We start from the raw sequence: 230,686 nt of genomic DNA on the forward strand, positions 1-230,686 counted from the left end.
CGAGAAGCGGTCTACCAGCTGCTGATGCAGCTGTACTACGGCCCGTCCGGTCAATGCACGCCACGGACCGTGGGAGCGACCGCTGCGGGCAACAGCAAGGCCGGACCGCTGCGCAGGACAATCTCCTTCCACCCGCTGGGCCGTACTGTCTTCCAATCCTTGGTCGCCGGCATTCCTCCGGCGTATGAGTACCGCACTGGCGGCCCCGATCTGGCGCCCTGGGAGGCCGACGAACTCCCCAACCCGCGTGGGGTCCCGCCGCGTCCGGGCGGCATCGCCGGTCTCCTGACCGGCCGCTTTCAGCATGCCGTCCTGTTGGAGCGTTCCCCAGACAGTGAGTTCGTGGTCGACGCGTGGATCACCTGGGCGTGGCGGGACGCGGAGTTTCCCGCCAAGGACCCCTACCTCGTCTACCAGCAGAGCAAGGAAGGCACCGCATACGCCCGGCAAGCGGATGCGAGCCGAGCCCTGTGGCGCGACTTCGACTCGCTGCTGCTGGAGGACGCAGGCGATGAACACCGCTGCCGGCCCGTCGTCCTGGGCGTCATCGAAGACCTGCGCGAGACGTTGCTCCCCCTGCTTCGCGTGCGAGCTTTCGGCTTCGAGCAGGACGGCCAGACCCGAGACAAGGAGTGGACGTCCGGTCTCACACCTGCGCTGCTGGCGCTCGCGAGGGAACCCGCGGTGGCGCGGGCGGTCAGCGATCTACGGCAGATCGCCGAGCGGACGCAGGCCCACCTGCGATGGGCGCTGCGAGACGCCTGGATCGCGATCAACGATCCCTCCAACGGGAACGGCAAACCGCAGCGCAAAGACGTCTCCGAGGGACCATGGCCCGCGCAAGGAGCGGCACGCTATTGGCGACGTGCCGAGCGGATCTTCTGGCAAGCGGTCAACGACCGCGACTTCGACGCCGGAGCACGTCGATTCCTCCGGCTCGGGCTCGACGTCTACGACGAAGTCACCGACAGCGCGGGCGCCATGCCCCGGGCTAAACGCGCCATCGAGCTCAAACGAGGTCTGATCTTCAAAGCTCACCCCACGGCCGGTAAGTCGAAGGAGCTCGCGTGAAGTCCATCCCCTCCATCGACACGGCTGACAAATACGTCGGCTACCTCAACCGCATCGCACAGATCGACCCGGCACGCCGCTCGGCTCTGCGACGAGGACTGGGACGGCCCGTTGAGGACCCCATGGTCCGCCGTGCGCATGCGGTCGTCGTCCCGTGGCTACCGGTTGGATCCGGCCGGGCGGTTGAGAGCGCCTACTACTCGGTCGCCGCGCTCGTCGCCTCCCGGCCTGCCGAGCGGCAGGAACCAACCAAGCCAGCTTCACCCCCAGGGGAAGAGAAGACGCCTGAGCGGCCCACGACCAGCATCGGCGGCACGTTGGGCGCAGCCGTACGGGAAGGCAAGCTCAACCCGGACACCGTCGAAGCACGCCTGCACCTGCTGTGCCGTCAGGACGTGACCGGCCTGCACCGGCAGCTTCCTGGTCTGGTCCGGCACCTGACCAGCAAAGAGATCACCCCGGACTGGGGCCGCCTGCTGGTCGACCTCAGCCGCTGGGGGAGCAGGCGAGACCTGGTGACCAAACGCTGGCTCCAGGACTACTACCGAGCCGCCAAACCCATGACCGACAACTCCGAGAGTGAGGTCCAGTGACCACCCCCCGATACCTCGACATCCACGTACTGCAGACCGTCCCCTTCGCCAACCTCAACCGCGACGACCTGGGATCGCCCAAGAGCCTCGTGTACGGCGGAGCCACCCGTACCCGTGTGTCCAGCCAGTGCTGGAAGCGGGCCGTGCGGCTCGATGTCGAGCGCGCGATCGGCAATCGCGCCGTGCGGACCAGGCGCGTCCCGGCAGAGGTAGCCGCCCGGCTGCAGGCACGCGGGTGGAGCGAGGAGGCCGCCCTGGCCGCAGGTGCACAGGTGGCGCTGTCGGCGAACAAGAAGGAGGGGCTCAAGCTGGAAGACAAGGGCGGCACGTCCGTCCTGCTGTACCTGCCCGAGGCGGCGCTCGACGCGCTGGCCGACCTGGCCGCCGAGCACCGCGAGGCGATCGAAGCCACTGCAGGTGTCAAGAAGCCCAAAGCGGTTCTACCTTCCGAGCAGGTAGCGAAGCTGCTGTCGGAGCGCAACGGCGTCATCAACCTGTTCGGCCGGATGCTGGCTGAGCTGCCCGGAGCGGGCGTCGACGGAGTCGTCCAGGTGGCGCACGCCTTCACCACCCACGAGGTCGCACCCGAGATCGACTTCTTCACCGCGGTCGACGACTGCCTGCCCGAGGACGCGGTCGGCAGCGGCCACATGAACAGCGCCGAGTTCAGCGCCGGGGTCTTCTACCGCTACGCCAGCCTCGATCTGCGTGGCCTGATGGAGAACCTCGGCGACGACGCCGCGATGGCCAGGGAACTCACCGGCGAGTTTCTGCGCGCCTTCGTCTCTTCGCTGCCCACCGGCAAGCAGACCTCCTCGGCCGCCAACACGCTGCCAGACCTGGTGCATGTAGCTGTGCGCGGTGATCGGCCGATCTCGTTCGCCGCCGCCTTCGAAGCGCCGATCCGTCCCGAGCACGGAATCGCCGCGCCATCACGGCGCCAGCTGGCTCATCACGCCGGGCGGCTCGAGAAGTTGTGGGGCACCTCCGGCGTCATTCACCGTGGCTATGCCTGCGTGGACGACAAGCCACTGGACGGCTTGGGCGCACAGGTCGAATCCTTCACCGAATTGATCGACGGCGCGGTCTCCGCTGCCCACGGGGAGCGCCCGGCATGAGTGGCCTGGTGCTTCGGCTGGCCGGACCGCTGCAGTCCTGGGGTGAACACAGCGCCTTCACCCAGCGCGACACCCTGCGCTTTCCCACCCGTTCCGGTCTCATCGGGCTGCTCGCCTCGGCCGAAGGAGTGGGCAGAGATCGGCTCCTGGACGCCTACGAAGCGTTGCGCTTCACCGTCCGCATCGACAGGCCAGGAGTGCAGCTGATCGATTTCCACACCATCGGCGGCGGCCTGCCGCGCGGCGTGCCCCGACCGGACGGCACGTATCGCTCGAAGGACACCGCGACGATGGTCACCCGGCGGCAGTACCTGTCCGACGCGGCCTTCACCGTCGCCGTGGAAGGCGAGACAAGCCGACTGGACGAGCTCGCCGAGGCGCTACGGCGACCTCACTGGCAGCCCTACCTCGGGCGGCGCTCCTGCCCGCCCGACCAGCCCATGCTGCTACGCAGAACCGATGACCCGGTAGGGGATCTGGAGACGAAAGTGCCGCTCGCGCGCCGTCTGCGCGCGGATGAGGAGCTCCAAGCGGAGTTCGTCACCGAAGGCGCTGTGGACGCGGCCGACGCCGTCACCGAGCTGGCCGACGTACCGGAGAGCTTCAACCGGTACGCGCGCCGCTATCGCACCCGCACAGTCAGCATCACCACCAAGACGCTGCGCAGACAGCTGTGCCACTCCGGCGACGCGTTCTGGGACGAACTGGTCGCCTACATCAAGGAGGAACGGTGAACGCCTGGCTGACCAGAATCCTCCCCGACGTGCGGCGCCGCGACGTGAACAACGACCTCGGCGACGCCGACCGGCTCCACAAGCGAGTCATGATGCTCGTCCCCGACGAGTTCGCCACGCCGGCACGCGCCGAGGCGGGAGTGTTGTTCCGGTTGGAAGACACCAGGATGGGAGCACAGCTACTCGTTCAGAGCACCTACAAACCGCAGATCGAGCGGCTGCCCGACGGGTACGGCGAGATCGCTGTCAAAGATCTGTCCGCCCTTCTCCTGCGGCTCCGGACGGGCGTGCCGGTGCACTACCGCATCTCTGCCAACCCCTCCAAGCGGCTGGGCAGATCGGCTGGACCTCGTGCGGGCCAGATATCAGCCCTGCGCGGCGCCGCGGCCGAGGAATGGTGGGTACGGCGGGCCGCCACGCATGGCCTCGCGATCACGACGGTCACCTCCCAGTCGCAGCTGGACGTCCAGGCCAAGCGGTCCTCGATACGACATGCGGTCGTCAGGTTCGACGGAAGCGCGGTGGTTCAGGACGTCGACCTGGTTCGGGCCGCCGTACTGAGCGGAATAGGGCGCGGCAAGGCCTACGGATGCGGGCTCCTCAGCCTCGCCATGGCTGCGGGGTGAGCGGGAACGCGCGACGCAAGCTCGCCGCGCCCACGCTCGCCATGCTGCCCCGGGTCGCGGACTCTCTGTCGTTCCTGTACACCGAGGCCGTCAGAATCGTGCAGGACGACACCGGGGTTTGTGCCCAGGTAGAGACGCCCCGCGGTACCGATCGCGTATACATCCCGACGGCCGCACTCGCCTGCATCCTGCTGGGTCTGGGCACCTCGATCACCCAACCCGCGATGGCGACCATCGCCCGCCACGGAACCTCACTGGTATGCGTCGGAGCTGGCGGCGTTCGCAGTTACGCCGGGATCATGCCTGCCTCTCTGACCACCTCCTGGCTGGAAAAACAGGTAAGGGCATGGGCCGACGACAAGCGCCGCTTGGAGGTAGCCGTTCGCATGTACGAGGCACGCTTCGGCTCCACTTCCGCCCCGGCCGGCGTGACCCTCGCACAACTTCGCGGGCTGGAAGGCCAGCGAATCAAGGCGTTGTACCGGATCATGGCCACCAAGTACGGCGTCAAGCGCTTCAAACGCAACTACGACCCGGACGCGTGGGACGACCAGGACCCGGTGAACAAAGCGCTGTCGGGCGCCAATTCCTGCATGTACGGCATCGTGCACGCCGCCGTACTGGCCCTCGGCTGCTCACCCGCGCTGGGATTCGTCCACAGCGGCACCCAGATGGCGTTCGTCTACGACATCGCCGATCTCTACAAAGCACGCATCACCATCCCGATGGCCTTCTCGCTACACGCCTCTGAGGATCCTGAACGCGAAGCCAGAAGAAGACTGCGCGAAGACCTGCGAGCCTTCAAACTCATGCCGCAGATCGTCGCCGACATCCAGGCGGTCCTCGACCCGTCCGGCGGTCATGCCACCGCCGATCGGAACAGCGACTTGGTGCACCTGTGGGATCCCCATGCGGGACCGCTGCCAGCAGGGGTGAACTATGGCTTCGAGTACGGCGAGACTTCCCTGGAGTAGCCAATGCCCTCGATGATCGTCATCTCAACCACGGCGATTCCCGATCACGTGGGAGGAGCCCTGTCTCGATGGCTGATCGAGCCCAGTCCTGGTTTGTACGTCGGCACGGTATCAGCGCGGGTCCGTGATGAGCTCTGGTCGGTGGTCAGCGCGAGCGTCGGTGACGGGCTGGCTGTGCTGGTACATGCGGCTGATACAGAACAGGGGTTCGCGATACGGACGGCAGGTAAACGTCGTCGACATGTGGTGGATTTCGATGGCTTGCAACTGATCAAGTTCGCCGCAGACGAACGAGGCGGAGAGGCAGGGTCTCAGGAACTTCAAGTGAAATTGTGAACGTGCAGGTCGCAAAGTGTCCTCCCCACGCACGTGGGGGTGAGCCCAAAGGCCCGCGCGCTACGCGGCGTGCTCCGGCCGTACGTCCTCCCCACGCACGTGGGGGTGAGCCGCTGCCTTGCCCTCGCGGCCCTCGGTCGGCACCGTCCTCCCCACGCACGTGGGGGTGAGCCGTGCGTGTGGACCGTCTCGGTGGCGAACATCCTGTCCTCCCCACGCACGTGGGGGTGAGCCGCGGACGAGTAGCCGCAAGCCTGCCACCACGCCGTCCTCCCCACGCACGTGGGGGTGAGCCGTCGCATCTTGAACGCTCCGTGCCGCTGGTGCTGTCCTCCCCACGCACGTGGGGGTGAGCCGGAGCCCACCCCCGTGGCCCACACGGCGATGGAGTCCTCCCCACGCACGTGGGGGTGAGCCGGATGAACTAGGCGGGTGAATGAACTGATCGGGGTCCTCCCCACGCACGTGGGGGTGAGCCGCCGTCCGTCCCGGCCCTACGCAAACAGCGCGCGTCCTCCCCACGCACGTGGGGGTGAGCCGATGCGCCAGATACCGCCGCCCGCCGCGTCCCCGTCCTCCCCACGCACGTGGGGGTGAGCCGCAGGGCTTAGGCGTCACGGCCTCGGCCTGTGCGTCCTCCCCACGCACGTGGGGGTGAGCCGGTTGCAGCCTGGTCGATCTTGAAGTTCGTGAAGTCCTCCCCACGCACGTGGGGGTGAGCCGGCGACGCGCGCCAGCTCGCCGCCGCCGCAGCCGTCCTCCCCACGCACGTGGGGGTGAGCCGTCGCCGTCCTCAACCGGGGACGTGCCGCCACCGTCCTCCCCACGCACGTGGGGGTGAGCCGGTCGGCTACTGAGAGCCGGGAAGGACCACATCGTCCTCCCCACGCACGTGGGGGTGAGCCGTGGTCGGCGTTCGAGGTGGGCGTGATCGTATCGTCCTCCCCACGCACGTGGGGGTGAGCCGGTGTGGGTCGAGCGGGTCGTCCCGAACGAGCCGTCCTCCCCACGCACGTGGGGGTGAGCCGGGCCCTGGAGGCCGACGCCTACAAGCGCGCCCGTCCTCCCCACGCACGTGGGGGTGAGCCGTCGGTCGGCGTGCTGCTGGATGAACCGCTCGGGTCCTCCCCACGCACGTGGGGGTGAGCCGCTGACCCACCCCGTGGCTCAGACCTTCCTCGCGTCCTCCCCACGCACGTGGGGGTGAGCCTCCGGCCGTGAGGTGTCGCGCGCTGAGCTGGCCGTCCTCCCCACGCACGTGGGGGTGAGCCACTGTTCCTCGAGGGCGACGGCGTCGCGCAGCTGTCCTCCCCACGCACGTGGGGGTGAGCCTCCGGCCGTGAGGTGTCGCGCGCTGAGCTGGCCGTCCTCCCCACGCACGTGGGGGTGAGCCGAACAAGCGCCCCGGGTCGTGCTACCTGCTGTTGTCCTCCCCACGCACGTGGGGGTGAGCCGGCGGCGGGCGACGTACATGTTGCGTTCAGCCGTCCTCCCCACGCACGTGGGGGTGAGCCGCGTCCGTTGGGGGTAAGGGTGATCTCCGTGCCGGCCTCCCCACGCACGTGGGGGTGAGCCGAAGACGACCATCACGCGGCACGGCCTGTAGGTGTCCTCCCCACGCACGTGGGGGTGAGCCGAACCCGTCAGGTCCGCAGCTGTTCTTCACTCCGCCCTCCCCACGCACGTGGGGCTGAGCCGTTGAGCTCCGCCCGCTCCCTCTCGAGCTCAGAGTCCTCCCCACGCACGTGGGGGTGAGCCGGTCTGGGCCACCTGGGCCTTACCCTGGACGGAGTCCTCTCCACGCACGTGGGGGTGAGCCGTTGTGAGGGTCACGCCAACCAGCAGCGCCCGTGTCCTCCCCACGCACGTGGGGGTGAGCCGGGCTGGACGCTGTACTCCGGCCGGTCGATGGCGTCCTCCCCACGCACGTGGGGGTGAGCCGATGGGGACTGAGATCGCGACGTCGTGGGTGAAGTCCTCCCCACGCACGTGGGGGTGAGCCGGAGCCCGCGTGGGAGGCGGAGGTGACCGAGCCGTCCTCCCCACGCACGTGGGGGTGAGCCGGCCGCGAACCTCGGCGTGCTCATGGTGGTCTAGTCCTCCCCACGCACGTGGGGGTGAGCCGTCCGCAGTCCTGTTGTCCGCCAGGTTGATTCGGTCCTCCCCACGCACGTGGGGGTGAGCCGTCCGCAGTCCTGTTGTCCGCCAGGTTGATTCGGTCCTCCCCACGCACGTGGGGGTGAGCCGGTGCGGGTCTCGATCGGGTTGTCGAACCCGCTGTCTTCCCCACGCACGTGGGGGTGAGCCGACCACATCGGCTGTCTGGCTTGCCCATGCCTTGTCCTCCCCACGCACGTGGGGGTGAGCCGGGTTGGCCGGGTAGTAGGACCAGGACAGCTCAAGTCCTCCCCACGCACGTGGGGGTGAGCCGTGGCCCAGCTCATGCAGGAAGTAGATCTCTTGGTCCTCCCCACGCACGTGGGGGTGAGCCGTTGGTCCGGCCCATGTGCGGGCCGCCCTGCGCGTCCTCCCCACGCACGTGGGGGTGAGCCAGCATCGGGTCCTCGGGGGAGTCGGCGTCCTCCCCACGCATGTGAGGGTGAGCCATGGGTGTGGGGGATCATGAGCAGCCTCCTCCGGTCCTCCCCACGCACGTGGGGGTGAGCCGGTGTCTTCGTGACTCACGTACGCCCTCGTTAGGTCCTCCCCACGCAAGTGGGGGTGAGCCGGGGCCAGCAGCACCGCCTCGCCACGGTCCGGGGTCCTCCCCACGTGCGTGGGGGTGAGCCGGACCTCGCCCGTCTGGACCTTGAACAACTGGCGTCCTCCCTGCGCAGGCGGGGGTGAGAGCCTGCGTCGAAGGCGTTTCGAGCCCGACGCGTGATCGAAGATGGGGCTCCGGAGCCGAGTACGCAGGTTCGAACTGCAGCAGCCCATGTCTGGTCTGCCCAAACAGGGGGGTTGCGGCCCGCCAATCCTTAGGCAGCCCCGAGGTCAGGATGGCTTCGGCCCACTGATTTCTTCGGATTCCGACTGGATTTGGCTCCGATGCTCCGCTAATGCGTCGGACATGGCGTCTCCAAGTGCATCCTCACACGGAGGAGAGAATTGGCCAGTTACGTCCGATTTACCGATATTGCGCGCTATCTCTGATTTGTACTTTGAGTTACTTGATATCAGCCGTATCCCAGAAATCGAACACTTTGCCGCATCGGCGAGGATGGAGAGCTGGTAGGGGCGAGGACGAACAAAACTGCGAGCATACGTCACCAGGTGCCGGATCTGATCGTCGATGCGGGATCGCTCCGCGGATAGCTGACGAAGCTTATACAGAAGAGGATCAAAGTGCGTATCAGCGGACTTTTCGGCCTCCAGTAGATCACGCTCCTCCTCGTCCCTTCGGTCGAGGGCTTGGTCTGTGAGCTGGTAGAAGGCGAACCCTTCCCCGGTAACGGATACATCAGGCAGCCGGTGAAGGATGCGCACAACGTCTCTCCTGATCTCCTCCACATGCCCTCCATCGCAGAAGTTGCAGTTCCTGCAAAAGATTGCAGCATACTGGCCGGGTAAACCGGAGGCTTAGAGGCATTTAGAGGAAGATTCCCACCCTTGGTGGTGGAATTGACAACCTGGAATCTGCGATCAGGGTGACACGCGCTCAATCTTGTGGCAGCGTACGTAACGCGAGAGTGGCCTTTAGGTCACTATCGGTCAAAAAGCAACGGCCTCTCGATGCAGCCGAGAGGCCGTTCTTCGCGGTTCCGTTATCCCGTTAGCCCGGAAAGGATCCCGCCCGAATGACAGTACAGTCACGACCTAACGATGGGGAAGACAATGACTCTTCCGATGTACCGGAACGTCTGCCTCTTCGATGGGCCGTCATCCTGCTGAGCGGAGCGGTTGCGGGGATTCCGATTGGGATCGCCGCGGGCTTCATCGCAGGGCTTGGATCGGCAACGAGCTCGGCCAGCTCGCTGAAAAAGAGCTACGCCTGAATCTCGCAGGTACCTTCAAGGGCGACATTGCTAGTGCGGTGACCACGAACGTTCACCGGCTTGAGTGATCAGGCTGCTCGGACGAGTGGTCGGCCCCAACGTCGTTGTTTCTCGCTGCGGACACGGGCGCGTTCGCGGCGTTGGGCGGCCAGCACGTCGGGATGACGGGCGTTGGCGTTGCGCCAGCGCAGGTAGGCCTGCAGTTTGCGGGTCTGCACGGTGTGGTTGGGATGGTGCGAGTTGCTGATCACGAACGTGCGCAGCGGCCCGAACTGCGCTTCGATCGGGTTGGCCCATGAGGCATAGGTCGGCGTTAGACACAGCTCGACCTTGTTGCTGGCGGCCCAGGCGCGGATGGCCGGGGTGGTGTTGGCCGACAGGTTGTCGCAGATGACGTAGATCGGCGCGCCGTCGGGGCGGGCCTTGCGGATGCTCTTGAGCGCGGCCAGCGTGTTGGCGCCGCTCTTGCGGGTCCGGACCACGCCCCACAGCTGGTCATCGCTCAGGCTGTAGCAGCCGTGAAAGTAGCGCACGCCCTGGTCACGCCGGTAGGTGGCCGGCCAGCGTTCGGGTCTGCCTTCGCGCGCCCAGCCCGAGCCGGGCTGCGGCCGGATCGACAACGGCCCGAACTGGTCGAAGGCAAAACACCGGTTGGGAAAGCGGGTGGTGACCTCCTCGATCCGATCCAGCTTGGCCTCCCGATGGGGGTCGGTGGACTCCTTCCAGGTCCGGGTGCGCTGGAAGGAGATCTTGTGCTCGCGTAAGTACTGCCGCAGCCGCTCCCGGCCGATCGCCACAATGTGGGTCGGGTTGTCGGCCAGGTATGCGAGGAGTTTGCGGATGCTCCACCGGGTGAAAGGGCGACCCAGCTTCTCGGGCCGAGTCGTGGCCGTCCGGGCGATGAAGTCCTCGTCATCGCTGGTGATGCGGCGGGGACGGCCTCCCGCCCAGTTAGGGTCCAGCGCGGACAGGCCCCGCTCGTTGAAGGCGTGGATGACATCACGCACGGTGTCTTCATCGGCCGCGACCAGCTGGGCGATCGCCGTCACCGGTGTCCCGCTGGCCGATGCCATGACGATCAACGCGCGGCGGACCCGGACCGAGTCGTGCTTTCCTCGCCGGACCAGTCGCTGCAGCGTTTGCCCTTCATGGTCGGACAACCGCCGCGCCCGCACAGGCTCGGCCATTGTGCTCCTCCTCCATCGATCGCTTTGGTGTCGATACGACAGTGGAGGGCAACCAGGACGACCAGCGCAAGCAGTACAGCGCTGTTCCTCGAGCCGGTGAACCTATGTGGTCACCGCACTAGACAGCACTGGGTAGATGCGAGGGCGAAGTTCTTGGCCAAGCTCCACCCTCGCACCCGCGCGTTCTGTCGCATCGTGGATGAGGAGCTGGATAAGGCCATACGCCTCCCAGCGAGGCCACTGATCCGACGGAAACCCGCATCGGACACCAAACGTCTGTTCATGGCTTTCGGCGTCGGTGCCGCTCTGACGGCGAGCGTGGTTCCCAGCTTCGGCGAAGGTGACTGCTGGCGCTACTTCGGACATCCGGCCATTGTGAAGCAGGCCGTCGCGGCCGACTGGAGAAGCGCTGCGCGCATCGCCGGGATACGTCGCGCGCCGTCGCCCACTGCGGCGGGGGACGAAACCCCGACCGGCGCCGACGCCACGACATGGGTCCTGTCCTGTTCTCCGCGGCGCTCGAGCCCGAGCTGGAGCTCTATGCGGGCCATGAGCACTTCATCCACACGATGTGGGAATCCAGCCGGCTTCCGTCAGGCTGGCCCGCGCGGCTGAACAGGGCCCGCGCCGTCGTCGTGCCCACCCGGTTCGTCGCGAAGACCTGTCGTTCCAGCGGGGTGACGGCACCGATCGAAGTAATTCCAGAAGGTGTAGACCCTGCGGTCTATCCGTATGTCGTACGTCCGGAACGCGAGACGCTGACCACCCTGATCGTCGGCACGGTGCTCCCACGCAAACATGTCGCCGAAGGGATCGCGGCCTGGAAGATCGCCTTTGCCGGCGACCCTGGCGCCCGTCTGATCATCAAGTCCCGGTTCGACACCGCGAAAGCCATGGGGCTTACCGTGAGCGACCCCCGCATCACGGTGGTCGACGACTCAGAGATGGGGAGAGGAATCCGCCACTGGTACGAGCAGGCGGACGTTCTGCTCGCCCTCGGCAGCGAGGGCTTCGGCCTTCCACTGGTGGAGGGGATGGCAACTGGACTGCCGGTCATCGCGTTGTCGTCCGAGGGGCAGGGCGACGTGTGCCACGACGCACGCGATCTCGTCCTGGCCATCGCCCCGGCCCGCTGGGAGGTCGCCAACGAACCGGGCTACGGGCTTTGCGGCATACGCGGGGTACCCGGTGTGGACGAGGTCGCCAGGAAGCTTCGATGGGTCGCCGAGCACCGCGACGAGGCGAAGCAGCTCGGCGCCGAGGCGTCCGCGTGGGTGCACCGGCACCGCGATCTGTGGCGCAAGGGACCCGCGCTGCTGGAGGTTATGGAGATGAGGGGCACGTGATCGACAGAGTGAGCTTGGTCGGCGAATATTACGTCCACGATGGATACGCCGGGATGTCGGAGTACATCGCCGTAGGCATGGCCAGACTCGGGGTCCAGGTCAACCCGGTCCCGCTCAAGCTGACGAGGGAAGGGCTATCCGCCGACTTCCTGGATATTCTCTCGCGGTCGAGGGCGCCGGGTGGCGAGCCGCTGATCTTCAACTCGTGGATCCGTCCAGCGCTGGAACCGTACGCGCAGCGAGAGCACTTCATCCACACGATGTGGGAGTCCAGCCGTGTCCCCGCCTCGTGGCTGCCGTGGCTCAATCGCGCGAAGGCGTTGATGGTTCCGACCAGGTTCGTGGCGGACATGTTCCGCGCAAGCGGCGTCACCCCACCCGTCGAAGTCACCCCGGACGGTGTCGATCCAGACGTCTACCACTACGTCGAACGCCCCGAGAGAGAAGGCATCACGACCCTCGTCGTCGGGACGGTCGTGCCGAGAAAGCACGTGGGACACGCGATTCGTGCCTGGCAGTCGGCCTTCGACGGGGATCCCGCCGCCAGGTTGATCATCAAGGCAAGGTTTGGCGCCATGGGGCGCGGTGGCCTGACCGTCGACGACGACCGCATCACCGTCGTAGACGGGGACGAGACCACACGTGGCATCCTCCACTGGTACGAGCGTGCCGACGTTCTGCTCGCGCTGGGCAGCGAAGGGTTCGGCCTGCCGCTGGTCGAGGGCATGGCCACCGGCCTGCCGGCCATCGCCCTGTCTTCGGAAGGGCAGGGGGACGTCTGCGCGGACGCTGGCGATCTCGTCCTCGCCGTGCCGCCGGCGGGATGGGAGGACGTCGTCGAACCGGAGCTCGGCCGTTGCGGTGTCCGCGGCGTTCCGGATATAGATCAGGTGGTGCGGCACCTCGAATGGGTGAAGAAGCACCGTTCAGAAGCGCGTGATCTCGGGCGGGCGGCGTCAGAATGGCAGCGTGTGGGACAAACCCGCTCGCATGCTCGACGTCCTCCACCGTCATTCTTCTGGATGAAATCGTATGCCTGCATCGTGATGCCGCCCGTCCTGATCGGCCAGTCGCACGGTACTTGTTGTACAGCGTCACACTGGACACAGCAGCAATAGCTACCCCCAGACCTCTCAACTTCCACTTCGAAGATAGGACCGAGGACTACTCAGCATCACCCTCGACATCGGGTTGCGCTGATTGCGCACACGTTTGTGCCGTCGGCCAGAGAGTGGCACCTGTTCGGCGGCGGTCGCGGGTTATGTGGGCGGGATCTCTGCGTATCTGCGGTATGCAGGATGGAACCGGCCCCGGTCGTCCTCGGGCGGGTTGGCTCCAGGCTGACAATCGGTGCCGCGTCCCTCCTTTGTCGGTGCGCTACGACATGATGGCGCCCCATGTGGCGAGAGCTGGTGGCCGAGCTGACGGATGATCACGACTTTGCCGACCCGGTCGGCATCCGCGAGGTGGAGGAAGCGGAGCGGGCGCTGGGCCATCCGCTACCCGAAGTGCTGGTTTCCCTGCTGCGTGAGACGAACGGCATCAAAGGCGCGTACGGCCTCGGGCTGGTGTGGTCACTGAAGGAAATCGTCGAGGAGAACCTGCACTTCAGGAGCGGCTTTTTCGACTGGATGTACATGCCGTTCCATCCGCTGCTGTTCTTCGCCGACGCCGGCAACGGCGACCGGTTCGCCCTGAGACTTCCTCCGGTGACCCGCGAGAACGTGTTCTGCTGGGATCACGAGGACGACAGCCGCACGTGGGCCGCTCCGGACGTGGCCACGTATCTGCGCTGGTGGCTCACCGGTCGCCTGAAGGTATGAGCTGAGCACGTCCGCGACGCCGCCCTTCACCGAAAGTCGTCCATCTTGCGCTGGAGGTCGGGCGGGGCCTGGCGGCCGAAGCTGGGCATGTCGTCCTTGAAGGAGTGCGAGCCGGAACGGCCGTGCGAACAGCAGGAACAGCTCGGGGTTGTCGAGGCGCTCGCCGAGCATTTCGACGATCTGCGCGACGGGCGGACCACCGCCGTGGCGGTCGAGGCCATCGAGGCTCATCTGGCGGCGCCGCCATAGACCACATCCGGTGATTTGGATTTCTTCGAGGGGCAGACCGAGAGGCTCGAGTTCGTCCAGCCAGTTCTGTCGGACTCTGCTGCCACTATGCGTGTTGTACTGGCTACGCCGAGAGGACCCGACTCGATGGGCAAGGGAACGCGTCTTCGACGGCAACGGGATGGCGTGCTCTCACTACTCTTCTGCGATCTCGACTTCGATCGGGCCAGCCGGCCGTTCGGCCGGGGTGTCGCTCCCGCGCCGCCGGGCGGGTGGGCTGTCGGCCGGGCAGGCCTTGTTTATGCGACATGGGACGGCAACCGTTGCCAGATCACCGGTGACGAGCTGATCGAGGGACGCCACCCGGCCAGCCGCCTGATCGCAGCGCTTCGCGCAAACCAGCATCTGATCATCGGACACGGGCTGTTGATCTGCGACCTACGTGCCGTGGCGATGGTTGCCGACGTGCCCGACTCGGTTGTGCGGCGGTCGGTCGACACTCTGGCGCTTGCCCACCGACTGCGCGGGGGCAGCTACTCCACCGGTTGTGGTCTATCTGACCTGGCGCGGGAAAACCTCGGCGTGCACCGTCGCAAGCCGCACGTCCCCGACATGCTCTCTGGCTCGAGGAGCTCCGATTTCAGGGTTGGCCGTGGGGATCACGACCCTAGGGAAGACGCCACCCTGCTCATGCTCCTGTGGCAGAAGATCGCCACCACCCGCGCACTGGCCTGGGGCGACGGCTTCACGGCTGGTGGACGCAAGGGAAGCGTCGCTCTGACCGTCGAGCACGTTGAGGAGCTGACCGGTAAGCAGCCCCAAACGGAGGCCGACAGGTGGCGATCCGGCCTCCGTGCGGAAGGGATCTACCGTGATACCGCGAACGGGCAGGTCCGGGCGCAGCGGCTCATCGCCGCCGATCTTCCGTCTCTAGCTGTGATCAGGGACGTGGCTGAACGTCTGCAGGCCGCTGGCCTCCTCCCCGCCGTGCAGCTCTCAGACGAGGAGCTCTACACCGCCTGCCAATGGATGAGCTACGGCCAGAACCTCGACGTCCGCAGCCGGATCGCGGAAGGCCGATCTCTCACCAAGGCCCTGCGCGAGCGTATCGCTCAGGCGCTATGGGAGAGCACCCACCCCGAATGGATCAACGCCATGTTCGCCGTCCGCAGGCAGGCGAGGACATCGGCCCTGGCCCTTATGAAGTCCCAGGAGCTGGTCCAGGAGCAGAGCAGAATCCGGGCTCGCCTCTTCGCCGCCATCGACACGCCCTGATCTCCGGTCTCACTGCACAGGCACCGAATGTGCCCGATATTGCTTGACCCTCAGAGCTCTCCTGGCGGGCATGGCCGCGGCTGCTCGGCCTCACCTACGACCAGGTCAAGCAGCGCGTCCGCACGTGGCAGGACCGGGGCGACGCGCTGCCGCCGCACGTGGCCGACGAGAAGAAGACACGCTGGTTCGAGCCGGTCGAGTTCGCCGCCAAGGCGCGCGGCCTGGAGGACATGCTCGGCCAGCCGGTGTCGGCGGTCGCGCCGGCGCGCGCTGTGCCGCTCCAGCAGGAGGGGCAGAGTCGGTGAAGGACCTGCTGTATCTCGGTGAGGAGCGGTTGGCGGAGGTACCGGGTCTCGGGGCGAAGAGCGTGGAGGAGATCCGGCGGCGTGTCCGCGAGGCGGGGCTGATCTTCAAATAGCCGCCGCTGGACGCAGTGGAAGCCCCGGTTGGACGTTGGTGATCCGCCGGGGCTTCAGTCTTGTACTGAGCCCTCAGTGGGTTCATCGGGGTGGAGGATGCGCGAGCGCATCTCCCAGTGCCCGTGCCCGCTCAACTGGTTGGATTCGACAAAATAGGCGTCGAGAGGGTCGGTGGGGCACTTCCACCAACTGGAAACGGATACCTGCGAAGCGAGCTCATCCCACTCCGGTGGCATGTCGTCGTCCCCCACCAGGTAGAGAACGTCGGGACTCCAATATTTGATCTTGATGGTAGCAAGGCGGGGCTGTCGGGCGGGCAGGGGCCACTTCCTGTAGATGCAGATATCGTTTGGCTCATGATCGAAAAGGAACCGCTGCTTCTGCCAGGTGTAGTCGTCGTCGGACGCGGGGTTGGCGCTGGTCGATAAGCCGATGCGCACGAGGTACACGCGCGGCACGTGCAAGGAGGCGTAGAGCCCGTTGCGCGTCTCTTTCGTTGCCACTCTGCCCAGGGGCAGTGGCGCGAGCTCTTCATGGCGGCGATCGCGCTCCTCTTCCCTCCTGTCTTCTTCAACTTTCGCGACAACCTCGGCATGTGCAGCGGCCCTTTTGGCGGCCCTGGCGGACACCGCCGCGAAGTAGAGCGCGATCGTCGCGACCACGGCGGCCGCGATGGCCGCCCATGCATTGGCATCCATACCGGGTGACCGTAGCTTCGGCCTGAGCGCGTTGGACGTTACTTTCCCGGTGGATCACCATAACCGGCCGTGATCACCGATCCTCGGGCGTGCACCCGCTCCCGCCACCAGATGCCCAAAACGGGCATAGGTGTGGCCGAGCTGCCCGCGCCCGGGGCGGCCACGCTCGGGCGGCCGCCGTGGCGCTGACCCTGCCCACCGCGATCAACCGGGCAGGCGACGCCAGATCGGTTTGGGCCAACAACATGTTCATCGAGCTGATGACGCTCCAGCCGGAGGAACAGCGCCTGATCCTGGAGGACCTGCCCGACGTCGAGGCCCGACAGGTGTACGCGGCCGCGTACCGCGTCACGGGCACGAGCTTCGCGATCTGGCAGGACGACCCGGTCGGGTTCGTCGAGCAGGTGGCGGGTATGGGCGGCCCTCACTTCCGGCCACAGTTGACGGGCGACCTACCGCCACAGCGGTGCGAGCGTCACCACGGTGTTGGTGCCGACCGGATGCACGAGCGACGCCCACAGCACCAGCTGCCCGCACGAGAACATCTTGCTCGAGCCGAAACAACTCGGGACGGCGACCTGCTTGTGCTCGGTCAGTGCGCTCATGAACCGGCGCGGCACCGACCAGACCGCCGCGCCCAGGCGCGCCTGCCCGGCACGATCGACATGTCCCAGTACAAGTTGCCGGACCAGAACGGCCTCGACACGCGTCCATGACGCCAATGCCCGGTCCGCGTCGTCCAACCTGTCATGGCGTCCCGATACAGCGGCCCTCGCATCGTATTCCCGCATGGCGTGGGTGCCGTTGGGGCAGTCGGTAATGCTGAGCAACGAGCCTCGCAAGATCTTCAGTATTTTGCTGTCTGCGTCGGGCGATGTGCAGTCGACGACCTCATTTACCCAGAGCGATCAATCCGTTACGAGGTGGGGCGTTCCACCCGTGGACTGGACACCTGAGACCCTGAACCTTGCTGGTTCGGGGAGATCGGGAGAGTGTCCCGTTGGGGATGAAGAACTATCCACCGGAGTTCAAGAGGGACGCGGTGGCGTTGTATGAGTCCAGGCCGGGCGCGACGATCGCAGGGGTCGGCGCTGACCTGGGGATCAGTTCCGAGACGTTGCGGAACTGGATCCGGGCGGCGCGCCAGGAGCGGGGCGAGTCTGGTCGGCCGGGTCGCAGGCCGCAGGCTGGCGACAGCGGCGGTGAGGCGTCGTTGGAGGCGGTAGAGGCTGAGAACGCCGCGTTGCGGCGGCGGGTGCGTGAGCTGGAGGAAGGCCCGGTATTTCGCCGGGGAGACGCGCTGGTGAACCGCTTCCAGTTCGTCGCCAAGCATGCAGCCACCTTCGGGGTGAAGCGGTTGTGCGGGATCGTCGGGATCGCTCGCTCCAGCTTCTATCACTGGCTGTCGGCGGCGCCGGCGCGGGCCGAGCGGCAGCGCCGCGATGAGGCGCTCGCCGAACAGATCCGGGCCATCCACGCCGAGCATGACGGCACCTACGGATCACCGCGCATCACCGCCGAGCTGCGCGAGCGGGGCCGCCTGGTGAACCGCAAGCGGGTCGAGCGCATCATGCGCGCCTTCGCCATCGTGGGCGTCCATCTGCGTAAGAAGATCCGCACTACGCTGTCCGAGGCGTCCGGCCGGAGAGTGCCGGACCTGCTCCAGCGCGACTTCACCGCGGACGTGCCGAACCGGCGCTACGTGGGCGACATTACCTACCTGCCCATCGCCGACGGCACGCACCTGTATCTGGCGACGGTGATCGATCTGTGCTCGCGCAAGCTGGCGGGCTGGTCGATCACCGATCACATGCGCACCGACCTGGTGGCCGAGGCGCTGCGGGCCGCCGCTCGTGACCGCGGCAGACTGGACGGGGCGATCTTTCATTCCGATCATGGGGCGCAATACAGCAGCAAGCAGTTCGCAGAGCTGTGCTCCGAGCTGGGTGTCGTCCAGTCCATGGGAGCGGTCGGATCCAGCGCCGACAACGCGGCGGCCGAAAGCTTTAATGCCACGCTGAAACGCGAGACGCTCCAAGGTCGCACCAGCTGGCCAACCGCCCGCCACGCCCGTCTGGAGGTGTTCCGGTGGGCCAGCCGTTACAACACCCGACGCCGCCACTCCAAGCTCGGCCAGCGGGCTCCCCAGAGCTACGAGACAGCGTTCCGCTCAACATCATCTACGCTGGCACCAGCCGCATAAGCCGTGTCCAGTCCTCGGGTGGAAGCCCCGTGAACGGTCTAATCTTCCCCGTACGTCGTGATCGTTCTCATCGATAACGGCTGTCCGGCGGTTCCTCAGCCCCGTCCCCGTGGCCTTGTACGCGCGGCTTGCCCACCATGCGCACACTCGCCAAGGCGGGCTTCTGCTGGAGCAGGAACGCATCCCATAGCGGCATGCCTACGAAACCCTCAAAGAGGCTCTTCAAAGAGTTGCGGACTGAGGACAGGCCCCCGCGGCTCATCCGCCATCGGCGGCGTTCAACGCCAGGCCCGACGCGGAAGGAACATGCAGCCGCTGCCGACCCGTCGACGAGATCCTCCTCGCGACGTTGTGGAGCGCCTGTTTCAGCCAGTTCAATCGATGGCGGCCTCTGGCCGCCACTGCGCTGCCCCCTCATGGCTCACGGTGTTGGCGCGCTTGCCCGCCAAGCGCCCCTCGTTGCTACCTATTCGGGAGATCCTTCCTGCTTATGCCTGGCCTCATTGGACTGAGAGGCCGATCGGGCAGCGCGTGCCTGCGCGATCTGTTCGCTCTGCGCCCGGATCCGCTCCTCGGTCCTGCGCACGCGTGCTTCGGCTCGGGCGGCGCCTTGTGGGTCGTCACGGTATCGCTCCTCCCTGAGCCGGTGGAGCATCCGGTGTGCCTCATCCGCTTGACGGCGGCGCTCGGCCAGCACAGCATCCGCAGTTCCTGGGCCACACAGTCGGTCGACAACCTCACGCAGCTCCTGGCGGGTCATCGCCCTCGACGCTTCGGTGAGGTGGTCCCAGAGGGCATTTCGTTCCGTCTCCGGGGAGAGCTCTCGGGCCTGGTCGCGAGGCCGGTCAATCGTCATCGCTTCAGCCTATGCAGGCCAAGGGACATTTCCCGAGGCCGGGATGAACCCATCCGTGGAGAGCCGCGAGTTTCCGATACTCCCCCACGATCGTGCAGGCCCCCAAGCACCCTCCAGGAACAGGTCGTCGTCGCACTCCACGTACCGGACATCACCCAGTAACCGTGGCGTGGAGAACTTGATCGGTCAGGTGTGGAGTCCGGATGTACCGCTGCTGGCCGAGGAGGTCTGGCGCTGGTACAACGTCAGCGCGCCCCGAGCCTGCATCACCGAGCGCGGTCACCGCAGACATCATCTCCAAGCTCGTGCGGCTGGGCCCATGGGGTTCACGCTGGCGTTTCCGAGCTAGTGACGGGGTGCTTGGTGAGGCGGTCACGGACCTGGGTCGGGAGGATGCCGTGCTGGGCGAAGACCGTGGCGACGAGGCGCTGGAACTGCGCGGCGTCCTGGCCGGTCTTCTTGCCCAGCAGGTCGGTCCACGCATGGTCGACCTCGTGCGCGAGGGTGAGGACGGTGTCGGGGTGGACGAGGTGGGAGTGCTCCTCGGCGCCCATCACGCCGGTGGGGTCGACGGCGACCCGCGGCGAGATGATCGCGGTGATGCTGCCAGCCGGGATGCCGTCGTGATTGCGGTCGGCGGCCAGGATACGGAGCTGGTCGTTGACCTGCCGGATGTCGTTGTGCGGGACGAGGCCTTCGGGCTGGTGCTCGCTCTTGGCCTCGAGCGCGAACCACATGTGATTGCCCCAGCACCAGTTGGAGTCGGCGCGGCCGTGCCCCTGGGGCTTTTGGGCGTCGGCGCCGAGGAAGAAGCCAAGCTCGGTCAGCGCGGGTTCGTAGCGCTTGTGGGAGATCTCCGCCAGGCCCGCGACCATGGTGTTCAGCCGCTTGCCGAGCCGGCCGGGCTGCTGGTTGAGGAGCAGGCGGGTCACCTCGGCGACGGCGAGGTCATCTTGGGGTGGCATCGCTGTGGGAGGGGCCTCCGGCAGGGAGGGGAGCGACCGCACCCACGCACCGGGCGCCGTCCGGTCAGCGTTGAAGACCAACTGGTGCGCGGCGGCCAGGAGCCCGGTCTCGCCCTCGGCAGTGGCGCGGTAGGCCCACATGCCAGCCAGCAGCATCCAGAAGGCGCGGTATCCAACCGTCGCCTCGCCTCCTGCGGACAGCAGGTGCGCGACCTGGTTGGCGTGCGAGCTGGCCTCGGCCCACTTGCCGTGCCCGGCCAGCGCACACGCCTCGATCTCAGCGGCCGCCGATGCGGCCAAGGCATCGCTTCCCTCCGGGGCCTTGCGGTCGAACCCGACGCGCAGCGTGTTGAGGTTCGGCACCGCCTGCTCACGCCAGACCGGTGAGGTCTCCTGATCCAGGAACGCCTGCACGTTCTCCAGAACCTCGGCCGGGGTGGTCTGGCGGCTGTTTTCCAGCCCAAACCGGATCTCGGCCTGCAGGTCGGGCGACAGCGCCGACTGGATCTCCGGCCGCAGCAGGTAGCGGGTCAGTTCCTGGCCGCGGACCACGACGAGCGCCCAGTCGTTGGCGGCGCGGGTGCACCGGCCTAGCCCCTGCACCACCCGGGTGCGGACCCGCTCGCTGAGAGCGGCTCCGGCGCGGACCTGGCGAGACAAGAAGCGCTCCTGGAGGTGGTCGCGGTCCGGGACGCTTTCGATGACGACGAGCCGGCATGCCTCGTGCGGCAGGTCGAGGCCGTCATAGCGGCTGGCCAGCGCGCACACCCCATGAGGAAGGACGGCGAACGGTTCCATCCCGTCCCTCACATGATCCTTGGTGAGCACCGGCCAACCCGGCTGGGCGATCGCGACGGCGGTGGCCAGAGCGGTCGCCGAATCCGGGGCCAGCACCAGCGCCTTACCCGCCCGCCGCGTGATCTCCTCGGTGAGGGCGTCGGCGTTGGCCTCGGAGACGAGGTCAGGAAACACTATGAACCGCTGACCGGAGCGTGGCTCCGGCAGCGCGATCCGCTTGATCCCGGTACGGCCGAACGACCGCTCCAGGTCACCGGCATCGCCGAGCGTCGCCGACAGGTACACACGCTGCCGAGCGTCAGTAAAGACCCGGGTGTCCTCAGTGTGCGGGATGAGCGGCCGGATCTGGATGCTGGAGTGCGTGATGTAGACCAGGCAGGAGGCCAGCACCTTTCTGATCATCGCGTAGCGGAAGCACCACGGTCGCGGCAGGTCGCCAAGGACGGCGGCGAGCTGTTCGGCCATCTTGTCGTGCTGCGCCGGGATCACCAGATCGACATTGTCGTGCGTGCCAACCTCGGGCGCGGCCTCACGCAGCCGCTGCAGGCCCAGGTCGCTGAGGCCAGGCGCCAGGACTTCCAGCAGCGTGGCGAACACCGCGGTGTCGGAATACTCGTCGCCCGTCCGGTTGACCTTCACGCAGTACTGCTCGGCCACGTACTGCTCGCCGTTGTGCGCGTCGTCGAAGATCAGCAGATCTGGGTGCGGCTCGAGTTTGGGCGAGCTGTTGAAGATCGTGCTGTAGGTGGTGATGACGATCGCTTCGCGCGCGTCGTAGCGTGCCAGATCCGTCATCGCCCACCGCCGGTGGTCACCGGTGAGCACGACCGCCGGGACACCCTCTCGGCCAGCGACCGCGGCGACTTGCCGGGCCAGCTGATCGGTCGGGCAGGCATAGGCCACCCGAGCGGATCGGGTCCGCCGCCACCACTCGCTGATCGCCAGCGCCGGGATAGTCTTGCCCGTCCCGGTCGGCAGCTCCAGCGCGATGTCACGGGTGTGCATGTGCTGCTCGGCGTAACGGCGCAGCAGGTCACCCTGATGGGTCAGGAGCCCGGGCACTGCCTCCGGCGTTCGCGGCAAATCACGGTGGAGCGCCTCGGGTGTCTCATACGACGCCTTCGCCATGCCGACGCTCTTGAACGCCACCGCGACCGTCCTTCATCCAGAGTGCCAGCAGGACCACAGCACCCTAGCGCCGGACAGCTCCTCGGGCATCACAAACCGTGAAGGATCTCACCGCGAGTTTCGGGAGTTTTGCGAGCCGCTACACGCGTGCGCGCGGACCGAGGCGGCCAGACGTTCGGCCCCTCGGTCCTGGACGTTGCGGACCGGTCCACGCGGGCGCGAGCTCCCGCTGTCAGCTCGGGAAGCTGATCCGTTCGCCACCGGCCGTGCCCCTCGGTGAACATGCCGACCCGGGCGGAACCTCGCGCCCCCATCTCACCGCGAGTTTCCGGACTTTCCGGACACCTCTACGCGCGCGCGTTTGATCTGCCATCTCGGTCACCGGGCTGTGGCGCACACTGGCGTCCATGACCGCTGAATCCCCCAACAGCGCCGACCCGATCACCGCACTGCTGATCGCCTGCGACCGCTTCCACTCCCATGTCACCCTCCTGGCCGACCAGCTGCGCGACGTCGAACTGGGCGACGAAGATGCCGAGCGCGTCCACGAGGCGGTGCACCGCACCTTCACCACGGTAGGGCTGGTCGGTTCGTTGACCGTTGGCCTGCAGCGCGATGCCGACGAAGCCGAGTGCCCGCACTACAACGTGCTCAGCGATGCCGAGTGGGCACGCCTATCGGTTGACCTGGGAGCGCACGAGCGCAAGCTCGCCTACGAGTGCGAGCTGCAGCCAGGCCACCCGGGGCCCGCACCTGTCGCTGGCTCAGTCCTTCGCTGATCGCGACACCTGGCTTCGCTGGGTCGACCGCGGCGTCCGGAAACTGGTCGACCTGCCGCCCTGCTTAGCCGAGGACGGCCCCGTCGACGACCCCGAGCGATGCCTGCTGTTCGACGGCCATCCCGGCAAGCACTCCTTCGACCCGGACGTCGTCGAGTTCGGCCGCGAGGCCTCCCCGGAGATGCAACACCGGATGGACGACCTGTTCGGCGGTTGAGGGCTGGTCCCAGTCTCGGGCTTGCCCTCCAACCGCCAATTCCTGCACCGATCCTTGGCCCCTACGAAGATTGTTACCGATGGGCCTGACCGACCCGCCAGGTACCGTGATTTAAGTCACACCGGATCGTGGTACCAGAAGGTGCTTCTGTTGATCGGGGTTCCGAACGGCGCCGAACGGTGCCGAAGAGTCCTAAAAAGTTCTCAACGGTCCCGAACTGCCGCTCAGGCGAGATCAACTGGCAGCGTGCCCCACTCGCGCTGTTTCCGCGGCGAACGCGGGAGTGACCTACGCTAGTTGGTAGCTCAGTCGCGCCATCGCTTCTAGCCAGTGGATAGCCCCCGGGGAAATCCACCGGCCGCGGCCCCCGGTTCCCCCAGAGCGGGCCGTTGAACAAGGAGACCGATGAGCGACGAGCCGCCGCGGCGTTGGGATGTCCTGGTACTGCTCCTGCAGATCTACCTGGTCTACGTCCCCTGGCTCCTGAAGTACGTCGGCGGGGCCTGGTGAGGATGACGCCTCTCCAGATCCCCGCCCATACGTACAACTGCCAGCGCCGCTGACGAAGAGGCCCCGGGATCAGTTTCGCGAGCTGGACCGGGGTTCTCTGCTGTCTGCCCCAGGTTCGCATCCGGGGCTTCGCATGTACTTAGCTGGTTTCAACTGTACCTTGCCACCCAGTCAAGATGGCATCCATTTAGCGCCTGCTCCGCGGTCCCCATCGCCAAGGCGAGCACCGCTCCAACCAGCATCAACCGCAGGACCGGCAGTTCCTGACCGGGGTTACGGCGCTGTGCCGACGCCCTCGGAAGATCCACGGCTACCGCAGTGCCGCGGAGGTCTACGCTGAGATCTTGAACAGCGGTGATGCGTTGATCCCTTGAGACCGCCGTCGTATACGGGACGGTGTAGCGATGGGCGATCGGGGAGCGCGTTTCCCAGGAACGGCGTCCCGAAAGTCGCTTCGAAGCCACCCTCTCTTCTCGAGGGTGGGGACGCTTCGGGACAAGGACGGTGAACGTCCCCACCGTCACCAACGCGCATAGTCCGGCAACGCGATCCGGAGCGGTGGGCACGTTACATTGACGAAGCCTTTCACCCAGCGGGTGTGCACGTAGCGAGCATCTCCTCCAGTGCTTCCTTCTCCTCCTCCTGGAGTGTCAACTGCCAGTCGTGCTTGACGTCGATCCACGAACGGGCGTAGTCGCAGTGGAAGCCGGCCAATGGTGGTTTCCAGTCGGACGGATCCTTGTCGCCCTTGGCTTGGTTCACATGGTCGGTGACGGCCCACAGCTGCGTGTCGCCGAGGCTGTTGGCGAAAGCTCGGCGTTGAGCGGGACTCCAGGCGTGGGCGCCGGACCTCCACGCCTCTTTCAGCGCCACCATGTGGTCGATGTCGATGTCCGAGGCGGCCGTCCACACGCCGCCGTCGTAGGGGCTGACCCATGTCCCCGAGACGGCTGTGCAGGAGTCGTTGACGACGACGTTCTGCCCGTCGCGCTTCAGCACTTCTTCGCGGGTGTTGCAGGTGCCGGACACGGTCGACCAGTGCGGGAACAGGTTCCGGCCGTAGGTGTCGTCATGTTCTTCGTCGGCGACGGTGAGCAGGGCGAGTTCGTTGATGGCTTCGACGACGGTGGGCATGCCGGGAGGTGCGGCCGCGGCTGGCCTGGTGGGGGTGAGCGGGATGAGGATGAGGGCGCCGCAGACGGCGATGCTGACTCGTCGCACGGGCGAGCCTTCCTGTCTCCGCCGTCGGCCAGGTGCAGCGCCTGGTCAGGGGGCGAGGCGGGGGACAGGACGAAGATCTCAGGCCGGGTCTCGCGGAGCGATGGCTGTGATCGACAACGTTCTAGATCGACTTTGGGGCGGGTCGGGCGTAACGCCGGCAGAGACGCCGCCAGAGTGCGGACGAAGACGGCCAAGCGCCCGCTCCCCTACGGGTGGGCGGGCGCCTGCGCTGTCTGATCAGCAGTTCTTGTAGTCATACCTGGTGCTGTCGTAGCCGCATGAGTCGATCAGTTTGCCGCGGGCGTTGCGTACGTAGGCGACGTCTTCGTCGTTGTTCCACACATACGCCCGCCGCCCCCAGTAGACGGTGGAGGTGCCGTCGCTGCCCTGGCCGGAGCGGATGGTGAGCTTCTTCTTGGCGCCGAGGATCACGCCCTCGATCGTGTAGGTGTAGCCGGTCTTGTCCTTGACGGTCCAGCCCTCCAGGTCGATGGCCCGGGTGGTGGCGTTGTAGATGGTGACGTACTCGCCGTTCAGGCTCGTGTTGGAGCGCAGGTCCTTACCGGGCGAGTCGTAGTACACCTTCGTGATCTGGACCGCTGGCGCCGCATAAGCGGGCAGCGAGGGGACGAACACCGCGGCCGCGGTGAGCGCAGCAGTGGCCAGGGGGAGAGATCGCACCGTCGAGATCCTCTGCGGTGGGGGATATAGGAACGCTCCATGTGACGGGTGGCGCGTGTGGATGGTTGTCGGTGAACGATGTTCTGTTGGGGCTCCTGATCCGAGATAGCCAAGCGCCGCTCACTCTTCAATGAGAGGGCGATCGCGAGTCGTTTCACGATTCGGTGAGGTAGGCCAGGATGCGCTGGGCGGGGTGGCGGTCCAGCTGGTAGCGGGAGCGGTCGTAGCGGCGGGTGGTACGCGGGTCGGCGTGGCCCATCGCGTCCTGGACGTCGCGCAGCGGGGTGCCGGCGTCCAGGGCCAGGGTGGCGAAGCTGTGGCGCAGGCTGTGCGGGCACAGTTGGGTGGCTGCGGGGATGCGGGCCTGGCGGGCGATGCGGCGGATCAGCTTGGTGATGCCCCAGCGGTCCAGCCGCTTGCCGCCCGGGTGCGGGCCGGACGGCTCGGTGACGAACAGCGGCCCGGCCAGCCTCTCGCGCGGTGTGCCGTCGCGGGCCGCGCGGTCGTCCAGGTAGTCGTCGACGGCTTGGGCGATCGGCGGGGCCAGCGGGTAGGCGCGGGTTTTGCCGCCCTTGCGGCGCACGGTCAGCGTGCGGTAGCCGCGGTGGTGGCCCAGATCGGCGATGTCGGCGCCGCACACCTCTCACGACCGCTACAGCGAGAGATCAAAGCACAGCAGAGATCATACTGTTAGGCGCTTTTAGAGCAGCTCGCAGCGGGGCCCGAGAGCATCATCGCTATCGCTCAGCGGTGGTATAACTGGCAGCGCTTCACTTGGGATCAACTTTGGTCCGTAAGAGCTGCGCCGTCCGAGAACGGGCCAGCGCCTCTCCGGAATGGAGACGATAAGTGTGGGCGGCCTAATATCCTCCTGCTTGCCGGGGGCATATTCCTTGGGAGTGAATCGGTCAATAGCCAAGCTGTTGCTGATGGCGACAGCTGCGCCAGCATGCTCCGCAAGGAGAACAGCGGCCTTGGACGCCCAGTTGGTTCCATGCATGGCCGTGGAGAGCACAGGCACAAGAATATGGCTTACGCCTGCAGCCATGGCGGTAGCGCCTAGCGTGAGGAGCCTGCCAAGATCCTCGCAAATTAGCACGGCATACCGCCCGCTAGCACTCTCAAGAAGGTTCAAAGTCTCACCTTGAGCGATGAATTCGCCCAATCCATGCTCGTACGGCTTCTCACTCCCAATCAGCGCCCCGTAGATTTGCTGCTGCTTGACGTCTAGAGTGAAGCCATACTGTTTGTCCTGGGTTAGCAGCACCTTCCCTGTCTCTCGATGCAGGAGCACAGCCCTGTTGGGTGGGCGACTCCTGTGATAACAGGCAGGCCCTTCTGCGCGCACAGGGCCTGTGCCAACCATCAGCCACGTGAGGTTGCTCGTAGGCGGCCGCCGCTTCTTCTGCAGCTGCAGCTTCCATTCCTCCAGCAGATCATCATTTAGACAGCTTTCTGAAAGAATGCCCAGGTATGCTCCACTATCGTCAAGATTATCCAATGCTTCGGCTATGGATGATCGCAGCCTTCCAGTTTCTGGAGCAACCAGATAGTAGCTACCCAAGTCGTCGAATCGGCGCTCCCAATTCAAATCCTCTCGACAAGAGAGGAATGGCAGCTGGGCAATTAGCATGGGTCGGGTTGGTGAGGTTTCCGACGGGGGCGGAAACGGCAGACGTATATCTGGTTGGTCTCCAGTGATTCGCCTGATGGTTATTTGCCGCCAAAGATGTTCGGGGATTCGTCGCAACTTGGGTAGTAGGCCCTCAAGCGTATCAACATAGATCCCTGGGGTGCCCGAGATAGTGCGGGAGTAGACGAGAGCTCCACTGGTGGCATTGGTATTCAATCGACCTGTTAGAGCATTGGTTGTCCACGGACTTGAAGCAAATGGACGCCAGTAGGCGCCTCGGCTTGTATCGCCAGCGGACAAGATGTCGTGGAGGCTCCGAAGTACGCCAAAGAGTTCAGCACTACGATCGGGGATATTAACAACCCATGACTGTAGCGACTGCAGCGTTCCCCATCGGAGATGGCGGTGCACTTCCGCATCGATCAGCGCCAGGCCGCTCAGCCAGTCGGTGCACCTTGCCCCTGCGCATGGGATCATGCGGTCGTATGCCTGCACGTAGATATCGGCAATGTTCATGATCTTGCCGGTTGCGTGAGATAATACCAAATGGGCTGTTTGTGTCATTTTAGCACCGGCGGGGCGCTCGGGCTGGGAGGTGAGCCGATGCGCACACAGCGGGAACTGGATGCCTCCACCGCAGAGGCGAACAGGCAAGGGCTTCTGGAGCAGGTGCCGGTTTGGTCCAGGTATCTGACTGTGGAAGCACGGGAAGACAATGAGGCCGCCACGCGATGGGCCTACGCCGCTGGGCAGTGGTTCGCCGATGCGTGCATGTTCGACGATCCCAAGGTCATGCACGACGGCTACGAAGCACTCCGTGACGGTTCACCAGAGGCTTATGGGACTCAGGGTGCATGTCCACAGCTGTCAGGCATGGTGTCCGCACTGGGGGAGGTTGCACATGCTGCACTGACTCGTGGGGAACGGCAAGCTGATGCCGGGCCCACGGGCATTCCGACCGATTTCATGGCGATGCTACGCCAATCGGCCCAGTACGACTTGTCCACCGAGGAGCAGTCCAGGGTTGGTCTCGGCCGGTGGCTTGCTGATATTTGCCGTCAGGACGAGCCCTCATCGTTGCGCAAAGGTTTGGACGCGCTTCGTGAGGTCTCTGTAGACCTGTCGCTGGGCGGCGGCGAAGACCTGCGGTTGCTGGGGGCGGCTACCGCGCTGGTCGAAGTAGCGCAGGCAGCATTGGCGCGGGCGGAGCAGGACTCGCTGAAGACTCAGTTCCCCTTCGCCGAAGCTGAACCAGTGCTGCTGAAGATCGCCGACACTCCCGACATAGCGGATGGGGCGCTCGCTGAGGCACTTGGCTGGGAGCCAGAGCAGATCATTCCGCTTGCAAACTGGCTTAGCGCCCTTGGGCTGGTAGTAGATGCTCGCTCGGGGACATGCAGTATGTGGTCTGCCACCGCCCTGGGGCAGGAGGTCGCAAAGCACTGGGCCCTCCACTCGGACGATGAACCTCTGTAGCCCTGCGTGAGTGCCGTTACTGTTCGTGTACCCAGAAATGGTGAGTTCTACGCGGGCGGTGAGTGTCCGCCGCGTGTCCGATTCGTCTCGCACCCTCGTTCTCATTACCTCTCGCGCAACACCTCTCGCAGAATGATCCTGCGCTAGGTGTCGTCCCCCGCACTCTCGACTGGCCGCCGGGCTAGCTCCTGTCTGATGGCCGCGAGTGCGGCGCGGGCGGCCTCCGCCTCGCGCCGGGCGGCGTCGCGTTCGGCTTCGGCGCGAGCGAGCGCGACCGCCGCGGCGGTGGTCTGCTCGGCGGCCTGCCGGCGGGTCTGGTCGAGCTGGTCGCGGAGCCGCTCGAGGTCGGCCTCGGAGCGGTGGCGCTCGGCGGTCAGCTCCTGGCGCGCTGCCCGAGCCTCGGCGTGGGCCTCGGCCGCGGCGGCCTTGAGCTCGGTGAGCTGCTCGGCGGCTTCGGCCAGGCGCTGGCGGGAGTCGGTCAGCTGGTCGGTCAGGTGGCGGGCCTCGGCGTGTTCGGCGGCCAGCTTCGTCTCGGCCTCGCGGTGCCGGGCCTGCGTCTCGGCCAGCGTCGCGGCCTGGGCCGCGGCGCGTTCGGCCTGGTCGGTGAGCTGGCGGCGCAGGGTGCGCAGTTCGTCGGCCTGGCGGTCGCGGACGTCTTCGGCGGCCTGGCGGGCTGTTTCGGCGGCGGCCTGGCGGCGTTCGGCGGCCACCACGCGGGTCTCGGTCTCGCGCTGGATGCGCTCGGCGTCGGCGCGGGCGCGGTCCTCGCGCTCTTCGGCCTGCCGCTGGGCCTGCTGTGCCTCGCGCGTGGTGCGTTCGGCGGCCCGCCGGGCCTGCTCGGCCTCGTGGGCGGCCTGGCGGGCGTCCAGGGCGTCGGCGCGCTCGTCGGCGGCCTCGGCGGTCAGCGTGGCGATGCGCTGCAGGGCGCCGGTCTCGACGATCTGCACGCCGTCGGCGAAGCGGGCGACGAGGGCCTGCAGGCCGTCCAGCACCGGGCGGGCCTCGGCGAGCACCGCGCCGGTGGCGGTCACCGCGGTGGTCACCGCCTCGCGTTCGGTGCGCTCCTTATTCCGGTAGTAGGCGTTCTTGCACAGGTTGTTGTTGTCGCAGAACTTGCGCGGCTTCCTGCCGGCCGGCGGCGGCAGCGGTTTGCCGTCCCACAGGCAGCGGCCGTGCGGGGCGGGCTCGATGGCGGGCCGGGGCAGCGCGTGCGGACCGGCGCCGCCCGGGGTGCCCGCCGACTCGACGCCGCCGGCGGCCGGCGGCTCGCTCTCCTCCGCCGCGGCGGGCCCGTCGGGAGTCCGGGCCGCGCGCGCCGGCCGGAGTTCCGCCGTCTCGGGGTCGTGCCCCATCCCCTCAAGGTCGCGTTCACTCACAGGAGTACGCTACCAAAAAGTTTGATGCACGTCTTTCTTAGAAAAACTCGTGACGATTTTTTCTCAGTGGGATCTCATCGAGAGGGCGGTAATCACGGTTATCGTCAGGTGAGCATGTAAGATCACGCCATGCATCGGCAGCCAGGGCCGCCCTTCGTGGGAGCCTGTCCCCCCGTTTTCACGATCGATGAGTCGGTGCTCAGCTCCGGCTCGCGCACCGCCCGTAACGAGCCGGTCGTGACCGGGCCCGCGCACCGGCCGAGCCCAGGCGGAGATCGCTACGGAGGGCAGGCCCGCCACAGATGCCCCCGGCGGCCTGCCGTCGACCACCTCGGCCAGGCAGCGTGATGAGCACCGACCCGGTCGAGACGCACCCGGCCAGCGCCGCCCTGCCCGAGCCCGGCGCAGCACCCGAGCTGCACGCCCTCACCGCATCCGAAATCATCCTGCTCGACCGGCCGTGGGTGGCGCCGGAGGACGGCGACGACCCGGAGGACTTCGCTGAGCTGATCCCGCTCGCCGCCCTGCCGGTGCGGTTGCCCGCCAAGGGCACACCGCCGCCCGCCCGCGATGCGAGCGGCCTGGCCGCCCAGCTGCGCACCGCGGGCGCCACCGAGGTAGCGCTGGCCGCGACCGGCGGCTGGCTGCTGTCCGAACGCCGCTCCTCCCCCGCCACCCAGGACGGCTACATCCGCGACGTCGCCTGGTGGCTGTGGTGGATCCAGGCCCGCGGCCTGGATCTGCGCGACATCTCCTTTATCGAGGCCGACACCTACGCCGCCGCCATGCGGCACGCCGGCCTGTCCCCCGGCACCCGACGCCGCCGCCTGTCGGCCTGCTCCAGCTGGTATCGCTACCTGCAGCGGGCCGACGCCGTGCTCCGCAACCCGTTCGACGGCATGGACCTGCCCAAACGCGCCAGCAAGCCCAGCCGCCACCTCACCGAGGCCCAGCTGGACGACATGGTCATCCACGCGGTCGCGCACGAGTCCGCCCGCACCGCCGCCATCGTGGCGGTGCTCAAGGCCACCGCCTGCCGCATCGGCGAGCTGACCGGCGTCCAGCTGGACGCCCTGGGGTATGCCGGCGACCACCGGATCCTCACCCTGACCGCCAAGGGCGGCCGCCCCCACCGAGTCGTCATCGACGACGACGTGACCGGCCCCCTGCTGGATGCCTACCTGGCCGAGCGCGGGCCGGCGCCCGGCCCGCTGTTCGCCACCCGCACCGGCAGCCGGCTGCACCGCTCCTACGTCCAGGAACTCCTCCAGCGGCTCGCGAGTGCCGCCGGCATCCCCGACCCGCACACCCTCACCCCGCACGCCATCCGGCACAGCGTGGCCACCGCACTGCTGCGGGCCGGGGAACCACTCGACGTGGTGCAGGCCCTGCTCGGCCACGCCGACCCGCGCACCACCCAGGCCTACCTGCACGTCGACCAGCTGGACCGCAGCCCCGCCCACCGCGCCGGCCGGCGGCTGGCCGCCGTCGTGGCACGCCGCCTTCACCCTCCTACCGAACGCGGGAACCCCGTCCCGCAGACATCGCCCGGCCACGTGACCGAGGAGAAGCCAGCGTGAGGTCATGGCGCCGGAAGCGGTATCCGCCCGGGATACGCGTCGGGTCCGGCGTCTCGCCGGTGAGCACGATCCGCTCGGGCGACTCGGGTAGCACCGACAGCAGGGCCTGCGTGTACGGGTGTCGGGGTGTGGTCAGCACCTGCTCGACGGGGCCCGACTCGACGATCCGGCCCAGGTAGATGACCGCCACCCGATTCGTGATGTTCCGGCGAGACCGAGGTCGTGGGTGACGACCAGGGGTGCCGGTAAGAAATGCGCTACCGGCCTCAAACGACGAGGGGCGCAGGTCGCGTTGCCTGCTAGTGCGGTGACCACATAGGTTCACCGGCTCGAGGAACAGCGCTGTACTGCTTGCGCTGGTCGTCCTGGTTGCCCTCCACTGTCGTATCGACACCAAAGCGATCGATGGAGGAGGAGCACAATGGCCGAGCCTGTGCGGGCGCGGCGGTTGTCCGACCATGAAGGGCAAACGCTGCAGCGACTGGTCCGGCGAGGAAAGCACGACTCGGTCCGGGTCCGCCGCGCGTTGATCGTCATGGCATCGGCCAGCGGGACACCGGTGACGGCGATCGCCCAGCTGGTCGCGGCCGATGAAGACACCGTGCGTGATGTCATCCACGCCTTCAACGAGCGGGGCCTGTCCGCGCTGGACCCTAACTGGGCGGGAGGCCGTCCCCGCCGCATCACCAGCGATGACGAGGACTTCATCGCCCGGACGGCCACGACTCGGCCCGAGAAGCTGGGTCGCCCTTTCACCCGGTGGAGCATCCGCAAACTCCTCGCATACCTGGCCGACAACCCGACCCACATTGTGGCGATCGGCCGGGAGCGGCTGCGGCAGTACTTACGCGAGCACAAGATCTCCTTCCAGCGCACCCGGACCTGGAAGGAGTCCACCGACCCCCATCGGGAGGCCAAGCTGGATCGGATCGAGGAGGTCACCACCCGCTTTCCCAACCGGTGTTTTGCCTTCGACCAGTTCGGGCCGTTGTCGATCCGGCCGCAGCCCGGCTCGGGCTGGGCGCGCGAAGGCAGACCCGAACGCTGGCCGGCCACCTACCGGCGTGACCAGGGCGTGCGCTACTTTCACGGCTGCTACAGCCTGAGCGATGACCAGCTGTGGGGCGTGGTCCGGACCCGCAAGAGCGGCGCCAACACGCTGGCCGCGCTCAAGAGCATCCGCAAGGCCCGCCCCGACGGCGCGCCGATCTACGTCATCTGCGACAACCTGTCGGCCAACACCACCCCGGCCATCCGCGCCTGGGCCGCCAGCAACAAGGTCGAGCTGTGTCTAACGCCGACCTATGCCTCATGGGCCAACCCGATCGAAGCGCAGTTCGGGCCGCTGCGCACGTTCGTGATCAGCAACTCGCACCATCCCAACCACACCGTGCAGACCCGCAAACTGCAGGCCTACCTGCGCTGGCGCAACGCCAACGCCCGTCATCCCGACGTGCTGGCCGCCCAACGCCGCGAACGCGCCCGTGTCCGCAGCGAGAAACAACGACGTTGGGGCCGACCACTCGTCCGAGCAGCCTGATCACTCAAGCCGGTGAACGTTCGTGGTCACCGCACTAGCAGAACACAGTCGGATCTTCACAGGGAAGACGGGAAGGGCTGAAATCAGACTGGGTAGGCGAGCAGTTCGAGCGCCTGGCGTTCGCGGCGCGGGAACGCTGAAGGAACGCGGCGACGTTGCCCTTACCGTGTAAGCACAGGTGGCCCGGTGTTGCGATGCCGTTCCCTTCCGCTGTACCGGGGTAGGCCCTGACCACAGGTCATAAGCGACAGAAGGCATCACCTCCCCCCGGGTGAACAGGGGACGAGGTGCAGCTCCAAGGCGCGATTGAGCCGATGCGGGCCAAAGCAGTCGACCAACTGCCCGAGGGCCCGGCAGGGAGCTACCTGTACGAGCCGAAGTGGGACGGGTTCCGCTGCATCGCCATGGTCTCCGAGGACCGCGGGGTGCACCTTCAATCCCGGCGCGGGGCCCACATCAACGACCTGTTCCCCGAGGTGGCGTGGGCGCTGCATGAGTACCTGCCCGCAGCGACGGTCGTGGACGGGGAGATCGTGCGCTGGGCGCCGGACGGGCGACTCGATTTCACGGCGCTCCAGCGCCGTAACATGGCCGGTCGCCGGGCTGAAGACCTTTCCCGAACCGAGCCGTGCCACTACATCCTGTTCGACATCCTGCGTACCCGAGGCCGCGACGTGGCGGGGCTGCCCCTGACCGAACGCCGGCGGATCCTGGAGAAGCTGTTCGTGGCTGTGCCGCCGGCTTCGGTGCTGGCACTATCGATGCAGACCGCCGATCCGATCGAGGCGTGGACGTGGTTCTGGTCACTGCATGTCGCAGGCGTTGAAGGGCTGGTCATCAAACCCGCCTGGTCGCGCTACAAGCCCGCGGCACGGGGCTGGTACAAGCTCAAGCACCGCACCACGACGCTTGCCCTCGTCGGCGGTGTCACCGGAACCCTCACCCGCCCGAGAGAACTGCTCCTAGGCCGCTACGACGACATAGGCCGGCTACGCGTTACGGCCCGCACCACCCGGCTGAGCACACCGGCCGCGAGTCAGCTCGCCCCCCTGCTAACCCCAGCAGGTCCCGCACATCCTTGGCCCGAGCAGCTACCACTGGGATGGGCGGGCGGCCTGTACGGCCAGCGGGAGCCCCTCATCTACGTGCGGGTGCAGCCGTGTGTAGTGGTGGAAGTCTCGGTAGACGTGGCAGCCGAGCACCGCCGATGGCGGCACGCGGCGAGATTCCTTCGTCCACAACCAGATCTGATGGCGGCCGACGTGCCGCTGAATCTTGATCTGGAGCGCTGACCAGCCGCCCGCCTCGTTCAGGAACTCGTTCAACCGTACTTGGCATGATGCCGAATTTGGCATGATGGGCGTATGGTGAGGTGTATGACGATCGACCAGACGAGCATGGAGACGCTCGGCATCGCAGCGGCCCGCGACAAGCTCGGCCCGCTGGTGTCCCGCGCGGTCATGTCCCACCGCCCCACCCGGATCAAGCGCTCCGATGAGGAACACGCCGTCCTCATCTCCGAGGAGGCGTTCGAGGAGTATCTGCGTCTCAAGCGCGAACGTGAGGCGGCGGACTTGCGTGAGCTGATGGCGGCCGCGGGTCGCGGTGAGATCGAGATGACTGTCTACGACTCGCGTGAGGCGGCGTATGCCGATCTAGGGTTGGACGGCACCGACCAGTGAAGCGTCCCGTCCACTTCACCCCCAAGGTCAAGGACGTCCTGCGCTCGGCGGCGCCGACGCTGCGGGCGTCGATCGTCGACGCGCTACTGGACCTGGCCGACGACCCGACGCCGCCCGGAGCGATGCCGTACGCCGACATCCCCGAGGCGTACGAGCTGGTCACGCCTACCTTCCGAGCGCTCTACTCCTACGGCCCCGACCTCGATCACGTGTCGGTCTGGGTGCTCCACATCAACACGTGACGACCACAGCTAAGACGGGGTGTCCAAGGTGAACGGCCCGACTAGAACGTGTGACTGTGAAGCCTTGGCGCAGACGTTGCGCACCTGCATCTCGACGCTTGGGCAGGAGGTCGAGGAGCGTGCCCAAGAGCTCGCCGAGGATCGTGTACGGAAGGCAGCGACATACGCCCAAGAGTGCTTGGACGTCGCGGAGCGCGCTGTGGCCGCAGCAGCGTCCACCACTCAGACCTTCCAGGAACTGCTGGCGGTTGTGGATCGCTTCCAGACGAAGCTCGATCAGCTACGTACGTCTCTGGTACTGGGCCAGCAAGTTACGGCAGGTCGCCGGACCCCTCCTGTCCGTACTGACCCTTCAACGGGCTGAGCAGGACGGAGCGCGCAGGGCTTGCTCAAGTAGGCGCGCCGCCTGCCCGCACCGGATAAGCCGTTCCCGCTCCCGTTTGTAGGTGACCAGCACGCTTTCGACAGCCTCGGGCGGGAGATGGGCTTTCAGTTCGAAGGAGGCGCGCCTGTAGCTGACGATCAGGGCGCGGTAGTCGTGCTGCAGGTGCAGGATCGCCGCCCACGCCAGAGCGATGGGGTAGTCGGCGAGCACCTGGTGCTGCCGGTAGTCAGCGGGCATCTGGTCGTACAACCAGGCCAGGGCGTGTTTCTCCCAGCCGGGGACGCCCGGGGCAGGCACCTGCGCGGGCCAGCCGGGCGGCCCCGCGACGGCCGGCTCCAGCTCTGGCTCCGGCTTGGGCTGGGTGGCCGGGGTGCGGGGGACGGACATGTAGCTCTGGCCGGGTACGGGTGCCACCTGGTCGATCGGCAGCCACTCCTCGCGAGGCTTCAGGCCCCCGCGATAGCCGGGGATGTTCTCAATCCACGAGACCTTCGCCTTGATCGCCTCGTCGTTCTCATCGACCAGCAGCTCCATGAGAGACCCCGCCTGATCAGGCAGGATAAGGATCGACGGCGGGTCGCTCATGCATCCCATGCTAGCCGCTATTCGTGCACATGTTCGACTGGTCCGGTGGCTTCCCTGCCGGGCAGGCCGTCCACGTGATCGGGCATGGCCGACCCTGCCTCAAGGCAGGGGTGAGCCAAGCACCGCCCCGGCGAGCGACTCCTCCGGCAGCGCGGGACGTTGCGCGGGCATCACCAGCTGAGAGGTGGCCCTCTCAAGTTCGGTGGCGCGCCGCTTGACGATCGTCAGCGTGGTGACCTCCCTGTCATCAGCCGACAGCATGGTCGACTCGCACGTCACCACGTCGTCGGGGCGGCACTTGGCGAAGACGATGTCGATGACCTGAACCGCGTGCCGATGCTGCTCATCGCGGCGTTCCAGGACGGCCTGCAGCGCCTGCTGGACGCGATCACCGTAGCGCAGGACCGTCGGGTCGACGTCCAGGAAAGCGGCGATCCGGTGCAGGGTGGCGTCGGCCGGGGTGCGGCTGTCGGACTCCAAGAAGCTGATGTAGGAATCGGACAAGCCCACCGCCTTGGCCAGTCGCATTTGCGACAGCCCCCGCGATTTGCGCTGGCGTCTGAGGCGGACGCCCATCGTTTCCGGTTGCGGCATGGAACCTCCCTGCTGACTCGTTGTCGCCGGTTGTTGAAACTGCGTCCCCGACCGGCCCATCACCGAGGGCTCAGGTGAGCAGTACGGCTCACCTGGTGTTGAGCCGAGGCTGCGGTCATGACAACACCGCGGCCGGACGGCCCTTGACCGCGGCCTGCCGTGGCGCCTGGGCGTGCTTGGCCCCGTCGTGCGCGGCGGTCCTTCCGGGCTTGCCCCCGGTCGTGGAGCGCAGCGCGGCGGCACGGGCACGCCGATCTTGCAGCGGCCGGTGTGCGGCATCCTCAGCCAGGGAAGCGCCGGTCTTGACGACGTTCTCCAGCCACTCCACAGCGCGCCGGACACCTGTCAGCCCGCCGCCGGCAGCGCCGAGGACTTTGCTGAGCGCCCAGGCGTCCGCGGCGATCCTGCGCGTGGCCAGGTCGGCGACGGTTTTGATCGCGCGCTTGCCCCGCGGATCCGCCAACACCTTGTCGGCGTGCGGGCCGAGTTGACGCTCGACCGCCACACCCACCTGGCGTGTGGCTTCATAGGTGTTGTTGAGCTGGTTCCACTCCGGCCGATCGCTCAGCGTCTGCGCGTACGCGCGCACGCCGGATACCGCCTGGGCCACGTCTGGGCGTTGCTGCCAGACGACACCGAGCTGGTCGGCCGGCACCCCATGCCTGAACTCACCCAACGCAAGATCGAACTTGTTGTCGACGGAGAGTTCCATGCCGAGCTGCTGTTTCAGCACGGCGAAGCCCAGGCGGATCTGGGCGAAGTCGGGGACCATCTCGGCGGGAATCTGGTTCTGGGCCGCCTCTTCCAGGCCTTGGTAGGCGCTGTCTAAGGCGGCTGAGGCCTCGCTTGCTGCCATCGGCGCGTCCTTTCTGCTGTCGCGAGGTCAATGCGCCGGCGCGAACCCGGCATGAGGCTGAAGCGCCTCCGTCTGGATGATCATGGAGGGTCGGTGAGTTGGCCTCTCGGCGCTGGTCATGCACCGCCACAGCGGCCCTTCCGGAGAGCGCAGCTCGCGCAGCGCCGGGTCAAGGTGGTCGCGGTGCCAGGTGCTCGGCCCGGTCCAGCCGCCGGCCTCGGGATCGCTGAGCTCCTGCCAGGCCAGCCACAGAGCGTGAAGCCGAGCGAGCGCCTCTTCGTGCTCCCACCACAGCGGACACCAGGGCAAGGTCGGGCTCGGCTCGCGCAGGTAGGTAGGGACGAGCAGGTCGTCGACCCATTGCCGCAGCAAAGCCAATTCGTCGGCGAAGGCTTCGCCCGCCAGGAGCAGGATGAAGGTAGGCGCCGCACCTGCCTCCTCTTCGACGGCGTCGGTATCGCTGTCGTCCTGGGGCGAGAGCTCAACGGCACCCTGGGGATCGGTCACGTTGGTCGTCCTTTCATCGAGGCCGGCGGAAGCGCGTGGCGCGGCGTGTGCAGAGCAGGCCAGGGCATGGCGGGCTACCTCCGGGAGAGCGTGGTTGGAGGGCGCGAGCGGGGGCTGCGCTGCGGGCGCTTACGCAGGGCGCGCCGGGTGATGTCGCGCTCGGCGCGCTTGGTGGCCGCGCGCAGCCGGTCGGCGTAAGGCTCGGCCATCCACGGTCGCAGCGTGATGACTGCGGCGCGGATGCCGGTCAGCAGCAGCAACGCGGTGCCCTTAGGCAGAGCGCGCACGTCGGCCGCGGAGTAGATGCGCTCCTTGCGGGAGGAGTGGCTGACTGAGCGGCCCTGCCGGCTGTGCGAGACCGAGGTTTCGGTGATGCGGTGTTCGCCGATCAAGCGGCTGATCTTCTCGGCGAAGTCGCTGTCGTCCAGGCCCGCGCCCAGGACCTTGACGGTGGCGGCGCCCCACAGGGCGTCCATCCCGGCCTGCCCCCACACCCGGGCGCCCTGCTGATAGCTCTGCAGGATGGTGACGATCGGAATGCCCAGGCTGCCTAGGAACGAATACAGATCGGGCAAGTCTTCGATCGGGGCGATGTTGGCGGCCTCATCCAAGATCGCCACGAGTGGTGGGTCGTTGCGGCCGCCAGCTCGCTCCGCCGCGCTGATGGCCGCCTGCAAGACAGCGTCGGCGAACGCGGCGACCAGCGGAGCGGCGCCGCCGCGGCCCTTCTTGCTAAACAGGTAGAGGGTGTCGCTGCCGGTGACGAAGTCCTCCGGGTCGAACTGCGGCTTGCCGGGATCGGGAGTGATCCACTTGCTGATCACGGGATCCAGCAGGCACGCCATCGTCTGGGCGGCAGTGCTGTAGACGCCGCCACGGGTCTCGGCGGGCAGGCGGATGGTCGACTGAAGATCGCCCGCCAGCCCGATCGCGCCGGCCTGGCGCAGCGCCTCCACCGGCGCGGGATCGGCGGGGTTGGCCAGCCAGTCCAGCACGTCATGGATGGTGCCGTCGCTGGTGGCGGCGGCGTGAAACAGCCCGCACAACAAGTTGCTCGCGGCCAAGGCCCAGTAGTTGCTCCGCTCGCTGGCCGAGAAGGCGCAGGCGATGAAGTGCCCGGACAACCTGCGGGCGCCTTCCACCGTGATCGCTTCGGCCAGCAGGTCCCACCACCAGTCCTGGTCGGCGTGGCAAATCTGCTGCGGGTCGAACACCCACAGGTGGCCGCGAGCGCTGCGGGGCGCCCAGGTGGTGGTGTAGGCGTCGGACTTGCGGCTGGTGAGCAGCACCGCGCCGGGCGCCCGGATCGCCATCGGCGCCACCAGCGCGGTGGTTTTGCCTGAGCGAGGAGCCATCAGCGCCAGGTAGACGTCTTCCCAGGAGCCGCGCAGTTCCACGCCGTTGTGCTCGCCGATCAGCATGCCGGCCTGGTCCGGCGGGATGTTCTTGGCGCCGGACAGCGACGGGCGCAGGCGGCGGGCGACCTTGGCCGCGCCGCGCGGGGTGAGGCCGCGCAGATCGCGCAGCCCGGCCAGGCCCGGATTGCGGGAGAACCACCGATAGCCGGCGGTGACGGCGGGTACGGCGAGCGCCGTGGTGGCGCCGGAGGTGACGGCGATGCCGCTCCAGACCGCCAGCGGCGGCACTCCCGGCCAGTCCTGCTCGGTGCCGTCGGGTAACCGCAGAAGCAGCGTCAGGCTGAACGGCGGGGGCCGCCAGCCCGCGCCGGACACCAGGGCGCCGAGCGTGCCGCCGAGCCAGATCATGGCGACCAGCACGCCAGCTGCCGCGGCGACCGCGAGGATCAGCCAAGGCGCGACGTCGGCCGGGTCGTGGCCTCGCCCTTCCCCGCTCATCGAACCCACCGCGCCCGCGGCCCCTGGGGCGCTCTTCTCGGCGAGAGCGGCACATGGGTGCGGCATCGTGGGGCGTTCACGAGCGTCCTCGCCGCATCGCCGCATCGGTGTCGTACAGCCGGTGCTCAGCCGCGGTCAGCTGCAGCCGCGCCGGGATGCCGACCCGCTGCCCGATCTTGATCAGCGCCTTTCCACGTCCGGGGTGCATCGTGGCGACATCGAGGCCAGAGGCCGTCGGCGAGGCCCATGAGGCGACGATGGCGATTTCGCTGGCGGTGAGCGGTCGTTGCGCCGAAACGCGTTCCAGTTCGCTGACGGGCATGGCCAGCAAGATCGCGATGTCGCATCGCTCCATAAGTCCGCGCGCCTTGGCCCGGTCTTCTTCCGTGGGCAGGGCTTCCAGGTCCGCCAGCCCGTGTGTGGCCATGATGACGATCTCGCCCTTGGCCCGGTTCAACCTGATGATGGCGTCGATGGCGGCGACCATTCCCGGCCCGGCGCGCAGTGCCCGCCACAGCTCATCCAGCGGCAGTACCACCTGACCGGGGAGCAAGCCGAACGCGCGGGCGGTGTCGATCGCGGCATAGCTGTAGGCCCAGGTGGCCAGCAGCCCCGCGGCCACAATATGATCGCCAGCGGTCAGGATCGGGGACAGGTCGATGGCCAGCGCGGGCTGGGACAGATCCACCGGCGTGGTGGTCTGCCGATCGAACAGACCGGCCAGGGGGCCGTCGCACAGGTTCTCCAGGGCCGCGATCACCGGCCGTACCGCGGCGAGGTAGCTGGCTTCGTCCCGGGTGATCAGCCGGTCACGGAGTGACTGCGGACTCTCGCGCAGAACCCGGATGACATCGGGAATCGTGGGGTCGACGCCGGCCGGTTGTGTCTCGGCCGCCAGCCGGATGGCGGTGTTGATCGCGGTGCTTTCCTCGGCGCCGGGGCGGCGGGTCAGGCCATACGGGGTGGCCAGCAGCGCGTGTAGGAGCTCGCCGCGGCGGCCGTTGATCTCGGCCAGCATCCGGTCCCGCTGTTCGGCTGGCAAGCCGTACACGTGGCGGCCGAGCGGTCCGGAGTCCAGGGGGTTGATGGCGTCCAAACCGCGGCCGATGCGGATGACCTGCCCCCCGAGCGCGCGCACCAGGCTGGTGTACTCGCCCTTGACATCTCCCGGCACCAGGAGCTTGCAGCCGTAGGCGACCAGGCCCAGGCATAGACGCTTGGCGACGGCACTCTTGCCGGCGCCCGGCTGGCCTTGGATCCAGACCGACGGGTTGGTGGTCAGCCTCCCCACCCAGCCGGGCGGATCGACGCACACAAGCTCGTTCGCGAGCAGATCCGGTCCGATCGGCACCCCCTCGGCCGGCAGGCTCCCGGCTTGCACGAAAGGGAACAGACCTGCGACTTGCACCGTGGTGCCGAGATAGATCGAGCCGGGCTCGACGTGCGCGGCGCGGCCACGCTTCCAGCCGCGGCGCGGCGCTACCCGCTCCGGCGTCAGCTCGGGTCCGGCAGGAGGGCGCGGGCGGCCCGCCCGCCGCCGGTCACTGGTCACCGGGATACACCCCACATGGCAGCCCGGCGGCAAAGGCGCTCGCCTGGCCGCCGTAGGCCAGGCGCAGCTTGAGCCGGGCGTGCCCGGCGGCCTGCTCCACTTCGCGGCGGGCCTGGGCGAGTTCAGCGCGGGTGGGCGCCGTGGTCGTCACATACAGGCTCCACTGGACCAGGCCGGCGCCGTGAGCTTCTTCGATCGCGGCGCGGGCGGCGCGGTTGGCGTCGGCTCGGTCGCGAGCCGTGGCGTCGCGGCGGGTGCGTCGCTTGTACTCCTCGCGCACCGCGGCGGCGTTGACCTCCTGCTCCAGCAGCGCGCCGGCGACGTCGCGGGGCAGCGTCCGGTAGGTCAGGGTGACCCGGCGCCGGTACTGGCCTGGGCTGAGCAGACTGAGCAGCACGTCGTGGGAGACGCGCTGGCGGGGAGCCTCCAGCAGCACCCATGACATCGAGTGGGAGCCTTCGTGCTGGTAGGTGTCGTACCGGTCGCGGGCGTGCTCGGGTCGCGCATCGGCCCAGCGCAGCTTGTCCCAGTCGGCAGAGACGCTTTCGGCGTCCGTGTCGTAGGCGGTGCGGACGATGCGGATCAGGTCAGTCGCGCTGGCTCGGCGCAACACCTCGGCCCCGGCCGCCGAGACCGCCAGCCCGCCCAGGCTGCGCAGCACTTCGGCGACGGCGTTCGGCACCTCCCGAGGAGAGCTCGCGCCGATGGACGGGTCGCAGGTGAGCGAGAGTCGGGCGCGTACCTGGGCCGAGGCGCGCGGCGCGGTCGCGGTCAGCTCGCGGATCACCTGCTGGGCCAGGTCGGGGGGCGCCGGTGGCCAGGCGGCCCTGTACGTGGTCGGCCAGCTGGGTGCCGGGTTCGGGCACGAGTTCGACGGTCACGGCGGCGTGCTGGATCGATGCGTCATCGGCCAAGGTGGCCAGCAGATGTCCCCAGTTGGCGACCTGCCGGTTGACCGTGGCCGGATCGGCCAGCAGGGCGCCGGCCGGTGACAGCAGCACCGTGGCGGTCATGTGCCCGGTGCGCTGGTTCCAGACGATGCCGATGCGGCCCCGCCCGGGATCTTCGACATCCAGCAGGCGGGTCGGAGCCAGCACGCCCGGCAGGTCCCACCGTTGCGGCATCGGCGTGACCATCTGGCCCAGAGCGATGGTGTGGGTCCGCCATTCGGCCCACCGCCAGCGCATCCAGGCCAGAGCGGCGTCCAGAACCAGGACGCCGGCGCGGCGGGCGACCGACAGCAGCGCGACGATGATCCCTGCCGGAGCCAGAAGTAGGGCCGCTCGCATCTCGACCAACAGGCCCGCCATCAGCGGCACGAGTACCGCCGCCAGCAGCATGATGGTCTGCCGGGTATCCAACGAACCCAGGCCCAGGCTCCGCGAACGCCGCCAGCCGCCGTAGGTGTACAGGTCGGTGCTGCTACTCATCAGCCTGGCTCACCCGTAGTTCCGGTCGATGATGGCTGGCTCGCTGCCGCCCCCGCCTCTGCCGCCGCTGTCACGCTCGGCGCGCTCGAGCGGATGCGTCGCGGCCGGCTGGCCCTGCTCGCCGGTCTGACCTGGGGCCGCCACCTGCGCGCCAGCGGCCTGACCGAGCTGCTCGGCGCCGCCGACCACGACGCCGGCACCGGCGATGACGGCCCCGACGGGACCGGCCGCCCCCGCCGCGGCGCTGCCCGCACCGGCGGCGCCGCTCGCGCTCGCCGTACCCGCGGACCCGGCCGCGCCCGCGGTGCTGGCGCTGCCGGTCGCGCCCGCCTCAGCGGCGACCCCGCCCTTGGCGGCACCCGTTCCGCCGGTCGCGGGGGCCGGGTCGGCCCCGGGCGTCAGCTGGGCGGACTGCGGGTCAGCGACCGGTGACGTTCCCGGGGCCGCATCGGTGCTTGACTGCTGGCCGGTGGCGTGCTGGTCGGTGCGCTGGTGTTGGCTGGACGGGGTGCCTTGCTGCATCCGCTGCTCCTGTTCGGTCGCCGACGTGGGCCCCGACCCAGGGCCTGCTCCCCCGCTGTCGCTCCCGCCGCCGCCCATCTTCGAGGTCGCCATCCAGGCGGCCTGGCTCAACCATGAGCCCGCGCCGCCGCCGGCTGCGGCCACGCCGAGCGGCGCGAAGATCTTCACCAGGGCGGGCATCGCGATCACGGCCAGGACGAACATGATCAGCGCGTACAGCAGCCCGGCGATCTCGGTGGACTCGCGAAACTGCGCCACAGCCGCGACGATGATCAGCGACACGATCGGCTTGTAGGCGGCGACCGTCAGGATCGCGGTGATCGTCTTGGGCAGCCAGGCGCGGGTGGCGTTGGTGCCGATGCTGCCGGCAGCCGCGATCGGCAGCATCAGGGCCAGGATCGGGATCGTGGCGTTGCGCAGCCACAGCACGATCACCTGGATGATCAGCACCAGGATCAACAACGTAGCCAGCTGGATGGTGAGCCAGGCCGGCATTGCTGCCTTCACCACCGCCCCTTCAGCGGTGGTGGTGATCAGCTTCGAGGTGAGCATGGCGACGATTTGACGGTTGAGCAGTCCGTTGCGGGCCAGGTCACCCAAGATCCACTCCGACAGCAGGTCGGAGGTGCGCATCACACCGCCGGTGACCGCGACCCCGCACAAGGAGACCAGGCCGGTGATGACCAGCCCCTGGAAGGCTTCGAGAAGGGGCAGGCCCCGGCCTTGGATCATGGTGCGGATGGCCTGCCAGATCAGAAGTATGACGGCGATCATCATGCCGATCGACAACGTCATGCCATACAGGCGCATCGCGCCCTGCTGCTCCAGATCGAAGCTGGTGAGCTTCAACCACATCTGCAAGAAGATGTTCAGCAGGGTTTCCGCCGCCGCCATCACCAGCGCGGTCAGCGGGGTGAGCAGCGTCTTGTCCAGGCCCGTCGCGGCGACTTCGGCTGCCCGGTCACCGACGTTGCTGAGCACGCACTGAGGCAGCAGGACCTGAGGGCCGGTGGGGGCGCACTCGACCTTCCTCTGAAGGGGAGGGGCGGTGGGTTTGCTGCTGGCGGCAGGTGTGGGGGTCGGCGTCGCGGACCCAGCCCCGTCGGCGGTCGCAGCCATGGGAGCCAGAGCGGCCGCGGCTGCCGCGCCGTCCTGGCCGTGCGCGGCGGACCCGAGCCCGCAAGCCAGCAGCAGAGCCAGCACCACTCCGATGAGCAGCCGGCCGGGGTGGCGCGTGGAAGGCCAGAAGCGGTGAGACATGCTCATCCCGCCTTCGACGGCCGGATGGCCGACCAGCCGAGCTGGTTGAAATCGGCGCTGCCCAGCTCGGCGTAGCGCAGCGTGGGCATCTGGTCGGCCGGAGTGCGTACCGCGAGCCAGTCGCCGTCGCGAACGTCGGGATGCCAGCGCATGTGCACGGTTACCGCGCCGGAGGCGCTGATCACCGGTTGGTCCCGGCTGGCCAGCAGGTCGACCTGGAGGTTGAGGTTGACGATGATGTTGTCGCCATCGCGGGAGGTCCAACGTACTCCGGTCGGCTGGACGAGGATGCTGGCCTCGGGCGGCAGCCCGGCCTGGGCGTCGACGCCGATCTGCTGGCGGAACCAGGCGACTCCTTGCAGGGCTTCCTCGCGCGTGGCCGCTCGACCGGCGGGCGCGATGTAGACCTGGACGGCCTTGACCGCCGCCGCCGCATCCAGCGTCCAGGACGCCTGGTACAGCGCGGCCGCCGCGCTGGCGGCACCGGCAGGGGTGCGCGCAAAGCGCACCGGGTAGCGGTCGGCCAGCATGGCGGAGGACTCAGGCAACTGCGCCCAGCGGGTCGGGCGCACGTAGCCGTACGGGTCGGTGGACGCGGCGGGCGCGGTAGGTCCCGCGCTCGGCTGCGTCGGCGTTGGCGACGAGCTGGCCTGCGGGCCGGCGCTGAGCGGTGCAGGTTCGCGTGACAGTAAGCCCACGACGGCGGCCGCCACGATGAGGGCCAGGACGCCGATGCCGACGAGGGCGCTGCGCGTGCGGCGCTTGGCCAGCGCGTCCAGTTCGCTGGTGGTCGGCATGTCAGGCCGATCCGCCGGCGAAGAACATGATGATCGATGCCGCGCTCATGACGACGGCGATCCCGCCGAAGATCCAGGGGATGCTGGCGGCGCCGTCTGCGGCCAGGTTGCTCCGGTTGCTCTTGCCCGCCATCATCTTGGTTCCCGCGTAGATCATGGACACCAGCGCCACGGCCAGGGCAATCCACTTACCGGCACCGACAAACCGCTGAAAGTAGGCCTTCAACTCCGCAGGTGGAGCCGGTGGGGCGTCGGGAAGCTGGAAACCGTTGCCGCCCGGGCTGTCAGTGCTGACAGCCATGGGGACCTGGTTGCCCCCGGCCGGGCCGGGGGTGGGCAGGAGCCCACTGAGTTGATCGGCGGCCAAGGTGAGCGCATCGTTCAGCGCCTGTAACAGGTGAGCGGTCACGGATTTGGGCCCTTCGAGAGCAGCGCCCGCTGCAGCGAACGGGCGGTTCGGGTGACGCGGCCGCGGGCCTTCAGCGCCGCCTGCCGGTCGAGCTGGCGTAACGCGAACAGGTACGGCACGCGCACGGTGAGGACGGCCTCGCCGCTGATCGCGCGCAGCCGGTAGCGGGCCAGGCGCGGCGGAGGGAACGGCGCATCGGCCACGATGATCAGCGCAGGGCGTGGCAGGTGCCCCGGCCAGGCGGCGATCATGCGGGCGGCGTGCTCGGCGCCCTCCGCCGTGGCCTTGACGACCAGTGCGGCGCTATGTCCGTCGGGAACTGCGCCGGCGAATTCGAACGCGGCAGGGTGAGCCCGTCGGTGGTTGAGCAGGTCGATGACCATGCTGGTGCCCGCTCCGCCGTGGGCGCCGATCAGAGTCCACTGAGGCTTCGGTACTCCGTGTTTTGACGATCGCACTTGCATCCCTTTAGGCAATTCCGCCACATTAGACACTTGACACACACATTTACCAAATCTTGACAGGGTTTGGCGATAGGGCGTCAAGGGATGAGAGGGCAAAATGCGAACCGTTGTGCCGATCGTGCTGGCGATCGTGCTGTTCACCGCCCTCTTGCCGCTTATCGTGCTGCTCGCATCCACCGAAGCCGTCTCGGCCATGCTGCCGACGAGCCGGTCAATCGGGCAGGGCGAGGACCCGATCGACGTCGAGGACATACCGCCGGAGATGCTGCGGTTGTACGTGGCCGCCGCCCGCACCTGCCCCGGGCTGCACTGGTCGGTGCCGGCCGCAGTCGGCAAGATCGAATCCGACCACGGCCGGTCGGATCTGCCGGGCGTCAAGAGCGGCACCAACAGCGCCGGTGCCGCCGGCCCGATGCAATTTTTGATCTCTACCTGGGGCGGCGCCGCGAAGATCAAGGCGGGGACGTTGCTCAACGGGTACGCCGCCGACGGCGACGACGACGGCTGGGCGGACGTCTACAACCCGGCCGACGCGATCTACGGCGCGGTCAAGTATCTGTGCGCCTCCGGCGCCCCCGCCGACGTGCGCCAGGCCTTACACGCCTACAACCACTCCTGGGCCTACGTCGAGGACGTACTCGCCCAGGCCGAGCGCTACCGCCAGGTCGCCATGACCAAGCCGCAGGCCCGCCAGGCCTTCGCCCCCGAGCAGCAGGGCAGCGGGGACATGCTCACCCCGCGCACCCGCCGCATCCGGGACCTGATCAAGCAGCAGTTCGGCGTCCCATACGGCATCGGCTGTTACAGAGCGATCGAAGACGGAGGAGAGCATCCCCGAGGCCGCGCCTGCGACTTCATGCTGTCGACCCAAGGCCGGATGCCCTCCCCCGGCGAGTTGGCCCGCGGCGACGCGATTGCCGCATGGGCGCAAGCCAACGCCGACACCTTGGGCGTCCTGTACGTCATCTGGCGACAGAGAATCTGGAACTCCGGCATGGCCGACAGGGGTTGGCGGCCTATGAGCGACCGCGGCTCCATCAACGAGAACCATTTCAATCACGTACACATCAGCATGCGCTAGAAGTCTTTTTACAAGGTTCCATGCGGTGAGTCAGGGAACATTGTTGCCTTATGTGATGGTTGATTCTATGCTCGCCCGATATGCGGGATGATCAGCATGGACATCACGTCAACAGACCCCCGGTGTCGGGGCCTGCGGCGCTGACGCACCTGTCAGGTCGGCAGCCGTTCGACGAGCCGTTCGAGCACACGGGATGGCCACACCCAACCCAGCAAGCCGACGAGTCCAGCCACCACACCACGAACTCCGAGCAGGCTGACGGCGAGGTGGAACTAGGCTTCTTGGCCGAGGTTTCACCTGACCGGGAATTCTGGTCCGACAGCGAAGAGGACGACGAAGCCGAGAACGAGGAACCTTGGGACGATCTGTCCTCCCATCGGCGACGTCGCCATCGCCGGGTGCCGATGGGACTCGCGGCAGGAGCAACGGTCGGCGGTGTGGCGCTACTGATCGGCATCTGGTCCATGGCCAGTACCGGCAACGGCCCCCCTGCCGAGTCAGCCGCGACTTCGCCTTCCTCCTCTGTCCAGTCCATCCTGGACTCGCCGCCGCCTCCTCCCGAAGGTGAGCCGACCGAACCGATCAGGACCCTTAAACCCAGCCGTAAACCGGTCGTCTCACCAACGACCAAGGCGCCGAAGCCACTCGAGACCAAAACCGCTCGGCCGACTCACAAGCTCACCACTAGACCCTCGGTCCGGCGCAGCCCAACGGCCCGGCCGACCAAACTCAAGGATACGGTCGAGCCGGCAGGCCCCACGGAAGCACCTCCCCCGCCCACCGGCGAGCAGGACGACGAGCCGCCGCAGACCGGCCCCACTGAGATACCTCCACCACCCGGCGGGTAAAACGCGGCGGCAGTGTCGTGGGCCCCAGCCCATTCTTCTAGCACGCCAGCTGGGTCCGCTCGGCACCGGTTCCTCAACATGCCGTTCCTGGCTACCTGGCCCGCCTGACCGCACGCCCCGAGGGCTCCTGCATGAAGCCATGGGGTGCCTGCCCGATCACGGCAACATCCTGATCTCCAGCGGCGGCATCGGCCGCTGCCGCGCCCTGGGGTGCGGCCGAACCCGGGGCTACGGCCGCGACGCCACCCTGTGTGCGCCGAACCCGCCACGCACCGCCTGGTCGACGAGCACCCCGGGTCATGGCGGAGCGGCGCGGACACTGAAGTCCACGAGCTCGCACAGCGACAGGCATGCCCCGGCTACGAACCGCCTCCAAGCGTTCGATAGCAAGGAAGTCTTGCAACGATCAAAGTCTTGACTGGTAAACTTTTTGACCGCTAGAGTGTGTCGAGTTAGCCGTTGACCTGGAGGTTGTGATGCCGAGAAACGACCTCACACCACGGCAAGAAGAACTCGCCAACGCCGTCACCGCCGCCCTTCGTGCCGCTGACATCGCCATCCGGGCAGCGATCCGCGAAGCCGCCAGCGCAGGGGTTAGCGCCAACGAGATCGCCCGACGGGCGGATAGCAAGGTCTCCGGCGTGCGTGGCTACAGCCGCCCAGTGGTGCTGGAGATCCTGGGCGCCGACGACATCCGCTCCACCGCGCTCGCCGCTCTGGAGGAAGCGCAACTCGAGGTCGGCGACCGCTGCGACGAACAGGCCCACGTCGTGGTGTGGGAGGGAGCGGTCAGATCGGTGTGGGTCTGCCTGGCCGCAGCCCTGCGTGGGCACCCGGCCGCCACTCGGCGGGATCTGGCCGCCAGGGTCGAGACAGCGCTGAGCGCGGCTGGCCTGCGCCTGCGCCAGAACCAGAAGGAAGGCGACACGCGGCAGGCTCTCGGCGACGGCGAGACCATGGAGATTTACAAGACCTGACGCCCGCCGCGTCGCTGCTACCTGCGGAAAAGCGCCTTTGAAGCGTCTGATGCATCTCACAGCTACCGATAAGTAGATCAACGCTCTACTGGCATTTGTCCCCCTGGTATGGACTGCACCAACAGCCTCAGAAGACGGAATAGGCTCAGCGGACCAGCCGGGCTGGCGGAAAGAACAGGAGAACTGGTGAGCGATTCCTTCGTCCATCTGCATGTCCACACCGAGTACTCGATGCTCGACGGCGCGGCGAAGATGAAGCCGCTGTTCGCCGAGGCTGCCCGGCTGGAGATGCCAGCCATCGCGATGTCGGATCACGGCAACATGTTCGGCGCCTACGAGTTCTTTCAGACCTCCAAGGGCTCCTCGGTGAAGCCGATCATCGGTATCGAGGCGTACGTGGCGCCGGAGAACCGCTTCGTCAAAAAGCAGGTCTTCTGGGGTCAGCGTGCCGAGACCGGTGTGGCCGACGGCGAGGGCGGCAAGGACGTCTCCGGCGGTGGCCGGTTCACGCACATGACCATGTGGGCCAAGGACGCCGCAGGCCTGCGGAACTTGTTCAGGTTGTCGTCGCTGGCCAGTTTTGAGGGCTACTACAGCAAGCCGCGGATGGATCGCGATCTGATCTCGCAGTACTCCGAAGGGATCATCGCCACCACGGGATGCCCGTCGGGGGCGGTGCAGACGCGCTTGCGGCTTGGTCAGTACGACGAGGCGGTCAAGGTCGCCGCGGACTATCAGGACATGTTCGGCAGGGAGAACTACTTCCTGGAGTTGATGGATCACGGCATCGACATCGAGCGCGAAGTCCGGGCCGACCTGCTGAAGCTCGCCAAGCAGCTGAACATCCCGCTGCTGGTCACCAACGACAGCCACTACGTCACCGAGGACCAGGCCGACGCGCACGACAGCCTGCTGTGCGTCGGTGTGGGCAAGAACAAGGACGACCCCAACCGTTTCCGGTTCAACGGCTCGGGCTACTACCTCAAGAGCGCTGAGGAGATGCGCCGGCTGTTTCCCGAACTGCCTGAGGCGTGCGACAACACGCTGCTGGTCGCCGAGATGGTCGGCGACTACAGCGACGTGTTCGCCTACGTCGACCGGATGCCGCAGTTCCCGGACATGCCCGAAGGCGAGACGCAGGAGTCCTGGCTGCGCAAGGAGGTCGAGCGTGGCCTGGAGATGCGCTACGGCAGCCCCGTGCCCGTCGAGGTGATGGAGCGCTACGAGACCGAGATGAAGATCATCGGTCCGATGGGGTTCTCCAGCTACTTCCTGGTCGTCGCCGACATCTGCAAGTACGCCCGGGACAACGGCATCCCGGTTGGCCCCGGCCGAGGCAGCGCCACCGGCTCGATCGTCGCCTACGCCACCCGCATCACCGAGCTCGACCCGCTCGAGCATGGTCTGCTGTTCGAGCGTTTCCTCAACCCCGAGCGCATCAGCCCGCCCGACATCGACCTCGACTTCGACGACCGCCAGCGCGACCGGATGGTGCGCTACGTCACCGAGAAGTACGGCAGCGAGATGACCGCGCAGGTCAACACCTTCGGCACGATCAAGGCCAAGGCCGCGGTCAAGGACGCCGCCCGCATCCTCGGCTACCCGTTCGTGGTCGGCGACAAGATCACCAAGGCGATGCCGCCGGACGTGATGGGCAAGGGTGTTCCGCTGTCGAAATTGTTCGACACCGATCACCCCCGCTACGCCGAAGGCGCCGAGATCCGCGCCCTGTATGAGAACGACCCCGACGTGCGCAAGGTGATGGACACCGGCCGCGGCATCGAGGGCCTGATCCGTGGCACCGGCGTTCACGCCGCGGCGGTCATCTTGTCCTCCGCGCCGTTGCTGGACTTGATCCCCATGCACATGCGGGACAAGGACGGCGTGATCATCACAGGCTTCGACTATCCCTCATGCGAGGAAATGGGCCTGATCAAGATGGACTTCCTGGGTCTGCGGAACCTGGGCATCATCGATCACGCCATCAAGATCATTGAGCAGAATCGGGGCATCAAGCTCGACACCCTCACCATCCCGCTGGATGACGCCACCACCTACCAGCTGATGGCCCGTGGCGACACCCTCGGTGTCTTCCAGCTGGACGGCGGCCCGATGCGGCAGCTGCTGCGGCTGATGGAGCCGACCCGATTCGAAGACATCGCCGCCGTGCTCGCCCTGTATCGGCCCGGCCCGATGGCGGCCAACGCGCACACCAACTACGCCCACCGCAAGAACGGCCGCCAGGACATCGAGCCCATCCACCCGGAGCTGAAGGAGGCGCTGGAGCCGATCCTCGGACCCACCTTCCACCTGCTGGTCTATCAAGAGCAGATCATGGCCGTCGCCCGGGAACTGGCCGGATACACCCTCGGCGGCGCCGACCTTCTTCGCCGGGCCATGGGCAAGAAGAAGAAGGAGATCCTGGACGCCGAGTTCGCCAACTTCCAGGCGGGCATGCGCGGCAACGGCTTTTCCGATGAAGCCATCCAGGCGTTGTGGGACGTCATGCTGCCCTTCTCCGGGTATGCGTTCAACAAGTCGCACACCGCCGGCTACGGTCTGGTCGCGTACTGGACCGCCTACCTCAAGGCCAACTACCCGGCCGAGTACATGGCCGCGCTGCTCACCAGCGTCGGCGATGACAAGGACAAGGCCGCCATCTACCTGGCCGAGTGCCGCAAGATGGGCATCCAGGTGCTGCCGCCGGATGTCAATGAATCGCAGCTGGACTTCGTCGCCGTCGGCGACGACAAGGTGCGCTTCGGTCTCGGCGCGGTCCGCAACGTCGGAGAGAACGTCGTCGAGGGCATCGTCCAGGGCCGCAAGAAGGGCCCCTACACCGACTTCAACGACTTCCTCGCCAAGATCCCGCTGACGGCCTGCAACAAGCGCGTCATCGAGTCGCTGATCAAGGCAGGCGCGTTCGACTCGCTCGAGCATCCCCGCAAGGGCGTGCTGATGATCCACGAGCAGGCGGTCGACTCGGTGATCGGCATCAAGAAGAACGAAGCCCACGGCCAGGATTCGCTGTTCGGTGGCGACGATGCCGGCGATGACGAGACCTTCTCCGTCGCCATCCCCGAGCTGGAATGGGACCGCAAGACCAAGCTGGACTTCGAGCGCGAGATGCTCGGCCTGTATGTGTCCGACCATCCGCTGGCCGGCACCGAGCGGCTGCTGGCCCGCAACCGCGACACCACGATCGCCGAGCTGCTCGACAGCGGCCGCGACGACCGCAGCGACGTGCGGGTGTGCGGCCTGATCACCAAGGTGGAACGACGCGTCAACAAGGCCGGCAACGTGTGGGCGATCGTCACCGTCGAGGACATGGACAGCGCCGTGGAATGCCTGTTCTTCCCCAAGAACTGGGAGCTGTACAGCCCCGAACTGCGTGAGGACGCGGTCGTATCGGTCGGCGGGCAGATCAACAACCGCGACGGCGCGATCAGCATCTTCGCCAACGACCTGACCCCGATCGACGTCTCCGGCGTCACCAGCGACTCCGGCCACCCGATCACCCTCCAACTGCGCGAGGAGCGCCTCACCGCGCAGTTGGTGGAGGACTTGCGCAACGTGCTGAAGACGCATCAGGGTAAGGTGCCGCTGCGCATCAACCTGCGCCAGCCGAACGGCAAGATTAAGGTGCTGGCGGTTCCGGAGTTCTCGGTCACCTCCGAGCCGTCGTTCGCCGCCGACGTCAAGGCGCTGCTTGGCCCGGAGGCGATTGCCCTATGAGCGCTCAGCGGCGGGTGGACATCATCTCCTCCGACCGGACGCCCCCCTGCCCGCGCTGCGGCCAGGAAGGGCTGCTGCAGGCCCGTGTCCCGCACGGGTGGGTCAACGCCAGCGGCGCCCTCGTGCAGGGTCGCAACGGCGTCGTGTTGTGCGCGACCTGCGACGCCGATCAGCCGCACGCGGCGGCGCTCATCACGTGGTTTCACGTCAACGGTCAGGTGGAGGTCGGCGCCGAACACGAGTTCAAGCGTCTGCTGGTGGCATGGGCCGAGCATGTACACGTGCCGCTGCTGGATGAGCGGGCGTTGACTGAGGAAGCTGCCCTGTGGCAGGAGGGCGAACTGTAGGAGCGGCGTCTTCCTGCGGCGAGGTCGGCGCGCTGGCGTGCGAAAGAGCCCGGCACCTCCATGAGAGGGGCTGCCGGGCACACTTAACCTCCTCGAGGCCTGCATGCCCTTGTCATCCGCTCCGGGGCGGAGATGCCGGAGCGACCCGCAGGCGGATTAGCATCTCCTCGATGCGCCGCCAGGAGCCGAGCGTTTCATCAGCATCGGTGATGCGGCTACTGGCGCTGCGACGCGGGATGCGCCCGGCGGTGGGCGGGAGGGAAAGAGCGGACCAGCACTCCTATCGGCGGGTGGGGGGCTCGGGCATGGGCGCAGTGCGGGCCACGGCTCCGGCTGCTGCGGCGGCGGCGGAACGGCATAGGGGCGAGCCGAATAACTTCGCGCCTGGACAGGCAGACCCGGCTCAGGGCGATGTGGTCCGGCTCGGCCAGCACCGTACCGGCTTCCGTTTCCGGTTCGGTGTCATAGCCCCAGGAAGGATCCGTCTAGCCGTCCTCCTCCCGAAGCTGACCTCAGCCCCAAAGTAACGCTGGGTAACTGAATGGCTTACCGGAGTGGCGCGGGTGGCTACGGTTGCTGTTCCGCTTGGGCGGCGGCCAGGGTCTTGTGGACGACGCCAACGGAGACCTTGACGCCGGCGGCGATGGTGCGGATGGATTCGCCGCGCTGGCGGCGGGAGAGGATGGCGGCGCGTTTGTCGTCGTCGACCACGGGGCGGCGGCCGCCGACACGGCCTCGGCGCCGGGCGGCTTCGAGACCGTCTTTGGTCTTGCGGACGATGTCGCGGCGCCGGTCTTCGGCCAGGGCGAGGGCCAGGTCGAGGATGAGGGAGCGTTCGGTGTGCTCGCCGGCCGCGATGCCCTCCAGCACCTTGACGCCGATGCCACGCTCGAACAGGTCGCTCAGCACGATCAGCCCCTCCAGGAGGTTGCGGCCAAGCCGGTCGACTTCCTGCACGGTGAGCAGGTCGCCGTCGCGGATGTGCGACAGCGCGGCCAGCAGCGCGGGCCGGTCGTCGGTCTTGAGCTTGCCGCTGGTCTTCTCCTCGAAGACTTTCAGGCAGATGGGGTCGAGGGCGTCGTGCTGGCGCCTGGTCGTCTGCTTGTCGGTGCTGACCCGGACGAGGCCGATGAGCGCCACGGCGGCCCGCCTTCGTTCATCAAACGTGGTGTGTGAGGTAGATGAACCCTACTGGAAAATGAACGGCCAAATGAATGCTAGAACCGGACAGAGAGGCATCTCCGCCGGACCTCTGGCCCGTGTTCGTCAAATAGACGAACGTTCGTACGCGTGCACCTGCACTCAGCTCAGCCTCACTCGCGGGCCAGCGGGCGTCGCGGAAGAAGCGTTGGTCGGCATCGGCCGCAGCGCCGCCCACGCGGCCGAGCCATGATCCATCTAACGGACGATCCGTACCTCCGCACCGGGTAGATCAGACCACCAGCGGTCATAGCGGCGGTAAACGCCCGGCTCGCGGTCGGCCAGCAGCGCCGCCAGCGCCTGCGCCTCGGCGGCCAGCTCGTCCCACACCTGGTCGGGCAGCGGATGGAACGCGGCGGCCTCGATCCCATCCCCGGCCGGCCGCCACACGCCAGCGACGTAGCCGTCGACCAGAAGCGCCGGCAGGACATCGCCGTAGGTCCGGGTGACGAGCCTGCGATACTGCGGCGGGATGATGCGCATGGGGGTGCCGGGGTTCTTGTGCCGGGTCGAGAAGGACCGCCGCCGGGCCACGCTGCTGGCCACGGTGGGGAAGCGATAGGTGATGAGCCGCCAAATCGCGCCTGAACTGGGAATTTCGACAGCGTGCTTCCGGGGCCGAGTGTGGTGATGGAGGAGCGATCGGATGGTGCTCGAGCGTGGGATGAACCGTCCGGGCCTGGCCGCGGTGATCAGTGCCCCGGCGTTCAGATTCCGGTTTTCTCAAAGCTCAGCGTGGTAGGCGCTCGTCTGCTCGCCGAGTCGGAGCGAGCAGACGAGCATGGGGCCGCTCGGTGGCGTGGGTCTACATGGTCGTCCCGCCTGAGACGTCGAGCCGGTGTCCGGTGACATAGCGACTGTCGTCGGAGGCCAGGAAGGCGACGGTGTCGGCCACGTCCTGCGGCGTGCCCAGTCGGCCGAGGGGCGTCTGTGACGACAGCCAGGTCAGGGCCTCGCCGACCAGGCGTCCTTGGTGCATGTCGGTGTCGATGACGCCGGGGGCCACGAGGTTGACCGTGATGCCGCGCGGTCCGAGTTGCTTGGCCAGGGCGACGGTCATGACGTCGAGCGCGGCCTTGGACATGGCGTAGTCGATGGCCCTGGGCATGGCCGCTCCGCGGGTCAGCATGGTGCCCACGGTGATGATCCGCCCGCCGTCGCGCAGTCGTGGCAGGGCTTGCTGGGTGATGAGGAACGGGGCGGTGGTGTTGACCGCGAACAGGCGTTCAAGGCCTTCCCGGGTGACGCCGTCGATCTCGTTCTGGTCGTCGAGGATGCCCGCGTTGTTGACCAGGATGTCCAGCCCGTCGGCGTGGGCGTCGAAGGCGGCCCACAGGGCTTCGGCGTCGCCGGGCGCGCCCAGCTCGGCGTGGACGGCGAAGGCCCGCCCGCCGGACGCTTCGATGGCGGCGACGGTGTCCTTGGCGGCGGCGTGGTTGCCGCCGTAGTGCACGGCGACCCGGGCGCCTTCGCGGGCCAGCCGGGTGGCGATCGCGCGGCCGATGCCCCGGCTCGCGCCGGTCACCAGCGCCGTCTTGCCGGTCAATGTGGTCATGATCATGCCTTTCTGCTTCATGCGGTGTAGGGAGTTATGGCCTTGGCGTCGCGCAGAATGCGCGCCCACCAGGTCACCTGGTCCAGCAGGGTCTTGGCGGCCGCGGCCGGGCCGACCGGGTCCTTCGGCTGTCCGTTGCCGTCGAAGCACTCCCACGCGCCGTGGAAGCTGACGGTGTCGCGGGTGGTGACGGCGTGCAGTTCGGCGAAGACGGCACGCAAGTGCTCCACCGCCCGCAGGCCTCCGGAGAGGCCGCCGTAGGAGACGAACGCCACCGGTTTGGCGTGGAACTGCTGGTTGTGCCAGTCGATGACGTTCTTCAGGCCGGCCGGGTAGCTGTGGTTGTACTCGGGGGTCACCGCCACGAACGCGTCGGCGGCCGCCAGCCGCGGTGTCAGCCCGCCGAGGGCCTCCAGCACCGGCGTAGGCGCGGACATCGACGGGGCCGCCCCGCCGATCGGCGCCTCGGCCAGGTCGATCACGTCGACGTCCAGGTCCGGGCGGGCTTCGGCCTGGGCGGCGAACCAGCCGGCCACGGTCGGGCCGAAGCGGCCGTCGCGGACGCTGCCGACAATGATGGCCAGCCTCAGCGGGTCAGTGGTCACGGTGTTCTCCCTTCGTAGTGGCGGCCTGTCGCAGGGCCGCCAGCAAGGTGGTCTCGGTCTGGGATCCGGTGAGCGGGGGCAGGTTCTCGATGAGGAAGACCGGCACGCCGGTGATGCCGAGGCGGCGCACGCGGTCGAGCCGGGTGCGCACTTCCTGGGAAGGCACGTGGCCGGTGGTGATGCCGACCTTGGCGGCCAGTCGGGCGAGCGTGGCGGGGTCGCCGATGTGCAGCCCGTCGGTGAAGTGGGCGCGAAACAGGCGTTCGGCCATGAGCTCGGCCTTGCCTTGTCGCGCGGCGTCGGCGATGAGGCGGTGGGCGTCGAAGGTGCCGGTGGCGATCGCCTTGCCGTACTCCAGTCGCAGGCCCTCACCGGCCGCGCGTTCGGCGAAGGCGAGCGCGTCGGCGGCCGCTTGCGGACCGAAGGTCTGTTCGAGGACTCCCAGCAGCGGACGCCCGTCGGCAGGGGCGCCTGGGGCGAGCTGGAAGGGCAGGAATTCCACCGTCACCGGCAGGCCCTCGGCCCTGAGCCGGTTCGCGGCGCGGGTGAAGCGGGTGTAGCCGAGGTAGGAGTGTACGCAGATGACGTCCATGATGAGCCGGACTTTCACACTCTGTGACATTGGCATGGGTGCCCCGCCTCACGCGGCCGCGGCGGGCTCGGCCGACGGGGCACCATCACGCAAGGGGACCTCGCGGATGAACCAGGCCAGCGCGAAGGCGAGGGCGCCCAGCGCGGCGGCACCGAGGGCCATGGCGTGGATGCCGTTGGAGACGGCGAGTCGAACGGCCTCCCGCGCGGCTGGCGTGAGCCGGATGAGCGCTTCGGGCGTCAAGGAGAGCCGGCTGGCGGCCTCCGCGCCGAGGCGGTCGATGAGGGTGTCCTGGAGCCGGGTGGTGTACAGGGCGCCGAGGGCGGCCACGCCCAGTGAGGCGCCCATGGTGTGCCAGAGGGTGACCGAGCCGCTGGCCGCCCCCATGTCCCGTGGCTCGGCGCTGTTGATGGTGATGATCGTGGTGGACTGCATGAGCAGGCCCACCCCGAGGCCGCCGATCAGCGTCAGGGCGGAGGCGAGCACCAGGTTGATGCCAGGCCGCAGCGTGAGGAGCGCGAGCATGCCGGCCGTCACGGTGGCGCCGCCGAGGATCGGGTAGATCCGGTAGCGGCCGTTGCGGCTGATCAGCCGTCCGGTGCCGATCAGCACGGCGACCATGCCGAGCATCGCGGGCAGGATCAGCAGGCCACTGGCGATCGGTGAGGCGCCGTGGACGAGTTGCATGTACTGGGGCAGGAAGGTGGCGGCCACCACCATGCCGACGCCGCCGAGGAAGCGGATGACCTGGGCGAGGGTGAAGTTGCGGTCGGCGAACAGCCGTAGCGGGACGATCGGTTCGGCCGCGCGCCTCTCCACGACCAGCAGGACGCCCACCGCCGCCAGCCCGATCAGGACGAGGGCCAGGATCGCAGGCGAACTCCAGGCGTACTGGGTGCCGCCCCAGCTGGCGACCAGGCTCAGCGCGACCAGGACCACCGTCAGCAGCAGCGCCCCCGCATAGTCGATGCGCGCCCTGATCCGGCGCGGCTCCAGCCGTACGGCGGCGCTGATGAGCAGCAGGGCCGCCGCGCCGACGGGCAGGTTGACGAAGAACGCCCACCGCCAGCCCACGTCGGCGAACAGGCCGCCGAGCAGCGGCCCGGCAATGAAGGCGATCGGCATCATGACCCCGAACAGCCCCATGAGCTTGCCACTGTGCCGGGGCGGCACCAGCTCGCCGATCAACGCCAGAGCACCGGTCATCAGGCCGCCAGCGCCCAGTCCCTGAACCATGCGGAAGCCGACGAGCTGGATCATGTCCTGCGCGGCTCCCGACAACCCGGAGCCCAGCAGGAAGATCGCGATCGCGGCCATGTAGACGGCCTTGCGGCCGTACAGGTCGCCGAGTTTCCCCCAGATCGGCGTCGAGGCGGCCATGCAGATCAGGTAGGCCGTCGCCACCCAGGAGAAGTACTCCAGGCCGCCGAGGTCTTTCACGATCGCCGGCAATGCGGGCCCGAGCATCATGCCGTCCAACGGGGCTGTGATCATGCCCAGCATCACGCCGATCACGCCCATGCGAAGAGATCGATCCACGCTTCCTCCATTTCGCGTACTTCGTACGTGAAATGGACCATAGCCATTCAGGTACCATGTACGCAAATGGAAGGGAAGGGACGCGCATGGCCGGCGAGGAAGCGACCAGCATCTGGATGCAGCCGGAGGCGCACGAGCGCTCCGGCCCGGGACGGCGCCCCGGCTACAGCCGTGAGCAGATCACCCGAACGGCCGTCCGGATCGCCGACGCCGAAGGAGTGGAGGCCGCTACCATGCGGCGGATCGCGGGCGAGCTGGGCACCGGCGCCATGTCGCTCTACCGCTACGTACCCCGGCACGACGACCTGTTCGACCTCATGATCGACCTGGCGATGAGCGAGATCGAGCTCCCCGGCAGCCCGTCCGGTGACTGGCGCGGCGACCTGACGCTGCTGGCCCGGCAGATCCGCGCCGCCGGCCTACGCCATCCCTGGCTGATCGCGCTGCTCACCAGCCGGCCCACGCTGGGCCCCCACCTGCTGCGCGTGCACGAGTTCGCACTCGGCGCCTTCAACGGGACCGGGCTCGACATCGACGACATCACCGGCTTCGTCGGCATGCTGAACGACTACATACACAGCGCGATCCGCCGCGAGATCGGCTGGCTGGAGGAGGCCCGCCGCACCGGCCTGGACCCCGAGCGCTGGAAGCGGGACTACATGGGACCGTACGTCCGCCAGGTCGTCGAATCCGGCGCCTTCCCCCTGTTCAACCGATCGGTTCTCGACTCCCGCACCGCCCACCTCGCCCCCGAGGAACGCTTCCGCCATGGACTCGACCGCATCCTCGACGCCATCGCCGCGCTCATCCCATCGCTCTGTCCTCGTTGAGCAGGAGGTCAGCAACGCTCGCGTCGCCGGTCCGTCGTCGTACACAGGTGGCATAGGCGAGTCCCGGCGGATCTCAGGCGGCCAGGCCAAGATCGAGACGGCGGTCCATGTCGATGTCGATCCGGCCGTAGAGGTTGGCGTTGGACCAGAACAAAGGTGAGAGGCCCCGTTTGTCAGCGTCGGTCATCTTCTTTTGCCAGGCGGGGTCCTTCAGGACGGACTGAACCAGCAGGATGTTGATGAACACCAGCGCGGACTGCAGCAGGTGCAGGCTGAGCATGGAGACCTCCTGGTGCTCCTTGTCGCTGCCGGGCAGGGTGCCGGCGCTGCCGTAGAACAGGTCGGTGTTGGCCGAATTCCAGTTCTCCACGACCTGCAGGCCCTCGTGAATCTCCCGGCGCAGCTCCTGCAAGGCGACGTACTCGGCAACGAAGATGCTCTTGACGGCCTTGCCGAGTTCCTCGATGGCCTTGTAGGTGGGGTGTTTGGGGCCGCCGCGGGTGAAGCGGCGAAGCACTTGCTCGGCCTCGGCCATGCCCAGCCGCAGCGCGGTGGCGTACTTGACCATCTGGTCATATTGCTGGGCGATGATCTTCCAGTCGATCGGCTTGTCGGCCACCATGCCGGTCAGGCAGGACGGGACCTGGTCATCGGCGTCGGCCTTGACCAGCTTCTGCCGGGCGATGTTCTTCATCCGGGGCAGCAGTTTGAATCCCAGCAAGTAGGAGAACGCGAACCCGACCAGGGACTGGCCATGACTATCTGTGTACTGGCGGTCGATGGTGGCGTCGGTGCAGTGCCGCAGCACGCCCTCCATCATCGCGGCGATTTCGGAGGCGTTACAGGACCGAAGCTGCGAGTAGACGCACACCGATTTCCGGTCCACGTGCCAGTAGATCATGACGCCGGGGCCGCCGTAGCGGGCGTGGTACTCGGTCATCAGGTTCGACGACCACGACCCGAACTTCTTCGAGTCCGACGCGCACGCGGTTCCGTTGCCCCACCACAGCGGGTCCCGCATCTTCCGAGTGGCGTTCACCAGGGTCGCGATCGCCTTGCGAAGGTTGTCGCGGTTGACGAACAGATGCCGGGTGGCCCGCAGGGCCGCCTCGGTCTCGCCGTGGCGGCCGCCGTCGGCGACCCGTTTGATCCCCACGTTCGTGCCGAGTGCGTACAAGACCAGCAGCAGCCGTTTGCGGATCACCTCGCGCGGGGTCGCTTCCCTCGTGGCGACCGTGGCGAAGGCGTCGGTGAAGTCTGTGACGAAGTCGGACTCCTTCAAAAAGTCCAGCAGGTCGATGATCCCCCAGCGGGCGGCGACCTCGGTGTGCAGCGCCCGCAGGTTCTCCGGGACCGTCAGCTTGCCCAGGTCGGGGATGTGCCAGCGCGGCTCGCCACGGTGCGTCCTCACCTTCGTCCCGCCGGACTTGTTCCGGGCCACCGCCTCCCCGCACGCCGCCATCGAGGCGCGCATCGCCCCCTTCAACGTCTCGATGAACACCGTGGCGTCCAGCGGCTGGCGCAGGTCCTCGTAGTGGACGTCGCGGTTGTCCTCGAAATCGGCCGGGAGGTCTTCCTCGGGGTTGCGCCAGCGGCGGGCGCCCGCGACGTAGATCTCGCGTCGGCGCAGCGCGTCCTTCAGTGACACGATCACGCACAGCTCGTAGGAGGCCCCGCTCGATGACCCCGTTCTCATCGACCACTGCTTCCAGCCAGCCGTCCGGAACCACGCCCTGGATGGGGACGTTCTCCGAGGCGTCGTAGTGCCTGGTCGTGTTCGGGATGTCGGCGTATCGCTGCAGCAGGTCCAGGGCGTCCATCACCGGCCGATAGGCGGTGTTGTTGCACTTGAACTCGATCGCGGCCAGCAGCTTGGGTAGCATCCGCCGGTAGTAGGAAGAATACGAGCTGGTCAGCACGGTCCGCACCTGTGCCTTGAACGTCTTGGCGTCTGCTTTGGCCTCGGCCACCAGCGCCTTCAGCGTCGCCTCCCCGCCCGGTACCGCGGGGAACACCACCTGCCGGACCGTGCCCTCCGGCCGGCGCAGCGACGCCTCGGCGATCGAGAACAGCTTCTCGGTCTTGCGGTGCACCTTCTTGGCCTCGGCCTCGATCGCCCGCTCGACCTTCCGCCGAGTATTGATCTTCGACACGAGGCCGATGAACAGGTCGACCAGCGCGTCCGTGATCTCCGTTGTTCGCGACCAGGCCAGCGCCGCCATCAACGTCAACCGGATCGCCGGCGGATTGGCCGCGAAGTCCGACGGATGCGAGGCCATCGCCCGCGCCCGCCAAGAGGCCACCAGCCGATCCGAGTAACCGTCGAACAGATCCGCCGAAAGCCCGAGCGCCTTGGCCCGCCGCAGCTTCCGGATCTCCTCCAGCAACGTCTCCAGGCCCAGCCGACCGGGGTCAGACTTCAGCTCCTGCAGGAACCCGTCCTCGCCCGTAGCTAGCTCCCACAGCGACCGCGCCGAGTCCGCCGACAACCCGTTCAGCACATGCAGGCAAAACTCCCGCTCGAACCGTGCCCTGCCCGCTCCTGCGATCCGCTCGACCCGTCCCGGTGGCTCGATCTTCAGCGTCCGGCAGCGGGCCAACAGCGCCGCCCGCAGCCCTTCGTCGGTAACACCATCGGGCAGATCTTGTCCGCCAGCCACGCGGCCAGCACGTCCTCATCCGCCCGGGTCGACTCCCGAAACCCCAGCGCCTCCCGCACCTGCGCCCGGTGGTATTCGATCGTCGACCCCGACCACCGATAGTCCGAAAACAGCGCAGGGTCGACCTTCACCTGACCGGCCACGTAGTCCACCGCTGCCCGCGGTACCTCACCCGCATGTCGCGGGAACCGGCCCTCCTGCTCGAAGAACTTCAGCAACAGGCCGAAGCCCAGCCGGGTCACCCCCGTCTTGTTCCCCACCAACTCCCAGTCGCTGTCCAGCAGCGTCCACGCCGCGATCAGTTCTTCCGGCTCCCACTCCCGACGCACCCGACCACGCCCTCTACGCCGACCGCCTCCGACAACTCGAACACGATCAAGCAGGAACCCTCACCAACCAGCCACATTCACCCACCCGTAACGACCACGAACCGCAATCGTGATCATTCACACAGCTACTTTGGGGCTGGGGTCAGCTTCGGGAGGAGGACGCCGTCTACGAGCTCGGGGCGGCGGTAAGAGACCAGTACCTCGTCCTCGAGTCTGCGGATCAGCTCGGACATCTGGCGGCTCCGTCGCGATCATCGCTTGCTGAGGGAGCCCCAGCGGCCTTGGGCGACATCGGACCTGTAGTGGCCAGGTCCGTAGGGAGAATAAATCCTTCGTGTACCCAGCATGCAATGCCGACGAACGCACGAAGGAGCAGATGTCTGTGCTATCCCGTACTCGAACACAGTACAGCCGTTTCCAGGCCGCAGGTCCGGACACTCCAAACTCCCAGCTATCAAATTTGTGAGCAATTGAAGAGAAGATTAACAGTCCCGTCTCGCAATACCATCACAACCTCTGGTATTGATGGCGGCGTGATCATTAAATTGATCTCATCTTGTCTTAGCGAGAGTGATTTGGAGGCGACCGTGGGGCACGATAAGGGTGCACGGCGAATACCGTGCGAATAGCTGCCGAAGACATAGGTCAATGCCGCGACAGGTGACAGCGCACCACTCAGGGGCTCGCGCTCACTGGAACGAGGAGTAGTCGCTTATGGCAAAGTTTGATGATGTGGCGCGCCGAGAAATAGCCAGCAATGCTGCTACTGTACGCGAGGCATCTGTCGAAATAGCTCGGCAGGTGTCCGTTCTATGGGAGGCCCGCCTAAACATGGCCATGGCCGCAGGCGATGACGAGGGCGTACGACGCATGCTCCGCGAGGCCAGCGCAGAACAGTATATGGACAACTGCGACTGCATGCCCGTTCCCATTGCCGGACAGCCTAACATCGCCCAACCCCCACCCCGCTAGACAAATTGATCAGAGCCGCGATGGGCTACATCGGGTGCCCTGAACACGTTGTTAGCCGAGACATGGGAGGCCCCTGTAAGCAGGGGCATGTTCGATACGAGGATTAGCTGATCATGGCACAGTTTGATGATGTGGCGCGCCGAGAAATAGCCAGCAATGCTGCTACCGTACGCGAGGCATCCGTCGAAATAGCTCGGCAGATGTCCATCCTGTGGGAGGCCCGCCTAAACATGGCCATGGCCGCAGACGACGATGAGGGCGTACGACGCATGCTCGGCGAGGCCAGCGCGGAACAGTACATAGACAACTGCAATTGCGCTATACCCAGCGCCAGTGTCGAACAGCCCGGCACCGCCAAACCCCCGCTCCGCTAGGTCGCGACATAGCAAGCCTCCGCGTACGGGCCGTGTGCGATACCTTCATTCACTTTGAAGTGACCGCCCCTCAGTTCTTTGTTAAAACAAGGAGTAGTTGATTATGGCACAGTTTGATGATGTGGCGCGCCGAGAAATAGCCAGCAATGCTGCTACCGTACGCGAGGCATCTGTCGAAATAGCTCGGCAGGTGTCCGTCCTGTGGGAGGGCCCGCCTAAACATGGCCATGGCCGCAGGCGATGACGAGGGCGTACGACGCATGCTCCGCGAGGCCCAAGCGCAACAGTATATGGACAACTGCAACTGTCCGCGCCCGAACGGCGGGGGCGGTTCATACCTAGACTGAATTGAGATTCGCAGGCGCTGCCATGGCAAGCGGCGAGACCATGCCGGCCGGTGTGGGTGTTTCTTGCCCGCACGGGCCGATGATCGGCCCGACGGGCTTTCCTCGGCACATTTATCCAAACTTCATGGATAAGGAACAACCCGGTGACGATTACAGCGGCAGATAACTCCCGATATAAGCCCTCCAGGTTCAACCTCATAGCCTGGGAAGATGAGATCAGCCAGCGCCAACTGCTCATCTACAACACGATGAGCAGCGCCTTTGTGCGATTGGAGCAGCCTACCGCAGACCGAGTTGCTCTCCTTTTGAAGAGCGGTATGCCTGCTGCCGCCGATGATGCGCTCACCAGCGCGCTGGCCGGGCAAGGCGTCCTAGTGCCCGAAGGCCTGGACGAACTCGCCCTCGTCGACTCGATGGAGAGGTACTATAAGCAGCGGAAAGACTGCCTCAATCTTATTCTCATGCCAACGGAGAAGTGCAATTTCCGTTGCGTGTACTGCTACGAAGATTTCGTCAAGGGAAAAATGTCCGACGAAGTCAAAGGCGGCATCATCCGGTTGGTTGCGCGAGAAGCTCCACATTTGAAAAGTTTGAACGTCGACTGGTTCGGCGGTGAACCATTGAGCGCCCTTGGCGTTGTCCGCGACGTGTCAGCCGAACTGATCGCCCTGTGCGAAGCAAACGGTGTCGAGTACTCGTCGAGCATGACCACAAACGGCTTTTTGCTCAGCGGTAGTGTTGCCGAGGAGGTCTTGGGCCTCAAGATCAGCCGGTACCAGATCACGCTGGATGGGACATCAACCACCCATAACCAGCTGCGTGTTCTGCGTAACGGCAGAGGAACCTTCGACACCATTGTGGACAATCTCTCCGCACTGCAGAAGAGCAGACACGATTTCAAGGTGCGGATCCGGGTGAACTTCACACCGCAGGTAGCCCAGGAGATGCCCAGCTTCCTCGCCTTTATGGGAGAACGGTTCGGTAACGACCCCAGATTCTCGATCTGGTTCCATCCAGTCGGCCGATGGGGCGGACCTCATGACGAAGAAATCGAGACATGTGATCAGCAGTCTGCTGAGGAGCTCGAGCGCAGTTTCACCGATGCTGCGGTCGACTCGGGATTCCCCCTCACCTCCTGGCAGCAAACCATGCGGCCGTATGGAAGCTCCTGCTACGCCGCTGATCCGCGCTCGTATGTGATTGGCTCCGACGGGTCCGTTTACAAGTGCACGGTCGCCCTACGCGAGCCGAAGAACCACGTCGGACAGCTCTCAAGCGATGGTGACCTGCAGTTGCGCAATGACCGAATGGCCGTCTGGATATCCTCCGGTGCCCAGGTCGACGCCGGCTGCCAGGCGTGCGCCTTTCGACCGGCCTGCCATGGCGATGCCTGCCCGCTGGCACGTCTGCAGCGCAACGGCGAGCGCTCCTGTCCACCGATCAAGAGCAACATCAAGAAGGTGTTGCCACTCATCGCAGTGCGGGTAGGAAAGCAGCAGTGACGTGCCAGCCCGCCACAGCTCCGACACGACCAGCACATGCCTCCTGTGAGGCGCCCGAGTTCGAACAGTTGGCCTGGCTAGAGCGTCTCATCGCCCGGTGTGAGCAGACCGCGGCGGTGCTGAGGATGGATTTCGCCGACGGCTGGCGTCACGAGCTGCTAGACCTACTCACGGAGCCGACCAAGTGGTATGCGTCGCATCCGAACTGGCCGTCTGCCATGACCGTGACCGGACCTCCCCTCGAGATGTCTCTGCGGTTGGACTGGTCGCGCTCACCGAGCTTGCGGTTTGTCGCGGATGTCACCGACCATCGGTTCGGCCTCGTGGAGAACTGGCCTCGATATCTGCGGTACTGCGCCGCGGTCATCGGGGGTGAGCAGGCCGACACCCTGGCGTGGCGGCTGTGCCGCATGCACCTGGACGGGGTGCCTTCGCAATATCGCTCCCGCATGCTGCACGGCATCGGCTACGGAAGCGGCCCCTCAAGACGAGGAACCGTCTACTTCCGTAACCGGATGCCCCTCACCGGCGCGCCGCCCCACCCGGAGGAGGCGCCCTTCCTCGAGGAACTGGTGATCGACGCGCGGGCCGCCGGTAGCACCCAAGCCGAGCTTCTTGGGTACGACTTCAGCAACGGTGAAGTGACCCGCAGCAAAATGTTCTGTCCGCTGACCCGAGCCCAGAGCTCAGCCCTTGTGGAAAGCATCGACCGCGACGATCCCCGGCTGGGCGCCGCACGAGTCGTCGCCGACACCTTCGGGCCACAGGCGAGGGACGCGAGCCTTTTCACCGCACTGCAAATATCGGCGCAGAATGGCACAGTGGGCCGCAAGCTCTACTTTCCTTGCGCCCCCTGGCAATGGTCCTCCGCGCAGGGCTTCCTTGACCTGGTGAGTTTCCTGGAGCGACTTGGTGTGGACCTTCACCCGCTCGCGGTGCTGCTGGACCACCTCAACGCCGATGGCCTCGCCGTGTCAGCAGGCTTTCTGGCCGTCTCTGGACCGATCAGCTCGCCGTCGGTCACCTTCTACTTCTCTCCGGATGCGCTGAGCGGGAGCAGCTTCGGAGAGCCACGACCAGAGCCTCAGGCCGCGACGGCACCCAGACTGGCTCACCAACGGTTCCGATCGGTCGATGGGCTGATCACGACAGGCCTGAAGTATCTCGCCAAGGAACAGCGGCCCGATGGCTTGTGGCTTGATCTTGACCTCGACAAGAGCCTGGAGCCGCACCGGCCCGCCATCGCCCGGGGCCGATCAACTCAGTTCGTGACCGCCTTCGTCGCAGAGGCGCTGTTGGATGTGCCGGAGGCGCAGTCGCTGGTCGCAGCGGCTGCTACGGCGCTGGACCAGCATGGCCGAGCCGGTCAGGGATGGGGGTGGAACGAGGAGTCACCCGCCGACGCCGAGACCACCGCGCTGGCCATCCGGGTCCTGACTTGCGCCGGGTACAGCATCTCAGAGCAATGCGAGTCGGTTCTTCGGCGTCATCAGCGGGCTGACGGCGGCTTCGACGCCTATCTGCCCGCCTTGGGCACGTCCAACGCTCTCGACAACGCCGACGTTACTGCTGCTGCTGTGCTCGCCCTACAGTCGCTCGCCGCGGCCGGCGGCTGTGATGCCCAAGGTGGGGCCGACGCGGCACTCCATCAATTGGCACGCACCCAACAGCGCGGCGCATGGCGCTCCGGGTCGTGGGCGAGTCCACTGGTCGCGACGGCCCGCGCCGTACAGGCCTTCGCTCGACAGGAGATCTGCGGCCAGGTGAGGGCAACGCCTCTTATGGGGCAAGCTTCCCAGGCGCTGCTTTCCTGGCCGTTGCCGGACAACCCGTTCCTGCTGGCGCAATGGCTACGCGGATGGGCCACAGTAGGTGGCCACAGCAGGTGGGCGACCGTCCAGCGGATTCTGATCAGCCTTGACCGCCAACAACAGGCAGGCGGCCAGTGGCGCGGTGCGCCCAACCGCTGCATACCGCGCGTCGGCCCGCACGCATGCGCGGACGAACAGGAACTGGCAATCGACTGGAACGGCGTGATCACCACCGCCTCGGTGATCTCCGGCCTGCATGCCCTACGAGAACTCAGGGCGAAGGAAGACCACGATGACGCCTCAGGAGCGTTCCGTTGACGGATCTGATCATCGGCCTGGGCGATGGGATGCCCGCGGCCCGGTACTTCGCCACCGCTAGCAGCCGAACCATCGTCGAGGCCAGCAACATCGATGATGTGCTTAGCACCATCGAGAACGCATCTGACAACAGCCTGATCGTTTCCGGGGGTTCAGCGCTGACCAGCAGCGACCTGTGCAGGATCGCACGTGCGGGCTCCGCGGCGGATACCCCGATGGGATTCATCGCAGGCTGGAATGAAGGAGATGCCCTCCAGCACGCCCGCAAGATCCTCGACTACCGCTGGATGGCTGAACGCGATGCACTGTTTTGGAGCCTCACCGACCTACCAGGACTCGTGCCCGGATGCTTCGCGGGCACTGAACTGCTGAGCAGCAGCGACTCCGATCTCCTCCAACGGGTGTCCAAACCACGCCACGCCACAGCGCTTGCCAGTCACGGCAACGGCATCGACTTCCTGCTGAAGGACACCTTCCTCTGCAGCATTCTGGACGACAGCCTTTCGGCCAAGGCTCCCTTCAGACCTTGCGGTCACGACGCGGGCCCGTGCATCCACGCAAAGAACGTCAACGGCCAACTCGTCGAGCCGCTTCGCTACCGTCCAAGTGACATTGCCGCTGATGTGATCATTTTGGCCACATGTCATGGCATGCTCGCCGCCGGCTCCCTGTGTGACCCCGCACGTTCGCTCGGCGCGGCGATGATCCGATCTCCATGGGCCGGCGCCTTGATCACTACGTATATGGATATCCGGGGCGAGAACTGGGAGCCCCTGGTTGCGCTAGGCATGCTCCAGGCAGGACACCGGCTAGGCGCCATCTGCACCGAGCTCAACAAGCTCACACAGGCCTGCGACGGGGACACCCCGTGGCTCCTGTTCGGTGATCCCACTGTCGCTCTTGCCGAACGCCGGCAGCCACTACGCCTGCCGGCCGGGAAGCCATCGTCGGCCAGACTCCAACCTGGGGTGAATTTGCTTGAGCTGCCTTCCTCTGAGCCGCACCTCATCTCGGTCGGCGCCCCCGACGCCGGACAAGCCTCCTGCAGGGTCAGTTTCCAGCAAGTGCCAGGAGCCACCACGCTCGTGGCCGTCCACTATGCAGATGCTCCCAGAACGGTGCAGCTGACCGCTGAGGCTGCCGACCGATCTGTCCGTTTCGATGCTCTCCGCAGTGTGCGGTCAACCATCGACCAGCTGGCCTTCACCCGTTCAGTACTTGATCAAGCCGCCAAGACCCCGACCACGGCAGAACTCGTGGCAGACGGGTCGCTACGGTCGTTGGTGTCCACTCGCCTGTCGCAACACATCGAACACGTCAAATACGGCTCGTCCTACGACCTCGCCTCCAGCCTCAGCAGCAAGAGCAAACCGTCACAAGGCGAGCTCCATGAGAGAGAGACCTGGATTCAGCTCAACAGCGCGCTGACGCTCTTCCTGGCGGCGTACCAGCAGCGTGACAGCCCCACCACATGCTTCGACACACCCCGCGGCACTCTGCTGCCGGCAGAGACCGAATGCCCGTACTGCGGGATGTTGGTGGCCCAGCGCGTATCACGCGATCCGGTCTCCAGCCTCACACGCCGGACCAGCTGGTGCTCAGGATGCGCCTTTCTAAGCAACACCTCCAGCGCCGTCGACACAGTGACCATCAAAGGGCCTGGCACTATTCGAGTCGGCAGCCGACAGGAGTACACGCTTGTGTTCGACGGCCCGCCGGCACCCGGCTGGAGCGTGATCCACGCCTGCCTTCGCATACAGCGCACTCCCTGGCCTGCCAACAGTGAAGGACCGATCGGCGAGATAATCGTCCAGCGAGGAGAACCCCTTCCCCCGCTCAAACTGCTCATCGGGATAAGGCCGGACGTCCCGGTCGGTGTTCACTACCTCGTCGCCGCCATCGCTGCTCAAGGCGATCTATGGATTTGCCGCCGCCCCATCTTCGTGGAATCTCCAGGCACTGACGGCTGCTCGGATGGGTTCTGACCACCCCCAGCGTGCGTCTCCAAACCCCGAAAGCGAGATATTGGCGCTTCCCGATATCCCGTTCCCGCGACCCGGGAGCACGGGCGCGGCTGCGCTGAGCCAGATTCACCCGAAGCGCTGTACCGCGGCTGGCCATCGCCGAAGGTCTGCGCCACGGTAGGCCGCCCATCGTGGTGTCGGTCAGGTACAGGCACACGATCACCGCAGAGGTAGGCCCAGATGGACGAGGCACACAGGGGGCGGGCATCTCGACAGCGCTGGAGGAATCCCTAGATGCCCACGGTGCCGACACATGACCGCGGCGACCGCAGTACAGCCGCCCCGGAGGAGAGGACGACACCGCGTCATGGAAGCGGAGCGAGCTGTAGGCCCGTGCGGTTCCGTGCACCCGGATCGGCCAAATGGCGTCGAGGGTGGCGTCTCACGTGTCTGGCCGCCCCCAGGAGAAGGCGGCCAGACCGTTGCTCACTCGATACGAGCAAATCGCGGCAGCAGGGCTGACCAGGTCAGGTGAGCCGCACCAGATCGACGGAGGTCTGCGGCCGGAGCGCGAAATTGTCCTGCATCCCCTTGTCGCAGCCTGTGTCGGGGATGATGACGCCGGCACGCGCCGCACTCAGGTACTTGTCGACGTCCTGCTCGTTTAGTCCGAGACCCAGGCCCGGACCGGCCAGGCGCAGACTGTCGGCGGATCGTTCGTTGGGCTGACCCATGTGTGTTCCCTTCTGTAGGAGGTGACCGGTCCCCGGTTGCCACCCGGGAGGGCGCTACCGGAGTGAGGTGGCCACCGCGACGAGCGCTGACTGGCTTTGCTCCAGAGGGACGACCGAGCAGGTCAGCCAGCCGGGTGCAGCGGCGTGCGCGCCGGCAGTGCAGCGGATGACGAACTGCCGCCCCCACGGCAAGCCCGGCATTGCGGTTTGGGGACCCGCGGGGCGCGGATCGGTTAGAGCAATGGCGCCCGACTCCTGGTTGATCGGCTCGCTGGCGGCCAGCACGCACCAGGCGATGGCTTCCGCGCCAACGGAGAAGGCGGGCCTGTCGAAGCCACCCCGCCACACTTGGATCTCCAACTCGAGACCGGATGGCTCCAAAAGACCTTGCCCAGCGGCCAGGGCTGCCATCGAGGTGAGGAGTTCCGCGCGCAAGGCCTCCTCGTTGTTCAAGACGGCGCTGGCCGGGATCACCTCGAACGGCTCGCCGACCGGGTCTGGCGCCGTTATGTTCGGCATCACGATGTCGGCCAGGTCGAGGGACTCGATCACGACGGGTGTGCCCCACAGCCGTTCCACGCCGGAGCTGCCGATCGGGCGGGCCCCGATGAGGGCCGCGCCGGTGTGGGTGGTCATCGCATGCCTCCCCAGGCGTTGTCGTAGGCGACGTTCCAGGCGACGCAGATCCGCATGTCGCTGCCGGTTGCGGTGGCCGAGACCGAGTGGGGAAGCCAGCCGGGAAAGGCCACCATCCGGCCAGGCACAGGCTGGACACGGACGACGCCCTGGGACACCTGCCGGGCCACCGCCGCCGGGCGCGGGTCGAGGATCTGCAGGTAGCCCGATTCCCGGCCATCGTCGGAAGACGGCGCGGACACGTAATAAACACCGCTCCACGCCGAGTCGTGATGAGTATGCGGCCGCAGGCTTCCGCCGCTGCGGTAGACCACCGCCCACGCCTCGGCCTTAATGCCCTGGGTGACCTCCTTGGCGGCCTCGCCCAGAATGTCGGCGGTCAGCGCAGTAACCGCCTGCAAGATCCGGCCCTTGAACCAGTCGATGGCCGGATGCTGCCAGTGCAGAATGTCCTGGCTGGACTTAACGGCGTCGATCCCGCCGAACAGAGCGGCGTCCGGGTCGACCTTTTCCGCCTCCAGGATGAGCTCGCGCAGCGTGATGTTGATCTCCTCGGTGCCCTCGAAGTCGGCGATCCAGATCGGGGTCTTCCAGGCAGTGAGCGCAGTGCGAGATGGATGGGGTGCGGTGTCGGTCACAGTGCCTCCTTCAGCCGGTGGGCGATCTGCCAACCGGCAGGGGTGAGCAGGTCGACGCGAGAATCGAGAAGGTCCAGGCAGCCCAGGCCGTAATCGCGCAGCGCGGTCAGCCGGGTCTCGCCTTGTGCGCCAGTGGCGCGGTAGAAGCGCGTCAGGACCGCCGCTACATGCGCTGCACCCAAGACCTCAGACGGTGCCCGATTCGCTGTTCCCGACGGCAAGTTGAGCTTGTCCGCGTGCTCGCCTTCCAACGCCCACAGCTCCTGAATCAGATAGAGCCATTGGTGGCTGAGCTCGTGAAGGAGATGCTCGCCAAGCTCCAACGGACTGGCGAAGGCTTCCGGTGCCAGGAGCACGTGCTGAGGCCATGCCCGCGAGGAAGCAGAGATCGCTCCGGTCGTGGAGTGCAGCAGTGCGTAGCGGACAGGTAGGCGGAGCAGGATCTCCCACGTTGGCACTGCGGCCAACATCCCTTGCAGGGCATCGTTGATGAGCCGGTTCTCGGTGGGCGAGAGCGGGCTGGCCGGGATCGGTTCAGCGCTGGGGCGCAGCAGCACGATTCGGGCAGGTGCCAGCCATTCCTCAATGCTGGCGGCGGTATCGAGGATCGAGCCGGTGCGGCCCAGCCGTTCAGCTTCAACGTGGCGAACTGCTGCGGCGCCGGCCAGCAGCCGCCGGGCAGCGAAACTGTCGTCGAGGAACGGCATGCCGTCGAGTTCGGTGAGTGGGTGCGGCAACGCGCTCATCATGTGGTCACCACCGTTTCCGAATACAGCTCATGGCAGATGAGTGCGGGATGCTCGTGGAGCGGCTCCGGGTCCAGGCCGAGCGACACCACCCCTATCCCGGCGCGTCGCCCCACTTGCAGGCATGGCAGTGGCCAGTCAGCATGCGGATCCGGGGTGAAGTAGACCGGCGGCGGCTCCGGCATGAGGGCCAGCACCTGCGGGCCGCACACCAGCCCGTTGTAGGTGTCGTAGGCAAAACGGGGATGGCCGATGTCGAAGTCGTGGATGAGGACTACACCGCGGGTGATGGCAGCCAGTTCACGCTGCAGCGGCCAGGCCTCGCCCCAGTGGGCATCCAAGAAGAACAGAGGCCGCTGGTAGGTGCTGGTCGCCCAGGTGACAAAGTCGGGCGAATCCAAGCAATCCACGTGGGCATTGGGCTGGTCGGCGAGACGGCGGCGAGTGAAGAGGGCGTATTCGGAGTTGATGTCGCAGGTGCGAACGGGCAGATCGGGATAGCGGTGGGCGAGGTAGTCGGAGGTGTCTCCAAGGAAACAGCCGGTCTCGATGATCGCGTCGAACTGGTACGCCCTCAGCAGATCATCGACAAGGAGGGCCACCATCACGTCGAATCCGAACGGGCCGCCCCCATCCGATAGGCGCACAGCGCCAGCGCGGGCGGTGGTATAGAAGTGGCGGAGCGTCGTGCCTACCTGCGCGGCCTCCCAGCCGATGCAGTCGTGCCGCTTTGAAGGCATGCGTCGTTGCTCCCAACGCCGAGACTTCTTCTTCGTGGTGCGGCTTCTGTGTCCATGAAAGACCGAGTACAGGCGTTTGAGAATGACCATCCCCCGAGATGGATTCCTTACCTTGGCCGTCGAGTTTGAGCTTTACTCCAACTGCGCCGCTGTTCAGGTCGCTGGCGCTGCCGCGACCTGTCGCCCTATGCGATACACGCATCAGGCAGGCTGTTCGACGAGGATGTGAGGGTCCGGCCGTCCCCTTCTCATGTGGTTGGTTTCCTTCTGCGTGGGTGTGGAGGAACTGATCCCCGGTAGGGCGCGATGCGGCCCACCGAAGCGAGGTGGCCACAGCCATCAACGCTGACTGTCCCTGATTGAGCCGACGGAGCAGGTCAGCCGCTCTACAGGAGGAGGCAGCCCTGTGGCGACACGGAGAGCTGTGATCGACTTGCGAAGGGGGCTGGCCCCCGCCGAGGCATGCTCGGCGAGGGCCAGCGTTGTTGTGGTCGCAGCTCGATTGGCTACAGCCGGGTCGTCGTCTCCGCGGTCAGCGCGAAGTTGTTCTGCACCGCGCCGCAGTTGCTGGAGTCGGCCACGATCATGCCTTTGCGGGCCATGTCGAGGTACTGCGCGGTGTGGGCTTCGTCGACCTGGACGCCGAGGCCGGGGGCGTTCAGGCCGATGCCGACGTTGGTGTTCTCACTCATTGCTTTCTCCTTTGGAGATCGGTTTTGGGGTGGAACTAACGGGTCGACGTGGCAGCCACGACGACGATGACCTCTCCTTTCTCGACGGGGACGATGGAGCAGGTAAGCCATCCGGGGATGACCGCGAGGGAGCCCGGGACCGGGGTGATGGTCGTTTGACGGCCCCAGGGCAGGCCCGGCATGGCCGTCATGGCGCTGCCGGCGCGCGGATCGAACACGGCAACCGTCCCCGCGCTCTCCTCGACCGGGGCGACGACCTCGAGGAAGCACCAGCCGAGGTAGTCGTTTGGTACGGCGAACATGGGCCGCTCATAGCCGCCGCGCCAGACCTGCGCCTCCAGGGCAACGTCGGTGACATCACGGCCGGGAGTTCCCCCATCGACGCCGCGGCCGCTGAGGGCGTTCATATCGGCCAGGAACTCCCGCCGAAGCGCCTCGGCGTCGACGACGACCTCCTCCAGGGGGACCGTCATGAACGGCTCAGGCCCGGAGCGGTATCGGTTCAGGACGCCCTGACGGGCGATGCCCTCCAGGTCGATCTGCCGAATGGTGGAGGCCGTCCCCCAGTAGCGGGCCACGGTGCCCGGCTGCACGGGCTGGTCGATGGTGGTCACTGCTGCCCCCCGTTCTGCTCGTAGGAGGCGTTGAACGCGATGCAGATCCGCAGCCCGCTGGTGTGCTGGGTGGCCTGCACCGAGTGAGGCAACCAGGACGGGAAGCAGACCAGAAGACCTGGGCGCGGCTGGATAGACAGCACCCCGGGGGTGACACCGCGGGCGATCGCCGCGGGGCGGGGGTCGAACAGCTGCAAATTGCCCGAGGAGGAGCTGACGCCCCCGCACTCGATGTAGATCGTGCCGGAGTAGATCGAGTCGTGGTGGGTGTGCAGCCGGTGTGAGCCGCCGGAACGGTAGACAACCGCCCACGCCTCCGCGATCAGCCCGTACTCGGCTTCGACGGTGGCGGTGTGCTCGGCCAGGGTGTCGCGGGTCATCGCCGAGGCGGCTTCACGGATCTGGCTGCGCAACCACTCCACGGCCGGGTGGTCCCACTTCAGGATGTCCATACTCGACTTCTGGGCGCCGATCACCCCGAAGGTGTGTGCGGCGTTGTCACGGCCTTCGGCGTCCAGGATCAGGTCACGTAGCTGGCCGATCATCTTGCGGGCGAGCGCGCCGCCGTCCGGAGCGTCCGGGTCAGCAAGCCCGGCCTGGTAGATGGGCGTCTGCCAGGTGGTGAGCATGACGGGAAGCTGCCGCGTCGCAGTCATAGGGCCTCCTTGAGCCGTTGGGCGAGTGCTCGCCCGGCGTCGGTGAGGTCGTCGCCGATACCGTCGAGCAGGGACAGACATCCGCGGCCGTAGTTGAGCAAGTAGCGGATGTGGCCGGTGGTGGCCTGTGGTGCGGCCCCCTCCGGGTCGAGCCGGTGCATGCGGACCTGCGCCGCCGCGACGTGAGCGGCGCCCAGGACCTCGCTGGGGGTGCGGTCGGCGGTCCCCGAGGGCAGGGTGAGCTGCTCAGCGCCCTCGCGGGTCAGCTGCCACACCTCCTGAATCATGTAGAGCCACTGGTGGCAGAGCTCGTGTGTCACCTGTTCGCGCAGTTCACGGGTGTTGGCGAAGGCCGGGTCGGCGAGCAGGATGTGCTGCGGCCAGTCCCGGGACGACGCCGAGATGGACCCGTCGCCGAGGGCGAGCAGCAGGTACCGCACCGGGAGCCGCAGGAGCGGCCGCCACGCTGGCACCGTCTTGGCCAGTTCGTCGAGGACGTTGTCGACAGCGGCCAGCCGCTCGCGGGTGAGCTGCTCGGCCGGGATGGGACCCACGCGGTGGCGCAGCTGAAGCGCTTGGTGCGGGGCGAGCCATGCGCCCGGGTTGCCGGCGGCCACGCCGTCTAAGCCAGCGTTTTCGGCCTGGACGTGCCGGATCGCCGCGACGGCGGCCAGCAGCTGGCCAGCGTCGAAGGTGTCGTCGAGGAACGGCATCCCGCTCAGCACGGCGATGGGATCGTGCAGGGTCACGTTCATGGCGTTGTCGCCTTCTCGGCCGACACGGGCCGGGTGAGCAGGTGAGGGTGGTTCTCCAGCGGCGCGGAGTCCACGCCGATGGGGAGGATGCCGACGCCGGCGCGGCGCCCGACCTGCAGGCACGGCAGCGGCCAGTCCGCGTCCGGGCTGGGCGTGAAGTAGTGCGATGGCACGCGCTGGAGCCTCGCGAGGAGGTGCGGGCCGCAGGCCAGGCCGTCGTAGGTGTCGAAGGCGAACCGGGGATGCCCGATGTCGAAGTCGTCTATTAACACCACGCCGTGCCGGATCGCGGCCAGCTCCTGCGCTAGCGGCCACCGCTGCTCCCAATGCGCGTCCAGGAAGTACAGCGGCCGCCGGTAGGCGGCGTCGACGCGGCGAACCAAGGCCGGCGAGTCAAGGTACTCGACTTGGACGTTGCCCACGCCCGCCAACGCCATCCGCTGCCGGGTGAACGCGACGTGCTCGGCCACCACGTCGCAGGTGTGGACGGGCAAGGCGGGGTAGCGGCGGGCGAGGTAGGTGGTGGTGTCGCCGAGGTAGCAGCCGGTCTCGACGATCGCGTCGCAGCGGTAGGCGGCCAGCAGGTCATTCACCAGCAGCGCGACGGTGACGTCGAAGCCGAACGGGCCGCCGCCGTCCGACAGGCCGGCCGCTCCGGCGCGCTCCGTGGTATAGAAGATCTGTAGCGTCGTCTCGACCTCAGCGTCGGAGTCACGCCGCACCGGCTCCTCCCCCGCCAGCGAGGTCTCGCGCTGCTTGCCCTGCCCCATCGTGCTGGTGCTCATCGTGCTCGCCCTCCCAGATCGTTGGCGGACAAGCTCCAGCCAACTCCGAGGACGACGGGCTGGGTATGCGACGACGCCCGTGAGGGTGGTCAAAGTGGTCAAAGATCGTCAGCGTGAGCCCGATCGGGAAGCTCTTGCAGGGGGTCTTCGCAGAGCCGAAAAGGCCGACTACGTTGAGGGACACGACGCCACCGCACCGTCGTACCGCAAACGCTGCTAGGTCAAAGTGATCAAAGATCGTTTGGGTATCTGGAGCGCATCCATGGCGCGCACACGCAACGAAAGACTCGCGGCACTGCTGAGCGAAGCTGGCTGGTCACGAACGCAAGCGGCCAACGAGTTCAACCGCGCCGCGCAGCATCTCCAGCAGGCCACGGCCGCTGGGATCGGTCGCTCGCACATCAGCATGTGGATCGGCGGCACCCAGCCATCCGGCGCCGCGCCCGTAATCTTGTGCCAAGCGCTGTCGCATCGCCTGAACCGCCTCATCACACCCGATGAGCTCGGCTTCGCTGGACCCGGCTCAGCGCCAGGCGTGCCGGACTGGCGCGCCGATCCGCTGCCCGCGCTGACCGACCTGGGGAGAAATGACTTGGACCCCGACCGGAGAAGGCTCCTCGTGAGCGCAGGGTATTCGGCGGCGTGGCTTGCTCTGCCGGGTGAAGCATGGTGGCGGGCAATGACCGAGCTGCCACCACCGTCGCCCGGGACGGCGCGCCGGGTGAGCAGTGGCGACGTAGCCACCGTCCAGGAGTTCACCCTCGCCTTCTCTCACATTGACCAGCGCCGCGGCGGCGGGCACGCCCGAAAGGCCCTGGTGCAGTTCCTGCGTTCGGAGGTCACCAGCCTCCTCAGCGGCACCTTCAGCAGCGACCAGGTACGGCGCGCCATGTTCGCCGCCGCCGGCGAACTGACCTACCTGTCAGGCTGGATGGCCTTCGACAACGGCGAGCACGCCCTGGCACAGCAGTACTTCGCCTTAGCCCTGAAGCTGGCCGCTCGCTCAGCAGACGAGCCGCTGAGCGGCCACATTCTGCGCGCGATGGCCCACCAAGCCCTCGACCTTAGCCTGCACCGGCAGGGCCTGGAGCTTTCGGCAGCCTCCCTTCACGGCCAGCGCTACGCCAGCGCCACGCCCCGCGAGCGGGCGCTGCTCGGGGTCGTCCACGCCCGCGCCCTAGCCTCGACCGGGGACCGGCAAGCGGCAGCCAAGGCGCTGCTGCAGGCCGAGAACGATCTCGCCGCCGCGAGCGCCGAGATCCCCGAGCCCAACCGGACCTTCTTCTTCGGTGAGGCCTCCCTGGCACACGAGACCGCCTGCACGTTGGCGGCCTGCGGCGACCGGCGAGGAGCCGTACGGCACTTTCAACGCAGCGTCCGAACCCGTGGGGAGGCCTTCGCCCGCACCCATGCTGTGACCCTGGGATACCTTGGCGCTGTCCAGCTGGCCACTGGCGTCGTGGAGGAGGCCTGCGCCACCTGGCAGCGCGCCCTGGAGGCGATGGAGGAAGGCATCCATTCAGGACGCGCCCGGCAGACCGTCGTGGATATGCGCCGCCTGCTGTCCCCCTACCGCAGGCGCCAGATCCCCGCCGTAGCAAGTCTGGATGCCCGCGCCGCCGCCTACCTAGCCCAGTAGATTGACCGCGTCACGGCACGAGAAGGGGAAGCACATGGCCCAGTCGCTGGAGATCAAGCCCATCGGAGTCGTGGTCGGCGGGCGGGCCGAACCCACAGACGACCACTGGAGCGGCGAAGCGATCATCCGACTGAACCCCGACTTCCCTCATGAAGTGGTCCAGGGCCTGGAGGAGTTCTCTCACCTGGTCGTCGTCTGGCACTTCCACCGGGCATCACCCGGCGACGTAGCTCTGCACGCTCGAAGCCCCCGCAACAACCCGCAATGGCCAGCCACTGGAACCTTCGTCCACCGCAACCACCGCCGCCCCAACCAGCTCGCGCAGTCCTTCCCCCGCCTGCTGAAGGTGGACGGGCTCGACCTGTACGTGACCGACCTGGACGCGATCGATGGCACCCCCGTCTACGATCTGGCGCCCTACTTCACCGCGATGGGCCCGCGCGGCCCCGTGCGAGAGCCGCGCTGGCCGAACGACATGCTCGCCGACTATTGGGACACACCGACGGCGTGATCATGTGAGATCACAGCGGTTCTGGGGGTGCGGAACGGGGGCACTTGTGCAGGGTTGCAGGGCGTGAGGCTGCGTCCCGGAGGCAGCCTCACGCCCCGGCCAACCCCGGCTGGGGTCGACCGAGCTGGAGCCGCGCCCCTCGCGCGGCTCCAGCGGCTCTGATGCTGGGCAGGGTCAATGCTCGTCCTCAGCCGTGGCGTCTTGGTGCCTCTCCTCGAGCGTGGCCTCCGGCGTGGGAGAGGGAAGGCTGTCGAGGAGGGGCAGGGGGCTGTCGTGGTATGGCCTGGGGCGCCCCAGAGCCCACAGCATGATCGAGTTCATGACGTCTGCCTCCGGTGGTGCCTCCGACCCCGGGAGGCGTGCCGGTCTGGGATCCTCTCTTGATCCCACAGCCGGGTGCAGCTCCCGAGGTCAGAGGTGGAGGTCTGGCGAACCTCGCCGACGGGCCGCTGGGGTGTGGCTGGCCACGCCTGTGGGGGGGAAGAACGAAGTCCGCCAGAGTTCTAGTGCGGCTGCACCCACGCGGGTGTGGGTCTGTTCAAGGTGAGCGAGACCGTCCTCGCCGCATTCGATCGCGGGGGCGATTCGCGCCCGCCACAACTCGGGGTCGGCCTCGGTGATGCGCTCCCACAGCTCGGGCCAGGTCGGCGGCGCCGACACGCAGATGCCATCTTCCGATGGGCCGCAGAACCAGGCGAACAGGAGCCGGCTGTAGGGGCCGTACATGCCAGTCCACCGGCCGCCGCTGTGCGACTCGACCGTCGCGGCGTATCTTCGCGCGGCGGAGTCTGTGTCGATCTCGCTCAGCATGGCGGGTCCTCCGGGATCTCCTACGTGGGGTGGGGGCTTGGCTCGGGATCTATGACGGGTGGCCGTCGCTGCGCAGAACCACGTTGGGCGTACCGCTCGGGGGGAGCCTCGTGCCGACTTCGCGCTGCCACACCTTCACCTGCCACAGCACGTCCATGGCCTGATCGCTGGTGGTCATGGCCGCCACCAGGAAGGCGCGAGCGGCGGCGTCGTACCTGCTCGTGGGGATCGTGAGCGTTCCGCCGGTCAGCCAGGTCTCGCCCTGGTCGATCGATAGCTCCAGGGACACCAGGCACTCGCTGGACGGACGAGTCTCCTCATCGCCCGTGTATGGGCGGATGTCGCAGGCGTTCGCTTTCGTGGCAGGCATCCGAGCTGCTCCTCACATCGGTGAAGGTTTCTCAACCTTGGAGCGGTCGGCCTCACCTGGGAACGCCATCCAGGTGGGCAGTCAAGGGGCAGATGAGGGGCAGATTCGCGGGCCTTCCGATCAGCCCCATGCGACGATGCGGACGAAGGGAGGCGCACAGTGCCCGACCCCAACATGCAGTTGCGGCGAGCCCGCGAAGGACTGTCCTCTCCGTCTGCCCCTGGAGAGCACGCATCCCGTCAGGACCTCGCGGACCTGGTCAACGCCTGGATCATGCAAGAACACCATCGCGAAGCAGGCCTGACGGCGAACTACATCGGCAAGCTCGAACGCGGGCTCGTCCGCTGGCCCAACTGCGACTACCGCGCGGCGCTTCGCATCATCCTCGGAGTGGAGCACGACGCGGACCTCGGCTTTCACCGGCCGCGACGCACTCAGCAGGCCACTACCGTGACAGACGTGGATCGCAAAGGGTTCATACGCACCGCGCTCGGGGTGGCGGCCGCCGTGCCCCTCGCCCAGCTAGCCATCCCCTCACAAAGCGCCAACGTGCCCAGCGTGGTGGCCGCCGCCGACATCGGCGAGCTGCGCAACATCGCCAGCGTGTTCTCTACGTGGGACCACACCTACGGCGGCGGCCTGGTCCGCGACGCGGTCGCCGCCCAGGTGCGCTATTCCGTGGGACTGCTCGAACACGCCCGCTGCCCGCGAGGGCTCCACGACGAGCTGTACGCCGCGGTGGGCTGGCTCGGCCACGTGGGCGCGTCCATGGCCTTCGACGCCTACGCCCACGACGACGCCCGCAAGATGTTCCGGCTCGCGCTGACGTGCGCTGAAGAAGCCGGCGACTGGCACCTGCGCGCCAAGGTGCTGTCGTCCATGGCCCGTCAAGCGATCTGGTGCGGCGATGCCGACAGCGGGCTGACGCTCGTGGAGCTCGCCCTGGTTCGTGCCGACCGCCTCACCTTCGCCGAGCGGGCCATGCTGCTGACCGGCCGCGCGCGGGCGCTGGCCAAGCTCGGCCGGGTGCAGGAGACCCTGGCCACCGTGGGCCAGGCCGACGAGCAGTTCGCCCGCATCCACCCTGCCGAAGAGGCGCCGTGGATGCGCTACTACGACGCCGCCCAGCATGCTGGAGACACCGGCCACGCCCTGTTCGACCTGGCGATGACGCGCGGCCAGTTCGTCAGCGAAGCGTCCGGGCGACTCGCGGCGGCTGTGGCCGGGCACACCGCCCCCTACGTGCGCTCGCGTGCGATCAGCGGCATCAAACTCGCCTCCCTCACCATGGCGACCGGTGACCCTGATGAGGCGGCGGCGATCGGCGCCCGCGCGGTGAAGGACGCAGGCCGGGTCCGCTCCTGCCGGACCCAAGACGACATGAGGGAGTTGCACCGCCTGGCCCGCCCCCACCACATCCGCACCCCAGTGGCTGAGCTCCGTCACCAGATCCACGCGGCGGTCCAAGCATGACCCTGGCCAGCGAAGCCGAGACAGCCAGCAGGGCCGTCCTCGAAGCCGCGTGCACCCAGGCCGGACTCGACCCACACGCCGCCGAGCTGCTGCGGCTCGGTGAGAACGCCCTCTACCGGCTGCCGGGCGGGATCATCGCCCGCATCTCCCGCGCCGGTCAGACAGCGGCCGCGGTGCGCGAGGTGCAGGTGGCCCGCTGGCTCGAAGCCCAAGAAGTCCCCGCGGTTCAGGCGCTGCCCAACGTCGATCAGCCCGCCGAGGTCGACGGCCGAGCAGTCACCTGGTGGCAGGAGCTACCCCCGCACCGTCACGGCACCGCTGTGGAGGTCGCCGCCGCGCTGCGTCGCCTCCACGACCTACCGCCACCGATCACGTTCGATGTCGGCCGGCTCGATCCGTTCGTCCGGCTGAGCGACCGCATCGAACGCGCGGCCACCCTGAGCGAAGCGGACCGAGCCTGGATGCGCGAGCACCTAGCCGTCCTGCAAGGTCGGTATGCGGAACTTCCCACTGGGCTTTCGCCGAGCGTTGTGCACGGCGACGCGTGGATAGGGAACGTGGTGGCCACCAACGATAGCCGCGTGGTGCTGCTGGATCTGGAACGGTGCTCAGTCGGCCCGCCTGAGTGGGATCTGGTCTCGACGGCGGTGAAGGTGTTCACGCTCGCTGGGATCACGATCGAGGACTACCAGAGGTTCGTCGACGCCTACGGCCACGACGTCACGCGGTGGGCAGGGTTCGAGCTTCTGCGCGACATCCGGGAGTTTCGCCTGGTCTGCATGGCCGCGCAGGCTGCAGGAGAGAACCCGACCCGAGCGGATGAGGCGGCACTGCGCTTGGCATGCCTGCGCGGGGAACGCGGGCCGCGCCCCTGGCATTGGACAGCGGTGTCCTAAACCGGCCACAGAAATGGGCCGCCCCAGCGGCCAGGGTTCCGTCAGCCTGACGTAGACGATGTAGCGATGCCGAGAACTTTCTGACGCTCAGGTTCAGGCCGGTATAACTGCGGTACCGTTTCGGTATGACCGAGAAGATAGCGATCAGTCTTCCCGACGAGGCCGCCGAGTGGATCCGCACCAAGGTCGCCACCGGACAGGCTGCCAGCGTGTCAGCAGGCATTGCCCAGCTGATCGAGGCCGACCGCCGCTACGCCGAATGGCTCCAACAGGAAGAAGCAGCATTCGGAGAGCCCCTGCCCGACGACCCCGCCCTGTGGGAGGAGATGGGTGCCCGGCTGCGCCGCTCACCCGCCGAAGTCCGCGCCGACAACGAGGATGAGCTCGCCGACGGCAACGCCGCATGATCCGCGGCCGCGTCCTGCACACCCCAGCCGTGGCCGCCTACCTCGCCGGCGACCGGCTCATCCGCATCGCGGTGGCCGCCGCCGCTCGCGAAGCCATCCCACTGCTGCTGCCCACCGCGGTCTTGGCCGCCGCCACCTCAGAACATCCGGACCTGTACCTGCAGCAGCTCGCCGCCAGAGTAAGAGTCCTGCTGGACAGCGCCGCCGTGATCGTCGACCACTTGGTGGCCGAAGCCCCTCACCGGGACCAGACTCGCGACGGAGAACGCGCCATCCGCTCCGGCTACCTCATGAGCGTGCTCGGCCTTACCTTGGACGACGCCCAGACGGCAGATGTGGCACTCAACCGCTCCGCGCCGGTCTTCACCACACGAGTGGGCGCCGCGAGACTGGCGAAGATCGAGCCTCGACTCGCCTTCGACCTCATCGGATGAAGAAGTCACTGGGTTAGCTGCCGGATTCTCGTCGCCTATTATTACCTGCGCGTTCGCGCCAGGGTGGCCCCAGCGCGTGATGATCCGCTAGATTCTGCAAGCTGCCGTGCCCCGCCGTGGGAACGACAATTCGCAAGACTCCACCGCGCCCAGTCCGTGACTGGGTCACCGCGCGGAGGAGATCTTGCTGGCGCCGGTCGGGGCACAGGCATGGCGGCCATGCCCCTGATGCTTATCACCGAAGGCATCAGGGGCTCTGCCCGCCGGGATGACTTGACCGCTGTGGCTGTGGCTGTCCGCATCCGCCGTGATGCCGTCCCCGCCTCCACGCGGCCAAGGTTCGAAGGGACCGAGGCGGGCGGCTAAGGATCGTCCTCCGCGGGACTGCTTCTTCCAACCGCGGCGTTCAGTACATCTCCCGATGGCCAACTCTGCGCATGTGCGGATCCTGCCCTATGCGTCATCATGAGCGGGCGCGGTCAGTGAGCCCTTCTCCAGAGCCCCTCCGGGACTGCACGCCGGAGGGTCCGGCGGAGTAGGGAGGTCCTGTGGACGACCGCGAACGGGGAGACAAGCACCACAAGATCCGCACCGTCTTGGCAGTGGTCAAGCTGGTGCTGTGGATCCTCTGGGTGGCCTTCGATCCTCGCCGCCTCTTCTAAGGCGGCCGGGCCTCCTGCTGGCAACGCTTCGACCTGATGCAAGCAGGAGGCCCGAACACATCCCACCTTAGGCGGCGGAGCTGGCCTCTCGCACGTGGAGATCTTCCCTCTGCGTAGAAGCTTCACAATCCCTTGATTGGCGGCACTTCACCGCAGGGAGGGACCCCTTATATCCAGGCCTCCCTGGTCGGGAGTCTGGTTGAGCGGTTCACGTGCGAGCTTGCGCCCCTGGAGCCGCTATGCCCCAGGCGACGACCACTCTCCGTGACGACCACGAGCTCAACCACAGCTAAATAGGCGACAGTTGATTACGCGAGGTCGCCAGAGTGGGCCCCCTTGCATGGCTCGAAGCTCAGATCCACCGGCTACGCCGCCCATGAGGCCGCCACGGCGGATAGCCCTGGAAGCAGGCATACCGAGGCCGATCCCGCGTGATCGAATGCTGCAAGACGGAGGCGGGACTCGCTCACCGCGCGGGGGTTCCTCCCCGTGGGTACGGCAATCGGAGCAGGTCAGCGATCATCGCTCGAAGAGCCGTGTGTTGCCGGGTGAGGCTGAAGCGCTGAAGCCGATCTAGGCAGTCGCCGAGCAGCGCGGTGTGCTCGGCCGTTGTGGCGATGTCGTTCAGCCAGTGTAGGCGTTCGAGTGCGGCGCGTTCGCTGTCGATGAGCAGCCTGGCGGTGATGAACTGATCGAATGGGCTCAGCGCCGTGGGTAGCAGGGGGACGCATCCGGCCAGGATCGCCTGCGCGAGTTGCTCGAGTACCCCAATGCCGGAGACGCCGTAATCCGGGGGCAGCAGGATCGTGGCCAGACTCTGGCTGTAGACGTCCCTGAGGCGGCGGTGGGTGGCGTCGTCGGGCGGCCAGCACGAGCAGCGTTCGCCGCCTGCCCCGACGACCACATGCGGGAACTGCCGGATAGCAGGGGCGAGGAAGGCGTTGTAGGCCTGGCGGTGGATGTCGAGGTCGCCGACATAGCCGACAGTGAACCTTCTGGGTTTGCTGGCCAGGGTGTCGGCGTCGGGAGCCTTCAGCGCGGAGGCGGGCAGGGGTGGCAGCAGTCGGCGGGCGCCGAAACGGCGGCCGATGTCGCACACGGTGACGTGGCGGGCGCGGCGCAGGGGGTGGGTCTTGGGCAACGCGCTGCTGGTGTCCCACAGCAGGGTGGGGGTAGCGCGCTGGCCGGTGTAGTGGGCCAGCAGGTCACGCTGATGCTGTAGGCGCTGGCGTGTGCGGGCGTCGCTGGCTGGGCCTGTCGTGGTGTCGTCGGGTTGCCATTCCAGCAGCAGCACGCTGATGGCGGGGAAGCCGAGGGGCGCGCCGGTCGGGCGGGGGGCGGGGTTGAGCGGCACCATGTGGTGGCCGTCGTCGGCCAGGGCGTCGATGAGGAGGCGAGGATCGGGAGGTAAGTCGCCGAAGAGAGTGCCCGTGGCGGTCTCACGCAAGCTGTAGCCGATCCGCGTCATAGGAGGTGGTGGAGTCTTTCTGTGGGTTGGAGGGCATGCCGAAGGCACCGACCGCGGCGGCTTGCCTGGTCGGGTCGGCGTCCACAGCAGAGTGCGCCGCGTCGGTGATGCTGGGGCGGGGCTTAGGTGACGGGTGTCAGGACTACCGGCAGTGCCTGGACGGAGTTGCTGAACAGCGACGGGACTGGTATCAGGTCAGCGGCCGGTACGGCGAGCGCCATGCGGGGGTAGCGGTCGAACAGGGCGGGCAGCGCCAGGGCCGCCTCCAACCGTGCCAGCCCGGCGCCCGGGCAGACGTGGGGGCCGCCGCCGAAGGCCAGATGCCGCCTCTGGGCGCGGCCGATGTCGAACCGGTCGGCGTCGGGGCCGTGCTGGTCGGGGTCGCGGCCGAGGAGGCTGTAGGGGGCCAAGATGGCGTCCCCGGCCGGGATGGTGACGCCGGCGATGGTGATGTCGGTGCGCGGATAGCGGGCCATGAAGTTGCCGATGGGGGCATCCCAGCGCAGGACTTCCTCGACGATGCCGGCCCACGTTTGCGCCGGGTCGGCAAGGGCTCGCTGGCATGCGGTGGTGAGCTGGCCGGGGTGGGTGAGCAAGGCGCGGACGGCGTTGAGCAGCAGACTGAGGGTGGTTTCGTGCCCGGCGGCGATCATCAACCACAGAGTTCCGACCAGTTCCTCTTCGGTGAGGGCGTCGGGGTCGTCGCGTCGGGCAGCGATCAGGGCGCTGGTCAGGTCGGGGCCGGGCTGTTCGTGGCGGAGTCTGATGACCTGGCCGAGGACCTGGTAGATGTCGTGCTGAGTCTGTAGCACCTCCCCGGGCTCCGTGGTGGAGCGGAAGATGCTCTCGACCAGATGGCGCAGGCGGGGCCGGTCGGCGTCGGGGACGCCGACGAGTTCGCACACCACCCGCATGGGGATGGGGTAGGCGAAGTGCCGACGCAGATCGACCACGCCGTCGGCGTCGGCGTGGTCGGGCAGCTCGTCGACGACGTCGGTGATGAGGGCGGCGATGCGTGGGCGCAGCTCGTGGATGCGTCGCGGGGTGAGGGTGCGGGTGACCAGGCGGCGTAAGCGGTGGTGCTCGTCGCCGTCGGCGGTGACCATGTTGGTCACTTTGAGCATGCCGGTCAGCGGCCAGTCCTCGCCGATGTCGCCGCGCTGGACGCAGGTCCAGGTGTGCCAGTCCTTGCTGATGCGCACATCGTTCAGCAGGCTGAGCAGCAGGGAGTGGCGGGTGATGGCCCAGGCGGGAATGCCGCCGGGCAGCAGGACGCGCACCACGGGCCCGGCGGCGCGCAGGCGGGCGGCCTCGCCGTGGTGGTCGGCGCCGGTCGGATCCAGGGTGATGACGGGCACCCGGTCGACGGGGGCCTCGCCGGCGGCGTCGGCCAGGTGCGGGCAGCCGCTCCGATGGCCGGCCTCGGGGGTGTGCTCGGATGTGGGAATGGGCCGATCGTGAGGGGTCATGAGGTCCTCCGGCGCGCGATAGAGGGTGATGAAGCACCCGCCTGCCCGGGCTGCGGCAAGGCCCAGACAGGCGGGGCGATCAGGGGTTGCGGGCTGCGCGTGCTGGTCGCAGTGGCGTGGGCGGGGGCGGGAAGACGACGGGCAGCACCGCGGGACAGCGCGTCCACGGGGACGGCCGGAGCGGGATGTCGGCGGTCGTGGCGGCCAGCTTCATGCCGGGCAGCAGGTTGAGGATGGTCTCCACCGCGGTGCGGGCAATGAGACGGGCCGGGTCGCGGGCCGGGCAGGCGTGCGGGCCGATGCTCCAGGCGAGATGGGAGCGGTTGCCCAGGTCCATGACGCGTTCGCCGGTGTGGATGCGGGCATCGCTGCCTGCCGCGGCCAGGCCGAGAACGAGGGCGTCGCCGGCGCGGATGTAGCGGTCGCCGAGCTCGGTGTCTCGGAGCGCGAAGCGGGTGGGCATGTGCGTCATCGGAGGGTCGCGCCACAGCACCTCATCCATTGCCTCATCGGTGCCCAGACGGCCTCCGTTGACGCGTCCGGCCAGGCGCGGGTCGGTCAGCATCAGCCGCAGGGTCTGGGCTATCCAGATCAGGGTGGTCTCATACCCGGCTGAGACCATGACGGCGATCGACTGCAAAATCTCGGCGTCGCCGTACAGGGCGGGATGGTTGATCAGGGCGCTGGTCAGGTCGTCGGCGGGGGCCGTCCGGCGGGTGCGCATGTGCGCGGCGAGGATGTCTTCGAAGCTGGCGTTTCCGGCTTGGGAATCGTCGCCGGAGCCGAACAGGGCCATGAGCCCGGCCAACAGCTGAAAGCCCTTGCCGGTGTCCAAGCCGAACAGACTGGCCACGGCGAGCATGGGGATGACGGCTGCATACTCGGCGATCAGGTCGGCGTGGCCGCGGGCGGCGAAGGATGCGACAAGGTCAGCGCAGATGGCCTCCACTGAGCGGCGCAGCCGCCGGTGGTCGATGCGCGTGACGAGGTCGTCGAGCGGGGCGCGCAGCCGCCGGTGCTCGGCGCCGTCGGCGCCAATGACGTTGGCTCGCCAGAACATCATCGGGCCCAGGCCGCTGTCCGGGGCGACGACGCCTTCGCGCAGGTCGCGCCAGTTGCGGGCATCGCGGGAGTAGACCGCTTCGTTGCGGGCGATGATGGCGATCTCCGGCCAGCCCATGACGAGCCAGGCAGGCACGCCGGGCTCCAGCTCCACCCGGGCCACCTCACCCCAAGTGGCGCGCAGCCGCTGGTAGAGGATGGCGGGATCGGGTGCGGCGGTGATGCGCGACAGCGGCATCAGGTCGGCGGTCGAGCTGGCACGGCCCGTCGCGAGGTCGAAGGCGGCACCGTTGGGGTGTGCGGGCAGGTGATCGGTAGACATGTGGGGCGGTCCTAGAGGTGGGTCGGGGTCAGCGCGGCCACGTGCTGGACGAGAGCGATCAGGGTGGCGAGGGCCGAGCCGCGGTCACGGGCGTCGCAGGTGAGTAGCGGCGTGTGCGGGGGCAGGTCGAGTGCGGCGCGCAGCTCGCCGCCGGGATGGTGGCGGCTGTCGGGGAAGCGGTTGACGGCCACGGCGAACGGCAGGCTGGCGTAGCGTTCCAGCTGGTCGAGCACGGCGAAGCTGTCGTCGAGGCGGCGGGTGTCGATCAGGGCCAGCGCGCCGACCGCGCCATGGGCCAGACCTTCCCAGGCGTCCCAGAAGCGGTGCTGGCCGGGTGCGCCGAACAGGTATAGGGCCAGCGTCGGTGTGACGGTGATGCGGCCGAAGTCGAGCGCGACGGTGGTGGCGCGCTTGTCGGCCAGGTGGGTCAGGTCGTCGACGCCGACGCTGGCGGCGGTCATCGTCTCCTCGGTGCGCAATGGTTCGATCTCCGAGACCGAGCCGATCAGGGTGGTCTTGCCGACGCCGAAGCCTCCGACGATGAGGATCTTGGCGAGCTGCCGCACGCTGTCGGGCAGGTAGCGGTCAGAGTTTGCGGAGGCCATCGAGTAACTCCTGCAGCATCGTCAGCGAGGGGCGCTCGGCTTCGGGGATGGGTGAGCGGGCGTGCAGGTGCCCGGAATCCACCAGGTCGCATGCCACGATCGCGACGACGCTGACCGGCAATTGCAGCTGGGCGGCGGCCTCGACCAGCGGGTGCAGCCGCGCGCAGATCCTCAGCAGCGCATGCTGTTCGCGGGGTGCCGCCCGCGGCAGCGGCGGCGGGTCCGGGGCGGTCATGAGCAGTGTGTCCACGCCGATGGTGTTGCGCGAGGCCCGGACGCGTCCGCCGGTGATGACGAAGGGCCGCACCGCCTGGTCGGCGTAGTCCTTGGGCGCGTCGGGCCCGCTCATGTTCCTGCCGCGTTGCGCGCGGGTGTGGCCAGCGCCTGATCGCCCAGGCGCTGGATCACCGTCTGCATCTGCTGGGACACCAGCCGCGGGTCGACGTCGGCGTGTGTGATGACCGCCAGATGGGAGCCTTCGGCAGCGGCGCGGATGAACAGGAACCCGCCGTCGTAGCCGATCATCACCTCGCGCACGCTGGGGCTGCGGCCGTAGGAGTTGCTGATCGAGCGGCCCAGTGACTGCAGGCCCGATCCGGTGGCGGCAATGCGGTCGGCGTCATCGCGTTCGGTCGCCTCCGACCAGATCTTGGGCAGGCCATCTGCGGTGAAGACCACGGCGTGGCGAACGCCGGTCACCTCGACGATGTCCTTGAGCATCCACGTGTTGTCGATCATTACTGCTCCTCCTGATGGGCCGGGTCGTGCGCGGCTGGACTTGGTTGGCGGGGGACGGCGGACACGTCGTGGGCGCCCTCCAGGTAGTTGCCGAGAAAGTCGCCAGGCTCCTGGGGCGTGAACAGAGAGCCCGGCGAGGACGCGCGAGCAGGAGGCGCCGGTGAACGGTCTGGGGAGGGCTGCGGAGTGATGTGGCGCGGGGAACGCCGCTGGGGCAACTGCGGGCGCGCCGCTGTGGTGCCGCTCGTCACGGCGGGAGCGGCGGGTGCTGCCTCGGCGGGCTGCGGCGAGGAAGAGCGGGCCGCCGAGGGCGGGGTGGTGGAGGGACGGCCGATGGCCAGGGCGTCCTCGCCATCCAGGACCTGAACCAGCTTCTCCGGCACCAGCACCACAGCGCGCACGCCGCCGAACGGTGAATCGCTCAGGGCAACTCCGAAGCCGTGGCGCCGCGCCAGGATGCCGACTACGGGCAGGCCCGTTTGCAGGGAGTCGACCAGGTCCTCCAGCTCGGGCAGCCGGCGGCCGGAGGCGATGTCGGTGGCCTTGGCCAGCCGGTGCTCATCCAATCCGATCCCGCCGTCGTCAATGGTGATGACCGCGCCGCGCTGCACGAGGCGGACCGTTACCTCGACGTCAGTGGTGGGTGGGGAGCACACGGTCGCATTCGCGAGCAGCTCGGCTATCAGGTGAATGAGCGGCTCGACCACCGGGGCCGCAGCGGCCACGGTGAGGTCACCGATCACCTTGATACGCCGGAAGTCCACGATGCGGCCGGAGGCGGCACGGACGACCTCCACCAGCGCCAGCGGCTGGAGCCACTGCTGGCCGGGCCAGTCCTGGCACAGCACAGCCAGGCCTTGCGCGGCGCGGGCCTGCTGGGCGGCCGCGTGGTCGATGCGCATCATCGTGGCCTGCACCAGCTCGTCGCCGGGCCGAGCCTCGGCAAGGTGCGTGGCGGCTTCCTGGATGCGGTGGGAGCCGGGTTGCACACGCCGGGCGAGGGCGACGAGGATCCCGCGCAGGGCTTCCTGCCGGTCGAAGTGCTGAACGGCGACGCCGGATACCGCGCTCACCACGCCCTCCAACATCGTGCTCACGTCTTCGTCGACCAGAGGCTGGTGTATTGCTGGCGGGACGTTCGCACGGCTCACCGCGGCGGGCACGCGCACCTCGACCAGGTGCGAGACAAAGCGCTGGAGTGCCGCTGTCACCTCGACCAGATGCCTGCTCCACAGATCCTCGCGCTCACCCCATTCAGCGAGCTGGGCACGCTCATGCGTGGCGAACGTCGCGCGCAGCTTGTCGCGTGAGGTGGCCAGCTGCCGCAGGTGACGCTGCTGCAGACCGACCACCATCAGCAACATCACGTCGATGACGCCGACGGCCACGCACAGCATCACCCCCAGCGGCCCGGCACCTTGCCGGGCGGCTGCGATCGTCAACATGATGGCGCACGCGAGGCTGAGCACGGCCAGCAGCAGCGCGATCGGCCCGAGCCAGCGGGAAGTCACGGGCGGGAGATCAGGATGGGAATCGATAATCATGATCACCTAAGGAGGGGAGGGAAGCGGATAGGGCTCGGTGGCCCCGGGACAGGAGGCGGCGCTGGTGGGGCAGACGTCTCCTCCCGGCCCGGAGCCTTGGGCGCAGACCGAGTGGGCGCTCACGGGGTTGGCCACTCGAACAGCGCTCGCTCACACCGCACAAGTCACCGGCTCGTACGGATATTCGGCGGGGCCAGGGCAGGCCGAAGCCGGAAAGGCTGTTCGGCCCACACGGATGGCCGCTGCGTCTGCTCAGGTACGCGATGCGCGAGATGTCGTGCGCAGCGTCCGCTCAAGAGACAGACGCCGCATCGCGGTCTGCAGGTCTTGCGTGGCATACAGCTTGGCCGGCTGGCCGGGCCTGGGGGGCTGCAGCCACACGAAATGGGTGCCGTCGGTGAGCGCAACCAGGCCCTGGCACACCCAGATGGCCGCCACCCACCGGTTGATTGGCAAGGCGGTGGTGCTGTTGTCATAGGAGGGGTGTAGAGCCCGGGCCAGAGATATGGCCAGCGATTGGGCCGCCCGCTGCGCGGGTGAGGCGCGCTCGGCCTCGCTGGCCAACTCCAGGGACAGTTCGTGGAAGTGCAGCTGCCCGCTACTCAGCGCGCGGCACGCGTGCACGAGTTCGGGGTGCGGATCGCGGGCTGGCGGGCCCGGCAGAGCAGCCGTCGTGATCAGCGTGTCCAGCCCAATGAACGCGCCAGCCTGGTCACCGGAGGTGTCGAGTTCGGCGTGGGTTACCGCCTCACTGATCTGGCCTAGGAGCGCCTCGTTGATGAGGCTGGACAGCTGCGCGGCCGCGGCCAGACAGTCGTCGGCCGCGATATGGCCCGCCTGGAGATCAGGTACCGACGCCTCGGGCAGCTCCCACCTGAAGCGGCCGCCGGACAGGTTCACCAGCAGCGGCATCTGGTCGATGAGCAGCTTCGGCTCGCCTTCGCGGTAGACGATCGTCGCGCCCAGGTGGTGCTCGGCCAGCGCGGTGCGCAGATCCTGCAAGGCCGGCATGGGCGGCTCGTCCGGCGCGGCGAGGCAGTGGTGCAGGGGCGCGTCGTGCATGGTGGCGTCGCCGGTAGTGCTGTCGTTCATGATAGTGCTCACGCCGCCTGCCGGGCCCGTGCGCATTGCGGGATGGCCACCCCGCCGACGAAGCTGGTCTTACTCGGCGGGACGGGTATCGGGTCGGGCTCAGGCCGCCAGTCGCGAACGGGGATGAGGCCGGGCTCCTGCCAGGCCCACCTCTCGCCGAACAGTGCGAGGATCTCTCGGCTCGAGCGCGCCGTGATGGGCGCGGTCGAGTTGGCGTAGACCCGGGTCGCTGCGCTGACCGTGTCGTTCTCGAGGCCGTCGGTGCAGGCATGCGTGAAGATCAGCACGCTACCAGGCGGCAGCGCCTGCCACAGCGTGTCGATGATGGCCGCCGGGTCGTCAGCCTCCGACAGGAAGTGCATCAGCGCGACCATGACCACCGCGATCGGCCGCTCGAAGTCGATCAGGGCGCGCACGTCGGGATGGTCCAGGATGAACGCGATGTCGCGCACGTCGGCGTGGAGCACGCCGGTGACGGCATCAGAGGCCAGCAGCGCCCGTGCGTGTGCGGCCACCACCGAGTCGTGGTCGACGTACATGACGCGCGCATCCGGCCGGACATGCTGAGCGACCTGGTGGACGTTGTCCCGGGTCGGCAGGCCCGAGCCGATGTCGATGAACTGGTTGATGCCTTGCTCGGCGACCGCCCCCACGGCGCGGCGCAGGAAGGCGCGGTTGTCGCGTACGGCATCACGCAGATCAGGCAGCAACCTGACCAGCGCGTCGGCGGCCTCCCGGTCGGCATGCCAGTTGTCCTTGCCGCCCAGCAGGTAATCGTAGATACGCGCGACGTTGGGGACGTTCGTGTCCAGCGCCGGGTCGTCGGCAAGCAGCGCGGCCAGGTGTGGGCGCTGCGTGGTGGGCAAGCTCGGCGGTGTGGTCACCGGGACCCCCCGAAGGAGGCCATCCGAAGAGAACAGTGGGCGGGAGGGGTGCCCGCGGCTACCGTGGTCATGGGTCGGACCTCAATCCGATCAAGGGCTCGCCACACGCCGCGACTAACGAGTGTGGCGGGCCCGCCTCTATTTCTTGACAGGGCAATGCCTGCCGGGCCATCACAGCGCAGTAAGCGCAGCTGGTGAAAGGCGATCGAGCAGGAGTAATCAGGAGGAATACGCGGCAATTCCTCCTGCTGCGTGAGGCGATCGGCTCTAGTCGGCGCTCCGGTGACGAGGGCGTCTTCTACCGATCAGCGCAGGCGGCGGCCGGTATCTGAGCATGGTCACGCGCGCCTTTCACGTCCGCAAGATCCGGCGGCGGATCTTGCGGGCCTCTGCCCCCCGGGGGTGACTCGGCTGCGAACAGGAGAAGATCGCCCAGAAACCCGCCGATCCCTTGGTGAAGACGGGTAAGCAGGAAGAGACACTGATGTGGTGAACGAGGAGGAGGATCCTCCTTGCGGCCTCCCCCAAGGCAAGGTGAACCGATGGATCAGCAAACCCCCACCTGGTGGGCGCGGCTGGCCGCCGCGCGAGCCGAGCGGCACCTGACACAAGAACAGCTCGGCAGCAGGCTCCGCGAGCTGGCTGGGCCTGATGCTGCGCTGCCCAAGCCGGTGGATCTGGCCCGCATGATCCGCTTTTGGGAGTCCGGCGCCAACGTCCCGCGCGCCATGTACCGGGCGCTGCTGAGCCAGGCGCTCGGGGTCTCGGTCTCGGACCTGTTCGGCTCCAAGCCTCGACGAGCCTCTTCACCACCGGCCGAGCCATCCGAGAGCGCGCCAGGACTGTCGCCGCTCGAGCATCTTGGCGATGTCCTGGAGCACCTGAGCGAGCAATGGCATCTGCTGGTCAAGCGTGACAACCTCCTCGGCCCGCGCCACACCATCCCCGCCGTCCGGCAGCAACTCGCCTTGATGGAGGAACTGCTGATGCCCGCCCGCGGTCAGGATCGGCTGCGGGTGCTGCGGCTGGCCGCCCGCTACGCTGAGTCGGCCGCCTGGCTGTATGAGGACGCGGGCCAACCCGCCGAAGCGCGCCGCTGGACCGATCAGGCTGCGACATGGGCGTATGAGGCCGACGACGGCGACATGCTGGCGTGGACGATGTTCCGCCGTAGCCAGCAGGCCATGGCCGAGGCACGTGCCGGGGACGTGGTCGGCATTACCGAGGCGGTGTTGCGCCGAGCTGACACCCTGCCGGCCGCGATGCGCGCCGCCCTGACCCAACAGCGGGCCCAAGGCCATGCCCTGGACGGGCAGGAGAAGGTGTGCCTGCGCCTGCTGGATGAAGCCCAGCAGATGGCCGCGGACGTTGACGACGACGGCGACGCCCGCGGCGGCCACGGTTCGTTCTGCACCTCTGCCTACGTGGACGTGCAGCGCGCCGGCTGTTGGATCCACCTGGGCAAACCAGCGCGGGCGGTGGCGGCCTACGAAGCCGCGCTACCGAAACTACCGCCGGTCTACCGCCGCGATCGCGGCATGGCCCTGGCCGGGCTCGCCGCTGCCCATGCCGGAGGCGGCCAAGTCGAGCAGGCCGCGCAGCGGGCGCAGCAGGCGCTGCGAATTGCCCAGGCGGCCGGATCAGTACGCATCACCGGTGTCCTGGCCGACATCACCGAGACGCTGCTCCCCTACCGCAAGGTCCCGGCGGTCGCGGCCTTGCGGGTGGCGCTGGCCAGCGCCGCGGCGGGCTGATGGCCTCCCTGATCGAGCTGGCCGCGATGCGGCGGGCGATCATGCTGTCGGCGTTCGGGCTGGGCGCCACTAGCCCGAATCCGCCGGTCGGCTGCGTCATCCTGGATGCGAACGGGCGCGTTGCCGGCGAGGGTTACCACGAGCGCAAGGGACTGGCCCACGCCGAAGGCAACGCGCTGCGCGCCGCCGGTACGGCCGCGCGCGGCGGCACCGCAGTGGTGACGCTGGAGCCGTGCAACCACGTCGGCCGTGCGCCAGCCTGCCGGCAGTTGCTGCTGGATGCCCAGGTGGCACGTGTCGTCGTCGCCTTGGCCGATCCGACCTCGCGCGGCCGCGGCGGCATCGCCGAGCTGCGGGCTGCTGGCGTCAGTGTGGAAAGCGACGTGCTGGTTGACGAGGCGCTTTTGGTGCTGGGAGCCTGGCGGCACTCCCTACGGATGCAGCGGCCAACGCTCACCTGGGTGTATGAGGTCGCCCGCGGCAGAATTCGCGGTGCCGTCGACCGGATTTCGGCCGCAGAGGAACTGCTGTGGGAGGCGGACGCTGTGCTGGCCGCGGATGGCAATCATCTAGGTGAGGCGGTGGTCGGTCGTCACGGATACGGCATGCTCGCGCTGCCGCGGCGGTGGGATGGCCGAGATCCGGCCGAGCTGGCGCAGACGTTGGCCCGGGGCGGCGTGCGTCATCTGCTCCTGGATGGCGGTCTCGAGCTAGCCGAGCCGTTCATAAAGGCGGGACTCGTCGACCAAATCGTGGTCTTTGTCGCTGACCCCGCAGGTCTGCCGGAGCCGGTTCTGCCGGGCGGATTTCAGATGGTGGAGGTAAGCCGGAAGGGCGACCACGTGCAGGTTTGCGCCAGACGCGGCCAACTGGTGGCGGGAGACTCCACCCATTGACAACGTGATCGTTCCACGCTGTCTCTCTTGGTTCGTCTCAATGGCTGGCCCGCCTGCTGTTCCGCGGCCCCCGCAACGTCGGCTGAGACGGCCAACCGTCTGCAACGCGCCCTTTACGGGCGGCGGGCGAGGACCCCTTTGACCCTGCTGTGCCGCTCGACCATGGCGGCCAAGCCGCCGTCGATGAAGCCGAGGCACTCCAGGATCGCGTCGTGGTCGGCCACCAGGTGGCGGTGATGTATCGGCCCGTGATGGGCGATCTTGTTGCGGAACACGCGCAGGTAGTCGACCTTGCGATGCAACTCTCGACGAGGGCCCCGAAAGTGTGGGAACGCCTGGTATAGGCCCGGTCGCCATAGCCGCTGGTCGTAGTTGTTGCCGCGCCCGAGCAGGGACACATAGAAGCCGAACGACAGCTCCTCTGTGATCAGCTGCGGGTCAGCGGGCAGACCGGTGCGCTGGATCTGCTGGGCGGCCTCGCTGATCCTCTGACGGGCGCCGTAGGTCAGATCGATCCGTGGGTGGGCCCACCAGTCCGCGCGCCCGAACATGGTGATCAACCTGCTGGTCAGGACGCTGCGCATCGAGACCTCCAGGTACTGGAGCGGCCCGTAGAATGCTTCGCTGATCTCGGTGTTCCAGCAGTGCAGGCGCAAGGCGACCACGGGATCACCCGCGCAGCGTGCCTCGTACTCGGCCATGCGCACCGGGGAGAGGAGGTGCCCCAGTCGTCTGGCTTCGGCTTCCTGCATCGTGACGGCCTTCCGATCAGCGTGGTACGGTCAAGTCATAAGCCCCGGTTTTGCCTCTGCTCAGCACGCAGCCGGGGCACAGCCTTGTCTGGCGCTTCCCCGGGCCCGCCTGGCGCTATCTTCGCAGCCACCCACGCAATGACGTACGCACAGGCGAAAGTGGTGGCCGGTCCCGCGACATGCCCGCCAACGGACAATCGCCCTTGTTGCGCCCGTTTGCCGACAATCGGACTTGCGTTTCCTCTACGGGGGCAAGCTGGATTCAGCAGTCCGCCGCGGTCAAGTCGCCCTGCACGGGGAACTGGACATGCACACCAAGGCGCTGCTGACCAGGGAGCTGGAAGAGGTGGTGGCCCAATCAGCTCCGCATCCGCCAGGCGTCATCGTGGATCTGTCGGAGCTGGCGTTCTGCGACTCCTCCGGCCTGAGCGCGTTGATCACTGTCCGGCATCAGATGACGGCGGCCGACCAGCCGCTGGCACTGGCCAGGGCGCACGACATGGTCGAGCGGATCCTGCACCGCACCGGCCTGGACCGGGTCTTCCGCTGCTATCCGACGGTGGCTGACGCCGAGCGCGCTCTGGCCGGTCACACACCGATGTGAGCCGGGCGAAATTCGACCGGCATCCGGGTGAGCCCTGCCTCGAGTTGGTCCCCAAGATTCGCCTCGGGGCAGGCCAGCCCGTCGATCTAGTTGCACGCGCGCGTAGGTATGTTCGGTCCGCAGACCGGTCTTTTGCTCCGTCCGAGTACCGTACGGGACATGGCGCATCTACCCGCCTACCAGCCGATGATCGCCCAAGCGGGAGCGGTGCCGTCGGGGTCCGACCGCGATCGTTGGGCGGTCGAGATGAAGTGGGATGGCATCCGCGCGCTGCTGTACGTAGAGGACGGCCGGATGCGAATCCACTCCCGCAACGGCGCCGACGTCACAGCCGCCTACCCGGAGCTGCAGATGCTCGCCGGCGCGGTCGGCGGACACGACGTGGTGCTGGATAGCGAGATCGTCGCCTTCGATGCGACATCACAGGCGTTGCCCGCCTTGTCGACCTCGGGGACCTCGTCGAGATCTTCGAGTTCCCCCCAACGGACCGCCGTGTCTGACACCAAAGAGGTGCCGCAATGACCAGCGGATACCTCTAGGTCGAGCGGGAACGCCTTCTCGTTCATCCCGACCGCGCACCGTTCACGACCATCGGCCAGAAGGCCAGCGTGTCGGTGTCGCGCAGCTGGGGGCGGATCGTCTTGCATGAGGAGACGGGGTGTGTCCGCCAGGGCGAGCAGGTGAAGCGACGGGACGGTGTCGGTATGGTCGCCGGGGAAGGCGAAGCTGCGGGAACCCTCGTCCGTCGGGGGGAAGCCGCGTATGGGACGACTCGCTCTGTGGGTCGTGATCTTCAGTTTCGGGTGGACGGTTCGACCGTTGCGCGCACGCTCATAACGCCGCTTGTTTGTCGAGTCGGAGTGCGGTGCTGACCTTGCGATCAGTCCGTTTCTCCGGCCCGCCCACCGACCCCGGCATGCTTCCTCTCGAAGCACTAGGCTCGCCATGTGTCGTGGCCGTTGGTCAGCCGCCGGCTGGAGCGGCTGATCTGTCGAGTCTCTAGCCGGAGACCTGCTCGATCACTCCGACGCCAGACTGCTTCGCCCACTCCGTCATCTCGGCTCGCCATCGGCGCCCGCTCCAATACGGCAACCGCAGTTGTCCCTCCAGAGTCACCTGCGGCGCTTCTGGAACACCGAAGCCTTGGAAGATCTCTGCCGCCAAAAGTGCCGCAGCACTCACCAGATCCGGCCCGTTTGCGGAGAGCTGATCCACCGAGCCCGCGGCCTCTGCAGGCCGAAACTCCGCAGTCTTGGCCAGGCGGCCCAACCTCTCCGGTCCCCAGCCCTCGCGGTTGGCGACGATCTGGCACGCTGGGCGAACGTCGGTGATCGACATTTGCAGGCTGACCACGCCGGCGACGTTGGCCCGCAGGGCGGCGTGCTCGGACAGGAACCGGATACCGGACAGGATGCCCATAACGATCAATTCGTCGTCGAAGTCGTGGACGTCGTTCACGTTGTCTGGATGATTGACCGGCGTCACGGCGAAGACGCCTGCGCCATCGTCATGGAGATGAGCCGCGATCCTCTTGGGGTGCGGCTGCTCAGGATTCCATTGGTCGTCCAGTACATACCGTCGTTGCCCGAGCCCGAAGTTCCGCCAGCCCCAGCTCGCCAGGCTTCCGATCAGCCATGGGTGGCTCCCCTGGTAGGAGGGGCGGACTTTAGCGAAGGCGACAGCGTTGATTGGGGCCTCGCCGGGGTGGTCAGGGACCAGGGACAGAAGCAGCCACGGAATCTGTGACGGCAGGTGCCTGACTAGGTCTTCCGTTATCTGCTGAGCACGAGTGGCTTGGTCGCGGCGAGCCGTGTCACGGCGGCGGTAAGCGGTTTCGATCTCGGGCTCGGTGAGGTATCCGATCGTGGTTCCGATGCGGCGAGGGTAGCGGTAGCCGTCGTTGACGGGCACCGTGTACGGCTGGCGCGGTCCGGCCGCCACTGCAACGACGTAGCAGCCGAAGCCGGGCCTAGCGGGGTTCTCCACCGGGATGATCTCGAAGGTCGGTTGCGGAGCGGTGCCTGCGGCGATGACCTGATGCATGCGGGTCGACTCGGCGTCGGACAGAGCCACGTCGATGATCTCCTTTGCGCGGCCCTGATCGTCTTCGTCGATGCCGAGGACGAGCAGGCCACCGCGGGTGCTGGCGAGGGCGGCCACGTCGGTGGAGAGCTTGCGCTTTTCCGCTTCGCTGTTGCCGTACAGGTCGCGCTTGTAGTCGAGGTCTTCAGCTTCGGGGATCTGGCCGTCGACGAGGAGCTGAAGGTGGGCGTACTCGAGTACGCCTTGGTCGATGAGGTTGCGGCCGAGCAGGGCTTCGAGGCGGGGGGATCGTAGGACGGTCACGAGTGGCGAGAGTAGACCGGCTGTGTCGATGATGCGGTGTAGTTGTCCCCATGCCGCCCCTCCCGCGGGGGAAAATATCCACCCCGCCAAGATCACAAACTCGCCTTATTGATCTCAAAGCGCGCCCGGTTTCGCCCGATTCTGCGATTTTCGGAGGAGAGGGACTATGTCCCGGTGACAAGCCAGTCGCCCGCCAAAGGCGGAAACCGACCCTCAGAACGAGCCCTGCCGGGGACAGGGGTACTCCGCGGCCATAACCTGAGCCAAGCGGGCCTCCTACCTGATTGGACTACCGGGTTCATCCCGATAGGAGGCCCGCCCGGCCACCCTTAGCGGGTGGCGTCGTAGTCGTCGATGCTGACCCAGATCAGCCAGCCCAGCCACAGCACGAACCTGACGGCTGCCAGGCCCGTGCGGATCCACTGGTGTCGACCACCACCATCGGGACGGGGAGTATCCAACGCACTCACCTCCTCTCCGCCGGATCACCCGGCAGATCTGACCGGATGCTCCGCAGCGGCGGACGAGCGGCGAGTACCCCATCCCAGGCTGCACCCTAAGGGACCACCACAACGTCATCGGGGGCGATCGTTGCGAGGGGATGCGGTTTGTCCCCCGAGTGGGGCTGCCTCCACTCGAGGGGTCGAGAGTTTTCGCCCGGGTGCCAGCCGGTCTACTCAACGAGCTGGTCGGTCGGCGGAGCTAGATGACGGATCTCGCACTCGTCTCGCTGGCCTGCTGTACGGATGTAGGTCTGATACCGGCAGCAGTCGGCCAGCAGTTCTCGGTCGGCTCGAAAGGCAGCTCGAACTGGGCGAGGCGGCGTAGATAGTCCGGATCGGGGTGCTTGAGCCACCACGCATGGTCCGGGTCCTGGTGGACGACGAACTGCTGCAGCCGGGGCAGCATCACGCCGCCGTCGACGTCAACCAGCCAGGGCCCGCAGGTCGCCGTGGACACACCAGTCGTAGGAGCCCTACGGGTGGGTCACTTCCCGGTATTTGGCAGGGGCCATGTAACGGGCGTGGACAGCGGTGACCCGCCAGGTCGCCATCATGTTGTAGGCCAGGCTGGTCCCGCTCGCCGCCCGATTGCCCCTCAACGGCGGTGGCCTTGTCGAATAGGTCGCTGATGCCTTCGACCAGTTGGAGATCGGCCTGCTGCTGGTCGGTCAGTTCCCGCCATTGCTCAGCTGTTCGGGAGACGTGGCGGATCGCCTCCGGCGCGGAGGTCACTGACTGAAGTGGGGCCTGCGTGGGCTCGGTGGTGCGTCGGACCACGAGGTTGATCGTGTTGCGGTTCAGGCCTGCGGCGCCTGCGAGCTCGGTGATGGCGACTTGGTTGTCGCCCGCGCGAACGGCAGCTGTCGCGGCCAGCAAGGCCCCAGAACGGCTCCATGATCCTCTCCGCCACATGGAGGCCAAATATTCTTCGCAACGTGATCACATCGAATACGCCTCGGGAACCAGGCCCCGTTCGAGGAGGCAGCTTCTACGACGAGCCCCAGGTCATAAACCGCTACCTACAGCACCGCCACAGCGGGGTGCATAGCCCCAACCACGTCATGGAGGAACCGGCACTCCTCGACGAACTGGGGCCGGTCGCCGGCCTCCGCGTCCTGGACCTCGGTTGCGGGGATGCCGCCATCGGCCGCACCCTGCTCGCGGCCGGCTGCCGTAGTTACCTGGGAATCGACGGCTCGGCCCGGATGGCCCGATCGGCCACTACCACCCTCGAAGGCACCTCGGGCCGCGTGGAAAGGATGGACATCGAGAAGTTCTCCGCCCCACCGCACACCTTCGATCTGGTCATCTCCCGCCTGGCACTGCACTACGTCGACGACCTCGACCCTGTTCTGGTGGCATGCCAGCGTTCCCTATCTCCAGGCGGACGACTGGTGATCACGGTCATTCACCCGGTCATCACCTCTCACGAGACTCACCAGAACACGAACGAGCCACGCACCACCTGGGTCGTTGACGACTACTTCCAGCCCGGAGTGCGTCAGCGCAACTGGCTCGGCAACACCGTCACCTGGTATCACCGGACTATCGAGGACTACGTCACCGCCCTGACCCGCGCGGACTTCGCCCTCACCGCGCTGCGCGAGTGCGCCCCTCGCCACGATCGCTTCGACGGCGACTCGGCCGAGTTCACACGTCGCCAGCGCGTCCCGCTGTTTCTCCTCTTGGCCGGTCTACGAGCATGAGCCCCGGCTTTCCGTGAGCGCGCGTCGCGACTCAGTCGTGCGGGGCCTTGGGGATGCCGGTAGTAACCGCGGTGCGTGCCGGACGCTGCGCCTGATCGAGCAGATTCTGCGGGCCCCTGCGCAACAGCTGCGAGCCACCGTAACGCCACGCGCAGCCGCGTGGGCCTCAGGCCGAGACCGCCAGCAGTTCCTCGAGACCTGCAGCTTCATCCTCGGCAGCCTCGGCGGCCTGCAGGGCTTCCCGGACCATACGGGTGTCGACCCGGAGCCGGGTGGCCAGCGCGCCGATACTGACACCCTTTCGGCGGCATGCCAGCAAGGCTCGGTTGCGCTGGCGTCGCGCTGCTTCTTCCTGATCGAGGCATCGCCGACGCTCGGCGTCCAGCTGTTCAGCCCAGGCCCGCTGCTCGGCTGCCTCCTGGCGGGCGTTTCGCCAGGAGCGGCTGACCTCGATCAGATCGTCCAGGGCCTGGCGGCCATCCTCCGGTGACACTTCAGCCACCGGCGCCGAGAGCGATCCCGTGACGGTGGCCACATCGAGCTCCGCCCAGGTGGCGATCTCGCCCACGGTGTAGCCGGAGGCGACGCAGCGGGCGATGAGAATGTTGCGTCGCTGCTGCAAGACGTGCTCGTCCTCGCTGGCCTGGCGGCGCACCATGTCGTGCTCGGCGAGGCGCTGGCGCGCGGACTCGGCTTGGTGCCTGGCTTCACGCCAGCGAGCCAAGCTGATGGCCAGCTGACGCATTTCGGCCGCGGCCCCTGGATACTCGGGGAGGTCGCCGTCGGCGGTGAGGGCGTAGATCAGCGAGTCGCTCACGCCGGCGGCCGCGGCGATGACGGACACCGCCACCCCGCCCTGCGCGCACGCCCGGATCGCTTGGTCGCGATCCGCGCAGGCCTGTCGCTCAGCGGCGGTGGCCTTGCTCTTGTGCTCGGCCAGCAGCGCCGACAGCTGCCGATCCTGGGAGTGTGACTCCTCGGCCTGCCGCCACAGCCGGGCTGCCTCGCCGACCTTGGCTAGCGCCTGGGCGGGGGTGGCCGGCGCGTGCTCAGGCGGCGGGGTACGGCGAAGGACCAAGTTGACCGTGTTGCGTGTCAACCCGGTAGCGGCCGCGAGCTCGGGGGCGCCAAGATCGAGCTCGCGGCCAGCTCGCAGGAGCTGGTTGAGCTCGCGGCGCAGCTGGCCCAGATCGTGCTTGCTGCGTGTCTGCGCGGCTTCGGCCAGCGTCTGGAGGTGGGCGTAGTGAGCGGCAAGCCGTTGTGCCTGGTGGCGGCGCCGCACGTCCTTGACGAGGTCGTCGAGCAGGTGCTGATGGGGTGGGGACGGCGCCGCATGCCCGTCGGCCGCAGGCCGGACTGTGGCATTGCCTAGATCGTCGCCTTGCTCCGGAGTGAGCTGCGGCTGGGTGACTGCTGCCGCGGCGGCGTCAACGGCGGCGCGCAGCCGGGCCCGCTCGAGCTGCTGCTCCTCCAGGCTTGCCCGATGTAGGACGGCGCGATGCTCGTGCTCGTGAGGTGCGGGCAGGTGCATGAGGGAGATTCGGCTGCGAGCAGCCGCGGCAGCGGCCATCGCTCGCATGGTCGGCGCGATGAGCGGATCCCCGATCAGCACCACAGGCCCAGAGTGCAGGTCTAGCACCCGATCCAGAAATCGTCCGCACGCCTGCTCCAGCCCGCCCTCGGCCTCGGCCGGTAGCAGCGCGAAGTCGCGGGCGGCCCCTTTGGTCTGCACCAGCGACATCAGACGGAGTTCCGCTCCGGCTTCCACTGCGGTGACCTGCAGGAAGTACAGTGGTGCGCCGCTGGTCTCCGCTCGGGTGCGGATCGCTCCGAACTCCGTCTCAACCCACCAGGGCACCAGGGCGCACTGCTGGGCGTAGGCTGGCGGGTTGGTGGCGGGCCACAGCTGAAGTTGCTGGAGCAGCAGCCGCACGTGGTTGGCGGAGATGTCGGTGTTCAGGTGCTCACGCAGATACCAGCGCACCAGCCCGCGGTTCCACAACGGACGGGTCAGCCCCACCGCGCGCGGATCGCCGAGGACGGCCTGGCGCAACTGCTCGCGCGCCTGCGGCGACACCTTGTAGGGGGTGCGCCCCCCGGGCGCCGCCTGCGAGGCCCGGGGGTGTCCCTCCTCGGCCAGGGAGCGCCAGTAGTAGAGCGTGCCGCGGGTGAGGCCGTACTCGCTGGCCAGCCCCGCCGGGCGCTCACCCGCGCGCATCCGCGCGATGGCCGCCCGGCGAATCACCGCCAGGCTCTCGTGGTCCAGCGAGCGGCCGTCCCCACCGGCCTCGCGCAGACGCCGCAGCGCCTGCGTTAAGGCGTCACCCGGAGCGTCATTCACTTCCGTGTCCCTATCCACTGCAGTTCGTTTAGCACAGATCGGAAGTTCCTGGCAAACATCAGGTCTCACTACCTGTCTAGATGGCAGTCAAGGTCTAGCTGAGGCGACAGCAGCCCCTCGTGACATGTAGCGATGTTCCGTATGCCGCCATTGAGAGGCGATTCCGCCTTACTCGGCGTAAAGGTCAGGTTTACGCCCTTGACGTGATTGCCGACGATCGTGATGGGTCGCGCTGGCCACCCCGGCTCGACGCCCAGCGCTGCGACGCTGGGCTCTTGGCTGGTCTGCGACGGCGGTTGCGGACTCCTGCGCCCAGGGCGAGTCCGGCCTCGACGATCTACCCTGCGGCATCAGGCAGCCCGACACCCGGATGATCTCGTTCTCGCAGCCAGTCCTGCAGGCTCTCCCATGCCGCCCAGCCGGGGCTGTCGCCGGTGATGAGGGCCATGACCGACCAGCTCGCCTCGCTGAGGCTATGCGGCCGGAACACCACGTCCGACACGCGCATGTCCTGGGCCTCGTCCAAGGCCTTGCGCTCGCTCTTGGCCAGATCCTCGGGTACATCGATCTGTTCCCAGGCGTGGATCAGTGCAGGGATGTCCCACAGGTCGCCGATCCGCTCGGTCCGTCCGACCCGCAGGGTCGGCAGCATGCTCTGTGGCGCCACCTCGCTCTGATAGGTCAGGATCAGTGGGCTGGCTTCGATGGCGGCCATCATCGCCTGCATCTGCTCGGGCCGCGGCGAGACCTCGGCGTACGGCAGGAGACCCTCCAGCACCGCGCAGGCGGCCCACTGCGCTCGCGCACCGTCATCAAGGTGCAGATGCTCCGGATCCTCGGCGTGGCAGCGTAAGGCGTAGTCGACCGAGAGTCCGACCGCGCCGGCATCGGCCAGGATGCGGTTCCACGGTGAGCAGAACGGGACCGGGAGCGGGAAGAGTAACTCGTTCCAGCGGCTGACGACGTGACCGTCGATCACCGCCACGCCCTCACGGACACCGTCGAGTTCGGAACGGTAGTAGATGCCGTGCGGCAGATGCTCCCCGAGCACTTGGCCGCTGCGCGAACGGGCTGGGGTCCGCGGATCAGGCGCCACTGCCTTCCAGGAGGTGCTCACCGGCACCCCCTGACAGCCCGCCCCGCCTGAGACGCACCGCCTGGCCGCTTGGCGCGGTCCGTTGGCGCTTGACGCTGCTGGTGTTGCTCGCATCGCCACGGAGTGGATGTCCGGCGGTGCCTGCCCTCGATAGGGATGTGCCGCTGGGATGCCGGACATTCAACGAAGCTGATGTCGTGCTCCGGAAGGTTGTCACCGCGGTGCCGGTGCAGCTTCATAACCAGTTCCTCCACATGGACGTGCCGGACCTGCCTTGGCTCTCGGATGGATCGGCGGGCTACCGCTCAGAAACTCCCTCTGTCCGGCCTCGGTACGGCCGGCATTCGCGGCATGGCGCCCGAGTCGTGGAGTGCTCGCAACCTAGGCGACGTGCCCAAGTCGAGTAGCACTCCCGCGGGTGCGCCTATCGAGGGATATTTCATGTAACGCGTCCTATACGCATTTTCGGAGCCACTAATACCACGAACGCTAGAAGGCGTCCGATGGATATCTACCGCTAGCCGAGAGCTATCGAACGAACGGTCAGTCTCCCCGAAAGAACTGGCCACCGCCGGTTGTGACCCAGAGTCTGACAATTATCGAAAGGATCTGACAAGTAGGATTTCCAGGGATAGCACTCCCAGGGGTACCCCTGGGAGTGTCACCTGTGTTGACATGCAGGGTGGCGAGCGCACGCATCGATCGGTCATCGCGGCGATGCACAGGTGCCGGCTTCCCTTTGTCTTCAGCATGGCCATTCCGTGTGACTGTGGGCGAACGCTCCTATCGCCTTGTTAAGACAGAAGAAGAGCCCGCCGCACAGCCCGGTGCGATGGTCGTGGCTGCTGGCCGCGGGTGAGGAGACACCCTGCGGTCGGCGATGACCTGTCACCAGTTCCGCTCGCAATAGCCGGTGATTGCTGCATTTCTAAGCATATTTCACTCGTATTGCGCGGAGCAGGCAGGGAGTCTCGGCATTAGTTTGCAATTCAACTGGAAATCTGACGTACCGCCTTCTGGGGCGGATTCGCTTCGCCGCAAATGCGTGGCATGTGATCTACACTGTCAGCCCATGGTGACTAGCCCCGCGTTCGGCTCCTACCTGCAGCACCTTCGCAGGGCAACCGTGGCACCCGGCTTCACGCCCGGCGTCGAGGGACCGCCCCGCCAGCGGATCAGTAGGGATCAGTTAGCCAACAACGCGGGGATCAGCGTGAGTTACCTGTCCAAGCTTGAGCAGGGATATCCGATCCATCCGACGCGCGAAGTGGTTGACCAGCTGGCCGACGCCCTCGCCGTCAATGATCTGGTCCGCGAGCACCTGCACGATCTCGTCGATTACACCTATGCCAAACCCGTGCCCATCGAGACCGCTCCCCTGTCGCCTTCGGTGATTACGGCAGAGCAGCGGCAGCATGTGGAGTGGCTGTGCCCGAACCTCGCTGGCTGGGTGACCGAGGCGTGGTGGGTGTTGTACGGCAATCGGGAGTATTGCCGTATCTACCGGCATCTAGAAGAGGTCAGAAACATCCTGATCTGGTTCTTCGCGGTGCCGGAATCCCGCAAAATCATGGTGGAGTGGGATGTTGAGGCCCGACTCACCGTCGCGTGGCTGCGCTCCCACATGGTCCGCCGCGCGGAGGATCACGCCTTCGTGCGACTGCTAGACGAGTTGTCGAAGTTTCCGGAGTTCGTTCGGATGTGGGAGCAGCAGCAGATCCTTATGGGTCGCCACTCGCCGTATATGCGCATTCGTGACCTAGACAACAGCGAGGAGATGACTCTCCTGGCCAACGTGTATCGCCATCCCGACCCTACCAGCGGCATTCAGCTCTATGTGGGAGCCCGGCCGCCGCGCCGGCAGGCCGACGTCGTCAGATAGCCCCGCCAAGTCCGTAGTTGTTTTGATTGATCAGGGATGGCTATTGTGCCCGGCATGTCCGATGCGAGCGTTTCAGAACTCTTCGACCCCAAGGCCTGGCAGGTCGTCGAGGGTTTCGACTTCACCGACATCACCTACCACAGGGCCGTCGACCAGGGCACCGTGCGCATCGCCTTCAACAGGCCCGAGGTGCGCAACGCCTTCAGGCCGCAGACCGTCGACGAGCTCTACCGGGCCTTCGACCACGCCAGGCAGACCACCGACGTGGGCTGCGTGCTGCTGACCGGCAACGGCCCCTCCCCCAAGGACGGCGGCTGGGCCTTCTGCTCCGGCGGCGACCAGCGCATCCGCGGCAAGGACGGCTACCAGTACGCCAACGGCACCCCGGCGACGGGCCGGCTGCACATCCTCGAGGTCCAGCGGCTCATCCGCTTCATGCCGAAGATCGTCATCTGCGTGGTGCCCGGCTGGGCCGCGGGCGGCGGGCACAGCCTGCACGTCGTCGCCGACCTCACGCTGGCCAGCGAGGAGCACGCGCGCTTCAAGCAGACCGACGCCGACGTCGCCAGCTTCGACGGCGGCTTCGGCTCGGCCTACCTGGCCCGCCAGGTGGGCCAGAAGTTCGCCCGCGAGATCTTCTTCCTCGGCGACACCTACACCGCGGCCGACGCCCACAGGATGGGCATGGTCAACGCGGTGGTGCCGCACGCCGAGCTCGAGGCGACGGCTCTGGAGTGGGCTCGCAAGATCAACGGCAAGTCGCCCACCGCGCAGCGGATGCTGAAGTACTCCTTCAACCTCATCGACGACGGTCTGGTCGGCCAGCAGGTGTTCGCGGGCGAGGCCACCCGTCTGGCCTACATGACCGACGAGGCGGCCGAGGGCCGCGACTCCTTCCTGGAGAAGCGCGAGCCCGACTGGTCCCCCTTCCCCTGGCACTTCTGACCGCACGCCCGCCAACCCCGCCCTGCTGACGTGGATCTAGCAGGGCCTTCTTCCTCACACTCATGCCGGCAACACCCCAGCCTGAGTGTGCTCCCCTCATCTCAAGGAGTCTGCGCGTGCCCACCCTCGACATCAACGGTCTGGTCATCGCCTACAGCGACACCGGAGGCAGCGGCCAGCCGGTGATCCTCGGGCATGGTTACTTCACCGATCACACCGTCTTCGACGCTCAGGCTGAATTCCTTTCTCCGCAATGGCGCATAATCGCCTGGGACGCTCGCGGGCACGGCAACACCCCCGACTCCGCCAAGCCCTACACCTACTGGGATCAAGCGCGCGACGCGCTGGCCCTCATGGACCATCTACAGCTTCGGCAAGCCATCGTGGGCGGCATCTCCCAAGGCGGCTTCATCGCGCTGCGCACTGCTCTGCTCGCTCCGGATCGCGTCACCGCCCTCATCTTGTCCGACACCGAAGCCACCCCCTGCGACCCCGCCGACAAGGTCGGGTACGGGCAAATGTTCCAAGCCCTCCGTGAGCACGGTCCCATCGACGACCTCACCGTTCCGCTGGCCGCCCAACTCTTTGGTGAACACGCTGGACATCACGCCGAGGACTGGCGAAGCCGGTGGAAGAACGGTCCTCTCCCCTTGGGCAATTCAGCGCTGTGTCTGTTGGAACGAGATGACGTCAGCGACCGCCTGCACGAGATCACGTGTCCCACACTGCTGATGTGGGGAACCGAAGATCTCTCTCTGCCCCGCGACCGCATGGATTTGCTGGCCGCGCGAGTCGCCACAGCCACGCCCGTCCACGAGATCGAAGGCGCGGCGCACACCCCAGCACTCACCCATCCCGACCAGGTTAACCGGGTCATGCTGAGCTTCCTGGAAAGCCTCGAGATCGGCGACCCTGCGCCCCGCCGGCGGCGGTGAAAGACTGAGCCCTTTCATCCTGGCTGTCGGCTGCACGGCACACGTTCCGCAGGGCCGTGTCGGCGGCACTTACGAGCTTGTGACCTGTGACCTCGCCGCTGGCTTCGGCACGCACGGACTTTATGTCGTCGCGGCGGGCCGACTGCAGCGCTGTCCGGCGGCGATGGGCGCACGGTAACGGCGCCTCGCCCCTGCGCGATCCGCGCGCTGAGGGCCGGTCGTCGACTTCGCCGGCTGTTCGGCGATAGGCAGGTGGGCCGCAATGATCGCACAGCAGGCGCCCCGGGATGACCCCGTGAAATGCGGCGTTCCTCACTCCTCGGGCCGTTGTCTCATCCAATCGGGGACCTCCTGACCTGTGAGAGTGCGGAACTCTTCGCTCACTCCGCTGGGATCCCCGGCATAGGCGCGGCACAGCAGATGGGCGACCGTATCGATGACGCCCTGGCCGGTCTCGGGTAGTTGCTGCCCGACGATGAACGCCTCGATCAGCGGGTCGGTCGCCTGGCGGAACCGGGCGCCTTCGACGAGCGTGTACCCAAGGACGGCGAGAATCTGGGCGTAGCCCGGCAGGTAGGTCTCCTCGCTGAGTTCGACCAACTCCCAGCAGACGGCGACGGCTTCTTGGAAGACCGGCAGGGCCTCCTCCAGCCGCCCCGCCTTCGCCAACCAGCGTGCCTGGTTCTCCAGCGAGTCGGCCAGAGCCGGCAGGTAGGCGTTGCGGTTCAGCTTCACCTGCTCCCGGCGCAGGGCGACGGCTTCCGCGCTGACCGGCAGCGCCTCCTCCGGCCGTCCCGCCTCTGCCAGCCGGTTCGCATGGTTGTTCAACGAACTGGCCAGAGTCGGCAGGTAGGCGCCCCTGCTCAGTTCTGCCAGCTCCCGGCAGACGGCGACGGCTTCCTCGCTGACCGGCAGCGCCTCCTCGCGCCGCCCGCTCTCCGCCAGCCATATGGCATGGTTGGCCATCGAGATGGCCAGAGTCGGCAGGTAGGCGTCCCGGTTCAGCTCGACCAGCTCCTGAAAGCTCGCGACAGCCTGCTCAGAGACCGGCAACGCCTCATCCAACAGGCCCGCCTCCGCCAACCGCGCGGCGTGGTTGGTCAACGTCCTCGCCAGAGTCGGCAGGTGAGCGGGCCGGTTGAGCGCGATCAGCTCCCGATGCAGGGCGACGGCTTCTTCGCTGATGGGCAGTGCCTCCTCACGCCGGCCAACCTCGGCCAGCAGGGCGGCGTGGTTGTTCAGCGCGTTGGCCAGATCGAACAGGTAGGCATCCCGGTTGAGTTCGGCCAGTTCCCGGCGCAGGGTGACGGCTTCTTCGCTGACCGGCACCATCTCCTCCCGCCGCCCGGTCTCTGCCAGCCGTACGGCGTGGTTGGCCAACGCGGCGGCCAGGGCAGGCAGGTAGGCGTCCCGGTTCAGTACGGCCAGCTCCCGATACATCTTGACGGCTTCCTTGCTGACCGGCAGTGCCTCCTCACGCCGGCCCACCTCCGCCAGCAGGACGGCGTGGTTGTTCAACGACATCGCCAGGGCAGGCAGGTAGGCGTCCCGGTTCAGTACGGCCAGCTCCCGATACATCTTGACGGCTTCCGCGCTGATCAGCAGTGCCTCCTCACGCCGCCCGGTCTCCACCAGCCGTACGGCGTGATTCCTCAACGAGACGGCCAGGTCGGGCAGGTAGGCGTCCCGGTTGAGTTCGGCCAGTTCCCGGTACAGGGCGACGGCTTCCGCGCTGACCGGCGGCGCCTCCTCCCGCAGGCCCACGTCCGCCAACCGCCCGGCGTGATTGGTCAGCGCGTTGGCCAGGTCGGGCAGGTAGGCGTCCCGGTTCAGCTCGGCCAGTTCCCGGCGCAGGGTGACGGCTTCTTCGCTGACCGGCAGTGCCCCGTCCCGCCGTCCGGCCTCCGCCAGCCGTAAGGCGTGGTTGGCCAACGAGGTGGCCAGGTTGGGCAGGTAGGCGTCCCGGTTCAGTGCTGCCAGTTCCCGGCAGACGGCGACGGTCTCTTCGCTGACCGGTAGCGCCGCGGCCCGCCGGCCCGTTTTGGCCAGCAGGGCCGCATAGTTGGTCAACGAGCCGGCCAGGTCGGGCAGGTGGGCGTCCCTGTTGCGGGCGGTCGATTCGGCGTACAACTGCACGGCTTCTTCGCTGAGCGGCAGTGCCTCCTCCCCCCGCCCCACCTTCGTCAGTCGTACGGCGTGGTTGGTCAGCGCGTTGGCCAGGTTGGTCAGGTGGGCGTCCCGGTTCAGCTTGGCAAGTTCGCGGCACAGGGCGACGGCTTCTTCGCTGCCCGGCAGCGCCTCCTCCCGCCGTCCGATCTCCGACAACCATATGGCGTTATTGGTCAACGAGCTGGCCAGGTCGGGCAGGTAGGCGGTCCGGTTGAGCGCGACCAGCTCCCGGTTCAGCTTGACCGCTTCCTCGCTGACCGGCAGCGCCTCCTCCCGCCGCCCGGTCTCTGCCAGCCGTACGGCGTGGTTGGCCAACGCGGCGGCCAGGTCGGGCAGGTCGGCGTCCCGGTTGAACGCGATCAGCTCCCGGTAGGACTGCACGGCTTCCTTGCTGACCGGCAGCGCCTCTCTCTGCCGCCCCACCTGCGCGAGCCGGTTCGCGTGGTTGGTCAACGAAGCGGCCAGGTCGGACATGTGGGCGTCCCGGTTGAGTTCGGCCAGTTCCCGGCGCAGGGTGACGGCTTCTTCGCTGACCGGCAGTGCCTCCTCCCGCCGTCCGGCCTCCGCCAGCCGTACGGCGTGATTGATCAGCGCGTTGGCCAGGTCGGGCAGGTGGGCGTCGCGGTTCAGCTCGGCCAGCTCCCGGCCCATGGTGACGGCTTCTTCGCTGACCAGCAGTGCCTCCTCCCGCCGTCCGGCCTCCGCCAGCCGTACGGCGTGATTGATCAACGAGGCTGCCAGGACAGGCAGGTGGGCGTCCCGGTCGAGCGCGGCGAGGTGGCGCAGGAGCTGAGCGGCTTGGTGGCTTTCGGACAGAGCCCGTGCGTGCAGCCCGGCGTAGGACAGCCGGATCGCCAAATCATGGTGGATGCGGGCGCGGGTGGCGGGGTCGGTGGTGGCGGCCAGCTGGTACTCGGCGAGCCGGGAGGCGATCGCGGCGATGCCGGGGTCCAGGTCGATGCGCCGGCGGCCGGGAAAGTGGGATTCGATGGCTGCCAGGAGTCCGGCGTCGATGTCGTTCAGGCTGGCCAGGGTGATCAGGGCGGCGCTTCCCGCGGCCACGGCGAGTCGGGGGTCGCGGCCGAGCAGGGGGTACAGGTGGCGGGGGCCGAGGTGAGCCCAGCGGTGGGCGGCGGAGGCCAGGAATGTGATCGCGCGGGGGGTGTGAGCAGAAGGCACGCGGTCGCTGTCGCCGGAAAGAACGCTTCGTGCTGTGGCGGCGGCCCAGGGTTGTGCCGGGTAGTCGGCTGTGTGGCCGGGGAGGGTCAGAGCCAGGAAGTCCTCGGCGAGACGGTCGGGATACAACGGCTCCAGGGCGGTGGCCCGATCGGGAGCGGCGGCGGGATAGCAGAGACTGTGATCGGCGATGACCTGCTCGGCCGGGAGCGGTAAACGTAGCTCCCGCACGAGCGCCGCGCCGGCAGCCTTGGGGAGTGTGCCGGTGAGCGCGGCGGCGAACACCGTCTGATTCATCACCGCCGGTGGGGTCTGGTACGTGCGGTCGGCCGGATTGAGCTCGTGGGTCGCGTCTCCGTGCAAGCGAGTCCAGTGCAGATGCTCGCGATCCAGCAGATAGATGGTCAGCCCGGCCATGTCGCTGGGAGGCTCGCCACCACTGAGGTACGCATCGACGGCGACCAGGGCGGCCATGTGCACGGCCAGGGTCAGTCCGAAGGCCGGATCGTCCAGTGGACCGGGCGGGACGACGGCGGCGGCGCCGGCGAGACCGTACCGGGCGGCGAAGCTGTCGCGGGCCACGCGGAACATCTCCCCGCGCGGCCCGGGACCGTCCTGTAACTCCCGCAGAGGCTGCGTCGATGCTTCGACCATGAGAGGGGCCAGGCCGGCGCGGACGGCCGGCCAGGCATCGGCACTTCGCGCGAGCAGCAGCACCCGGACCGGGACGGGGCTCCGGTGGAGCAAGGCGTTGCTGAACAGCCAGGTCAAATGCGTCAGCGGCCACTGGTCGGCGTAGTCGACGATCAGCAGCAGGCCGGTGGCACCGTCCAGACGCAGATCCTGGCTGCCCGGCGGCGGCAGCACTGACCCAGGGCCCTGGATCGCGGTGACGACCCGCCAGCCCGCCTCAAGGGACCTCTCAGCCAGCCGTGCGGCGAGCCGGGTCTTTCCTTGCCCGCCGGGGGCGTGTAACCACCGGGCCGCCAGACGGGAGCGACCGTCCCGCCACCGGCACAGATTCTCCAGCTCATCGGCGCGGCCGGTGAACTCGACCACGGCGAAGCGGGCGTTCAGCATCCGGCTGGGGAGCTCCCGCAACCAGTCCGGGTCCGCCTCGGGTGGCGGCCGCCACCTTTCCAGGAGGTACAGGGGCAGGCCATCGCCGAACACATGGATGTCGGCGCCGATGACCCCGTAGGCGAACCCGTCGATCGCTGTGACGTTCTGGGTGATCGGCTGTCGTGGATCCTCGCTCACCATCAGTCCCTGCTGGCGTCCGAATCAGGTCGCGAATCCGACGCGTGGTTGATCACGTTGCCGTAAATCACCCCTTGGGCGGTCGCGCCCTGAGCGGATGCGGTGATGTTCTGGCTTGGCCCGTCCCCCGAGAAGATGGTCCCGTTGTTGTGACCTCCGGTCGACTGCTCCTTGGAAGCCGGGGCGGGTGGCGTGTCCCTCTCTCCGCCCCTCCTCTTGCGTTCGACGACCAGGCCGAACATCGTCATCCCGAGTCCGGCCGCCGCGACGAACAATCCGATCACGCTGGCCAGCTTGTCCGCCTCGTTCAGCCCGACCTTCGCGAAGTAGGCGCCCAGCCCTGCGAAGGCCGCCACGGCGACGACGGCGCCTCCCCATACCAGTGCACGTCTGCGCATGACAGCATCATCAGTCACTCAGCACGAGATGCGCCATATCGCGGCGGTGGCGGGGCGGGCACGGGACCACGGCACCTCCGTGGACCCGTGGAGTGCCGCATACCTGGGGCACGCCCACGCCCACGCCCACGCGCGTAAGGCGGTCCAGAAGGTCCCGAAAATTCTCGCCCTTCCAGCCAGCCACGCCCGAAGAGAGCCACGCCCCCTCACGATCCACGGGGAGGCGGGGGCTCTGGCCCGACTGGCAGTTCATGGCGCCTGGCGTCTGGGCGGCCGTCGGATGCCCTCCAGCGCGCAGGGCGCGATGGAAACGCGCGGCCGATCTCGACGGCGCGTACGGCGTCGCGCCGGTCCGGTGCCCGTTCCCGTGCGGGATGTTCGGGCGCTGCGGTGAGCCGACGACGGCGAGGGGGCATGCTTCCTCCCTCGGCCGGAAAAGCAAAGTTCTTATGGGATGAGCTATGAGGCGAGCAGGTCGAAATGGAAGCCGGCGATCAGGAGTACGGCCGCCACAATGCGGATGTGAATCGCGCGAGGATGTATGAAGATCGCAGGTAGCTTCGCGCACACCTTGTCGATGAGGAGCACGGTTCCCGCCACGGCCAGCGGGGCCAGACAGAGCAGCGTGACGACGACGACAACCTTGAGGAGACCGACGAGCACGTTCAAGCCGGGGACACCCGCCGGGACGGGAATGTCGATGCTCCATGCGATGTCCCATATGGCGATCCAGCTAAACGCCAGTACAAACGCGCCGACCGAAAACGAGTAGACCAGCGCGCGGCTCCAGAGAGCCTGGATCAGGGCGTGTAGCCGGTCTGCGAACGACGTGAGACGCTCGGGACCCGCGATGTCGAGCAGGATCGTCACCCCGCTGACGAAGGCCGCGATCTTCCCGGCTCTGCCCCACCAGATCATCGGCAGGCCGAACATGTCGTTTCCCAAGTTGGACTTGCCGTTCAGCCACATCTGCCAAGCCTCGAAGTAGCCGATGTCCGCCACGACCGGAGCGTATGGCCCGCCTCACCGCCTGACCAGCATCCTGCTCTGACGAGCCCGGAGGGGTACGGGGTGAGGCGGGGGGAGAAAGAGGGAGACTGGGCGGCGGGGTCTCGACGCCTCCCCACCGATCAGTAGAACGCCACTGGCCCGGGCTCTCAAAGCGCGGCTGTGCGCTCGGGCCGAGGTGGAAGTATCTCGGCGGAACCCGCTCGACGAAACCACTCCCGACGACGCGCTGGCCATACGACGCCGGCTGGAAGGGCCTGCATTTAGCCTGCTCCCGCTCAGCAGCAGTGATTGCCAGCCGCTCCCACGACCGTTGGAGCGGCGCCCGGCTCAGGGTCAGCAGCAGCCGAGGTAGAGGTCACTAGCACCGCGGCGACGACGAGGGCGCTGACGGCAAGGATGCGGTGTCCGAGGCGGGAACGCACAGCGAACCTCCTGCTTTCCTGACGTGTCGACACGCGGTCGAGCAGCTTGCAGACCGGCCCTGATTGTGACAGCCGGTCGGCTGCTCCACAACATGATCACGTTGGGTGACCTCGCGCCGAATGGCACGCTTTCCTCGCCATCGTCGAGGCCTTCGTCCCCACGTTCGAGCCACCCGAGCACCCGATCTCATCGCAGGAGATCGCCGACGCAGGTCCACCCCCGTGGATGGAAGCAGAACCGAACGGACCGCCACAGCCGATACCTGGCTAGCTCGTAGAGGCTTGATCTTGATTTCAGAATCAAGATCAACCTCGGTTTGAGGAAGTCCTTAACTAAATGCGTTCATACGATTACTCTCGGTACATCAGCGGCAGCCAGAACGGCAGCCTCACGCACACCTTCGAGGCGGACACCGGGCACTACAAAGTAGCTTTCAACGGACGCAAGTACGGCGGGTACTGGCGTGACCAACGCGTGCAGACCAGCGACACAAGCGACGAGATGGGTATATACCTGAGCGTCGAGGTCGACGTCCCCTGACCGACATCCGGCGCCGAGCCTGTGGTGTCGGCGCCGGGTACCCGCGAGACATCGGCGGCGGGCGGTGGCAGTCGGCGACGCCGGCCTCCAGCCCGCATGCCCGGTCCTGCCACGCCCCATCAGGCAGCCATGCCTCTTTCGGCAACGCGCCGGGGGAGTCATCCAGACCAGGCCCTCTACCTGGGGTGCCGTTAACAAACGTGTCACCAGCCCCAAACGAGCGCCCTTTGTCGAGGCCAGGCCCTCTACTTGAGACTCGACTGCTGTCCTGAGCGGAGCTCTTGGCGGTCGGGGATGTGGTTGTACAGCGTTCCCACGCTGAAGCCGAGCAGCTTGCGAGTATCCCCTGGAGAACGAGGGCTCCGCCGCACCCTTGAGGACACATGAGAGCGAGGGGCTGGGCAGCGGACATCACGGCGAGCGCAAGAACACCACGATCTTCGCCCTCGGTCCGGTCAGGCGCCGCCAGCCGAGTCGTTCGTAGAGCCTGAGCGCGTCGGCTGCATGCGGCGCTGTCAGGAGCCAGCAGGGGTCGGTGCGGCCGCACAGGAGGTCGAGGATTCCTCGCGCGACGCCCTGTCCGCGTGCGTGTGGGCTCACCGCGAGCTCGTCCACCTCCAGCGCGCCAACCAACCGCGTTTCCACTGTGTCACCCAGTTCGGCGCGGACGAGGTCGTAGGCGCGGCCGGTGGGGAAGGGGGTTGGGGTGGTTCATGCCGTCCCGAAACCGGCGGGTCCGTCGTTGTCGCCGGCCAGCACCGCCGCGAACCCGGGACGTCGCACGTCGGTGGTCAGGCGTGCGGCGAGGACGTCGGCGGCGCGCTCGTCCTCGCGCCATGGCGGGCCGCCGAACGCGGCCCGGTAGATCTTGACCAGGCCGGCGGCGCGGGCCAGGGTTTCCTGGCCGGTGAGACGTTCGAGGTGCACGTCAACGCGCCTTGACCGGGTGAAGGATGGTACGGCGCAGCCAGGCGATCGGCACGAGCATGAGCAGCCCGATCGCGCCCAGCGCGCCGAAGGCGAGGGTGAAGGTGCCGGTGGCATCGCGCAGCGCGCCGACCAGCAGCGGGGCTAGCGCGGCGCAGCCGTAGCCGATGAAGAAGGCCATCGCGCTGATCCGCCCCGCCTCGCCGGGGTCGCGGCCGGCCCGTACCGGCAGGGTCAGTACGAGGGTGAACAGCCCGCCGTGCCCCACGCCCAGCGCCGCGATCCACAACCACGTCGCGGTGGCGGGCGCGTACGCCAGTCCCAGGAAGCCGGCGGCGGTCAGCGTCATCATGACGGCCAGGCCCGCCCACGTGCCGCGGCCTTCTCCCAGCAGCGCCGGTACGGCCAGCATCGCGACGACCTGGATGGCGATCATCACCGTCAGCATGAATCCGGCGGTCCCCGCGTCGCGACCGGCGCCATCGTGCAACAGCGGCGCCACCCAGGCCAGCTCGCAGTAGTACAGGGCGGAGTTGACGGCCGACAGCACGGTGATGTGCCAGGCCACGCCGCTGCTCCAGGGCATGCGCTGGGCGGCGGGCCCGGCGGGGGCCGTGACGTCGTCCAGGGCCAGTGAGCCCTTGGCGGCCGACCACAGCGCGATGCCGGCCACCGCGAGCAGCGCCCAGGACGCCAGCGCTCCAGGCCAGGAGCCGAGGGCGTCGGCCAAGGGTGCGCTCACGCCTGCCGCAACCGCGCCGCCGAGGCCGAGTCCGGCGGTGTAGAGGCCGGTGACCAGCCCGGCGCGAGCCGCGAAGCGCGTCTTGACCACGGCGGGCAGCAGGGTCTGGGCGATGGCGATCCCGGCTCCCACGATCGCCGCGCTGCTCAGCTGGAGCCAGGTGGAGGCGCCGAGCAGGCGCGCCGCCGTACCCAGGGTGATGATGACCAGGCCGATGAGCACACCGGACTGCAGGCCGTAGCGCCGGCCCGCATATGCCGCCAGCGGCGCGCACACCCCCATGGCCAGCGTCGGGACGGTGGTCAGCAGCGACACCCCGGTCGCCGACAGATCCAGGTCCGCGCGGATGGGATTGACGAGCGGCGAGACGGCGGCGATGGCCGGGCGCAGATTCGCCGCCGCGACGAACAACGCCAAGGCCCCCACTCCCAGGGAGGTGCGGCTGGATCGCGATGTTGTGAGCGGCGTCATGACACTCCCATGAATGATCTCGGATATCTATTGTCCGAGTTCTACCACAACTCGGACATCCATTGTCCGAGAGGGGTAGATTGGGGCCATGAAGATGTCGAACGGGGTGGAGTGGGCGCTGCACAGCTGTGTCACGCTCAGCCAGAGCCGCGAACCGGTGCCCGCGGCACGACTGGCCGAACTGCACGGCACCGCGCCGGCGTACACGGCCAAGCAGCTGCAGGCGCTCTCACGCGCCGGCATCGTCGGCTCCACCATGGGCCAGTCCGGCGGCTACGTTCTGACCAGACCCGCGTCGGAGATCAGCGCCCTGGAGGTGGTGCGGGCCATCGACGGAGACGAGCCCGCCTACCGCTGCACCGAGATCCGGCAGCGTGGCCCCCTCGGCATCCCCGCGGAACGGTGCGCACGGCCCTGTGCCATCGCCCGGGCCATGGCCGCCGCTCAGGACGCCTGGTCACACGCGCTCGCCCAGGTTTCCATCGCCGGCCTGGCCGCTGACATCGACGCCGACAGCGACGGCACCGCCATGCCCGACGTACGCCGCTGGCTGGCGACCACCAGGAACTGACTGTCGGAAGTGGTCGTACCCTCGCCCCACAGCTCCACGCCCCGAGCGGTGAACGTCGCGAGGTCGCGCTCGTCGTCCAGGATCGTCCAGTGCTCGACCAGCTCGTCGATGTGCATCGGGGGGTGCGTCATGTCCGCCCAGCATTGACCAGGCAAGTCACAACAAGATCAACGCCGTTTGGGGCTCATGAGACGTTTCTTACCGCCACCCCTACCTGGCGGCTGGGGACACGTTCAGGAGCAGAGGGCCTTCCAGGTTGTCAGCCCGGAGGAGCGCCCGTACTTCAACCAGGCAAGATCGGGACATCCATCTGCTACGCGGTGGTGCGGCGGGCGATCTGGGAGATGCGCTGATGGGAGAAGCCCAGCACGCTTCCGACATCGCGGGTGGTCCAGCCCTGGTCAAGGAGGGTCTGTGCGGCTTTGACGACGGCGTCACGCTCAGCCTGTTCGGCGAGGAAGCGCGCGGTGCGAGCCTCCCGAACGGCTTTCACCACGCTGGCCGCCTCTGGATCGGCGGGGGCGAGGTAGAGGCCCACTACCCCGGTAGAGGGGCCGAGCAGGTCACTGACGCGGTCCAAGGCGTTGTCCGCGGTCTCTCGCCACGTTGCGCCCTGAACGTGGAGGGATTGCCCGTCTGGCAGGCCGTGGACGGTGGCGGTCCAGTACTTGCCGGTTCGTGTGGCGGTGGCCAGGTAGGAGGAGGCGACGAGGGCATCGGTGTCGGTGTCGTCCGCGACGTAGTCCTGGCTGAAGACGGCTTCGTGGCGCGTGGTCATGCAGGCACTGTAGGCCGAAGCACACTCGGTGTCTAATAGAATAGACAGATTATGGCTAGTCCTATTGCCATCCCGTTTTGTCGGTCCCGACACTTACCTTGGCGATCATGACGTCCGAGGCGATCGACGCCCGCGCGGCCCTGTTCGAAGTCAATGACCCAACCGACCCGGACACAGCCGCACGACTTCTTACGTCGGCTACCGCTGCTCAGGCTGACTAGCTGGGCAAGGGGACATCAAGGGTGGTGATCTGCCCAGCTTGTGTCTACGATCGGTTCGCATTGATCGAATGGGCGAGGCAGTCGCGACCAGGGCGGTGGAATGCTGACCGATATGCATGGGGGCGTGATTCTGCGAGGCCTTCGACACCAGCGCCGGTTGACGCTGGACGACCTCAGCGGATCCCAGCTCTCGACCCGGCGGCTCACACTGCTCGAAGACGGCGTCGACGCCACCGCGCAGGAGTTGCGGGAACTGGCCGCCATGCTCGGGTGCTCACCGCTGGTCCTCCGCCATGGGCTCCCGGCCGATCGTGGAGCGCAGATCAGGCAGGAGCTCGCCAGAGCAGACGACGCCCTCGCTCAGGGTCTGGCCGCCGAAGCCCGCGCTCAGTACGCCGCGCTCGTCGATGATCCGGCCCTGGGCAGCCGCCCCGATCTGTGGTGTCAGGCCGAACTGGGTCTGGCTCTGGCCGCGGAGGCCGATGGGGACCTGCCCGAGGCCATCGAGCGCCTGACGTATCTGCTGGCCGTCCTGGCGCCGCTCGATGAGCAGCAACTGCCCCCGATGGCCTTCGAAGACCGCGAAGAGACCGAGCACCGGATAGGCATCGCCCTGGCATTATGCCGATGCCTGCGCGAGGTCGGTGACCTGTCAGCGAGCGTCAACATCGGCGAGATCACCTTCACCCGGGAACTGCCCGGAGGCTGGACCGACCGGGGTATCGAACTCGGCGCCACGCTGCTGGCCGCCTACATCGAACGCGGGGAACAGACGATCTGCCGGGCCCTGGCCGCCCAACTGCTGGAAGCGGCCGAGCAACTGGGTACACCGCGGGCGCTGCGGGCCGCCTGCTGGAATGGCGCGACGGTCGCGGCCATCGACGGCGATGCGAGCCTGGCCGCCGACCTGGGTGAGCGGGCGTTGGCCGCCCACGCCCACCTCACCGACCCCCGCTCGACAGGCCGGTTGCGAGCCAGGCTGGCCGAGAACCTGCTCATCTACTGCCCGGCCGAGCATGCCAGAGCGCGCCAGATGCTGCTCATCGCCCAGCAAGAGCTGGCAGGCAGCGCCGCCAGCGCCATCGACTTAGGCTACTGCCAGCTGTGGCTGGCCCGCGCGGCGCTCCTGGCCGGAGACGTTGAGGCAGCGGCGCGGCAGGCTGAGGAGATCGCCACCCGGCACCCTGCTGCGCTCAACCTCGTCGCTGACGCGCGGCTGCTCGTCGCCGACACCCTGCGCGCGCGTCAGCAGATGCAAGCGGCAGCCGAGGTACGTACCACCACTGGTGAGCAACTGGAGCAGATGAAGGCTCCTGGGCGTGCATCCCGGGCGTTCGCGGACAGCGCCGCGGAGCTGGAAGAGTGCGGCGAGGTGGAAGCCAGCATCCGCGCCTACCAGCGGGCGATGAGCGTCGGTGATCTGGCCAGTTACTGACCGCCGCGAGCTAAGGCTGCCGGCCCGCGAACTGCCGGATCCGGTTGCGGGGCGATCGTACTGACGTGGACTGGCTGGCGAGCACGTAGTCGATCGCTTCGATGAGCTGGCCTGCCAACACGGGGATCGGACTCAACGACGCGGCTGAAGCGGGCACTGGGCCGGGCGTGGCAGGCGCGGGCGCCGAACGCTGAGCGGCGGACGCACCGATGGGAGCGTCACTGCCACCGGCGGCCTTGGTCGCAGGAGCCGGTGGGGCAGCTGTCGGATGGAGGAACAGAGCCGCGAAGCCGGCGACCGCCACGCCGCCGATGATGAGAGCGAACACCGCGCTGTTGCCGGGCATCGGGCCGCGCAGCGGCGGGTGCTCCAACAGCAGCATGCCGACGGCCACGCCGATGGCGCCGCCGAGTTGGCGGGCGGTCATACTCGCGCCGACAGCGGAGGCGTACTGGTCGCTGCCTGCTGTCAGGGTGGCGGCCGCTGACGCGCCGGTGCTGATCATGCCCAGCCCCAGGCCCATGAGCAGACAGGCGGCCATCCATAGCGCCAGCTGGGGTTCCGACCGCAGTCCCGCCTGTAGCTGCCAGAGCGCGGCGCCGACGACGACGAGCACACCGATATAGATCACCGGCCGGACGCCGCGGCGGCGCACCAGCGGCCCGGCCAGGAGGCTGGAGGTCAGCACGCCGGCTGACAGCGGCGCCAGCGCCAGCCCGATCAGCGGGAGGGGCAACTGCCAGTGCCGCAGTAGAAGGGGCGCGGTGGACAGCAGCGCCAGGGACACCAGGCCATACATCAGCGCGATCAGCGCGGCCAGCAGGAATCGCGGCCGCCGCCACAGCGTCAGGTCGATCGCCGGCGCTCGATGACCGCAGGAGCGGACGAGCGCGATCAGCAGCATGCCGAAGGCCATGCTGATCAGCCCAAGCAGCGAAGGCCATCCCCACTGCTGGCCCTTGGACAGGGCGAGCACCAGAGCGGTAAGGCCGCCGAGCAGCATCAGCGTGCCGATCGGATCCGGCACGCGTCGCCACCGATCGGCCCGATCCCCGCGGTCGGCTGGCAGCATCATCGCCACGACCGCTAGCAGGAGGCCGGCCACCGCGGCGGGGGCGAACAGCAGCCGCCAGTTCCACAGTTCGGCCAGCCAGCCGCCGGCGCCATGCAGCGGGATGCCGCCCAGCCCGGAGGAGGCCGACCATGCGCCGATCGCCGCCGCGCGGCGGGTGGCCGGCAGCTGGGTCAGCAGCAGCGCCAGGGAGGCGGGCACGATCGCGCCCGCTCCGGCTCCTTGCAGGGCACGCCCGGCCACCAGTACCACGAGGTCGGGGGCGATGGCGGCGGCCGCGCCACCGAGGGCGAAGATCAGGAGTCCGGCCAGCAACACCCGGCGGCGACCGACCGCGTCGGCCAAACGGCCGGCGGCGGCCAGCGCGGCGGCGTAGGTGATCGCCGCGGCGCTGGCGATCCACTGCAGGTCGACCAAGGCGACCCCGGCGCCGAGCCGGTGGGAGGCCACCAGCGGCACGGCGAGTGTCCCGGCCATGGTGTCGCCCATGACCAGCGCCATTGTCCCGCAGCCGAGCACCATGAACATCCCGGTGTGGCGGGTGCGTTTCCTGCGCCGATGGCTTCCCGAAGTCGAGTTCGACGAGCCCGACATCGGCGATACCTGGGGAGCCACGGTGCTCGAGGGGGTGCGGGTGAGAGTCATGATCAGCCTCCGGTCATCGGCGCTGAAACGGGGATCACCTGGCGTGTGTGGGGTGTTCGGCAAAGGCGGACATGACCTCGTGAGCGGCCTGCCGCAGGCTGAGCAGAGCTTCACGTTGCCGCAGGGTGAGACCCTCGCCTTGCGGCCAGGCGCGGATCGCGGGCAGCACATCGGTTGGCACCAGGTCATCCGGCACCCAAGGCCTTGATTGCCCGTGTCGAACGGATCGGACTGGCGGCCGATAGGTGAGCTCGCCGGTCAGCTGTTCGTAGTGAGTTCCCGGATCTCCGGTTGGCTGACGGTGGCCATGAGGCGGCCGGCCGTCGGACGGCGAGACGGGCCAGAGGCGCTCGCCGACGGCACTCATGCCCTCGTCCCGAAGGTGGCGACGCGGTCCTGGGCCAGCGCCACGAGCGGGATGTCCCAGTCGGCGGCGCCGCTCTGGGGCAGCGGCGTCGCCTTGGCCACCGCGCGGCTGAGTTGCGTGGTCGTCATGGTGACCGCGCACCGCTCGGCTGCGTAGCTCAGCGCCATCTCGTGGTGTTCGCGGCTGAAGTCGGCGACGGCGTCAGCGACGACAAACGGCTGGATGTCGCGCTGGAAGGCCTCGCCGGCGGTCATCAGGACGCCGATGTGGGCGTAGACGCCGCAGATGATGAGCTGGTCGCGGCCGAGCTCTGCCATCAGCTGAGCCAGGTCCGTCAGTTGAAAGGCCGAGTAGCGCCACTTGGTCAGCAGGCGCTCGTCGTCGCGGGGGCGTAACTGCCGGGCGATCTCGGCCTCGTCGGGGCCTGGGATGCCTTTGCCCCAGAAGTCGAGCAGCAGGCCGCGCTGGTCCGGGCGCTGGGCGGGCGGCTGCGCGGAGAAGATCACGGGTATGCCCAGGTTCGTGCACTGCTCGCGCAGCGCGCCGACGTTCGCCATCAGTTCCAGCAGCGGCGAAGCGTCGGCGGTGAAGGCATCGAGGAAGTACCGCTGCATGTCGTGCACGAGCAGCACGGCGCGGCTCGCGTCCGGCTGCCAGTCGACCCGGTTGGCCGGGGTGCTGGTCGGCATCGCGTAGGGCTTGATCGAGGGAAGCGCCATGATGGTCAGGTCCTTTCGAGGTGGCGGGCGTCGATGTCGGCTCCGAGCGCGCGGAGCATCGTCTGGAACTTGACGGTGGTCTCAGCGAGCTCGGCGGCGGGGTCGGAGCCGGCGACGATGCCGGCGCCCGCGAACAGGCGCAGGGTGTTCTCGGCGACCTCGGCGCAGCGGATGGCCACCGCCCACTCGCCGTCGCCGCGGGCGTCCATCCAGCCGACCAAGCCGCTGTAGTGGCCGCGGTCGATCGGCTCCAGGCGCTGGATCAGCTGCCGAGCTTCGGCGGTCGGGGTGCCGCACACGGCCGGTGTCGGGTGCAGGGCGGCGGCCAGCGTGAGCACCGAGGTGTCCGGATCACGCAGCCTGCCGACGATCCGGCTGGACAGATGCCACAGGGTGTCGGTGCTCGTCAGCTCAGGCACGCGCGGCACGTCCAGATGAGCGCAGTACGGCTGCAGCGCCTCGGTGACAGCCTCGACGACCAGGCGATGCTCGCGCCTGTCCTTGGCGGAGGCGAGCAAGGCGGCGGCCCGGCGCCGGTCTTCGGCCGGATCGGGGCTGCGTGCGGCCGATCCGGCCAGCGGGTTGCTGACCACGCTCAGGCCATGGCGGGAGACGAGCAGCTCGGGGCTGGCGCCGACCAGCGTGGTTCCGGACGGCAGCGGCGCGGCGAAGGCATAGCCGTGGCCGAGCAGCGGTCGCAGCAACTCGGCCACGTTGACGGGCTCGTTCGAGCGCAGCTCCAGGGATCTGGCCAGCACGACCTTGTCCAGGCGGCCCGTGCTGAGCTCGACCAGCGCCTGCCGTACGGCCTCGATGTAGTCGGCCGGGGAGGGCAACGGCCGGGTCGACCACCCGCCGCGCAGGAAGGCCGGTGCGCCTGCAGGCAGCGCTGGCGACCAGGTCGCTGATTCCGGCACGAGCAGGTCTGCCGCCCCGTCGAAGGAGATTGCTCCGGCCACCAGTTCGTCCGCGCCGAGGATGGCGGCCGCACGCGCGGGCAGCGTGTCGAGGCGGCCGTCGACGGCGGCGCGGATCCCGTGAGTGAGGAGTGTGCCTCGGGAAGAGGCGACCAGCACGCTGGTCGCCCGGTCGTAGTCCGCCAGCGGATCGGCGGCGGTGGTCAGTTGTGGCATGGAGATCCCATCTGGTCGGTCAGGCCCGCAGAGTGGCGCCACCGTCGACCACGAGGTCGTGCATGGTGACGTGGCGGGCTCGGTCGGATGCGAGGTAGAGCACGGCGTCGGCGATGTCGTGGGGCGCGGCCACGCGGCCGAGAGGGATGCCGAGCCGGTAGGTGGTCAGGTCGCCGTTGATCGTGGTCTTCCACGCCTCGGCCAGGGTCGTGCCGTCGTGGAGGGCGCGCAGCATGTCGGTGTCGGTGGACCCGGGCGAGACGACGTTGCAGCGGATGCCGTGCCCGGCCAGCTCCAGGCCGAGGCAGCGAGTGAAGGCGGTGGCGGCCGCCTTGCTGGCGGCATAGGCGGCCATGCCCATGCGCGGCGTCGAGGCGGCATTCGAGCTCACCGTGACGATCGCCCCGCACCCGCGGGGCACCATCCGTGCGGTGACCGCGCGAGAGACGAGGAAGACGCCGCTCGCGTTGACGGCGATCGTCTGCTGCCACTGATCGAGGTCGGTGTCCTGCACCGAACCAGGCAGCAGCACGCCCGCGACGTTGACCAGGATGTCGATCGGGCCGAGATCACGCTCGACGGCCGCGACGACGTCGTCCACCTCTCCGGCGTCGCGCACGTCCAGCAGGTAGGGCACCGCGCCGTGCGGGGTGCTGGGTTGGATGAGTAGATCGGCGGCGGCGACGGTCGCGCCGGCGGCGAGCAGCGCGTCGGTGACTGCGGCTCCTATGCCCCGGCCGGCCCCCGTGACCAGGGCCACCTTGCCGTCGATCCCGTCGTGCCGGGACGCCTCACGCGTGGACATCGCGCTCCAGGAGCAGGTGCTCGGACTGGGTGCAGCCCACCAGGTGCTTGAGATGCTCGAGCGCCGCCATGGGATCGGTCGTGGGCCCACAGGTGTAGATGTCGACCTCGGCGACGCCCGCCTCAGGCCAGGTGTGCACGCTCGCGTGCGACTCGGCCAGCATCGCGAACAGGGTCACACCCTGCACGGGAAAACGCTCGCTGTGCATGCTGAGGATGGTGGCGCGGGCGGTGAGCAGGGCTTGCGCGAGCGCGCTGCGCAGGCGCACTTCGTCGTTGAGGACAGCGGCGTCCACACCACGCAGGGTGGCGATCACGTGGCGGCCGCGCGTATGCAGCCTGACCGGGGCGTGCGCTGACGCTTGCGACGACGCCTTGCCAAAGAGAAGATCGCTGATCATGTTGCGCTCCTTGCATATGAGGTCCGGTGGACACCGCGGCGGCCGTGGGCCGGTTGGCGGCGGGGCGCACGCTGGACGGTGCTGAGGATGTGCAGGGCCACCGCGAGGACGGTCAGGGCCGCCCCCGCTATCTGGGCAGGGGTGAGGCGTTCACCCAGCAGGACGACCGCTGCGCCGACGCCCATGACGGGGGTCAGCTGCAGCAGCAGCGACGCCTCCACCACCGGGACCACCACGACCGCTCGGTTGAACAGGGCGTAGGGAAGAGCGAGGCCGACGGCTCCGCTGGCGACGGCGGCCGCCCAATGGGTCAGCTCGGGGGTCGAGGCGAAGGGCGTGCCCAGATTCAGCGGGATGAGCACGACGGTCAACGCGGCGGTCGCGATGGTGAACTGCCAGACGGTGACTGACAGCGGGTCGAGGTGCGGCCGGTCGGGGCGGTGGCGCATGAGCCTGGCGGCCAGCACGGAGCCGGCGGCTGCGCACAGCGTGCCCGCCATGATCAACAGGGTGCCGGTGCGGTCCCCCCACGAGGTGATGGCGCCATCCAGCAGCCACACCCCCGGCAGGCTGAGGACTATCCCGAGCCAGCCCAGCGGCCGGAGCCGTTCGCCGAGCAGGAGCACCCCGGCCAACGCGACGATCAGACCTTCCAGGTTGGCCAGGATCGAGCCGGTGGCAGCGCTCGCGGTCAACATGCCGGCCACGAACAGGCCGCTGGACATGCCGGGCTCGGTCACGGCCAGCAGGACCAGACCGCGCGACAGGCGCGGCCGCCGATGTCCGCGGGCGAGCGACATCAGCCACAGCGTCGCGGTGGCCGACCCCAGCTGGATGGCCACCATGGCCTGCCAGGTGAAGGCCGACAGCGCATGCTTCATGGTGACGGCGGCCAGGCCCCAGCAGAGCGCGGCGCCAAGCAGGGACAGACGGTGGCTGCGCAGGTACGTGCGTGCCTGCCTCAGCGGTGGCGCTGGTCGGGCAGCTGCGGTCGCGGTCGTCATGCCGATTCCAGAACGGCGGCCATGCCGAGCGCGGGGTACAGCTCGCGACGGGCGGGATACAGGTCGCCGCACAGCTGGAGCAGGTCGACCAGCTCACCGCTGGCGCTGTCGCGCGCCCACCGACCCGGAGTGTGCTGGTAGAGGTCGGGCCGGGTCACGGTCCCGGCCTGCGTGGCCCACAGACGGCCCAGTGGGTACAGGCCCACCATCCGAACCGGTCCCCCGCGGTGGGAACCGAGCTCGGTCGCCACGCGGCGGGCCGTGCTCAGAATGCGCCGCTCGGGATCGTTTTCCACCGCGACGGCCAGGCTGCCGCCCACGCCCGCCCGCAGATACTGCGCGACATAGGTGGCCACGCCCAGCTCGGCCACAGTCCGCGGCCGCATATGGCGCAGGACGGCCGCGATGACGGGGTCGCACCGGTCGGCGGCGGGAAGATCGTGGACGCCGAGAACGCGCCCCCGGGTCAGACCGTGGTAGACCCGATCGGCGAAGTGATCAAGCTCGGGACGGGCGCTCACCTCGATCCGCGAGCGCCAGCCGGCCGGCAGCCGCAGCTCGAGTTGCCGCTCCCAATGCGCGATGAGCCGCCCGCGGTGATCGTCGATCAGGTCAAACAGGTGAACGCCCAGCTCCGGGCACATCTTGCCGCTGCGCAGCAGAGGCTCGACGATTCCGTAGTACTGCAGCCTCGGCAACTGCACCGCGATCGTCGTCGGCAGGCGCAAGCCGGCGGGCGCAGCCAGCGCTGCGACGGAGTCGGCAAGCCGAGCGCAGGACTCGATCTCGTACACCGACAGCTCAGGTCCGTCCCACTCGATCGACACGATCGCGGGGACGTCGACGAGCCGGCAGCTGCGCAGAGCCAGCAGCGACATGCGCTGGCCGGTCGTCGTCACCAAGCGCACGGCGTCCTCAGGCCACAGGCAATGACCAGTAATGACGGTGAGCTCGGCAGCCTTCCGCAGCCCGTCCGCAGGCAGGCTGCCGGTGGCGAAGGTATAGGGACGGCCGCCGCCGAGCGCGAGGCCGGTGTATACGGTGGTGTTGCCGGTGGCGGGGTCGATGCCGCACAGTGCATCGCCGGTGATGGTGTGGGGCGCTTCGAAGGCGTCCAGCAGGTGGTGAACGCGGTCGGCGGCGCGGCGCACCGCTTTGTGCTGCGGTCCGTCGTACCGGGCGCTGACGTGGTGCAGATTGGCGCCGAGCGGCTGCAGCGTGGTGGAGGCTGCCGCGACAGTCATCTTCGTAAGGCGCGGCTGCCGAGCGTCAGGCGCATGGTGGGTTAAGTGGACGATCTCCGTCCCGCGACGATCAGCGAGATGCATGGGCAGTCCTTAAAGGACGCAGTCATCGGGAAACGACTGCGGCACGGGCCAGGGCCACGAGCTAGGGCGGGTGGCGGCGGGTCGGGCCGGCGCAGCGGCGTACGACCCTCGTGAGGAACTGGCCACCGATCCGGGCAGCGCCGCGGGCTCAGGCAGGGCGCTCAACGCGTGACCGAGTTCGCGCAACGCGGTGACCAGCGCCAGCGTGGAAGCTTCATCGGCCGAGCCGGACTGGGCGGTGGTCGCATCAGCGCGAGCGGTGGTCTGCAGGAGCGCGACACCAGCGATGATGAGGATCAACGCCACCAGCTTGGGCACGTTCATCGACTCGTGAAAAACGGCCGCGCCGATGATGGCGATAGCCGCCGTCCCGACGCCGGACCAGATGGCGTAGGCCACGCTGATTTCCATCTGCAGCCGCAGCGCCCACGCCATCAGTCCGTAGGACGTTACGACGCCACCCAGCGCCACCAGGGTGAAGATCGGCCCGGCGGCACCGCCGCCGGAGGCCGCAAGCTTGAGCGCTGAGCTGGACACCACCTCAACAGCGATCGCGGCGGCCAGGAGCAACCAGGCCATCATCGGTGCGTGACCGCCGTCGCCGCTGGTTCGGACGCTGCTCGGGCGGCGAGCAGTGCTTGCCGGACCTGCTCAACAGCCGTCTCCCGGGCCTCGTCACCGGATCGCCCGTGCTCGGCCAGCTGTTTCCACATCGCGCGGATGCCATCGGCGGCGACCTGCATGTGCCCGTCGCAGATGCGCCGCACGGTGTTCTCCAACTCGACCGAGCGCTGCAGCAGGCGGTTGAGCGAGGGAAGATCAGCCGAGCGTTCAAGGCCATCCAGGTCGGCCAGGCGAGCAGGCCAGCGCAGGTGATCACGCTCGATGTCGGCGACCACGGCGGCCAGCGTCTCATCGAGGCTCGCTTCACGATGCGCGCGGTAATGCTCTTCAGTGGCTGCCGCCGCCGCGACAGCCGTGCGCTCGCCGCTCTGCAGTCCTTCCAGCGAGATACGCAGCATTCGGAGCCGGTGCTGCACTTGAACAGCGCTCCAGCCCAGGACCATTAATCGGGTTTTCTCGCTTTCGACAGCCCAGCCCACCAGCATCAGCTCGCGCATGATCTGGTGATCGGCGATCCACTGCTGAGTGTCACCGAGCTCGCCGGCGGGCTCGATGCGCACTCCACCGTAGGCGAGAGGGCTGATTTCCACGTCTACCGCAGGAGCCACGCGCGCGCAGATCCGCCTCACGACCTGGGTCATGTCCGTGCTCACGACAGTCTCCACTCCCGAATGGGACACAGAAGGAAAAACGCCTCGGCAAACATACAAAACTCGCATGACTCCTAGTTAGGATCATTGTCAAGGCATGGGACGAGAGTGTAGACAGAGGACTTCCGTGACTGGGAGTCAGAAGATGAGTAAAGTTACGGCTGTGACGAAGTCGTAATAAATCCCCCGAGCCAGTCGAGGACATTCGTGACACATGCAGCCAGGCGTGCCCCCGCTGACGCGCCATCGCTGGACTTTCGCCTGGCTGCGGACGTGGACGCCTCCGCCCTCCCCGGCGGCCGGAGGCGTCTCTCCTGTCCTCCAGTCCGGCAGGTCAGCGTCCGATCGCGCTACAGCGCCGGAAAAACTCGCGACACGCCGAGCGAAAGTGGTACCACAGAACCCAGTGATAGGGCAGGATCATCGCCCATGGCGACATCGACAGGAGCATCTAGCGCGCACCGCGGCGGCAGCGGCCGCTACGGCATGCGCAGTGGCAGGGTCTGGAGCCAGGAGAAGGAGCAGAAGGACCCTGAGGCGTTCACTCAGACTTCCGTCCGGCTCCGGAACAAAATCCTTGACCAAGCCCACAAGCTCGCCGCTGCTGAGGGCGTGAGCTTCGCCCATCTAGTCGCCCAACTCATCGAGGAGCGTGCCGGACGACGGGCGGATGCCCCGGCACAGGCCGACGCAACAACCCGAGCTAAGGACGCTGCACAAGTGGTGCTGTCCGAGATGCTTCCTGGCCTGGACCGGCTGCCGTCGCAGTCAGAGACCGCAGCATGACCCTGATGTACCTCACCGCCTCCGAGGAGGTACCCACACAGGGCCTGTAAATGCGAAACGCCCCGGAAGATCCGGGGCGGCCGCATAACACCAAAACAACTGAACGAGGATCTCGCGCATCTGGTTGGCGCCCGTTTCGCGAGACCTCGCCGCTGACCCGCTGGCTGTTGCGGGCTTCACCAATGAAGGGTCCGGGGACCCGTTGTTGGAGCCGGCACACCAGCAGGTGCTGTTATGCCTGGGAGCCACCATACAACACCGCCCTGGGCTGAGCCCAGCATTGCCTGATTTGGGCGTGTGTCGCCCGGATGGCGGATCTGGTCTCAGTTCTCCCACTACCCCCGGGACCTGCGGGCCCACGGACTTTCACCGGACCGTGAGCACATTGCTGTCCGGATCACCCGGCGTGTCGCCGGCGACGTCGTGCTCAGAGCTCGGCCCTGACCCTGCTGCCGCTCGCGCGCACGCAGCCGAGACCTACGCCCGGCTCGTACCGCTGCTGGCCCAGCAACTGCGCGTACGGCTGTCCCCCGACGGCGGTCGGAACTTCCCCGCCGGCAAGCACTCCCGGCCCCTTGCGCCGATCCGGCCGCAGCTGCCCAACAGGCCCTCCACCATCTCGACCTACGACGCCGATGGGAAGAGCCAGGTCCTCTTCCTCGACTTCGATGTCGCACTGGCAGCGCTCCCCCACGCGCAGGCCCTCGCCCACGTCGACGAACATGCCGCCGCGGCCACCGCGCTCCTCGAGAAGTGCGGTGGCCGCGCGATCAGCACGGTCTCTCCCAGCGGCGGCCGTCACGTCATCGTCCGATGGGCCGTCCCACTGCCTTTCGATGAGCTCCTGCGCCTGACCCGCGCCCTGGCCGTCCGCTTCCCCACACTCGACGCCCAGCCGATGGCTGGTCGCCAGGGGCAGATCCGCCCGCCCGGCGCGCTCCACAAGATTCATCGCGGTCAACTCACCGGCTACATGACGCTCACCATGCCGATTGAGCAGGCCGAGGAGATCCTGCGCCGCCCCTGCGGTGCGACGGTCTGGATCGCCCTGCAGCAGGAGCTCACCGCAGAGCTCGCCCACCTCGACACCGCCGCCCCCGGAGCCCCAGCCACCTGGACCGGCTCCGCCACCGCAAGCGAGGCCGGCCGCACGTGCCCCGACTGCCAGGCGGTCGTCGACATCCCTCTGGACATTGACGGGCACCCCTGGCTCCCACGCGCCAGCGGCCCCCGCTCACTCCGGCCCGAAGCCGAGCGCCTGGCCCAGCTCGGCAATTGGGAGGCACTCGGCGCCCCCTCCGCTTCACAACCCCGACTCGGCCTGCTCAACAGCATGGCCGCCGCCGGATACCGGCTCAGCCAGCTCCACCAGCGCATGCAGGAAGGCACCTGGGCCGGCCTTGCCCGGCTACTGAACTCCCGCCGCAACGGCGGCCCGCGCACCGATCAAGAGCAGGAACACGTCCTGCGCTGGGACTGGCAAAAAGCAGTTGCCGGAGTCGCCTGGCGGAGACATGTCCGCAACTGCAACACAAGCCAGAACAACCTATCCACGGCCCCCCCTCCCCCGCCCGGGTCGCCGACGCCACCTCAGCCCGAGCAGGAAGATGCCCGAAACAACCAAGGCCTACGCCTTTACAACGTAGATTCGCTTTTCCAGGAGAAAGAGGTCCACGACCAGAACCGGTGGGGTATCCGCACCATTGCCCCACAGTTGGCAGATGAGCGAGTGCTGAACCACTGGCAGGAGATCCTTCAGTGGCGGACCTGCATCTGGCTCGCCGAGCAGGACGGCGAACGGACTGCCGCTTGGGGCCGGGCCGCGCCCTTCATCCGGCTCCTGCTGCGAGCGATGGTCGTGGCGGCTCGCATGGACGGGTCGACCCAACCGGCGTTCGGTTGCCGCGCCCTGTCGCAGATGACCGGCGCCGACTACACCGTCGTCGCCCGCCACCTCAAACGATTGCGAGAAGAAGACGACCCACTGATCGAGCTGGTCGAGGCAGGTCGAGGCAAGGCGGCCGACCGCTACCGACTGCGCGTCCCGGACAGCTATCGCGACCAATCTCGATGGATCCGGTGGCGCGGCGGCCTGATCGACGTCCTGCACCCAGCCTTGCACATGCTCGGCCCCGTCGTCGCGCTCGTGCTCGAGGCGCTGTCGACCGCGCCGACCGGAGCAACCGCGGTGGCTCACACCGCCAGGGTCTCCCGCTCGGCTGGCAGCCAGGCCCTGCGGCTGCTGGCCACCTACAACCTGGCTGTGCGCGACGGAGAGGGCTGGGTCCGCGGCCCGGCTGACCTCGACGCGATCGCGATCGAGCTCGGCGGCGACATCGACGCGGCGGAGCGCAGGGACCGTTACCGCGAACACCGACGCATCTGGCACGCCATCGTCGAGTCCTGGGAGCAGGAGGCCACCGAACCCGAGCGCCCCGAAAGGGTCGTCACAGCGGAGCCGCACAGCGCTGGCGATGCGCCGTGGCCCCAGGAACCCACCCCGGAGAGCGAGCCGGAGGAGGCCTTCGACGCGACGGCGCCCGCCGTACCGACGGGGCCCGACTACGTCGTCGTGCCGAGCTCCCGGGGGCGGCGCCGCAAGAGCTGGCCGGACGTCGTCCCAGGCAGAACCCGACCAGAAGATCACGGGGAGCTGCTCATGTTGTTCGAGCCGGCGGGCGTCCCGCCTGACTGATCTCGGAGGGATCCTCGCCGGTGGACTGTCTGGTCACGCTGCAGCTGACAGTGCCACGGAACCGCTGCACTTCAGGCGGCCGCGCCGCGCTACGCGTAGGGCCCCCATTGAGCAAGTGGCGATCAGACCGAAACTCATAGGCTGCGCAACGTTGCGACGGTTACGCCGATATACCACTGGGAGAAGCTACCGCTGGGGGACGTTTCATGGCTAAAAGGCGCCGGAACAAGCGTGCGAAGACTCATACGTCTCCCACATCGCCGCGAGACCAAGAGGCCGAGAGGGCCGGGGCCGGGCGATGGACGGCCATGCGGGCGTGGTCGGCCGGGATCTTAAGCGCCGTGATCATCGCCGTGATCGGGGTCGTGTTCACCGCATGGTTCAATGCCCGCGGACCTGACGTGTTCGACAAAATCGGTGGCGAGCCTCCGATCAAAATCGGCCACGTGGACATCGACTACTCCGAGCGTGACATCGCACTGAGGGAGCCGGTGACCGACACCAGAGAGCGGGCAATCCTCTTGGGCGAGGGCGCGTCCGACTCCCAACGGGACGCGGTCCTGGCCCGCCACCACAGAGCCCCGCTCGACCACGCGAGCGTCACCGTCGTTCTCATCGGCAACCGCACCAATCTGCGCATCGTCGACATCGAACCACGCGTGCTCGCCCGCAAGCCCGTCTCGGATGGCGCCCTCGCGTTCCTCAGTACCGCCGGAGAAGCCGACACCGTCGAACTCGCCGCCGATCTCGATGCGGCGGCTCCCCGCTTCACCACCACGAAGGATCGGAACGCCTCGTACTTCAGGAAGAAACAGATCGATCTGAAACGGGACGAGCGGGTCACACTGTCCTTGACGGTCGTTGGAAAGAAGGCGTACTACGAGTTCGATTTCCTGGTCACCGCGCTGGCAGAAGACCGAACTGAGCAGATAGAGATCAAGGGACCTGACAAGGGCTCGTTCCGACTGACCGGTCGCGCCGACGCTTATCGCTCCTACTACGACTACGGCTGGCGGCCGATCTCCCACGATCAGGTCTGCGCCAGGCGGAAGTTCGAGGGGTGTTGACCGTGCCCGGGCACCGCACGATCGCCGTCCTGCTCGCGATGGTCGTGGTGGTCTGTTCGACCGTGACCGCTGACTCCCCGCGACTCCCGATCGCGCCCATCGAGTGGCGCGCGGCGTGGTCGATGCCCGTCGAATGGCAGACCGGCGGATGGCCGCACTACGGTCATCCGGATTTCGCGACCCCGCTCGTCGCTACGTCGGACGTCGCGGTCGCCGTGAGACAACAGGGAAGGGTGACGGTCCACGATGCGCGTACCGGCGCGCTGCGACGCACCATCCCCGCCGACCCCGAGCTTCCCGCGTCCGTCACCGGCGTCTGGATCTCGGCCGAGACGCTCGTCGTGTCGCGGGGGACGCGGGACATCGCCGACCACGTCCTGTCCGGCTATGACCTGTTCACGGGTGCCAAACTGTGGCAGCGCACGGTCATCGTCGCCGGTTTCAGCCAGAAGGAGGGCTTCGGCTGGTACGACGGCCCGCGGATCATGGTGACCGAGCGCGGCGTCGTGGTGTTCGAGCAGGAGTCCGGGCCCTTCGCCATCCACGCTCTCGATCTGCGGACCGGGGCGACCACGGCGCGGATGACCCACCCACAACGCTGCCATCTGAAGGGTGTCGCCACGGCCCGCTCGGTGATGCTTCTCAGCTATTGCGTGGGAGATCAGTTCGGGCTCGTCTCGCTGGATCCACATACGCTGCGATACAACTGGACGCGCCAGTTGTCCTCCTTCCTTTCGCCGGACGGCGACGAACCGGAGTTGAACTCCTCCCCTCCTGCAATGGACATCAAGGCCAGCGCGGACGGATACGTCTACGTCTGGGGAGGCAATGACGCTCTGTTCTACGCGGCGAACGGCAGGCTGCTGTCCAGCGTCCGGGAGGCCGTCGAGGTCACGGACTCCAGCCGCTGGAGCCTGCCCATGTTCACCGGATCGAATCCCACGGTGGGCGACGATGGCGAGCTCGTCCTGCACAGCAAGTGGCCGTCGCCCGCCTACCTGCTGTCCCTGGACACCGTCACCGGCCACCTCGGCGGGCTGCCCATCGATATGCCCTACGCCTTCGCGTCCCTCGTCGGGGCAACCCGAGACATGGCCTTTGTCCACAGCAACATCGCCAAGGCCGAGCGGATCACCGCGTACACCCTGGTCCGCGGGCTGCCCACTGGCCCGGCCGTTTTCGGCGGCGTCGCGGCGGACGCCTGGCCGGACGCCTGCGCCCTGTTAACCGACCGCGACCTGCGCGTCGTAGGGGACGGCTACCAGGCCGTGCCTGGAGGGGGCGACAGGGAGGGGGCGACGTTACCGAAACCCCCGCAGTGCAACTGGATACCACCTACGGATGAGGGCGCCGTGATCTCGGTCTCCGTGGATTGGGTGTCCCCGTCGAGTACGGGCGCGCGTAAGCTGTTCGCCGCCGAGGTCGACGAGATCAAGAACAGCAGCGGCCTACCGCCCTCCAGCTTCGACCCCACGACCGAGGGCTCGGACTTCCTCACCTATACCGTGGCGCCGCACATGTCGGACGGGCGCAAGCGGGTCGACTGGACGATCCTCACTGTGGGCCCTGTCGTGGCCAGCCTGAGCGCTCCATCGCGACTGGCGGTGCGGCTCCTGTCCCCGCGACTGCGGGACAACCTGCTGGCTCGTTACCGGCCAGGCGACCACGCCCCCCTGCCCGCGAGCACGGGTGGCTGGAGCTATCCGACGGACGGAACTGTCTCTTCCAGGCCCGTGGTGGTCAATGGCGTCGTCTACGTCGGCAGCGGCGACGGCAAGGTGTACGCCCTGGATGCGAGCACAGGTGCGACCCGATGGAGTTTCCAGACGGGCACGTCCATCGACTACGACTTAGCGGTGACCGACGGGACCGTGTACGCGGCCAACTCCGCCGGCAAGACGGTAGCGCTTGACGCCGCCACGGGCCGGCAGCTGTGGAGCCGCCGGATCGGTGCGCAAGACGGGCCCGTGGTGGCGGAGCGCAGCGTGTACATCTGGGCCGAGGACTCTGAGGTCGTCGCGCTGGACGCCGCCACCGGCAAGGAGCAGTGGCGATTCCGGCTCGACGGTGCCGTCCTCGAAGACCGTTTTGCACGCCTCCTTCCCCGTCCGGTAGTGGCTGGCGGAGTCGTCTACATCGGCGGCGACCATGGCATGGTGTACGCCCTGGATGCCGGCTCGGGCGCTCAGCGGTGGCTATTCCGGCCCGGCAAACCCGAGGCCCGTATGGAACTGGTGGTGACCCGCAAGGTCGTCTACGCCTCCAGCACCGACGGCAAGGTGTACGCGCTCGACGCCGCCACCGGCGCGGCCCGATGGAGTTCCCGGCTCGACTCGTCCATCTTCTACCCGCTCGTGGTGGCCGGCGACGTCGTCTACCTCGATGGCAGGAGCGAGAGGGCGACGTATGCGCTGGACGCGCACACTGGCAAGCGGCTGTGGAGATTCCAAAGCAAGGGCGGCGACCCGCACTATTTATGGAGCGCCTCGACGGCCCGTGGACTCGTGTACGTCGGCGGCGCCGGCGGCAAGGTGTACGCGCTGGACACCTCCTCGGGAGTGGCTCGATGGAGCTTCCCCGTGGCTGGCGGTGTCGACACCGGCCCTCTGGTGAAGGGGAGCACGCTCTACGTCGGCGGCGACGGGACGCTGCATGCGCTGGATGCCATTTCTGGGGCGCCCCGATGGAGCTTCGAGACCGGCAGCTCCACGTCCGACACGCTGGTGGTGACCGGCGGCATGGTGTATGTCGGCAACTGGAACGGCAATTTGGACGCATTGCCGACGAAAGGCAGCTAGGGCGTGTTTCATAAGCCGCGGAGCCACTCGTTGATCGCAGCGATGGTGAGTGTGGCCTCGAAGCGGACAGCGAGCTTGTCGTACCGCGTAGCCATGGCACGGTTCTGTTTAAGCTGGTTGATGCCACATTCCACGGCATGACGCCGACGGTAGAGGGTGGCGTCGAAGGCTGGAGGTCGCCCGCCCTTGGAACCCTTCGCGCGCCGGTGAGCGTCCTGGTCGGCCTTACTCGGGATGCATGCCTTGATCCCACGCCGGCGCAAATGGTCGCGGTTGGCCTTGCTGGTGTAGGCCTTGTCGGCCAGGACCCGATCGGGACGAGTCCGGGGCCGGCCACCACCAAGACGGCTGATGCGGATCTTGTTCAGCACTGGGATGAACTGCGGGCTGTCACCCCGCTGACCGGCCGTCACCAGCAGGGCCAGGGGTTTGCGGCCCTGCTCGCAGACCAGGTGTGTCTTGGTGGTCAGCCCACCACGTGAACGGCCCAACGCATGACCGTCCGGTTCGCTGTGCACCCCACCAGGCGGTTCCTTCTGCAGGTGACCGTCCCGGCGTGCCCCAGCGGCATGCTGGTGGGCCCGGCTGATCGTGGAGTCCACACTCGCTGTCCAGCCGATCTTCCCGGCGGCGTCCGCGTGCGCCTGCAGCGTTGCCAGGATCTTCGCCCAGGTGCCATCACGTTGCCAGCGGCGGAACCGGCCATACACCGTTGACCAGGGCGCATAAAGCTCAGGGACGTCCCGCCACGGCGCGCCGGTCCGAATCCGCCAGCGGATCCCGTCGATCAACTGCCGCCTGCTCCATTTCGGCGGACGACCGCGGCCCGAAGGGGCGGGTAACAGCGGTTCCAGCGCTGCCCATTGCCCGTCGGTCAGGTCGTGCCGCCTCGTCACCGCTACGCTGGCCACGAGGTCTCCGGTACTTGGCTCTTCTTGGTCGTTGAACCAACTACCGGAGGCCTCGTCGTTTATCGATGACCGCCACGCCGCAAGCCCTCAAAGACCCTTTTGGAAACACGGCCTAGGTGTACTGCCCTGAGAGGTAAGGTACGCGGCTGGCGGGTGGGTGGCCGCCGAGTGCGGTGTGTGCTCGGTGGTGAAGGTAGGCGTGGAGCCCAGGGCCGAAGGCTTGGCGGCGTTCGGTCTCTGAGCTGTAGGGCTGGTTGTAGGCCCATTCATCGGCTTCCCCGCGGTCGACCGATAGGTCATCGCCAAGTCGGCCGCGGACTGGACAAGTCTGGGCAGGCTCACGGCTGGATCGGTTCGGCGCGGGGCGAGCGCGACCGGATAGCCGAGCAGCTTTGCGTCCGCCAGCGCCTCTGGGGCAGCGAGTGCACCAGGCGGGCACGAGGGACTCCGCAGCCGCCCCCCAGCCACGCCTGGTGCACTCGCCATCTATCGGCCAGCGACTCCGCCGCCTGGCGACCAGAGCCGGGCAGATTGAAGTGCTCGGCCAGCTGAGCGGCCAGGACGACGCCGTCCGACCCCAGCGGCACCACGCCCCGCACCGGCAACCCGCCCAGATCGGCGGCGACCGCGCGGCGAACCGCGCCGGGCGACCACGTCGGGACGGTGAGCTCGGCTGTCCCCTCCACGGCCGAGCCCGCCTCGCCCCGCCGGTGTGAGATGTGGAGCAGTCGATGGTCGGCCAGCACCGCGATCTCGGCCAACCTTCGGCACGAGCCGTCGTCAGCACCCACAGCGAGCACAGCACCTAGATACCCGCTCCCCGAGGGAACGCGCCGCACCTGACGATGACAGGTCACCGTCGCATCCAGGCCGTGACCGACGACCTCCATCCCGAGCTTGTGCATGTCGCCTCGCAGAAGACAAGGCCGACCCCACCAGAGGGAGGGAGCGGGGCAGCTGCCTGTAACACAGCAAGGCGAAGGCTCAGCGGAGTGGCGAAGAGCCATTCACATTGACTTTCTGTTGTGAACAGAGTCAGAGAGTAGAGACCAACATGGCCTTCGTCACTGTATTCCGGGGCGAAATCTTCACTTGTGACGCTCTCGTGATCAATTCCCCAGAAGCCTCCGCAGGTCGAGCCCTGGCATCAGCGAGCACCGGATGCCCCCGCACGGCGGGGGTGTTGTCGTTGACGGGCTATGGAGACCCTCTGATCTCCCGGCCCGGATGGGGTCACAAAAGGGACACGATGTCTCGGAAATTTCTACTGAACCATCGATCCCGATAATTCACCACAGCTACATTTGCTACATCCTTTACAGGCAGTTGTTGCTCAAGTCAGATCATGCGAGGAGGCCGCGCACATGCCGGAGCGACCCATCCAACTCCTCCACGCCGCCGGGTCCGCGCCTGTGGATGGGCCACCCCCAGCCGCCAGCGACGTAGCAGCCGACGCCCGCCACGACACCTCGCTCAGCCCAGGTTTAGGTCGGCACCGCCGAGGCGCACTCCCTCAGCATGACGAAGGCCCTTCCTCCCGAGCCCGCCGACACCACCCGGCCAACTGGCCGCCTGCGCCGTGCCGGCGTCCACGCCGCCACGGTAATCGTGGGCCTGGTCTGCCTCACGTTGCTGTTCAACCCTTTCGGATCGCAACAGGTCCCGACCAGCACCGCAGCCCAGCTCGATCCGCAGATTGACCTGGGACCGCTGCCCTTCGACAGCTTCGCCCCACCCGTGCCCACCGGTGAGGTAGCGCAGCCTCGGCTCACGCCGCTCTCCTCGCCATCGCCTTCGCCACCCGCCGTGCCCGCGCAGCAAGCCAGCAGGCGCCCAACGGCCAAGCCGAGCACCAAGCCCACCCGAAAGGACGCCCCGGTTGACCTGAATGTCGTCCAACCGATAGGCCCCAGTCACGGGCCTTTCGCCCGCTCGGACACCCATCCCTCGAGCCGTTCGAGCGCAACCACGCCCCCTCCCGGCTCAACCTCTGTACTGCCTCGACCGCCCAGCGCCAGCCTGTCCGCCTCGTCCATCGACCTGGGCACTGACCGCAGCGGCTCCTTTGACGTGAGCATCTCTCCCGGCAGCGGAACATGGTCAGCCAGCGGAAGTAGCCACATCAACGTTGACGCCAACGGCTCGTTCACCGTCGACGCACCCCAATCCGAGCCGGGCTGCCTGAGTGCTAGCCGTACCGCCTCCGGGATCATTACCGTCTCCTGGCGCGGTACCAATACCGGCAGCGGTTCGACCACAGACGCCAGCGGCACCCTCACCCTGACCGTGTCCTGGACCATCGCCAAGGACAGGGGCTATTGGGTTTCCTCCCCCACCACCGGCGGCGGCTACTGGAGTAACTGCAGCCCCAGCGCGGCCAATCCCAGCCTCGGGTGAGAACGCCCTACCTCTCCCCCATGCGGTCTCACCTCGCGTGGACACCCCAGAAGTGCCCTCCCGGGGGGCGACAGAGCCCATCCAAACCAACGCCACCGGCGCGGCGGACACCCCGCGCCAACCTCCACTAGGAGCCCGAATGAACCGCATTCCCTTAGGCAAACGCGGCTGGATGATCCTCGCGGCCGTCCTTGCTGTGGGCTTGATCGGCTCCGCCGGTCTGGCCATCGCCAATCCGTACGGCAGCGTCAGCAACGAAGAGACCTGCGCCGTCTGGGACACCCCTGGAACCCCGCGATATCAGCAGTGCCTCGATAACCTGAACGTCGACGGACAGAGCGGCCTGGTCCCTGGCTCCCAGCCAGGCACCAGCATCACACCTACCACCTCCGCCACCTCCTCCGACGGCAACTCCAACCCGCCGAACTACTTCTGCCTCGATGCCAGCAAGAGCCACTACGCCTCCACCAAGCGCATCAAGGGCTGTGAGAACGAGCTCGTGTGCCTCTGGCAGCCGTCCGATCGCAAGTACCACTGCGTCGACGGCAGCGGCAAGTCCGTCGATCCGCCGGGCGGTATCTGCCAATTGGGCCGCAACCCGCACTACGCGTGCGCCGACGACCAGGTGGTCTCCGTCATCAGGCCTGAGATCGGCGAGCCCACCTCGTCGCCACCGGACACCCGTTCGACTATCCCGCCCACCCTGTCCAGCCATCCGGCGTTGGCCGACCCCACTATCCAACCGACGCAGGAGCTGACGGTCACCTCGCCGTCGCCCATACCCACCCCGACACCGACAGCCACCCCCACACCGACCTCGACCATCGACCCCAGCGATCCGGTCGTCCAGGTGCTCGAGCAGGCCCGCACTCAGGGGCTGCGTATCTGGCTCGAGACCGACCTCGTCAAAGCCTGGAAACGCGGACCGGAGCAGCTGAAAGCGGCCGCTGAGAAGCTCAAGCTGTACGCCAACCAGCGGGGTGTCGTTGGTGTGAAGTTCGCCTACGACCTCGGGCTCAGGGGATTCGACGACGAAGCCCAGACGGTCGACCCTACTCGCCGCGTCGAATTCCTCACTAGCCGGATCCTCCAGTTCGTCACTGAGGCATCCCAGGCCCTGCGGGCGGCTTTGCCACCGGGCCGTCAGATCGCGGTAGACGTCGTTATCCCTGAACTAGGCTGCGGCTCGAACCAGCTGTGCGCACTAGCCATGCAGCGCGACTATCCCCTACTCACCCTCGCCAACGTCGAGCGATACGTTTTGACCGGGGCCGTCGACGCCGTCAACATCGCAGGTAGCCAGTACGCTGCCTCCAAGATCCAGCCCGAGACCGCCGCCGTCACCAACTTCTGGCAGCGCTTCCGGCTGCTGTCATGGAAGACGCGCATGCCTGGCCTCTACATCGGCAGCCGCGAGATCGGTCTCGCACACGCCGGCCCTGACAGGCAGATCGCCGAGGCAGACGCCGACCGCTTGGTCAAGGAGCGGGTGGACGAGCCGCTCCGCACCGGAGCTGACCAGGTGATCTTGTGGACCTGGAAGCAGACCTTCGACCCGGATGGTGATGGACCAGCCGAAAGGCAGACCTGGCGTCTAGCCGATCAAGGTGCCCGGAGCAACAGCATCTTGACTGCCCTAGGCAAAGCTCGCAGGCCTTTGCGGCTGGCCGTCACCTACAACCCCCGCGAACAGGAGACGAACATCGCCAGCGACGTCAAGGCGATCGCCGACATCGCCTCCGCGATCTACATCTTTGTCCCATAGAACGCCCAACACGAAAGGCCGGGATCACCGACGTTTGATGGCGACCGGCACTTGCCGTCCCGAGCTAGTTCGTCCGGCCGGTCTCTGTGTGTCATATCGCAAGCGAAGACCGACCGGACGAACTAGCTCGGATGCATGACATCGGCTGCGTCACCTACTTGAGGACACAGCCACTACATCATCAGAGAGGGGGCGCTCCTGCCCGGCGCTGGGTCATCGTCAAGCAGATAGGCCTCCACCGCAACGGAAACCAGCGTGGAGAGGTGCTCGGCGCCTGTGTCCTCGACTAGGCCGTGGAGGATGTCGAGCTCGGCAGGGCGGAACTGCACGGGCCACAGCACCCTGCGGATGCCTGGTTTCGACTTCGATCGCAAGTTTCTGCGAGGAGGAAAGCGCGATCCGTTCGGACGGCTCACCTCCAGGCGCGCTCGCACGAGGAAGGTCAGCATGTTCTCGGCCAGGAAGTGGTCGATGGCGTCCATGGCGAGCTGGGCGTACTCGACGCCTTCGACCCGGCTCATCACCCGCGCCCGTTCCTTCGCCTCCGGCTTGACGTAGATGCTGACCTGCTCGGGCGTCTGGTAGGAGCTCGATGCACTGGTCTCCACGGGCTTGGATGAGGGCCGTGGGCTCGGCTGGACCGTGGGGCGGACGGGCTGCGGCCGAGTCCTAGGAGTTTGTGAAGGGACGACAACGGTTGCCGGCGATGTCGTGCGCGGTGCCGGATCGGCGAGGTCGGCCGACATCGGTTGAGCACGGCGCAGCTCCGGGTCGGCCCGTGGAGTGGGAGCTGGAGAGGACGGCTGCACCGGTGAGGCCGCGGGAGCAGGCAGTGTGTGCGCGGCAGGGGCCGAAACCTCTGGCGGGGGTGTCGGTGAATCGTCGACCGGACTATTGGCCTCAGGGGCAGGCTCCGGTGTGGGCGGCGCCTCAGGCGGCTCGGTTTCGACACGCTCGACCACGGGCTTTGCTTCGGCACGCTGCACCGGCGCGGGCGCCGGTTGCGTGCTCTCCGGCGTGGCGGCGAGTTGCTCTGTGCCTCGGTCAGACGGTTGGGCGACGAGCGTCGACAGGCCACTCTGCCCGCGCTTGCCACGTGCCCGAGTCATCCCCCCCAACTTGGGCGTGGGAGGCTTGTCGTCAAAGAACTCCGTGGTCACGCGTAGGCCTCCGCTTCCAGTTCGAGCGCCCTCTTAATGATCTCAGCGGTCGCTTCCTCCATCTCGATGGCGGAGGTCTCGGCGGACTCGGAGCTGAGCGTCAGCTGGTGCTGCTTGGCATGGGTCTTCCAATCCGGCCCGGCCGTCAAGTCGGCCAGTTCCGCGAACACACGCCCGTGCTTGCGGCATTGATCGGCGACGTTCACAGCCCGGGTGATCACAGTTTGGAAGATCGGAATACCCGAGTCGCCGAGAACTTCGGCGATCTCGCGTCGCTTCTTGGCGAGGAAACCGATCTCCTTGACCCCAATCACCTCGCCATCGTCGTCCCGGACCTTGCGCAGATGCTGGCGGTCGAAGCCGAACAGCAGCACTCCTAGGGGGGTAAGCGCCGGGTTGAGCCGCGTGGCGACCTCGAAGACCTCGCTCACGCCTTCGAGGCCCTGGATCGCTCCTTGATCGAAGCAAACGGGAATGAGCACGTATTCGGCGGCAACGGCCGCTAGGTGCTGCAAATCGGCGAGGTTAGGAGGACAGTCGATCAGAATCCACTCGTACACAGGCGCCACATCCGCCAGAGCCTGAGCCAGGCTCAGCAGGACCTCCCGACGGGGGTCGATGGACCGTGTGCCGATCATGGACGCGGTGATTCTCTTGAGGATCTTCCCCCCTGGCACGACATCCAGCTGAGGTCGCACGTCCCTAATGATGTGCAACGAACCCGTGCCTTCGACAACGTCGATCACGCTCTGCCCCTCGTCGTCGCCGGGCTTGCCCTGATGGCCTAGATCCAGTCCGAGATTGCCCTGCGGGTCAAGATCGATGGCTAGCACTCGTTTGGCCGAGCCCGCGCTGTGTAGAGCGGCCGCCAGCTGAGCCGAGATATTGGCCGTCGTGGTCGTCTTGCCTGCTCCCCCCTTGTTGTTGAGGACGATCATCACGCGCCTCAAGCTCGGACGGATCGTCTCAATGATTTCTTGGGGGTTTGGAGCCTGACTCGATGTCGCAGTGTGGGGGAAGGTCATGGATCTGCTCTCCTGGGCATGCGGACGACTTGACAGAAGACCCCTCTGGGTAGCGGCGGGCTGAGCGACGGGCGGCCCGGCTGTCGAGATGAGACTTCCGGTCTCTTACTAACAGATCAGATGCATCCTTGGCACGCTTATCGCTGGCGTGTCGGAGATGTCACGCAAGGAAGTCCACGAGCGATCCATCCCCCGGGTGTCCTCCTGACGTTCCTCCGTCGCAGGTTGTGAATCCCAGGATGTCCCATCTTCGTGTACCGCTTAGCCATGCTGATCTCGGTCGCTTGATCTGAGACGAGAGCCATCAGTGAGAGTGTCCTTGTGGTCGGAGATCCATCCGTGCCCTCGAAGTGTCCGCAATCGCCTGAAGATGCTGTGGCAGGGGCAGGGAGCAACCTCCTGGATCTTCTGTCCTTTTGTCCTGTGCTCGCACTGTGCGGGATGCCGTTCTGAAAGCCTGTTGACCTATTGTTCGTTATCCATGTTGGGCATCATGCAGGTAAGAATATTGTTAGATACTTTTGTAAATCTATTTTATTAGCATTTTTATTCCCTGCGGATGAACCTATCGGAGAAGTTATTGATCTTTATATGATCTTAGCTATCTTGAGGCAAATTTAAGCCACTATCAAAGAGAATATCTATGTCTCTATCAAGAATCCAGTTTGAGAGCATATCGGTACACCTATTACTCGTCCTGACCAGGGCTTATAGACCGAGAAGCGGTCAGGCTGCCATCTTATCGTGTCAGCAGTAGAGGGGCCAGGAAAAGCAAGAGAACCCCTTCTGTGGAGGCGCGTGATCCTGCGCGGAGCTCGACGCCTACGCTAAGACGAATTTCCTGCCCTCCGGATCTTTCGAGGTGCGATTGTCAGCGGAGAATGAACGCTAGTCCTGACCGGCCCACTGGAAGTCATGTCCGCCTGATCAATCCGAGGCCGAGGATGGCCCTCTTCCTTACCGCTGGCCCCTAGGGCGTGTCCGGTCGATCATGAATGAGATCGGTCGGGTGGAGCCCGTAGCCAGTCGATGATCTCGGCGATCGTCACCGTGGCGGCGTAGTGGGCGGCGAGCTTGTCATAGCGCGTGGCCACCGCGCGGAACTGTTTACGCCGGTTGAAGCCCCTCTCAACCTGGTTGCGGCGCTTGTAGTGGTCATCGTCGAAGGCGGGTGGGCGCCCACCTGAGCGGGCCGCGCCGCTTGCGGTTGGCCTGCTGGTCGCGGGGCTCGGGGATGGTGGTGCGGATCTGGCGGCGGCGTAGCAGGGCGCGGTTGGCCCGGCTGGAATAGGCCTTGTCACCGGTGAGGGAGTCGGGCTTCTTGCGCGGCCGGCCGATACCGCGCGGTCACGGCACGCGGATCCGGTCGAGCAGGACCGGCAGTTGACGGGTGTCGGCGGCCTGGCCGGGGGTGATGTGCGAGGCCAGTGACCGGCCGCGGCCGTCGGCGATCGTGTGGATCTTGGTGGTCAGCCCGCCGCGGGATCGGCCCAGCCCCTGCGCGGCTTGGGACTGCTGGGCGGTGAGCCCCCTTTTCGGGCTCCGGCGGCGTGCTGGTGAGCGCGCACGATGGTGGAATCGATCTGGCTGTTCCAGTCCAACTCGCCGCGTCGATCGGCCTCGGCCATGAGGGTTTGTTTGATGGAGACCCACATGCCGTCGGCGGTCCATGCGCGGAAGCGTTCGTAGCAGGTCTTCCAAGGACCGTAGCGTTCGGGCGAGCCGTTGGCCCCCCAAGGCATGGCTCTTCGACCCCGTCCAGGATCGAGCGCAGATCACCGTCGGTGAACCTGTCGGCGCCATCGCCCCCGTTACTCAGGGTTGCCGGTCGACCGCCGCGCCTCCACGCAGCTTGGGCAGGGCAGCCATTTGGAGGGCGATGCCGCAGGCTCCTCTGCGGAGGCCTCCTACCCCGCCAGGATGCCGCCCCCGGGGCCGATGGCCAGAAGCGCCTTCTCTGCGGCGGTCTGGAGCTTGGGACTGCGTACACGGGCAATCGGGATAGTGATCGTCCCGAATGGCCGGTTTCCCCGTGGAGCGCAGATGTCTGGCGATCTCGATTGGGACGCCGTCGACGATCGTCGTGACCACCAGTTCTTCGCCCGTGCCAGCGGACGCACACCTGCCGTCGGGCGTTGCTGGAAACAGACGAATCAAGATCGCAAGGCCTGCCACACCCCTCGCCAGTACTCCAGCTCAGGCGTCGCCGAATCGGGCGCGGTGCTGGTCAGCGGCGAGTTGGGTCACCCGCGGCAGAAGATCTCCCAACTGCTCACGAAAAGCGGCATATCGACTGTGCTCAAGAGCCTCCACGATCTCCTGCACACACCAGCCGATCTCACGCAGCGTCGAATAGTGCGCAGGTGAGAGCGGCCATTCCATGGCTTTCACCTCCCGCCGCAGATCGATCATGCTTCCGGCCAGTTCGTCGTCGATGAGGTGATCGAACTTTGAGCGGTAAGCCACCAGTTGGGAGGCCGCCTCCCACAACGGCAGTGCGTGGTGGTCATACCACAGCGCTTCGGCAGACGCGACCGGCGGCGTGTAGCGCTTCGACGAGCGATGGGCGCGCTCTTGGCGCTCACTCCGGCCGAGCCCAAGCTTGGCCGCTCGGTGCCGAAGGATGCGATGCTCCACCGCCTGCCTGCTGCGCACATTCAGTGGAGATGCCATGCGGATCATGGCGATCTGCATGGCACATCCCAATTCCAGCAGCTCATGCTCGAGACGTTCGGCCTCATCCGGACGGTGCGGACAGTAGACGCGCACATATGCGAGCACCCACAAGCCATCGAGGACGTCGTTCGAGACCACCCAATCAGGTACTCGCCGACAAGTCAGTACATGACGGATGACCGCAAGCGGGTGTTCGACAGGATCGTTAGCCAACAAGGCGGCGAGATCGGAGTCGCCCACGTCGCGCCGACGCTGTACGATCCGCTCAATGGCCTCCTGACCTGCTGTTTTACTGACCCGAGGCTGTGCACGCTTAGGCATGTCAATAGTGTATTGACATTAATGATCATCCAAGGGGCCGATGCCTTCATATGACCCCCAGGTTGTCTGGCGGTCTTGAAGACGACAGTCCGTCACGGCAACTGGAAGTGGACATGGAAGCGCGTCATCGAAGTTGGCAGTAGCGGCTTGTACGGCAGGAGGTTCGGCCCGAAAGAATGGTGGCGGTCTGGCCTCGGCGGCTGGCGCTGGTGGTGGCACCGGCGTACAGCGAGTCGTTCGCGTCGTGGGTGGATCGGATGGCCCTGCGGAACGGATGTCCACCGAGGGCGATGGTCGAGGCGTTGGGGCTGGATGTACGCGCGGCGAGTGACGTCCGTTCACTGGCGTACGGCGTTGTCACAACGCTGGAGACGTGCAGGGCGATCGAGGCTGCAACTGGCGTGAGCTCTGAGACAGTGCGTGGGATGCACCTGGAGGTGTTCGACGGTTCGGTCCTGGATCTGGCAGGGGTCCGCGTGGGCGACGAGGAGTCAGTGCGCCGGGCCGAGGGCCGTGAGTGGGTGCGGTTCTTCGGCAGCCGGGTATGCCCGACCTGCCTTGCGGCTTCGGGCGGAGTGTGGCTGACCTGGTGGAAGCTGAGCTGGGCCGCAGTCTGTCCCGAGCATCGGACGCTGCTGGTGGACCTCTGCCCGAGATGCCGCGTGGCCGTGCGACGAGGTCCCGCCGGCCAGCCTGCGCGTCTGTCTCGCTCACGGATGCCGGCTCCGTTGCGGTGCGGCGCACTTCTCAGCGGGGCCGTATGCGATCAGCCGATTCCGCAGATCAGGACGAGCGTTGCGAGTCACGAACTCGCTGATCAGCAACAACTCGTGCTTGAGGTGGCGACGCGCCGTCGGCCTGCGCTGATCGCAGGTCAGGTGGTAAATGCCGGTCAGTGGTTCGCGGTCTTAAAAGCGACGGCGCTGCTGGCCCGGCTGGGGGTGCCGGAAGTTCTCCCTCTGCTGGATGCGCCTCCGAATAGTCAGGACGCGCTGGCCGCAGAGGCTGGTGGACAGCGGTGGAACCGGGCGGGCCCGGTGGGCCGCTTCGGGATGGCTCCCCGCACGGCGTTGGTGGCTGCGGGATTGCTGGCCACGGCTTCGAAGGTGGCCGCAGCGGAAGAGGAGTCGGAGCTGGTGGCCCGGTTGATGCCGCTGGCCACCGCCGCGCGAATGCGATGGAAAGAGCGTCGGCCGGATCTGTCGACGCCGATGGCTCTGCCGCCGGTCTTCACAGCAGCCTTGGATGCCGTGTCACCTTCGGCCGGGCGCCGACGCGGCGCAGCGCGGCGGCGCGGCCGCAGCGTTCCTACCGGCCGGATGAGGCGGTGCGGCCGGGCCAGGTGGTCATGATCGACGCCACCCCGCTGGACGTGATCGCCTACGACCCGATCGGCGACGTCACGCACAAGGTGCACCTGGTGCTGGCGATCGACGTCGCGACCCGGACGCTTCTGGCCTGGCGGATGACGGTCGGCGACACCCGCGCGGTCGATGTGGTGATGCTGCTCAACGACGCGGTCACCCCGGAGCCGATGCGGCCCGGCTGGAAGCAGTCGCTGGCGTTCCGGATGCTGCGCCTGCCCATCACCCGCGAGGTCGAGCTGGAGGCGCGGCTGGAGCTGGCCGCGGCCCGGCCGGTGATCTGGCCGGAGCAGATCCTGGTCGACCACGCCAAGGTCAACCTGTCCGATGCGCTGCGAGGCCTGCCTGGATCTGGGGATCAACCTCGGGCTGGCCCGCAAGGCCAACCCGACCGACAAGGCCAACATCGAACGCGCCTTCGGCACCGTCCGTGAGGATTTCGCCAAACACGTCGCCGGTTACAAGGGCTCCGACACCTCCAGCCGGGGCCGGCTGGTGGAGCACGCCGCTCGGTGGAGCCTGGAGGACCTGGAGGAGTTCTTCGCCGAATATGTGGTGGCCGTCTATCAGCGGCGGGTGCACTCCGGGCTGGTCGTCCCGGGGTTCCCGGAGCTGGAGCTGTCGCCGAACCAGGCTTATGGCCTGATGGTGGCCCGCTACGGCTACATCCTCTGCCCGCCGCAGTCGCACCATTACTGCAAACGGCTGCCGATCGAGTACCGGACGATCCGCCCGGAGGGGATCCAGCTCGACTACCTCATCTACGATGATCCGGTCTTGAGCAATTATCGGCGGGCGCTCTCGCCGGTCCCGGGCAAGGGCCGGAAATGGCCGATCCGCTACAACCCGGGCGACCCCAGCCGAGTGTTCATCTTCCTCGAAGGCACCTGGCGGGTACTGTTCTGGACGCATCTGCCGGATCCGGCCGTCCCGTTCACCGCGCGGATGGTCCAAGAGGCCCGCAAGCTCCTGCGTGACGGCGGGTTGCGGGAGCCGAGCCAGCAGAAGATCGCCGAGGCGCTGGTGGATCTGCAGCGCCGGATGGACGCGCCCGAGTCGGCGACCGCTCGCACCCGCCGCGAGCTGGTGCGGGCCCGCGAGGACGCCCGCGCCATCAAACGCGATCAAGCTCGCCTCCGGTTCGGTGAGCCCGAGGAGCCGCCTCCGGTGCTGAGTCTGGTCCCGCTGGCCGATGAGGAGCCGGCGGAGGACGTGGTGGTGGACCTGTCCGAACTGGAGGAGTTCGAGATCTGGGATCCCGGCGCACCGCGAGGCCCGGACCGCGCATGAACAAGCGTGTCGCTCAGCCACGCACCAAGGAGCAGTGGCGCGAGTTCTGCGCCCGCCCGGCACCACCCCGGCCCGAGCCGGTCAGCCGCAGCGAGTACGACAACTGGGCCGCCGACCGGCAGGACCCGTTCAATGAGATGCGCAGAAGCTGCAACGCCAACCCGCCGTTCCTCAAGCATCCGCAGGTCCTGCGGGTGCTGGCCGCGCTGCAGCCGAAGCTGACCCAAGGCCGCTACAGCCAGGACGCCACCTTTCACAGCGCGATCATCAACGGGCCCGGGCACTGCGGCAAAACGTCGCTGCTCAAGTTGATCGGCAAGGAGTGCGAGCTGGACTGGCGTCGCCGCCACCCCGACCTGGCTCCCGACCCAGGAGTGTCACCGGCCGACTTCCGCGGCGACTTTCTCGGCGACCGGGTGCCGGTGATCTACGTCAGCGCCAGCACCGGCGCGACCGCGGGCATGCTGTCGCAGGCCATCGGCAAGTTCCTGCACGTTGCGAACCCCGGCCGCACCGCGACGAAGTGGACCCTCACCGATCCCGTGCTGGACGCGATCGAGGCCTGCGGCACCGAACTACTGCTCCTGGACGACCTGCACATGCTGGACAAGATCCGCGACGGCGGCCCGGAGACCAACGACCACATCAAGAACCTGGCCAACCACGCCGCAGTCACCATCGTCGGCGCCGGAATCCTGCTGGAGCAGGGCAACCTGTTCACCGACGGCGCCCCACCCCGCACCCGCCCAGGCAAGGCCGGCACCGCCCCGGACGGGCACGAGCGCGGCCGGGCCGGACAGTTCGGCTCCCGCTTCGCCGACCTGCAACACCTGGCCCCGCTCACGATCGCCACCCGCGAGCAGCAACGCACCTGGATGTCCCTGGTGCGCCACTTCGAAACCAACCTGATCCTGCTCGATCACCCACCCGACGACCTGACCCTGCATCACTGGCGCTACCTGCACGAACGCACCTCCGGCTACATCGGCTCGCTGGCCATGCTGTTCAAAGAGGCCGCTCACACGGCGATGGACACCGGCCTCGAAGCACTCACCCGCGACATCATGGACAGCGTGGTGCTCGGCCACGACGACGAGGTCGACTACGCCAAGACGAAAGCCCGCCGCCAGGCCGGTGCACGGCGCCGCACCAAGAAGGCTCCGCCCGCTTCCGGCCAGGACGCGAGCACTGGATGATCCGGCACCACCTCGAACTCGAGGAGCGGCAACCGGACCGGCCGCCGCCGCGTCGGCTGGCCCTGGTGCCGCCACCGGCGGACGGCGAGGCCTTCCACTCCTGGTTCTTCCGCCTGGTCGAGACGCAGCACAGCCACCGCGACACCATCGCGTCCCTGCTCGGCCTGCCTCCCTACACCCCGCAGCGCTACACCCTGGGCGAGGACTTCCTCACCATCTACGACGGCGAGTACGTCTTCGAGAACCTGCGCGACGCCACCGGGCTGCGCGCCCGCGCCATGATGCACATGGCGCTGATGAGCCAGGGCGGCCAGTTCATCACCTACGGCTGGACCGGCAACACCAGGACCCGGCCCTGGCCCTGGCGCGCCGACACCGCGGCCGTCTGCCCCCGGTGCCTGGCCGAGCCCGACCCGATCTGGCGGATCTCCTGGCACCTGCTGCCTTGCGTGATCTGTCCCCAGCATCGCGTCTATCTGACCGGCTGGTGCCCGAGCTGCCACACCCGGATCAGCGTCGGCGACACCCCCCGCTACCGGCGCGAATGCAACGGACCCTTCGGCCCACAGGGGCGCATCGTCGGCGCCCGCAACTGCCGGCAGCAACTCGCCCGGCTCCCCTGCCAGCCGGTCGGAAGCAAGCGGCTGCTGCGCATCCAGCAGGACCTCCTGGCCCGGCTGCACCGCCCACGCGATGGCCCCATCGAACCCACCAAGGCGTTCTGGGACCTCTATGAGCTGCTGTTTCGCCTGGCGATCTATTTCGGCACCCCGGAGATGCTCCCCACCGGCACCGACGTCCACCTGTGGTGGACTTTCCACGAGTTCTGCCACCTGCGCGACCAACTCGCGCTGACCGCCGGATCCGCTGCCCGCGAACGCTGCGGCGACCTGCTCCGTTACCAGCCCGGACCGCTGCTCAGCGCCGCCGCGATGCTCATCATCGACGAGCTCAGCTTCACCGGCACCCTGCTGGACGCGCTGCGCTACTTCATGGACCAGCGCCGCTACGACCCCTGGGCCGGCACCCTCTGGCACGAATACTGCGACGACTACCACCCCACCGCCGTCACCAACCGGATCCTCAACCACCTCAAGATTAGATACGTCGACCCGGCACTTCTCAAACCGCGCGCCCTCTGGGAACGTGGCGTGCCCCACCACCTGCACCCGCCCGAAACCGTCGAAGACCTGGACCTGCCCGAAGCCGCGCTGCTCCTCGCCGGCGAAGGCATTCGGCCCTGGCAAACCACCGCAGTTGTCCGGGCATCCCTGAGACGAGTACGTGCATAACAGTTGATCTTCGACTCCGTACTGTCAACCTCGATGACACAGCCGCTGGTGTTTCGACATCCATCGAACTGACAGTGCCCAGGTCGGCCGGTCAGTGACGCCAGGAAGTCAACCACCACTCAGGGGTTCCAGCAGGCGGTGAGGGCCCGGACCGTGTTCCGCGAGCGTGTCCGCGGGGTTGACCAGCGCGCACTGCTCGAAAGACAGGCACCCACAGCCGATGCAGTCGGTGAACCGGTCGCGCATCCGCTCCATCTTCTCGATGCGGGCGTTGATCTCCCTGCTCCAGCACACCGACGCGTTCATCCAGAACTCCCGGGTGGCGGGCACCCCCTCCGGCAGGAAGCCCAGCACCTCTCCGATCACCGACAGCGGCATGCCAACGCTCTGCGAGGCGCGGATGAACGCCACCCGGCGCAGAGTGCTGCGGTGATAGCGGCGCTGGTTCCCGTCGGTGCGATGGCTGGCGATGAGTCCCTGGCGCTCGTAGAAGCGCAGCGCAGAGGCAGGGACGCCGCTGCGCCCGGACAACTCCCCGATGGTCAACTCCTCGGCAACCTCACCTGAAACCGACATATCGCTCACCCTAGCTTGACTTAAACCTTTGTTTAACCACGAGCCTGTTCACACGGCGCGACGAGCGCCGCATTCCCCAGCAACCCGAGGAGCCCTGTCATGTCCGAGAAGCCGATCAGGCTCGTCGTCATCATCGGCAGCATCCGGTCGGGCCGATCCGGCCCGACCGTCGCGAACTGGTTCGCTCGCCAAGCCCGCCGACACGGCGAGTTCGACGTCGATGTCGTCGACCTGGCGGAGGTCCCGCTCCCCATGACGCTGCCGGATTTCGGGTCGGCGCCGTCCCCTGAGGCGGCACAGGCTCTCGAGAGCCTAACCCCGCGGTTGGACGCCGCCGACGTGTTCGTCGTCGTGACGCCGGAGTACAACCACAGCTTCCCCGCGTCACTGAAGAACGTCATCGATTGGCATCACCAGCAATGGCAGGCCAAACCAGTTGGCTTCGTCTCCTACGGAGGTCTGTCCGGCGGGCTGCGGGCGGTGGAGCACCTGCGTCTGGTCTTCGCCGAACTACACGCGGTGGGGATCCGGGACACCGTCAGCTTTCACGGCGCCGGCCAGTTCGATGACAAGGGCGACCCGGCCGACCCGGAGGGCTGCATGAGTGCCGCCAACCTCATGCTTGACCGGCTCACCTGGTGGGCCAGGACCTTGCGCGCCGGCAGGACCACCCGCCCTTACGCCGCCTGACCCTCACGCACAAACGCGGCCTGCCCGCCAGCCTGCGAAGAGCAAAAACCCCACGGAGACAGCAATGACCGAGACAGTACGTCAATGGATCAGGCAGCATGCCCATCCCCTCACCACCCTTGCCCCCCACGACCCGCTAGCCGATCTGGCCGCCCTGCGCGACCTGACGCGTGATGCCACGGTCGTAGCCCTCGCCTCATCGGCCCGCCAGGCCCACGAACTGTCGGCCATCGCCCATCGCATGCTGAGATTCCTGGTCGAGGAGATGGGGTTCCGCTCGATCGCCTTGGAAGGCGACAGCGCCGCACGCCTGAACCTCGACGAGTACGTCCGCACCGGCGGGGGCGACCCGCAGGCGCTCCTGGCCGGCGCCCGGTCCTTCTGGCAGACCGAGGAGATCGTGGAGGTCATCCGATGGATGCGCGCCTACAACGAACGGCACCCGGACGACCCGGTCCGCTTCGCCGGCGCTCCCGACCGAGCCCCCCTGAAACTCAGCAATCTGCCAGAGATGGTCGGCGACGCCATTGAACAACGCCTGGCCGAGGACACAATCTGGTGGCACGAACACACCGGAGACAAGATCGTCTACTGGGGCGGCCTCGCGCACATGGTCAACAGCGCCACCCGGACGGTCTCCCCATCGTTCACGCACCGCAACGCGGGCAGCTACCTACGCGAACGCTTCGGCAGCGGTTACCTGTGCATCGGACTGACCTTCCACCACGGGTCGCTGCCCTTCCATGTCCCCGCCCCGCCGCCCGACTTCGCCGAAACACCTCTGGGCGATGCCGGCCTGGACTCCTTCTTCCTGGACCTGCGCGCGCAGAGCCCGGCCCCGGTTCGCGCCTGGCTCAACACCCCGGCCAGAACTCGGCTGATCGGCCCCGTCTACGACCCCGGCAACGACGCCGCCCACCACCTAACCGGCGGTTCACTCGCCGACTGGATGGACATCGTCGCCCACCACCGGCAGGTGACACCCGTCCGCCTCATCGGCCACTGATCCGCCGGGGCGTCAGGCCCTCGCGCGCCTCCTTCAAGGGCTGTGATGTTCTCCCGGCAGTCGATCTTCGGCTGGCTACTGTCAACTTCGATGACGCGACCACCGATATTTCGACGTGAGTCAAAGTGACAGTGCCCAGGTCGGGGGCGAGTCTCACTGTCATCTTCGCTGCTTCCAGACACCAGAGATGGTTGTCACATCCCAGCGCTACTTGTCTCCAAGATCGGCACAGCTGGACCTTCTGTCTCGGGGGACGGGGGGCGAGTCTCATCGAAGTTGGCGTGGGCTGAAGGAAGCTTCAGACGACGCTGCCATGGAGCAGCTGGATGATCTGATCGCGCACCTGTTGCAGACCGACGCCCGGAGCCTCGGTTCCCTCCTCACGTATGACACCGAGCAAGAGGTGTTCGGTCCCGATGTATAAGTGCCCGAGTCCGGCAGCCTCACGGCGGACCTGCTCGAGGATGTTGCCCAAATCCGCTCTTGTCGTCAGGGTCCGCATGTCGCCGATGCTGATGCCAAGGCTCTTGAGCGTCATGGCGGTCACACTCGCCCAGTTGAGCCAAGCCCGCCAGAAGGTGCTCTGCGGTGACGCCGGTGTCGCCCGGAGTGCGGGCTTCCTGTTCGGCCAGGTCCAGTGCCTGCTGAGCGCGAGCCGTCAAGAGACGCTCCAGGGGTTGGTGAAGGGCCCTCTTCCTCAGCTTCCGCAGCATGGCGCCTCCTCGCGAGGAGTTGCGCATCGATCCTCTCACCGCAATCGCGTTGGTGGTTCCTGAAGCCACTGACATACTCCGATCGCCTCACCGCTGCCGACATGGGACTGATGATCTCTTTCTTGGAGAGGCCGTCCTTGGTGCGTCGTTCCATGTAGGTGCGGGTGCGGGGATCCCAGCGCAGGCGGACGAGGGCGATGCGGTAGAGGGCCGCGTTGGCTTGCCGGTCGCCGCCGCGGTTGAGGCGGCGGCTGGTCTTGCCGCTGGAGGCGGGGATCGGGGCGACACCGCAGAGCATGGCGAACGCTGCTTCGCTGGTGAGCCGGTCGTGGTTCTCCCCCGCGGTGACCAGAAGCTGGCCGGCGGTGTCGGGGCCGACGCCATGGACGGCCATCAGCTCGGGGTTGATGGCGGTGACCAGGGGCTCCAGCAGTTCGTCGAGGTTGGTGATCTCGGTGGTGAGCTGCTGGTGACGACGGGCGAGGGACCATAGTGCGATCTAGGTCGCAGTGGCCGGGTTGGCGACGTCGGCCTGGTCGGGGCGCAGCCTGGCGCAGGTGGCGATCAGATCCTTGATGCCCAGGCCACGCAGGCAGGAGCGCAGCGTGTCGGGGGCGGTGACGATCAGGGCTTTGATCTGGCGCTGGGTGTCGGCGCGCTGGTTGACCGCGCTACGGCGGGCCACTCGCAGGTTCCGCAGCGCTTCGATCCGGCCGTCGCGTTGCTTTTGGGTACCGGCCCGTGTCCCCGCCAGGGCGGTCTTGGCCGCTTGCCCGAAACGAACGCGCCGACCAGGGACTGCAGCGCGAGGTTGGTGACCGCGCGGGGATAGCCGCGGGCGGTGCTGTGTGCGTCCCTCCCATTCGCCCTCGGCCACCAGGACCGCATGGGCGTCGCCGTCCTGGTGCGCCTCCCCGCAGGACCTGCAAAGGCCACCCGCGCCCGCTCCCGAACGGCGGCTGGCTCAAAACAGGCGAAGGATGGCACTTGTGAGACTCCCCACGCTCAGCGAGGGCTCATAGGATCTGTCCCACCTACGAGAGTGCTGCCGATATGCGCAGCCATGCCTCAGGCGCACTCCAGCACGCGGTGATTCCCGACATCAGAGGATGATGATGCGCGTACACAAACTGCTCACTCTCGCCGCTGCGGCAGCGCTCGTCACGACGATGTTGCCAGCTACCCCCACGGCCGCCCAGGGGTCCGCCACCAACCTCAAGACCCAGTTCCTCAGCGCCCTCCCGTGGTGGGACCCCGTCTCCTGCGTGGAGCGCAGGATCTACCTAGACACCGGCTCCTATACTTGGGACCAGGTCATGGATGATCGCACTCACCACGTACGGACGATCTCTCTGGAGGCGGACACGTACACCTGGAAGGATTGCCTCGCCCCCCAAAATACGTTCTACGTGCAGATCACCACGCTGGATCCCGACAACCCTGCCTGGCAGACAGCAGTGGGGTATGGCACGTGGGACCTCACCGACTCAAAGATCCACACATGGGGCTCGCGGCTGACCCAGTCGTAGAAGGTCTCCTGGGAGGAATCGGACCGGATCTGGTGAATGCCAACGGGCCATGTACCAACACGTGTGCTGGTGCTGGCGGTGGGCCGACAACGCCGTGGCCGCCGCCCAGGTAAGCCAACGGGTGCCGGTGCAGTGCAGGGCTGTCACCGGCTACTGACCACACCTCGCCACACCTTGGCGGTGCCGGCCCGCGAGCTCGACCTGGACATCCTTGACGAGGTCGAAGCGATCGAGCGGCAAGGTGTGCTGTTCGGACAGGTTGGTGACGCGGCTGACTGGCGGGTGGCCGCCGAGTGTGATGTGTGCTCGATGGTGATTGTAGACGTGCAGCCAGGGGTCGAAGGCTTGGCGGCGTTCGGTCTCTGAGCTGTAGGGCTGGTTGTAGGCCCATTCGTCGGCCAAGGTGCGGTGGAAGCGTTCGACTGTGCCGTTGGCCTGGGGCCGGTAGGGGCGGGTGCGTTTGTGGGTGATGCCCAAGCCGGTGAGACTCCGGCCAGTGAGGCGAAGCGGGCTACTGGCCAGCGCCGAGCCGGTGAGCGGTCAGGACTGTGACGGCGCCATTTGGACGCCGTGTCCGGATGCACCCGGAGCTGCTCGGGATCTGCTTGTTGCTCGTGCCGTCCGCACAGGCCAGCACGATCTTTGCGCGCATCGCCAGGACCTGCGCGGACCCGGCCCGCCACGCCCACCGCTGCAGCACCGCCCGCTCGGCATCGGACACCGTCAGCTCCGATTTAGGTCGGCCCGTGCGCGCTTCATCGGTCAGCGCCTCGAGCCCGCCCCGGGCGAACGCCGCACGCCGCTTGCGCACCGTGCTCTCGGCGAGACCCAGATCTCGTGCCACCTGCGCGGTGCAGACCCCGGCCCTGGATGCGCCATAGCCAGCACCATAAGGACTCACCTGGCGATTTTCAGGCGGATGACACTAGCTCTCGGGATGTTGCTCGACCCCGAGTTCCCAGCTAGCTGGCCTGTGGCGGCCCGTGCGGTTCGATGTCCATCCAGGAGGGCGGGCCGAGCACAGCATGACCACGAGTGCCTCGAATCCACAGGTCGCCCAGCATCGTCTGCCTCGACCTTGAGGCTAACCGAGCACCGGCTGCGGGGGCCCGTGCGGTTCGGCGTCCATCCACGGAGGTGGGCCTGCGTCGGCGATCTCCTGCAACGGGATTGGGTACTCGGGCGGCTCGAGCGTGGGGACGAACGCCTCGATGACGGAGAGGAAGGCGTGCCACTCCGCGCGCTGCTGCCGGTAGCGGGCCATGATGTCGACGAGCAACTCGGGCACGCCGAGTTGCTTGGCAACGCGGAGCGGGTCAGCGGGGCCGCGGATCCAGCCGCCGCGGCGTCGCTCGGCCAGGCCGTGCTCGGCGAGCGTGGTGAGCGCGGTAGTGACGGCGGTTGGGGAGATGCCGACGAGCGTGTGCAGGTCGGTCGTGCGGGTCGGCTCACTGTTGAGCTGCTCCCAGACGAGTGCGCCTGTGCCGCCCAGGATGCGAAAGACGGGGTGAATGCCACCGAGTTTGCCGGGCTGCCAGCGTCTCCATTCGGCTGCCTCGGCGTACCCCTGAGGGATGATCAACCGGTAGGTGTCGGCTCGCTCGCCGTGGTGGACCTGGATGAGGTTGATGAAGGGGTCGTGCTCCTCTCGCAGCAGCTTCAGCGTCTTGGCCACGGTCGATTCGTCCAGCCCCGCCAGCAGGGCCAGATGCCGGACACCGAACGCGATGACGGTGCAGTTCCGGAGTTGCGCGGCCTTCAGAAGCGCGCGAAGCACGCGCCGAATGGTCACCGCTCTAGGTCCTGCCCACCGGTACCTCTCGGCTGCTCTCATCGCGGAATTCCAGCGGAGGATCTGCTGACGTTCCGTCCCCGCGTCCATGCCCCGGGGCGCGGGTTCGACGGTGAGGCGAAGCCCTTCGAGCTCTACCTTGCTCCCCCCGCTGTGTGTTCTCCCCCTTGTGTGGACGTCGCGGCCAAATTCTCTCCCCGTGACCCACGCGATGGCGTTTTTCCAGTCCGCGCGCAGGCGTTCGGCGCGGGTTCGATCGTCCTTGTACCGGGCGTAGAAGCTGGCCATGCCCGACCAGTCGCCACCAGCGAGGCGGGCGGACACGTCGGCGAGCTGCCAGCCGCACGCCACAGCTCCAGCGACGACGGCCTGCCGGGCTTCGGATGGCGAGGCGTAGTCCCGCTGGTCGAACTTGCCGGAGGCGGCGATCTCCTCCAGACGTGGGCTGAGCCGGGGGAGGGGCCCGCCGGCGCGGGGCAGCCACCGGTCGTGCTGCTCGTCCATCTGCCACACAGCGGCTGCCATGCTGACGGGCGTCTCCTGCTCGGCCTCGATCGCTTCGAGCTCGGGCATGAGCGCGTCGATCAACGCGCTCCACACGTCGGGCCCGCAGGGGTTGGCCAGCACCTGACGGACGTGAACGAGAGGGGTAGTGAGCTTCTGATGGCCGCGTGAGCGGTGCCAGGAGCCGGGCGGGCGGATCACGCCGTCCGTGCTGCCGAGCATGGGCTGTGGGTCGAGCGTCGGGTAGCGGCGAGCGAGCGCGAGCGCGATCTGCCGCATCTCCCGGTATGGCAGCGGGGCGGCCCACAGCACGTAGCCGTGTCTGCCCCCGTTGGGGGAGATGTCGCCAAAGCCGCGGCCGCCGCATGCGTGCACGAGCGCGGCGAAGTCGGCGGCGTCGGCGGCCACCGCAGCGTACGGGTCTTGGGCGCCTCGCCGTACCGCACGGGAGATGTCGAAGTCGGCGGCCAAGAGGCGGGTATGGCCGCTCGTGTCGTACACGTAAACCGCGGCGGGGGACAGGGGCAGCCGTACCGTCAGCTCACGCTCAAGATGACGGGGATAGTTGCGGCCGCCGTCATGGGATAGCCGTACGCGGCCGCGAGCTCCGAGCGCGGGCGCGCACAGCGCCCACTCCTCATTAGCTTTGAGCGTGCCTTCCCCGGAATAGCCCTCCCCATGACGGGGACGGGGTATGAGGTTGTCAGTGACGGCAATGCCTGTTTCACCCGTGTTCGACACGCCGAACTTGGGCATGACTGGCAGAGCCGGGGCGACATCGTCTATCGTGGCCTCAGCTTCTGGTGAACGGACCTGGGCGTGCGAAAGCCCGCCGGGACCGCTTCTGGCGAGAAGCGGACCAGGCTGGAAAGCCCGTCCGGGATCCGGTTGCCTGTCGAAGGTCCTCGCGCACCTGCTTGGCGGTAGATGGCGCGGGGGCCTTCGTGGTTTTTATGGAGTTGTTCGCCGTCTTCGACGGATGTGGTCTCCTCTCAGCCCGCGACTAGGTCGGCGCGCTCAGGCGCTTATCAGGTCGAGCTGCTGCGTCTGCTCCGACTCGACGTAGCGACGGGCGTCCTGATCCGTCTCGACCAGGATCTCCAGATACCGCCATAGTGGGACTTGGCGTGCTTTCGCACCCTTCTTGGCCAGCGCGCACACCTCGGGCCGTACCCGGCCCTGCAGCATGCTTTCGTCCCCCTTGGGGACTCGCGTACGCCGAGGCACCGGCCCAGCCGCCTGCAGGCGAGTCAGGGGATCGGCTTCGACGAGCTGCTCCAGGTAGAGGGAGATGGAAACGCCCCTGGCCGCCGCGCCGTTTCGGGCGAGGCGGTGTGTCTCGGGGCTGACCCGGCCTTGCAGAGTTCCATGCACTCCGCCTGTGTTCGGGCGTCGTGTACGTCCAGCAATAGCAGCCATGCGGAGCATCATGGCGCACCCACGTATGCATACGCCACAACTCGCGCTCGGCGTGTCGCAACGAGTTGATCACTTCGGAGGATCTGCCGCCAGCGGCACGCGGGATCTTTCATCGGCGCTTCTCGGCACGGGCGGCGTCTAGATCAGCCAGGCGAGTTCGGCTTCCGGGCGCCGAGGCTCTGTCTGGAGAGAAGGCGGCGTCCTCTTTAACCGGGGTGCCGAAAAGGCGTTCGGCATGTAAGGCAAGTGGCTGACGTGTTGTGGACCAGACTGGAGCAGAGGACCGGGTGGCTACTCGTCCTCGACAATGCCGACGATCTGCACGCCCTACAGGTGGCCGGTGCGCCGGTCATGGAGGCGACCGGGTGGCTGCGGCTGACCCGGTCGCGGCTGATCCAGGTGACGAAAACGGGTCGTCGACGCCGGAGGTGGTGGCGACCCGGCGCACTTCATCCCCTCGCGCCGCAGAGCCGGGACGAAAGGGCCCGGCTGCTAGTAACCTGGCCGCGCGCGGAGGAACACCCGACGAGGCCGGAGCCCTCGCGGGCCGGCTGGGGCGGAGTCTGCATACTCGAGTCGGCGACCGGATACCAGCCGTATACTCCAGCGGCCCCTCTGCGAAACACCGCCGCCATTGTCCGAACGGTGCCCCGCGAGGCCGCCCCCTCGGACGGCCTCAGGTCGGCGATCACTATGTCTGCCCGTCCAAACCGAGCCGGACCGCCGTCAGGTGCGCGATCATGTCTCCGGCCCCGCCGTCGGCGGCCCTGGCTGGCACCACTCGGCCCTTGATCTTCTTGCCGATGTCGATGTCCTGACTGGACTACCGCTGCCTGCAGATCCCTTGTCGAATGCAGATGCGTAGTTGGGTAACTGAAGCGACCGGCACTCGAAGACGGTAGTAGTGACTAGCCGACACCGGGGCGAAAAGCGGGGCATTGCGCCGCTGGTGGACAGCAGCGACCGAAGGCCGGGGCGATCGAGGCGTTGGTGCTTGAGTCGCTGGCTCCGCTGCCGAAAAGCTCCTGGTGGAGCGCCTATGACTGCCAGGGGAAGCGACCGAAGCGACCGAGAGGTGCTATCTATGACCTCATCCGAGAGCGGTGGTATGGAGGATATATATCCCAACCCACCGTCGCTTCGGTCGCTTTCTACGATGTGACAGCCACATTGACCTGGTGTTCTAGCCAGCGACTCAATGCGCAGCGACCGAAGGTGGTCGAGGGGGAACGGTCTCTGGTCACTGTGGTCGTGCCCCAGTAGGACTCCGCCTAGCATGCGCCGAGAGGGACAAGAGCCCGTCCAACCAGGAACAAGCAGCGACCAAAGCTACTCAGCTCCGGAATTGGGCGAACGCATGCTGAAGAGAACCGTTGGCGCCACTAGTTCACGGGTTGCGTCGCTTCAGTCGCTAACTCCGTAGCAACCTGGCTGCCGGTGCGGCCGCCCTAGATGGAGGATCCGTGTCCCTGCGGACAGGCGGCCTTGAGCCGGATGCAGATCGAGTCTGCTGATCCGGAATGTGCTGGTGAAAGAGGCTGAGCGTCGGGTTGGCGTATGTATGCGGACCCTCGGGTGGTCAGCCGCGATCAGGCCTCGAGAGGGGGTGACCTGGCCCCGACTCCGTGCGAGATGAGGTTGATCATGCAGGCCGGTCGCCCTTCATGTTCGGTACCGAGGGTGGAGGAGGTTGATGCATGTCCCACGAGGAGAGCTGTGATGATGGCCGGTCAGGCGTAGTGGGGCAGAAAACGGTTGGAGAATGGCTGGATACCAGGCCAGGCGAATAGGCCCGTGTGAGCCAGGTCGAAAGTGGAGTGCATCGCCCCAAGGGAGTCGGCTCAAGAGGCCCGAGGGGAGCGAGCGCGAGGGCAGGGTCAACCTCGCTGAGGACACCAGCCTGGCCAGCGACGTGGACGGACGGCAGATCGCTGATGGCAAAGCTGGCCACCTGACTGGCGTCTCCTCTGTCATCATTCAGGGCGTTTGCGACCGAGTGGATGGTCGAGCGTGTGACCCGAACGTTTCCGCAGTGCTGGGCTGGGACACGGTGCTTTCCTCTCCCCTTTCGCCTCGGTGATGGGGCGTCGTCGCTGACTCGCCGCCTCGTCGTCGTTGGCGCGCGCCTTGTCCGGGCTTCTATACAGCTAATGACCAGGAGGCGAGGCAAAAGGAATCGCTCCCGGGGGAGCCTGTGCCGGATCGTGTCGACACCAGCTCGCGAGACTCACCAGCGGCGTAGAGGGCTGATCCGATCTCGTTGATGAAGCCCGGGTAGGAGCATCGCGAAAGTTGGACGTGGAGCTGTTGACGTTCTCGACCCCGAGGCTGGCGGCCAGTTCGCTTTCTCTCCAGACCCGCAAGGGATGCGCAACCGGTAGCCGCGGGACCTTGCTGGCCCGGTCTTGGCAACTGCGGAAGCGGCGGTGTTCGTTCAGCTGGCCATACGGGCCGCCATCGGCTCCACCCCCCGTGTCGCGAGGCCCGGGCTCCCTCGTTCCCGCCTTAAGACCGTGTCTTGATTGGTGATCACTCGTTGGATTGATCATGGAAGCGTTCCTGGATCAGCTGGTTCCTGACGAGTTGTGGGAGCTGTTTCAGCGCGTGATGCCGCCGCCTCCGAAGCGGCCGCAGGGTGGTGGCCGGCGGCGGGCTGATGATCGCCTGATCCTGGCGGCCATCGTGTTCGTGGCCACTACAGGCTGCACGTGGCGGCAGCTGCCACCGGGCTTCGGCGCTTCCTGGCAGACGGTGCATCGCCGCTTCACCGACTGGAGCAGAGCCCGGGTGTGGGCCAAGCTGTATCGGGTCATCCTGGATGAGCTCGGTTCCCGCGGCGAGCTGGACTGGTCGCGGTGCGCGATCGACTCGGTCAGCATCCGAGCGGCCAAAGGGGGGAGCTGACGGGTCCGAATCCTGTCGATCGCGGCAAGAAAGGCTCGAAGATCCACTTGATCACCGAACGGGCCGGCCTGCCGATCTCTGTCGCGATCAGTGCAGCCAACACCCATGACAGCTTGGCGTTGGAGCCGCTGGTGCGCAGCATTCCGCCAATCCGCTCCAGACGCGGGCCAAGGCGTCGCCGACCTCCCGCGGGCTGGCACCAGAGCGCCGACGACGGCCCGCCCACCTTCGGCTACAGCGCTACCCTCGCCACCGCCGCCCGCACCCGCGACATGATCGGCACCCACCCGCAACTCGCGCTCGGCGTGGTCATCGACACACCACACCGGCGCGTCGGCTCGGCCGCGACCACCGCTCTGGACGCCATCGCCTCGCTCGGCCTGCCCACCGGCACACTCGCCGTCGACCGCGCCTACACCGACCAGACCGCCGATGCCGCCGTTCGCGCTCCTGACGACGAGCTCACCGCGTTGATCCATGCGCGCCACCCGTACTTCCTCAAGGTCAAGCAGACCTCCGACGCCGAGGGGAAGCTCCCCGCCCCCAAGGAGCCCGGCCGCCGGGACCGCCCCGTCGGTGAACTGCCCTCGTTTCAACCAGGCCAGAGCAGCAGCACGTGGCCCGCGGACCCGGGTCGACCTCACCGACGCACGGCAGCGGGCCGCGCACGCCGCTGCCAAGCCCACCGTCCTGCTGCCGAAGACCAGCAGCGGCTACGGGTGTCTGCCGACGATCTGCACCCAGCAGACCATCACCCTGCACCCAGGCGACCTCGGCCACAAGGACAAGCTCCGCCAGGACCTGCCCTACCTGAGCCCGGCCTGGAAAGGCGCATTCAAAGCCATCCGGGCCAACCCCGAAGGGATTAACGGCAGGTTGAAGGGCCAGATCATCGACCTGGTCGACCCGACCAACCGGCTCGCCCACGGCCGCGTCGCCAAAACCATCCTGGTCGCCCTCATGGTCTGCATCGCCAACCAGAAGATCCTGCTGTCCTGGCGCCAGATCCACGACCACGAACTCCGTCCGTCGTCCACCACGGGGGACGACCTCCCGGCCGAGCCGGACATCGACGACACCACCAGCAACAGCGGAAGACCCCCGCCCGCCCGGCCCTGAACAGATCGTTACCCCGGCCCGCCTCAGCAGCACATCCCAACGAGCCGGCGCGAGAATGCCCACCGGCCGGTTCGTCCTGTCCTCGCCGCGACCGGACACCACCCGAGCCCTTCGCCACAACCGCCGCACCGCCTCGAACCGCCCGGCGAGCACGGTTATGAGCCCGGAAACGAAGAGAGCCCGCCCGATCGACACGATCAGACGAGCACTCGTGACACATGATCAGGCCATCTCAAGAACCGCCCAGTTCCCACGGGTGCCAGATTCGCGGCTTGGCTGACCTCGCCAGGACAAGCCGACCAGCACCAAACAAGGGCCGTGGGATGTCGCGACTTTTAGGTGATTTCTCGCGTGAAAGACGGACCCACTTTCCTGTCCACCTGGGCCCCACTTGGTGATCTTCAACGGTGCCAGTTCACGTGAGAAGTGGCCCCACTTAGCGATCGTGGACGCCTTGATCACGCATGAGTTTTGGCCCCACCAGCGTCAGATCACAGCCCGAGGACTCGGCCCTCCGCCACCGTGGGACGGCTCAGCGGGCGGTGGGTGGCGGTCGCCATCGTGCCCCTGCCGGGGTAGCAAGCTTTGAGGGTTCGGCGCGCAGGAGCATATCGCGCAGCCAGGCGGCGACGCCGGTCCGCGAGGTCAGCCGCGACTGCCGGGAGGCCGCCCGCATCAGCCCGCGCACCACGTGGTCGAGGTCATGATGCACGGTACTCAGCCGGCCTCCGCCCACGGGGATGGGGAACCCGCCGACACATAGACGACCGCGAACCCGAGATTTTTGTCCACTGGAGGCCGAGCGGGCTTCTTCCCGCCGCGCTGCTTGGCCTTCGACCGGAATTGCGTTGGCTTCTCATGCTGATACATCTCCGCCTCCCCTCGGAAGATACCGAGCAGGACGCCATCGTCCCCCTGCCACCAGGAGTCGGTGATCCCGCTGGCTTCGGGAATGGGGACGAGGTTGGAGACGACCTCGGCGGTCGCCTCCACGGCCTCCAAGACGCGGCGTCCCGTGAAGGTGGCGACGCGACGCATCTGCTGTGTCGCATGGATCAGGGCATAGGACTCGAACCAGGCTTCAACCGAAGGATGGGTAGGGACCCAGTCGTCGTACACCAGCCCGAAACGATCTTGCTCGTCAATGCCGTACCCGTAGGCAACGGAAACCCGGGCAGAACACGGATCGAACAACCAGCCGGCACCGTCCAGGTGCTGCACCCGAGCGTCTATGGAGAACCCGGAAACGCCACCGTCATAGAAATCGCTGGGCAGCGCGGGAAGGTCGAGCCCGTCCCATCGGGCGATGAACGCGATCATGCGCTCAAGCAGAGGTTCCGGCGCCTCCGCGCAGTGCTCGCGGAGGTATTCGGCAGACGTGGACGGGCCGCTTACCGTGCAGTGCTGTCGGAGAAACTGCTGCGCCCGGGGGGACAAACCGCTCGAATCATCAAGAATCATCCCGCCATTATGGCTTTCCACTCGGGTCGGCCTCCCGCTCCCGAAGTTTCCCCAGCCCCAAAGTAGGTCTTGATCGCGCTGCGCATGTTCGGGAGCGGAGGGCCGACTCAGCCCGTCTGCGGACTCGGGGACTGCCGTCCCCGAACCCCGGCAGGGCATGAGCATCGCCCAACAACGGATTGACTGCGGTCAGCCGTGAATGGAGTGCTGAGCCTCGGTCTGAGCGAGCCGGTAGGAGCGCGTGCCGGTGTCGATGATGGCGGCGTTGAAGGTGAGGCGGTCGACGATCGCGGCGCAGAGCCGCGGCTCGGTGAAGGTCTTGGTCCAGCCGGCGAAGGACTCGTTGGAGGCGATGGCGACGCTGGCCCGTTCTTCTCGTTCGGTGAGGACCTGAAACAGCAGATTGGCGCCGCGCTCATCGAGTTTCATGTAGCCGAGTTCGTCCAGACAGAGCAAATCGTAACGGCCATAACGGGCGATGGTCTTGCCCAGGACGAAGTCGTCGGCTGCTTCGACGAGCTCGTTGACCAGGGATGCGGCCAGGACGTACTTGACGCGGTAGCCGGCCATGGCGGCCTCGGCACCCAGGGCGATGAGCAGGTGGGACTTGCCGGTGCCTGAGTCGCCGATCAGACAGAGCGGGTTGCCGTTGCGGATCCATTCGCACTTGGCCAGGGTGTGGATCACGGCGGGTTCGACGTTGGAGTTGGCCTCGAAGTCGAAGTCGGTCAGCCACTTCTCGCGGGGAAAACCGGCGGCCTTGATCCGTCGTTCGGCGCGGCGACGTTGGCGGTCTTCGCACTCGGCCATGAGCAGTTCGGCGAGGAAGCCGCGATAGGTGAGCTGCTCGTGCTCAGCGGCGTCGGCGATCCCGACGAATTGCTGGCGCAAGGTGGGCAGGCGCAGCATGCGGCAGGCCTGGTCGATGGCGGCCTCTGCAGCTGGCTCGGTCAATCCGCGCTGGCGGGTGATTCGCGGTTGCTGAGCGCTGGAACTGCTCATGAAAACTCTCCTGTCTGGTGGGCGAGAGCGGCGCAGCAGCTGGTCGTAGGCGGCAACCGAAGGCAGAGGACGCGTGTCGGGCGGCAGGCTGGTCAGCTTCTTGTGAGTCAGGGAGACGATGTTGTCGGGCAGTTCGACGGCGCGGTTGGCGGGCTTGCCCGCGGCTTGATCGTGGAGTGGCTGAGGGTCGGCTTCGGCCGCATTGCGAGCTTCGATCGCGACCACGTCCGCAGACAGGGCACCGACCCGCAAGGCGGCGGCGATGCCGGCGACCACATGCTCGTGCGCCATGGTCCTGTGCAGGAGCAGCACCTGGATGAGTTCGCGGGTGCCGTCGGCGTCCCCGTGGGCTTCGCGGACTCGTGACCACCATGCGTCGTGGACGGGAGTGAACTTCCCGGCTTGCCGGGCTTGCTCCAGCGCCGTTGAGCCGGGCAACGCGCCGGGCTTGCGGACCAGCACCTCCAGATAGTGATCCAGGTCCAGACGGCAGGAGTTCTTGGCGATCAACCGTTCATGCCGGGCGATTAGGTTCCGGTCGGCGAACACCAGCAGCTCGCTCGAGCGCAGCAGCACCTTCACCTGCTGTCCGATGAACGCCACCGGCACCGAGTAGCGGTTGGTGCGGACGTTGATCTGCGATCTGCGATCGACCAGCGGGTAGAACGTCCGGCCGGTCTCGAAGTGCTCGGCTGGCAGCGGCGCCAGCAGCGGCCGTTCCAACGCGAAGTACTCGGCCACCGACCTCGCCCTGGCGCCGATCCGGCGTAGATCATCTTCGGCGTCCCACTGCTCGATGAGCTCGTTGAGTTCGGCGATCGAGTCGACCTGCGGGACGGGAACTAGTCGGTTGCGGCGGAACCGGCCGACTTCGCCTTCCACTCCGCCCTTCTCGTGGGCGCCCTCCTTGCCGGGCCTGCAGTAGAAGGCTTCCAGGCCGTAGTGCGAACGAAAGACCGTCCAGCGCTCGTTTTCCACCCGGGCTCGGGAGAATCCCAGGACCTGCGCGACCGCGGCCTTCAAGTTGTCGTAGCGGACCTTGCCGGTCGGCACGCCACCGAGCACGGTGAAGGCGTGCACGCGTCCTTCCAGGAAGGCTTCCTGTCCGCACGACAGCGAGACCCGGTGCACTGCCTTGCCCGAGTTCAACAGGCGGAAGACGAACAGGTAGCAGACCGTCGGTTTCCCGGCCAGGTTGACGACGACGTCGCCGAAGTCGACCTCGGCGTCGACGCCGGGCCGATGTTCCTGATCGATGGGGACTTCTGGAGGGGATCGGCCGGCCTGCACGCGGATCTCTGGACGCCGCCAGGCCACATAGCCGCAGACGGTGGAGTAGGAGATCCCTTCCATATCGTGCTCGGTGATCAGCCGGTCGTAAATGCGTCTGCTGGTGTGCCGTTGCTTGCGCGGGGCGTTCAGGTCTTCGCGCAGAATCTGGTCGATGACTCGTTTGAAGGCATCCAGCCGGGACCGGCGAGGCGGGGGCTTCTTCCGCGGCTGCGGCCAGGGCGACGCCAGCGCCTCACGCACCGTCCGGCGATGCACGCTGTATTTGCGAGCCAGCGCCCGGACCCCAAGGCCTGCCCTGGAGTCCCGGCGGATCGCCGCGTAGATCTCCACTTTGGTCATTCGCGCCATTCGAGCCCCTTCCTGACCAGGAGCACAAGCAGCGTCTCATCGCAACGCCTGCGGTGGGGCCAAAAGTCATCGGAACGTCACTGGGCGGCTACGCCATGCGCTGACGGTGGGGCCGAATCCCACGCGTAAGTGGGGCCGACTCACGCTCGCAGAACCACTTTTAGGAGACCTCGCTCGCGGGGGCCTTCCAGGTGTTGCACGAGCCGGGGTCGCCGGTGGCGAAGCCGCGCTTGGTCCACAGCTTCAGGTTGGCGGTCTTGCCGTACGCTCGAGGGCGGCCGGGAACGTCGCCCACGAGCATCGCCTGGAGGTACTTCCAGGCGCGTGCCGACCTTCCCTCGAGAGGCCAGACGCTCTTCACGAACGCTCCGGCCAGGCAGTTCGACTGAAGCCGGTACCGGCGCAACCGCTCGAAACGCTCCGCCTGGCTGTCGTAGAACGCCTCGACGTCGACGCTGTGGATGATGAGCACGAGCTCCTGAATGTGCTGGGCGTACCTGGTGGCCGTGTTGTACATGAGCCATAGGTCGCTCGGGTCAGTCAGCCACGACTTGCCGAGCTTGTAGACAACGGTGTGGTTGGGGTGGCAGTAGACGCTGTCGGAGTCGTATCGAGGTTCTAGCTCGCAGTAGGAGCCGCCAGCGAACTTCAGCTTGGCCTCCTGGAACTGGGCGCCGCTGGCCGAAAAATGCTGCTCCCAGGTCGACTCGAGGCATTGCATGACTCCGGCGATGTAGCGCTTGGCCCCGGCTCGGTCGTTGGGGCCGACCTGCGCCTCCTCGCAGGTGGACTTGGGGAGCTTGCCCCAGGCGTACAGGGCGTTGTCCACGAGGACCCGCTGCTTGACGGGATAGGTTGTCGCGGCCGCCGTCCCGCTCAGTAATAGATTCGCGGCGCAGGCTAGAGCTGTGATCAGTCGAAGTCTCATGGCGGGAGATTAAGGCCAGCACGTCAACGAGACAGAGCGCAATGCGGTCGGGGCGTCCATCGAAGCGATGATTGGCAGAAAACCCGCGTGGTTTGGCCTTCCACTCGGCCCCTCGATAAGTAAACTGGCTCGTCTCCGCCTTCGTAGCCGCGGCGTTCGAACGGCCGATGTGCTGGAGGTGGTCGGCATCACGGCGACGATAACACTAAGAGCTGGCGGCGATGTCCATCCCCACCACCGCCCGCGACCTGTCGGGTGTCGACTATGTCTACCTGCGGGTCGACGGCATCCACGTCAACATACGGCGAGGAGCGCAAGCTGTGCCTGCTGATGATGATCGGCGTGCGTGCCGACGGGCGCAAGGGACTGGTCGCGCTGGCCGACGGTTACCGCGAGTCGGCCGGGTCGCGGGCCGACCTGCTGCGCGATGCCAAGCGGCGTGGCCTGCGCGCCCCGGTGCTGGCGATCGGCGATGGCGCGCTCGGTTTCTGGGCTGCGCTCGGGGAGGTGTTTTCCGCAGGCCAGGGCTCAAAGGTGCTGGTTTCACAAGATCGCTAACGTGCTTGGGGCCGCCGAAGTCAGCGCACCTCGGGGGCAAGAAGTCCCTGGCCGAGATCTGGAATGCCGAGGACAAGGACCACGCGTTCGCCGCGGTCAAGGACTTCCAGGCCACCTATGGCGTTAAGTATCCCAAGGCGGTGGCCAAGGTGGTCGACGACCTGGAGGAACTGCTGGCCTTCTATGAATTTCCGGCTGAGCACTGGGTGCACCTGCGCACGACCAACCCGATCGAGTCGACGTTTGCCACCGTCCGCCACCAGACCAAGGTCACCAAGGGGCCGGGCTCTCGCGCGGCTGGGTTCGCGATGGCCTTCAAGCTGATCGAGTCGGCGCAGAAGCGCTGGCGAGCGGTCAACGCGCCCCATCTCGTGGCACTGGTCCGCGCCGGGGCAACGTTCATAGGCGGCAAGCTCGTTGAGCGGCTCGTCATCGGCCATCGAGGGTCAGTCGATAGCCGCCTAAAAGATCTTGATTCACAGGTCTTGACGATTGCTCGTGGGCGGGACGCGCGCGCGTAGGCCCTCGCCGGAACCGGGCGAGAGTGAGATTGCCGGGGGCGGCGTTTTCTCCCAGGGGGGCGGAGGTCGGCGACGAGATCGCGGGCGCGCCGGAGTTGGGTGGGGGCGGCGGAGATAATGAGCCAGGTCCACCGGTCGGCGGCGGCGGGGTCGCGGAGTTTGGGGCGGGTCCAGCCGAAGGTTTGCTTGAGCATCCGGAAGGTGCGCTCGAGGTCGAAGCGCCGGAGAAAGGCCTGTCATAGGCGGTCGACATCCTGCGAGGTGCCATCGGTGCCCGACCACCACATCCAGATCGGCTTGGGGTCGCCTCCCGAAGGCAAGTGGTCGACCTGGAGGCGCAGGACGGTGCCCGCGATGATGGGCAGTTCGCCGGGAAAGCCGAGCCATGCCGCCCGGCGGGTGAGGCGGGGGTGCAGCCGGTCCCAGACCTGGGCGTGCGCGGTGCCGTAGCGGGTGGTCTCGGTGATAGTGGCAGCGTGGGGTTCACCCCAGGTGGCGGGGTCGCCGAAGACGAACTTCTTGCCGTGCTTGGGCGGGCGGCCGCCGTAGGGGTCATAGACGCGCGGCGGGGTCGGCCTGCGCATCACCCGGTCACTGCGCAGACGTCCCAGAACATCGACCGGCAGGTCGGCGAGGAGGAACGCGAGACGAGTGACGTCGTAGCCGGCGTTGACCACGATGAGGATGTTCGGGTCACCGGCCTGGTGTTGGCCCGTCGCCATCAGCCGTTCGACGACCTTGCGGAGTTGGAAGGCGGTGAGCGCGGCGACATCCGCGCCTGGCGGCAGGCGAACGGCGTTCAGCAGCGCCGTCCATGAGGTGCGGCCGGTCTAAAAGCGCCTAACAGAATGATCTCCGGTGTGCTTTGATCTCTCGCTGTAGCGGTCGTGAGAGGAGTACGGGTGGCGCGGGCCAAGCCGTGGGAGGTCAGTGACGAGCTGTGGGCGGTGATCGAGCCGTTGTTGCCCCAGCGTGAGCGGCGGTTCCGGTATCCGGGACGTAAGCGGCTCGATGATCGACTGGCGTTGCAGGGCATCCTGTTCGTGCTGCACACCGGGATCGCCTGGGAGCACCTGCCGCAAGAGCTGGGCTACGGCTCGGGCATGACCTGCTGGCGGCGCCTGGCCGAGTGGAATGCCTGCGGCGTCTGGCAGCGTCTGCACGAGGTGCTGCTTGATCGGCTGCGCGCGGCCGACGAGCTCGACTTCTCCCGCGCTGTAGTTGACTCCTCCCAGATCAGAGCGTTAAAAGGGGGCCGCAGACCGGCCCGTCCCCGGTCGATCGAGGACGGGCCGGCAGCAAGCACCACCTGATCACCGAGGCCACCGGCATCCCGCTTGCCGTGATCGTGACCGGCGCCAACCGCAACGACGTCACCCAGCTTCGCCCGCTGCTGGACGCTGTTCCGAAGGTGCGTGGCAAGCGCGGCCGCCCCCGGCAACGTCCCGACGTCGTGCTCGCCGACCGGGGCTACGACCACGACAAGTACCGCCGCCTGGTGCGCGAGCTGCAGATCCGCCCGCTGATCGCCCGCCGCGGCACCGAACACGGCTCCGGCCTGGGCAAACACCGCTGGGTCGTAGAGCAGACGTTCGCCCTGCTGCATGCCTTTCGACGCCTGCGCATCCGTTGGGAGGTCCGCGCCGACATCCACGAGGCCTTCCTCAAGTTGGCCTGCGCACTCATCTGCTGGCGACGCCTCGCCTCATTGCGTTAGCAGCTCTAAGACTGCCGATCGAGTAGGGCCAGCCTGGGACCATGTGGTGCTGGTCCTTGTCGCGGCCGTAGGTGTGGCAGAACGACCGGTCGGGGTTGGTGTTGGCGTCCGGCCGGAGCCACGGGCCGACGTCGGCGGCCAGCACGATCCGGCCGTCGGCGGCGCGAGGCAGCGGTATCGAGGTGAGGGAAGACCGCAGCCGGGCCACCTCGATCTGGCCCCGGTCCAACCGTCATACAACGAGCCATGCCCGCACCGGTGCTCAGGCGCCAACGAGATCGACCAGCGTCTTGGCCGGGCCGTCGGTGCACAACAGCGCCTCGACTAGTTAGCTCATCCGAGGCGCGCCGTCAGGCAGCCGTAGAGCTCTCGCGGAACCTCGACAAGGCCATCACGCCAGCCTCGTGATCAGTACCAACGGCTCCGCTTCCGGTTCGCGTAGCCGTCACACATGCCAGGGTGGGCATAGCGGCCATCGCCTCCCTCCGAGTCTTCGACACCCGAAGGTGAGACGGTGGCCGCCCAACGTCACCTCGACACACCGTGTCGAAAGAGCCACAACCCGCTGCATACCGGAACGTCACCCATCGGACCCGACACGGCATACGCGAAGATCAGAACTTCAACGACAAGCTGAGTGCTTGTTCCTAGCTTTTAGTCTTGCTGTTCTGCACCTTGTCAAGCTGGGCTCGCCTACGTCGCGGCCGTGGTGGTTATGCGACGATCCCAAGATGCTGCGCAGCCTTGAGATCAAAGCGATCCTGTCTGAGCTTGAGAGGGACTGTAAGAAGAACGGTGTAACTCCTGATCAAGGAGACACCTGATGAGTACTGTGATCCAGGCATCGTCGGAGATCGACCTGGAGGACGCCGCGGTGGCGCGCAAGGAGCCGGAGACCTCGGCTTCGGACCGGGAGCTCGTCGGCCGGCTGGTCGACCAGGCCCGCGCCGAAGGCCTGGAACTTGTGGGCGAGAACGGACTTTTGGGTCGGCTGACCAAGCTGGTGCTGGAGTCGGCGCTGGAAGGCGAGATCACCGACCATCTCGGCTACGACAAGCACGATCCGGCCGGTCGTGGTGCGGGTAACTCGCGTAACGGCAGCAGGGCCAAGACCGTGCTCACCGATGTGGGGCCGGTGGAGATCAGCGTGCCGCGCGATCGGGATGGCAGCTTCGAGCCGAGGATCGTCCGCAAGCGGCAACGCCGGCTGTCCAGCGTGGATGAGATGGTCATCTCACTGGCTGCCAAGGGCCTGACGACCGGGGAGATCTCTGCGCATCTGGCCGAGGTCTACGGCGCCGAGGTGTCCAAGCAGACCATCTCCACCATCACCGACAAGGTCCTGGAGGGGATGGCCGAGTGGCAGAACCGGCCCCTGGATACCGTCTACCCGGTCATCTTCATCGATGCCGTGCATGTCAAGCTGCGCGACGGCCAGGTCGCCAACCGGCCTATCTATCTGGCCATGGCGGTCACTGTCGATGGCGAGCGCGACATCCTCGGGTTGTGGGCCGGTGACGGCGGCGAAGGGGCGAAGTTCTGGCTGCATGTGCTGACCGAGATCAAGAACCGCGGCGTCGGTGATGCGCTGATGGTGGTCTGCGACGGTCTGAAGGGGCTGCCGCAGGCGATCGAGACTGTCTGGCCGCAGGCGGTCGTGCAGACCTGCGTGGTGCACCTGCTGCGCGCCTCGTTCCGATATGCCGCCCGCCAGCACTGGGACGCCATCGCCAAAGCGCTGCGGCCGGTCTACACCGCGCCGACCGAGGGCGCCGCGCTCGAGCGGTTCTACGAGTTCGCCGAGACGTGGGGCGGCAGGTATCCGGCCATCGTGAAGTTGTGGGAGGACGCCTGGGCGGAGTTCGTGCCCTTCCTCAACTTCGACACCGAGATCCGCCGGGTGATCTGCTCGACTAACGCGATCGAGTCGGTCAATGCCCGGATCCGGCGGGCGGTCAAGGCCCGCGGCCATTTCCCGAACGAGCAGGCCGCGCTGAAGTGCGTCTACATGGCGATCATGAGTTTGGATCCGACCGGCAAGGGTCGCAAACGCTGGATCACCCGCTGGAAGGCCGCGCTCAACGCCTTCGCCATCACCTTCGAAGGGCGCCTGAACCCTACTTCCCGATAACCAATCAAGATCGAGTTACACCGTTAACTGGGCTCTGGCACGAATCCGGTGGTGACGGAGTGTGCGGGCTGGCAGGGTGATCTTGGTGTGCTTCGAAGATCTTGAAGATGTTGTTCCCGCAGTTGGCCGACGTGATCCTCGAGCAGGTGGTCGCAGAGCAGCAGGTGATACGTGTGCACGCTCGGACACGATCGGTGGCGGCATCCTGCCCCGCGTGTGGAGTCCTGACCCGGCGGGTGCACGCCTACCACATGCGACGTCTGGCGGATGTGCCGGTCGGTAGCCGCACGGTGGTCGTCGACCTGCGCATACGCCGGCTGGTGTGCGAAGCCCGCGGATGTATGCAGCAGACGTTCCGTGAACAGGTCCCGCAGGTGGCGGCCCGGTATGCCCGCCGCACCGTGGGGCTGGCCGCGCTGATCGTGGACCTGGCGGTGGTGCTGGCCGGCCGCGCCGGCGCGGCTGTGCTGTCCCGCCTGCCGGTGACGGTCTCGCGTACCACGGTGCTGCGCTTGTTGATGAGCGTTCCGGCCCCGGCCGGGCCGGTGCCAGCGGTGCTGAGCGTGGACGACTTCGCGCTGCGGCGCGGCAACCGCTATGCGACCTTGCTCATCGACGCGGTCACCCACCGCCGCATCGATGTGCTGCCCGACCGCAAGTCCTCCACGTTGATCACGTGGTTGCGTGAGCACCCAGGCGTCCAGGTCGTGTGCCGCGACGGCTCGGCCGCCTACGCCGAAGCCATCCGCCAGGGCGCACCGGACGCGGTGCAGGTCAGCGACCGGTGGCATCTGTGGAACGGCTTGGCCGCCGCGGTGGAGAAGACCGTGGTCACACACAGCCGCTGCTGGCACACAGCAGGCCCTCGTCGCGCCGGTGCGCTCGCCGAACGAACCCGCCGCAAGCACGCCCAGGTCCACACCCTCCTCGAGCAGGGACTCGGACTGGGCGAGTGCGCTCGGCGCCTGGGCTGGGGATTCAATACGGTCAAACGCTACGCCCGCGCCGCCTCGGCCGACGATCTCCTGCGCCCGCCGAAGTACGGCGCCACTCTGGTCGACCCCTACCGCGAGCACCTGAGACGCCGCCTGGTTGAAGAGCCCGGTGTGCCGGTCACGCATCTGCTGGCCGAGATCCGCGAACGCGGCTACACCGGCAGCGCCAACCTGCTGGTGCGCTACCTCAACCAAGGTCGCGCCGACCCCCGATCGGACTCCGCCCTCACCACGCCGGCTGGTCTCCTGGCTCATGAGCCGCCCCGACGATCTACCTGCTCACCGCCGTCGGCACCTGGAAGAGCTGATTCCCGCCTGCCCGCACCTGACAGCCCTGGCCTCGCGGGTGCGGGAGTTCGCCGCCATCCTCACCCAGCGTCGCGGTCACGACCTTGACGAGTGGATCAGCGCAATGCGCGCCGATGACCTACCCGCCCTGCACAGCTTCGCCCTCGGCCTGGAGAAGGACAAACAGGCCGTCATCGCCGGGCTGACCCTGCCCTACAGCAACGGCCCCATGGAAGGCACCAACACCAAGGTCAAGCTGCTGAAACGCCAGATGTACGGGCGCGCCAGCTTCGCCCTGCTGCGGCAACGGATCCTGCTTTCCTAAGCACGCACTGTCACCACCTCATTCGTGCCAGAGCCGTTAACTGGACAGACCCGCTTGAGAACGCTCATCGTGATCACGTGTTCTTGGAGCCCACGATTGAGCTGAGCTTGGATTGCTTCATCTGCGAGCGGATAGGCCGGACGACCGCCTTGAAGCTGGAGGACGAGCGGGCTGTGCAGGCTTTGAAGGTGCCGGGTCCTGTGGTGTCCGCTGCTAGTCTAGGGCGGCCACCACAGGATCGTGTGTTGAGTGGACCTCCGGGCCGCGGATGCAGTGCTCGATGGCGTAGATCAGGTCGAGCAGCACTTCCTTGGCCCGAGCGGTCCCGGATACGTTTTCGGGACTTGCCTACTCCACGCCAAGGCGGAGCTTGGCGGGACTTGCTTGGCTGACGGCCGCGTTCGCGGTTTGGCGAACCGGTACCGGGAAGGGATGCCCGGGGATCGAGACATCCTGGGCAGGCAAGGTGCCTGAGACGAGGAAGTCTGCGCCGATCTGGTTGGCCGCCGAATTGTTGAGTGCAAGAGGGCCGAAGACAACGCCGTGCTTTCCTGCGTTCACCTCCGTCACCAATCGGGACGACGGCAGCAACTGGCGCAGGGCTCGCGCTCCCTCGATCGGAGTGGAGGGGTCACCTTCCGAATTGAAGATCAGAATCGGCGGTACCTGGTCGGGGTCGGGAAGTGCTCGCTCCTGGGCGGGCACGGGCCAGTTCTGGCATGCGGCGTTGTACCACGTGTTGTACCAGACCGCGTAGTTCGGATACCGGCTGGCGTGCTCGGTCGCGTCTCGCTCCCAGGTCTCCCTGTCTCTCGGCCAAGGAGAGTCCGTGCAGGAAACCGCGTTGAAGATCGACAGGAAGTTGTGGTTGGCGGGTGTGGCCAGATTTGGTGTGACCGCCTTGAGGCGCGTGTCGTCATTGCGGTTGACGAAGTCGCTGATCGCCTGGGTGAAGTTCTGCCAGCCGCCCTCGCTGTACATGGTGTCGAACGTGGCGAGGATGAACTCGAACGGCCCGGCATGACCGCGAGGAGCGCGCCGCAGATCGGCTATCACGGTGTCCCACGCGGCCCGCACCTGATCCTTGGTCGTCCCGAGCCCGAAGACGTCGTCATAGCGAGCGACCCATTCGAAGTAGGTGTCCCGCCGTCTGTGCATCGCCGGATTCTGGCCCAGCACCGCCCACCCTTGGTAGGCCATTTCGCGCGGAGTCGGGTTGACGGCGCTGTCGAGGATGACGCGGTCCAGGCGATTGGGAAACGCCGAGGCGTAGGCGATGCCCAGGTACGTGCCGTAGGAGAAGCCGAGGTAGCTGATCTTCTCCTCGCCCAGCGCCTGGCGGATCCGGTCCATGTCCATGGCCACGGTCTTCGTGTTTACGAACGGCAGCATGTTGCCGGCATTTCGCTCGCAGGCTGCTGAGAACTCGCCCAGAAGCTTCCACCAAGTTTCCCGCTGCGATGCCGCATCGGGGTCGGGCAGCGGGGAACTCCAGGCGGACAGGTCGCCGCAGGACATCGGTGTGGAATGCGCCACTCCCCGCGGGTCCATGCCGATAACGTCGTACATTTTCAGCACGGAGGACGGAATGCGGGTCTGCCCCGTCGAAGAGACGGCTGTCAACCGGCCGGCATATTCGGCAGCACCTCCTCCTGGCCCGCCAGGGTTCAGAAACAAAACGCCGCGTCGCGTTGCCGGATCGGTGGCCTTTGCCCTCGAGATGGTTACGGCGACCTTAGCGCCGAATGGGCGACTGTAGTCCAGCGGAACCTGCAGTGTTGCACAGTCGAGGTGCGGATAGGGAGTGGCGAGATCCTGTGGACACGCTCCGAACTGTAATCCTCCTGTTTTAGCAGCGGAGGCAGAAGGGGTCGAACAGACGCTGGCGATGAGCGCGATGATACCGATTAGTAGAGGGATGCGTTTCACGTTATCTCCGATTGACGTAAACAAGAGGCCGATCGCCGGTTCTCACGCACGTGGAGAGGCTCGGCAGGAGAAGGAAGAATCATGCCAAATAAGAAACCGAGTTCCTGTCAGGGTTCCTTGTGGGACACAAAAGCGACCATACCTGACCGCCCGGCATTAGTTCGTGCGTGTAATCCTTCGACGTCACCGATCCATATGGAGGGGCTCGTGCGCCAACCTTGAAGTAGACCGGACCGTCGGCGATCAAGTAGACGCTTGAGCACATCTGCTTGATCGCCTGGGCGGTTCTCCCGAAGTGGATGGTCGTCGGCCAGTCGTTCCGAAGCTGGTGCGCCTGACCAGGCGCCTGATCGCTCTGCTACCTGGGAGCCACAGGCAGGGTGAGAGAGCTCTTGCCAAGGTCGATCTCGAACTCCGTCAGCTGCCAGGGCTCGTTGCCCGGTTCGGGGGCGTGCGAGCACCAGTCGGTTCCGGGCACTTCCATGCTCGTACAGTTCGTCCCGGCGATCACTAGGCCGATACGGTGGCCCGGCTTGAAGACGTAGTCGTTCGGCTGCAGCTTCAGGTTGTAGGTGTAGTACTTGTCTGCCACCACCGGAGAATCGGAGAGCAGGCTGTTGCGGTTCTCCGTGTCGATCGTCGTCTTGCTCACGATCTCGAACGGTCGTGTCACCAGGTCATGGACGTACCGGGGATAGCACCCTGTGTCGGCCGTGGTTCCGGCACCGAAACAGTCTTCGCCGGACCCCGGCTTGATCCCCTCAGTGAACGGGGCATCGTCTTCGCTAGTGTTGGGGTAGGAGTCGGTCCCGTAGTCCACCAGGAATGCCGATAGAGGCGTGCCCGAGGCACTGGCCTTCGCCGACAATGTCACCTCCGCCACACCGCTGACCCTCATCTCCTTGGTCAGCGGTTTTCCGAGAAAGGCGACCCTGGTGGACCTGTCCGTCTCTGGGCTCGCGACTATGTCTTTCTCTCGCTCGTCGTACTTCTCGAAGAAGAGGGCATGACCGCTTGTGCTCGGCTGCGTCTCTGACAGCGTTTCATGCTCCAGCCACAACTTCTTGGTAGTGGCGTTGTCTGCGGGCCAGGCCGCATAGGTGTCCCATTGGTTGGGAGCGTGCTCGATCTGGACCTGCGGTTCGCTCATGACACCGTTCTCGATGCCGAGCAGCCAGTGGTCGAGCCAGCGATGAAGCTGCGGTAGCCAGCGTTCGCGGTGAGAGTTGATCGGATCGACGTGAGCCATCTGCGTCAACATGAGCTTGCGCGGAACGCCTGCCGACTTCACCGAGTTCCATGCGTCCAGCGCGAGGTCTGGAGTGACGTTGTAGTCGTTGAGACCGTGCACCATGAAGACGCTGGCCTTGAGATTCGACGCGGCGGCCCCACGGTAATCGCGTTCGGCGAACCACGAGGTGTACGTCGCGTCTCGCTCGTCGGTGGCGGCGGGGATTTCGTCGTAGACCGCAGCACATCGGTTCGGATCGAGCTTTGAGGTCCAGCCGTCGGAAACGGCCGAGTATCGCGGATAGTCCGCGAAGCGCGGCAGACCATTGAGACGCAGGTAGCCGTACCAGCTGTTGAAGGCGGCGATCGGTACGATGGTCTTCAGGTTGGGCACGTTCAGCGTGGCCGCGATGTTGGCCAGGACTCCGGGTCGCGATTTTCCGATCATGCCGACGTTGCCGGAGTCCCAGTCGGCCTGGACCGCCTGACCCGACTTTCCGACGGCGCTCGCGCGCCCGTCTAACCAGTCCAGAGCTGCCTTGACGCCGGCCATCACCTCCTTACCGTCGACGGTCGCGCAACCCTCGGAGAAGCGGGTGCCGGGCAGGTCGACCTGGACGACGGCATAGCCTCGCGGCACGAAGTAATTGTCGTAGTACCCCTTGAATTTGCTGGGTACGCCGTCGTCCTCCTCGTCCTTGTACCCTCCCGAATAGTCCGGGCGGTAGCGGCCGTCGCGCGATTGTGCGCTCAGGGCCGCTGGAGCGAAGTACGGGCTGGCTTCGAAGATCACCGGCACCTTGAGTCCAGCCGCGGTCTCCTTGGGCCGGATAACGTCGACGACGATGCGATCCTTCTGCCCGTCGCGGTCACCGTCAACCGGCGACTCCACATAGACGGTTTCCCGGATGGCATCCGTGTAGGAGTAATTTGGTTGGCTCAGGTCGCTTCGTGGCTGTGCTGCCGCCGTACCCGGCGTCGCGACGGCGATGAGTGCTCCTGCCACAATCACGGTTAAGGGCATTCTCGACAAGGTTCGTCCACCTATGCTCAAGACATGATCTGCGTCGCCATACTGCCAACAATCATCCTTTGGTGGGGATGGGTAAAAGCGCCAAAGTTCGTATGTTGACTGCCAAATTGACGCCCTCTCGTGTCCCGTTCCGGGATACAGTCTTGGAGGAGACCCAGGGTTGTGCTGCCTATGCGCGCGACTTCCGTGTTGGCGACACTGACGTGCGCCTGCTTGCCATCGGCACCTCCACAGCATGGCGCCAGGCCCTCGCATGTCGACCTCCAGTCGTCCTAAGGCCTGTCTGATAATTCGGTTTGGCGGAGCCAGAGCATGAGTGAGGCAATGGTGACGCCCTCGAGGTATCGGCGGGCGAGCTTGTCGTAGCGGGTGGCGACGGCTCGCCACTGCTTGAGCCTGGCAAAACACCGCTCGACTAGGTTGTGGTCCTTGTAGGTGGTCGCGTTGAAGACGGGCGGGCGGCCTCCGCGGCTGCCTTTCCGCTTGCGGTTGGCGATCTGGTCCCGTCGTTCCGGGATGACCGCCTGGATGCCGCGTCGTCGTAGGTACGTGCGGATCTTCTGGGAGGAGTAGCCCTTATCGGCCGACCAGCCGGTCCGGCCTGGTACGCGGACGACCGAGGCGGCGGCGCAGCTGGAACGTGGCCATCACTGCCTCGAAGGCGGTGCAGTCGTTGACGTTGCCGCCGGTCAGATGCGCCGTGAGCGGCAGGCCGCGATCTTCGGTGATCAGGTGGAGCTTGGTGGTCAGCCCGCCTCGGGATCGTCCGAGCACCTGCCGGTTTTGCGATTGCTTCGTATCGATCGTCCCGCCGTGGTCCTCCTTTTTCGGGCGCCGGCAGCGTGCTGGTGAGCGCGGGCGATGGTCGAGTCGATGCTGCCCGTCAACCCGCCCGTGCCGATCGCGTCGTCCTTGACCTGCAAGTCCTCCAACAGGCGGGCCCAGGTGCCGTCTTCTTCCCAGCGTTTGAACCGTCCGTAGCAGGTTTGCCAGGGGCCGTAGCGTTCGGGGATGTCTCGCCAGGGCGCCCCGGTCCGCAGCCTCCACAAGATCCCGTTGATGACCTCGCGGTGATCGCGCCAGGGACGTCCCCCGCCGTCCGCCACGGGCAGCAGGGGCTCGATCCGTTGCCAGGCCTTGTCGGTCAGCTCACCTCGTCGCACCACGAAGGATCATCTAACCGCACCGCCGAGATCATTTATCAGACACGCCTTAGCGATGACCTGCTCACAGCCGTCGTGCGCGCGTTTCGGTGGGCCTCGTCATCATGAACCCCACCCTGATCCCATCGACTGGGCTGCGGACCAGCGACCGCATGACCAGGCAACGTAGGCGTCCACGAGATGCCGTTCACGTCCTTACTGGCCCTGCCTAGCACCGCCCGCGATTTGACCACAGCCTCAACAGTCGGCCTGATCAATGGGGGGCAGAATGCCGATGGCAAGAAAGATGCCTAAATCGGCAGTTATCAGTCTGGCTTATGCGGGCCCGGGGGTGCATTCTTCATCTATCCGCTAATGAGGAATTGGAGTGACTCATGAAGCGCGTTCTCATGGGGACGATTGCCGCCATGCTCCTGACTGGCGGGATCACCGCTGCGATCGCTGCACCGGCGAGCGCGGACACTGTGCAGACCACGGGTGCTTCGCCTGTGAGCGTCTCGCCTGACAACCGCGACATGTAGCGACGCGCAGTGCCCCGCCACGCGGCCAATTCCTCCCTTCTAGCGGTCGTCGCAAACACCCCAGCATGGGGCGTGCGGTGGAGTTCGAGATCCGGTCCCCTTAGCGGCGACGGAAGCTGACCTGTGAGCGGGAGGAATACGTCCAGCTTATGGATCAAGGCTTCAGCAGCATGGAAGCGTGTCGCCTGGTCGGGATCAACTACCGGACCGGGAAGCGGTGGCGGAACGGCTCTTCGGCCAGGCGGCGTGGCAGGTGCTCGCGGTAGGGATCGACCAGTCCGAGTCCCTGGTCGAGGAGGGTGTGGACCTGCGCGTGCTTGCGGCGGGTCCGTTCGGCGAGCGCACCGGTGCGGCGCGGCCCTGCTGTGTGCCAGCAGCGGCTGTGGGCAACCACGCTCTTCTCCACCGCGGCGGCCAAGCCGTGCCACAGATGCCACCGGTCGCTGACCTGCACCGCATCCGGTGCGCCCTGGCGGATGGCTTCGGCGTAGGCGGCCGAGCCGTCGCGGCACACGACCTGGACGCCTGGGTGCTCACGCAACCACGTGATCAACGTGGAGGACTTGCGGTCGGGCAGCACATCGATGCGGCGGTGGGTGACCGCGTCGATGAGCAAGGTCGCATAGCGGTTGCCGCGCCGCAGCGCGAAGTCGTCCACGCTCAGCACCGCTGGCACCGGCCCGGCCGGGGCCGGAACGCTCATCAACAAGCGCAGCACCGTGGTACGCGAGACCGTCACCGGCAGGCGGGACAGCACAGCCGTGCCGGCGCGGCCGGCCAGCACCACCGCCAGGTCCACGATCAGCGCGGCCAGCCCCACGGTGCGGCGGGCATACCGGGCCGCCACCTGCGGGACCTGTTCACGGAACGTCTGCTGCATACATCCGCGGGCTTCGCACACCAGCCGGCGTATGCGCAGGTCGACGACCACCGTGCGGCTACCGACCGGCACATCCGCCAGACGTCGCATGTGGTAGGCGTGCACCCGCCGGGTCAGGACTCCACACGCGGGGCAGGATGCCGCCACCGATCGTGTCCGGGCCCGTACCCGCACGACCCGCGATTCTTCGGTCACCTGTTCGAGGACCATATCGGCCAACTGCGGGAACAGCATCTTCAAGATCTTCGAAGCACACCAAGATCACCATGCTAGCCCGCACACTCCGTCACCACCGAATTCGTGCCGGAGCCCGGTTTCGTGTGCGACGCCAGCGTGAGCATGAGCTCCGGTCTGAGTGCTTGGTCCCTTACGGCTGATCATGCCATGGCCCGTTACCGCGCCAGGTCGTCGATTCACCTCGCTCACCCGGTTGCTCAAGGCCAGGGTGTGATGTTGGGGTTGGCGGTCTTGCGGCGTGGAGACTCCGGATCCAGGCCGTCGGATTCGAACATCATTATCCCGACGGCACGCCCGCGACGGCTTCCTGATCCAGCTGCTGGCCGCGACCGGCATGAGGATCGGAGAGGCGTTAGGACTCCGCCGCGAGGACATGCACCTGCTGCCGGACTCTCGGGTGCTGCGCTGCCGTCACGAGGGGCCGCACGTTCACGTCCGGCGGCGCCTACCGACTCCGACAAGCGCGAGGCCGTGGAGATGATGGCCGCCCCGAGAAGGCAGGCGCGGGCGTGAGCGGCCGCCGAGGCGGTCGCCCTTCGCCGCGACCTCCACCGCAAGGGGGACGCGCACGCCGCCGCCTGGTCCCCGCCACCGCGCGCCGATACGTCAGCATGGACGTCCGAACGGCAGGCCACCCACCAACGACCTCGCCCAAGGCTCGCCATGACGAGGTAGGTTTCGAGGATGACGACGAGTCCGGTGGACGACATCCTGAGGCACGCCCGCGCGGCGTACGGGGACTTGAGGAAGCCGGACTACTTCTTCTTCCGGCACGCCCAGGAGAACAACCCCTGGGCCGGCCTGCTGAAGTTTCTGTCCGCCCGGTTCAAGCTCGAGGACTGGTCGGACTGGGAGGACGGGGTCGGATTTTCCTACGAAGTGCGCAGCCGGGCGGACTCCAAGCGGTCGTGGAGCCTGTGGCTGTCGGCGGTCGGGCCCTACGCGTTCCTGTGCGCCAACGCCGCCGTCGCCGAGACCCTGCGGCGGCAGGACGTGATCACGTCTGCGGACGAGACGGACCCCGACCGTGCCGAACTGGTGCGCGAGCTGCATGCGGCGGGCGCCACCCTGCTTACCGCCGACGAGATCGAGACGACCGTCGACTTCACATCATTCGAAGGCAAGTACCCCGCTTCGACCTTCGTCCTGCTCTTCGGCGAGGAAGACGTGCCCTGGTGGCACGAGTCGTAATGGTCCATGTCAAGGGGCTGCGTGGGTTGCTGCCGTGTCGGCAACGGCGGGTGCGAAGAGCCGGTTATTGCGCAGCAACGCGCCCACAGCACGTCGACCATAACCCCCGCTGGCCAGCGAGAGGTGTCGGTCAAGCACAGTTGGACTGGCACTCCAGTACCCGGCGGCCGTGCACTACCGGAGCGCAATGGGAGCCCCCGGCCGACCTGTCGACCCACCCCGCCAAAAGCGCCTAACAGAATGATCTCCGGTGTGCTTTGATCTCTCGCTGTAGCGGTCGTGAGAGGAGCACGGGTGGCGCGGGCCAAGCCGTGGGAGGTCAGTGACGAGCTGTGGGCGGTGATCGAGCCGTTGTTGCCCCAGCGTGGGCAAACACCGCTGGGTCGTAGAGCAGACGTTCGCCCTGCTGCATGCCTTTCGACGCCTGCGCATCCGTTGGGAGGTCCGCGCCGACATCCACGAGGCCTTCCTCAAGTTGCCTGCGCACTCATCTGCTGGCGACGCCTCGCCTCATTGCGTTAGCAGCTCTAAAGCTGACGTGATCAACGGCCTGTCCCGCCGCACAAGCGCGGCAACCTGACGGTGCCCGGAATAGGTCGGGCACTCTCCCTTGGACGTCGCGAAAGCCTGCCGAGCGGGACCGCGTGCTCGTCGTCGCGGTCCCCGACACGGCGGGCACCGCCCCGCTGGACGTCAATCTGGAAGTCGCGGCCCTCACCGAGCTGTTACCGGGTCGGTGCACCGTCCGCCGGTCCACTGGCGCGACCCGTGATCAGGTGCTCGCCGATCTGCCGCGACACAGCCACGCGCACTTCGCCCGCCAGGGCGCCGCGGACACCGACAGCCCTCGGCACCGGGCCTCCTGCTGCACGACCAGCGGCTGGCGGTCACCGACGTGTCCCGACTGCGCCTCCGCGGGAAATTGGCCTACCTGTCGCCGTGCGACACGCGAGCGGAGGCTATCTGCTGTGACGTACGCGACAGATTCGATGGCCGGAGCCAAGCTTGCCATAGGGCATGGGCGCGTGGGCGCGCACGTGACGTTCCCGGACGCCCCATGCCCCGGACGCCCATGCCCTGGATGCCACGAGATGCCACCGTGAGCATGAGATCACGGGTGAAGGCTGCGGGTTGGTGACGGTAGGAGATCGATCGGATCGTCCTGGTTGATCATCGGGAGGTCGGCCGTCACGGTGACCGTGTTCCGAGTGACGTGAGTCACTAGCAACGGCCCTCCCCGGTATCGATAGGCAGGAGCTCGGAAGGGCCGTGCGAGCGTGCCCGAAGGCACCTTGATCACGGTAGAGGTCGACGCGGCTGAGGTCGAGCGGCGATTGCGAGCAGGCGAGATCACGTGCCCGTCCTGCGCGGGCGTGCTGACCGGGTGGGGGTTCGGGCGTCGACGCCGGCTGTGGGGCATGGGCGAGGCGCTGATCGAGGTGCAGCCGCGGCGGACGCGATGCAGCTCGTGCGCCCGGACGCATGTGTTGCTGCAGCGGGCTGACGGGGTCGAGGTGGTCGGGACCGCGTTGGAGGCGAAGGCCCAGGGCGCGGGCATCGGCGGATCGCCGCCAGTCTGGGCCGTCCGCCGTCGACGGTTCGGGGCTGGCTGAGACGGTTCGCCGCGTCGGCCGGGCGGGTGCGGGCCGCCTTCACCACGGTGTTGGTGCGGGTGGCGGGCAGCACGCAGCTGGTCCTTCCCGCAGCGACGGAGACCGCGTTCGCCGATGCGGTGGCCGCCGTCGTCGGTTGTCCATGGCGTGGGGCGGCGCTGTGGAACGGCAGGCCACATGCCGCCATCGCCTCCGAGAGGAGAAGCAGTCACACCCAACCGACACACTCACACCCTGCAGTCCGAAAACTCCACACTGTAAGCGGCGGAGCGCTGGGAGTCACTGCCGCACCAAAGATCCTTACCAGCCCACGTCGGAGTGGGACAGCCGCCGATGTGATTGCTCAGTCCAGACCGCCTCGCGAATACCCAAGCCGACCAGATCATCGCCGCTCGGGTGGAACGTGGATGCCGTGGGCTTGGAGCCGAGACATGATCAGGTCGAGAAGCTCGCGTTCCTGTGCGGCCGTGTCGTGATGCCCTACCCGAACACCGGTCGCAGCCCAGCGCTCGAGGACGTCAACCGTGAGAAGCCACTGGGCGAGCGTGAGTTTGGGCTTCACGATCTCGTCCGGCGGCGGCCATTTGCCGGAGGCGGGAACGCCGGGTGTCCAGTGGGCGATCTGATCCCAGCCGGTCCTCCGGATGCTCCGGGCAAGGTCGGCCCGCTGGAGAGAGCCGTCCACCGTCTCGACACTGGCATCGTTGTCCATGCACGCGTCGATGAGTCCCCACTGACGGAGGGGCATCGCGATGATGAGACCGACACTCATGACCGGCATGCTGTCAAGATCGTAATAGGCGGTCAAGGTCGGAGATCCCGAAGAGACGAGACACCGGCCTCAGACCGCACCACCTTTGGGAAACGATCAACCCGATCCCGGGAAGCGATCACCAACCGGCAACGATCCCCACTGCTCAACCCCTCTCGTGAACACCCCGACGAAGAGCCCGCTGAGCACCGGCGCTTCGCCCGCCACCTCCGCGATCTGGAAGCCGTCGGCGAGGCGGACGAAGCCACCCTCGTGGCCGCCGTGCTGCGTGACACCGACGCCACGATGGCTGAAAGCGCCGTGGGCCAGCAGCTGGACCGTCGGGCCGCACAATTGCTCACCGTTTCGGCATTCACCCACTGAGCTCACACGATGGCCAAAGTGATCGCCGAGCGAGACTTCCTCACCCGACGACGGGTGAATGGAACCTGCTCAGCTCAATCGTCATGGGCGAGCCATGGACCGTCGAGGAGGTCACCGGCGCCACCGACTGGTTCCAGTGCATGGCCACAACCCCCCAGATCGTCTCCACTCCCGAAGCCCTCAGACTGCTTGGCGACCACGGAAGAACCCGGCGTGTCCGAAACGCAGTGAGCCTCCGACTACGTCAGCTGGAACAGCCGAACTGACCTGACCCACGAGTCTTGACTATTGCTCCCCTTCTGCCGGATGAGCCGTCGCCCTCTGTTAATCAACACCCCCCACACTCGGCATGCGTGCGATACGAAGCGGTAGCCGCCGGAGCGGACAGGGCGGGCGTTCAGGCTCGAACTGGTCGCGATCTCGGCGGGCTCCTGCCCACTTGGGACGACCTGCGCTATCAGATCACGCTCGCCCGGGCCGCCGGCGCCGCCGTGCCAGACATGATGGACACCCATGTGAGAGCTCAAGAAAGCGATTGCGTTGGTCGGGCAGAGGACCCGGCGGGTCTCGGTGTCGAAGTTGAGGAAGGGCATGAACGCGGCCCGGGCGTCGTCCCGAGACTTCCCGATCGCCGGATACTGACCGCCCCAGACCTCGGCGAATTCGTAGAACCGCTCGAGCGCGGCGGCCTCGGTCGGCGCGGTGTAGACCGGCTTGAGTGATCTGGCACGCCGGCACGACCACCAGGTGAAGCTGGCCCGTGGCAGGCGCCAGGGCCGAAAGTGGGCAACGGAGTCCCAGTTAAGGGCTGGGCGGGGTCACTGCTGTGGATCCCGTCCAGCACCGGCCACGATGCCGGCCGCCGCTCGCGTCCCGCTCACTTCCCGGTCACTTCCCGGTCACGTCCGGCAGTCCGTGCGGCACTCGGTGGGGTTGACTCCGTGGAAGCGCTTGAAGGCCGTGCTGAACCCGAACGCGTCGGCGTACCCGACCTGGTGGGCGACTGCGGTGACGGTCGATGTCGACTCGGTCAGCAGATCGGCGGCCAACGTCATCCGCCAGTCCTTCAGGTACGTGAGCGGTGGCTTGCCGACCACCTTGACGAATCGTTCGGCGAGCGCGCCGGGGCGACTCGTCGAACCGGTCGACAACCTGCGCGCCACCCTCGAGGATGGCGGCCACGAGCTGCTGCGCCTGCACTGCGACGAGCACTCCTGCCCGCTGCGACGACGCCTCTACTCGGAGATCATCCGTTTTCCCGACGTCCCTCGACGTTGTCACCGAGTCCGGTCCGCACCGGCTCACCACCGAGGCGCTGGCCGACCGGCGGACCCGCCTCATCCTGGTCGGCCGGCTGCGCGCCACCGACCCCGAGCTGGCGGCGGAGCAGCTACTCGCTCTGCTCGTCGGCCCCTTGGAGGCGCTCCCGCATGGGCACCCCGACCCCTCAGCGGCGATGAGCTGCGGGAGGTGGCTCGGGCGGCGGCGACTCGTCCTGCTTATCTGTGATAGCGGCGCGGGAGATCCCGCGTGCGCTGCCAGTAATGCCGGCGCTACAGAGTGAAAGCCCAGATGTGCACAGGCCCAACGGTTGGCGTGGGCATCACGGTCCAGCGCCGGGGCCCGCCCTCGCGATCTGATTATGGCCAAACAACCGGCGGCTGCCAGATAGCCCGAGGGTTAGGTGGCACCCCTCGGGCTCCGTGCGTCGGGTGTCGGCGCCGCCAGCGGCTCCGCCCTCCACGACCTCCATGTGACCACGATGAGTACCGTCGTCAGCGCTGCCGCGAACCACAGTGGAGTGAGGAGGGTGAAGGCGGTGGCCAGGGCTCCGCCCAACAGGGAGCCTGCGGCTGCGCCTGCCGTCGACAGCAACCGGTGTGCACTATGGACCCGCGCGCGCAGGGGGTCGGGTGTCAGCATTTGACGGAGCGAGGCGGTTGTGGCCGAGAACGCCATGGAGTGCAGGCCGAACAGGGTCAGGGCCATCCCAGCCACGACCGCATGGCGGCCGAGCGCCAGGGCCACAAAGGTGGCCACATCCACTACCAGCGCCAGCCGGATGACGTTGCCGGCACCCATCCAGCGCACCAGAGTCGCTGCCAGCAGGCTGCCCGCCACACCACCCGCGGCCAGCGAGGAGAACAGCAGGCCGTATCCGACGGGGCCCACGTCGAAGCGGTCGGAGGCGATCAGAACCAGCATCGACATGGTCGCGGTGAGCCCGATGTTCAACACGAAAACTGACACCGCCAGAGTCCGCAGCATCCGGTGCCGGAAAAGCCAGCGAAGCCCTTCTGCAATGTCGGCTCGGATGGACGAGCTGCTCCTCGTGCTGGGTCGCCGGTCCCGCACGCCGATGACCAGCGCTCCGACCAGGACGAACGACAGTGCGTCTATCAGGAACGGCGCCGCGGCGGCAATCCCGAACAGCCAGCCCGCCAGGGGTGGCGCCGCGAATATCTTGAAGACCGACTGGGCTGCGGCAAGGCGGCCGTTGGCCTTGTTGAGCTCCGCCACAGGCACAACGGCTGGGAGCACAGCGGCGAAGGCATTGTCGTGAACGGTGAGCGCGCATGCCGCAACGAAGAAAGCGAGGTAGAGAAGGAAGAGGTCGGCGTTCCCTGCCGCCATCACGAATCCCAGCACTCCCATGGCAACAGCGCGGGTCAGTGCCGCAGCCGTCATCAGCAGCGTCCGGTCAACCCGGTCCGCGATCGCACCGGCGAGCAGCACGAACAGCAGCGTCGGTAGTTGCTGGGCGACCATGAGCCCGCTGACGTGGAGCGGGTTGCGGGTGAACGAGACCACGGCCAGCGGTCCCGCCACCATGATGAGGCCCTCGCCCAGGTTGGACACGGCGCCCGCGGCCCAAAGCCGGTGAAATCTACGGTTCATGCGACGAAGGCCACGTACCCCGACACTGTTCCGAGCGAGAACCCGAGCAGCTGGCGGGGGAGGAGCAGCAGGAAGGCCGCGTGCATGGAGATCCCGGCAGCGATGGCGTACGGTCGCGTTGCCGGCAGCGACAGCGCGATCGGAAGTGCGACCTCCACGACGATCACCAAGAGGGCGACCTTCCGCCACCTCTGCATCGCAATCGCGTCTCCACCGCCGAACCATCGAAGGAACAGCCGGGGGTAGTAGAACTCGCGGAAGGGCAGTTTCCGCTGCGCCTGGGCGGTGAAATGGACGTACTGGGCCAGGAGCAGCCCGCTCATGTAGTGGGCGGAGCGTGTCTTCTGCCAGGCGCTGTTCCAGTACACGTCCGTGACGATGAGCACGACGAGAAACTGCGCCCAGGTGTTGGCGTCGCTCATCCGGTGCACCACGTGCAGCCCGTCTCCCAGGTTGCCGGCGACCAGCAGGCAGCCAGCCATCAGGGCGAGGAAAACGGTGTTGGAGCGGAACTCGTACATCAGCTCGAACAACAGCCCGGCGATCACCACCATGGCCGCCGCCTTGGACGCGACGCCTGCCGTCAGCAGGAGGGCGGCGGCCAGCCGTACACACAGAACCGGCCGATAGCAGGCGACGACCCACGCGGCCCTGCTCGATCCGTGACGCCTGTCCAGGTCATGCCGGGTGAAACCGGACGCCAGCCGGTTCCAGCCACCATGGGTCAGGGACATCACGAACTTCAGGACGCAGGCCACTCCCAAGCCCATGCGGAAATACTGCATGCGAGCCTCGTCGGTGTAGGTGGTGAACACCGACGTCACGGCGTCAAAAAACCACACAGCCGCGCTCGACTCGGATAGCCCGGGTGCCGGCCACGTCCATCAGCGCACCCTCACCTGACACGTGGTCCAGGCTCAGCTCGAGATAGGCGGCCATCCTCTCCAGCCGCCGCGGCGTGACGCCGGGATTGTGTGGGGAAACCATGTCCAGTACGTCGACGGTCTTCCGTACGCCTGCGTCGTCGTAGCCTGTGAAGGTGAAGGTGATGTAGCTGCCGCGGGTGAACATCGCCCAGCAGAACAGCCGCCCTCTGACTGGCTGGAAGAAGCCGACGACCACCATGCGAATGACCAGTAAGGAGGTCAGCGCGGCCTGCACCCAGTTCATCCACGTGATCACCATGTCTCCTCTGAGGAGTCGTCATCACCGTCGGGGTGCACGCGGGCCGGGTTGAGCGCCGCGCCCGGCACGATCACCTTCACCACGGCGAAGTCCTCGTCGGTACTCAGGTCCACCAGCAGGGGCTCGCCGCCGAGACCCGCGGCCAGGGTGGTCACCGCCGCCATCTCCTCCTCCAGGTCCGCGAAGGAGGGCACCGGCGCGGCGGCCAAGCCCGCCCATGAGTGGGTCGTCGCTGGGGGCGCAGGTCGGCCCCCTCCTGCGGTGCTGACGTGCTCGTACACGGCTGCTTGGTCGTCGCGGCTGCCCGCGATCGAGGTGAGGCGGCTCTGCGCGGCCTCGGTAATCGCTCGCGACAGGGCGACCTCAGCCGCCAGGTGGGCGCCGGCGCCAAGCGTGATGACGGGGAACTCCGGGCTCCATAGCTCGGCCTCGAAGCAGGGTACGCCGGTCGAACTGCGGACGTGCGCGAGCCGGATCTCGACGCCGGCGTCCGCGATCTGCCGGATCATGTGCGCGCACTCAGGATCGTCGACCGTGTGGGGGTCGATGAAGGTGCGGTGGTCGTCGCGGACGGTTCGGCTGATCGCGTCGCGCTCGATGACCTCATACAGGGCGTGGAGCACCGCCTCGGGCAGGTTGTTACCGGAGGCCAACCCGTTGCTGGTGGTGACGAGCCCGTAGGGGATCCATGGCCGCTCCATGTACCCGGTGAAGCAGACCAGGTCGAACGGCACCTCGGTCGCCCGGCCGCTGACCAGACCGGTTGCCCTGACCCAGTCCAGCCGGGTCGCCTCGGTCACCAGCGCGCTCGAGTCGCGAACAAGGTCATTGAGCGCGTACGGCAGGCCCAGCTCCGCGGCTGGGGTGCGGCGGCGGGTGAGCGGCGGAAATGCGGTCTCGGCGTGCCACAGCTCGACGCTTTCCATGACCGCCGACACCTTGGCAAGCGTGAGGGTCTGCCCCTTGCCTTGCGAGACGCTGAGCACCTTCGACAGGGGGCGGACCGACATGACGACGGGGATGCCGATGACGTCAAGGCCGGTCACGTCGGCCACGCGGGTGATGCCGAAGCGGCCGAGTTTGGGCGCCATCAGATCCCAAGTGTGCTCGGGGTGGCGGGCCCGGTGGGTGCCGCGCTCGTAGGCCTTGGCCGTCTTCATGGGCTCACCGCCAGGAAGTGGTGGCGGAGGTAAAACGGGCGGACTGCCCGTACGGCGAGCCGTACCGAGGCGAATCCCCGGTCACGTCCCGCCGCCTTGAGGTGCTCCGCGCTGTGTGCTTTCCAGGTCCGGGCGAGATGCGCGCGTAGCGTCTCATATTTGAGCAGCTCGATGCTTCTCCCCGGTTCCCATCCGGCCACTTCCGCGTTGATGGCCTGGCTTTCCGCCACAGCCGTACGATGCTCGTCCGTGGTGTTCACGCCCTCGGCGGCTACCAGGGCGTGGATGTCGCCGGTCTGCCCGTGCGTACGGATCAGCACCAGGAGCAGCGCCTCGTCGTCGGGTAACAGCTCCGCCTCCTCGGCGGTCAACCATGTCCGGCGGTGTGCCGCGGTCAGCCTTACCCCGGCCTCGGCCGCAGCGGCCAGTGCTTGTGCCGGGCTGCCGGCGATGCGCGTCAGTACGTGATCGCGCCAGCGACGGGGGAAGTCCTGCTCGTAAATCTGCCGGTAGCGCATGGCGGCCGCGTCGCCGACGTGAATGCCCTCCACGGACGTGCCCCGGAAGGTGGCCAGCCACTCGTGCAGGTACGCCGATCGCCAACCGTTCGCCTGGATCCAATCGTGCGCGTCTGGGTCGGGCGGTCGGAAGGTGCCGAGCCGGCTCAGAGCGGCCCGGGCGTCGGAGGCTTTGAGGTCGCCGTGCTCGGGGTGCCTGGTCAAGAACGCGCGCAGCTCATCCACGCCGTCGGCCTTGACAGCCCGCCAGGAGCGGTCCGAGTAGGGAACCTCGCGTGCAGCCGCGACGATCTCCCCTGCCTGCCGGGGTGACAGCACGCCCGCGGTCTCGGCCTGAGCGATCGCGTGCCGGAGGTTCACCAGGGGGATGCTGAAAGGACGGTACGACGGCGCTTCGTCGTGGGCCACCGCAACCTCGTCGTCGCCGTCGATGACCCCGTCGCGGTACATCGCGAAGACCCGACCACTCCCGATCATGCCGTACGGATGTAGTTCGGCGGCGCGTAAGGCGCCCATGCTGGAGCAGCCGACCACGGTCACGCCGTTCGCCAGTACGTGAAGGATTTCTTTGTGTCGCACCGAGGCTGACTGGTGATAAAAGCCGTCGATAATGACGGCGACGTCGCCGTGCTCGAGCGGCAGTCGTAACAGATCGCCGTGCCGTACGGGAGGGTGTGTCACCGCGCCTTCGGCAAGACGTACCACTTCGTGTACGGCCAGGGTCGGCCCAACGAATACATGAACCGTCAACTCGATCCTCCAAGAGCCGACCCTGTCACGTCGACGAGAACGTTTACTGGCTCTGCATCGGGTTGCTGCAGACCTTTGCGGTCTCCTTGTTGAAAACGTCGGTGAGGCGAGCCTTCTCCTTGAGCCCGACGACGCGCTTGATAACTTCCATCATGGCTACCTCCATAAAGTGACGAAATGACTCTTCGCCCATAAGGAATCGTTTGTCCGCGGGATGTACCCCACAGATCTGTTCCTCACCTTAACCATCTGCGGGTGAGAATCCCACCGCCCATTCTGCCGGTTTTCGTTTGATTCCGGCCATTCCCTCGAAGGGGCTGACTATGAGCGATGGCACGAGTCGTGGACGTGACCGACAGAACCATACGGCAGGCCTCCCTTGATCGGCCGGAGGAGACGGGCTGTCAACCGTGAAGTCCCGCGCCGATCCTCGCCAGCCATCTCGATGCTTCCTCGCCGAAGAGCCCGGACGATCTCAGCACTGACTGCTCTGAGCGCTCTATTGCCACGATCGCGACGAACTTGGCTATCGACTGCCTCATACACATGTCCTCTCGGTGGTTGACGGCGCTCGTCTTCCCCGGGGATTTGTCGAGACTCATCGTAACTAATATAGTTGCCGCATATTCTCGCGTATTCCGCCAATAATCACCGAAACGCCGCCAAGGGCTCGAGTTCAAACAACGGCTGAAACACCGCCCCAGCGGACTCGTCGCCTGCGCCCATCGCTGATAGCACCGTATGTGCAGCAAGCGCCTCTCCAGTAGGCATGCCCCCACGACAGACGGTAGTGACCCCAGGCGGGAGGGCCTCAGGCTGGGTGGACCGTTGCGGTGACGAAGTTCCACTGGTGATCGTCGGGGGCGGTCGTTCCGACGACGACCGCGCCGGGCTCCAGGGCAGGGTTGGTGAAGCGCTGGACCCAGAAGGTGTCGCCGACGTCGGTGTTCACGCTCTCGCTCACAATCGACTGCCCTGGCAGGAGCGTACGGGACACCGCTCCGTCCCAGTCGTTGCCGACGCCGAAGACCAGCGAACCCGGTGCGGCCTGGGCGACAGCCTGGGGCGCGCCGCTCGCGCCGCTGGCCTTAGTGAAGGTGACCCGGGGCTTGGCGCCGCTCAGCACGGTCACGGTGATGCTGGCTGCGTACCCGCCCGTCCCGAGCCTGGCCTTGACGACGCAGTCGGCGAGCGGCTTGTAGCTGACCGCGTAGTATGCCGCAGCCACCCCGTCCTGGTCGTTGGCGTGGTTGCTGACCGTCTCACCGCCGCTGCCCAGCCAGCTCAGGCCGCAACCGTTGACTCCCCAGATTGTCTGCCGCGAACCCGCCGGGCCGTCGGCGGCCACGTAGGCGACGATCACTTTCGGATCCGTCCCGGCCGTGGCGACGCTCGGGGCTTCGATGGCGCTGACGCCGTTCCGGCTGTCGAAGACGACCTGGTCGACCCCCACGCCACCGTCCGCCGCCGGAGACATACCCGCTGCGAGCGAGGCGGCGGCCGCCGCGACCAGCGCCGCGTGTCCGGTGCGTCGTTTCATGGCCTTGGCGGTCGCAGTTCTCGAGCCGGGCGATGCCGTCATGGATGGCCTCTCTGGTCAATCGGAATGGTCGCGCCGCTCCTGAGGACGCAAAGCCTCATGATTGTGGCGGCTGGCGCTTGAATATTCGATACCGCTGGCTGCCAATATGCGTGGCGATCCTGCCAATAGCGGAGCGGCAGCGGACTGAGCGACGTGAGCCTGTCGCGCTCGGGCGGAGGGTTGGTGGCCAAAAGGAAGCGCAAAACGGCAGACTGGCCGAGCCACCCTCGGAGCGAGTATTGAGCCCCTTTCACCTCCCGTGCATGACCCCGATGAGCAGGCTCGTGTCGCGTCGATCTGGATTAACTTGCGCTACGAGAGGGCAGCCGAGCCGCCCTACCGGGAGAGACCGTGGGGGTCGCGACGAGTGGGTCGCAACCCGCCACCTGCCCACCAAATCCGCACACATTAGTGCCTTTTGCGGCGGCAAACCGCCATATGCCTCATTGGCCGAACTTGCTGATCTTGATCGGTGCGTTGGTGTCGTACGGTCGTTGTGAAGTCCCGTTTGACGGTCCTTCGACGTCGTGATGAGGAGCCGGAATGCTGGAGCCTGGTGGCCGCGCAGGGTCGGACCTGTGGATCATGTCGGTGCTCAACGGCCGCCGCGCGGAGGTCCTTGAGCTTGTTGATGCACCGCTCCGCGGTGTTAGCTCGGTGTACCGCTTGGCATCGAAGCCGGGCGGTCGCCCGCCCCTACTTGAAGTGACAAGCTCGCTGCGTGACGAGTTACTAGCCCGTGGCTATGTGTTCAGTTGGGTTCGGTGAGCGGGGCTGGTTGGGGAAGGGGGAAGAGGGTGAGGAATTGCTCGAAGAGGTGTAAGGGGCCCTCGATGGTGAGGGTGTTGGCTTTGAGGGCTTGGCTGATGGAGAGGTCGATGTGGAGTAGGGCGGCAAGTGTGTTGGGATCGGTGTGGATGATCACGTCTGGGTTTGAGGGTTCTTTGCGGGTGATGTGGAACTGGCTGTCGGCGATTTCGATACGGAGCTGATCTTCGCCGAGTTTGAGCGCGATGATCGCTTGGAGCCCGGTGGCGACGTGGGGGGCAAAGAGCGCTTTCAAGGATAGGGCGAGGGAGTCGGTGCTGATTTCGGCGTCGTGACGCAGCGTCGGTGAGCGGCTGGCCCAGCGGCCCACCTGGATGACAATGGTTTCGAGTTGCATGCCCCACTCGGTCAGTTCGTAGACCCAGGAGCCGGCGGGCGCGGGGAGTTTGCGTCGTTGAACGATGCCGGTCTGTGTCAGTTCACGGAGTCGCTGGGTGAGGACGTCGGGGCTGATGCCCGGCATGCCGATGCGCAGGTCGGTGAATCGTTTGGGACCCAGGAGGAGGTCTCGTACCACAAGGAGCATCCATCGTTCTCCTACCAGGTCGAGTCCGTGCGCCACGGCGCACCCGTCGTCGTACTTCCGCTTACCGACCATGGCTGACAGCCTAGCAAGCCCAGTTGGAAACCCCATCTGAATAGTTGTTTTTTCCTAATAGATGATTGTGCTGTCCTATCTACATGGCCGCCGCAAGGGCGTCGCATCACAGGGCGGCTGAGAAGGGACTGCCATGAGCAAGACCGTTGTCGTGCGCTGTGCGACACGTGCCGAAGCTGCTGAGGAGAACCAGCGATTGGTGGAGCAGGTGTTCGCCGAGCTTGCTGGCCAAACACCGGAAGGGCTTCGCTACGCGGTGTTCCGGCTGGCCGACGGGGTGACATTTGTCCACGTCGTGGACGATGAGGGCGACATCCCGCCGACCCTGGCACCGTTCAAGGAGTTCCAGAAGCAGATCGCCGACCGCGTCGCGACGACGCGAATCGCTCGACAGCCATAACAGGGCAGGCTGTCACAGAACATACCTAAACGCCCTCTCAGACCTCGACCGTTGCCTTGCGCCCTACGGGATAGTCTGATGCGGTGGGCGCTCCTGTACATCAGGGAACTTTGCCCTATGCGCGTTGTAGACGTACCCGAGGCGTCCTTCGGTCCGCTGGCCTTCGCATCCCGAGCTGGCGGAAACGAAGTGGTCACCATTGCCAGGGATATAGCACCGATAGAGGGCAATGGTGTTGGGTCCCTGGTTGGTGTAGATGTAGCCGACCGGGCCGAGTGGCCGTAGGCCTTCACACCCCGGCTCGAGGCTGAGCAGATTGTGGCCGCCAACCTGGCATTCGTATAGCGGAACGGTCCCGGCGACCTGATCGCGGCGCAGCCGCCAGCTGCTTTCGGCGGTGAAGCCGGGCGGCAGGGCGCGGGAGGAGGCCCAGTGGCCGCGGATGGGGTGATTGCCGCGGGTGAGCTTGGTGAACGGTAGGTGTTCGAAGCCGCAGGACAGCTGGGGAGGTGTCAGGTCGTTGCGGTTGGCCATGGCCCAGGTGGTCCAGGCGGGCTTGGCGGTGCCGTCGGGGTTGCGCAGACCAAGCGCGAGCCCGCCGGAGACCTCGTCGGGGTGGTCGCTCATGCGGTGGTAGACGTAGTTCACGATGCCGGGGGTGCCGAGTACGTTGCGGAAGGACTGGCACACCGCGGCGGCCTGACGCTGGGGGGAAGACGGGGTGATGGAGTTGACTCCGCTCTCGGTGAGTTGCACCTGTGACCACGCCGCCGTCTGAGCGGGGAAGGTCGCGCGCAACCAGCCCACCAGCACGCCGAGGTTGCCATAGGTGACGTAGGGGTAGTCGTCGGTGGAGAAGACGTCGCTGCGCAGGTCACGCGCGTACGGGTGGAAGGCCACGCGCCACTGCCTGGTGCCGGCCCGTTCGGCCAGACCACGCAACACCGTTTGACCGGCCAGGGTGGCATCCGTGGCGGCGGGCCGATCCAGTTCGATGCCGAACTGGTGATCCAGCGAGATCAGCACGTGCGCGCTGGGCTGCTCGGCGACCACCCGGTCGTAGGCGGCGTTGTAGTTCGCCGAGATCTCCTGCAGCCACCGGCCGGTGTCGCAGGCCGTGCCCTGGCCGCAGCCGATGTCGAACCAGACGTTGCTGTTGACCTCGTTGCCGATGACGAAGTCGGCCACCCGGCCGTGGTCGTGCAGCCCGTCGTATCGTTCTGCGAGCATGCCGGCGAACCGGGCGTAGTCCGCCGGGTTGTTCGGGGTGCAGAACAGGTCGAAACCGGGAGCGGCAGGGGAGCACGGTTTGCCGGTCCGTGCCCACCCGGGCGTGCCGTACACGATGCCGGTAACCACCAGGCCGCGTGCGCTCCAGTCGCGAATCTCAGCGTCCACCTCGGCCGGCACGGCGAAGCAACGGCCGTCGTACTCTTGCTCGCTCGCGGCACACGGCGCCTGCTTGACCTGCGGTTCCCAGCGGGCCCACACCAAGTTGATCGCCACGCCGCCGGTGTTGCTCCCGGCGATCTCCGCCTTGTCCGGCCAGAAGTCAGGCTGAATGGACTTGATTCGGTACGCGTCACGTACCGGGTAGGCGAGCGCAGCGTCGCTCGCCTGCGCGGTGGCGGGCAGCAGTGCGGTCAGGAGAAGCACACCGATGCACAGCCACCACCCTCGATAGGTCCGCATTGGGGTCCTTTCTCATGGAGGAGACGGAGATCCGCGCCGCACTCACTCGGCGCGGATCTCGAGATCGTCAGCTCAAGGGGATGGCGTTCAGGACCCTGGCGGGAATCACCTGCACGTTGGTGGACTGCTGCGCGGCCGTTCTCCGCCCCGCATTGATCAGCCACACCGACGCCGAGTCGGGAGACTTGACGTACGTGCCGTCGGCGATCTGTCCGCTCAGGGTGTCCCAGACACGGACCGGGATGGTTTGGCGGGGTTTGTCGCCGTAGCCGGAGGCGGTGAGTTCGGCCATGGTGTGGAACTCGATCTTGGCGCCGCCGACGATTGCGGCCTCAGAGGTGGTTCCCGCTTTCATGATCCGGGTGCCGTCGGCGATCTGTTCGTTCAGGTTGTCCCAGACGCGGATCGGGATGGTTTGGCGGGGTTTGTCGCCGTAGCCGGAGGCGGTGAGTTCGGCCATGGTGTGGAACTCGATCTTGGCGCCGCCGACGATTGCGGCCTCAGAGGTGGTCCCCGCCTTGACGATCCGGGTGCCGTCGGCGATCTGTTCGTTCAGGTTGTCCCAGACGCGGATCGGGATGGTTTGGCGGGGTTTGTCGCCGTAGCCGGAGGCGGTGAGTTCGGCCATGGTGTGGAACTCGATCTTGGCGCCGCCGACGATTGCGGCCTCAGAGGTGGTCCCCGCCTTGACGATCCGGGTGCCGTCGGCGATCTGTTCGCTCAGGTTGTCCCAGACGCGGATCGGGATGGTTTGGCGGGGTTTGTCGCCGTAGCCGGAGGCGGTGAGTTCGGCCATGGTGTGGAACTCGATCTTGGCGCCGCCGACGATTGCGGCCTCAGACGTCGTGCCCGCCTTGACGATCCGGGTGCTGTCTCTGATCTGCGCGGTCAGGCCGTCCCAGACGCGGACCGGGATGACCTGTCGCGGCTTGTCCTTGTAGCCGGAAGCGGTGAGCTCTTCCATGGTGTGGAACTCGACCTTGGCGCCGCCGATGATCGCGGCCTCAGACGTCGTGCCCGCCTTCGCAATCCGCGTCCCATCCCCGATCTGCCCCGGCAGGGCGTCCCAGACTCGTGCCGGCAAGATGTGCAGGCGATCATCCGCATAGCCGGCGCTTTCGAGTTCCTCCATGGAGATGAAGGGCATCTTCGCCCCGCCGACGACCGCCGCTTGATCGGTGTCGCCGGCTTTGCCGATGCGGACGCCGTCTCCGATGTCGTTCGGCAAGGCGTCCCAGACGCGGGTAGGCACTACCTGTAGCGGACGATTGCCGTAGCCGGCGGCGATGAGCTCATCGATGCTGGTGAAGGGCACCTTCGCGCCGCCGATGATCGCCGCCTGCGCCGATGAACCCGCATTCTTGATCCGGGTCCCGTCTGCGATCTTCGTTGGCAGGGCGTCCCAGGTGCGGGTGGGAATGGTCCACACGGGTCGGTCGCCGTATCCGGAACCGTTGAGCTCCTCCAAGCTGGTGAAGGGCATCTTCGCACCACCGACGACCACAGCCTGCGCGGTCAGAGCACCGTTCTTGATCCGGGTGCCGTCCATGATCTGTGTCGGCAGGGAATTGAAGACCCGTGCCGGAATGGCCCGCACCTTCGATCCCCAGTCGGTGCCGAACCCGGCGTCGATGACCTCTTGTGGGCTGCCGAAGTTCACTCTTCCCAAGCCGATCATGGCGGCTACTGGAGTCGACCCATTGGACCCTTGGAGCAGGGTGCCATCAGCGGGGACGGTGGGCAGCGTGTTGAAGTGCCGGGAAGGGATGGCACGTACCTTCGAGGCCCAGCCGGCGCCATATCCCGCGTCGATCACCTCCTGAGGGTTGGCGAACGGAATTTTCGCACCTCCCAGGTACATTGCGACCGCTGTTGAGGCGCCGCCGGATGTGCCTTGGACAAGGGTCCCGTCAGTGGGGATGAAGCCGATTCGGTTGTAGCTGACGGCCGAGATCGCCACCACGCGGCTGGCCCAGTCGGTGCCCTGACCGACGTCGATGACCTCCTGAGGATTGGCGAAGCGCACCAGGGCGCCACCCAGCGTCATGGCGACAGGCAGGTCGGTGCTGCCGTCCTTGGCCTGCACCAGGCTCCCGTCGGCCGGAACTTGGTTCATGTGGTCACGGGCGTCGATGGACCAGTCGGAGATCTTCACCGGCGTGCCGCAGGTCACCGGGGCGGCGCAGGAATCCTGCCAGATGGGAGAGCCGCCGACGAAGATGTAGACCCTGCCGCGCTGGTCGACCGCCGAGGAGGCGTTGCGTGGAGTGGCCGGACCTGCGTTGATCACTCCTTGCGTGGTGGGGCGTGGCGTTCCTGAGCAGATGTTGTCATTGCAAGTGGCCTGCCACACCGGCGCACCGCCGACCATCTTGTAAATCCTGCCAGTGTCGGTGGTGTGCACCAGGGTGCCATCGGCCAGACCACGCACGTCGGTCACCGGCTGCGGACCAGGCGGAGGAGCAGATGTGCCACTACCGGGAGGTTGCCCGTAGCCGCCGCTGCCACCGCTACCGTAATAATTCGCCTTCGTGCATCGTGTTTCTGGGCTGAGCCACACACAGATTTGCGAACCAGTGGGGATCTTGGACCAGCGGTAACTGGTGACGTCGCCGCCCACACACCACCACGTACCCAGGATATTGAACCGCTCAACGTGCTGGATATTGCGATACGCCACCCTAGTAAATTCTACGTAGGCTCGGGCGTACCCCACTCTACCGGGGGGTACCACAGGTGCGGCTCCCTGCCAGGTCGCGGTCTTGGTGGTTACGGTGGTGACGAGACCGACGCTACGGGATGCGCCGACTATTTTTGTGACTTCGAGCGAGGTGTTCACGCTCGTTTCTACCGCTATCGTTTCCTCTTCAAGCGAGGTTACCGGCATTGGCATGTCATTCACAGTGCCATTGGAGGCTTTTAGTAGAAGCCCTCTCGGTTCTGTGTCTTTTGCGCTGGAGAGAATCTGTACTGTAGCGTCTCCGGATTGTGGCGCGCCGCAGGGATATGCAGGGCCGACCCAATCGGCAGCGTTGGCTGCCGGGATATTGATCGTTGCGATGGACAGGATCGTGCCGAAAATGGCGAAAATCGCTAAAAGCCTTCTCACCTTTATCACTTCTTCCTCAGGAAACGTCTTTAAGCCCAGGCATCCCGCGGCTTCGGCATGGTATTCCGGGGCGCGCGTCTGACACGCCCGATGCGTGTCGATGTGGTCACGAAACGGAAGCGATATCGCGTTGATATGATGGTGACTTAGCTGTGCATCGCGGGTATTTATTGAATATTTACAAGGCTCGGCGTCTCTGTATAAGTACACCTTGCATGGCCGCATCAGCAACCGAAGATACGGCCAATCATCGCTTCTTTCCTGCCAACAGCCCGAGTCGCCTGGGAATTACGCAACAAAGAACCTAACGAAGATGATCGGCGAGGTCCATGCCGACTCGCGGTGGCAGTTACGGGTCGCCGCCTGCATGCCGAGTTAAGGCTCGCACTGGGCATGCAGTTCAATCGCAAACGCGTCGAGCGACTTATGCGCGTGGCCAGACTGCAGGGCGTCCACCGGCGCAGGGGCCTCCGTGACCTGCCAAACGGGTGACCGAGGAGGACCGGGTGCAGCGCCGGTTGATGTCGAGGCTCCGAACCGGTCTGGCCGACCGACATCACCGAGCATCCCGTTGGCGAGGGAAAGCTGTACTAGGCCACCGTCATGGACATCTATTCACGACGCGTCACTGGCTGATCCATCGACGACCAACACATATCGGTCTGGTACAAACGCGGTCGCGATGGCCGTGGCGCGCCGCGCACCCGAAATCGATCGACGATCCTGCACCTCGGACGGGAACGCAGTACACTTCTTGGGCTATGGGAAACGCCTTCGAGGTGCCGGCCTGCTCGGCTCCAAGGGAACAGGAGGCGATTGTTACGACAACACGATGATGGAATCGTTCTGGGGAACGATGCAGCTCGAACCCCTCGGCCCCAGAATCTGGAATACCGCCAAAGAGCCCATCAACGCCATCTTCGAATGGATCGGGCGCTGGTGTAATTCAACCGCCGCCATCCCAGCATCGGATGCACGGCTCCGATGTGCACGAGAGGTTCCGCCGGCCCTCAGACACCGCTGCTTGACCGCACCTCAGGTGTTCGCGCAAGGGGGACCCTCAGCCCGGGTTTGGGAGTGACTATCCGATCTCCTTGTCGTTGCGTATGTGAACGGCTGGCGTGGCGGCAGGTTTTTTGGCGCTGGTACGACTGCCATTGCCGCATGACCCCTGTAATCCGAGGTGCCCAGCCCAACGGGATCAAGACACCCCAGCCGGCCCGCCTGGGTGTCCCGGGACGGCCGGGGTGCACGCTTAACACGAGGCATCCCTGGAGGGATTGCTTGATTGCCGTGAAGTCGCTACGGCTCGCACATCGTGTCCGATCGGGTCCCACTCTTTCCGCCGTGCTGCGGGGCAGGAACTTCGATCGCCGAGCCTGGCTCAGCACAGGTCAACGCCACGCGACCTGATTCGTGCTTCAGGACTTGGCGAGCTCGACCGCCGGGGCGGAAGTGAACACGCGCTCCAGCACTTTGGCGGGGCTGTCCCGCCAACCGGCGGCGAGGGTCTGCGACATGGAGTCGGGGAAGATGTCTTCCTCCTCGTTCTTCACGCCGTCGACGATAGCTCGCGCGACCGATTCCCGCGAAGCCTTGGGGATGTCGTAATCACGGTCCATATCGGTGTCGGTCGAGTCGGCCAGGACGGCGTGGACTGTTACGCCCTGGTCAGCGAGGAGCATCCGCTGCGCTTGCGTCAGAGAGAACGCGGCCGCTTTCGAGATCGAGTAGGCCGGGATGATCGACATCGGAGCCACGGCCCGCGTACACCTGCCGGGCACCCCTGCGGAGAGCTTCTTCCAGCAGCGCCTGCCCGATGCCTCGGTTGACACCGGTGATCAGAATGTTCTTACCTACGATCGTGGTCATCTCACGCGCTGCTCGCCTCAGTACCGGCCAGATCGATGACCTGAGGTGACCGCTTGGCGCGCTGCACGCCGGCGGCCTGCTGGTGTTCCGGGGCGTTCCCGCCCTCCTTCGGGTTCGGCTGGCCCGTTCCCGTGTTGATCAGGTTCCGTAGGCTGCTGCTGATGTAGCCGGCCCATGCGTTGGTGCAGACGTCGAAGCACTCGTACTGCGGGACCAGGCCGACATGCGTGAAGGCGACCCTGGCACCGCCGTCCTTGGCGGAGATCTCGAAGACGACCTGGGTGTCCTTCCACTCCGACTGGTCGTCGATGAAATTGAAGTGGGCCGGGCTGCAGCGCACAGCTCCTCGAGGAGCGCCGCCTGCGCATGGTCGCCGAGCTGGACCGCCCAGGCGATACGGGCCCTGACGGATAAGTGCGGGAGCAGGGGTGCTGTGCACGCGGATGTCTTGAAGGTCACCGGTCACGCCCATCGTGGGCGGCCAGGACCGCGTCGCCGTTCTGCTCGGCCCAGCGGCGGAGCCCGTCGACCGGCTCCAGAGCTGACTGCCCAAGGTCGGTGAGCGCGTACTCGACGCGCGGAGGCACCTCGGCGAACGCCTGGCGATGCACCAATCCGTGATGCTGCAGCCGGCGCAATGTCTGGGTGAGCATCTTGGAACTAATGCCGCCGATGAGGGCCTTGAGCTCGCCGTGGCGGCGCGGGCCATTGCCGAGCGCATAGACGGTGACGAGCGCCCACTTGTCGCTGAGGATCTCGACGGCAAGCCTGGCGGGGCAATCGGCGAGGAACACATCACCCGGACGGTCGAAGGAACTCATGGTGCCTAAGGTACCTTCCGGTTCCTATCGGATGTCTAGCGTAGGCAGGGCCGCGGCGAACGTCGCCGATCACGAACCGAGGAGTACCCGGCCATGCGTGTGATTTCCGCCCGTCACTACGGCGGCCCCGAGCACCTTCAACCCCTCGACCTGCCCGACCCTGTCCTTGGACCGGGACAGGTCCGCATCGACGTCGCCGCCTTCGGGCTGAACTTCGCCGATCTCGTCCAGCTGTCCGGCGAGTTCCAGATCCCCGCCCCCGACCCCCTCGTGCCCGGCTTCGAGGTGGCCGGCACCATCGCCGAAGCCGGGACCGACGTGACGGCGCTGGTCCCCGGGCAGCGGGTCATGGCTCTGGTCACCTGGGGTGCCTACACCGACCAGCTCGTCGTCGATGCCACGCACGTGCTGCCCGTTCCCGATTCCATGGACCTCCCGACCGCCGCCGCCTTTCCTGTCGCGTACGGCACCGCCCACGTCTCACTGCTGCACCGAGGCGGGCTGGAGAAGGGTGAGACCGTCGTGATCACCGGCGCCACTGGCAATGTGGGTTCGGCGGCGCTGCAGGTCGCCCGTGCCGCGGGCGCGCGGGTCATCGCAGTGGACCGGTCCGGTACGCTGCCGCCGTCCGCGGCCGATCACGTCCTGCCACCTGCCGGTCTCGCCCGGGCGATACGGGACCTAACGGACCAGCGCGGCGCCGACCTGGCCCTCGACCTCGTCGGCGGCCCCCTCACGACGGAACTGCTGGACTGCCTGGCCTGGGAGGGACGGCTCGTCACGGCAGGCTTCGCTGGCGGCTCGATCCCCGAGATCAGCCTGCTCGACGTCCTCGTCAGGAACATCGCGATCCTCGGCGAGGACATCGCGGGGTACGCCAGCCGTGACATTGCCACGGTCGCCTCGGCCCTTGAGCAGTGCTTGAGCTGGTACGGCGCGGGCCTCCTGACGCCACGCAGACCGGTCTGTATCCCCGTCACCGACCTCGCCGCGGCCCTAGGCTCCATCGCCGCTGGTACGGCACGCCACAAACTCGCCATCGATCTCAGCGAGCAGTCTTGACTCGTCTGATTGCCGAGTGCCGCTCATGATCAGAACTCGCCGCACCGCCGCGGTCGTCTTCCTCACCTTGACGCTGACCCTGCCTGTATCGGCCGCGACGGCCGCCTCGAAGTCGTTTCCCGCCACCGTGGCCTTCTCCACGGACGCCTCCGCTGTGCGCTTGGCGATCCCTCGCCCCACTGGGCAGTACGAAGTCGGGCGCGACAGCCTACATCTCGTCGATGTCAACCGCCGTGACCCTTGGGTGCCCACGCGCGCACGGGAGCTGATGGTGTCGATGTACTACCCGGCCTATACCGGTGGGAGCGCCGCTCCGTACATGGCAATCGAGAAGGCTCGCCTCCTCCAAGGGCAGAAGCTCAACAAACTGTTCACGCCCGAACAACTCGCGGGCGTCCGCACAAATGCACGCGTCGGCGCTCGCTCCGTCCGCGGCAGGCACCCCTTGGCGGTGCTTTCCCCGGGCTTCAGCCTCAACCGCGCCACCCTGACCGCGCTCGCCGAGGAACTCGCCGCGAAGGGCTAACGTCGTCGCGCTCGTGGATCACGCCTACGAGTCGTTCGGCACGACCTCCCCGGGCGGCCGCACCCTGGCCTGCGTCGCATGCGAGGCGACGGCCAAGGCCCCCGCCGACGAGGCGAAGAAGCTGGCAGCCACTCGCTCGGGGGCAATGCCGCAGCCAGCGTGATGGCGACCGACCACCGCGTTCGCGCCGGGATCAACATGGACGGCACGTTCTTCGCCCCCGTCCCGGCCGCCGGCCTCGACAAGCGGCCGTTCCTCATGCTTGGAGAACCAAGGCCCAGCATTCGTCCGGCTCCACTGACACGACCTGGCTACGAGACTGGCGTCGCCTGGACGGCTGGAAGCGCTGGTTGACTGTGGCCGACTCCGGCCACTTCACCTTCATCAACCTGCCCATCCTGGGCGGGCAGGCTGGAATCACCGACCCCACCGCACCACCACTGTCGGGCAAGCGGTCGGGCGAGATCACCGCGGCGTACGTGGGCGCCTTCTTCGACCAGCACCTACACGGCCAGCATGAGCCGCTGCTGGAGGGGCCCGTCCCCTGCCAATCCCGAAGTTGCCTTCCATAACCCCTGAGACCGGGCTGCAGACATCGGCCGCCGCCGATGGCTGCACATCGGTTGTGCTCTTCTCCTTGCCGGTCAGGACGCCTGGAGGCGGCGCCCAGCCGGGGGCGTGCCGCCAGGGACAGAGGCAGACACCGCAGGCGTCGAGGTTGAGTGCGGCCAGGCGATGCTCTGCCTGTATAGCTTGGCTGCCCTCGGCCAGAGCGCCCACATTGGCCGGCGTAGGACAGACGTACAGCCAGCTCATGCGCATGGAGTCAACGATGGCCGCATCGTGCGTGGCCATCACGACCGTCGTGCTGGTCCTGTTGATCCGGTCGAGCACTTTCATGCTGCTAATACTCGTCGCCGGCCGATGTTTCCCGTTGGGAGCAATGCTGAAATCTGCGGATCTGTCGGGAGGGGCGTACCTTCCCGATGATCACGACTCGCCTTAGGCATGACCGACGCGCCAACCTCGGTCGACGATCTTCACCCGATGCGCGTCGAGGATTACACGCCCACGACGACCAGGTAGTAGTCGTTGCGCCGCTGCCTGTGCTCGGATCGTGAACCGGCCCTCCCACGGGCATCCAGGCGCGAACCAGCCGCAGTTGCTCTTTCTCGGGGGATCCTTGCATTCGCCTGCGCTACTTGCATGAAGCTAGTAGCGTGAGAGTTGGTAGCATCATGCAAGCGGGTGGGTGGAGGTCTCAGATGTTGGGCCGGACTTACGACGAACGGAACATCAGCGCATGGCGGGCCCATACGCACGCGGTCGTCGACTCCACGATCGTTCGCGGCATCTGCGACCTGAACGGCGCAGCGTCACCGAAGCGGAGCCACTGAAACCGAAGCTCAACCACGGGCTCGAAGGCCGCCTTTAGCAATGTCCATGGGTCGCATCACGACCAGAAGATGACTCGGCGACGGGCGTACGAGCCGCTCTCGCCGTTCCCATCCGATCGGCGTCGGCCTTCGTATTACCGAACGTCTGACCCCGGCGCCACAAGCGCAAGCCGGAGACAGGGTCCCCTCGACCTGTGCAAAAGGGGAAATCGGACAGTGTTCAGCGACGACTCCACCCTTGATTTCGTCAGCAGCACCGATCCCTATCGCCGCGAACTGCTCGCTCACTGCTATCGCATGCTCGGATCTCTGGACGATGCCGAGGACCTGGTGCAGGAGACATATTTGCGTGCCTGGCGGGCGTTCGAGCGGTTCGAGGGCAGGTCATCGGTGCGCAACTGGCTCTATCGCATCGCTACCAACGCGTGCCTGACTGCCCTGGATCACGCAAGCCGCAAAGTCTTGCCGTCGGGCCTCATGGACCCCGGCGACGATCCGTACTCGCCGCCGCCCTCCGCCGACGCTGATGTCCCATGGATACAGCCGATGCCCGACGCGCTCGTGGAACCGGAGTCGCAGGATCCGGCAGCCATCGTCACGGCGCGGGAAAGTGTGCGCCTGGCACTGATCGCCAGTCTGCAGTATCTGCCGGCGAGGCAGCGTGCTGTGCTCATCCTCCGGGAAGTCCTGGCGTTTCCCGCCGCCGAGGTCGCGCAGATGCTGGGTACGAGCGTTCCGGCGGTCAAGAGCCTGCTCCAGCGGGCCCGCGCCGCGCTGGAGGAGGCCGCGCCAAGCACGGATCACGTCCTCGAGCCGTCGGATCCGCAGGCACGTGTACTGCTGGAGAGGTATATGGAGGCCTTTGAGAAGTCGGACGCGGCCGCCCTGCAGAAGATCCTTGCGTGACGGCGTCGCCTTGGAGGCGACGGCGGTCGGCGCCTGGTTCGACGGCATGGCGACGTGCCTGCCGTTCCTGGCCAGGCATGTGTTGGGATCCCTCGGCCGCTGGCGGCTGGTGCCGCGGCCTGTCGCCTGTCTGGACGAGCAGGCGCACTGAGCGCGAGCCACCGCTGTCGGGCCGCTCGCCATGGCCGCCGACGGGCTGGTCGCCGCATGGCGGCGGGCTGGGACGTTTGGCGGCAGCGGCTTTGGCGCTCGGCGTGGAAGGGGCGACGCCCCCTTGAGCTGCGCGGCGATGTCGCCGATTTGGCTGGGGCTGGCGGTGATGTGCTGGAGGTTCAGCCTCTCCGGTTCCGAGCGGCCAAGAGGGCGCGTCCCGCAGAGAAGGTCGTGGGAGTCGGGTACCTCAAGCCAGGTGGTGGGGGTCTGAGGTACCTCTTGGAGATCCTTCGGGAGAGGGACGATGCGTGCGGGTGTCGGCGGGAGGCTGGAGCGGTGACAGCTCGCCACGGAGGCGGGCATGGCCCGTGGAGGTCTCCTTGGTGTGGATGGCGTGGCGGACATTGCGATGGCATCCAGGCAGCGTGATAGGAACGCTGATCTGGCTCGTCATCTCCGCCACTGTGGTCAGCGCGCTCTGGTTCGCTGTCGACTCGACCGAGCGGCAGCGGCCCGCCATAGAGCGGTACGCCGCAACCCCGATGGTCATCACCACCGGTGGTATCCGGTACCGCCTCGCCTGATGGCGGCGGTCGATGCGTTGCCCCAGGTGGCCGCAGTGATGCCTGAGCTCTTGGTGGTCGCGCCGCTCTTCGTGCGCGGTGACCTGGTGCACGTCGCGGGCGACCAGTGCCCCAGCCCGTTAGGGCACGGCTGGGGAAGTGCCCGGCTGACGCCGTTCGGCATCCGGCAGGGCAAGCCACCGCAGACGGCGGGCGGAGTCGTCCTGGATGCGGCTGGCCGGGGCGGCGAAGGTGGCCGTGGGCGAGCGGGTGGAGGTGCGGGTCGCCGGAGTCTCACGGACGTACCGGGTGGTCGGAGTCGCGGCGACGGCAGCTCCGTGGCGGCATCAGTCCGCCCTGTTCTTCACCGACGACCACGCTGCCGAGCTGGCCGGGCACCCTAGCAGGTTCGACACGCTGGGTGTTGTGCCCCATGCCGGAGCCAACCCGCACGAGTTCCAGCAAGCCGTCACCCGGGCCATGGAGCCGTACAACCCGCCGCAGGCACAGGCATTCCGCATCGCGACGGGTGCGGACCGGGGCGCCGCCGAGGGGGACCTGCCGCCCGGTGCTGCGCCGGCAGACGGGTACAACGTGTTGTGGTTCCTGGTGTACATGATGGGGCTCATCGCGGTAGGCATGGTCGCTGGCGCCATGGGAGCGTCGATCCGGCGCAGGAGCACAGAGATCGCGATCCTACGGGCCGTCGGGGCCGCCCGGGGCAGATCCGGCTGCTGCTGCTCGCAGAAGGGCTGCTGTTCTCCCTGGTCGCCACCGTGATGACGGTACCGCTCGGGGTGTTGGTCGCTCCCCTGGTGGGCGCGCGATTGCGCGACTTCGGCGTGGTGAGCGTGTCGTTCGAGGTGATTTACCGACCGCTCCCGGCCTTGTGGACCTTGCTGTTCACCCTGGCGGTGACCCTGCTGGCGAGCCTGCTGACGGTACGGCGAGTGCTGCGGATTCGCCGCCCGTTCACCATCGATCGGGATCATCCTGCTGGCCACGCCCATGTAGAGGTTGACCACGCTGACATGGTGGGCGATCACGTCGTGCAGCTCGCGGGCAATGCGCCGGCCTTCCTCTCGGCCACCTGCTGCTCCCTGCGGCGCGACAGCTCCGTGCGCAGGCGCACGATGTAGTCCACCGCTATCGGCGTCGCCGGTATCACCCTGGTCGACAGGGCCGCCGGCAGGTGCTCCTGCGCAATCGCCTGGCCGTGCAGCCACCAGGAGGCTGCCACGCCTGCCACGGCGACCCCTGCCGACGCGGTAGCCGAGGAGCGGCTGCCCACCTGGTAGAGCGCGATGAGCACGGCGCTGACCGGAGCGTCATAGCTGGGCGGTTGTCTGCTTATCACGTACAGTGCACCGACGAGCAAGGCCGTGAAAACCGCGTGCCGTCGGCTCAGCACCATGAGCCCGGCCGCGCCCACTGTCAGCAACGTGGCTTCGGGCCCGACGCCACAAGAGCGTCAGGCAACTCCAGCACGAGCACCAGGACGGCCGGCGCGAGATCACCGATCCACGAACACCTCACCCGGCCGGCGAAGGCCGCCAAGGACATGCACTCCAGGCTACGTCGGCTGCAGCCGCTCGAGAGGTTCTTGCGTGGACGGGCAACAGCGTTCGGCTTCGGCCCCGAGTGCGATCGTCGCAGTTCGCTCTCCGGTGGTAACGGCTTGAATATGCAGCTCACTGCCTTCTAGTTTGTGTCCGCCATAGTCGACGCCACCGTGATCCCCACTGACTGCCTCGCCGATGAGCGGCCGTACTGTCCCAGCAACCGAGCCTTCCGGCGAGCGCCGTGCTCGAAGCATCACATCTCTCGGGGCAGACCGTTGTCCTTCTCCTGAACCAGGAGATCGACGTCGGCGGCTTCGGGGCTGCCGACTGCGGAGAACAGCGCGAACGCTTGTCGCCAGTACGGTGCCGCGGCGCGGACACCGCGCTCTTCGAAGATCGCGTCGCCAAGCGCACGAAGGGCTCGGGCTTCACCGAGACGGTGGCCCGTCGCGCGATGCAGGGCCAGAGCCTGATGTGCCTGGGAGATGGCTTCGGCTCGCGCACCACGGGCGATGCTGGTTTCCGCGAGCGCGGTCAGGGCCAGGCCCTCCAGGATGCGGAAGGAGCGATCGCGGGCGATTGTGTAGGCCTGTTCGGCGTGTGCCGCGGCTTCTGGGAGGCGGCCGAGGCTTCTGGCGGTCGTGGCCAGGCCGATCAGGCTGGCTACTTCGGGGTGGCGATGATTGCCCTGTTTCGACGCGTCGAGAGCCTGTTGGCGGTATTCCTGCGCCTGGTGGTATCGACCGAGTTCGTGATGGACCGCGCCCATGACGTTCAGAGCGCCGGCCTCGAGGAGGCGGTCCTCCAGGTCTTGGCTCATCGCCAATGCTTGGGCAGCGAGTTCGAGGGTCTTGGGATAGTGCCCGAGATCGCAGTGGACGGCGGCTAGCAGGACCAGGCACTCCAGCTCTACACCGCGATCACCCGACTGGCGGCTGAGGGAGAGGCCCTCGTAGAGGTGCTGGGCCGCCTCGTGTAGTCGTCCCAGGCCGTACTTGACGTCCCCCATGTTGCAGAGGTGGACGGCGGGGATGTCGTTGGCGAGCTTCATGGCCTGGCCGAGATAGTCGAGGGCGAGCTCCAACTGCCCTAGATGGTTGTAGGCGACCGCCAGGTTGTTGAGATAGCTCTCCAAGCCACGTTCGCGGTCCGTTCGCCGGGTGAGGGCTCTGTTGAGATGCTCGACTGCCTGTTGCGGATACCCCAGGCGTAGGTAGGCGTTGGCCAGCCCGGCAAGGGCGAAGTTCTGGCAGTCCAGCCAGGCGATCTCCTCGGCGAGCGACAAGGCGCGCGCGTACGCTTGCATCGACAATTCAGGCCGGTCATGGAACGTTTGGACGTTGGCCAGGCTCAGCTGGATCACCGCCTCGGCCGCCGGATCACCGGCTGCGATGGCGGCGGCGAGGGCAGCCTGGGCGCAGGCGAGCCAGTTCTCCAGGCGTCTGCTCATCCAGAAGTGGCCGCGTAGTGCGTCCGTCAGCTGCCACACGATCTCGCGCTGACCGCACCCCGAGGCGTCATGGATCATCGCCACGAGATTGGTGACCTCTGCCTCCAACCACGCCACGGCGCGCTCCTGAGTGTCGAAGGCCGCCGGCGTCACGGCGCTCATGAGCGGTGGTGGCGGCAGCCGTACCCAGTGAGGGTGGAGCAACCGGGCAGCGGCCAGAACGCTGTGGAGGTGCCAGTTGTAGAGGCGCTGCCTGGCTTCCAGCAGCTCGTCGGCGGTTTCGTCAGAGAGGGCGTGCTCGGTGGCGTAGAGGCGGAGCAGGTCATGAAAGGTGTAGCGGCCGGGACCGTGCAGGCGGATCAGATGGAAGGAGGCGAGCATGTCCAGCCTTCGTCTTGCCTCGGCGTTCGAACAGCCGACCAGCGCGGCTGTGGCCTCTGCGGTGAAGTCCGTGCCCGGGAGCAGCCCCAGCAGGCGAAACAGCTTGCGCTGTGGCTCAGGCAGGGCCGTGTAGGACAGGTCCAAGGTGGCGCGCACGGCTGCTGCCTGGTCATTTCCGGCTTCCAGCGCGACCAAACGGTTGCCTTCGCGAAGTTCGCTCACATAGTCGTCCAGGTTCAGGTGCGGGTTGGCGTCGAGGTTGGCCGCCGCGATACTGAGGGCCAGGGGAAGACGGGAGCATAGTTCGCCGAGTTCCGTCTCCGCCCGGGGAGCGGCACGGAGGCGACCTTCGTCCAAGAGCGCGGCCAGCAGGGAATGAGCTTCATCCGGCGAGAAGACGTCGAGGGTGACGCGGAACGCGCCTTCTCGCGCGAACATCCCGCGCAGCTGGCTGCGACTGGTGATCAACGTCTGTGATTCCCCACCGGGAAGCAAGGGGCGTACCTGCGCCTCGTCGCGGACGTTGTCGAGCAGTATCAGCATGCGCCGCCTCGCCATCAAGGTGCGCAGCAGGGCCGACCGCGCGTCCAGCTCGGTCGGGAGCTGCTCTGCCACAACTCCCAATGCCCGCAGCAGCAGCTCCACAGCGGCGGCGGGCTCCACCGGCGCATCGGGTCCGAAACCGCGCAGATCGAGGTACAGCTGGCCGTCCGGGAAGTGGTCGCGGGCCAGATGCGCCCAATGGACGGCCAAAGTGGTCTTGCCGACTCCCGCGGTGCCGTCGAGGATGATCGGCCGTGGTGCCTGACCGCCGGACACGGGTAGGAGTTTCTCCAGCGTCGCCAGCTGGGCGAGGCGGCCGGTGAAGTGTGCGATGTCGGGAGGCAGCTGCCGGGGAGGCACTGTTGATGGGGCGGAGGTGGAGCCGGTGGTTCGTGGGCGCTGCGCCGCCTCGGCATTCAGCTGCCCGGGAATGGCGGCCACGCTGCTCACCGTAGGAGGCATCAGCAGGGTGCGATTGCCGGTGAGGATGTCGTGATGCAGCTTCCGCAGCTCGTCGCTGGGATCGACACCCAGCTCCTGCCGAAGCACGTTGCCGACTGTGTGGTAGGCCTTGAGCGCCTCAGCCTGAAGACCTGATCGATAGAGCGCGAGCATGAGCTGGGCCCACAAACGCTCGCGCAGTGGGTGCGCCGACGTGGCCGCTTTGAGCTTCACGACGATCTCATCATGGTGTCCGGACCGCAGCTCGAGCTCGAACCAGCGCTCCAGGGCCTGTACCCGCTGTTCGTTCAGCACCAGAACGTGGTCGCGATGCAGCGACTCCGACGGCACATCGACAAGGGCAGGGCCGCGCCACAAGTCCAGTGCTTGCTGGAGCAGATCGGCCTCATCGGCCTCGTCGCCGGTCTGGCCCGCGCGCTTTGCCCGGTTGACGAGGTCAAGGAAGACGGTGACGTCGAGGTCCTCCGGTGCGAGCTTGAGGACATATCCCTCATCCCGGGTGTGGATCAGTTGCTGGTCGTCACCACGGCGGAGCAGGGTACGCCGCAACCTGCCGATGTGCGTCGTAACGGCAGCCCGTGCATCGTCGGGCGTCTCTCGTCCGTCCCACATGTGTTCGGCGAGCTGATCGAACGATACGTGCTGATTAGCCTGCAAGAGCAAGGTGGCCAGGGCAATCCGCTGCTTGAGCGCCGGCACGGCCACCGTGACCCCATCGCGCACCACCTCAAGATTGCCCAGCACACCGAACCGCGTCCCCATGCCGGAACGATGCCATATTTTCCCAGGAAGAACACACGGTTCGCAGTATGGGCTATTGCCATGAAAGTGCCGATGCGCCACGTGATCCTCGCGCTGCACCTCGTGACGGCATGACGGCTTCGGCCCAGCGTATTGGGCCGGCGTAGATCGGCGAGACAGCCGCAGGCCTCTGGGGGAGGCGTCCGCTAGCGAAAGGCGGATGGATCAGTCAGGCGACAGCGAAACGACATCAATACGACGCCGGATGGCAGAAATATGAGTCGTCAGGGGCTGATCGCGAAGAATCCATTCGGTCTCCTGCCAGAAGAAGAGTTCAGAGATTGAGGTATTGATCGTGGGAGTGCACCGGCTACCCGCTCTTCCGGTGTATCGAGGCGCATCGGTCTTATGGGGTGTATCGGAACCCGACAAGACGCACTGCAGCGGGTGCTGGAGCGACGGGAACGTCCACGACGACTCCGCCGCGCTCAACGCATGAGGTGACGTAGACCCCAGCGTTGAGCACCAACCCGCGGCCACAACCACCACGCCTGAGCCGACACTCATTGCATGCCTCCGGCGCTGTGATCACGGCGATCTTCTCCGCGGCATCGCTTTGCGTATTTGACGAGCCGAGCCGCAACCGTGCTCGCCGTGATCAGCCGCCTTGGTCAGTGACCTCCGCCTCGTACGAAAGGAGATTCCACGGTGCTCAAGGACGGATCACCACCGTGGTCCCCAGTAAGCCGAGCTTGGCTACAGCGACACCCTCATGAAGGCCGCCAACCACATGGGCTTCCCATCAGGAAGCTGCAGACTCCTTTCCGCTCTGTGGTGGCCTATGCCCCCGCCGGAGTCAGCGCGTTCGGGCTCAGCGCTGTCAGCGGCCTCTTCGCGGACCGGAGCCATCTGGGATTACCGCGGTTCGATTTCTCCGTCTGCTCCGACAGCGCCGGTGTCTTGAACACTGACGTCGGCATGTGCATGCCGATCCAGCATGGGCTGGAGACGATGGTGAACGCCGACCTGGTCATTGTGCTGCCCACTGAGTACCGCCCGCTTCCTCGATCCGCGGCCCTCAACCAAGCACTGGTGAACGCGTATCACAGAGGGTCCCTCATCGCGGCCTACTGCGCGGGCTCGTTCATGCTGGCCGAGAGCGGCCTGCTCGACGGCATGCGTGCCACGACGAATCGGTCCTTGGCCGCTTACCTGGCCTTCCGCCATCCGACGATCACCGTGGAGACCGACGCTCTGTACGTTGACGAAGGTCAGGTGGTCACCGGGGCCGGTGCGGCCGCCGGCATCGACATGTGCCTGCATCTTCTGCGTCGCGAGCACGGCGTGGCCGTTTCCAACGCCGTGGCCGGAGAGTGGATGGTCGCACCGCGTCACGAAAACGGACAGACACAGTATTTTCCCAGCCCTTCGGAGAGCGGCACCCGGTCGCTCGTCAACGATGAGGACGCGCGGCTGGCCGACCTGCTCGTCTGGGCACGCACCCGCCTGAGCCAGCGGCTGTTGGTCAGTGAGCTGGCCAAACAGTCCTTGATGAGCCCTCGTACCTTCGCCCGCCGATTTCAGGCCGCTACCGGCACCACCCCCTACGCATGGCTGACCGATCAGAGGATTGACCTCGCGGAAGAACTGCTGGCGACCACGACCTTGTCGATCCGCGAGATCGCCAGTCGCGTAGGGTTCCGTTCCAACGGTGTGCTCCGCACCCAGTTCGTCAAGCGCCATGGCATCTCCCCGACCGACTACCGCCGGCGCCAACGGTCTGCGAGCGCCCATAGCCCACGTCAGTGAAGGATGTTCCCGGGCGACGACCCGCCACAATGGCCGAATGCGCACTCGGCCGCTGGCTCTCGGTCGGGCAGCGACCGGGGCACCCCGAATGAGGGGAACGCGCTGCTGTCGAAGCGCGTGAGGGCGCAGATCCGGTCGCCGGTGAGGCTCAGGACGAACAAGCCGCTTCCATGGCGCATGCCGGCGGAGGCACGAAAGGAGGCCCGAACGCCGGCTGGCCGTTGGCCCTCGTCGGCACGAGGTCAGCCCTCCCGCACGAGTTGAAAATGCAGGCGAATATCAGGGCCACGACGTCGCGGTCCTGGTATTCGAGGGGAATCGGCGGCAGGGAGGCATAGACATCGTCGGTAAGCAAGGCGACCAGCGTGTCAACATCCCCGAACTCGTTGGCGTGGATGAATCGTCCCATGAGCGTGTCGGCCACCACGCTCGCGCGGCACCCGGGCTATCGCACAAGACGAGCACGGCGACCTGGCGAGTCGGCAGCCGGGACTCGCGGCGGGCGGCCCCGGATCTGGCTCCCGCGCGGGTCCGTGCCACCAGCCGCAAGGTAGCTCTGCGTGATGGTTGGTTACGTGGCGGGGCTTTACGCCTGGGCGGTTCGGGGCGATCCAGGACCCGGTAGACGGGGGGCGGGAGACGGAGAACACCTCGGCGAGGTCTGCGATGGTGTAGGCGCCTCAGTCGTGCATGCGGCGGAGTTCGGCATGCTGTCGCGCGGACAGTTTGGGCTGTTTGCCGCGGAGGTTGCCCTTGGCCTTGGCGACGGCCATGCCCTCGCGGTTCTCATGCGCAGCAGGTCGATTTCGAACTCAGCGAACACGGCGAGCTTGTTGAAGAACCACCTGCACCCCGAAACGGCAGCGGGTCCAGAGGCTAACCAGACCACCATTCCAGGTTTCCGGACCTTCCGCGTCGCCCGCGCTCCACGACCCGGGGCCAGGTCGGCAGGCTCATCCCAAGACCGACGCCCCCGGGTATACCCGATGCCGGAGCTGCGGAGACCGGAGTATCGACCCCGGACTACATCGAGTGGAGTACCCCGAAGTTGGCCAGACAGCGGATACGCGCGCCGGGTTGGTTGAGGAAAGTGTTTGCAGGAGACCCGCGGCCTTCGGGGTCCTTTGAGGGGTGCAGCCAGGAATCACCGGCCGAACCCAGGTGTGGGCAGATGAAGCATCCGCAGCGCGGTTCTGACCACGGCAGCGCCTCCAGGGGGAAACGATGTGGTGTGCGGCCTCGGTAAAGGTGGTCTGGTTCAGGCTAAAGCCGCCACCACAACGAGGTTCTGGAACTTGCGCGGCGGGTAGCTGGGGAGGCCAAGCGGCGAGGCGCCAGCAGGGGGCTGATCCTTCCGCTCGGCCTTCCGGCGACTACGCAACAAAGACTTCCGGGATGGGCCGCCTGGGCCGCTTGGACTACCGGGTGACTCTGGCCAGCAGCTCATCAGTGACACGGGACAGCCTTTCCGCGTCCGTCGCGGAGAACAGCTTGGTGTGCACATTAAGCTCGGTGAACAGGTTGAACGCGGTCAAGGGCGGCTTCGGCGGATCGTCGAGCAGCCGGAGGAGCGGCGGGACCACCTCGGTTGGGGGTTTGGCCATCATCTTCTGTTGCCGAAGGTAGGCCTCGGTCTGCGGATCTAACTCTCCCGCGTAGCTGGTCGCCGTGGTGCCGGGGTGGAAGAGCACATACCGCACCGGTCCTCCGTCGTGCCGCTCGGCGAAGGTCACTCCGAGCAGATCGTTCAAGCGTCCGGTCATGAACATCGCGTGCACCAGGTCGTACCGGCGGGCGCTCTGCAGATCGTCCCAGGCGACCGGTGTGTCATGGCCGGGACCGGCGACGTTCACGATCACCGGCCGGTCCGTCTTCTCCAGCGGGCCGAGCAACCCGTAACTGAACAGCAGGCGGCTGAGGTAGAACAGGGCGAAGTTGTCCTCAAGTCCCTCGGCGGTCATCGACCGGTAGGACCGCATGAAACGTGCGCACAGCACCACGCCGTCGATGGCCGGATACTCCTCGGCCAGCTTGTCAATTGTGCGGCGGGTGTTCGAGACCAGGCTGAGGTCAGCCTGGACGAACACCGCCTTGCCTAGCGCCGAGTCGGCCTCCGACTCGAGTCGTTCGCCCTTCGCCGGATCAGTCCCGATCATCACGGCCCGGTCGCCTCGGGAGAACAACGCGCGGGCCAGCGCCGCACCGATGCCGTCAGTGCCACCGGTGATCACATAAGTCTTCATCGAATCGGCGTCCTTGCCATCTCATCTGCGATTCCCACGGCTGTACACGGGGCCTGGCCACTCGGTCGCCCGTCGCGACAGCTCATCTCCGCCACTGCCGTAAGCGTACGAGTAAGTCTATTGAACCATACTCGCCAGTCTAGTCAGATGGTTCATGCGCGAAAGGACTGGGAGAAGCAGGCTGGCGCCGCCGAGGCCGCGTTCGCCGTAACGTCTACCTGCTGCTGATCGGCGACAGGCAGATCGAGACCTGGACGAGACGATCGACCTGACCGTCCACCCTGTGGTGTCTTTCGTCAAGCTCGTTCCCCTGGTCCACGGGCTCCCTGCAGAACATCGCAGCTGGCTGCCTGTATCGGTATCCCGACGACGCCCACCTGAACGGTTCCGGTCAGGCCGACGCCACCCGTGAGCTGCCCGGTGGCATGGTCGCGCGCTGGAAATTCGCCCCGATGGTGCTGTCGCAGACCCTGCGCGACGCTACCCCGCCTGGCCGTCGCTGACAGATGCGCACTCAGAGAGCGGTTCCTCCGCCTCCACGGCGACCTGAGCACCTACAAGATCCATCTCGGCTCAATCCGTCCATTGCCCGCCAGACCCAGCTCACCAAGGGTGACCGTCATTCGTTCTGAGGTGTGCGCCCGGAGCCTGACCTCATTCTGAAACCTGTTGGGATGTATGAAGCAACCCGGCCTATCGGGTAATCAGGAGTGATCACCCCTTGCGGTGGCGCCGGGAGGTGTCGGCGCGGGCGGCGTCGAGGAACTTGCGCCAGGCCACGGTGACCAGCCCGTGCAGCAGGGCCTCATCCACCATGCGTCACTCCGTGATGGTCGGCGGCATGACCAGGAACGGGCGCACCTCGAGCCACTCCTGGATCGGCTTGCCGCCCGCGCCAGGAGCCGCCGACAGCTCGCTGGCCAGCTCCAGCGCCCGCTCGTAGGTCTCGACGTCGATCACCGTCCAGCTGGCGATCAGGTCCTTGGTCTCGGCGAACGGGCCGTCGGTGACCGGTGGCCGGCCTTCGCCGTCGAAGCGGACGAACGTGCCCTGCGGGGAGAGTGCCTGACGGTCGACGAACTCGCCGGTGTCCTCGAGCCTGTCGGCGAAGTCGCGCATGTACTGGTTGTGGGCGGACAGCTCCGACAGCGTCCACCGGTCCATGGGCACGTCGTTGACCGTTGCCGGCGCGCCCCGGTAGTGCTGGAGGATCAGGTACTTGGCCATCACGTTCTCCTTTGGTGCGCTACGCCCATTGTGGGCCGTGCTCACTGCGGAGACGAAACCGTGCGGCGTTTCTCGACATCGGGCGGCGCTGCGGCGCGCTGACTTTCCTCCCGCTGGCGGGCCGTTGTTCGGGTCGGAGTTCTGGACGTATGTGCGGCCGCGGCGGGTGGGACCTGGCCGGTGAGCGGGAGGCGCTCACCAGCGGCGAGGTCACGGACACCGTGAGTGACAGGCTGCTGTCTGCTGAGATCAACCAGTTCCCCGACTTGCTCGACATTATCTACACGCGCGTGGCCGACTGGCTCGCCTGCCTGACCGTCACGGGGCACCTGCGCAGTCCCGATCCGCTCTTGGCCGCCGAACAGTTCTTTGCCCGGCTGACCGGCCCGATGGACAAACGCGCACGCCTCGGCAAGCCAGGTTCCCACTGCCGAACTGCGCGGCCACCGTTGACCAGGATCGCGGTGTCTGCTGGCACAACAGCAAGCCTCGTGCCGGTGAGCGACCATGTCACGGCGCGGCGCCGGCGCGGCAGGAAACGGAGATCGCTCGCGGCATGTTGCTCGCTGTCAGAATGGGCGTGTGGACTGAGTCCCGCAGGAGGCTCCCTTCTGCAGGTTGAGCTGGTCGTGGATGAGCCCGAGATACAGGCAGCCGTCTCTTGCGTTGGGCTCGATGATGCCGCCCTCGTGCCACTCGTTCCAGGCGTAGATGCTCACGAAGTTGTCCACAGCGGAGATGTGGTGGGAGCTCGCGATGTCGGCTCGGATCTGGTTCAGGCCTTGAGCGAACAGCGCCGGGGTCTGGTCCGTGTAGTAACGGATCTTCGTCCGGTCTGGGATGAGGAGCGGGTAGCGGGGACGCTCGTCGAAGCCTGCAGCCGCGCACCGCATGAACTGCGGGGGTGTGGCGCCGAAGTATGCCGGCATCGCAGCGATGTAGTCGTTGTAGCTCTTGACCTGGTCGATACGCACTCCGCAGTAGGCGCCGTCGGCTCCCCATCGTGCGGGTGCTGCTGGGTCGAGCATGGCCTCCCAGTAGCCGAGTACGAGCACGTCCTCATTCAGCATGGCTTTGGCCTGCCGGCGGACGGCGTCGATAAAGGAGCGCGTGTCGGCGTCGCTGCCGTCGCCGAGCCCGCGTTGGTCGCACAGTCCCAGGATCAGCCGCCCATCGTTGGCGCGCAGGTAGTTGGACTGGTTGAAGAATGTACCGGCGAGCCGTTTGGCGACGGTGGTGTAGTCGCTTGTGGGGATCTGCAGGCCGTCCCATGGATGGGCGCACACGGTCAGTGCGAAGTCGATGTTAGTGCGATTGCGGGCTTGGCTGAAGGCGGCCAGTGATGCCTCGAACTGCTCGGGGGAAGTTTGCAGAGCGCTCTTCCAGTACCAGTAGAACTGGAAGAAGTCGAGTCCCGCTCCGGTTGCCTGGGCGATGTGCTTCTCCAGGGTCTCCGGCTGGGAGTCATCGTAGAACCCGATCTCTGGCTTCAGATGCGAGAAATCCCCGGCCCAACCCTGGGTGTTCTTCGGTACGGCCGGATCGGCGCCGGAAAAGTCGCGTACGCCGCCCCACCAGTCGCCGGCGCGTCCGAAGACGTTCTTCGTGGCGGTAATGACGCTGGTGGACTTCGGGTTGAACGTGCCGAAATAGATGGCTCCGGCGCGAATCCACTCGGGGTGCCCCCAGCCGAGTGCCCTGTCGACGCGGTACCCGGCGGCGATCAACTCCTGGCTGTGGTCCTCGAAGGCCACTCGCCATTCTCCTGACCTGCTGAAGCGCATTAGCCGCTTGGTGCCGGCCGTATGCCGTTGCGCCAGATGACCGGCGACGCCCTCGACCTCGAACCGTCCGGTGGCCGCCAGGCTGTCGCGCTCCGAGGCCGATGCTGTGAGCAGGTAGGAGGATCCGGAGCGTAGTCGGTAGACGGGCTGGGAGCCGGTGAACGCGGCCATTCGCCAGTGGCCGACCTGTCCGGCCTGCCGGGTGAACCCGTAGAGGCTCACCGCCGCGGCCGCCTCTGCGGTCGACAACGTGTACAGCCGGCCTTTCCCGCCCGGTGCCAGCAGTTCCATCATGGGCACCGGATCGGTGACCTTGGCCGCCACCGTGGTGGCCTCCGCATTCCCGGCCGGTGCGGTGGGACCAGCCATCAGCAGGGCAGCGGCGATCACCATCGCGGCTCCTACCCTCCAGACACTTCTCACGGGATCCCATTCGCTCGACTCGTTGTGACCGGAGAGAGTAGCCCGGAGGCATGGCGTGGTGGACGTGATCGGCTTCCGAGTAGTCGGAATGGCAGGAAAGCTGCTCAGACGGGCAGCAGTGCTTCTGATGGAGTCCTGAGGTAAAGGCCGTCCTTCTTACATGTCGGAAGCCTCTGTGACCATGGCTGCGGTCGGCTCGGCGGGATGTCGCGTGCAACGCGACCGAACCAGGATGGTGAATACGAAGACCAGGGCCGACTGCCGCAGGTGCAGGGCGAGCATGGAGACTTCCTAGTTCTCCCGGGTCGGTGCCGCCGATGGTGCCTGCCTGTCGGAAAGAGAACGGGGTCGTGTGGGAGGCGGCATGCTCACTCAACAGGCCGCGAGTCGGCGGCAGTGAACGCCTGCAGGAAGGTGTTCACGGCCGCGCGAGAGAGGCCGCGCAGTTCGGTAGTGGGAACGTGGCGCGTGCCGAGGCGTGCGCGTTTGTCCATCGGGCCGGTCAGCAGGGCGAAGAACTGTTCGGCGGCCAAGAGCGGATCGGGAGTGTGCAGGTGCCCCGTGATGGTCAGGCGGGCGAGCCTGTCGGCCAGGGCTTCGGTGATACGGTCGGCCGCGCGCGTGTGGATGATGTCGAGCAGGTCGGGGAACTGGTTGATCTCAGCAGACAGCAGCCGGCGTAGTGCCCAGGATCGCTCGTCGCAGTAGCACCGGAGCAGGCGGAGGCCGACGCCTTCGAGGGTTGCGCGAAGATCGTGCCCACCATCTGTGAGCTGGTGGACCGCAGCCAGGTTGTCGGCCAGCGCCTGGTCGGCCGAGGCGGCGATGGCCTCACGGAGCAGGGTCTCCTTGTCACCGAAGTGGCTGTACACGGTGGCCTTGGCCACACCCGCCTCCCCCGCGATCACGTCCACACTGGCTTGGGCGTATCCCGCACGGGCGAAAACGGCGAACGCGGCAGCGAGCATCGCCTGCCGCTTGTCGATCCGTCCACGCCCCGCGACGGCTGCACTCATGGCGTCAGCATACGCGAGGGCCCGTAAGAGCAGACTTGTGAGTCTGGCCGAAGAGATTGCGCCGGGATTCGCTCAGCCGATCTTGTGGCCGCCGTGCTCAGCGGCTCCTCCCGCGAAGACGACCTGGTCCTCGAGGCACTGGCGCAGGCTGTCCATGCATGCGCCGGGACGTCTGCAGTGCGTCATGGAGATCTCCATGCTGAAGACACTGGCCGGAAGCAGCGCAGTCACCATCGAACGTGCCCGAGGAGGAAACCACTGGTCACCACCGTGTTCGTGCCAGAGCCGTCATGGACAGACCCTGTCAGGACAAGCACGCGACCTGGACGGGCGGCGAATTCCACTTCGCCGCCCGTCTTGGGGATGCCGATCTCGGCTGCGATGACGCCGGGCGGCAGAGCTCACCCTTGGGCCCATGCCGACGCCATTTCCGCCGGTTGGTTGGCAGAGGAAGGAGGGCCCTAACCGGCCTGCCGCACGTTCTTCGATGTTCCCGCGACTCTCGCTGGACTGGTGAGGACCTGCAGTTCGGTGAAGCGGTGAAGACCCCATGGGCCGTTGGTCACGCTGATTCCGCTGTGCTTATGGCCGCCGAAGGGCAGGTCCGGGCGCAGGCCGTTGTCGTGTGGCAACTGGGCGAAGCTGGTCTCGACGACGGTCAGCCGCGTGCCGACACCGATCTTCGAGTGCCTGGAGATCTTTCACAATCGGCGACGGCATAGCAGCCTGGGCATGCTCACCCCGATACAAGTTCGAGAACGCACCCACCGTGGCATGACAATCCAAGATCGGGAACACTCGGATTTGTGCGATTCCTTTCGCTCGTCGCAAGGTCTTTATTGATATGCCGACCGACTACGCTGTCAGGCTGCTGGGCGCGGCCATCGACTATGCCCATGAATGCGTGACGCCCGTGCGGCCGCAGGACCTGCCGAAGCCGACGCCCTGCGCTGTCGGAGATGTCGAGGCGCTGCTGTGGCGCCTGAACGACGCGCTTGAACTCCTCTACGAGGCCCTCACCGAAGCGGTGATCAGCTGGGAGCCTGTCATTCAGACGGGGGACGATCCTGTTGCCTTCTTCCACGTCCGGACGCGCAGGCTGCTGGCCGTGGCCGCGACGAGTGCGCGCCCGGACAGCCCTATCGCGATCGGTGATCGCTACCTGCCCCGGGGGCTCCTCCTTGCCGCGTGCACGGTGGAGATCACCGTTCACGCCTGGGACGTCGCCTGGTCCTGTAGACGCGACCAGCCTGTTCCGCCGCCGCTGGCCACTGGTGTCCTGGAGCTCCTCCCTCTAGTCCTGACCACCGGTACCAGCCACTTGCAGCATGGCCCGCCCTTACCTGTTCCCGATGGTGCCAGCCCAGGCGACCGACTCATGGCGCGGTTCGGACGGCGGGTCTCGTCGTGACCTCACGACAGAGTGCTAGGTGTGCCGAAGGAAGGAAGCAGGTCCTGCTTACCGAACACGGCAATCCGGCTGATGCCACCCGGCGTGACGGTGAGGACGGCGAGGCCGAAGGCGTCGTAGGAGCCGTCCTCACCGCGTAGGTAGGCGGCAGCGGCGGGCTGCCCGTTGGCCTGGACGGCAACCATCCGCCAGGTTCCGGGAGAGCCCAGCACCCGGGCGAGGTAACGCAGGCAGGTGTGCAGCCCGGAGAACCACGTGGAGTACCCGACCATCTCCAGCGCGGCGTCCTTGCGCAGGGCCCGCTCCAGAGCCGCCAGATCCGCCTTCTCGAAGGCGGTCATGTACTGCTCCAGCAGGTCCTGGGCATCGTGCTCGGTGAGTTTCTCGTGCGTGGTGTCGAGATCGGTCAGGGCCGCGCGAGCGCGCTGCAGCGTGCTCTTGACCGCGGCCACGGAGGTCTCCAGCATGGTGGCCACGTTCGCGGCGGGGAATTCCAGCACCTCGCGCAGCAGGTAGACCGCCCGCTGCCGCGGCGTCAGCTTCTGGAGGCTGGCAACGAGCGCGAGGCGCAGTTGTTCGCGCGAGGTGATGATGGAGGCGGGATCGCCCGGGCCGGCCGTGACCATCGTGTCGGGGATCGGCTGCAGCCAGAGCACGTCTCCGCTCGCCGCTTCGGGCGGGGCGTCGGGGTCGCCGCCCGCCGGCCCGAGGCCGGAGGGCAGCGCACGCCGGTTGCGTTGCTTGCGCTCGTTCAGGCAGGCGTTGGTGGCGATCGTGTAGAGCCAGGTGCGAAGGGACGAGCGTCCTTCGAACTTCTCAAAGCCGCGCCAGGCGCGCAGGTAGGTCTCCTGCACCAGGTCTTCGGCTTCGTGCACCGAGCCCATCATGCGATAACAGTGCGCCAGCAGCTCGCGACGGTACGGCTCCGCGAGCGTGGCGAACTCCTCCTGCGTGTGCACCGTGGTCCTCTCCCGCCTGTTGTGTCGACTCTCGCTGAGCCGTACCCATGAGGACCATCCAGGGCGGTCAAAGGAATCGCTGCCGAGACCCGGAAGCGGGTATCGGCGACCGCTCTGTCCCTGGCGCGAAGGAGACCTTGACCTCGATCATCTTCTCGACGTCGCCAGGTGACTGGCCTGCCGACTCGGCGCCCGTGGACACCGTCGGCAGCAAAGAGTCGGTGTCGAGCGCTGGCTCCTTTTCGGAGGTGGTGATCCAGTCGTCGCCCGCCCGAAGGGCAAACCGGGGTGGCGCCGGGCCCGAGTAGGCGAGCCAGATCGTTCCCTACCACTGGGCCACGCAACGCGAGAGGTTGTACGAATAGCGATCTGGGTCAATGCTGCCCCGACTGGGCCCTGGCGGAGCTCTCACAATGGGCTGGACAGCAGCGTCGAATCCGTCAAGAGCGCTCTGAAGCGGGCGCGGGCCACGTTGAGTGCCCACCTTTCCGAGCCTTCATGGAGCCCATGAGAGGACGGATGCTGCCGCTCTGGCGACGTTGCTGAGCAGGTCGATCACCTGGCTGCGCGAGGAATCGTCCCCTTGTAGACCTCGGCTGTGGATCGCCTGATGAGGAGAACGTGCACAAGATTGCGGTGCGTCGCCAGCCGGAGGCTCGCGTCGCCTCCGTCAGCACGATCCCTTTTCCTGGCATCGACGGTCTTCACAGAGGCGGGCGCGGTTGCTCGATCATCGCGCCCACCATGCGTCGTACCTGCCGCCTTCCCCAGGAGCTTTCACCGTGGACACCATCACCCTGCTTGATCGCGCACATGCCTGGAGCGCCGGACACATCGCGGCGATCAGCCAGCAACACCTGGCCGCGCCAACGCCTTGCCCGCCGTGGAACCTGCGTGAACTTCTGCATCACCTGATGCAGATACTCCTGGTCATCTCCAACGCTGCTGAGGGGCGGCCCATCGATGCCAGTTGGCGGGACAACGACGGCAAGGCGCCCGCCGTTGATGCGCTCGGCAAGTCACCGATCGCCGCCTTCGAGACCATGACCACCCGGCTGGCGACAGCCTGGCGGAAGCCCGGCGCCTTGGACCAGACCTGCCAACTGTCCTTCGGCGCTGTGCCAGCCATGGTGGTGACTGACATCCAGTTGCTTGAGGTCGTGGTGCACGGCTGGGACATCAGCCATGCAATCGGCCGCACCGCTGTCATCCCGGATGATCTAGCCGCCGCCGTCCATGCCTTCGCCCAGGGACCTGTGATCGAGGGCAAACGTGGCACCGCCTTCGCTGCTCCCCAAGAGATCGCTGAAACGGCTTCGGCCTCTGATCGGCTCCTAGCCTTCCTTGGCCGCCGGCTCGCCCGCCGCGCCTGACCCACACGATCAGGGCAGGCTCAGTCAGGCGAGGGGCAGGCGGAAAGGGTCCGCCGGTCGCCGGCCGCCGAGCGGAGCAATCGTAGCGATTCCTTTTCCACAGTGGACGGTCTACATGCATGAACACGACGTTCAGCAGGCGGCGCCCACCTGGTGCGGGCCTCAAGCACGAGCGGCACAGCCATGACGTACGAAAGGGAGATCATGACTTCCCTCACACAGCCTCACATCGACCGCGAGGTCCGCGCTGTCATCGATCAGGTGTACCAAGCCTGGGCCGAAAACGACGCCGACGCTTTCGTTGTCCCCTACGCGCAGGACGCCACCGCTCTGTTGCCAGGCTCCTACCTGCCCAACAGGGAGGCAATCCACGCCAGCATGAAAGCCGCATTCTCCGGCCCGCTCCTCGGCTCCACACCCGTCCATGAGGTGGAGGCCATTCGTTACCCCTCTCCGGACACGGCTATCGTGATCGGCAAGAGTGCGACCGTCCTGGCCGGGCAGTCCGAGCCCGTGTCGACCAGCCGCGGCCACGACACCTGGGTTCTCTCCCGATACGACGGCATGTGGCAGGTCCATGCCTTCCACACCAGTCCCGAGTAGGGGGATTGCGGCGGCGCACGCGCCTGGCCCTGCAGTCCGAAGCCGCTTCAGGGGGCCTCACGGGAGCAGCGATTCCTTCTCAGCGTGAGGCTTGTCTCAAAGGCGAAGGCTTGCCGAAACAGCGCCGCCCGCGGCCAGAAACCCTGCATACCCATACCTGTGCCAGTTACGGCATGGGTATCGCGTGCCTGCTGCAGGCAGGCGACTACTCAAGGAAACCCACGCCGTCCTCCTTAAACGCATTCATGGTGTGACGGCGTATACCGCAAAGGAACTCTGCACATGACAGGCAAGACTGATTGGCTGACCGAGCACTACCGGCAGGTCAACGCGGCGTTCGCGCAGAATCCGCCGATCTCGCTGGAAGAGTCCCGCGACCTCAATGACCACTGGAGCGGCGCGACCACCGAACCTGGTGGGGTCGACTATGTCGAGGTGGACGCGGGCGGCGTGCCGGCCATGTGGGCGACGCCGAAGGCCGGTGTGGAAGATCGGGTGCTTTTGTGCCTGCACGGAGGTGGGTTCATCGGCGGTTCGATGTACACCCATCGCAAGATGTTCGCGCATCTGGCCAAGGCCGTCGGTGCCAGGGCCCTCATCGTCGACTACCGCCTGACGCCCGAGCACCAGCACCCCGCCCAGATCAACGACACCTTCGCAGCCTACCGTTGGCTGCTCGATCAGGGCATCAAGGCAGAGCACATCGCTGTCACCGGCGACTCGGCAGGCGGCGGGCTCAGCGTGCAGACGATGTTGCACGCCCGCGACAACGGGCTGCCCGTCGCGGCGGCCGTGATGCCGCTGTCGCCCTGGTTCGACATCGAGAACGGTGGCCAGACCCGCACGACCAACCGGATGACGGACGTCCTGTTCGGCGGCGAGACACCGATGAATCTGGAATTCTTGGTACAGATCCTGCTGGGCGAGCACGGCGACCCCAAGGACCCGGCCATCAACGCTCTCTACGCCGATCTGGCTGGCCTGCCCCCGCTGTACATCCAGGTCAGCAGCACCGAGATGATCCTCGATGACAGCCACCGGCTCGCCACACTCGCCGAAAAGGAGGGCGTGGAGGTCAAGGTAGAGATCTTCGAAGACCAGCAGCACACCTGGCACATGGGCGCCGGCCGCGCCCTGGCCGCCGACGAGGCGATCAGGAAGCTGGCGCAATGGGTGCGCCCCCGGCTCGGCCTCGCCTGACGCCATAGACCTTGAAGCCCCTGGGCGGCCATCTTCGCCGGCCGAGATGCCCGCCCAGGCTCCCTCCCTTCCCCGTGCACCGTCCACTTGTACGACCTGGTCAGTCGACCACGCCCGGCTCACTCACTCGTTCACAAGAGGCTCCGATGACGATCCACACGCATGACACCTCGATCGCCGAGCAGGCGCAGAAACTGACGGCGACCATGATGAGCCAGGCACCCGCCGGCACGCTCAGCCCCTTCACCGCCGAACAGGCTGCACTGCGAGCCGCGGGGGTCCCGGCCGGGCTCGCCACGCTGGGATTCATGGTGCCCGACATGCCCCTCGTCGATGTCAACGGCCATGCGACGTCGCTGTATGCGATTACGGGCGGCCGGACGACCGTGCTGGTGTTCTACCGGGGGGTGTGGGGACCGTACTGCAACCTGGCGCTGCGGACGTACCAGAAGCGGCTACTGCCGCAGCTGGCCAACCGTGGCGTGGAACTGGCGGGTATCAGCCCTCAAACCTTCCAAGGTTCGCTGGCCATGCGGCAGCAGAATGAGCTGACGTTTCCGGTCTTTTCTGACGTGGGAAACCGGCTGGCCGCCGGTCTCGGCATTCTCACGCAGCCCACGCCGGACGCCCTCGCATCCCTGGCCCGGCTGGGCATCGACGTGGCCGCCGCCAATGCCGATGGCACGGTGACGGTGCCGATGCCCACTGTCGCCATCATCGACGGCGCTCATGTTCTCCGATGGATCAGTGTCCACCCCGACTACACTTCGCGAACCGAGGTTCCGGACATCATCGCCGGCCTCGACGCCTTGGCCTAGTGCGGTGACCACGAACGTTCACTGGCTCTGATTGCGGTTTCCTTCGTTTCGGACGGCAGGCGGTCCCCGTACCCGATAGTCACGAATTTCGCCACAACAGGGCCCTTTCCTTTATTCGTATGGAGTGCTCACCGATACCGACTCTCGACCGTGCCCAAACTCATCGCAGACATGAAGGAGCCGCTCTCCACGGTCGTGCCAGTCCTCGACTCTCCCGGTGGCCGGGTTTGGGATCACCGAAGCCGCAACCATTGAGGAGGCCGTCCAACTCGTGTCGAAGACCCCATGCGCAGTTGCACAGGGTGTGGTCGAGGTCTGGCCGTTGCAGGAGTCGTAGACAGTGGGCAACGCGCCCCACCGACGCCCGCCTGGCCGAGCTGATCGGCGAACGCGCCATGCGCAGCAGCGACTTTAGCCACTCTCTGGGCACAGGGGATGTCGCAGAATGCACCGTCCCTGCCACGAAAACGATGGTAGCGTGATACTAGTTAGAGTGCTTTCATCATGCAAGAAATGGCGAGGCGCATGCTGGGGCGGATGTACGAAGGCGAGGACTGCGCGGCAGCGCGGGCGCTGGAACTGGTCGGTGAACGCTGGAGCCTGCTGATTCTGCGCGACGCGCTCTTCCGGCATTTCACCCGGTACTCCCAGTTTCAGAGCAGCCTGGCGATCGCGCCGAACATCCTGGCCAAACGCCTCAACACTCTGGTTGAGGCTGGGATCTTACGGACACATGCTCTTGAGTCCCGGGGCCAGGAGTATCTGCTGACCGAGATGGGCCAGTCACTCAAGCCGGTCATTGTCTCGCTGACGCGATGGGGCGATCACTGGATCGGCCCGGGACCGGTGGACATCGTGCACCAGCAGTGCGGCACAGAGGTCGAGTACGAGATCCACTGTGCCGCCTGCGGCGATGACGTCGACTTGGCGGATGTTCAGACCCGCCTGCGATCGCGTCAGCCGGCTGAATATGGGGCCAATGGCATCCGATCTGCGGGCACGGTATGAGCGGCGACTCCTCACGCACCAGCAGTTCGACACAC

General features: G+C 66.9%; 200 protein-coding genes, 20 pseudogenes and 1 CRISPR repeat array. Of the genes and pseudogenes, 94 read left to right on the forward strand and 126 right to left on the reverse strand.

The window, feature by feature from the left end:
• The 7 genes from casA to cas2e form a co-directional block, all read left to right on the forward strand.
• Positions 1–1,071: type I-E CRISPR-associated protein Cse1/CasA (gene casA, locus FHR33_RS47015; protein ID WP_183662382.1), on the forward strand; the 1,071-nt coding region annotated here is incomplete at its 5' end.
• The gene (gene casB / locus FHR33_RS47020) at positions 1,068–1,664 is read left to right on the forward strand and encodes a type I-E CRISPR-associated protein Cse2/CasB (RefSeq protein ID WP_183662384.1); all 597 of its coding nucleotides are present in this window, start codon (positions 1,068–1,070) and stop codon (positions 1,662–1,664) included. The genes casA and casB, both read left to right, overlap by 4 nt.
• The gene (cas7e, locus tag FHR33_RS47025; RefSeq protein WP_183662386.1) at positions 1,661–2,782 is read left to right on the forward strand and encodes a type I-E CRISPR-associated protein Cas7/Cse4/CasC; all 1,122 of its coding nucleotides are present in this window, start codon (positions 1,661–1,663) and stop codon (positions 2,780–2,782) included. The genes casB and cas7e overlap by 4 nt, the downstream gene beginning before the upstream one ends.
• Positions 2,779–3,516 carry a type I-E CRISPR-associated protein Cas5/CasD gene (gene cas5e, locus FHR33_RS47030; protein ID WP_183662388.1) on the forward strand — a complete coding sequence of 246 codons (738 nt, stop codon included), beginning with the start codon at positions 2,779–2,781 and terminating at the stop codon, positions 3,514–3,516. The genes cas7e and cas5e overlap by 4 nt, the downstream gene beginning before the upstream one ends.
• Positions 3,513–4,142, forward strand: coding sequence for a type I-E CRISPR-associated protein Cas6/Cse3/CasE (gene cas6e, locus FHR33_RS47035; protein ID WP_183662396.1), 630 nt, complete (start codon positions 3,513–3,515; stop codon positions 4,140–4,142). Before cas5e ends, cas6e begins: the two co-directional genes overlap by 4 nt.
• Complete coding sequence (cas1e, locus tag FHR33_RS47040) at positions 4,139–5,116, forward strand: type I-E CRISPR-associated endonuclease Cas1e (RefSeq protein WP_183662398.1); 978 nt, start codon at positions 4,139–4,141, stop codon at positions 5,114–5,116. The genes cas6e and cas1e overlap by 4 nt, the downstream gene beginning before the upstream one ends.
• Before the next feature lie 3 nt (positions 5,117–5,119).
• Complete coding sequence (gene cas2e / locus FHR33_RS47045; protein ID WP_183662399.1) at positions 5,120–5,452, forward strand: type I-E CRISPR-associated endoribonuclease Cas2e; 333 nt, start codon at positions 5,120–5,122, stop codon at positions 5,450–5,452.
• An 18-nt stretch (positions 5,453–5,470) separates the two neighbouring features.
• Positions 5,471–8,242: a CRISPR direct-repeat array (repeat unit 29 nt; unit sequence GTCCTCCCCACGCACGTGGGGGTGAGCCG).
• 204 nt (positions 8,243–8,446) lie between these two features.
• Here the strand turns inward: cas2e and FHR33_RS47050 are convergent.
• Positions 8,447–8,962 carry a hypothetical protein gene (locus FHR33_RS47050; protein ID WP_183662401.1) on the reverse strand — a complete coding sequence of 172 codons (516 nt, stop codon included), beginning with the start codon at positions 8,960–8,962 and terminating at the stop codon, positions 8,447–8,449.
• A gap of 553 nt (positions 8,963–9,515) precedes the next feature.
• On the reverse strand, positions 9,516–10,634 hold the full coding sequence (locus FHR33_RS47055) for an IS630 family transposase (RefSeq protein WP_183662403.1): 1,119 nt from the start codon (positions 10,632–10,634) through the stop codon (positions 9,516–9,518).
• 491 nt (positions 10,635–11,125) lie between these two features.
• On the opposite strand from FHR33_RS47055, the gene FHR33_RS47060 reads away from it, so the two are divergent.
• From FHR33_RS47060 to FHR33_RS47085, 6 genes are all read left to right on the forward strand, one after another.
• Positions 11,126–11,980, forward strand: a complete 855-nt coding sequence (locus FHR33_RS47060) for a glycosyltransferase family 4 protein (RefSeq protein WP_183662405.1) — start codon at positions 11,126–11,128, stop codon at positions 11,978–11,980.
• Positions 11,977–13,098, forward strand: a complete 1,122-nt coding sequence (locus FHR33_RS47065; RefSeq protein ID WP_183662407.1) for a glycosyltransferase family 4 protein — start codon at positions 11,977–11,979, stop codon at positions 13,096–13,098. Before FHR33_RS47060 ends, FHR33_RS47065 begins: the two co-directional genes overlap by 4 nt.
• 279 nt (positions 13,099–13,377) lie before the next feature.
• Positions 13,378–13,803, forward strand: coding sequence for an SMI1/KNR4 family protein (locus FHR33_RS47070; protein ID WP_183662409.1), 426 nt, complete (start codon positions 13,378–13,380; stop codon positions 13,801–13,803).
• A gap of 87 nt (positions 13,804–13,890) precedes the next feature.
• A complete protein-coding gene (locus FHR33_RS47075) occupies positions 13,891–14,052 on the forward strand; it encodes a hypothetical protein (protein WP_183662411.1) in 162 nt (53 codons plus the stop codon).
• A 126-nt stretch (positions 14,053–14,178) separates the two neighbouring features.
• Positions 14,179–15,306, forward strand: coding sequence for a hypothetical protein (locus FHR33_RS47080; RefSeq protein ID WP_183662413.1), 1,128 nt, complete (start codon positions 14,179–14,181; stop codon positions 15,304–15,306).
• A gap of 158 nt (positions 15,307–15,464) precedes the next feature.
• Positions 15,465–15,611: a hypothetical protein gene (locus FHR33_RS47085; protein WP_183662415.1), complete on the forward strand. Its 147-nt coding sequence runs from the start codon at positions 15,465–15,467 to the stop codon at positions 15,609–15,611.
• 167 nt (positions 15,612–15,778) lie between these two features.
• Here the strand turns inward: FHR33_RS47085 and FHR33_RS47090 are convergent, their stop codons facing one another.
• Entirely contained in the window at positions 15,779–16,423 is a 645-nt protein-coding gene (locus FHR33_RS47090; protein WP_183662417.1) for a hypothetical protein, read from the reverse strand.
• Between the two features lie 179 nt (positions 16,424–16,602).
• Between FHR33_RS47090 and FHR33_RS47095 the strand changes: the two genes are divergently transcribed.
• Together FHR33_RS47095 and FHR33_RS47100 are read left to right on the forward strand one after the other, a co-directional pair.
• Positions 16,603–17,139 (forward strand): hypothetical protein, encoded by a 537-nt coding sequence (locus FHR33_RS47095; RefSeq protein WP_183662419.1) that lies wholly within the window; start codon positions 16,603–16,605, stop codon positions 17,137–17,139.
• Positions 17,140–17,423: 284 nt separating this feature from the next.
• Positions 17,424–18,626, forward strand: coding sequence for an IS3 family transposase (locus FHR33_RS47100; protein WP_183662421.1), 1,203 nt, complete (start codon positions 17,424–17,426; stop codon positions 18,624–18,626).
• A gap of 1,182 nt (positions 18,627–19,808) precedes the next feature.
• Here FHR33_RS47100 and FHR33_RS47105 read toward each other — a convergent pair.
• On the reverse strand, positions 19,809–22,394 hold the full coding sequence (locus FHR33_RS47105; RefSeq protein ID WP_221242706.1) for a DEAD/DEAH box helicase: 2,586 nt from the start codon (positions 22,392–22,394) through the stop codon (positions 19,809–19,811).
• Positions 22,395–22,780: 386 nt separating this feature from the next.
• Here FHR33_RS47105 and FHR33_RS47110 point away from each other — a divergent pair, with 386 nt between their 5' ends.
• Positions 22,781–23,152 carry a hypothetical protein gene (locus FHR33_RS47110; RefSeq protein ID WP_183662423.1) on the forward strand — a complete coding sequence of 124 codons (372 nt, stop codon included), beginning with the start codon at positions 22,781–22,783 and terminating at the stop codon, positions 23,150–23,152.
• Between the two features lie 64 nt (positions 23,153–23,216).
• On the opposite strand, the gene FHR33_RS47115 is transcribed toward FHR33_RS47110, so the two are convergent.
• The 5 genes from FHR33_RS47115 to FHR33_RS47135 all read right to left on the reverse strand — a co-directional run bounded on the left by FHR33_RS47115 (position 23,217) and on the right by FHR33_RS47135 (position 27,978).
• Complete coding sequence (locus FHR33_RS47115; protein ID WP_183662425.1) at positions 23,217–23,417, reverse strand: hypothetical protein; 201 nt, start codon at positions 23,415–23,417, stop codon at positions 23,217–23,219.
• Positions 23,418–24,464: 1,047 nt separating this feature from the next.
• Complete coding sequence (locus tag FHR33_RS52320; protein ID WP_312896107.1) at positions 24,465–25,100, reverse strand: HNH endonuclease family protein; 636 nt, start codon at positions 25,098–25,100, stop codon at positions 24,465–24,467.
• Positions 25,101–25,337: 237 nt separating this feature from the next.
• Positions 25,338–25,781 (reverse strand): lamin tail domain-containing protein, encoded by a 444-nt coding sequence (locus tag FHR33_RS47125; protein ID WP_183662427.1) that lies wholly within the window; start codon positions 25,779–25,781, stop codon positions 25,338–25,340.
• 154 nt (positions 25,782–25,935) lie between these two features.
• On the reverse strand, positions 25,936–26,421 hold the full coding sequence (locus FHR33_RS47130) for a tyrosine-type recombinase/integrase (RefSeq protein WP_183662429.1): 486 nt from the start codon (positions 26,419–26,421) through the stop codon (positions 25,936–25,938).
• Positions 26,422–26,481: 60 nt separating this feature from the next.
• The gene (locus tag FHR33_RS47135; protein ID WP_183662431.1) at positions 26,482–27,978 is read right to left on the reverse strand and encodes a carbon-nitrogen hydrolase family protein; all 1,497 of its coding nucleotides are present in this window, start codon (positions 27,976–27,978) and stop codon (positions 26,482–26,484) included.
• A gap of 39 nt (positions 27,979–28,017) precedes the next feature.
• On the opposite strand from FHR33_RS47135, the gene FHR33_RS47140 reads away from it, so the two are divergent.
• The gene (locus tag FHR33_RS47140) at positions 28,018–28,890 is read left to right on the forward strand and encodes a hypothetical protein (protein WP_183662433.1); all 873 of its coding nucleotides are present in this window, start codon (positions 28,018–28,020) and stop codon (positions 28,888–28,890) included.
• A 143-nt stretch (positions 28,891–29,033) separates the two neighbouring features.
• Here FHR33_RS47140 and FHR33_RS47145 read toward each other — a convergent pair whose 3' ends face one another.
• A complete protein-coding gene (locus tag FHR33_RS47145) occupies positions 29,034–30,266 on the reverse strand; it encodes a coiled-coil domain-containing protein (protein WP_183662435.1) in 1,233 nt (410 codons plus the stop codon).
• A gap of 347 nt (positions 30,267–30,613) precedes the next feature.
• Between FHR33_RS47145 and FHR33_RS47150 the strand changes: the two genes are divergently transcribed.
• Entirely contained in the window at positions 30,614–31,846 is a 1,233-nt protein-coding gene (locus FHR33_RS47150) for a tyrosine-type recombinase/integrase (protein ID WP_183662437.1), read from the forward strand.
• Here the strand turns inward: FHR33_RS47150 and FHR33_RS47155 are convergent.
• A pseudogene (locus FHR33_RS47155) lies at positions 31,779–32,083 on the reverse strand (oligopeptide/dipeptide ABC transporter ATP-binding protein); the annotation flags it as partial. The gene FHR33_RS47150 and the pseudogene FHR33_RS47155 overlap by 68 nt on opposite strands.
• Before the next feature lie 184 nt (positions 32,084–32,267).
• Here FHR33_RS47155 and FHR33_RS47160 point away from each other — a divergent pair.
• The 4 genes from FHR33_RS47160 to FHR33_RS47175 all read left to right on the forward strand — a co-directional run bounded on the left by FHR33_RS47160 (position 32,268) and on the right by FHR33_RS47175 (position 35,310).
• The gene (locus FHR33_RS47160) at positions 32,268–33,386 is read left to right on the forward strand and encodes an IS630 family transposase (RefSeq protein ID WP_183662403.1); all 1,119 of its coding nucleotides are present in this window, start codon (positions 32,268–32,270) and stop codon (positions 33,384–33,386) included.
• Between the two features lie 287 nt (positions 33,387–33,673).
• Complete coding sequence (locus FHR33_RS47165; protein ID WP_183662439.1) at positions 33,674–34,678, forward strand: ATP-dependent DNA ligase; 1,005 nt, start codon at positions 33,674–33,676, stop codon at positions 34,676–34,678.
• An 84-nt stretch (positions 34,679–34,762) separates the two neighbouring features.
• A complete protein-coding gene (locus FHR33_RS47170) occupies positions 34,763–35,068 on the forward strand; it encodes a type II toxin-antitoxin system Phd/YefM family antitoxin (RefSeq protein ID WP_183662441.1) in 306 nt (101 codons plus the stop codon).
• On the forward strand, positions 35,065–35,310 hold the full coding sequence (locus tag FHR33_RS47175; RefSeq protein ID WP_183642547.1) for a type II toxin-antitoxin system RelE family toxin: 246 nt from the start codon (positions 35,065–35,067) through the stop codon (positions 35,308–35,310). Before FHR33_RS47170 ends, FHR33_RS47175 begins: the two co-directional genes overlap by 4 nt.
• A 352-nt stretch (positions 35,311–35,662) precedes the next feature.
• On the opposite strand, the gene FHR33_RS47180 is transcribed toward FHR33_RS47175, so the two are convergent.
• The 12 genes and pseudogenes from FHR33_RS47180 to FHR33_RS47235 form a co-directional block, all read right to left on the reverse strand.
• Positions 35,663–36,280 (reverse strand): hypothetical protein, encoded by a 618-nt coding sequence (locus FHR33_RS47180; protein WP_183662443.1) that lies wholly within the window; start codon positions 36,278–36,280, stop codon positions 35,663–35,665.
• 99 nt (positions 36,281–36,379) lie between these two features.
• Entirely contained in the window at positions 36,380–36,934 is a 555-nt protein-coding gene (locus tag FHR33_RS47185) for a helix-turn-helix domain-containing protein (protein WP_312896119.1), read from the reverse strand.
• 55 nt (positions 36,935–36,989) lie between these two features.
• Complete coding sequence (locus FHR33_RS47190; RefSeq protein WP_183662446.1) at positions 36,990–37,730, reverse strand: hypothetical protein; 741 nt, start codon at positions 37,728–37,730, stop codon at positions 36,990–36,992.
• Positions 37,731–37,757: 27 nt separating this feature from the next.
• Positions 37,758–38,237: a DUF4913 domain-containing protein gene (locus FHR33_RS47195; protein WP_312896108.1), complete on the reverse strand. Its 480-nt coding sequence runs from the start codon at positions 38,235–38,237 to the stop codon at positions 37,758–37,760.
• A gap of 74 nt (positions 38,238–38,311) precedes the next feature.
• Positions 38,312–40,093, reverse strand: coding sequence for a type IV secretory system conjugative DNA transfer family protein (locus tag FHR33_RS47200; RefSeq protein WP_183663177.1), 1,782 nt, complete (start codon positions 40,091–40,093; stop codon positions 38,312–38,314).
• Between the two features lie 76 nt (positions 40,094–40,169).
• Positions 40,170–41,645 (reverse strand): putative type IV secretion/conjugal transfer ATPase, encoded by a 1,476-nt coding sequence (locus tag FHR33_RS47205; RefSeq protein ID WP_312896109.1) that lies wholly within the window; start codon positions 41,643–41,645, stop codon positions 40,170–40,172.
• A complete protein-coding gene (locus FHR33_RS47210) occupies positions 41,635–42,432 on the reverse strand; it encodes an SCO6880 family protein (RefSeq protein ID WP_312896110.1) in 798 nt (265 codons plus the stop codon). Before FHR33_RS47210 ends, FHR33_RS47205 begins: the two co-directional genes overlap by 11 nt.
• Positions 42,433–42,460: 28 nt before the next feature.
• Positions 42,461–43,075, reverse strand: a pseudogene (locus FHR33_RS47215) (SCO6880 family protein); the annotation flags it as partial.
• Between the two features lie 9 nt (positions 43,076–43,084).
• A complete protein-coding gene (locus tag FHR33_RS47220; protein ID WP_183662451.1) occupies positions 43,085–44,578 on the reverse strand; it encodes a hypothetical protein in 1,494 nt (497 codons plus the stop codon).
• Between the two features lie 281 nt (positions 44,579–44,859).
• Positions 44,860–45,654, reverse strand: a complete 795-nt coding sequence (locus FHR33_RS47225) for a hypothetical protein (RefSeq protein WP_183662453.1) — start codon at positions 45,652–45,654, stop codon at positions 44,860–44,862.
• Position 45,655: 1 nt separating this feature from the next.
• Entirely contained in the window at positions 45,656–46,063 is a 408-nt protein-coding gene (locus tag FHR33_RS47230; protein WP_183662455.1) for a hypothetical protein, read from the reverse strand.
• Positions 46,060–46,446: a hypothetical protein gene (locus FHR33_RS47235; protein WP_183662457.1), complete on the reverse strand. Its 387-nt coding sequence runs from the start codon at positions 46,444–46,446 to the stop codon at positions 46,060–46,062. Before FHR33_RS47235 ends, FHR33_RS47230 begins: the two co-directional genes overlap by 4 nt.
• A gap of 190 nt (positions 46,447–46,636) precedes the next feature.
• Here FHR33_RS47235 and FHR33_RS47240 point away from each other — a divergent pair, with 190 nt between their 5' ends.
• The 5 genes from FHR33_RS47240 to FHR33_RS47260 all read left to right on the forward strand — a co-directional run bounded on the left by FHR33_RS47240 (position 46,637) and on the right by FHR33_RS47260 (position 53,515).
• Positions 46,637–47,608, forward strand: coding sequence for a lytic transglycosylase domain-containing protein (locus tag FHR33_RS47240; protein ID WP_183662459.1), 972 nt, complete (start codon positions 46,637–46,639; stop codon positions 47,606–47,608).
• Positions 47,609–47,688: 80 nt separating this feature from the next.
• Entirely contained in the window at positions 47,689–48,456 is a 768-nt protein-coding gene (locus FHR33_RS47245; RefSeq protein ID WP_183662461.1) for a hypothetical protein, read from the forward strand.
• Positions 48,457–48,932: 476 nt separating this feature from the next.
• On the forward strand, positions 48,933–49,433 hold the full coding sequence (locus tag FHR33_RS47250; protein WP_183662463.1) for a hypothetical protein: 501 nt from the start codon (positions 48,933–48,935) through the stop codon (positions 49,431–49,433).
• 186 nt (positions 49,434–49,619) lie between these two features.
• The gene (gene dnaE, locus FHR33_RS47255) at positions 49,620–53,168 is read left to right on the forward strand and encodes a DNA polymerase III subunit alpha (protein WP_312896120.1); all 3,549 of its coding nucleotides are present in this window, start codon (positions 49,620–49,622) and stop codon (positions 53,166–53,168) included.
• A complete protein-coding gene (locus FHR33_RS47260; RefSeq protein WP_183662474.1) occupies positions 53,165–53,515 on the forward strand; it encodes a DUF6300 family protein in 351 nt (116 codons plus the stop codon). Before dnaE ends, FHR33_RS47260 begins: the two co-directional genes overlap by 4 nt.
• A gap of 567 nt (positions 53,516–54,082) precedes the next feature.
• Here FHR33_RS47260 and FHR33_RS47265 read toward each other — a convergent pair.
• From FHR33_RS47265 to FHR33_RS47290, 6 genes are all read right to left on the reverse strand, one after another.
• Entirely contained in the window at positions 54,083–54,655 is a 573-nt protein-coding gene (locus tag FHR33_RS47265) for a recombinase family protein (protein ID WP_183662476.1), read from the reverse strand.
• A 258-nt stretch (positions 54,656–54,913) separates the two neighbouring features.
• Positions 54,914–55,261: a DNA glycosylase AlkZ-like family protein gene (locus FHR33_RS47270; protein WP_221242708.1), complete on the reverse strand. Its 348-nt coding sequence runs from the start codon at positions 55,259–55,261 to the stop codon at positions 54,914–54,916.
• Positions 55,262–55,520: 259 nt separating this feature from the next.
• On the reverse strand, positions 55,521–56,270 hold the full coding sequence (locus FHR33_RS47275; protein WP_183662478.1) for an SDR family oxidoreductase: 750 nt from the start codon (positions 56,268–56,270) through the stop codon (positions 55,521–55,523).
• 17 nt (positions 56,271–56,287) lie between these two features.
• On the reverse strand, positions 56,288–56,875 hold the full coding sequence (locus FHR33_RS47280) for an NADPH-dependent FMN reductase (RefSeq protein ID WP_183662480.1): 588 nt from the start codon (positions 56,873–56,875) through the stop codon (positions 56,288–56,290).
• The gene (locus FHR33_RS47285) at positions 56,865–57,485 is read right to left on the reverse strand and encodes a DsbA family oxidoreductase (RefSeq protein ID WP_183662482.1); all 621 of its coding nucleotides are present in this window, start codon (positions 57,483–57,485) and stop codon (positions 56,865–56,867) included. Before FHR33_RS47285 ends, FHR33_RS47280 begins: the two co-directional genes overlap by 11 nt.
• A 30-nt stretch (positions 57,486–57,515) precedes the next feature.
• Positions 57,516–59,006 (reverse strand): MDR family MFS transporter, encoded by a 1,491-nt coding sequence (locus FHR33_RS47290; RefSeq protein WP_312896111.1) that lies wholly within the window; start codon positions 59,004–59,006, stop codon positions 57,516–57,518.
• 86 nt (positions 59,007–59,092) lie between these two features.
• Between FHR33_RS47290 and FHR33_RS47295 the strand changes: the two genes are divergently transcribed.
• Positions 59,093–59,836, forward strand: coding sequence for a TetR/AcrR family transcriptional regulator (locus FHR33_RS47295; protein ID WP_183662484.1), 744 nt, complete (start codon positions 59,093–59,095; stop codon positions 59,834–59,836).
• Positions 59,837–59,909: 73 nt separating this feature from the next.
• Here the strand turns inward: FHR33_RS47295 and FHR33_RS51375 are convergent, their stop codons facing one another.
• On the reverse strand, positions 59,910–61,532 hold the full coding sequence (locus FHR33_RS51375; protein WP_246453887.1) for a Tn3 family transposase: 1,623 nt from the start codon (positions 61,530–61,532) through the stop codon (positions 59,910–59,912).
• A gap of 260 nt (positions 61,533–61,792) precedes the next feature.
• Here FHR33_RS51375 and FHR33_RS51380 point away from each other — a divergent pair, with 260 nt between their 5' ends.
• Positions 61,793–62,155: a hypothetical protein gene (locus FHR33_RS51380; RefSeq protein ID WP_246453888.1), complete on the forward strand. Its 363-nt coding sequence runs from the start codon at positions 61,793–61,795 to the stop codon at positions 62,153–62,155.
• Between the two features lie 259 nt (positions 62,156–62,414).
• Here the strand turns inward: FHR33_RS51380 and FHR33_RS51385 are convergent, their stop codons facing one another.
• Positions 62,415–62,825: a DUF4158 domain-containing protein gene (locus FHR33_RS51385; RefSeq protein WP_312896112.1), complete on the reverse strand. Its 411-nt coding sequence runs from the start codon at positions 62,823–62,825 to the stop codon at positions 62,415–62,417.
• A gap of 1,836 nt (positions 62,826–64,661) precedes the next feature.
• On the opposite strand from FHR33_RS51385, the gene FHR33_RS47305 reads away from it, so the two are divergent.
• The 3 genes from FHR33_RS47305 (at position 64,662) to FHR33_RS47315 (ending at position 70,134) form a co-directional block, all read left to right on the forward strand.
• Positions 64,662–66,020 (forward strand): radical SAM/SPASM domain-containing protein, encoded by a 1,359-nt coding sequence (locus tag FHR33_RS47305; RefSeq protein WP_183662492.1) that lies wholly within the window; start codon positions 64,662–64,664, stop codon positions 66,018–66,020.
• A 125-nt stretch (positions 66,021–66,145) separates the two neighbouring features.
• On the forward strand, positions 66,146–68,149 hold the full coding sequence (locus tag FHR33_RS47310) for a prenyltransferase/squalene oxidase repeat-containing protein (protein WP_183662494.1): 2,004 nt from the start codon (positions 66,146–66,148) through the stop codon (positions 68,147–68,149).
• Positions 68,146–70,134 carry a hypothetical protein gene (locus FHR33_RS47315; protein WP_183662496.1) on the forward strand — a complete coding sequence of 663 codons (1,989 nt, stop codon included), beginning with the start codon at positions 68,146–68,148 and terminating at the stop codon, positions 70,132–70,134. Before FHR33_RS47310 ends, FHR33_RS47315 begins: the two co-directional genes overlap by 4 nt.
• A gap of 506 nt (positions 70,135–70,640) precedes the next feature.
• Here FHR33_RS47315 and FHR33_RS47320 read toward each other — a convergent pair.
• From FHR33_RS47320 to FHR33_RS47365, 10 genes are all read right to left on the reverse strand, one after another.
• The gene (locus FHR33_RS47320; protein WP_183662498.1) at positions 70,641–70,847 is read right to left on the reverse strand and encodes a hypothetical protein; all 207 of its coding nucleotides are present in this window, start codon (positions 70,845–70,847) and stop codon (positions 70,641–70,643) included.
• Positions 70,848–70,901: 54 nt separating this feature from the next.
• Positions 70,902–71,483 carry a hypothetical protein gene (locus FHR33_RS47325; protein WP_183662500.1) on the reverse strand — a complete coding sequence of 194 codons (582 nt, stop codon included), beginning with the start codon at positions 71,481–71,483 and terminating at the stop codon, positions 70,902–70,904.
• Positions 71,480–72,121, reverse strand: coding sequence for a TIGR02466 family protein (locus FHR33_RS47330; RefSeq protein ID WP_183662502.1), 642 nt, complete (start codon positions 72,119–72,121; stop codon positions 71,480–71,482). The genes FHR33_RS47325 and FHR33_RS47330 overlap by 4 nt, the downstream gene beginning before the upstream one ends.
• On the reverse strand, positions 72,118–72,870 hold the full coding sequence (locus FHR33_RS47335) for an aKG-HExxH-type peptide beta-hydroxylase (RefSeq protein ID WP_183662504.1): 753 nt from the start codon (positions 72,868–72,870) through the stop codon (positions 72,118–72,120). The genes FHR33_RS47330 and FHR33_RS47335 overlap by 4 nt, the downstream gene beginning before the upstream one ends.
• Positions 72,867–73,697, reverse strand: coding sequence for a hypothetical protein (locus tag FHR33_RS47340; protein ID WP_183662506.1), 831 nt, complete (start codon positions 73,695–73,697; stop codon positions 72,867–72,869). The genes FHR33_RS47335 and FHR33_RS47340 overlap by 4 nt, the downstream gene beginning before the upstream one ends.
• Before the next feature lie 416 nt (positions 73,698–74,113).
• Entirely contained in the window at positions 74,114–74,299 is a 186-nt protein-coding gene (locus FHR33_RS47345; protein ID WP_183662508.1) for a hypothetical protein, read from the reverse strand.
• A gap of 35 nt (positions 74,300–74,334) precedes the next feature.
• A complete protein-coding gene (locus FHR33_RS47350) occupies positions 74,335–74,913 on the reverse strand; it encodes a hypothetical protein (RefSeq protein ID WP_183662510.1) in 579 nt (192 codons plus the stop codon).
• Entirely contained in the window at positions 74,910–75,569 is a 660-nt protein-coding gene (locus tag FHR33_RS47355) for a TIGR02466 family protein (RefSeq protein WP_183662512.1), read from the reverse strand. The genes FHR33_RS47350 and FHR33_RS47355 overlap by 4 nt, the downstream gene beginning before the upstream one ends.
• On the reverse strand, positions 75,566–76,324 hold the full coding sequence (locus FHR33_RS47360) for an aKG-HExxH-type peptide beta-hydroxylase (RefSeq protein WP_183662514.1): 759 nt from the start codon (positions 76,322–76,324) through the stop codon (positions 75,566–75,568). The genes FHR33_RS47355 and FHR33_RS47360 overlap by 4 nt, the downstream gene beginning before the upstream one ends.
• On the reverse strand, positions 76,321–77,109 hold the full coding sequence (locus FHR33_RS47365) for an O-methyltransferase (RefSeq protein ID WP_183662516.1): 789 nt from the start codon (positions 77,107–77,109) through the stop codon (positions 76,321–76,323). Before FHR33_RS47365 ends, FHR33_RS47360 begins: the two co-directional genes overlap by 4 nt.
• A 262-nt stretch (positions 77,110–77,371) precedes the next feature.
• On the opposite strand from FHR33_RS47365, the gene FHR33_RS47370 reads away from it, so the two are divergent.
• Together FHR33_RS47370 and FHR33_RS47375 are read left to right on the forward strand one after the other, a co-directional pair.
• Complete coding sequence (locus FHR33_RS47370; RefSeq protein WP_183662518.1) at positions 77,372–78,748, forward strand: NsdA family TPR-like regulatory protein; 1,377 nt, start codon at positions 77,372–77,374, stop codon at positions 78,746–78,748.
• A gap of 34 nt (positions 78,749–78,782) precedes the next feature.
• Positions 78,783–79,259 carry an SAM-dependent methyltransferase gene (locus FHR33_RS47375; protein ID WP_183662520.1) on the forward strand — a complete coding sequence of 159 codons (477 nt, stop codon included), beginning with the start codon at positions 78,783–78,785 and terminating at the stop codon, positions 79,257–79,259.
• Positions 79,260–79,670: 411 nt separating this feature from the next.
• Here FHR33_RS47375 and FHR33_RS47380 read toward each other — a convergent pair whose 3' ends face one another.
• Positions 79,671–80,069: a hypothetical protein gene (locus FHR33_RS47380; RefSeq protein ID WP_183662522.1), complete on the reverse strand. Its 399-nt coding sequence runs from the start codon at positions 80,067–80,069 to the stop codon at positions 79,671–79,673.
• A gap of 49 nt (positions 80,070–80,118) precedes the next feature.
• Positions 80,119–80,358 (reverse strand): hypothetical protein, encoded by a 240-nt coding sequence (locus tag FHR33_RS47385; protein ID WP_183662524.1) that lies wholly within the window; start codon positions 80,356–80,358, stop codon positions 80,119–80,121.
• A 240-nt stretch (positions 80,359–80,598) separates the two neighbouring features.
• Here FHR33_RS47385 and FHR33_RS47390 point away from each other — a divergent pair, with 240 nt between their 5' ends.
• The 4 genes from FHR33_RS47390 (at position 80,599) to FHR33_RS47405 (ending at position 83,649) form a co-directional block, all read left to right on the forward strand.
• Entirely contained in the window at positions 80,599–81,912 is a 1,314-nt protein-coding gene (locus tag FHR33_RS47390) for an NsdA family TPR-like regulatory protein (protein WP_183662526.1), read from the forward strand.
• Positions 81,909–82,808, forward strand: coding sequence for an aminoglycoside phosphotransferase family protein (locus FHR33_RS47395; RefSeq protein WP_183662528.1), 900 nt, complete (start codon positions 81,909–81,911; stop codon positions 82,806–82,808). The genes FHR33_RS47390 and FHR33_RS47395 overlap by 4 nt, the downstream gene beginning before the upstream one ends.
• Before the next feature lie 125 nt (positions 82,809–82,933).
• Entirely contained in the window at positions 82,934–83,215 is a 282-nt protein-coding gene (locus FHR33_RS47400; RefSeq protein ID WP_183662530.1) for a ribbon-helix-helix domain-containing protein, read from the forward strand.
• Positions 83,212–83,649, forward strand: a complete 438-nt coding sequence (locus FHR33_RS47405; RefSeq protein WP_183662532.1) for a hypothetical protein — start codon at positions 83,212–83,214, stop codon at positions 83,647–83,649. The genes FHR33_RS47400 and FHR33_RS47405 overlap by 4 nt, the downstream gene beginning before the upstream one ends.
• A gap of 1,128 nt (positions 83,650–84,777) precedes the next feature.
• Here FHR33_RS47405 and FHR33_RS47410 read toward each other — a convergent pair.
• The 9 genes from FHR33_RS47410 to FHR33_RS47450 all read right to left on the reverse strand — a co-directional run bounded on the left by FHR33_RS47410 (position 84,778) and on the right by FHR33_RS47450 (position 93,477).
• Entirely contained in the window at positions 84,778–85,779 is a 1,002-nt protein-coding gene (locus FHR33_RS47410; RefSeq protein ID WP_183662534.1) for a hypothetical protein, read from the reverse strand.
• Positions 85,780–85,901: 122 nt separating this feature from the next.
• Positions 85,902–87,248 carry a cytochrome P450 family protein gene (locus tag FHR33_RS47415; protein WP_183662535.1) on the reverse strand — a complete coding sequence of 449 codons (1,347 nt, stop codon included), beginning with the start codon at positions 87,246–87,248 and terminating at the stop codon, positions 85,902–85,904.
• 79 nt (positions 87,249–87,327) lie between these two features.
• Positions 87,328–88,632, reverse strand: a complete 1,305-nt coding sequence (locus FHR33_RS47420; RefSeq protein ID WP_246453892.1) for a cytochrome P450 family protein — start codon at positions 88,630–88,632, stop codon at positions 87,328–87,330.
• Positions 88,633–88,643: 11 nt separating this feature from the next.
• Complete coding sequence (locus tag FHR33_RS47425; protein ID WP_183662537.1) at positions 88,644–89,237, reverse strand: GTP-binding protein; 594 nt, start codon at positions 89,235–89,237, stop codon at positions 88,644–88,646.
• Positions 89,218–89,586, reverse strand: coding sequence for a DUF742 domain-containing protein (locus FHR33_RS47430; RefSeq protein ID WP_183662539.1), 369 nt, complete (start codon positions 89,584–89,586; stop codon positions 89,218–89,220). The genes FHR33_RS47425 and FHR33_RS47430 overlap by 20 nt, the downstream gene beginning before the upstream one ends.
• Positions 89,583–89,957, reverse strand: coding sequence for a roadblock/LC7 domain-containing protein (locus tag FHR33_RS47435; protein WP_183662541.1), 375 nt, complete (start codon positions 89,955–89,957; stop codon positions 89,583–89,585). Before FHR33_RS47435 ends, FHR33_RS47430 begins: the two co-directional genes overlap by 4 nt.
• Before the next feature lie 17 nt (positions 89,958–89,974).
• Positions 89,975–91,519, reverse strand: a complete 1,545-nt coding sequence (locus FHR33_RS47440; protein WP_350656225.1) for an ATP-binding protein — start codon at positions 91,517–91,519, stop codon at positions 89,975–89,977.
• Between the two features lie 252 nt (positions 91,520–91,771).
• A complete protein-coding gene (locus tag FHR33_RS47445; RefSeq protein ID WP_183662545.1) occupies positions 91,772–92,611 on the reverse strand; it encodes a hypothetical protein in 840 nt (279 codons plus the stop codon).
• 8 nt (positions 92,612–92,619) lie between these two features.
• Positions 92,620–93,477, reverse strand: a complete 858-nt coding sequence (locus FHR33_RS47450; protein ID WP_246453894.1) for an SAM-dependent methyltransferase — start codon at positions 93,475–93,477, stop codon at positions 92,620–92,622.
• A gap of 560 nt (positions 93,478–94,037) precedes the next feature.
• Between FHR33_RS47450 and FHR33_RS47455 the strand changes: the two genes are divergently transcribed.
• Positions 94,038–95,249, forward strand: a complete 1,212-nt coding sequence (locus tag FHR33_RS47455; RefSeq protein WP_183662547.1) for an NsdA family TPR-like regulatory protein — start codon at positions 94,038–94,040, stop codon at positions 95,247–95,249.
• Entirely contained in the window at positions 95,249–96,145 is an 897-nt protein-coding gene (locus FHR33_RS47460) for a dihydrofolate reductase family protein (protein ID WP_183662549.1), read from the forward strand. The genes FHR33_RS47455 and FHR33_RS47460 overlap by 1 nt, the downstream gene beginning before the upstream one ends.
• 113 nt (positions 96,146–96,258) lie before the next feature.
• Here FHR33_RS47460 and FHR33_RS47465 read toward each other — a convergent pair whose 3' ends face one another.
• Positions 96,259–96,897 carry a hypothetical protein gene (locus FHR33_RS47465; protein ID WP_183662551.1) on the reverse strand — a complete coding sequence of 213 codons (639 nt, stop codon included), beginning with the start codon at positions 96,895–96,897 and terminating at the stop codon, positions 96,259–96,261.
• 232 nt (positions 96,898–97,129) lie between these two features.
• Here FHR33_RS47465 and FHR33_RS47470 point away from each other — a divergent pair, with 232 nt between their 5' ends.
• Entirely contained in the window at positions 97,130–97,501 is a 372-nt protein-coding gene (locus FHR33_RS47470) for an STAS domain-containing protein (protein WP_281388589.1), read from the forward strand.
• A gap of 159 nt (positions 97,502–97,660) precedes the next feature.
• The gene (locus tag FHR33_RS47475) at positions 97,661–98,023 is read left to right on the forward strand and encodes an ATP-dependent DNA ligase (RefSeq protein ID WP_183662555.1); all 363 of its coding nucleotides are present in this window, start codon (positions 97,661–97,663) and stop codon (positions 98,021–98,023) included.
• Positions 98,024–98,500: 477 nt separating this feature from the next.
• On the opposite strand, the gene FHR33_RS47480 is transcribed toward FHR33_RS47475, so the two are convergent.
• The 3 genes from FHR33_RS47480 to FHR33_RS47485 all read right to left on the reverse strand — a co-directional run bounded on the left by FHR33_RS47480 (position 98,501) and on the right by FHR33_RS47485 (position 100,807).
• Positions 98,501–99,847 (reverse strand): AlbA family DNA-binding domain-containing protein, encoded by a 1,347-nt coding sequence (locus FHR33_RS47480; protein ID WP_183662557.1) that lies wholly within the window; start codon positions 99,845–99,847, stop codon positions 98,501–98,503.
• Positions 99,848–100,176: 329 nt separating this feature from the next.
• Positions 100,177–100,308 (reverse strand): hypothetical protein, encoded by a 132-nt coding sequence (locus FHR33_RS52325; RefSeq protein WP_281388590.1) that lies wholly within the window; start codon positions 100,306–100,308, stop codon positions 100,177–100,179.
• Positions 100,309–100,549: 241 nt separating this feature from the next.
• Positions 100,550–100,807 (reverse strand): hypothetical protein, encoded by a 258-nt coding sequence (locus FHR33_RS47485; protein WP_183662559.1) that lies wholly within the window; start codon positions 100,805–100,807, stop codon positions 100,550–100,552.
• Between the two features lie 436 nt (positions 100,808–101,243).
• Here FHR33_RS47485 and FHR33_RS47490 point away from each other — a divergent pair, with 436 nt between their 5' ends.
• On the forward strand, positions 101,244–102,056 hold the full coding sequence (locus tag FHR33_RS47490; protein WP_183662560.1) for a class I SAM-dependent methyltransferase: 813 nt from the start codon (positions 101,244–101,246) through the stop codon (positions 102,054–102,056).
• 166 nt (positions 102,057–102,222) lie between these two features.
• On the opposite strand, the gene FHR33_RS47495 is transcribed toward FHR33_RS47490, so the two are convergent.
• Positions 102,223–104,397 (reverse strand): COG3415 family protein, encoded by a 2,175-nt coding sequence (locus FHR33_RS47495; protein WP_183662562.1) that lies wholly within the window; start codon positions 104,395–104,397, stop codon positions 102,223–102,225.
• Between the two features lie 337 nt (positions 104,398–104,734).
• On the reverse strand, positions 104,735–105,514 hold the full coding sequence (locus FHR33_RS47500; protein WP_183662564.1) for a hypothetical protein: 780 nt from the start codon (positions 105,512–105,514) through the stop codon (positions 104,735–104,737).
• Between the two features lie 1,051 nt (positions 105,515–106,565).
• On the opposite strand from FHR33_RS47500, the gene FHR33_RS47505 reads away from it, so the two are divergent.
• The 3 genes from FHR33_RS47505 to FHR33_RS47515 all read left to right on the forward strand — a co-directional run bounded on the left by FHR33_RS47505 (position 106,566) and on the right by FHR33_RS47515 (position 109,255).
• Complete coding sequence (locus tag FHR33_RS47505; RefSeq protein WP_183662566.1) at positions 106,566–107,375, forward strand: MmyB family transcriptional regulator; 810 nt, start codon at positions 106,566–106,568, stop codon at positions 107,373–107,375.
• Positions 107,376–107,429: 54 nt separating this feature from the next.
• Entirely contained in the window at positions 107,430–108,320 is an 891-nt protein-coding gene (locus tag FHR33_RS47510; protein ID WP_183662568.1) for a 1,4-dihydroxy-2-naphthoyl-CoA synthase, read from the forward strand.
• Between the two features lie 116 nt (positions 108,321–108,436).
• Positions 108,437–109,255, forward strand: coding sequence for an alpha/beta fold hydrolase (locus FHR33_RS47515; RefSeq protein WP_183662570.1), 819 nt, complete (start codon positions 108,437–108,439; stop codon positions 109,253–109,255).
• A gap of 312 nt (positions 109,256–109,567) precedes the next feature.
• Here the strand turns inward: FHR33_RS47515 and FHR33_RS53065 are convergent, their stop codons facing one another.
• From FHR33_RS53065 to FHR33_RS47530, 3 genes are all read right to left on the reverse strand, one after another.
• Entirely contained in the window at positions 109,568–113,860 is a 4,293-nt protein-coding gene (locus tag FHR33_RS53065) for a tetratricopeptide repeat protein (protein WP_183662572.1), read from the reverse strand.
• A gap of 2 nt (positions 113,861–113,862) precedes the next feature.
• The gene (locus FHR33_RS47525; protein WP_183662574.1) at positions 113,863–114,258 is read right to left on the reverse strand and encodes a hypothetical protein; all 396 of its coding nucleotides are present in this window, start codon (positions 114,256–114,258) and stop codon (positions 113,863–113,865) included.
• A gap of 459 nt (positions 114,259–114,717) precedes the next feature.
• Positions 114,718–115,260, reverse strand: coding sequence for a hypothetical protein (locus FHR33_RS47530; RefSeq protein WP_183662576.1), 543 nt, complete (start codon positions 115,258–115,260; stop codon positions 114,718–114,720).
• A gap of 768 nt (positions 115,261–116,028) precedes the next feature.
• Between FHR33_RS47530 and FHR33_RS47535 the strand changes: the two genes are divergently transcribed.
• Positions 116,029–116,232 carry a hypothetical protein gene (locus FHR33_RS47535; RefSeq protein ID WP_183662578.1) on the forward strand — a complete coding sequence of 68 codons (204 nt, stop codon included), beginning with the start codon at positions 116,029–116,031 and terminating at the stop codon, positions 116,230–116,232.
• Positions 116,233–116,643: 411 nt separating this feature from the next.
• On the opposite strand, the gene FHR33_RS49520 is transcribed toward FHR33_RS47535, so the two are convergent.
• The 3 genes from FHR33_RS49520 to FHR33_RS47545 form a co-directional block, all read right to left on the reverse strand.
• Positions 116,644–116,877: a GNAT family N-acetyltransferase gene (locus tag FHR33_RS49520; RefSeq protein WP_221242710.1), complete on the reverse strand. Its 234-nt coding sequence runs from the start codon at positions 116,875–116,877 to the stop codon at positions 116,644–116,646.
• 66 nt (positions 116,878–116,943) lie between these two features.
• Positions 116,944–117,159 (reverse strand): hypothetical protein, encoded by a 216-nt coding sequence (locus FHR33_RS49525; protein WP_221242711.1) that lies wholly within the window; start codon positions 117,157–117,159, stop codon positions 116,944–116,946.
• 1 nt (position 117,160) lies between these two features.
• Entirely contained in the window at positions 117,161–118,318 is a 1,158-nt protein-coding gene (locus tag FHR33_RS47545; RefSeq protein ID WP_221242712.1) for an MFS transporter, read from the reverse strand.
• 142 nt (positions 118,319–118,460) lie between these two features.
• Here FHR33_RS47545 and FHR33_RS47550 point away from each other — a divergent pair, with 142 nt between their 5' ends.
• Entirely contained in the window at positions 118,461–118,943 is a 483-nt protein-coding gene (locus FHR33_RS47550; RefSeq protein WP_183662582.1) for an RrF2 family transcriptional regulator, read from the forward strand.
• A 313-nt stretch (positions 118,944–119,256) separates the two neighbouring features.
• Here the strand turns inward: FHR33_RS47550 and FHR33_RS47555 are convergent, their stop codons facing one another.
• Positions 119,257–119,721 (reverse strand): hypothetical protein, encoded by a 465-nt coding sequence (locus FHR33_RS47555; RefSeq protein WP_183662584.1) that lies wholly within the window; start codon positions 119,719–119,721, stop codon positions 119,257–119,259.
• Positions 119,722–120,099: 378 nt separating this feature from the next.
• Here FHR33_RS47555 and FHR33_RS47560 point away from each other — a divergent pair, with 378 nt between their 5' ends.
• Positions 120,100–121,377, forward strand: coding sequence for a hypothetical protein (locus tag FHR33_RS47560; protein ID WP_183662586.1), 1,278 nt, complete (start codon positions 120,100–120,102; stop codon positions 121,375–121,377).
• A 10-nt stretch (positions 121,378–121,387) separates the two neighbouring features.
• Here FHR33_RS47560 and FHR33_RS47565 read toward each other — a convergent pair whose 3' ends face one another.
• Positions 121,388–122,908, reverse strand: a complete 1,521-nt coding sequence (locus tag FHR33_RS47565; RefSeq protein WP_312896113.1) for an MFS transporter — start codon at positions 122,906–122,908, stop codon at positions 121,388–121,390.
• 28 nt (positions 122,909–122,936) lie between these two features.
• On the opposite strand from FHR33_RS47565, the gene FHR33_RS47570 reads away from it, so the two are divergent.
• Positions 122,937–123,302, forward strand: a complete 366-nt coding sequence (locus FHR33_RS47570) for a hypothetical protein (RefSeq protein ID WP_183662590.1) — start codon at positions 122,937–122,939, stop codon at positions 123,300–123,302.
• A gap of 155 nt (positions 123,303–123,457) precedes the next feature.
• Here the strand turns inward: FHR33_RS47570 and FHR33_RS47575 are convergent, their stop codons facing one another.
• Genes FHR33_RS47575 through FHR33_RS47610 form a run of 8 tightly spaced genes read right to left on the reverse strand, consistent with a single transcriptional unit; the run spans position 123,458 to position 130,127 of the window.
• Positions 123,458–124,180, reverse strand: coding sequence for an isochorismatase family protein (locus FHR33_RS47575; RefSeq protein ID WP_183662591.1), 723 nt, complete (start codon positions 124,178–124,180; stop codon positions 123,458–123,460).
• Between the two features lie 5 nt (positions 124,181–124,185).
• Positions 124,186–125,313 carry an isochorismate synthase gene (locus FHR33_RS47580; protein ID WP_183662593.1) on the reverse strand — a complete coding sequence of 376 codons (1,128 nt, stop codon included), beginning with the start codon at positions 125,311–125,313 and terminating at the stop codon, positions 124,186–124,188.
• 19 nt (positions 125,314–125,332) lie between these two features.
• Entirely contained in the window at positions 125,333–126,118 is a 786-nt protein-coding gene (dhbA, locus tag FHR33_RS47585; protein ID WP_183662595.1) for a 2,3-dihydro-2,3-dihydroxybenzoate dehydrogenase, read from the reverse strand.
• Positions 126,105–126,518, reverse strand: coding sequence for an adenosylmethionine decarboxylase (speD, locus tag FHR33_RS47590; RefSeq protein ID WP_183662597.1), 414 nt, complete (start codon positions 126,516–126,518; stop codon positions 126,105–126,107). The genes dhbA and speD overlap by 14 nt, the downstream gene beginning before the upstream one ends.
• Positions 126,515–127,522 carry a DMT family transporter gene (locus FHR33_RS47595; RefSeq protein ID WP_183662599.1) on the reverse strand — a complete coding sequence of 336 codons (1,008 nt, stop codon included), beginning with the start codon at positions 127,520–127,522 and terminating at the stop codon, positions 126,515–126,517. Before FHR33_RS47595 ends, speD begins: the two co-directional genes overlap by 4 nt.
• On the reverse strand, positions 127,519–128,850 hold the full coding sequence (locus FHR33_RS47600; protein ID WP_183662601.1) for a hypothetical protein: 1,332 nt from the start codon (positions 128,848–128,850) through the stop codon (positions 127,519–127,521). The genes FHR33_RS47595 and FHR33_RS47600 overlap by 4 nt, the downstream gene beginning before the upstream one ends.
• 9 nt (positions 128,851–128,859) lie before the next feature.
• Positions 128,860–129,420: a DMT family transporter gene (locus FHR33_RS47605; protein WP_246453896.1), complete on the reverse strand. Its 561-nt coding sequence runs from the start codon at positions 129,418–129,420 to the stop codon at positions 128,860–128,862.
• 8 nt (positions 129,421–129,428) lie between these two features.
• Positions 129,429–130,127, reverse strand: a complete 699-nt coding sequence (locus FHR33_RS47610) for a hypothetical protein (RefSeq protein ID WP_183662605.1) — start codon at positions 130,125–130,127, stop codon at positions 129,429–129,431.
• A 426-nt stretch (positions 130,128–130,553) separates the two neighbouring features.
• On the opposite strand from FHR33_RS47610, the gene FHR33_RS47615 reads away from it, so the two are divergent.
• From FHR33_RS47615 to FHR33_RS47630, 4 genes are all read left to right on the forward strand, one after another.
• Positions 130,554–130,910, forward strand: coding sequence for a hypothetical protein (locus tag FHR33_RS47615; protein WP_183662607.1), 357 nt, complete (start codon positions 130,554–130,556; stop codon positions 130,908–130,910).
• A 376-nt stretch (positions 130,911–131,286) separates the two neighbouring features.
• The gene (locus FHR33_RS47620; protein WP_183662609.1) at positions 131,287–133,605 is read left to right on the forward strand and encodes a hypothetical protein; all 2,319 of its coding nucleotides are present in this window, start codon (positions 131,287–131,289) and stop codon (positions 133,603–133,605) included.
• Between the two features lie 341 nt (positions 133,606–133,946).
• Positions 133,947–134,672, forward strand: a complete 726-nt coding sequence (locus FHR33_RS47625) for a hypothetical protein (RefSeq protein ID WP_183662611.1) — start codon at positions 133,947–133,949, stop codon at positions 134,670–134,672.
• A complete protein-coding gene (locus tag FHR33_RS47630) occupies positions 134,666–137,470 on the forward strand; it encodes an outer membrane protein assembly factor BamB family protein (protein WP_183662613.1) in 2,805 nt (934 codons plus the stop codon). Before FHR33_RS47625 ends, FHR33_RS47630 begins: the two co-directional genes overlap by 7 nt.
• Positions 137,471–137,478: 8 nt before the next feature.
• On the opposite strand, the gene FHR33_RS47635 is transcribed toward FHR33_RS47630, so the two are convergent.
• The 3 genes and pseudogenes from FHR33_RS47635 to FHR33_RS47640 all read right to left on the reverse strand — a co-directional run bounded on the left by FHR33_RS47635 (position 137,479) and on the right by FHR33_RS47640 (position 139,172).
• Positions 137,479–138,366 (reverse strand): IS5 family transposase, encoded by an 888-nt coding sequence (locus FHR33_RS47635; protein WP_312896121.1) that lies wholly within the window; start codon positions 138,364–138,366, stop codon positions 137,479–137,481.
• Between the two features lie 127 nt (positions 138,367–138,493).
• Positions 138,494–138,655 (reverse strand): annotated as a pseudogene (locus tag FHR33_RS51395) (IS481 family transposase); the annotation flags it as partial.
• A 64-nt stretch (positions 138,656–138,719) separates the two neighbouring features.
• Positions 138,720–139,172 (reverse strand): ATP-grasp domain-containing protein, encoded by a 453-nt coding sequence (locus FHR33_RS47640; protein ID WP_183662617.1) that lies wholly within the window; start codon positions 139,170–139,172, stop codon positions 138,720–138,722.
• A gap of 727 nt (positions 139,173–139,899) precedes the next feature.
• On the opposite strand from FHR33_RS47640, the gene FHR33_RS47645 reads away from it, so the two are divergent.
• Both FHR33_RS47645 and FHR33_RS47650 read left to right on the forward strand, forming a co-directional pair.
• A complete protein-coding gene (locus tag FHR33_RS47645; protein ID WP_183662619.1) occupies positions 139,900–140,778 on the forward strand; it encodes a hypothetical protein in 879 nt (292 codons plus the stop codon).
• Positions 140,779–140,917: 139 nt separating this feature from the next.
• A complete protein-coding gene (locus FHR33_RS47650; RefSeq protein ID WP_183662621.1) occupies positions 140,918–142,543 on the forward strand; it encodes a hypothetical protein in 1,626 nt (541 codons plus the stop codon).
• 173 nt (positions 142,544–142,716) lie between these two features.
• Here the strand turns inward: FHR33_RS47650 and FHR33_RS47655 are convergent, their stop codons facing one another.
• The 4 genes and pseudogenes from FHR33_RS47655 to FHR33_RS47675 all read right to left on the reverse strand — a co-directional run bounded on the left by FHR33_RS47655 (position 142,717) and on the right by FHR33_RS47675 (position 147,725).
• Positions 142,717–143,151, reverse strand: coding sequence for a hypothetical protein (locus FHR33_RS47655; RefSeq protein WP_183662623.1), 435 nt, complete (start codon positions 143,149–143,151; stop codon positions 142,717–142,719).
• 548 nt (positions 143,152–143,699) lie between these two features.
• Positions 143,700–144,641, reverse strand: coding sequence for a ParA family protein (locus tag FHR33_RS47660; RefSeq protein ID WP_246453932.1), 942 nt, complete (start codon positions 144,639–144,641; stop codon positions 143,700–143,702).
• A gap of 1,076 nt (positions 144,642–145,717) precedes the next feature.
• Positions 145,718–146,485 (reverse strand): annotated as a pseudogene (locus tag FHR33_RS53575) (IS5 family transposase); the annotation flags it as partial.
• A 439-nt stretch (positions 146,486–146,924) separates the two neighbouring features.
• Positions 146,925–147,725, reverse strand: a complete 801-nt coding sequence (locus FHR33_RS47675) for a hypothetical protein (RefSeq protein WP_183662630.1) — start codon at positions 147,723–147,725, stop codon at positions 146,925–146,927.
• Between the two features lie 176 nt (positions 147,726–147,901).
• Here FHR33_RS47675 and FHR33_RS47680 point away from each other — a divergent pair, with 176 nt between their 5' ends.
• From FHR33_RS47680 to FHR33_RS47700, 5 genes are read left to right on the forward strand one after another with little or no spacing between them, the layout of a single operon-like run.
• Complete coding sequence (locus tag FHR33_RS47680) at positions 147,902–149,077, forward strand: TniQ family protein (protein ID WP_183662632.1); 1,176 nt, start codon at positions 147,902–147,904, stop codon at positions 149,075–149,077.
• Positions 149,074–149,523, forward strand: a complete 450-nt coding sequence (locus tag FHR33_RS47685; protein WP_183662634.1) for a hypothetical protein — start codon at positions 149,074–149,076, stop codon at positions 149,521–149,523. The genes FHR33_RS47680 and FHR33_RS47685 overlap by 4 nt, the downstream gene beginning before the upstream one ends.
• A complete protein-coding gene (locus FHR33_RS47690) occupies positions 149,417–150,379 on the forward strand; it encodes a Mu transposase C-terminal domain-containing protein (RefSeq protein WP_183662636.1) in 963 nt (320 codons plus the stop codon). Before FHR33_RS47685 ends, FHR33_RS47690 begins: the two co-directional genes overlap by 107 nt.
• Entirely contained in the window at positions 150,376–151,575 is a 1,200-nt protein-coding gene (locus tag FHR33_RS47695; RefSeq protein ID WP_183662639.1) for a TniB family NTP-binding protein, read from the forward strand. Before FHR33_RS47690 ends, FHR33_RS47695 begins: the two co-directional genes overlap by 4 nt.
• Complete coding sequence (locus FHR33_RS47700; RefSeq protein ID WP_183662640.1) at positions 151,572–152,867, forward strand: TniQ family protein; 1,296 nt, start codon at positions 151,572–151,574, stop codon at positions 152,865–152,867. The genes FHR33_RS47695 and FHR33_RS47700 overlap by 4 nt, the downstream gene beginning before the upstream one ends.
• 108 nt (positions 152,868–152,975) lie before the next feature.
• Here the strand turns inward: FHR33_RS47700 and soxR are convergent, their stop codons facing one another.
• Positions 152,976–153,443, reverse strand: coding sequence for a redox-sensitive transcriptional activator SoxR (gene soxR / locus FHR33_RS47705; RefSeq protein WP_183663195.1), 468 nt, complete (start codon positions 153,441–153,443; stop codon positions 152,976–152,978).
• Positions 153,444–153,542: 99 nt separating this feature from the next.
• On the opposite strand from soxR, the gene FHR33_RS47710 reads away from it, so the two are divergent.
• A complete protein-coding gene (locus FHR33_RS47710; RefSeq protein WP_183662642.1) occupies positions 153,543–154,133 on the forward strand; it encodes an NADPH-dependent FMN reductase in 591 nt (196 codons plus the stop codon).
• A gap of 64 nt (positions 154,134–154,197) precedes the next feature.
• Complete coding sequence (locus tag FHR33_RS47715) at positions 154,198–155,139, forward strand: erythromycin esterase family protein (RefSeq protein ID WP_183662644.1); 942 nt, start codon at positions 154,198–154,200, stop codon at positions 155,137–155,139.
• 298 nt (positions 155,140–155,437) lie between these two features.
• Here FHR33_RS47715 and FHR33_RS51400 read toward each other — a convergent pair whose 3' ends face one another.
• The 4 genes and pseudogenes from FHR33_RS51400 to FHR33_RS49535 form a co-directional block, all read right to left on the reverse strand.
• Positions 155,438–155,677: a Clp protease N-terminal domain-containing protein gene (locus FHR33_RS51400; protein WP_183662646.1), complete on the reverse strand. Its 240-nt coding sequence runs from the start codon at positions 155,675–155,677 to the stop codon at positions 155,438–155,440.
• Positions 155,583–155,927, reverse strand: coding sequence for a Clp protease N-terminal domain-containing protein (locus FHR33_RS53760; RefSeq protein ID WP_512767004.1), 345 nt, complete (start codon positions 155,925–155,927; stop codon positions 155,583–155,585). The genes FHR33_RS51400 and FHR33_RS53760 overlap by 95 nt, the downstream gene beginning before the upstream one ends.
• Before the next feature lie 136 nt (positions 155,928–156,063).
• A pseudogene (locus FHR33_RS53765) lies at positions 156,064–156,246 on the reverse strand (transposase); the annotation flags it as partial.
• A 105-nt stretch (positions 156,247–156,351) separates the two neighbouring features.
• Complete coding sequence (locus FHR33_RS49535) at positions 156,352–156,537, reverse strand: hypothetical protein (RefSeq protein WP_221242715.1); 186 nt, start codon at positions 156,535–156,537, stop codon at positions 156,352–156,354.
• Positions 156,538–156,967: 430 nt separating this feature from the next.
• On the opposite strand from FHR33_RS49535, the gene FHR33_RS47730 reads away from it, so the two are divergent.
• Positions 156,968–157,381: a hypothetical protein gene (locus FHR33_RS47730; protein WP_183662648.1), complete on the forward strand. Its 414-nt coding sequence runs from the start codon at positions 156,968–156,970 to the stop codon at positions 157,379–157,381.
• Positions 157,382–157,621: 240 nt separating this feature from the next.
• Here FHR33_RS47730 and FHR33_RS47735 read toward each other — a convergent pair.
• From FHR33_RS47735 to FHR33_RS47750, 4 genes and pseudogenes are all read right to left on the reverse strand, one after another.
• Positions 157,622–157,855, reverse strand: a pseudogene (locus tag FHR33_RS47735) (integrase core domain-containing protein); the annotation flags it as partial.
• Positions 157,856–157,892: 37 nt separating this feature from the next.
• Positions 157,893–158,282: a helix-turn-helix domain-containing protein gene (locus FHR33_RS47740; RefSeq protein WP_183662650.1), complete on the reverse strand. Its 390-nt coding sequence runs from the start codon at positions 158,280–158,282 to the stop codon at positions 157,893–157,895.
• A 183-nt stretch (positions 158,283–158,465) separates the two neighbouring features.
• Positions 158,466–160,433, reverse strand: coding sequence for a hypothetical protein (locus FHR33_RS47745; protein WP_183662652.1), 1,968 nt, complete (start codon positions 160,431–160,433; stop codon positions 158,466–158,468).
• 261 nt (positions 160,434–160,694) lie between these two features.
• Entirely contained in the window at positions 160,695–160,865 is a 171-nt protein-coding gene (locus tag FHR33_RS47750; protein WP_183662654.1) for a hypothetical protein, read from the reverse strand.
• Between the two features lie 2,778 nt (positions 160,866–163,643).
• On the opposite strand from FHR33_RS47750, the pseudogene FHR33_RS47755 reads away from it, so the two are divergent.
• Positions 163,644–164,185, forward strand: a pseudogene (locus tag FHR33_RS47755) (IS5 family transposase); the annotation flags it as partial.
• A gap of 391 nt (positions 164,186–164,576) precedes the next feature.
• On the forward strand, positions 164,577–165,119 hold the full coding sequence (locus FHR33_RS47760; RefSeq protein ID WP_183663251.1) for a hypothetical protein: 543 nt from the start codon (positions 164,577–164,579) through the stop codon (positions 165,117–165,119).
• A gap of 717 nt (positions 165,120–165,836) precedes the next feature.
• Here the strand turns inward: FHR33_RS47760 and FHR33_RS47765 are convergent.
• The 4 genes and pseudogenes from FHR33_RS47765 to FHR33_RS47780 all read right to left on the reverse strand — a co-directional run bounded on the left by FHR33_RS47765 (position 165,837) and on the right by FHR33_RS47780 (position 170,151).
• Positions 165,837–166,580, reverse strand: a complete 744-nt coding sequence (locus FHR33_RS47765) for a hypothetical protein (protein WP_183662656.1) — start codon at positions 166,578–166,580, stop codon at positions 165,837–165,839.
• 189 nt (positions 166,581–166,769) lie between these two features.
• Entirely contained in the window at positions 166,770–167,582 is an 813-nt protein-coding gene (gene istB, locus FHR33_RS47770) for an IS21-like element helper ATPase IstB (RefSeq protein WP_183663198.1), read from the reverse strand.
• An 18-nt stretch (positions 167,583–167,600) separates the two neighbouring features.
• Positions 167,601–169,214 (reverse strand): annotated as a pseudogene (gene istA, locus FHR33_RS47775) (IS21 family transposase); the annotation flags it as partial.
• 169 nt (positions 169,215–169,383) lie between these two features.
• Positions 169,384–170,151 carry a neutral zinc metallopeptidase gene (locus tag FHR33_RS47780; protein WP_183662658.1) on the reverse strand — a complete coding sequence of 256 codons (768 nt, stop codon included), beginning with the start codon at positions 170,149–170,151 and terminating at the stop codon, positions 169,384–169,386.
• A gap of 242 nt (positions 170,152–170,393) precedes the next feature.
• Here FHR33_RS47780 and FHR33_RS47785 point away from each other — a divergent pair.
• Positions 170,394–171,230, forward strand: a pseudogene (locus FHR33_RS47785) (IS256 family transposase); the annotation flags it as partial.
• Between the two features lie 236 nt (positions 171,231–171,466).
• On the opposite strand, the pseudogene FHR33_RS47790 reads toward FHR33_RS47785, so the two are convergent.
• Positions 171,467–172,039: pseudogene (locus tag FHR33_RS47790) on the reverse strand (transposase); the annotation flags it as partial.
• 93 nt (positions 172,040–172,132) lie between these two features.
• Between FHR33_RS47790 and FHR33_RS47795 the strand changes: the two are divergent.
• Positions 172,133–172,947 (forward strand): IS5 family transposase gene (locus FHR33_RS47795; protein WP_376773331.1). Its coding sequence is split into 2 segments (ribosomal slippage): positions 172,133–172,490 and positions 172,490–172,947, totalling 816 coding nucleotides; the frame shifts between segments, so codons are not numbered across the junction.
• Here FHR33_RS47795 and FHR33_RS53585 read toward each other — a convergent pair.
• Positions 172,913–173,176, reverse strand: coding sequence for a transposase (locus FHR33_RS53585; protein WP_183662660.1), 264 nt, complete (start codon positions 173,174–173,176; stop codon positions 172,913–172,915). The two genes, FHR33_RS47795 and FHR33_RS53585, sit on opposite strands and share 35 nt — an antisense overlap.
• A gap of 594 nt (positions 173,177–173,770) precedes the next feature.
• Here FHR33_RS53585 and FHR33_RS47805 point away from each other — a divergent pair.
• Both FHR33_RS47805 and FHR33_RS47810 read left to right on the forward strand, forming a co-directional pair.
• Complete coding sequence (locus FHR33_RS47805) at positions 173,771–175,078, forward strand: IS256 family transposase (RefSeq protein ID WP_183662661.1); 1,308 nt, start codon at positions 173,771–173,773, stop codon at positions 175,076–175,078.
• A 107-nt stretch (positions 175,079–175,185) separates the two neighbouring features.
• Positions 175,186–176,686, forward strand: a pseudogene (locus FHR33_RS47810) (ISL3 family transposase).
• A 348-nt stretch (positions 176,687–177,034) separates the two neighbouring features.
• Here FHR33_RS47810 and FHR33_RS47815 read toward each other — a convergent pair.
• From FHR33_RS47815 to FHR33_RS47825, 3 genes and pseudogenes are all read right to left on the reverse strand, one after another.
• Positions 177,035–178,615 carry an alpha/beta hydrolase gene (locus FHR33_RS47815; RefSeq protein WP_221242716.1) on the reverse strand — a complete coding sequence of 527 codons (1,581 nt, stop codon included), beginning with the start codon at positions 178,613–178,615 and terminating at the stop codon, positions 177,035–177,037.
• 358 nt (positions 178,616–178,973) lie between these two features.
• On the reverse strand, positions 178,974–180,857 hold the full coding sequence (locus FHR33_RS47820) for a CocE/NonD family hydrolase (protein ID WP_183662667.1): 1,884 nt from the start codon (positions 180,855–180,857) through the stop codon (positions 178,974–178,976).
• Positions 180,858–181,150: 293 nt separating this feature from the next.
• A pseudogene (locus FHR33_RS47825) lies at positions 181,151–182,041 on the reverse strand (IS5 family transposase).
• A gap of 637 nt (positions 182,042–182,678) precedes the next feature.
• On the opposite strand from FHR33_RS47825, the pseudogene FHR33_RS53720 reads away from it, so the two are divergent.
• Positions 182,679–182,792 (forward strand): annotated as a pseudogene (locus FHR33_RS53720) (helix-turn-helix domain-containing protein); the annotation flags it as partial.
• Here the strand turns inward: FHR33_RS53720 and FHR33_RS47835 are convergent.
• Positions 182,762–183,676: an ISL3 family transposase gene (locus FHR33_RS47835; protein WP_183662669.1), complete on the reverse strand. Its 915-nt coding sequence runs from the start codon at positions 183,674–183,676 to the stop codon at positions 182,762–182,764. The pseudogene FHR33_RS53720 and the gene FHR33_RS47835 overlap by 31 nt on opposite strands.
• 702 nt (positions 183,677–184,378) lie before the next feature.
• On the opposite strand from FHR33_RS47835, the gene FHR33_RS47840 reads away from it, so the two are divergent.
• The 3 genes and pseudogenes from FHR33_RS47840 to FHR33_RS47855 all read left to right on the forward strand — a co-directional run bounded on the left by FHR33_RS47840 (position 184,379) and on the right by FHR33_RS47855 (position 186,483).
• Positions 184,379–184,870, forward strand: a complete 492-nt coding sequence (locus tag FHR33_RS47840; RefSeq protein WP_183662672.1) for a hypothetical protein — start codon at positions 184,379–184,381, stop codon at positions 184,868–184,870.
• Between the two features lie 364 nt (positions 184,871–185,234).
• Positions 185,235–185,392 (forward strand): annotated as a pseudogene (locus FHR33_RS47850) (transposase); the annotation flags it as partial.
• 755 nt (positions 185,393–186,147) lie between these two features.
• Entirely contained in the window at positions 186,148–186,483 is a 336-nt protein-coding gene (locus FHR33_RS47855; RefSeq protein WP_183662674.1) for a hypothetical protein, read from the forward strand.
• A gap of 382 nt (positions 186,484–186,865) precedes the next feature.
• Here the strand turns inward: FHR33_RS47855 and FHR33_RS47860 are convergent, their stop codons facing one another.
• The 4 genes and pseudogenes from FHR33_RS47860 to FHR33_RS47875 all read right to left on the reverse strand — a co-directional run.
• Positions 186,866–187,291, reverse strand: coding sequence for a hypothetical protein (locus tag FHR33_RS47860; RefSeq protein ID WP_183662676.1), 426 nt, complete (start codon positions 187,289–187,291; stop codon positions 186,866–186,868).
• A gap of 60 nt (positions 187,292–187,351) precedes the next feature.
• Positions 187,352–187,624, reverse strand: coding sequence for a hypothetical protein (locus tag FHR33_RS47865; RefSeq protein WP_183662679.1), 273 nt, complete (start codon positions 187,622–187,624; stop codon positions 187,352–187,354).
• 233 nt (positions 187,625–187,857) lie between these two features.
• Positions 187,858–188,385, reverse strand: coding sequence for a transposase (locus FHR33_RS53590; protein ID WP_183663207.1), 528 nt, complete (start codon positions 188,383–188,385; stop codon positions 187,858–187,860).
• A gap of 132 nt (positions 188,386–188,517) precedes the next feature.
• Positions 188,518–188,733: pseudogene (locus tag FHR33_RS47875) on the reverse strand (helix-turn-helix domain-containing protein); the annotation flags it as partial.
• A gap of 56 nt (positions 188,734–188,789) precedes the next feature.
• Here FHR33_RS47875 and FHR33_RS53595 point away from each other — a divergent pair.
• Positions 188,790–189,182: a TetR/AcrR family transcriptional regulator C-terminal domain-containing protein gene (locus FHR33_RS53595; RefSeq protein WP_183662683.1), complete on the forward strand. Its 393-nt coding sequence runs from the start codon at positions 188,790–188,792 to the stop codon at positions 189,180–189,182.
• A gap of 116 nt (positions 189,183–189,298) precedes the next feature.
• On the opposite strand, the gene FHR33_RS47885 is transcribed toward FHR33_RS53595, so the two are convergent.
• The 8 genes from FHR33_RS47885 to FHR33_RS47920 all read right to left on the reverse strand — a co-directional run bounded on the left by FHR33_RS47885 (position 189,299) and on the right by FHR33_RS47920 (position 197,137).
• Positions 189,299–190,516 (reverse strand): MFS transporter, encoded by a 1,218-nt coding sequence (locus FHR33_RS47885; RefSeq protein WP_183662685.1) that lies wholly within the window; start codon positions 190,514–190,516, stop codon positions 189,299–189,301.
• Complete coding sequence (locus FHR33_RS47890) at positions 190,513–191,340, reverse strand: hypothetical protein (RefSeq protein WP_183662692.1); 828 nt, start codon at positions 191,338–191,340, stop codon at positions 190,513–190,515. Before FHR33_RS47890 ends, FHR33_RS47885 begins: the two co-directional genes overlap by 4 nt.
• Before the next feature lie 4 nt (positions 191,341–191,344).
• Complete coding sequence (locus FHR33_RS47895; protein ID WP_183662694.1) at positions 191,345–191,701, reverse strand: hypothetical protein; 357 nt, start codon at positions 191,699–191,701, stop codon at positions 191,345–191,347.
• Positions 191,695–192,861 carry a YcaO-like family protein gene (locus FHR33_RS47900; RefSeq protein WP_183662695.1) on the reverse strand — a complete coding sequence of 389 codons (1,167 nt, stop codon included), beginning with the start codon at positions 192,859–192,861 and terminating at the stop codon, positions 191,695–191,697. Before FHR33_RS47900 ends, FHR33_RS47895 begins: the two co-directional genes overlap by 7 nt.
• Entirely contained in the window at positions 192,858–194,129 is a 1,272-nt protein-coding gene (locus FHR33_RS47905) for a TfuA-like protein (RefSeq protein ID WP_183662697.1), read from the reverse strand. The genes FHR33_RS47900 and FHR33_RS47905 overlap by 4 nt, the downstream gene beginning before the upstream one ends.
• 404 nt (positions 194,130–194,533) lie before the next feature.
• On the reverse strand, positions 194,534–194,731 hold the full coding sequence (locus tag FHR33_RS47910) for a hypothetical protein (protein ID WP_183662699.1): 198 nt from the start codon (positions 194,729–194,731) through the stop codon (positions 194,534–194,536).
• A gap of 209 nt (positions 194,732–194,940) precedes the next feature.
• On the reverse strand, positions 194,941–195,669 hold the full coding sequence (locus tag FHR33_RS47915; protein WP_183662702.1) for a hypothetical protein: 729 nt from the start codon (positions 195,667–195,669) through the stop codon (positions 194,941–194,943).
• A gap of 793 nt (positions 195,670–196,462) precedes the next feature.
• Positions 196,463–197,137, reverse strand: coding sequence for a winged helix-turn-helix transcriptional regulator (locus tag FHR33_RS47920; RefSeq protein ID WP_183662704.1), 675 nt, complete (start codon positions 197,135–197,137; stop codon positions 196,463–196,465).
• Positions 197,138–197,270: 133 nt separating this feature from the next.
• On the opposite strand from FHR33_RS47920, the gene FHR33_RS47925 reads away from it, so the two are divergent.
• Positions 197,271–197,537, forward strand: coding sequence for a hypothetical protein (locus tag FHR33_RS47925; RefSeq protein ID WP_183662706.1), 267 nt, complete (start codon positions 197,271–197,273; stop codon positions 197,535–197,537).
• A 63-nt stretch (positions 197,538–197,600) separates the two neighbouring features.
• On the opposite strand, the gene FHR33_RS47930 is transcribed toward FHR33_RS47925, so the two are convergent.
• Both FHR33_RS47930 and FHR33_RS47935 read right to left on the reverse strand, forming a co-directional pair.
• On the reverse strand, positions 197,601–199,229 hold the full coding sequence (locus FHR33_RS47930) for a DUF5722 domain-containing protein (RefSeq protein WP_183662709.1): 1,629 nt from the start codon (positions 199,227–199,229) through the stop codon (positions 197,601–197,603).
• A 67-nt stretch (positions 199,230–199,296) separates the two neighbouring features.
• Positions 199,297–201,909 (reverse strand): hypothetical protein, encoded by a 2,613-nt coding sequence (locus FHR33_RS47935; RefSeq protein ID WP_183662712.1) that lies wholly within the window; start codon positions 201,907–201,909, stop codon positions 199,297–199,299.
• A 771-nt stretch (positions 201,910–202,680) separates the two neighbouring features.
• On the opposite strand from FHR33_RS47935, the gene FHR33_RS53600 reads away from it, so the two are divergent.
• Complete coding sequence (locus tag FHR33_RS53600; RefSeq protein WP_350656459.1) at positions 202,681–202,830, forward strand: IS3 family transposase; 150 nt, start codon at positions 202,681–202,683, stop codon at positions 202,828–202,830.
• A 929-nt stretch (positions 202,831–203,759) separates the two neighbouring features.
• On the opposite strand, the gene FHR33_RS47945 is transcribed toward FHR33_RS53600, so the two are convergent.
• The 3 genes from FHR33_RS47945 to FHR33_RS47955 form a co-directional block, all read right to left on the reverse strand.
• Positions 203,760–204,089, reverse strand: a complete 330-nt coding sequence (locus FHR33_RS47945; RefSeq protein ID WP_221242717.1) for a Rossmann-fold NAD(P)-binding domain-containing protein — start codon at positions 204,087–204,089, stop codon at positions 203,760–203,762.
• 122 nt (positions 204,090–204,211) lie between these two features.
• Positions 204,212–204,550: an SRPBCC family protein gene (locus FHR33_RS47950; RefSeq protein WP_183662718.1), complete on the reverse strand. Its 339-nt coding sequence runs from the start codon at positions 204,548–204,550 to the stop codon at positions 204,212–204,214.
• A gap of 115 nt (positions 204,551–204,665) precedes the next feature.
• The gene (locus FHR33_RS47955; RefSeq protein ID WP_183662722.1) at positions 204,666–205,031 is read right to left on the reverse strand and encodes a winged helix-turn-helix transcriptional regulator; all 366 of its coding nucleotides are present in this window, start codon (positions 205,029–205,031) and stop codon (positions 204,666–204,668) included.
• Positions 205,032–205,124: 93 nt separating this feature from the next.
• Between FHR33_RS47955 and FHR33_RS47960 the strand changes: the two genes are divergently transcribed.
• The 3 genes from FHR33_RS47960 (at position 205,125) to FHR33_RS49545 (ending at position 207,191) form a co-directional block, all read left to right on the forward strand.
• On the forward strand, positions 205,125–206,093 hold the full coding sequence (locus FHR33_RS47960) for an NADPH:quinone oxidoreductase family protein (protein WP_183662726.1): 969 nt from the start codon (positions 205,125–205,127) through the stop codon (positions 206,091–206,093).
• Positions 206,094–206,118: 25 nt separating this feature from the next.
• Positions 206,119–206,619: an alpha/beta hydrolase gene (locus FHR33_RS49540; protein WP_221242718.1), complete on the forward strand. Its 501-nt coding sequence runs from the start codon at positions 206,119–206,121 to the stop codon at positions 206,617–206,619.
• 350 nt (positions 206,620–206,969) lie between these two features.
• Positions 206,970–207,191 (forward strand): hypothetical protein, encoded by a 222-nt coding sequence (locus FHR33_RS49545; protein WP_221242719.1) that lies wholly within the window; start codon positions 206,970–206,972, stop codon positions 207,189–207,191.
• Positions 207,192–207,435: 244 nt separating this feature from the next.
• Here the strand turns inward: FHR33_RS49545 and FHR33_RS47970 are convergent.
• Positions 207,436–207,558: pseudogene (locus FHR33_RS47970) on the reverse strand (cell division ATP-binding protein FtsE); the annotation flags it as partial.
• Positions 207,559–208,232: 674 nt separating this feature from the next.
• Between FHR33_RS47970 and FHR33_RS47975 the strand changes: the two are divergent.
• The 5 genes and pseudogenes from FHR33_RS47975 to FHR33_RS53605 all read left to right on the forward strand — a co-directional run.
• The gene (locus FHR33_RS47975; protein ID WP_376773332.1) at positions 208,233–208,922 is read left to right on the forward strand and encodes an RNA polymerase subunit sigma-70; all 690 of its coding nucleotides are present in this window, start codon (positions 208,233–208,235) and stop codon (positions 208,920–208,922) included.
• A complete protein-coding gene (locus tag FHR33_RS49550; RefSeq protein ID WP_221242721.1) occupies positions 208,915–209,073 on the forward strand; it encodes a hypothetical protein in 159 nt (52 codons plus the stop codon). Before FHR33_RS47975 ends, FHR33_RS49550 begins: the two co-directional genes overlap by 8 nt.
• A 427-nt stretch (positions 209,074–209,500) precedes the next feature.
• Complete coding sequence (locus FHR33_RS47980; protein WP_183662729.1) at positions 209,501–209,659, forward strand: hypothetical protein; 159 nt, start codon at positions 209,501–209,503, stop codon at positions 209,657–209,659.
• A 207-nt stretch (positions 209,660–209,866) separates the two neighbouring features.
• Positions 209,867–210,418, forward strand: a complete 552-nt coding sequence (locus tag FHR33_RS51415) for an ABC transporter permease family protein (protein WP_183663254.1) — start codon at positions 209,867–209,869, stop codon at positions 210,416–210,418.
• Positions 210,415–210,540: pseudogene (locus FHR33_RS53605) on the forward strand (hypothetical protein); the annotation flags it as partial. The gene FHR33_RS51415 and the pseudogene FHR33_RS53605, both read left to right, overlap by 4 nt.
• 108 nt (positions 210,541–210,648) lie before the next feature.
• On the opposite strand, the pseudogene FHR33_RS53610 reads toward FHR33_RS53605, so the two are convergent.
• Positions 210,649–210,864, reverse strand: a pseudogene (locus FHR33_RS53610) (histidine kinase); the annotation flags it as partial.
• Positions 210,865–211,453: 589 nt separating this feature from the next.
• The gene (locus tag FHR33_RS47995) at positions 211,454–214,798 is read right to left on the reverse strand and encodes an AfsR/SARP family transcriptional regulator (RefSeq protein WP_183662732.1); all 3,345 of its coding nucleotides are present in this window, start codon (positions 214,796–214,798) and stop codon (positions 211,454–211,456) included.
• A gap of 810 nt (positions 214,799–215,608) precedes the next feature.
• Here FHR33_RS47995 and FHR33_RS48000 point away from each other — a divergent pair.
• The gene (locus FHR33_RS48000; RefSeq protein WP_221242722.1) at positions 215,609–216,586 is read left to right on the forward strand and encodes a GlxA family transcriptional regulator; all 978 of its coding nucleotides are present in this window, start codon (positions 215,609–215,611) and stop codon (positions 216,584–216,586) included.
• A 148-nt stretch (positions 216,587–216,734) separates the two neighbouring features.
• On the opposite strand, the gene FHR33_RS48005 is transcribed toward FHR33_RS48000, so the two are convergent.
• Positions 216,735–217,013, reverse strand: a complete 279-nt coding sequence (locus FHR33_RS48005) for a sigma-70 family RNA polymerase sigma factor family protein (protein WP_183662735.1) — start codon at positions 217,011–217,013, stop codon at positions 216,735–216,737.
• Between the two features lie 991 nt (positions 217,014–218,004).
• Entirely contained in the window at positions 218,005–218,817 is an 813-nt protein-coding gene (locus tag FHR33_RS48010) for an SDR family NAD(P)-dependent oxidoreductase (protein WP_183662738.1), read from the reverse strand.
• 432 nt (positions 218,818–219,249) lie between these two features.
• Between FHR33_RS48010 and FHR33_RS53725 the strand changes: the two genes are divergently transcribed.
• Positions 219,250–219,492: a DUF7737 domain-containing protein gene (locus FHR33_RS53725; protein WP_434094482.1), complete on the forward strand. Its 243-nt coding sequence runs from the start codon at positions 219,250–219,252 to the stop codon at positions 219,490–219,492.
• Positions 219,493–219,648: 156 nt separating this feature from the next.
• Here the strand turns inward: FHR33_RS53725 and FHR33_RS48015 are convergent, their stop codons facing one another.
• Entirely contained in the window at positions 219,649–220,056 is a 408-nt protein-coding gene (locus FHR33_RS48015) for a YciI family protein (protein WP_183662741.1), read from the reverse strand.
• Positions 220,057–220,205: 149 nt separating this feature from the next.
• Here FHR33_RS48015 and FHR33_RS53615 point away from each other — a divergent pair.
• A pseudogene (locus tag FHR33_RS53615) lies at positions 220,206–220,460 on the forward strand (TetR/AcrR family transcriptional regulator C-terminal domain-containing protein); the annotation flags it as partial.
• 165 nt (positions 220,461–220,625) lie between these two features.
• On the opposite strand, the gene FHR33_RS48025 reads toward FHR33_RS53615, so the two are convergent.
• Positions 220,626–222,233: a glycoside hydrolase family 99-like domain-containing protein gene (locus FHR33_RS48025; RefSeq protein ID WP_183662754.1), complete on the reverse strand. Its 1,608-nt coding sequence runs from the start codon at positions 222,231–222,233 to the stop codon at positions 220,626–220,628.
• Between the two features lie 398 nt (positions 222,234–222,631).
• Complete coding sequence (locus FHR33_RS48030) at positions 222,632–223,279, reverse strand: TetR/AcrR family transcriptional regulator (protein ID WP_183662757.1); 648 nt, start codon at positions 223,277–223,279, stop codon at positions 222,632–222,634.
• A gap of 844 nt (positions 223,280–224,123) precedes the next feature.
• Here FHR33_RS48030 and FHR33_RS48035 point away from each other — a divergent pair.
• Positions 224,124–224,690: a DinB family protein gene (locus tag FHR33_RS48035; protein ID WP_183662760.1), complete on the forward strand. Its 567-nt coding sequence runs from the start codon at positions 224,124–224,126 to the stop codon at positions 224,688–224,690.
• 2 nt (positions 224,691–224,692) lie between these two features.
• On the opposite strand, the pseudogene FHR33_RS48040 reads toward FHR33_RS48035, so the two are convergent.
• Positions 224,693–225,667, reverse strand: a pseudogene (locus tag FHR33_RS48040) (RNA polymerase subunit sigma-70); the annotation flags it as partial.
• Positions 225,668–226,431: 764 nt separating this feature from the next.
• Between FHR33_RS48040 and FHR33_RS48045 the strand changes: the two are divergent.
• The 5 genes from FHR33_RS48045 (at position 226,432) to FHR33_RS48065 (ending at position 230,651) form a co-directional block, all read left to right on the forward strand.
• Positions 226,432–227,022 (forward strand): TIGR03086 family metal-binding protein, encoded by a 591-nt coding sequence (locus FHR33_RS48045; protein ID WP_183662766.1) that lies wholly within the window; start codon positions 226,432–226,434, stop codon positions 227,020–227,022.
• 204 nt (positions 227,023–227,226) lie between these two features.
• Positions 227,227–227,625: an SgcJ/EcaC family oxidoreductase gene (locus FHR33_RS48050; RefSeq protein ID WP_183662779.1), complete on the forward strand. Its 399-nt coding sequence runs from the start codon at positions 227,227–227,229 to the stop codon at positions 227,623–227,625.
• 282 nt (positions 227,626–227,907) lie between these two features.
• A complete protein-coding gene (locus FHR33_RS48055) occupies positions 227,908–228,825 on the forward strand; it encodes an alpha/beta hydrolase (protein WP_183662782.1) in 918 nt (305 codons plus the stop codon).
• Between the two features lie 146 nt (positions 228,826–228,971).
• Entirely contained in the window at positions 228,972–229,643 is a 672-nt protein-coding gene (locus FHR33_RS48060; protein ID WP_221242723.1) for a peroxiredoxin-like family protein, read from the forward strand.
• Between the two features lie 513 nt (positions 229,644–230,156).
• Positions 230,157–230,651: a winged helix-turn-helix transcriptional regulator gene (locus FHR33_RS48065; protein WP_221242724.1), complete on the forward strand. Its 495-nt coding sequence runs from the start codon at positions 230,157–230,159 to the stop codon at positions 230,649–230,651.
• Positions 230,652–230,686 lie beyond the last annotated feature (35 nt).

It is taken from the genome of Nonomuraea dietziae, assembly GCF_014195505.1.
Taxonomy (GTDB): domain Bacteria; phylum Actinomycetota; class Actinomycetes; order Streptosporangiales; family Streptosporangiaceae; genus Nonomuraea; species Nonomuraea roseola.

Excerpts from the sequence above, each read along its gene's own strand:
- cas5e (WP_183662388.1), top strand. The coding sequence starts at position 2,779 with ATGAGTGGCCTGGTGCTTCGGCTGGCCGGACCGCTGCAGTCCTGGGGT.
- cas2e (WP_183662399.1), top strand. The coding sequence starts at position 5,120 with ATGCCCTCGATGATCGTCATCTCAACCACGGCGATTCCCGATCACGTG.
- FHR33_RS47055 (WP_183662403.1), bottom strand. The coding sequence starts at position 10,634 with ATGGCCGAGCCTGTGCGGGCGCGGCGGTTGTCCGACCATGAAGGGCAA.
- FHR33_RS47060 (WP_183662405.1), top strand. The coding sequence starts at position 11,126 with ATGGGTCCTGTCCTGTTCTCCGCGGCGCTCGAGCCCGAGCTGGAGCTC.
- FHR33_RS47070 (WP_183662409.1), top strand. The coding sequence starts at position 13,378 with ATGTGGCGAGAGCTGGTGGCCGAGCTGACGGATGATCACGACTTTGCC.
- FHR33_RS47075 (WP_183662411.1), top strand. The coding sequence starts at position 13,891 with ATGTCGTCCTTGAAGGAGTGCGAGCCGGAACGGCCGTGCGAACAGCAG.
- FHR33_RS47080 (WP_183662413.1), top strand. The coding sequence starts at position 14,179 with ATGGGCAAGGGAACGCGTCTTCGACGGCAACGGGATGGCGTGCTCTCA.
- FHR33_RS47090 (WP_183662417.1), bottom strand. The coding sequence starts at position 16,423 with ATGGATGCCAATGCATGGGCGGCCATCGCGGCCGCCGTGGTCGCGACG.
- FHR33_RS47110 (WP_183662423.1), top strand. The coding sequence starts at position 22,781 with ATGACCGCTGAATCCCCCAACAGCGCCGACCCGATCACCGCACTGCTG.
- FHR33_RS47135 (WP_183662431.1), bottom strand. The coding sequence starts at position 27,978 with ATGACACAAACAGCCCATTTGGTATTATCTCACGCAACCGGCAAGATC.
- FHR33_RS47140 (WP_183662433.1), top strand. The coding sequence starts at position 28,018 with ATGCGCACACAGCGGGAACTGGATGCCTCCACCGCAGAGGCGAACAGG.
- FHR33_RS47150 (WP_183662437.1), top strand. The coding sequence starts at position 30,614 with ATGAGCACCGACCCGGTCGAGACGCACCCGGCCAGCGCCGCCCTGCCC.
- FHR33_RS47160 (WP_183662403.1), top strand. The coding sequence starts at position 32,268 with ATGGCCGAGCCTGTGCGGGCGCGGCGGTTGTCCGACCATGAAGGGCAA.
- FHR33_RS47170 (WP_183662441.1), top strand. The coding sequence starts at position 34,763 with ATGACGATCGACCAGACGAGCATGGAGACGCTCGGCATCGCAGCGGCC.
- FHR33_RS47180 (WP_183662443.1), bottom strand. The coding sequence starts at position 36,280 with ATGAGCGACCCGCCGTCGATCCTTATCCTGCCTGATCAGGCGGGGTCT.
- FHR33_RS47185 (WP_312896119.1), bottom strand. The coding sequence starts at position 36,934 with ATGGGCCGGTCGGGGACGCAGTTTCAACAACCGGCGACAACGAGTCAG.
- FHR33_RS47190 (WP_183662446.1), bottom strand. The coding sequence starts at position 37,730 with ATGGCAGCAAGCGAGGCCTCAGCCGCCTTAGACAGCGCCTACCAAGGC.
- FHR33_RS47200 (WP_183663177.1), bottom strand. The coding sequence starts at position 40,093 with ATGAGCGGGGAAGGGCGAGGCCACGACCCGGCCGACGTCGCGCCTTGG.
- FHR33_RS47225 (WP_183662453.1), bottom strand. The coding sequence starts at position 45,654 with ATGCCGACCACCAGCGAACTGGACGCGCTGGCCAAGCGCCGCACGCGC.
- FHR33_RS47235 (WP_183662457.1), bottom strand. The coding sequence starts at position 46,446 with ATGGTCATCGACCTGCTCAACCACCGACGGGCTCACCCTGCCGCGTTC.
- FHR33_RS47245 (WP_183662461.1), top strand. The coding sequence starts at position 47,689 with ATGCGGGATGATCAGCATGGACATCACGTCAACAGACCCCCGGTGTCG.
- FHR33_RS47250 (WP_183662463.1), top strand. The coding sequence starts at position 48,933 with ATGCCGAGAAACGACCTCACACCACGGCAAGAAGAACTCGCCAACGCC.
- FHR33_RS47260 (WP_183662474.1), top strand. The coding sequence starts at position 53,165 with ATGAGCGCTCAGCGGCGGGTGGACATCATCTCCTCCGACCGGACGCCC.
- FHR33_RS47275 (WP_183662478.1), bottom strand. The coding sequence starts at position 56,270 with ATGACCACATTGACCGGCAAGACGGCGCTGGTGACCGGCGCGAGCCGG.
- FHR33_RS47295 (WP_183662484.1), top strand. The coding sequence starts at position 59,093 with ATGGCCGGCGAGGAAGCGACCAGCATCTGGATGCAGCCGGAGGCGCAC.
- FHR33_RS51375 (WP_246453887.1), bottom strand. The coding sequence starts at position 61,532 with ATGAGAACGGGGTCATCGAGCGGGGCCTCCTACGAGCTGTGCGTGATC.
- FHR33_RS47310 (WP_183662494.1), top strand. The coding sequence starts at position 66,146 with ATGGATTTCGCCGACGGCTGGCGTCACGAGCTGCTAGACCTACTCACG.
- FHR33_RS47320 (WP_183662498.1), bottom strand. The coding sequence starts at position 70,847 with ATGGGTCAGCCCAACGAACGATCCGCCGACAGTCTGCGCCTGGCCGGT.
- FHR33_RS47325 (WP_183662500.1), bottom strand. The coding sequence starts at position 71,483 with ATGACCACCCACACCGGCGCGGCCCTCATCGGGGCCCGCCCGATCGGC.
- FHR33_RS47335 (WP_183662504.1), bottom strand. The coding sequence starts at position 72,870 with ATGATGAGCGCGTTGCCGCACCCACTCACCGAACTCGACGGCATGCCG.
- FHR33_RS47340 (WP_183662506.1), bottom strand. The coding sequence starts at position 73,697 with ATGGTCATTCTCAAACGCCTGTACTCGGTCTTTCATGGACACAGAAGC.
- FHR33_RS47345 (WP_183662508.1), bottom strand. The coding sequence starts at position 74,299 with ATGAGTGAGAACACCAACGTCGGCATCGGCCTGAACGCCCCCGGCCTC.
- FHR33_RS47355 (WP_183662512.1), bottom strand. The coding sequence starts at position 75,569 with ATGACTGCGACGCGGCAGCTTCCCGTCATGCTCACCACCTGGCAGACG.
- FHR33_RS47360 (WP_183662514.1), bottom strand. The coding sequence starts at position 76,324 with ATGAACGTGACCCTGCACGATCCCATCGCCGTGCTGAGCGGGATGCCG.
- FHR33_RS47365 (WP_183662516.1), bottom strand. The coding sequence starts at position 77,109 with ATGAGCACCAGCACGATGGGGCAGGGCAAGCAGCGCGAGACCTCGCTG.
- FHR33_RS47370 (WP_183662518.1), top strand. The coding sequence starts at position 77,372 with ATGGCGCGCACACGCAACGAAAGACTCGCGGCACTGCTGAGCGAAGCT.
- FHR33_RS47375 (WP_183662520.1), top strand. The coding sequence starts at position 78,783 with ATGGCCCAGTCGCTGGAGATCAAGCCCATCGGAGTCGTGGTCGGCGGG.
- FHR33_RS47380 (WP_183662522.1), bottom strand. The coding sequence starts at position 80,069 with ATGCTGAGCGAGATCGACACAGACTCCGCCGCGCGAAGATACGCCGCG.
- FHR33_RS47395 (WP_183662528.1), top strand. The coding sequence starts at position 81,909 with ATGACCCTGGCCAGCGAAGCCGAGACAGCCAGCAGGGCCGTCCTCGAA.
- FHR33_RS47400 (WP_183662530.1), top strand. The coding sequence starts at position 82,934 with ATGACCGAGAAGATAGCGATCAGTCTTCCCGACGAGGCCGCCGAGTGG.
- FHR33_RS47405 (WP_183662532.1), top strand. The coding sequence starts at position 83,212 with ATGATCCGCGGCCGCGTCCTGCACACCCCAGCCGTGGCCGCCTACCTC.
- FHR33_RS47410 (WP_183662534.1), bottom strand. The coding sequence starts at position 85,779 with ATGACGCGGATCGGCTACAGCTTGCGTGAGACCGCCACGGGCACTCTC.
- FHR33_RS47415 (WP_183662535.1), bottom strand. The coding sequence starts at position 87,248 with ATGACCCCTCACGATCGGCCCATTCCCACATCCGAGCACACCCCCGAG.
- FHR33_RS47420 (WP_246453892.1), bottom strand. The coding sequence starts at position 88,632 with ATGTCTACCGATCACCTGCCCGCACACCCCAACGGTGCCGCCTTCGAC.
- FHR33_RS47425 (WP_183662537.1), bottom strand. The coding sequence starts at position 89,237 with ATGGCCTCCGCAAACTCTGACCGCTACCTGCCCGACAGCGTGCGGCAG.
- FHR33_RS47430 (WP_183662539.1), bottom strand. The coding sequence starts at position 89,586 with ATGAGCGGGCCCGACGCGCCCAAGGACTACGCCGACCAGGCGGTGCGG.
- FHR33_RS47435 (WP_183662541.1), bottom strand. The coding sequence starts at position 89,957 with ATGCTCAAGGACATCGTCGAGGTGACCGGCGTTCGCCACGCCGTGGTC.
- FHR33_RS47440 (WP_350656225.1), bottom strand. The coding sequence starts at position 91,519 with ATGATTATCGATTCCCATCCTGATCTCCCGCCCGTGACTTCCCGCTGG.
- FHR33_RS47445 (WP_183662545.1), bottom strand. The coding sequence starts at position 92,611 with ATGAACGACAGCACTACCGGCGACGCCACCATGCACGACGCGCCCCTG.
- FHR33_RS47455 (WP_183662547.1), top strand. The coding sequence starts at position 94,038 with ATGGATCAGCAAACCCCCACCTGGTGGGCGCGGCTGGCCGCCGCGCGA.
- FHR33_RS47460 (WP_183662549.1), top strand. The coding sequence starts at position 95,249 with ATGGCCTCCCTGATCGAGCTGGCCGCGATGCGGCGGGCGATCATGCTG.
- FHR33_RS47465 (WP_183662551.1), bottom strand. The coding sequence starts at position 96,897 with ATGCAGGAAGCCGAAGCCAGACGACTGGGGCACCTCCTCTCCCCGGTG.
- FHR33_RS47475 (WP_183662555.1), top strand. The coding sequence starts at position 97,661 with ATGGCGCATCTACCCGCCTACCAGCCGATGATCGCCCAAGCGGGAGCG.
- FHR33_RS47490 (WP_183662560.1), top strand. The coding sequence starts at position 101,244 with ATGATCCTCTCCGCCACATGGAGGCCAAATATTCTTCGCAACGTGATC.
- FHR33_RS47505 (WP_183662566.1), top strand. The coding sequence starts at position 106,566 with ATGGTGACTAGCCCCGCGTTCGGCTCCTACCTGCAGCACCTTCGCAGG.
- FHR33_RS47510 (WP_183662568.1), top strand. The coding sequence starts at position 107,430 with ATGTCCGATGCGAGCGTTTCAGAACTCTTCGACCCCAAGGCCTGGCAG.
- FHR33_RS47525 (WP_183662574.1), bottom strand. The coding sequence starts at position 114,258 with ATGCGCAGACGTGCACTGGTATGGGGAGGCGCCGTCGTCGCCGTGGCG.
- FHR33_RS47535 (WP_183662578.1), top strand. The coding sequence starts at position 116,029 with ATGCGTTCATACGATTACTCTCGGTACATCAGCGGCAGCCAGAACGGC.
- FHR33_RS47550 (WP_183662582.1), top strand. The coding sequence starts at position 118,461 with ATGAAGATGTCGAACGGGGTGGAGTGGGCGCTGCACAGCTGTGTCACG.
- FHR33_RS47555 (WP_183662584.1), bottom strand. The coding sequence starts at position 119,721 with ATGACCACGCGCCACGAAGCCGTCTTCAGCCAGGACTACGTCGCGGAC.
- FHR33_RS47570 (WP_183662590.1), top strand. The coding sequence starts at position 122,937 with ATGACCAGCGCCATTGTCCCGCAGCCGAGCACCATGAACATCCCGGTG.
- FHR33_RS47575 (WP_183662591.1), bottom strand. The coding sequence starts at position 124,180 with ATGGCGCTTCCCTCGATCAAGCCCTACGCGATGCCGACCAGCACCCCG.
- FHR33_RS47580 (WP_183662593.1), bottom strand. The coding sequence starts at position 125,313 with ATGCCACAACTGACCACCGCCGCCGATCCGCTGGCGGACTACGACCGG.
- dhbA (WP_183662595.1), bottom strand. The coding sequence starts at position 126,118 with ATGTCCACGCGTGAGGCGTCCCGGCACGACGGGATCGACGGCAAGGTG.
- speD (WP_183662597.1), bottom strand. The coding sequence starts at position 126,518 with ATGATCAGCGATCTTCTCTTTGGCAAGGCGTCGTCGCAAGCGTCAGCG.
- FHR33_RS47595 (WP_183662599.1), bottom strand. The coding sequence starts at position 127,522 with ATGACGACCGCGACCGCAGCTGCCCGACCAGCGCCACCGCTGAGGCAG.
- FHR33_RS47600 (WP_183662601.1), bottom strand. The coding sequence starts at position 128,850 with ATGCATCTCGCTGATCGTCGCGGGACGGAGATCGTCCACTTAACCCAC.
- FHR33_RS47615 (WP_183662607.1), top strand. The coding sequence starts at position 130,554 with ATGGCGACATCGACAGGAGCATCTAGCGCGCACCGCGGCGGCAGCGGC.
- FHR33_RS47645 (WP_183662619.1), top strand. The coding sequence starts at position 139,900 with ATGACGAAGGCCCTTCCTCCCGAGCCCGCCGACACCACCCGGCCAACT.
- FHR33_RS47650 (WP_183662621.1), top strand. The coding sequence starts at position 140,918 with ATGAACCGCATTCCCTTAGGCAAACGCGGCTGGATGATCCTCGCGGCC.
- FHR33_RS47660 (WP_246453932.1), bottom strand. The coding sequence starts at position 144,641 with ATGATCGTCCTCAACAACAAGGGGGGAGCAGGCAAGACGACCACGACG.
- FHR33_RS47675 (WP_183662630.1), bottom strand. The coding sequence starts at position 147,725 with ATGCCTAAGCGTGCACAGCCTCGGGTCAGTAAAACAGCAGGTCAGGAG.
- FHR33_RS47680 (WP_183662632.1), top strand. The coding sequence starts at position 147,902 with ATGGTGGCGGTCTGGCCTCGGCGGCTGGCGCTGGTGGTGGCACCGGCG.
- FHR33_RS47685 (WP_183662634.1), top strand. The coding sequence starts at position 149,074 with ATGATCGACGCCACCCCGCTGGACGTGATCGCCTACGACCCGATCGGC.
- FHR33_RS47690 (WP_183662636.1), top strand. The coding sequence starts at position 149,417 with ATGCGCTGCGAGGCCTGCCTGGATCTGGGGATCAACCTCGGGCTGGCC.
- FHR33_RS47695 (WP_183662639.1), top strand. The coding sequence starts at position 150,376 with ATGAACAAGCGTGTCGCTCAGCCACGCACCAAGGAGCAGTGGCGCGAG.
- FHR33_RS47700 (WP_183662640.1), top strand. The coding sequence starts at position 151,572 with ATGATCCGGCACCACCTCGAACTCGAGGAGCGGCAACCGGACCGGCCG.
- soxR (WP_183663195.1), bottom strand. The coding sequence starts at position 153,443 with ATGTCGGTTTCAGGTGAGGTTGCCGAGGAGTTGACCATCGGGGAGTTG.
- FHR33_RS47710 (WP_183662642.1), top strand. The coding sequence starts at position 153,543 with ATGTCCGAGAAGCCGATCAGGCTCGTCGTCATCATCGGCAGCATCCGG.
- FHR33_RS47715 (WP_183662644.1), top strand. The coding sequence starts at position 154,198 with ATGACCGAGACAGTACGTCAATGGATCAGGCAGCATGCCCATCCCCTC.
- FHR33_RS51400 (WP_183662646.1), bottom strand. The coding sequence starts at position 155,677 with ATGACGCTCAAGAGCCTTGGCATCAGCATCGGCGACATGCGGACCCTG.
- FHR33_RS53760 (WP_512767004.1), bottom strand. The coding sequence starts at position 155,927 with ATGTCAGTGGCTTCAGGAACCACCAACGCGATTGCGGTGAGAGGATCG.
- FHR33_RS47730 (WP_183662648.1), top strand. The coding sequence starts at position 156,968 with ATGCGCGTACACAAACTGCTCACTCTCGCCGCTGCGGCAGCGCTCGTC.
- FHR33_RS47745 (WP_183662652.1), bottom strand. The coding sequence starts at position 160,433 with ATGCCCAAGTTCGGCGTGTCGAACACGGGTGAAACAGGCATTGCCGTC.
- FHR33_RS47750 (WP_183662654.1), bottom strand. The coding sequence starts at position 160,865 with ATGCTGCAGGGCCGGGTACGGCCCGAGGTGTGCGCGCTGGCCAAGAAG.
- FHR33_RS47765 (WP_183662656.1), bottom strand. The coding sequence starts at position 166,580 with ATGATTCTTGATGATTCGAGCGGTTTGTCCCCCCGGGCGCAGCAGTTT.
- istB (WP_183663198.1), bottom strand. The coding sequence starts at position 167,582 with ATGAGCAGTTCCAGCGCTCAGCAACCGCGAATCACCCGCCAGCGCGGA.
- FHR33_RS47780 (WP_183662658.1), bottom strand. The coding sequence starts at position 170,151 with ATGAGACTTCGACTGATCACAGCTCTAGCCTGCGCCGCGAATCTATTA.
- FHR33_RS47805 (WP_183662661.1), top strand. The coding sequence starts at position 173,771 with ATGAGTACTGTGATCCAGGCATCGTCGGAGATCGACCTGGAGGACGCC.
- FHR33_RS47835 (WP_183662669.1), bottom strand. The coding sequence starts at position 183,676 with ATGCTGTTCCCGCAGTTGGCCGATATGGTCCTCGAACAGGTGACCGAA.
- FHR33_RS53595 (WP_183662683.1), top strand. The coding sequence starts at position 188,790 with ATGGCGGCCACGAGCTGCTGCGCCTGCACTGCGACGAGCACTCCTGCC.
- FHR33_RS47885 (WP_183662685.1), bottom strand. The coding sequence starts at position 190,516 with ATGAACCGTAGATTTCACCGGCTTTGGGCCGCGGGCGCCGTGTCCAAC.
- FHR33_RS47895 (WP_183662694.1), bottom strand. The coding sequence starts at position 191,701 with ATGGTGATCACGTGGATGAACTGGGTGCAGGCCGCGCTGACCTCCTTA.
- FHR33_RS47900 (WP_183662695.1), bottom strand. The coding sequence starts at position 192,861 with ATGAAGACGGCCAAGGCCTACGAGCGCGGCACCCACCGGGCCCGCCAC.
- FHR33_RS47910 (WP_183662699.1), bottom strand. The coding sequence starts at position 194,731 with ATGAGTCTCGACAAATCCCCGGGGAAGACGAGCGCCGTCAACCACCGA.
- FHR33_RS47915 (WP_183662702.1), bottom strand. The coding sequence starts at position 195,669 with ATGAAACGACGCACCGGACACGCGGCGCTGGTCGCGGCGGCCGCCGCC.
- FHR33_RS47920 (WP_183662704.1), bottom strand. The coding sequence starts at position 197,137 with ATGGTCGGTAAGCGGAAGTACGACGACGGGTGCGCCGTGGCGCACGGA.
- FHR33_RS47925 (WP_183662706.1), top strand. The coding sequence starts at position 197,271 with ATGAGCAAGACCGTTGTCGTGCGCTGTGCGACACGTGCCGAAGCTGCT.
- FHR33_RS47930 (WP_183662709.1), bottom strand. The coding sequence starts at position 199,229 with ATGCGGACCTATCGAGGGTGGTGGCTGTGCATCGGTGTGCTTCTCCTG.
- FHR33_RS47945 (WP_221242717.1), bottom strand. The coding sequence starts at position 204,089 with ATGTCGATCATCCCGGCCTACTCGATCTCGAAAGCGGCCGCGTTCTCT.
- FHR33_RS47955 (WP_183662722.1), bottom strand. The coding sequence starts at position 205,031 with ATGAGTTCCTTCGACCGTCCGGGTGATGTGTTCCTCGCCGATTGCCCC.
- FHR33_RS47960 (WP_183662726.1), top strand. The coding sequence starts at position 205,125 with ATGCGTGTGATTTCCGCCCGTCACTACGGCGGCCCCGAGCACCTTCAA.
- FHR33_RS49540 (WP_221242718.1), top strand. The coding sequence starts at position 206,119 with ATGATCAGAACTCGCCGCACCGCCGCGGTCGTCTTCCTCACCTTGACG.
- FHR33_RS51415 (WP_183663254.1), top strand. The coding sequence starts at position 209,867 with ATGCGGCTGGCCGGGGCGGCGAAGGTGGCCGTGGGCGAGCGGGTGGAG.
- FHR33_RS47995 (WP_183662732.1), bottom strand. The coding sequence starts at position 214,798 with ATGGGGACGCGGTTCGGTGTGCTGGGCAATCTTGAGGTGGTGCGCGAT.
- FHR33_RS48015 (WP_183662741.1), bottom strand. The coding sequence starts at position 220,056 with ATGGCCAAGTACCTGATCCTCCAGCACTACCGGGGCGCGCCGGCAACG.
- FHR33_RS48025 (WP_183662754.1), bottom strand. The coding sequence starts at position 222,233 with ATGGTGATCGCCGCTGCCCTGCTGATGGCTGGTCCCACCGCACCGGCC.
- FHR33_RS48030 (WP_183662757.1), bottom strand. The coding sequence starts at position 223,279 with ATGAGTGCAGCCGTCGCGGGGCGTGGACGGATCGACAAGCGGCAGGCG.
- FHR33_RS48035 (WP_183662760.1), top strand. The coding sequence starts at position 224,124 with ATGCCGACCGACTACGCTGTCAGGCTGCTGGGCGCGGCCATCGACTAT.
- FHR33_RS48050 (WP_183662779.1), top strand. The coding sequence starts at position 227,227 with ATGACTTCCCTCACACAGCCTCACATCGACCGCGAGGTCCGCGCTGTC.
- FHR33_RS48055 (WP_183662782.1), top strand. The coding sequence starts at position 227,908 with ATGACAGGCAAGACTGATTGGCTGACCGAGCACTACCGGCAGGTCAAC.
- FHR33_RS48060 (WP_221242723.1), top strand. The coding sequence starts at position 228,972 with ATGACGATCCACACGCATGACACCTCGATCGCCGAGCAGGCGCAGAAA.
- FHR33_RS48065 (WP_221242724.1), top strand. The coding sequence starts at position 230,157 with ATGGCGAGGCGCATGCTGGGGCGGATGTACGAAGGCGAGGACTGCGCG.